Here is a 229,488-nt window from a genome sequence, read left to right as displayed (position 1 = left end):
AAGTTCCAGGCCGACTTCGACCCCAAGTTCCGCCGCGCCCAGATGCGCTATGTCGGCACCGGCGGCACCGGCGTCGCGAAGGACGTCAACACCGTGCCGGCCGAGAACTTCACCTTCTCAACGATGGTGATCCCCGCCGGCCACGAAGGCCCGCCGCACCTGCACACGGACGTGGAGGAAGTGTTCTTCCTGATCCGCGGCAAGCTCAAGGTCGTCCTCGAGAAGGACGGCGAGCGCTTCGAAACCATCATGACCGACCGCGACCTGATCTCGGTGCCGCCCGGCGTGTACCGCGAAGAAATCAACATCGGCGATGAAGACGCGCTGATGTGCGTGATGCTCGGTGCGAAGAAGCCGGTCACGCCGACGTACCCGGCCGATCACCCCCTCGCAAAAATCAAGCGCTGAGCCCTGACATGAGCGACACCGCCGTGATCGATGCCCTGTCTCCGCCGCCTTCCGAGCTGAACCGGCTCGATGCGCGCTTTCCGGCGCGTCGCGTGCCGGTGGGCGACGGCGCGGTGGTGTCCGTGCGCGAATGCGGCACAGGCCCGGCGCTGGTGTGCCTGCATGGCATCGGCTCCGGCGCGGCATCGTGGCTAGACACGGCATCGTTGCTCGCGCCACGTGCGCGGCTGATTGCGTGGGACGCGCCGGGCTATGGCGAGTCCACGCCCGTCGCGCCCGCAGTGCCGACCGCGGCCGACTACGCCGCGCGCCTGCACGGCCTGCTCGATGCACTGGAGATCGAATCCTGCGTGCTGGTCGGGCATTCGCTCGGGGCGCTCACCGCCGCTTCGGCGGCGCGTGCGGGCTCGGCGCTCGCTGCGCGCATCCGGCGGCTCGTGCTGATCAGCCCCGCGGCTGGTTATGGCACACCCGGTCGCGCCGACGCCCGTGAGCGCGTCCATGCGGAACGCATGGGCACACTGGCCCAGTTCGGCATCGTCGGCATGGCCGCGAAGCGCTCGGGGCGCCTGCTGTCCGACAACGCGAGCGAACTGGCACGCCAATGGGTGCGCTGGAACATGTCTCGCCTCAACGATGCGGGCTACCGCCAGGCCGTCGAACTGCTGTGCGGCGGCGACCTGCTGGCCGACCTTCCGCCTGCAGTGCCCGTTCGCGTGGCCTGCGGCGCGCTCGACGTGGTCACGTCCCCGGCCGGCTGTGCCGAGGTCGCGCAGAAGTGCGGCGTGCCGCTCGAACTGATCGAGGGCGCGGGCCACGCGAGCTATGTGGAGCAGCCTGCCGCCGTCGCCGCGATCCTGCGCGATGCGCTGTCTGCCTGAACACACGTCCAGAACAACTCAATCGGAGACCTATGAACACGACCGGCAATGATGCGATGGAGGAGGGGACGGACCGCTACAACGTCCCTGCACTCGAACGAGGGCTGCGCGTTCTCTGCGAATTCAGCCGCGAGAATCGCTCGCTCTCCGCGCCGGAACTCGCGCGCCGCTTCGACCTGCCGCGCTCGACGGTGTTCCGTCTTCTGACGACGCTCGAGAACATGGGCTTCCTCGAGAAGGCCGAAGGCGGCCGCGACTATCGCCTCGGCTTGGCGGTGCTGCGCCTCGGCTTCGAATACCTGGCCTCGCTGGAACTCACGCAGCTTGGCACGCCGCTGCTGCAGCGCCTGTGCGAAGAGCTGCGCACGCCCTGCAACCTGGTGGTGCGCGATGGCCGCTCGATCGTCTACGTCGCGAAGGTCGCGCCGCCGACGCCCTTTGCCAGCTCGGTCACCGTGGGCACCCGCCTGCCCGCGCATGCCACGGTCCTCGGTCGCATCCTGCTCGAAGACTTGACGCTGACGCAGCTGCGTGCGCTCTACCCCGAAGACAAGCTCGAAACCTTTTCACCGAGCACGCCCAAGACGGTCAACGAACTGTTCGACATGGTCCAGGCCGACCGCACGCGCGGCTATGTGTTGGGCGAAGGCTTCTTCGAATCGAACATCTCCACCATCGCCGCACCCGTGCGCGATCACAGCGGACACATCGTGGCCGCACTGGGCGCCACCATCACGTCCGGCCACATCGACGAAGCCCGCATGGAGGAAATGGTGCAGCGCGTGCGCGACACCGCCGATGCCATCTCGGGCCTCCTGAACTATTCGCCCTCGGCGAAGGTCGTTCCGCTGCGAAGCGGTCAACGCGCCTGAGCCCCGCGGGCATCATGAACATGACGACGCCGACCCTTTCTCCTTCCTTCTTCGCCGCCGATGCGCTGGCTGGCCGCGTGGCCGTCGTGACCGGCGGCTCTTCCGGCATCGGGCTTGCAACGGTCGAGGCGCTGCTGGACTGCGGCGCCGCCGTGGCACTGTGCGGCCGCAATGCGGAGCGGCTCGATCGCGCCGTGGCCGCTCTGCGCGTAGACCGCCCTCAGGCCAAGCTCTTCGCGCGGACCTGCGACGTGCTCGACGCGGCCTCGGTGCAAAGCTTCGCCGCCGAGAGCGAGGCCGCGCTGGGCCCGGCCTCGATGCTGATCAACAACGCCGGTCAGGGGCGTGTCTCCACTTTCGCCAACACTGAAGACGCTGCCTGGACCGAAGAGCTCAACTTGAAGTTCTTCTCGGTCATCAACCCAACGCGCGCCTTCCTGCCGCAGCTCGCGGCGCAGCGCGTCGTGCTCGGCGATGCTTCCATCGTCTGCGCCAATTCGCTTCTCGCGCGCCAGCCCGAACCGCACATGGTCGCGACCTCGGCTGCACGCGCCGGCCTGCTCAACCTGGTGCGCTCGATGGCCACCGAGTTCGCAGCGCAGGGCGTGCGCGTCAACGGCATCCTGATCGGCCTGGTCGAGTCGGGCCAGTGGCGCCGCCGCTTCGAGGCTCGCGAGCAGACCGAGCTCGACTGGGCCGCATGGAGCAGCCAGCTCGCGCAGAGCAAACACATTCCGCTGGGTCGCCTGGGACTTCCGATCGAAGCCGCTCGCGCGATTCTCTTTCTCGCTTCGCCCCTCGCTTCCTACACGACGGGTGCCCACATCGATATCTCCGGAGGCCATTCCCGCCATGCATAACCCCAACAACACCGTGACCGTCGGCGCAGTCGTCGCGGCCTTCCTCGAACAATGCGGCGTCAAGGCTGCGTTCGGCGTCATCTCGATCCACAACATGCCGATCCTCGATGCGTTCGCGCAGCGTGGCGCCATCCGCTTCATCTCGGCGCGGGGCGAGGCTGGCGCGGGCAACATGGCGGACGCCTATGCACGTTCCACCGCGAGCCTGGGCGTGTGCGTGACCAGCACCGGCCCGGCCGCGGGCAACATCGCCGGCAGCATGGTCGAGGCGCTGACCGCCGGCGCGCCGCTGCTGCACATCACGGGCCAGATCGAGACGCCCTACATCGACAAGGGCATGTCGTACATCCACGAGGCACCGGACCAACTCACGATGCTCAAGGCCATCTCCAAGGCCGCGTTCCGTGTGCGCAGCGTCGAGAACGTGCTCGGCACGCTCAAGCGCGCGGTGCAGGTGGCGATGACCGCGCCCACCGGCCCCGTGAGCGTCGAGATTCCGATCGACATCCAGTCGGCGCTCGTCACGATGCCGGCCGACCTGTCGCCACTGCCCATCGAGCGTGCCGTGCCTTCGAAGGCCGGCCTCGACGCACTGGCCGCGAGCCTGGCCAAGGCCAAGCGCCCGCTGCTGTGGGTCGGTGGCGGTGCGCGCCACGCCCGCGCAGCCATCCAGCGCCTGCAGAAGCTCGGCTTCGGCGTGGTCACCACCACGCAAGGCCGCGGCACGGTGCCCGAGGACGACGCCGGCTCGCTCGGTGCGTACAACATCCAGAAGCCCGTCGAGAACTTCTATCAAACCTGCGACGCCATGCTCGTGGTCGGCTCGCGCCTGCGCGGCAATGAGACGCTCAAGTACGAACTGAAGCTCCCGCGCCCGCTGTACCGCATCGATGCCGACGCCGCTGCCGAAGGCCGCTGCTACGCCACCGAAGCCTTCGTCTGTGGTGACTCCGCCCTGTCCCTCGAAGGGCTGGCCGATCGCCTCGAAGCCGCGAAGTACAAAGCCGATCCCAAGCTGCTGGTCGATCTGCGCGCCGCGCACGACCAGGCGGTCGCGACGCTGCGGGACGGCCTGGGCCCGTACGCCGAGCTCGTTCGCCAGATCCAGTCCGTGGCAGGCCGCAACTTCAACTGGGTGCGCGACGTGACTGTTTCCAACAGCACTTGGGGCAACCGCGAACTGCGCATCTTCGAACCCAGCGCCGGCGTGCATGCCACGGGCGGCGGCATCGGCCAGGGCATGCCCATGGCCATCGGTGCGGCCATCGGCGCCGCGGTGACGGGCTCGGGCCGCAAGACCTTCTGCCTGGCCGGCGACGGCGGCTTCATCCTCAACCTGGGTGAGCTGGCCTGCATGGTGCAGGAGAAGGCCCCCATGGTGATCGTGCTGATGAACGACAAGAGCTACGGCGTCATCAAAAACATCCAGGACGTGCAGTACGGCGGCCGTCGCTGCTACGCCGAACTGCACACGCCCGACTACGACCTGCTGTGCAAGTCGATCGCGCTGCCGCACGCCCGCGTGCAGAGCCTGGACGACCTGCCGGCGCGCCTGGACCAGGCGCTGTCCACCGACGGTCCCTTCCTGCTCGAGATCGACATGCTGTCGGTCGGCGGCTTCAAGAGCACCTTCGCCGGCCCGCCGACCAACACGATCACGCAGATCCCTGCGCTCGGCACGGCCAAGTGAGCGGAGCGCCTCGCATGTCCTCCACCACGCGCATTGCGCTCATCGGCTGCGGTGCCATCGGCACCTCGGTGCTGGAACTCCTGCAGGGCGACGTCGCCCTGGAGATCAAGGCCATCGTCGTGCCGACCGATGCGCTGGCTTCGGCGCAGGCCACGGCGCAGCGGCTCGCACCGCGCGCGCAGGTCGTGTCGTCCGTTCCGGCCGATGGCATCGACCTCGTCGTCGAAGCCGCAGGCCATGCGGCGATCGAGGCGCACGTGCTGCCGGCGCTGGAACGCGGCACGCCCTGCATCGTGGCCTCCGTGGGCGCGCTCTCGGCCGAGGGCTTCGCTGAAAGGCTCGAAGCGGCCGCCGTCACAGGCGGCACGCAGGTGCAACTGATCGCCGGCGCCATCGGCGCCATCGACGCGCTGGCGGCCGCCCGCGTCGGCGGGCTCGACACTGTGCGCTACACCGGTCGCAAGCCGCCGCACGCGTGGAAGGGAACGCCGGCGGAAGAGGGCCGCGACCTGGGCGCGCTGACGGCCGAGACCGTGATCTTCGAAGGCAGCGCGCGCGAGGCCGCCATGCTCTATCCGAAGAACGCCAACGTGGCGGCGACCGTGTCGCTGGCCGGTCTGGGTCTGGACCGCACTTTCGTGCGCCTGATCGCCGATCCGGCCGTCACCGAGAACATCCATACGGTCGAGGCCGAAGGTGCCTTTGGCGACTTCGAGCTGACCATGCGCAACAAGCCGCTGGCGGCCAATCCCAAGACGTCCGCGCTCACGGTCTATAGCGCCGTGCGTGCGCTGCGCAACCGCGTGGCAGCCCTCGCGATCTGAAACGAGACACTCCATGATTTCCTCTGAACTGCTCCCCCTCAACATCGCCGGCGAATGGCGCCTGGGCGGCGGCGACGTCTACGAAAGCCTCTATCCGGCCACCGGCGAGCCGATCGCACGCCTGCGGGCCGCGACCCTGGCCGACGTAGACGAGGCCATCACGCGCGCGCACCACGCCTTCCTGACCAGCGGCTGGGCCCAGAAGCTCCCACACGAGCGCGCGGCAGTCCTCCATCGCGTGGCGCACCTGATTCGCGAACAAAGCGAAGCGTTGGCCCAGAAGCAGCGCCTGGACAACGGCAAGCCGATCAACGAGACGCGAAGCCTGGTGGCGAGCGCCGCGGGCACTTTCCAGTTCTTCGCCGCCGCGCTGGAGACGCTGGAAGAGACCATCACGCCGTCGCGCGGCCCCTTCGTCACGATGAGCGTGCACGAGCCCATGGGCGTCGTCGCTGCCATCACGCCGTGGAATTCGCCGATCGCGAGCGAAGCGCAGAAGCTGGCACCCGCGCTCGCAGCCGGCAACGCGGTGGTCGTCAAGCCCGCTGAAGTCACGCCTCTGATGGCGCTCGAACTCGCGCGGATCTGCGAAGAAGCCGGCGTGCCCAAGGGCATCGTCAGCGTGCTGCCGGGCAAGGGCTCGGTCATCGGCGATGCGATCACCAAGCATCCGCTGGTCAAGCGCGTGTCCTTCACCGGCGGCACGACCACCGGCAAGCACATCGCCCACATCGCGGCCGACAAGATGATGCCGGTGTCGTTGGAACTCGGCGGTAAGTCGCCAACGATGGTGCTCGAAGACGCGGACCTCGACCATGCCATCAATGGCGTGCTCTACGGCATCTTCAGCTCGTCGGGCGAATCGTGCATTGCGGGTTCGCGCCTGTTCGTCGCGCGCTCGATCTACGACGAGTTCCTGACGCGACTCGCCGAAGGCGCCAACGCCCTGCGCGTGGGCGACCCGGCTTCCGAAAGCACGCAGATGGGTCCGCTGATCACGGCGCGCCACCGCGAGGGCATCGAGCGCTATGTGGAACTCGGCGTGCACGAAGGCGGCCGCATCCGCACGGGCGGCGTGCGTCCGCACGGCAATGGCATGGACAAGGGCTACTTCTACACGCCGACCATCCTCGAAGGCCTCAACAACAGCGCACGCATCAGCCAGGAAGAAATCTTCGGGCCGGTGCTGGTCGCGATGCCTTTCGACAACGAGGAAGAGTTGATCGCGCAAGCCAACGACAGCATCTACGCACTTGCCGCCGGCGTGTGGAGCCGCGACTTCAAGCGCGCCTGGCGCCTGGGCCGCGCGGTGCAAGCCGGCACGGTCTGGGTCAACACCTACAAGCAGTTCTCGGTCTCGACCCCGTTCGGCGGATGGCGCGACAGCGGCCTGGGCCGCGAAAAGGGCCGCGAAGGCATCTTCCAGTACATGGAGCAGAAGAGCATGTACTGGGGCACAAATGAACAACCCTTGCCCTGGGCAAATGCATGAACACCGCCAGGCTTGCCCACTGCGTGTGGCCGCCCACCCCCTGCAGGGGGCAATACCAGCGGCCCGGCGAAGCCGGTTCCGCGGTATTTCTTGAATGGAGATCGATATGAGCGTTTTGGGAATCGACCAGATCACCTACGGGGCGGATGACCTCCCCGCCTGCCGTGGATTCTTCCAGGACTGGGGCCTCACCCTGAAGTCCGAGGCGGCTGACGAACTCGTCTTCGAGTGCCTCAATGGCTGCAGGGTCGTCGTCGCGGCGTTGGAGAAGCCCGGCCTGCCGCCAGCGATGGAAGAGGGGCCCACGCTGCGCGAAGTGGTGTGGGGCGTCGAGAGCGACGCGGACCTCGACCGCTATGCCGCTGCCATTGCGAAGGATCCAAGCTTCGTCGACGGCATCGTCGACGGCGCGCGCCGCATCGGCTGCATCGACCCGAACGGCCTGGCGGTGCGCCTTCAGGTCAGCCGCAAGCACGCAGTCGAGATCGACTGCGGCGCGATGAATACGTGGAACGCCAAGCCCCGCGTCAACCAGCCCGCGCCGATATACGAGCGCGCGACGCCCATCGAGGTGGGCCACGTGGTCTTTTTCGTGAGCGACGTGCAGGCGACCAGCGCGTTCTACAGCGATCGCTTCGGCTTCGTGTCGTCGGACAGCTACCCCAATCGCGGCGCCTTCATGCGCTGCGCTCCGAGCGGTGGCCACCACGACTTGTTCCTGCTGCAGATCCCTTCGGGCAAGCGCGGGCTCAACCATGTGGCTTTCACGGTGCGCGACATCCACGAAGTGTTCGGGGGTGGTCTGCACTTCTCGCGCAAGGGCTGGGAAACGCAGCTCGGCCCGGGCCGGCATCCGGTGTCGTCGGCGTACTTCTGGTACTTCAAGAACCCGGCCGGCGGTCTGATCGAGTACTACGCCGACGAAGACCAGCTCACGGCCGATTGGCAGCCGCGCGAATTCGAGCCCGGTCCGACCGTCTTCGCGGAATGGGCAGTCGATGGCGGTCTGGACGGCAACACCCGTCGCCAGAAAAACGTCGAAGGCCCCCAAGGCAAGTTCCTGACGGAGAAAAAATGACCCCCAGTCTTCGCGCACTTCGTGTCGCTTCGCCTACCCCCTTGCAGGGGGCAACACCGGCGGACCGGCTGAGCCGGATCCGCGGTGTTTCCCGAGCATGCGTCGCTGCGCTCGCAGCGGTGCTTTGTTGCGCATCTGCATTTGCACAGACTGATGTGCACAAGCAGCTGTCGAGCGAGCGCTTCACCATCATCTCGCCGTTCCCGCCGGGCGGTCCGGTCGACACGCTGGCACGCATTCTGTCGGACGGCCTCGCCAAGCGCTACAGCCAAGCGGCCGTGGTGGAGAACATGGCGGGTGCCGCCGGCAACATCGGCATCGACAAGGTCAAGCGCGCCAAGGGCGACGGCCACACATTGCTGGTGGTGCCTGCCGGCAACCTCACGATCAACCCGACCCTGATGCCGAACTTCCCGTTCAACATCGAAAAGGACTTCGTGCCGGTCACGATGCTCGCGAAGGCGCCCAACGTGCTGGTCGCTTCGCCCGGCTCCGGCATCAAGACCGCGAAGGATCTGGTCGCACAGGCCAAGGCCAAGCCGAACACCTTGTCGTACGCATCGCCTGGCGTCGGCAGCGGCCTGCACCTCGCAGGCGAGTTATTCAAGCAACAGGCCGGTGTCGATCTGCTGCATGTTCCGTACAAGGGCACGGGCCCCGCGCTCAACGACGTCCTCGGCGGCGTGGTGCCGCTGATGTTCAGCAACCTGCCTGCGACGCTGCCCTTCATCAAGAGCGGCAAGCTGGTCGCGCTCGGCGTGACCGAAGCCAAGCGCAGCCCGGTCGCACCCGAGATCCCGACGCTGGCGGAGCAGGGCATCCAGGGCGTGAACGTGACCTCGTGGTATGGATTGCTCGCACCCGCCGGCACGCCGCCGGCCGTCGCCGAGCAGTTGGCCAAGGACGCCGCGGAGATTCTGGACCAGCCCGACGTGCGTGAACGCCTGCAGGCGCAGGGCATGACGGCCGCCACGATGAAGCCGGCCGAGTTCGCCACCGCGATGCGTGACGAAACGGCGGTTTGGGCCAAGATCATCAAGGCCCGGAACATCGTTGCCGAATAACTCGAAGACCCAAGGAGACACTTCATGAAGACAAATGAATCCACTATCGGCATCGTCGGCGCCGGCATCGGCGGGCTGGTCGCCGGCATCGCACTCCAGCGCGCAGGGCACGACGTGGTCGTGTTCGAACAGGCGAAGCAGTTCGCAAGAGTTGGTGCCGACATCAACCTGACGCCCAATGCGGTGCGCGCACTCGACGGCCTCGGCGTTGGCGAAGCGGCCCGCGTGACAGCCGCACGCCCCACGCACCGCATCAGCCGCACTTACGACACCGGCGAAGAAACGTCGCGCCTCGAAATGGCCGACTCGGCCGAAGAGCGCTACGGCGCGCCTCAGCTGACCATCCACCGCGCCGACCTGCTGGCGGCTCTCGCGGACATGTTCCCGGCCGAGCGCGTCGCGCTGGGCAAGCGCGCCAAGACCATCGCCGCGGACAAGGATGGCGTGAGCCTGGACTTCGAGGACGGCACCAGCGCGCGCGTCGGCGTGTTGATCGGCGCGGACGGCATCCACTCGGCAGTGCGCACCGCGATGTTCGGCGCCGAGAGCCCGCGCTTCACCGGCATCGTCGCGTATCGCGCTGTGGTGCCGGCCGAGCGTGTCGCCAGCGTGCCCAACCTCGGTGCCTTCACCAAGTGGTGGGGCCCCAACCCGCAAAGCCAGATCGTGACTTTCCCGCTCAACCGCGGCAAGGACATCTTCATCTTCGCCACCACGCCGCAGGACACCTGGCATCTCGAATCGTGGACCGCGCCCGGCAGCGTCGACGAGCTGCGCGAGCAGTACGTCGACTACCACCCCGAGGCGCGCGCCTTGCTCGACGCTTGCGACACCGTGCTCAAGACCGCACTGTACGAGCGCGATCCGATGCCGGCATGGGCCGAAGGCCGCATGGCGCTGCTGGGCGACGCGGCGCACCCGATGCTGCCCTTCATGGCACAGGGCGCCGGCATGGCGATCGAAGACGCCGTCGTGCTGGCCCGTCACCTCGAAGGTGTCTCGATGAGCGATGCCGCCGCGGGGCTGCAGCGCTACGAGAAGGCCCGCATCGAACGCGCGAGCCAGGTTCAACTGGGTTCCCGCGGCAACAACTGGCTGCGCGAAGGCGGCAATGCCGACTGGGTCTATGGCTACGACGCCTGGGCCGTTCCCGTCGCTGCCCAAGCCGCCTGAACCAACAGCAATTCCGCACAACCCACTTCTTCTCGATGGAGCGAACCATGACCGACCGTTGTCTCGATCCCCACCAGGCGCGCCAGCGCACCCCCACCACCTACGAAGACCTGCTCGGCGATGCCATCGAGCGCGCCTTCGCGGCCGGCATCCACGATCTGCCCGGCCTGGTCGAGCAACTCAACCAGAGCGGCCTCGCCAGCCCCAGCGGCAAGAGCTGGACCGAGGCCATCTATCGCGAAGAAATGGCCGCCCTCGGCGCCTGAGTCTTCGATCGCCCCATTTCTCCCATTCAAGAGGAACCGCCATGACCACCACTCACGATGACCCGGTCGATCAACTGCTCGAAATCGGCCTGAAGGATCTCTGGTATCCGATCTGCCCGACGAGCTTCATCAAGGAATCGCCCGTCTCCCTGCGCCGCCTCGGCCGCAAGTTCGCCTTCTGGCGCGACCATGCCGGCAAGCTGCATGCGCTCGAAGACCGCTGCCCACACCGCGGCGCGCCGCTGTCGCAGGGCGTGATCCTCGGCGACCGCCTGTCCTGCCCGTACCACGGCGTCGAAGTGCGCTGCGACGGCGTCGTCACCCGCGTGCCCGGCAGCCCTGGCTGCAAGCTCGAAGGCTCGCAGGCCACGCGCTTCTATCACGTGGAAGAACGCGCCGGCGCCGTCTGGCTCTACAACTCCAAGGAGTCGGTCGAGACTCCGCCGCCGCTGGTGCTCCCGGAGCAACTGACCGACGACGCGCAGTACTCCAGCTTCCTCTGCTATGCGGAATGGAAGGGCGACTACCGCTACGTGCTGGACAACGTGATGGACCCCATGCACGGCACTTTCCTGCACAAGCAGTCGCACTCGATGGCCGAGGGTGACTCCACGGCCAAGTTCGGCATCCGCGCGACGGACACCGGCTTCGTGTTCGAGAAGGAAGGCCAGCGCAACGTGAACTTCGACTGGACGGAATGGGCCGACACCGGCATCCACTGGATGCGTCTGGAGATCCCGTACCCGAAGACCGGCGGCCCCGGCGGCAACTTCGGCATCGTCGGCAGCTACACGCCGATCTCGCCGACGCTCTCGTGCGCTTTCCACTGGCGCGTGCGCCGACTGCCCGTGGGCTGGGAGCGTGACACCTGGCGCTTCCTCTACAAGAATCGTCTCGAGGCGCGCCACTGGCATGTGCTCGAACAGGACCGCGTGCTGATCGAGAACATGGAGCCCGATGCCAACCAGCACGAGCAGCTCTACCAGCACGACCTGGGCATCGTGCGCCTGCGCCGCCACCTTCGCGGCCTGGCGCAACAGCAACTGGATACCCGTTCGGTTTCCTGATCCCCTGAACTGCGTTTCCTTGCAACGACCCAGCCCCCGCCAATGCGCAGCGCTCTCCTCCAGAGATACCGCCGAACCGGCTTCGCCGGGCCGCTGGTATCCCCCCCGGTCGGGGGTGGGAGGCTACACGCAGTGAGCCGATCTGGGGGCGAGCAATTACATCCTTCGAGGTTCCTGCCATGTCATCCCCCACGCTGAACGCCCTGGTGCACACGATGCGCTACGAGGCCGACGGCATCGTCAGCGTCGAGTTCCGACCGGCCACGCCGGAAGTGGATTTCCCCGCCTTCGAAGCCGGCTCCCACATCGACCTGCACCTGCCCAACGGACTGGTGCGCAGCTATTCGCTGTGCAACCCGTCGACCGATCGCCAGCGCTACGTGGTCGGCGTGCTGAACGACCGCAAGAGCCGCGGCGGATCGCGTTATGTGCACCAGCAGCTACGCGTGGGCATGACGCTCCCGATTTCGGTGCCGCGCAACAACTTCAAGCTCGAAGAGGGCGCGGAGCGCTCCGTGCTCGTGGCCGGCGGCATCGGCGTGACGCCCATCTGGTGCATGCTGCAGCGCCTGATTTCGATCGGCAAGCCGGTGGAGCTGCTCTACTGCGCACGCGCCCGGAAGGAGGCGGCCTTCGTGGAAGCCATCACCGCGCTGGCCGCCGAGAAGTCGGTGCAGCTCACGTGGCACTTCGACGAAGAGAAGGGCGGGCCGCCCAATCTCGCGGCGCTGCTGGTCGACAAGGGCGCCGACAGCCACTACTACTGCTGCGGCCCCACGCCGATGCTCGACGGCTTCGAGAAGACGTGCGAGCAGCTCGGCTACCCGCATGCGCACATCGAACGCTTCGCAGCGGTTCATGTCGAGGCGCCGAGCGCCACGCAGAGCTACATGGTCGAGTGCGCGAAGAGCGGCAAGACCGTCGAAGTGCCGCCGGGCAAGTCGATCCTCGACAGCCTGATCGACGCCGGTCTCAACCCCGACCACAGCTGCAAGGAAGGCGTCTGCGGCGCTTGTGAAACCAAGGTGCTCGACGGCGAGATCGACCACCACGACGGCATCCTCACCAAGCTGGAACGTGCGTCGAACAAGACCATGATGATTTGCGTATCGGGGTGCAAACGCGGCCCGCTCGTGCTCGATATCTGACTCTCCCCCGAAAGAAAAAATCAATGAAGAAGACTCTTGTGGTCGCGGCCGCATGCGCGGCCGCGTCGATCGCCTGCGCCCAATCGAGCGTGACCTTGTTCGGCGTGCTGGACGCCGCGGTCGCCTATACAACCGGATCGGGGCCGATCTCGTCAAGCAAATGGCAACTGACCAATAGTTCCAACACCTTCAGCCGCCTTGGTTTCCGGGGCACCGAGGACCTCGGCGGTGGGTACGCTGCGGGCTTCTGGCTCGAAGCCGGCCTGCAGAACGACGCCGGGACCGGCTACCTCACGAACACCAACAACCAGATCAGCGGCACCACCGGCGGCGGCGGCCTGACGTGGTCACGCCGCTCGACGGTCAGCCTGTCGGGTCCCTTCGGCGAAGTGCGCCTCGGCCGCGATTACACCCCCACGTTCTGGAACACGGCGCTCTTCGATCCCTTCGGCACCGGCGGCGGCATCGGTGCGAACCACGTGTACTTCGCGAGCCAGAGCGGCCTCGCCGCACCGACGGGCACGCGCGCGTCGAACAGTGTCGGGTACTTCCTGCCTCCTTCGCTGGGCGGCGTCTATGGCCAGTTGATGGTTGCCACGGGCGAGAACGATTCGAGGGCCGTTCTGCCGGGACCGATTCCCCTTTCGACCCAGGACGACGGCAACTACGCGGGTGCACGCGTGGGCTATCTCAATGGTCCCTTCAACGTGGCGATCGCCACCGGCAAGACCACCTATGCCACCGGTGACCTCCGCATGACGAACTTCGGCATCTCCTACGTCGTCGAATCGCTGATGAACCTGAAACTCATGGCCGAGTACTACGACGAGTCGCTGGGCTCGATCGATGGCGAGGGCGCACTGGTGGGCCTGAACCTGCCGGTCGGTCCTGGCGAGATCAAGCTGTCGTACGCACGCTATGAGCGCGATGCCCTCGTCGGCCTGCAGAAGCCGACGTCGTCGAAGGTGGCGCTGGGCTATGTCCACAACCTGTCGAAGCGCAGCGCCATGTACGTCACGGTCGCGCGCATCTCGAACAGCAACGGCGCGGCGCAATCGCTGGGCGGTGTTCTCACGTCGCCGAACAGCGCGTCCACGGGAACCGAGTTCGGATTTCGCACCGCCTTCTAGCGTCGGCGCATTCTCCAGGGGATAGAAGCAATGCAAGCCAGAGCATTCCGTTGGTATGGCGTGATCACCTTGTTCGTGATCGTCGCCATCTCCTATGTCGACCGCATCAACATCGCTGTCCTGATCACCGATCCGGCGTTTCTCGAGCACATCGGAATCACCCGGGAGGATCGCGTGAGCCAGGGGCTCCTCGCGACTGCGTTCATGGTTGGCTATGGCGTGTCGGCATTCGTGCTGACGCCGTTCTGCGCTGCGCTGTTCGGGGTGCGAAAGAGCTTGATCCTCGGCCTCATCCTGTGGGGCGTCGTGACCTTCATCACACCGTGGTTCGAGGGCTACGGGATGCTGCTCGCGTCCCGTGTGCTGCTCGGCGTGTCCGAAGGACCGTTGTTCTCGCTGGCTTCTTCCTACATCAAGGCGCACTTCGAGAGCCATGAGAACGGCAAGCCCAACTCCTTCGTCAACATGGGGACGGGCCTGGGCTTGGCGCTCGGCTATCCGCTCATCGGCTACATGCTCGTCCACTTCCATTGGGAGACATCGTTCTACGTGTTGGGTCTGATCAACGTTGCGCTCGGCATTCCGCTGGTGGTGGCCTTCGTGAAGATGCCGACCTCGTACTCCGGCATGAAGAAGCCGAAGTCCATCGGCGATGCGATGACGCACGTGGGGGACATCGTCAAGGGCGCGCTGCAAACGCGCTACCTGGTGCTGATCACGGTGCTGACCTCGGCGACGCTCGCCTATCTCTGGGGCAGCAGCAACTGGTTGCCAACCTATCTCAAGGAAGCTCGCGGCTTCTCGCTCAAGGAAATGGGCTGGCTGGCGTCCTTGCCGCAGTACGCGACCGTTGTGGCCGTGCTGCTGGGCGGCGTGATCATCGACAAGATCGAGCGGCAGCGCGTGCCTTTCATCTTCATGGTGGCCAGCGCCGGCGTGGCGCTGTCGGTGCTGCTGGCGATCTGCACGGCCGACCGCTATCTGGCCGCCTACGCGCTGATCGCGGCGAACTTTTGCTGGGGCCTGCAGAGCCCTGCGATTCCGAGCACGGTCCAGTACTGCTCGCGTCCGGAGCACGTCGCCAGCGCCTTCGGCGTCGTCAACGGCACCGGGAGCCTGGTCGCCGGCTTCATGCCGGCCTTGATGGGTGGCGTGATCAGCTTGATGTCGGGCGGCCATGGCGCTTCCGGCGGTGCGGCCTCGGGCTTCTTCTCAGGATTCGCTTTGCTCATCGGCACCCAGATGGTGGTGTTTGCCTGCGGTTTCCTGCTCTGGCTCCGCGAGCGCAAGCTGCAGGTGGCAGGCATCAGCGCAACGCCGGCCTGACACCCGCCGCGCATCACTTGATCAGATCCCGCAGCCAGCCCTTGCATTGATCGGCGCCTTCAAGGGGCCAATCGATGCTGACGGTCTTGTCGAGTTGGCGCACTTCGATGCGGATGAACCGTCCCGAGGCCGAGACGGTCGCGGGACGGCCGGTCCTGGCGCCGAGCAGGCGTGACCACCAGCCCGGTTCGGTCTCCGGCTCGCTGACCTGGATGGATGGCGAGGGCGCGACGGGCGTGCCCGCTGCGGGCATGCGTTTTCCACTGTCCGAAAGAACCGGCGCGTAAGCGGTGCCTGCCTCCGGCAGCGGCCCAGCGATGGCAGGCTTGGCGGGCGCGGCCGCGGGCCGGGTTGCCATTGGCGCCGGTGCAGCAGCCAGTGCCTTGGTGGGGGAGGGTTCCACCCCGCCATCGATTCGTGCGGCGAGGTTGGTGCCGAACTCTTCCCACATCCGGTCGGCCTTGGTCTTCATCACGCTCAGGCCGAAGGTGCCCAGGCGGCCGAGCACGTCGACCTTGACCTTGATGCGCAACTCGGTGCCGCCTTCCGCGGTGGGCGTCAGGAAGATCTCGCTCTGCTGCTTCAGCGAACTGGCCACGGAGGCGTCCTCGCCCGTGCCCTCGGCCCGCAGGTAGCTCGGTTCGCGTTGCTCTACGAGCGTGGTGCGCAACTTGAACTTGGCGCTCACGAAGGCGATCTTCACGTGCATGAGCGCCACGTACTCGACGTCGCTCACGACCTCGATGGACTGCATGCCGGGCACGCAGCCGCCCATCACTTGCGGATCGAGCAGCATGGCCCACACGCGCTGCGGCGGCGCCGCGACTGTCAATGTCTTTTCAATTTCCACGCATCTTCTCCGAGGCGGTCAGGATGGATTCGACGATCTGGGTGTAGCCGGTGCAGCGGCAGAGGTTGCCGTTGAGACCGTGGCGCACTTCATCGACCGTCGGGTCGGGGTTGTTCTTGAGCATGGCGCAAGAAGTCATGAGAAAGCCGGGCGTGCAGTAGCCGCACTGAAGGCCGCCGCACTGCATGAAGCTCTCCTGCAGCGGGTGGAGTTCGTCGCCTTGGCCGAGGCCTTCGACGGTGGTGATCTCGCGGCCTTGCACCTGCACGGCCAGCATCAGGCAGGACTTGACGACCTCGCCATCGACCAGCACCGAGCAGGCGCCGCAGATGCCGGTTTCGCAGCCGCGCTTGGTGCCTGTGAGGTGCAGGTCATCACGCAGGAAATCCGAGAGCAGGCGGCGCGCCGGCACGTCCACGCTTTGTGCTTCGCCGTTGACTGAACATTCGATACGGTGCTGGGTCATTGCCGGGCCCCTTCATTGATGTCGAGGCCGAACAGTTCGGCCACAGTGCGGCGCGCGACGATGCGCACCATGTCGCGGCGGAAATCCGCCGAGCCGCGCGTATCCGAAACCGGTTCGATGTCGGCGGCGACGATGTCGGCCACTTCGGCCGCGATATCGGCAGTGACGGTCCGGCCTTCGAGGAAGGCTTCGGCACGCCGTAGCCGCGTCGGGATGGGCGTCGATGCGCCAACGGCGATCCTTGCCTCGCGGCAGAGCGCGCCCTCGCGACGCGCGATCAACGCAACGCTCGCCAATGGCCGATGCTCGGCGGCCGTGCGCAGGAAGCGCGAGTACACGCCCGACGTGCCAGCCTGAAGCGGAGGCACGCGGATCTCGATCACCATCTCGTCGGGCTCCAGCGCCGTGACGTAGTAGTCGACGAGAAACTCTTCGATGCTCAACACGCGTTCGCCGCGGCTGCTGCCCAGCACGACCTGGGCGTCGAGCGCCATCAGGCAACCGGGCGGATCGGTGGACGGATCGGCATAGCAGAGGTTGCCGCCGATCGTGCCCTGGTTGCGCACCTGCGGGTTCGCCACGCGCGAAGCCATGCTGGCGAGCACGGGGTAGTGCGCGCGCACGATGGGCGAGTTCGCCACGTCGGCATGGCGCGAAAGCGCACCGATGCGCAGGCCACGGCTCTCGTCGAAGTCGATGCCGCGCAGCGGCTGCAGATGCGCGAGGGACACGAGGTGCGTCGGCGTCAGCATGCGCTGGCGCATGCCGAGCATCAAGGCCGTGCCGCCGGCAATCGCGCGACATTCATCACCCAGGTCCGCCAGCATCCGGCTGGCCTCGTCGATGGTGGTGGGTTCGAGATAGTCGAAATCACGCATGGCGTGTCTCCCCTTCCTTGCGCTCGCGCACTGCGGCGAGGATCTTTTCGGGCGTGATCGGCAACTCGGTGATGCGCACGCCGATGGCGTCGTACACCGCGTTGGCAATCGCGGGTGCGCCGGGGAGGATGGCCGTTTCGCTCGCACCCTTGGCGCCATAGGGGCCGTTGGGGTCGTTCGATTCGACGAAGCCGCCGCGCAGCAGAGGCACGGCGTCGGCCGTCGCCATCGTGTAGTCGGCGAAGTTGCCGTTCATCAGCCGGCCGCCTTCCACCTGCATCTGTTCATAGAGCGTCCAGCCGAAAGCCTGCACCGTGGCGCCGTTGGTCTGGCCGTGGATCGCGATCGGATTCAGCGCCTTGCCGCAGTCGTCGGCCACATAGCTGTCGAGCACGGTGACCTGGCCGGTCTCGGTGTCGACTTCGACTTCGACGGCTTGCGCGGCGAAGGAATAGGCCGGCGCGATGTTGCCGTACACCTTGTCGTCGTGCATGACAGTCTGGGCGTCCCAGGTGCCGCTGACCTGGATGCCCTCGCCGCCGTGGGTCCAGATGTGCAGCTTGGCGAGTTCGGCGATGGTGGCGCGGCGTTCGGGCGCGTCGGCGACGAACACGGCGCCGCCGCCGATCTTCAGTTGCTCGGCCGGCACGTTCCATTGCTTCGATGCGAGCGCGAAGAGCTTGTCGCGTGCCATGCGTGCGGCGACGATGGCCGCATTGCCGGCGGCGATGGTCACGCGCGACGCGAGCGAGCCGATGGCGATGGGCGATGTGTCGGTGTCGGGTGGCACGACGTGCATGTGGGCCAGCGGCAGATCCAGCTCGTGCGCCACCACCTGGCTCAACATGGTCATCGCGCCCTGGCCCATGTCGCATTCGCCGCTCATGATGAACACGCGGCCGTCCTCGTTGATCTTCACGATCACCGTGGAGCCGTCCCAGTTGCCGATGGTGCGGTTGCCGCTGACGTGCATCGCTGCGGCCATGCCGACGCCGCGCCGCTTGACGCCGGGGGTCTTCGGCGAGGCGCGCTTGGCCTCCCAGCCGATGGCGTCGATGGCCTGGTCGATGCACTCCACCAGGCCGGTGCTGCCGATCTTCCATCCGTGGATCGAGACTTCGCCGACGCGGATCGCGTTGCGCTTGTGAATGAGCGCCGGGTCCAGCCCGAGCATCTCGCCCATCGTGTGGATGTGGCTGTTGAGCGCGAACTGCATCTGCGTGCCGCCGAAGCCGCGAAAGGCGCCGTGCGGCGGGTTGTTGGTGTAGACCAGCGTGGCGTGCGAACGGACGTTGGGGTTGCGGTGCATGTTGTCGCTGCGCATGGCGGTGACGTGCATCACTTCCGCCGAGAGCCCGCTGTAGGCGCCGCATTCGGCGACGATGCGAACGTCCTTGGCCACGATCAGGCCGTCGCGGTCCATGCCCAGCTTGAGCGTGATGCGCTCGGGCACGCTGGAGCAAGCCGCGAGGAAATCTTCCAACCGGTTGTTGATGAGCCGTACCGGCTTGCCCGTCTTCACCGCCAGCAGACCGGCGATGAGGTTGTTGGCATCTTCCACCAGCTTCCCGCCGAAGCCGCCGCCGGTCGTCGCCTGGATCACCCGGATGCTGGAGATCGGACGCTCCAGTGCCGCCGCCAGTCGCTGCCGCGCCTGCGTGACCGATTGGGTCGAGGTCCAGACCACGAGGCGCCCGTCGGGATCGATGCTCGCCACCGTGCCCATCGGCTCCAGGTAGCCCGGGTACTGTGCGTGCGCGTAGTAGGTGGCCTCGTGTACCACGTGGGCCGAGGCGAAGCCGCTGTCGACGTCACCGCGCTCGAAGCGGATCTCGTGCGCGACGTTGTTGCGCTCGGGATGCACGCCCGGCGCCTCCTCGTCCATCGCCTCCTCGGGCGTGAGGATCGCCGGCAGTTCCTCGTACTCGACGCGGATCAGGTCCAGCGCGTCCCGCGCGATCTCTTCGGTCGTGGCCGCCACCGCAGCCACTTCCTCGCCTGCGAAGCGCACCACGCCCTCGGCAAGAATGCGCCGCTCCTTGTGATGCACCCCCCACATCGCGCGCGGCGCCTCCGCGCCGGTCAGCACCGCCTTTACCCCCGGCAGAGACAGCGCTTCGGAGGTGTCGATCGACACGATGCGCGCATGCGGGTAGGGACTCCGCAGCACCTTGCCATGCAACATGCCCGCGACCTTGATGTCGCCCGCATACATCGCACGCCCCAGCACCTTGGCCCGTGCCGTGACCTGGGGGATATCGGCCCCCAGCGTCGACGCGCTGGAGGTCGGAGGATTCGAAGAATGTCTCATCGTTGATTACCAAGAAGCCGGCCGCTTCCGTCCGCCAATGGCAAGCGAAGCGAAGCCCGTTCATGAAACACCGCGGATCCGGCTCAGCCGGTCCGCCGGTGTTGCCCGCGGCAGGGGGTAGGCGAAGCGACACGAAGTGCGCGCAGCCTGGGGGCGAGCCCTATTCCACGGTGATCCCGAGATCCTTGATGACCTTGCCCATGACCGTGTAGTCGCTGGCGTTGATCTTGCTGAGCACATCCGGCGTGCCGCCTGCGGGCAGGGCGCCAAAGACCGCCAGCTTCTCCGTTACTTCGGGCGACTTCAGGATCTCGTTGAGGTTCTCGTTCAACAACTTGACGACAGGCGCGGGTGTTCCCTTGGGCGCGAAGAACCCGTTCCAGGCACCCACGACCACGTCCTTGTAGCCCAACTCGACCAGGGTCGGGACGTTCGGCGCCAGCTTGGAGCGCTGGGCATCGCCGATCGCCAGCGGGATGAGGCGGCCGTTCTGCAGGTACTGGCGAACGGCGCCGAAGGTGACCCAGGCCGTGTCCACGTGGCCGGCGACCACATCGGTCACCGACGGGCCCACGCCGCGATAGGGAACATGCGTGATCTTCACGCCGGCCGCGCGGTTGAGCCATTCGCCGACGATGTGCATCGGTGAGCCGGCGCCGGGGCTGGCGTAGGTCACGGACTTGCCGGACTTGGCGGCGGCGATCAACTCCGGCAGCGTCTTGACACCGAGACCCGGATTGGCGACCAGCACCAGCGGCTGGGTGGCCGTGTTGATGATCGGCTCGAAGCCGTGCAGCACGTCGTAGCTGGCACTGGGCGACAACTTCATCACCAGCGGGGCCGTGGTGAAGGGATTGGGCGTGAACAGCAGCGTGTATCCGTCGGCAGGCGCGCGGCTCACGAAGTTGTTGCCCAGGGCGCCGCCGGCCCCGGGCTTGTTGTCGACGATCACCGTCTGCTTCAGCCGCTGCGAGAGCTTGTCGGCGAAGAGGCGCGCGATGGCGTCCGTGTCGCCTCCCGGCGGATACGAGACGATCATGCTGACGGTCTTGGACGGGTAGTCCGGCTCGGCGATGGCATGTCCGGCGGACATGGCGCATGCCGCCATCGTGGCCGCAAGAAGGACTTGGCGACGGGTCGAAAACATCACTGGCTCCTGGAAGGGCCATGCGGGACGCGGGAGCGATGCATGGCGGCTGGCAACTGAATGAACTTTGGTGATTCATTAGTAAAACAACGGTTTACTAACGAATACGTCATTGTGAAGTCATTGTTGATGCATCAACTTGCTGCAAATACCAATTGACGTGTTAAAAAATAGTGATCTACATGGTTGAAATGGCCTCGCGCGTTCGCATGAAACAATGCGGGGCAATGACAGACAAACGCATCACTTCTTCCCTCACGGTCGAGGCGGCCACGCCCTGGACCGAGCTCGACGAGGCAGGCACGACGCTGACGGTCGATGCCTTCATCACGACCATGATGAGCCAGGTGGGCAACGCGCTCCGGCGCACGATCACGCTGCCGTACGCGGATCAGTTCGGCTTGTCCGTATCGGAATGGCGCGTGCTGTCGCTCGTGGCGCACTCGGAGCGCCTGGCGTTCAGCGATCTGGTGAAGCAGTCCACTTCGGACAAGGCACTGGTCAGCCGCACGCTCAAACTGCTCGAAGCCCGGGGGCTGGTCGAGTTGCAGGCTGAAGGCAACACCCCGCGCAAGAAGGTCTACTGCGCGGTGACAGCGGCAGGAAAGGCGCTGCACGCAGAGGCGATCCCGATCGCCCGCCGGCGCCAGGCCGCGGCAATCCGTGTGCTGACACCCGACGAGCGGGATGCGATGTATCGCGCGCTGCTCAAGCTGCGCGAGTACTGCAGGGCAGCAGAAGAAGCGCGCGACGAGGATTCGCCCGACGCCTCCGCCCTGGATATCTGAAGATTCAGTTCTTGTAGCTGGGGTCGACGCGGTCGAGCTTGCGAATGAGCGAAGGCCAGACGAAGACGCCGCCCAGTCCACCCGTCTGCACCTTCATCGCATGGCCCACGCCTTCGACGATGCGCGGGTCGACCTGCGTCAGCTCACCGCCGCCGGCTTGCGCGGCGATCTGGATCTGGCAGGTGTTCTCGAAGGTGTACATGCTCAGGAAGGCGTCGGCGATGGTCTTGCCCACGGTGAGCAGACCGTGGTTGCGCAGCATGAGGTAGTTGGCGTTGCCCATGTCGGCCTGCAGACGCGGCTTCTCGTCGTCGCGGAAGGCCACGCCCTCGTAGTCGTGATAGGCGAGCGACGCCAGCACGAAGGTCGATTGCTGGCTGATCGGCAGCACGCCGTTCGTTTGCGCGCTCACCGCGATGCCGGCGCGCGTGTGGGTGTGCAGCACGCACTGAATGTCTTCACGCGCGGCATGGATCGCGCTGTGGATCACGAAGCCCGCCGGGTTCACGGGGTAGGGCGAATCGATCACCTTGTTGCAGTCCTTGTCGACCTTGATCAGGCTCGACGCGGTGATTTCGTCGAACATGAGGCCGTAAGGATTGATCAGGAAATGATGCTCCGGTCCCGGCACGCGCGCGCTGATGTGCGTGAAGACGAGGTCGCTCCAGCCGTACAGCGCAACCAGTCGGTAGCAGGCCGCGAGGTCGACGCGCAACTGCCATTCTTCGGCGCTGACGAGTTTCTGGACTTCACTTTGGGAGGTGGCGTTCATCGAGGGTCTCCTGGGATGGATGAGGTGCTTGTCAGGCCGCGGCCGTTTCGGATTTCAGCGCGGACTTGTAGATGCTCTGGCGGGGTTGTGCCATCACACGCCGCAGCATCGGCTCGAATTCGCTGATCGGCAAGGTCTCGGCGTTCGCATCGAAGGCCGGGTTGTCATAGAGCTCGCAGAACTCAGCGGTGCGCTCGAAGCTCGGGTGGCTGCGGAAGTTCTCGCGCAGGTCACGGTCGAGGCCGATGTGATGGAAGAAGTAGTGCCCCTGGAAGATGCCGTGGTGCTGCACCATCCAGTGGTTCTCCTCGGCCACGAAGGGCTTGAGGATCGCGGCGGCGATGTCGGGATGGTTGAAGGTGCCGAGTGTGTCGCCGATGTCGTGCAGCAGCGCGCACACCACGTACTCCTCGTCGCGGCCGTCGCGCAGTGCGCGCGTGGCGGTCTGCAGCGAATGCGTGTAGCGGTCGATCGGAAAGCCGCCGTAGTCGCCTTCGAGGATCTGCAGGTGCTTGATCACGCGCTCGGGCAGGCCGGTCGCGAACTGCATGAACTCGCCGCCGATCAGTTGCCAGTCTTCACGGGTGCTGTCCTGCATGCGGACGAATTTCGCTCTTGCATTCATCGTGGTGTTCTCCTTGGTGTGCGGCCCACTGTAGACCTGCGGTTGACGCTCAACTGTCAAGAATTTGACAATGGAGCGCTCTCGTTAACCCCCGGAATTGCCCTCCATGCCCAGACCTCGCCTGTCCGCCGCGCACCGCGTCGTCGTGGAGACCAATCCGTGGTTCGCCTCCATGCCCCGCGCCCAGCGGGAAGGTCTTCTCGGCGCGGCCGAACTGATCCACCTGCGGCGCGGTGCGATGGTGTTCAGGCAGGGCGATCCGGTGCACGTGGCGGGCGCGGCCTTTTTCGGTCTGGCCGCGGGGACGATCAAGATTTCGACATTGCGGCAGGACGGCCGCGAAGCCATCCTCGCCGTGCTGGAGCCCGGCAACTGGTTCGGCGAGATCAGCCTGATCGACGGCTCGCCGCGCACCCACGATGCGACGGCGCTGTCCGCGCTGGACCTGCTGGCCGTTCCCTTCGAGGCCTTCGCGCACCAGATGGAGGGAGCAGCCTTTGCACGCGCGATCGCCGCCTTGCTGGCGGCGCGCGTGCGCGGCCTCTACGGACTGATGGAGGACGCCACGCTGCGCGGCTTGCGCGCCCGCGTCGCGCGTCGGCTGCTCGCGCTGGCGCGGGGCGATGCGACGCAATCGCCCGACCCGCGCCGCAGCGTGGCGCTGCCTCAGGAGGCGCTGGCGATGATGCTCGGCGTGACGCGGCAGACCTTGTCGAAGGAACTCAACGCCCTGGCGCACGAAGGCGTGATCGCGCTGGGCTATGGGCGGATCGAGTTGCTCTCCCTCGATGCGCTGCAACAGTTGGGCAGCGCCGGGTAGGGCCTCAGCGAAGCACGCGTCCGTCCTTGGTGATGCTGATGAGGTCGATGGTCCGCCCGGGATCGCGTAGGCCCGGCCGCAGGTTGATGCGGAAGCCGCCCACGTCGTAGTCCGTCATGCCTGCCATGACGCGCTGAATCGCGGCCGGCGTGAACCCGCGGCCCGCCCGGCGCACCGCTTCGCCCGCCGCCTTGGTGGCGATGAAGCCTTCGAGGCCTTCATACGACGGCGTCTGGTCGGAGTTGTCGACGGCGGCGAGGTATTCCTTGACGATCGGGATCGCCGAGGAGCGCGGCGAGGGCACCACCTGCGAGATCACGATGCCGCCGATGTCCTTGCCGAGTGCCGTGTAGAGCGGATCGATGCCCACGATCGAGAACGCCATGAAGGCTCCGGCATAGCCGCGCTTGCGCAGCTTGCGGATCACGTTGGCCGTGGTGCCCGAGAGCGATACCAGAACGATGGCCTGCGGCGATTGCTTCTGCACCTCGGCGAGCGCCGCATCCACCTTGTCGCCAGACGCGGGCACCAGCGCGGTTGCGACCAGTGGCGCGAGCTTGAGATCAGCCGCCGCCTGCTGCACTGCCGCGAGCCCGGCGCGACCCATGGCGTCGTCGTCGCCGATCAAGGCGATGCGCGTCTGTCCGACGGTGGCGCACTGGCGGACGATCTTGAAGGCCTCGTCGGCCATGCTGGGCCGGACGTGGAACACGTGAGGGTGGCCCGCTGCACGCAGGTTGTCCGCTGCCGCGAAGGGGGCGAACAGCACCGAGCCCTGCTGCGCTGCTGCGGCCGCGCCGGCTTCGCTGCTGGCGGTTCCGACAAAGCCGAAGAGCATGTCCGCCTTGTCGGTGGTGAGAAGGGTGCGGGCGTTCGTGGCCGCGCGCGCGGCGTCATATCCATCGTCGAGCTGCAGCAGCTTCAGCTGGATGCCGCCGCCGGCGCCGCTTTCGTTGAATTCGGTCGCATAAAGCCGGCAACCCGCCGCGAACGCCAGGCCGATCTCGCTGGCCGCACCGGTCAACGGGACCGATTGGCCCAGGACGACGGTGCGCGCGGCGGAGGCCGTGGCGCGCGTCGTCGTCTGGGCGTGGCTCGTCCCGCCCGCATACAGCCCTCCACCGAGGAACAGTGCGGCGCCAGTCTTGCCGAGCCAGGCCCTGCGTGACAGGTTCATCAGACACCTTTCGTTGTAATTGACAAAAAAATGTAGCAACTTCGATGCCGTAAATGAAGGCAGTAAGTCACGGCCGGTCGTTCTCTGTCGGGCTTGTGGCACCAGAGCTGGGCCGCAATGGCCTTGCATTTGTAAACTTTTGTATTTCGACTGTGGCTTATTGCACAGTGAAAAAGTGCCATCCACTGTCACCATTCCCGCTGGACCGGAATCCATCCGGCTGGATGAAATGAAGCAAAAGTCACTCGATATCGCATTGCTGGAAAACGCGCTGGCCGCCATTGAAAAGGTGCTCGCCCACGCCGACAGCGAACTCCAAGGCGCCCCGTATCTCGGGCCCACCGCCAACGTTCCCCTCGAAGCCCTGGGCGGTGATCCGCAGAGCCAAGAACAGCGCCTGCGCACCAGCGCCGCGCAGTCCGCCATCAACATCTGCCTCAGCTCCGCGGCCGCGCTGGTCGACGTCAGCCAGGCTCTGATGGGCACTCCCAAGGATCGGTCGCGACAGGATCTCGAGCGCGAGTGGCAGGCGCTGATCACCCACACCAAGATCGCGAGCCGTTCTGCCTACCGTGCCGCGCTCATCATGGCGGCGCAGAAGAACCTGGTCGCGGCGCAAGGCCTTGCAGCCGACGAAGCGGAAGACCTCTCCATCCTCACGCACTGACCGCCAGCCCACATGAAGGTGAGATGCCCGATTTGCGACACCGAGAACCGCGGTATCGCCAAGTTCTGCATCGGGTGCGTGAACCCGTTGCCGACGGCTCTTGCGGCGCTGGGATCTGCACGGACGGAATTTTCACCACCGCCTGAGTCGTCCCGGCGGCCGAAGGCAGGACCCGCGTTGGCTCCGGTTCACGAGCCGAACCGGGGCGCGTGGTTCACCATTGGGGGGCTGGTCGTTGCACTGACCGTGGGTTCCGCAGCGGGGTGGCTGCTCTCGGGCCCCGGCGCGGTGTACAAGGCCGAGCCGGTGGCGGCCTCATCGCCGCCCCTGCATGCTCCCGCGTCGCCCGCTCAGAAGGACAGGGTCGCAAAGCCTGTCGCAGCGGCCCGACCCATGCCACGTGAATTCGTCGAACCCGGCGCAGCCTGCGCGGGCCTGAACTTCTTCGCCGCAGCGCGGTGCATGGCCGCTCAATGCCTGAAGCCGGCCTTCAAGCCGCACGCACAGTGCGAGGCCGTGCGCAGACAGCAGCGGCTCGAAGCGGAAAAGCGCAATCCGATCCTGGCGAACTGAGCTCGATGCTCAGACCCGTTCGAACACCACGTCCCACACACCGTGGCCGAGTTTGAGACCGCGGTTCTCGAACTTGGTGAGCGGGCGATAAGCCGGCTTGGGCGCATAGGCCTCGGCCGTGTTGCGCAGCAGCGGCTCTTGCGAAAGCACTTCGAGCATCTGTTCGGCGTAGGGTTGCCAGTCGGTGGCGCAATGCAAGTAGCCGCCGGGCGCCAGTCGTTCCGCCAGCTTGCGAACGAAGGGTGACTGGATCAGCCGGCGCTTGTTGTGCCGCGTCTTGTGCCACGGGTCCGGAAAGAACACGTGCACGCCGGCCAGCGTCGCAGGCTGCAGCATGTGGTCCAGCACATCGACGGCGTCATGCGCGCAGATGCGGATGTTTTGCAGGTTCTGCTCGCCGATGCGCTTGAGCAGCGCGCCGACGCCGGGCTCGTGCACTTCGCAGCAGAGGAAGTTCTTTTCCGGCATCAGTGCGGCGATGTGCGCTGTGGCCTCGCCCATGCCGAAACCGATCTCCAGGATGGTGGGCGCATTGCGGCCGAAGGTCGCTTCGAAGTGGAGCGGCGCGGCGCGGTAGGGCAGCAGGAACTGCGGCCCGAATTGCTCATAGGCCCGGGCCTGGCCCTCGGTCGTGCGGCCGCCGCGCTTGACGAAGCTTTTCAGGCGGCGATGGAGCGGATGCGCCTCGCCAGTGGGTTTGTCGCCGGCGGGCATGTCGTCCGGCGGATCGCGGGGGAGGTCGGTAGTGGGGCTGGTCATCACGGCCGCGGATTGTAGAGTTCGCGCCACTGAGGCACCCAGGTCGCGAGCGCTTCGGCGGTCGATGAGGTTCCCGCGGCGGTCAAACCCAGCACCTGCGCCGCCGAGTTCAGGGCGGCCAGCGCATCCGCGGATGTGGCGGTCGTCAGGGGTGTTGCGCCGTTCTGCTTGGAGAGCTTGTCGCCATCGGCGCCCCGCACCAGGGGTGTGTGCAGGTAGCTCGGCGTGGGTACGCGAAGCGCTTGCTGAAGCAGGATCTGGCGCGCAGTGTTGTCCGCCAGGTCTTCGCCACGCACGACGTCGGTCACGCCCTGATCGGCGTCATCGACCACGACAGCGAGTTGATAGGCCCAGGGGCCGTCGGCGCGCTTGAGCACGAAGTCGCCGACCTCGTTCGTCACGTTCTGCGCCTGGCTGCCGAGGCGGCGGTCGGCCCAGTGCAGGCCGGTCGATTTCCTGTCGGCCTCGAACTTGGCGACGGCAAAGCGCCATGCACGCGCCGGCTTTCCGTGCAGTCCGTCGCGGCAGGTGCCCGGGTAGATGCGCTCGCCGTGGCGCGCATGCACGATGCCGCTGCGCGCGAGCGCCTCGTCGATGTCCTTGCGCGAACAGCCGCAGGGGTAGGCCAACTGCGCGGCCTTGAGCTTGTCGAGCGCCCGTTCGTAGGGCCCGGTGCGCCGGGTCTGCCAGACGGGCGTATCGTCAGGCGTCAATCCGCACGCGGCGAGCTGCCGGAGAATTTCCTCTCCCATGCCAGGCAGGCAGCGCTCGGTATCGGCATCCTCGATCCGCACCAGCCAACGGGCCTGCGGACCCGTCGCTCGCACATCCAGCCAACTGGCGAGCGCGGCCACCAATGACCCGGCGTGCAGCGGCCCGGTGGGCGAGGGTGCGAACCGGCCGATCCGAAGCATCACCGCGGGAGGGGCGTCAAGCTACCTTGAGCGCCAGGGTGAGACCCGACAGGAAAGCATCCTCGACCCGGTGCCCCGTGCACCAGTCGCCAGCGACGCCGATGCGTGCCTTGGCGTCCCACAGATGCGGCTTGCCGACGGGTATTTGCGTCTGTGCCTCCGCCCAGCAGCGTGCCTGTGCGTGCGAAGGTTCGGCGCGGATGCCGGTGATCTCGGCGAAGGCGCGCAGGAGCTTGGCTTCGACTCTCGGCGCATCGTCGCGCAGATGTTCCTGCGACCAGGCTGCGCTGGCCTGCAGGGTCCAGCGCTCGATGCGGTCGCGGCCGGGCTTGGACGATTCGCGGGCGAGCCATGCCACGCGGTGGTGCGTGCTGCGCGCGGCATTCCACTGCGGGCCCAGGTGCGACATGGTCGGCTGGTTGGCCTGGGGGAAGGCGATCATCAAGGTCCAGCACGGAGCGATGCGCACCGCTTCGATCTTCTGGCTGATCTCCTGCGAATGCTTGCCGTTGTCCAGCAGGGCGCGCGTCCGGGACGGCGGCACTGCCAGCAGCACCGTGTCGAAACCTGAATAGACATGCGTCGAATCGTCGACGCCCGCGGTGCGCAACTGCCAGCGCTTGGCGTCGAGTGCATCGCGTTCGATGTGGGTCACTTGCGTTTGCGTGACGAGCGAATCGCCCAGCGGCACCGACCAATTCGCGACCAGCGCATCCATGCCGGGCTGCGCGACCCAATGCGGTTCGAGCGCGGGCAGGGCGGCTTCGGCGACGCGGCCGTGCGCGTCGAGCACGCGCACGAGGTTCGCGCTCCAGGGCTTGCACACCTTGGGCGCGGTTTCGAGCGCGCGCGCAAAGCGGGGGTCGCGCACGGTGAAGTACTGGGCGCCGCTGTCGAACCGGCCGAACGGCGTCGATTCGCTCGCCATGCGGCCGCCCGCGCCGACTTCGCGCTCGAACACGGTGACGCGGTGCCCCGCCTGAAGCAGCGTGCGGGCGCATGCCACACCGGCGATGCCCGCGCCGATGACGGCGAGATGGCGCGATGCGGTGGATCGGTGACGGTCGGCGACAGGTCGAATGGTCATGGCAGTCTCATGTTGGTGTGGCAGTCGAAGCACTCTAACCGGGTTGGCGGCCTCATCGGCCGGCGCCGCCTGGTCATCTTCCGCGGTGGCGCTCCAGGAGGGCGCGACGCGTACCTTCGTGTTCGAACTGCTCCAGCCACCATTGCATTCCCCGGCCTGGCTGGCCGGCTGTGCGAACGCGCCACGCGCAATGCATGGTGGCGACGGGCGGAACGCGCTCGGTGCGTCGTTCGACCAGGTGACCCGCTTCGATGTACGGGCGCGCCATCGGCTCCGGCAGGAAACCGCCGCCCAACCCGTGAAGCTGCGCCGCCAGCTTGGCCTGCATGGTCGGCACGGTCAGCACATCCTGGCCGCCCACCAGATTGACGGTCATGCTCGGGCCCGCGCGCGATGAATCGGCGGCGGCCACGGCACGGTACTGGCGCAGCACTTCGTCGCTCAGCGGTTCCTCCATCCGTGCCAGCGGATGGTGCGGGGCGACGGCGTAGACGAAGGCCAGTTCCCCCAGCGGACGGCTGCGGATGCCCGTCGCGGTGAAGGCCAGGCTGGCTGCGTCGAGCACCGCACCGACCGCGAGGTCGGCCTCGCCGGAGGTCAGCGCCTCGATGGTGCCCAGCAGCGTTTCGTCGCGCAGCTTGAGGCGTGTCGGCGGCTCGAGCGCGTAGAAGGAGTTCACGAGATCGAGCAGCGGGTCGCGCGCGATGACGCTGTCGACCGCGATCGTGAGCATCGGCTCCCAGCCCGTGGCCACGCGCTTGACGCGGTTGGCCACCGAATCGATTTCGCCCAGCAGCCGCGAGGCCTCGCGCAACAGTTCCTGGCCGGCCTCTGTCACGCGTGCCTGCCGGCCGCTGCGGTCGAACAGCAGCACGTCCAGTGCGTCCTCGATCAGCCGCACTCGGTAGCTCAATGCGCTCGGCACCACGTTCAGCGCCCGGGCCGCGGCGGCAAAGCTGCCGGTGCTCGCCACGGTCTGCAGCATCGATAGCGCATCGGGTGTCAGGACATCGCGAGCAGTGGGCATGGTGGCCGATTGATCAAAAAAATTGAATGATGCCATCAAACGGCATTGCTTTTGCCCCAGGTCTGCCGCCCTAAAGTTCCATACATCCGCTGCGCACAGGGCGCGGCATTCGAAGAGCCCTCTAGACGAGGGCAGGAGTTCAACGATGTTGCAAGTCCGCAAATCCCAGGAACGCGGTTATGCCGATCACGGCTGGCTGCGCTCCTTCCACAGCTTCTCCTTTGCGGGGTACTACGACCCGGCCCACATGGGTTTCGGCAATCTGCGCGTGATCAACGAAGATCGCGTCGCCGCGGGCGCCGGCTTCGGCACCCACGGCCACAAGGACATGGAAATCATCAGCTACGTGCTGTCCGGGGAGCTCGCTCACAAGGACAGCATGGGCAATGTCGAATCCATTCCTCCGGGCGACGTGCAGCGCATGAGCGCGGGCCGTGGCGTGATGCACAGCGAGTTCAACCACAAGGCCGACGAGACCACGCACTTCCTGCAGATCTGGATCGAGCCGAACGTGCGCGGCATCGCTCCGGGCTATGAGCAGAAGACGTTCCCCGAAGCCGAGAAGCGCGGCAAGCTGCGGCTGGTCGCATCGCCCGACGGCGCGGACGGCTCGGTGCTCGTGCATGCCGACGCGCGCCTCTTCGCAGGGCTGCTCGATGGCGACGAGAAGGCCAGCCTGACGCTCGACCCGAAGCGCAAGAGCTACGTGCACCTAGTGCGCGGCGAGCTCGAGGCCAATGGCACGAAGCTCGCTACCGGCGATGCGGCCTTGCTCGAAGGCGAATCGCAACTGACGCTCGGCGCCGGCAAGAATGCCGAAGTGCTCGTGTTCGACCTCGCGGCCTGAAGCCGCGCAACCTATTTTTTCAACCCAGGAGTAAATCCCATGTCCACCACCACCGCAAACTACGCCGCTCCGGCAACCGCAGGCGCTGCGCAAGACACGCTGGCACTCATTGGTCGCGTACTGATCGCGTTGCTCTTCGTGCCCGCCGGCTTCGGCAAGATCAGCGGCTTCGCTGGCGTCGTCGGATACATCGGCGCAGTCGGCCTGCCGCTGCCGGCGCTCGGCGCGGTCATCGCGATCGCCGTCGAACTCGGACTCGGCCTGTTGCTTCTCGTCGGCTACAAGACGCGCATCGTGTCCATCATCCTGGCCGTGTTCACGGTTGCGACGGCTGTGTTCTTCCACAACTACTGGGCCATGCCTGCCGACAAGGCGTACGTCAACCAGCTGATGTTCTTCAAGAACATTGCGATCGCCGGTGGCCTGCTCGCGATTGCCGCTCTCGGCGCTGGTCGGTTCAGCCTGGACCGGAGATAACCCCCAGGCTTGCCCACTTCGTGTGGCCGCCCACCCCCTTTCAGGGGGCAACGCCTGCGGACCGGCCAAGCTGGTCCGTGGCGTTTCTGGCTTGAGACGCCGTAGGATGCGGCGATTCATTGACTAGGAAGTATCGATGGCTGACATCGTTGTCGTTTTTCATTCGGGCTACGGGCACACCCAGCGCGTTGCCCAGGCGGTGGCCGAAGGGGCCGGCGCGCATCTGCTGGCGATCGATGCCGACGGCAATCTGCCGGCGCACGGCTGGGAAATGCTCGCCGGCGCCGACGCGATCATCTTCGGCTCGCCCACCTACATGGGCGGAGCGAGCTGGCAGTTCAAGAAATTCGCGGACGCATCGTCCAAGGTCTGGTTCAAGCAGGGCTGGAAGGACAAGCTGTTCGCCGGCTTCAGCAACAGCGCCGCCATGAACGGTGACAAGGACGCTACGCTCACTTACCTCTGGCACCTCGCCATGCAGCACGGCGGCCTCTGGGTCAGCCTCGGGATCATGCCGAGCAACGACAAGGCGGCGAAGCGCGATTCGATCAACTACGTCGGCGGCTACAACGGCCTGCTGACCACTTCGCCTACCGATGCGAGCCCGGCCGACATGGCGCGTGGTGACCTCGACACCGCGCGCGCGTTCGGCGAGCGTGTAGCTGAGGTGGCAACATCACGCACCCCGAATCACTGAATCGTCCCACGGAGTACCACGATGACCGCACCACTGCTGCTGCAACCGCATGACAAGGACTTAGGTGGGGGCTTCAAGGTCCGGCGCCTGCTGCCGGCGGCGAAGCGGCGTTCTGTGGGGCCCTTCGTGTTCTTCGACCACTTCGGGCCGGCGACCGAGCAGCCCGGCTCGGAGCATGACGTGCGGCCTCATCCGCACATCGGCCTCGCGACCGTGACCTATCTGTTCGAGGGCGCGATGATGCATCGCGACAGCCTCGGCAGCGTGCAGGAAATCCGCCCCGGTGCAATCAACTGGATGACCGCCGGGCGCGGCATTGTGCACTCCGAGCGCAAGCCAGAGCGCTTGCTCGATGCGACCTACATCAACCACGGTCTGCAGCTCTGGGCCGCCTTGCCGCAGGCGCACGAGGAGGTCGAACCCAGCTTTGCGCACACGGCCGCGGCGGACATCCCGTCGCTCGACCTGCAAGGTGTGCAGGTCCGCGTGCTCGTGGGCGAGGCTTTTGGGGTGCGCTCGCCCGTGGCAACCTTCTCGAAGACGATCTATCTGGATCTGGCCTTGCCGGCAGGCGCTCGTTTCGAATTGCCGGCGCTGGCGCCGGAACTGGCGATCTATCCCGTCGACGGCGATGCATCGCTCGACGGCGAGCCGGTTGCGCAACACACCATGGCGATGCTGCCTGACGGCGAGGGCGGTGTGCTGACTGCGCAAGCGGCTGTCCGCGTCGTCGTGATCGGCGGCGAGCCACTCGACGGCCCGCGCTTCATCACCTGGAACTTCGTTTCGAGCCGGCGCGATCGCATCCTCGAAGCCGGCGCCGACTGGTCCGCTCAACGCATGGGCCACGTGCCCGGCGAGACCGAATTCATCCCGCTGCCCGGCCATCCCTTCCAGGTGCAGGCGCCTGCGGATTCCGGCACGACGCCGGTCTGAAATTCAACGCTTGATCGAGATGTCCGGGTCCTCGGCGGCCCGGGCGCTCACGCCACTCGCGCGCGCCCTCAGGTCCGGCGACAGCGATTCGCGGCCGTCGAAGACGAAGCACTCGCCCTGGTAGTGCGAGCCGCCCACTTCCTCGAAATACTTGAGGATGCCGCCTTCGAGCTGCAGCACATCAGCCACGCCGACTTCCCGCATCAGGATCGCGGCCTTCTCGCATCGGATGCCGCCGGTGCAGAAGCTGACCACGGTCTTGCCCGCGAGATCGTCGCGGTGTTTCTGCAGAGCTTTGGGGAATTCGGTGAACTTGTGGATGCGCCAGTCGATGGCGCCTTCGAAAGTGCCGTAGTCGACCTCGAAGGCATTTCGAGTGTCGAGCAGCGCGACCGGCTTGCCGGCATCGTCGTGCCCCTGGTCGAGCCAGCGCTTGAGCGTCGGCGCGTCCACGCCGGGCGCGCGCCCGGCGGCGGGTTGGATGGCGGGATGATCCATGCGGATGATCTCGCGCTTGAGTTTCACGAGCATGCGGCGGAAGGGCTGCGAGGCAGACCAGCTTTCCTTCGCTTCCAGATCGTCGAAGCGCGCATCCGCACGCAGCGTCGCCAGAAACGCGCGCACGGAATCCACCGTGCCCGCCAGGAATAGGTTGATGCCTTCCGGCGCAATCAGGATCGTGCCCTTGAGCGCGAGCGCATGGGTCTGCGCACGAAGCGCTTCACGCAGTTCGGCGGCGTCGTCGATCGGGACGAACTTGTAGGCCGCGATATTCAGAATCTCTTGCACGGGGCGGGATTGTAGGTGGGGCGCGCAAGCTAGGGAGAGCGAGATCACATCGTGGAGGTCGCGCTTTCTACAATGAGCAGATGTTCGTTCACCTGCGCCTGCACACCGAGTTTTCCGTCGTCGACGGCACCAACCGCATCGATGAAGTCGTCAAGGCTGCCGCGGCCGACGGCCAGCCTTCGCTGGCGATCACCGACCTCAACAATCTCTTCGGCGCCGTCAAGTTCTACAAGGAAGCGCGCGGCAAAGGCGTCAAGCCGGTGCTGGGCGCCGAGGTCTTCGTCGAGGGGCTGAGTGCCGAGCCGGGCGCGCTGACGCGCATCGTCCTGCTGGTGCAGAACAAGGAAGGCTATCTCCATCTTTCCGAACTGCTCGCGCGCGCCTGGACGCAGAACGTCGGCCGTGGGCAGGCCCAGGCCGCCTGCAAGCTGGCCTGGCTGGAAGAACTCCAGGGCGGGCTGATCGCGTTGTCGGGCGCGCAGGCCGGGCCGCTCGGCGCGCCGTTGCTGCAAGGCCAGGCCGAGCGTGCTGCCGAGATCGCGCTTCAGTTGGCGGGGCTTTTTCCGCACCGCTTCTACATCGAGCTGCAACGCGCCGGGCGCCCTGAAGACGAGCCCCACGTGGTGGCAGCGGTGCAGCTGGCCGCGCGACTCAGGCTGCCGGTGGTCGCGACGCATCCGGTGCAGTTCGCCACCGCCGACGACTATGAGGCGCACGAGGCTCGCGTCTGCATCTCCGAAGGCGAAATCCTGGGCAACCCGCGCCGCATCCGCAAGTTCACGCGCGAGCAGTACTTCAAGTCATCCGCCGAGATGACCCGGCTGTTTGCCGACGTGCCGAGCGCGATCGCCAACACGGTCGAGATCGCCAAGCGCTGCAACCTCACGCTGGTGCTCGGCAAGCCGCAGCTGCCGAACTTCCCGACGCCCAACAACATGCCGATCGCGGAGTATTTCCGGGTCGCTTCCTTCGAGGGCCTGGAAGAGCGTCTCGCGCACTTGTATCCCGACGTGGCCAGGCGCGACGCCGAACGCCCGCGCTACGTGGAGCGCCTGGAGTTCGAGATCAACACCATCCTCAAGATGGGGTTCCCGGGCTACTTCCTGATCGTGGGCGACTTCATCAACTGGGCCAAGAAAAACGGCTGCCCCGTGGGGCCGGGCCGGGGCTCGGGCGCGGGCTCGCTGGTGGCGTACGCGCTCAAGATCACCGACCTCGATCCGCTCGAATACAAGCTGCTGTTCGAACGTTTCCTGAACCCCGAGCGCGTCTCGATGCCCGACTTCGACATCGACTTCTGCCAGGGCAACCGGGACCGGGTGATCGACTACGTCAAGGACAAGTACGGCCGCGATGCCGTGAGCCAGATCGCGACCTTCGGAACGATGGCCGCGCGCGCCGCCATCCGCGACGTGGGCCGGGTGCTCGACATGAGCTACATGTTCTGCGACGGCATCAGCAAGCTGATTCCGAACAAGCCCGGCCAGCCGGTGACGATCCAGTATCCGCCGTCGCCCAAGCCCGAGAACGACAAGAACAACTACGCCATCGAGATGGAGCCGCAGCTCGCGGCCCGCATCGAGAAGGAGGAAGAAGTCCGCATGCTGGTCGAGCTCGCACAGAAGCTCGAAGGCATGACCCGCAACATCGGCATGCACGCCGGTGGCGTGCTGATCGCGCCGGGCAAGCTCACCGACTTCTGTCCGCTCTACCAGCAGCCGGGCAGCGACTCGGCCGTGAGCCAGTACGACAAGGACGACGTCGAGGCCGTCGGCCTGGTGAAGTTCGACTTCCTGGGCCTGGCGACGCTCACGATCCTCGAGATCGCGAAGGAGTTCATCGTCCAGCGCCACAAGGGGCAGGAGAACTTCGCCTACGAGAACATCCGGCTCGACGACGTGCCGACCTACAAGCTGTTTTCCGAGGGCAAGACCGAGGCCGTGTTCCAGTTCGAATCGCGCGGCATGCAGGGCATGCTGAAGGACGCGCGTCCGACGCGGCTGGAAGACCTGATCGCGCTGAACGCGCTGTACCGTCCGGGTCCGATGGACCTGATCCCCAGCTTCGTCGCGCGCAAGCACGGTCGCGAGACGGTGGAGTATCCGCACCCGCTGGTGGCCGACATGCTTTCCGAGACCTACGGAATCATGGTCTACCAGGAGCAGGTGATGCAGACCGCGCAGATCCTGGGCGGCTACTCGCTCGGCGGCGCCGACTTGCTGCGTCGCGCGATGGGCAAGAAGAAGGCCGAGGAGATGGCCGAGCACCGCGAGATCTTCCGCAAGGGTGCCGCCAAGAACGACATCGACCAGAAGAAGGCCGACGAGATCTTCGACTTGATGGAGAAGTTCGCGGGCTACGGCTTCAACAAGTCGCACGCGGCCGCTTACTCGCTGCTGGCCTATCACACGGGCTGGCTCAAGGTGCACTTCACGGCCGAGTTCTTCTGCGCGAACATGACCGTGGAAATGGACGACACCGACAAGCTCAAGGTGCTGTTCGAGGATGCGCAGAAGAACTTCGGCATGACTTTCGAGCCGCCGGACGTGAACCGCGGCAACTATCGCTTCGAGCCGGTCAACGACAACGTCATCCGCTACGGGCTGGGCGCGGTGAAGGGCACCGGGCAGCTTGCCGTCGAGGCGATCGTCCGGGCGCGCGAAGCAGGCGGTCCGTTCAAGAGTCTGTTCGACTTCTGCGTGCGCGTGGACCGGCAGCGCATCAACAAGCGCACGGTCGAAGCGTTGATCAAGGCCGGCGCCTTCGATTCGCTCCAGCAGAACCGCGCGTCGCTGATCGCCTCGGTCGATCGAGCCTACGAATTCGCCGTCGCGACCGAAGCCAATGCCGCGCAGGTCGACATCTTCGGCGACAGCGAGCACGGCTCCGCCACACAGGAACCCGAACTGGTCGACGCTACGCCCTGGGGCGTGAAGGAGCGCCTGACCTACGAGAAGACGGCGGTCGGTTTCTATCTGTCCGGACACCTCTTCGACGAAGTCGCGCACGAGGTGCGGCGCTTCTGCAAGCGCGAGATCGACGACCTGATGGACACCCGCGACCAGCAGGTCATCGCCGGCATCGTGAGCGACTTTCGCGTGATCAACGGCCAGCGCGGCCGGCTCGCCATCTTCAAGCTCGACGACAAGTCGGGCGCGATCGATGCGACGGCCGACGAGGCGCTCTTCAACGCCAACCGCAACGTGCTCAAGGACGACGAGCTGGTGATCGTGAGCGGACGCCTGCAGCCCGGCCGTGGAGGCTTCGAGGCGCGCTTCCAGGTCCAGCAGGTGTGGGATCTGGCGACGGCGCGCTGTCGCTTCGGCAAGTTCCTGCGCGTGGCAGTCAACGGCAAGGCGCCGGACATCGCCCGGATGGTGAAGGACTTTCCGCCGCGCACCGAGCAGAGCGAGCACGGCGAGTTGCAGCAGGGGCTGGGTGTGCGTCTCTCGATCGCGCGCAGCGGCGCGCAGGTCGAATTGCAACTGGGCGAACGCGCGAAGTTCTTCCCGACCGATGCGGCGCTGGCCAGCTGGATGGCCCAGGCCGATGCGGGCAAGGCCGCGATCGTCTACGACTAAGGCGTTTGGGCACCATGATTGCAGCGGACCAGAAACTGTTCCTGCTGTTGAACGCGGACAAGGACGCGTACGCCTGGGTGGTCGACGCTGGTCATTTCCTCGCGGTCCATGCTCATTGGCTTTTGCTGCTGCTTCCCGTAGGGCTGGCACTTCATCGCTGGAGGCAGCAGCTGCTCAGGCCGACGTTTGCGGCCTTGCTGGCGATCGCGCTCGGCAGCATCGCCTGCAACCTCATCGGGGAGGTCTGGGATCGTCCGAGGCCCGTCGAGCTCGGTCTCGGTCACCAGCATCTGGAATCCGGTTTCGGCCCGTCCTTCCCGAGCAGTCACGCCACCGTGTACGCAGCCCTGGCGTTTTCGTTCCTGCTGGTAGCGAATTGCAGGGCCGTTGGATGCGTTCTGCTGGTCCTGGCCGGCCTCGTGAGCCTCGCCCGAGTGGTCGTTGGGGTGCACTATCCATTGGACATCGCGGCCGGCATGGCGATCGGAGGTTTGGCTGCCGTTGCCGCGCATTCGCTGATCGCCTGGCTCTGGAAGCGTATCCATCTGCACCCCGGCCCACGGTGAATCGTCGGGCCGGCCTGCGTTCTCGGCCTCGATGCCGAGGGTCAGGCCCTTCCCAGACCCCGGAGGGTCAGCGCTTTGGACGCAGCGTGACGATCAGCCGTGGAGGCACGGTGCCATCGACATCGCGCGGGAGCTTCTCGGTCTTCTGTAGTGCGCGCAACGCGGCTTCGTCCCATGCCGGCAGACCGCTGGATTTCGAGAGTGCCGGCGTGCCGACGATGGTGCCGTCGGGCGCAAGGCGAACGTCGAACTCCGCCCCTGGATTGCCGCTGACAAGGTCCGCATCCGGGAACACGACGTTGGGTCGCACCACTGCGGCGACCTTTCCGCCGTAGCTGCCGGAGGGTCCCGAAGACTTCGCTGCCACGCCTTCGCCGCCAGTACCCGCCATGGCCTGCATGCGCTTGAGCGTCGCGGCACGGTCGGCAGCAGCGGCCTGGGCCGCCTGCTTGGCGTCAGCTTCCTTCTTCTTGGCGGCTTCGGCCTGCTTGGCCTCTGCCTCCTGGCGCTTCTTCAGTTCGGCCTGCTTCTGCTGCTCGGCTTTCCTGCGCTCGGCCTCGTCCTCGGCACGCTCACGGGCCTCGGCTTCTTTCTTTTCCTGAGCGGCCTTCTTTGCGGCCTCGAGCTTCTTCTGTTGCTGCGCCTGCTGCTCCAGTTCGCGCTCGCGCTCCTTCTGCTCCTTCAGCTTCTTCTCGCGTTCGAGCGCGATATCAGGTGCCTTGGGCGCCGGCGTGGGCTCGGGCGGTTTCACCGCCTGGGGCGGCGGCGGTGGGGGAGGCGGGGGCGGTGGTGCAGGGGTCGGCACCGGAGGCGGCGGCGTGGGCACGGGCGGCGCAACGGCGCGCGGGGCGGCCTGCTGGACGGTCGAGGACCACAGCTCGGCCTCGGCCGCGTCGTTTTCCGCCTCGCGCCGCCAGCTCACGCCCCAGGTCAGCGCGGCGATGAGCAGCGCATGGGCGATCAGCGCCAGCAGCACGGCGCGCGGCGTGCCGCGCTGCGGCGGCGGCGCGAATTCGGGACGGTCTGCGGCGAGCGACATGCCTTACTTTGCGCCTGTGGTCTGCACCGAGAGGCCGACGCGCTCGATGCCGCTGCGCTTGAGCTGATTCATCGCCTTGACCACTGTTTCGTACTTGACTGACTTGTCGGCGCTGATGACCACGGGGCGCTCCGTATCGCCACCCTGAGCGTTCTTGGCGGCGGAGCCGATCTGCGTCATCGGGATCGAGCTGCCGCCGCTCCCGGTGGACGGGTCCTTCTTGATCTGCACTTCGTCGTCGCTCTTGATCACGATCTCGATCGGCTTGTCGGGCTGCTTGTTGGCGCGATCGACGCTCGGCAGGTTGATCACGCTAGGCGTGATGAGCGGCGCCGTGACCATGAAGATGATCAGCAGCACCAGCATCACGTCGATGAACGGGACCATGTTGATCTCGTTGATCGTTCGGCGGCCGCGGCCGCGGGAAGACATGGCTGGCATGGCGAGGTGCTCCGCTTCAGCGGCCCGTGGCCGGGGTGACGGACGTCGGGTTGACGTGCGCCGTCAGGTTGCGCTGCAGGATGTTCGAGAACTCTTCGATGAAGGTCTCGAGCGCAATGGCGATCTTGTCGATTTCGCGGGCGAAGCGGTTGTAGGCGACCACGGCCGGGATGGCGGCGAAGAGGCCGATCGCGGTGGCGACCAGCGCTTCCGCGATGCCGGGTGCCACGGTCGACAGCGTGACCTGTGCCAGTGCGGCCAGGCCGGTGAAGGCATGCATGATCCCCCACACCGTGCCGAAGAGACCGACATAGGGCGAGACCGAACCGACGGTGGCGAGGAACGAGAGGTTCTGCTCGACCGCGTCCAGTTCGCGCTGGAAGCTCGCCCGCATCGCACGGCGCGCGCCGTCCAGGAGCGTGCCGGTGTCCGACACATGGCGCTCGCGCAGCTTCTGGTATTCGCGCATGCCGGAGGCAAAGATGCGTTCCATGGGGCCGGCGAATTTGGCGTTCTGCGCCGCAGAGGAAAACAGCTCGTTCAGGCTGGTGCCCGACCAGAAATCACGTTCGAAGTCCTCATTGAGCGAGCGCGTGCGCTTGAGGGAGAAGTATTTACGGAAGATCGCCGCCCAGCTCGCGACGGAAACCACGATGAGCAGCAGCACGACGAGCTGCACCGGGAGGCTGGCGTGCAGCAGCAGGGAAAGGATCGACAGGTCTTGATTCATGGCTTGAGAGGTTGAGACATGGAGCCGGCGTAGCGCTCGAGGGTTCCCGAAACTTTTCCAGGAATGCGCGCAGGCCGCAGTGTGTTGGCGTTGACCCAGCCGATGCGGATCGTGCCTTCGCACAACAGGCTGCCTTCGGCGGCAGCAACGCCTTCATCGGCGATTTGCTCTGATTTTGATAGCACGCGCTGCGCGATTATCAATGACGCGGAGCCGATCTGGCGCAGTTCGGCTGTAACGAGCAGTTCATCGTCGAGCCGGGCAGGGCGGTGGTACTTGAGCTGGGTCTCGCTGACCACGAAGATGCCGCCCGTCTCTTCGCGCAGCTTGCCTTGCGCGATGCCCAGCGAGCGCAGCCACTCGGTGCGGGCGCGCTCCATGAACTTGAGGTAGTTGGCATAGAACACGATGCCGCCGGCATCGGTGTCCTCCCAGTAGACGCGAATGGGCAGCGCAAAACTCATGCGGGAACGGTGGCTTCCGCCCAGGCACGCAAGCGCGCGACCGATTCTTCGAGGTGCGCCATCGAACTGGCCGTCGAGAAGCGGACGAAGCGTCCTGTTTCGGCCGAGCCGAAGTCGCGGCCTGGCGTGACGGCGACGTGCGCCTGCTTCATCGCTTCGAAGGCGAAATCCCAGCTGCCGGCGATGCCGAGCCTTTCCGCGAACGAGCTGCAGTCGGCCCAGGCGTAGAAAGCGCCGTCGGGCATCACAGGCACCTGGAGGCCGAGCGCGTTGAGCTGTGGAATGAACCAGTCGCGCCGTGCCTTGAACTCGGCGCGGCGGCGTTCGTACTCGGTGATGCTGTCGGCTTCGAAGCAGGCCAGCGCCGCGTACTGCGACACCGTGCTTGCGCAGATGAAGAGGTTCTGCGCCAGCCGCTCGACTGCCGGCACGAGCGCGTCGGGCACCACCAGCCAGCCCAGGCGCCAGCCGGTCATGTTGAAGTACTTGCTGAAGCTGTTGATGCTGATGACCTGGTCGTCGATCGCGAGCGCGGTCTGGCCGAAGGCGTCGTCGTAGGACAGGCCGAGGTAGATCTCATCGATCATCGTGATGCCGCCGCGCCGCGACACGACCTCGTGGATGCGCCTCAGTTCATCGGGCGCGATCGAGGTGCCGGTCGGGTTGGACGGCGAGGCCAGCAGCACGCCGCGTGTGCGGTCGGTCCACGCGGCTTCGACCTTGGCGGCGCTGAGCTGGAAGCGCTCGGCAGCCGTGGTCGGCACCAGCACGGCGCGGCCGTCGGCTGCGGTGACGAAATGGCGGTTGCATGGATAGCTCGGGTCGGGCAGCAGCATCTCGTCGCCGGCCTCGATCAGCGCCAGGCAAGCAAGCTGCAATGCGGCCGACGCGCCGGCCGTGATGACGATGCGGCGTGCCGGCACGTCGACGCCGAAGCGTTGTGCATACCAGCCGCTGATGCGTTCGCGCAGGTGATCGAGGCCGGTGGCCTGGGTGTACTGCGTGGCGCCTGCACGGACGGCGCGTGCGGCGGCTTCCTGGACCAGCGGCGGCGCGGTGAAGTCGGGTTCGCCGATGTTCAGGAAGATCATCGGCCGATCGGTGTGCGCGACCTCGCCTGCGAGCCTGGAAGCTGCCTTGGCCACTTCCATGACATAGAACGGCTCGATGCGTTCCGCGCGCTTCGAAATCCTCATGGCTTCGCCTTCCCACTGGCGCGATCGGCTTCGACCTCAGCGGCACGCAGCTGAGGCGCGAGCCCGTTGAGCACGGCGTTCACGTACTTGTGGCCGTCGGTGCCGCCGAATTCCTTGGCAAGCTCGATGCACTCGTTGAGCACCACGCGCCAGGGCACGTCGAGGCAGTTCTGGAACTCGTACACGCCGATCCACATCACTGCATGCTCGATCGGGGAGATTTCCTCGAGCTTGCGGTCGAGCAGGGGGACGATCAGTGCGTCGAGCTGGTCCGCCGCCTCGATCGAGCCGTGCAGCAGCGCGTCGTAGTGCGCCGCGTCGGCCTTGTGGAAGCCGGCGAGATCGCGCGTGAACTGGTCGATCGACTCTGCGTCGTTGCGGCCCACGATGTGCTGGTAGAGCGCCTGCACGGCGAACTCGCGCGCACGGCTGCGCGTCGACTTGGCCGATGCCTTGCGCGCGCCTGTGCTGGTGAGCCCAGTGCGGGACTGGCGCGGCTTGCCGCTGGATGCTTTGGTGTCTTCGGTCATGAAAAGGTGGCGAGCAGTTGCGCCATCTCGACTGCGACACGTGCTGCATCGCGGCCCTTGTCGGTCTGTCGCGCGATGGCCTGTTCGAGGTTTTCGGTGGTGAGGATCGCGTTGGCGATCGGGATGCGGTAGTCCAGCGCCAGGCGGCTCACGCTCGCGCCCGATTCGTTGGCCACCAGTTCGAAGTGGTAGGTTTCGCCGCGGATGATGCAGCCCAGCGCGACCAGTGCGTGATAGCGGTTGCGCTCGGCCAGCGCCTGCAGCGCGACCGGCACTTCGAGCGCACCGGGCACGCTCAGGTGGTCGATGTCGGCCTCGGCGACGCCCAGCGCCGCGAGTTCGGCGCGGCAGGCCTTGGCGAGCGCGTCGGTGATGTCTTCATTGAAGCGCGCCTGGACGATGCCGATGCGCAGGCCCTTGCCGTTGAGCTCGACGTCGCTGCCCTTGTTTGCGTGTTGCATCAGGTCTCGTCTTTCGTGATGTAGCCGGCGATCTCCAGGCCGTAGCCTGCCGCCATGCTGGGCATGCGGCGCGGCGTGCCCAGCAGATTCATCTTGTGCACGCCGCATTCGCGCAGGATCTGCGCGCCGATGCCGTAGCTGCGCAGGTCCATGCGGCCGCGTTCGGGGGCCTGGGCCGGACGCGCGGTGCCATCGAATTGCGACAGCAGCTCGGCGCCGGTTTCGCCGCAGTTCAGCAGCACGGCGACGCCTTTGCCTTCGGCCGCGAGGTGGGCGAGGCTGGCGTCGAGGCTCCAGGAGTGCAGTGCGCGGTTCAGTTCCAGCGCGTCGAGCACCGACAGCGGCTCGTGCACACGCACGTCCACCGTGTCGCCGGTATTCCATTGGCCGCGCACCAGAGCCAGGTGCACGCCGTTGCTGGGCTTGTCCTTGAAGGCATGGGCCGTGAACGGGCCCCACGCAGTCTGGATCTCGCGGCAACCAACCTTCTCGATCAGCGATTCGGTCCGGCTGCGGTGCTCTATCAGCGCGGCGATGGTGCCGATCTTGATCCCGTGCTCGGCGGCGAAGAGCTGCAGGTCGGGCAGCCGCGCCATCGTGCCGTCTTCGTTCATGACTTCGCAGATCACGGCGGAAGGCGAGCAGCCGGCCATGGCGGCCAGGTCGCAGCCGGCTTCGGTATGGCCGGCGCGCATGAGCACGCCGCCGTCGACCGCTTGCAAGGGGAAGATGTGGCCGGGCTGGACCAGGTCGGCCGCGACCGCATTGGACGCGACCGCGGCCTGAACGGTGCGCGAGCGGTCTGCGGCGGAAATGCCGGTCGTCACGCCCTCGGCCGCCTCGATCGACACCGTGAATGCAGTCGAATGCTTGGCGCCGTTGCGCGCCACCATCGGCGGCAGTTGCAGCCGCTCGCACATCTCGCGCGACAGCGTGAGGCAGATCAGCCCGCGGGCATGGCGCGCCATGAAGTTGATGGCTTCGGGCGTGACGTGGTCGGCGGCGAGGACGATGTCGCCTTCGTTCTCGCGGTCTTCCTCATCGACCAGGATCACCATGCGGCCGGCGCGAAGCTCGGCCACGATCTCTTCGACCGGGGAAATCGGCGCTGGCGCACGGCCGTTGCGCGAGGCGCCGATCGGCGTGACGGATGCATTCATGGGGAGCTGTCTTTCTGTGGCATTGGAATGGCGCCGGCCTGGAGCATGCGCTCCACGTAGCGCGCGACGGTGTCGATCTCGAGGTTGACGCGGCTGCCCGCCTTCAGGCTGCCGAGCCCCGTGTTCTCGACCGTGTGGGGGATCAGGTTGATGCTGATTTCGCTGCCCTGCGGGCCGTCGCTCACGCTGTTGACAGTGAGGCTGACGCCGTTGATCGTGATCGAGCCCTTGTAGGCCAGGAACCGCGCGAGGGCGGGTGGCGCGAGCACGCGCAGCTCCCAGCTTTCGCCGACGGGCTCGAACCGGCTGACGGTGCCGATGCCGTCGACGTGGCCGGACACGATGTGGCCGCCCAGCCGGTCGCTGGCGCGAAGGGCCTTCTCGAGATTGACGCGCGCCGCTTCTTCCGACAGGCCAGCCGTCTTGTCGAGCGATTCGGCCGAGATGTCGATGGTGAAGAGCTGTTGCGCAGGGTCGAGCGTGGTGACGGTCATGCACGCGCCGTTGAGCGCGATGCTGTCACCGAGACCCACGTCGTCGAGGTACCCGTCAGGCACTGCGATGCTGAGCCGCTTGCCGTGGGATGAAGAGCTTCCGAGGTCGTGGACGGCGGCGATGCGCCCCACGCCGGTGATGATTCCGGTGAACATCCCGGCATTTTCGCAGAGAAGCGGCCCCCGGCCACGGAGGGGGCTAGAAAGCGTCGCGGTCGGCCACTCGGGCCAGGATCCTCAGGTCGGGCCCGAAGCGATCGACGGAGCGGAAATCCAGGGGCAGGGCGGCAGAAAGGACGGTCAGCGGGCCGCCGGCGAAGGGTTGGCTGGCCATGTCGAGCCCCTCACCGAGGAACTTGGGGGCGAGGTAGAGCAGCAGTTCGTCGACCCATCCTTCGCGCAGAAGCGAGCCATTGAGCTTGTAGCCTGCCTCGACATGCAGCTCATTCACCTCGCGCACGGCCAGATCGAGCAGCATGGCGGCGAGGTCGACCTTGCCATCGGCATTGGGGAGGACGGTGATCGTGGCGCCCCGAGCTTCAAGAGCGCGGGCCCGCGCTTCGTCCCGCTGGGCGGCATAGATCCAAACCTGGCGGTCTGCGACGCCGAAGATGTTCGCATCGGGCGGCGTTTGCAGTCGACTGTCGACCACCACCAGATGCGGCTGCCGCGGCGTCTCGACCAGACGCGCGTCAAGACGCGGGTTGTCCTCGATGAGCGTGCCGACACCCGTCAGCACCGCGCTCGCCCGCGCCCGCCATGCATGGCCGTCGGTGCGGGCGGCTTCGGAAGTGATCCATTGGCTAACGCCGTTGGTCAATGCCGTCTTGCCGTCGAGCGATGCCGCAACTTTCAGGCGCACCCAGGGCGTCTTGCGCACCATGCGGCTGAAAAAACCGATGTTGAGTTCGCGTGACTCGGTGGCGCCGGGGCCCACGACCACCTCGATGCCGGCCGCGCGAAGGCGCTCGAAGCCCTGGCCGCCGACGAGAGGGTTCGGATCCGCGACCGAGGCGACGACGCGTCGGATGCCCGCGGCGATCAAGGCATCGCAGCAGGGAGCGGTGCGGCCGTGATGAGAACAGGGCTCCAGCGTGACATAGGCCGTTGCACCGGCGACTGAACGACCTCGCGCAGCAGCATCCTGCAACGCCACGATCTCCGCATGAGGCCCCCCCGCGCGTTGAGTGTGGCCCGCTCCGGCCAGCTCGCCCGCTGCATCGATCAGGACGCAGCCTACGCGAGGGTTGGGGTCAGTGAGATAGCGCGCATCGACTGCTAGTTGTTGTGCGGCAGCGATCTGCTGCGCATCGGCATTGTGAGTGGGCATGGAAGAATCATACGAGCGGTAGTCAAGCAGGGATGAGCGGCAGGTCGTCGTCGTTAGACTTCGTCATCGAACACAAGGGAATCCCTTGGGTATCGATGTTCAGGGAAGGTATAAAAAATATGGCGTTATACAAACGTCCTGCCGCAGGCTTTTCTCTTATCGAGGTGCTTGTCTCGATCATCGTCCTCAGCATTGGGCTGCTGGGGGTGGTGGGTATGTTGATGACGTCCGTGAAGAGCACGACCGAGTCCGGTTTGTTCACGACGGCGGTCAATCTGATGCGCGAGTTGTCGGAAGAAGCACGCATCAACAAGAACGCTTCGGCAAAGAAAGTCGACGGTAACCCCTATCTGCTCTCCGAGTTGACGAGCAGCGATCCCCTCCCATGGAAACAGGGCGGCCCCCAATGTGTTGGTGTTGATGCCAACTGCAACGAGGCGGACCTTGCGGCCTGGGATCTTCGCAACTGGGTCGAGCGCGTCAGGAACTCTCTGCCCGGTGCGCATGTGGTCGTCTGCTTCGACGATGACCCGGTCAGCAAGGGCGTGGATGACTTCACGTGGGGCTGTGCCGACCAAGGCAGGAACCTGGTGGTCAAGCTGGGCTGGACGCCGCACACCAGAGGCGACGAACTGACCAACTCCGAAAAGTTGCCTCGCGTTGTCATGCAACTGGCGCCAGGACAGGCCTACGATGGCTCTGAGGGCTCCTGAGATGGCGTCCCGAGCGCAGCAGCGCGGCGTTACCTTGATCGAGTTGATGGTCGCCATGGCACTGGGCCTGGTCATCGTGCTCGCCGCTTCGATGGCCTTCCTCGCCGGGAAGAAGCTGTTCAACACCGACACCGACGTGCAGGCGGTCCAGGATTCGCTTCGCTTCACACGCTATGTCGTTCAGAGTCTTATCCGCCAGTCGGGGTACAGGGACTTTGCACCCGACCACTTGACCGATGGCATGGGCGTTGTCGCTGGCAATCCCAAGTCCGGAAGTCTGATCGACCTCAATGTCGCGGGTGCGAGCAACACGACGGTGAATGGCAATGGCGAAAGTTTCGGTGAGAACGACACGGACTCGAAGTCTCGGAACGACTCTCTCATGGTGCGCTTCTTTGGTCGTAGCAGCGCCGGCGACGCGGCCAAACCTGACGGGACCATGATTCAACAGTTCTCCAGCGCGCCGTGCTTCAACCCAACTTCTACAACGATGGTGCGTATTTCCCCAGCCACGAGCTGGTCGGCAATCTCGACAAGCTGACGCCATTGGTCAAGAGTGGCGTAGTGAAGAGCGACGGTAAAGTCAGCATTGCCAGTTGCCGCGATCGCTTGTTCGTCGGATCGTCCAAGGAGGGGACTTGCGACGCACCTGGCAACAACCAGAAATTTGGACCTGGGAAGACGGCGGCTCCCTATAACGCCCGCGTCGAGGTCTGTTCGCAGACCGAGGGTCCCGTTCGCAGCGACCTCTGCCTGAAGTACCCGAACGGAAACTACAAGCCGATGGGCACGATCCAGACGTATTCCGACAAGATGCGATTTGCCGCATTCGGATATCTGATGGACAACACCAACAATCGATATGGTGGGGTGTTGCGTGCACCCATGAAGTTCACGGGCCCCACGGCCCAGAACGAACGGTTCGAGAAGATCGCGAACGAAGCCGCGGAGTGGGATGCAAGGTCCGGCGTGTTCATCGTCAATCCGCTCCCGGGCGAGGGAAACTCCAGCGGCGTGGTGAACTATCTCAATCAGTTCGGTCGCACCGGTTCGACTCCCGGTACCTACAAGACCCTGGACCCGGTCGGGGTCTATGGAAACTACGACGGCGAAACATCCCAACGTCGCGGTTGGTACTTCGACTTGCCTGATTCGGAGAGCGAGGGCGAGCGCCAAGTCTCGCAAATGGTGTTGAGCGATGGCTATCTGTTCTTCAATACGCTGATTCCCAATCCGAATACTTGCGGCGCTGGCGGTGGCGGCCACAGTTGCGCGGTGAACGCGATGACCGGGTTGTCATCGGGCAGCACCTGCATTCCGTCAACGGTCGGTTTGCTCAGTTCACCGTTGGTGATTCAGGCGGGCGATGGTGCGTACAGTTCGACGGACTCGTTCGGCCGCCGTATCGAGAGCAAGAAGGTCTCCGTCATCAATCAGGGTACGGGGACGGGTGCCGGGCCCGGCGTCTCGATCGATAGCCCCATATCGGGAGGAATCGTGTCGCAGATTGCCGGCCGCCTCAACTGGCGACAGATCACCAACTTCAAGGACGTCAAGCAATGAAGCGCGTGATTCCGTCGTCCACCCGGCAGCCACCGGCTCAGGGCTTCACGCTGATCGAACTCATGATCGTGGTGGCGGTGGTGGCCATTCTGGGCGCCATTGCCTATCCCTCCTACATGGACTCGGTCCGGCGCGGTTGGCGTGCGGAAGCGCGCACCGCGCTCTTGCAGGAGATGCAGCAGCAGGAACGCCTCTATACCCAACGAGCAAGCTACAAGACAGGCGCAACGATGACGAAAAGCGAGCCGGGCAGCAAATACGACCTCGCAGTTGCCGCTTGCGGTGGAACTACGGATGCCCGGCTATGCATCAAGCTGACTGCCAACCTCAAACCCGGATTCTCGGATGATGCGGTCGGCAATATCTGGATCGAAAGCACGGGTGAGAAGGGATGCACCGGCAAGGATGTGAGCAGGTGCTGGCAATGACCACGCACGCCATGTTTCATCATCGGGCCCGTGGTTTCACCCTGATCGAAATGATGGTGGTTGTCGCACTCGACGCCATCCTGGGAGCCATCGCCGTGCCTGGATTCCGCGATCTGTCGCTCAATCAGCGGCTGGCTTCGAGCGCCAGTGAGTTCCTGGCTGCCCTGAGTCTGGCGCGCACCGAAGCCATCAAGCGTTCGCAGAGCGTGACGCTGACTCCGCGAAACCAGGACTGGTCGAACGGGTGGGAGGTCGCGACCAGCGTCGAGGGCAATCGGGAGGTGCTGCGCACCTTCGATGCGCTTCGAGCGGGTGTTGCGGTCGACGGGCTCGGCAACGGTTTCGACAAGTCGTTGAGTTACGACGCCAACGGGTACTCGCGGGGGAAGACCGCAGGCTTTGGCGCAGGCTGCCTGACATTCAAAGCCGAAACAGGGCGACGCAGCTCGATTGTTCTTGCGCCATCCGGTAGGCCGAAGCTTTGCGACCCCGACACGAAAGGGGATTGCGGCAATGGCGTTTGTGGCAGCGGAGGGTGATCGCGCAAGGAACGCGATCAAATATCCCTCAACAACTGCCTGAACTCATCCACATCCTCAAAGCTCCGATACACCGACGCGAACCGTACGTAGGCCACCTTGTCGAGCTTCTTGAGTTCCCGCATCACAAGCTCGCCGACCTTGGTCGACTCGATTTCGCGCAAGCCGCTGGACAGCAGCTTCTGCTCGATCCGCAGCAGGGCGTTGTCGATCTGCTCGATGCTGACCGGGCGCTTGCGCAGCGCCAGCATCATCGACGCGCGCACCTTGCCGGCGTCGAAGTCGGCCCGGCTGCCATCCTTCTTGACCACGACCGGGAAGTTGACGTCCGGCCGTTCGTAGGTGGTGAAGCGTTTGTCGCAGCCGCCGCACTGCCGCCGGCGCCGCACGAAGTCGCCGTCTTCCGAAATGCGTGTCTCGACGACCTGCGTTTCGAGGTGGCCGCAGAAGGGGCACTTCATGCGGCCGCTCCGTCCGGCGCCGAGCCGTGAGGATGCGCGATGCCGGGCGTGCGTGCCATCGGCTTAGCGGTAGACGGGGAAACGGCTCGTCAGCGCATGCACCTTGGCGCGGACCGCCTCGATATTGGCTGCGTCGCGGGGGTTCTCGAGCACGTCCGCGACCAGGTTGGCCGTGGCTCGGGCTTCTTCGTCCTTGAAGCCGCGGGTCGTCATGGCCGGGGTGCCGATTCGCACGCCGCTGGTGACCATCGGCTTCTCGGGGTCGTTCGGGATCGCGTTCTTGTTGATGGTCATGTGCGCATCGCCCAGCACGGCCTCGGCTTCCTTGCCGGTGATGCCCTTGGCACGCAGGTCGACCAGCATCACGTGGCTTTCGGTACGGCCGCTGATGATGCGCAGGCCGCGCGCGGTCAGCGTTTCGGCCACGATCTGGGCGTTCTTGACCACCTGTTGCTGGTAGGTCTTGAATTCCGGCGAGAGCGCTTCCTTGAAGGCGACGGCCTTGGCGGCGATGACGTGCATCAGCGGACCGCCCTGGAGCCCGGGGAAGATGGCGCTGTTAATCGCCTTCTCGTGCTGCGACTTCATGAGGATGATGCCGCCGCGCGGGCCGCGCAGGCTCTTGTGGGTGGTGGAGGTGACCACGTCGGCGTGCGGCACCGGGTTGGGGTACACGCCCGCGGCCACGAGGCCTGCGTAGTGCGCGATATCGACCATGAAGATCGCGCCGACGTCCTTGGCGACCTTGGCGAAGCGCTCGAAGTCGATGCGCAGCGAGTAGGCCGAGGCGCCGGCGATGATCAGCTTGGGCATCGATTCGTGCGCCTTGCGTTCCATGGCGTCGTAGTCGATCTCTTCCTTGTCGTTCAGGCCGTAGCTCACGACGTTGAACCACTTGCCACTCATGTTGAGCGGCATGCCGTGGGTCAGGTGGCCGCCTTCGGCCAGGCTCATGCCCATGATGGTGTCGCCAGGCTTCAGGAAGGCCAGCATCACGGCTTCGTTGGCGGAAGCGCCGCAGTGGGGCTGCACGTTGGCGGCATCGGCGCCGAACAGTTGCTTGACGCGGTCGATGGCCAGTTGCTCGGCCACGTCGACGTGTTCGCAACCGCCGTAGTAGCGCTTGCCGGGGTAGCCTTCGGCGTACTTGTTGGTGAGTTGCGAGCCTTGGGCAGCCATGACAGCCGGCGACGCGTAGTTTTCGCTCGCGATCAGCTCGATGTGATGTTCCTGACGCGCGTTCTCGGCCTGGATGGCGGCGAAGATTTCAGGATCGGTCTGTTCGACCAGGATGTTGCGGTGGTACATGGCAGTCCTTCAAGACGATGGTCCTTGTTCTTCAACCAAACAAGGGCTGCCCAGGCGAACGGCTGAACACCTGCTCGAGTCCGCAGGCGGCACGCTTCCCAGTGGTAGTCCACGTCAGCGCAATGCACCTGAAAAGGGTTGCGCCTATCGCCAGTCGCGTGCTGGCCGAGTGTAGCCGACGGCGATTGCCACCGTCCTGAAAAGCCTAAGAGTTGGAGAGCAGCGCCAGGTGTTGCGAATCCCGCGCGGCCTCCGGGGCCGCCTGCCGTTCCTGCGGCGCGTCCTGCGCCTCCTGCAGGTCGGGCTTCGGCTGCTTGGTCGGTGCCGCGACCGGGACGGGGTTCGTGCGCGCGGCCGGCGGAGTGACGGCGGACGGCGGCGTGATGACGGAAGGTGTTCGGCCGCCGACCACCTGGCGCAGGCGTTCGTGTTCGGCGAGCACCTTGACGGCGTAGCCGCCGTCATCGCTGAGATTGGCCGCGCCGACGTAGTAGCGAAGGCCACCCTCGAGCGAGCCGGCCCGGGCGATGCATTCCTGCAGCACCTTGACGCCGACGCGCATGTTGGTCACCGGGTCGAAAGCGGTGAGCGCACCGCCGGCGGGTTCGTACTTTTCGCCATGGACGCGGGTCATGACCTGCATCAGGCCCTGGGCGCCGACCTGGCTCTGGGCGAAGGGGTTGAAGCTGGATTCGACGGCCATGATGGCGAGGATCAGCGTCGGATCGAGCTTGGTGCGCTTGCCGAGATCGAAGGCTTCGGCGACCAGCACGCTGAGCGGCTCGACCGCCACGCGGTACTTCTTGCTGAGCCAGTAAGCGACCGCGGCCTGCGGCTTCGGCAGCACGTGCGGGCTCGCGGCCGTGGTGCGTTCGATGGCCGTGGGCTGCAGGTCGCTGACCTCGGGAGGCGGCTTGCGCGACTGCAGCCAGCCCATGAGCTGCTCCTCGCCGGACTGGCGGAGGTCCGGGCGTGCGGCCAGGGCCAGTGCGGCGAACACGATCGCAAGCCCTACCAGGGCAAACCCGTTGTGGGTGATCTCAAAAAAGCCGTCCACCACGTCGGACACAAATGTCCGTAGCCCTCGGGCTGTGGCATCAAACGCCTGGTTCATCGCTCTTCCTTTCTGTGCGGCGCCTGGTCACAGCGCCACGAGGGCGGAGCTAGAAGGCAACGGCGCTTGGATTGGTACGAATCAGGTCCGCGCAAGGTAGGGAGAGGGCGCGGCAGCCTGATCAAAGCCGGTGGAACTCGGCAGCGGATCTGGGAGCCCGGCCGCGTCTGGCGGCTCGGGGAAGCTGGCATTCTAGAAGTGCCTAAATACCCGGTCAAGAATAATGACTTGGTTTGTTATTCTAATTTCGATGTAAAAAATGTTTGAATTAGTTCACGAATCGGGGCGCGCCAGTCCATTGAAAACCTCATTTGCAATCCCTTTGCCACGCGCCTAGGCTGAGGGGGCCTGAGCTTTTCAGGCGTTTCACCAAGGTCCAGTGACCGGAGGAGAAATCCGAAGGTTCAGCGGCTGAGGCCCAACGGTGGCAATCTCTTGCTGCCAGCATGACCGGAACGATTGAACTTCTGGTCGAGCGAAAAGATGGCATGGGCGTTGCGTCCGCCATCGAGCCCGGAGACCAGACTTTTCGTCAGGTCTCCGGGCTTTCTGCTTCTGGGAAGCCACGGGCGTTTGGGGCACACTCCCCGTCGATGAATGCTGCTTCGCTGATACAGAACAAATGGGTGCGGCGCGGGGTCGTGACGCTACTGGTCCTGTTGGTCGTCTGGGCCATTGCCTGGCTGGCCGTGCCGCCGATCGCCAAGGGCCAGATCCAGAAGATTGCCAGCGAGAAACTCGGCCGCGAGGTCACGGTGGGCAAGATCGACTTCAAGCCGTGGACGCTCGAATTGGCGGTGAACGATCTGCGCATCGCCACGGCCGACGGCAGCCAACCGCAAGTGGCGATCCGGCGAATCTATGCCGATGCCGAACTCCAATCGATCCTGCGCCTGGCGCCCGTGATCGACGCAATCACCATCGATTCGCCGGCGATCCGCCTGACGCATCTGGCCGACGGCAAGTACGACATCGACGACATCCTCGCCAAGCTGGCGCCCAAGCCGGATGCACCCAAGGGCGATCCGCCGCGCTTCGCCATCTACAACATCGCCATTTCGGGCGGCTCCGTCAATTTCGAGGACCAGACAGTCAAGCGAACGCATGAGCTTCGCGATTTCGTCCTCAACGTCCCTTTCCTCAGCAACCTGGCGTCCCAGCGCGAGGTCAAGACCGAGCCCAGGCTGGCTTTCGTTCTTAACGGCAGCAAGTTCGATTCCACCGCGTCCTCCACGCCTTTTGCCGACAACCGCAAGACCGACGCTCAACTGAGCTTTCAGGATCTCGATCTGGTTCCCTATCTGGGCTACATCCCGGGCGGCCTGCCGGTCGCGCTGAAGGCGGGCAAGCTCGATGCCGACCTCAAGGTCGATTTCGAGCAGGCCGCCACGACGGGGCTCAAGATCACCGGCACCATCGGCGCGCACGGCATCCAGGTGGTGGATTCCAAGGCGCGCGACCTGCTCGGCTTCGATTCACTCAAGCTCACCCTGGTCGACGTCAGGCCGCTGGAACGCGTCGTGCACCTCAGTGAGGTGGCGCTGGCCGGGCCGGAACTGGTCGTGGCACGCGATGCCGCCGGACAACTCAATCTGCTCGCGACCGACAAGGCCACGGGGGCGCAGGAAAAGGCGGCGACCCTTCCCGCACCCAGCCCCGATGGCGACGGTGCGCCCAAGCCGGCGGAAGCCCAGCCTTGGCGCATTCAGGTCGACAAGGTGGCGCTGACCGGCGGCGCGATCGGCTGGCGGGACCAGACCACGCAACCGGCCGCGGCGATCGATGTGAAGGACCTCGCCGTGGAGGTCCGGGCGGTGACTTGGCCAATGGACAAGCCGGCGCAGTTCAACGGCTCGACCTCCATCGGCGGGGCGGCGGTCAAGTTCAGCGGGGAGGGGACCGACAAGGCTGCCCAGGTGCAGACCGACGTTGCTTCGCTGCCTCTGTCGCTCGCAGCGCCGTACCTGGCGCAGAGCCTTGAACCCACCCTGGACGGCAAGCTGAGCGGTCAGATCGAGGTCGCGTGGGCGAAGCCCGATCTCAAGTTCAAGGCGCGCAGCGTCGTGGCCGAGGGCCTGGCGCTCACGCAGGCCAAGACCGCACTGGCGAGCGTTGGCCGCTTCGAGATCGTCGATGCCGAAGCCGACATGACGAAGCACACGCTCGCCATCGCCTCCTTCACCGCAGCGAGTCCGAAAGTCCGGATCGAGCGCGACAGCGAAAAACGCTGGATGTTCGAGCGCTGGCTGAAGGCGCCGCCAGGTGGCAGCCAGAGCGGCACGGCGGACGCCAAGGTCGCCGCGCCCAAGGACCCCAAGGCGGCCCAGGCGCCAGCGGGTGCAAACACCAAGCCGTGGGAGCTTTCCATCGGTACGGTGGCCATCGACAACGGTGCACTCTCTTACGAGGACAATGCCAGCGCCACGCCGGTGGCTTTCGAACTCAGTGCCCTGAACGTCAAGGCGCAGAAGATCACGCCGAACACCGACACCGTGTCTCCGCTCAAGCTCTCGGGGCGGATCGCCGCCGGCCGCGCGGAGCCGGGTCGGTTCGAGTACGACGGCAACGTGGTGCTCAAGCCTGTTTCGGCAGAAGGCAAGCTGACGGTCGCGTCCCTTCCGGCCCACGCCTTCAAGGCCTATTACGCGGATGCGCTCAACATCGACATTCGCCGGGCGTTTGCGAGCTATCGCGGCACGGTCAAGTTTGCGACTTTGCCCGCGGGAATGAGCGTGCGGCTGGCCGGCGACACCGCGGTGGACGACTTCCGCGCCAATAGCGTCGTGCTGACCCAGGCGCCTGGCCTGTCGCGGAACAATCAACTGCTGAGCTGGAAGACCCTGGGGTTGCGGGGTGTCCAGGTGAAGCTGGAGCCGGGCGCCCCCTTGGCGGTGGACGTGCGCGAGACCGCGCTGACCGACTTCTACGCCCGCGTCATCATCGATCCGACTGGCCGATTGAATCTTCTCTATCTGGTCAAGAAGCCCGGGGAGCCGGCAACTCCTGCGGCTGCCGATGCGGCGGCGCCCGAGGTCACGACAAAGCGCAGCCTCGGCGGCACGACCACGACGACCGCCAGCCGGCGTCCGCTCGCCCGGACGCGAGGTGCACCGCCGCCGCCGCCGGCGGAGCTCATGGTCGGCGGCGCGGCCGAGCCCGCGAAGGCTGCGCCGGTCGCCACGGCAGCAGCGACCGAGCCTTCCGGTCCGGCGCCGGTCATCAATTTCGGCCCGATGAGCCTGGTGAACGGAAAGATCGACTTCTCCGACCTGTTCATCAAACCCAACTATTCGGCCGACCTGACTGAACTGACCGGCAAGCTCAGCGCGTTTTCGTCGAAGCCGCAGGGCGACAAGCCCGCGCTGGCGGATCTCGAACTTCGCGGCAAGGCGCAGCAGACCGCCTCGCTGGAGATCACCGGCAAGCTCAACCCGCTGGTCAGGCCGCTCGAACTGGACATCACCGCCAAGATGCGCGAGCTGGATCTCCCGCCGCTGTCGCCTTATTCGGTGCGCTTCGCCGGGCATGGCATCGAACGCGGCAAGCTGAGCATGGACGTCAACTACAAGATCGCACCGGACGGCACGCTGACGGCCGCCAACCGCGTGATCCTCAACCAGCTCCAGTTCGGAGAACAGGTCGAGGGCGCGCCGGCCAGCCTGCCGGTGCGTCTGGCCGTGGCGCTGCTGGCCGATCGCAATGGCGTGATCGATATCGACCTGCCGCTCAGAGGGTCGATCAACGATCCGCAGTTCAGCATCGGGCCGCTGATTCTCAAGGCGATCCTCAATCTGATCGCCAAGGCCGCCACCGCGCCGTTTGCGCTGCTGACTGGCGGGTTCGGCGGTGGCGGGGAGTCGAGCGTCGTTGCCTTCGCGCCGGGCAGCTCGGAACTCTCGCCGGAAGCCAAGGAAAACCTCGACAAGGTGGCGAAGGCGCTCACCGACCGGCCCGGCCTCAAGACGACGGTGGTCGGCATGTCCAGCCTCGACAAGGAGCGCGAGGCCTACCAGCGCCAGCAACTGCGGCGGCTCGCACAAGCGGAAAAGCGACGGGCTTCGGTGCGCGCCGGGCAGGATGCCTCCGCGGTGACGCCCCTGACCGATGCCGAATACCCGGCGTTGCTGGCGGCTGTCTACAAGCGCTCAGAGGTCACGAAGCCGCGCAACATGGTCGGATTGGCCAAGGATTTGCCGACCAACGAGATGGAAGACCTGCTTCTGACCAGCATCCCCGTCGACGAGGAGTCGATGCGGCAGTTGGCTGTGGATCGCGGCGCCGCGGTGCGTGACTACCTGCTGGAGCAGAAGCTGACCAGTGAGCGGCTCTTCCTCGGCGCGGTGCGAACCAAGGCCGAAGGCGACAACTGGAAACCAGGTGCCGAACTGAAACTGGCCACCCGCTGATCCGGGCGGCCGCAAGTCGGTGAAAATGGGGCGGTGCGCCGGCAATTGCCGGCGCCTTCGCTTTTTCTCCACAGATAACGACATTCGCGCAGTGACTTCAACTTCCTCCAAGCCTCACGACATCCAGTCCCTCGACACGTTGACCGGGGGCGCCTTCACTGCTTCCACTTCCGGAGAGCGTGCGCAGCGCATCCGCGAGTGGCTCGCCAGCAACCCGGCGCCCGAGCGCGTTCAGGACGTGTTCAAGGAAATGAGCGGTCGCGACAAGGGCGCGGCGCGTCCCCTGCGCGAAAAGCTCGATGAACTCCGGCGCGCCAAGGACCAGGAGGCCATCGCCGTCGAGTGGACGCACAAGGCGGAGGCCTTGCTGGCGCAGCCCAAGCTCAACATCGCCGACGCGCTCGCCTGGCAGCGCGACGCGGCCAAGGCGGGTGCTCCCTTGTCGCGCGAGCCGCTGGCAGGGTTCAAGTTCCGGCTCGCAGAGCGCGTGAAGGGCATCGAAGATCTGCAGCATCGGGCACAAGTCCATCGCGAAGCAGCCGTGCTGCTGGCGCAGCGTTTCGAGGTGCTGTCGACCAAGGGCTGGCGCGACGCGCAGGCCGCCGAGGAAGCCCTGCGTGCCGACGTTGTGCACTGGCAGCAACAGGCCGCGGAAATCACCGCCGACGGCAATTGGAGCAGCCTCGACGCGAGGTTTGCGCCCCAGCTCGAATCCTCCAAGGCGCAACTACTGGTGGTATCCGACGCATTCCATGGTGCACTGGCCCAGGCCCAGGCCGCCGCAGCCGATGCCGCTGCGCCGCTGCCGCCTGTGCCCGTGTGGGCCGACGAACTGCGTATCGCGCGGGGTGGTGCACCCGAGGCCGCGCCGGCTGTGACACAGAAGCCTGCGGCGCCGAAGGTCGATCCTGAAAAGCGCGCCGCTGCGCAAGACGCAGTGCAGACTGCGCTGGCCAAGCTCGAACAGGAAACAGCCGAAGGCCACGGCAAGGCCAGCGCCGGAGCGGCCGCTGCGCTGCGTGCGGTGCTCAAGGAGCACGGCCGGCTGGTCGACGCTCCGCTCGAAGCCCGCGTGCATGCGGCCTTGGTCGCCGCCGGCGAACTCGAAGGCTGGCAACGTTGGAGCGCCGACAAGGTCCGCGAAGAGCTGGTCGCCAAGGCCGAGGGCCTGCTCAAGCGCCCCGAGGGCCAAGCCCTGGGCGGCCGCAAGATGCAGGAAACCTTGCGCAGCTTGCGCGAGCAGTGGAAGCAGTCGGATCAGGGTGGCGTGCCCAACCACGCGCTCTGGAAGCGCTTCGATGAGGCGTGCAACGAAGCCCACAAGGTGGTTGAAGCCTGGCTCGAAAAGGTCCGCGCCGATGCTGCCGAGCACCGCGCCCAGCGCGTCGCGCTGGTCGAGGAGGTGAAGGCATGGGCGGCAGAGCATGCGCAGGCATCCGACCTGAAGGCTCACAACCGCGCACTGCATCAGTTCGCGGACCGCTGGCGTGATGCCGGCCACGTCGGCGAGAAGGTGTTTGCCGAACTTCAGGCGCAATGGAATGAGGTCTTCGGCGCCGCACGTGCGCCGTTCGAGGCCGCACAGAAGGCGAGCGTCGAGCGTCGGCAGGCCATGATCGCCGAGGCCATCGAACTCGGCGCCACGCCGGTGCTGCGCATCGACGCCGTCAAGGCGCTGCAACAGCGCTGGCAGGCTGAAGCGCAGTCGGTGCCACTCGACCGCCGCCACGAACAGAAGATGTGGGACGCCTTCCGCGCCCCGATCGACGAGGCATTCAATCGCAAGAGCGCTGACCGCGAAAAGGCTTCGGCCGCAATGAGCGAGCACGACCGCCATGTGTTGAACGCGTCGAAGGCGCTCGAAGCTGCCAACAGCACCGGCGACGCGCAGAAGATCCGCGCCGCCGTGGCGCAACTGGAAGCGGCGATGCGCGGCGAAGCGCCGCCGCCAGCACCCAAGACTGCGGCTGCCGAGCCGGCCCAGGCCGCGCAGGCCGACGGTCCAGCCGTGGGCGCCACGGAGGTGGTGGCACCGGGTCAGGCCGCGGCCGAGTTCGGCGAAAGCGCCGGACAATCGCCCGCGCCCGAAGATGCCGAATCGGCGCCTTCTGGCGTGCCGGCCGAGGCGGCCGCGACCGAAGCCGATCTGGTCGCGCCTGCCGACGGAGCTGACCCGTCGGCACGTTCCGATGCAGAAGCAGCCGAACCTAGTTCCGCACCCGCAGCGCCTCCGAAGCCGGCGCCGAAGCCGGTGATTGCGGTTCGTGGCGATGACCGACCAGGGAACAAGAAGGCCGAACCCGCACCGACCGGCCGTGGCGGCAAGTTCGGCGATCGCCGTGACAGCCGCGGTGCACCCGCTGGCCGTCCAGGCGAGCGGACGCCGCGCGCTGGTGACCGCGGTGATCGCGGCGCACCCGCCGGTGGCGGCCGCTTCGGCGACCGCCCGCCGCGCTTCGAGGACCGTGGTCCGCGTCTGGGCGATGCGGCGTTCCGCGCGCAACGCGAAGCGCTCGAACGCGCCGATCTCGCACTGCGCAAGCTCGCGGCACAGGCCCATGGTGAAGCGCTCACGCAGGTGCTCGGCGCATGGGAGAAGCGCGATGCCGCCCAACTGCCCAGCGTCCAGGAGTTGGGCCGTGCCGTCACGCCGGCGGTGCGCAGCAGCTGGTCGCAGGCCTTGGGTTCCGCGCCATCGTCACAGGCCAACGATGCGGCTGAAGCATTGCTGCGCCTCGAAATGGCGGCAGAAGTGCCGACGCCTGCGGAGCAGCTCGAAGCGCGACGCGCCTTGCAGCTCAAGCTCCTGACACGACGCGGCGATCCCGCGCCGGCGCAGACCTGGGGTCAGGATGCCGGCAAGGTGCTGGCAGCAGCGCACGATGCCGCATCGGCACGTCGTCTGCAGAACGCGCTGAAGGCGCTTCTTCGCAAGTAGAAAAGAGTGGTCGGCCTGCCTCCGCGCAGGCCGGCGATCACGCCTTGTCCGTCGACGTGAAGAACTCGTCGAACAACGACACCAGCGCCGGGAAGTCGGCCTCCAGGCGGGCACGATTCACAAAGTAGGCCTCGCAGGCGACCGCGAAGAATTCGCCAGTCGACTGTGCGCCGTAGTCGTCCAGCCAAGGCGGCTCGCCACCAAAGCGTTCCGCCAGTATGTTTTGCTCGCGGAAGGTGTCAAAGGCCGGCTGCAACACCGCAAACCACGCAGCGCGCGCATCCCGCGAACTCGATGTGCCTCGGAAGCCGGGTGGCAGGGGCGGGCAGCCATCGAACTCGCCGCCGCCGCGCAAGTCGATCTTGTGGGCGAACTCGTGGATCACGACGTTGTAACCCTCGGCGCGGGTGACGCTGCTCGCGAGCACATCCTGCCAGCTCAACATCACCGGTCCGCGGTCCATGGCCTCGCCGGCCACGACCTCTTCGTACTCATGGACCACGCCGGTAGCGTCGGTCGTCTTGCGGAGTGCGACAGCCTCGGAAGGATGCACCACGATCCCTACGAAATCGTCATACCAGTTGAGTCCACCTTTCAGGTGCAGCACGGGCAGCACGGCCTGCGCCGCCACGGCAAGTGCAACTTCGTCGGTGATGACGAAGCCGTGCGCACCGTGAAAGCGCTTGTCTCGCAGGAACTCCGCGGCGAGCTGCCGCAGGCGCTCCACGTCGGCCACCGGTCGTTCGCCGAGAAAGCGGTAGCGTGCGAGCGTCGCCCGCCAGGCAGCATCGGGGATTCGGGGCGGCGCGCGCAGGCTGCGCAGCCAGGAGAACATCAGCGCAGGTCGACGCGTTTGGCGCCGGCGCTGGAGATGCACAGCAACTGTGCCCGCGCCGGGTGCGCGGTGACGTCCCAGTCGCTCAGCACGATGCGTTCGAGGCCGTCGCCCAGCGAGTGCGTGGCCGGTTTGTGGGTGTGGCCGTGAATCAGCGTGGTGGCCTTGGCCTGGCGCAGCCAATCGCGTGCGGCGTCCGCGTCGACGTCGGCCCAGACCATGCCGGGGCTTTGCTTGCGGTCTTCGCTCTGCGCGCGCACCGAGCGCGCCAGCGCGCGGCGCTCTTCCATCGGTCGGGCGAGCACGGCTTCCTTCCACGCCGGCGTCCGCACCTGGGCCCGGAATCGAAGGTACTCCGTGTCTTCGAGGCAGAGGGCGTCGCCATGGCTCAACAGCCAGCGCTTGTCGTGTAGTGCCAGCACGGTGGGATCGTCGAGCAGCGTCAGCCCGCACTGGGCCGCGAATGCGTCGCCGACCAGGAAGTCGCGGTTGCCGTGCATGAAGTAGATCGGACGGCGCGCGGTCGCCGTACGAAGCACCTCGGCACATTGCGCCTCGAAGCCGGGCAGGGCGGCTGCGTCGTCGCCGATCCAGACCTCGAACAGATCGCCGAGGATGAAGATCGCATCGGCCGGCGTGGTCTCGAGATAACCCTGCCAGGCGCCGAAGGTCGCCGCGTCCGAGGCCTGCAGATGGAGGTCGGAGAAGAGATCGACCGTGCGCCAGCCTGCAGGTGCGACGATCTCGGCGAACACCACGATGCGCGGACTCAGCTCTTGACGACGGCCTTCTCGATCACGACGTCTTCGAGCGGCACGTCGTCATGGAAGCCCTTGCGGCCGGTCTTCACAGCCTTGATCTTGTCGACCACTTCCTTGCCCTCGACGACCTTGCCGAACACGGCATAGCCCCAGCCCTGTGCCGAGGGGGCGGTATGGTTCAGGAAGCCATTGTCGGCCACGTTGATGAAGAACTGCGCTGTGGCCGAGTGGGGCGCGCTGGTGCGAGCCATCGCGACTGTGTAGTTGTCGTTCTTGAGGCCGTTGTTGGCTTCGTTCTGGATCTCTGCGCCGGTCGGCTTTTGCGACATGCCAGGTTCAAAGCCGCCGCCTTGCACCATGAAGCCGGGGATGACGCGGTGGAACACCGTGTTGTCGTAGTGGCCCTTGGTCACGTACTCGAGAAAGTTCGCAACGGACTTCGGCGCCTTCTCCTGATCGAGTTCGAGCGTGATCACGCCCTGGTCCTTGATATGCAGTTCGACTTGGGGATTGCTCATAGGGGCTCCTTCGGATTACTTCGCCAGGGTGGCGGATTGGATGGTGATGGTTTCGAGGGGCACGTCCGACATGCCGCCCTTGTTGCCCGTGCGCGCAGCGCGGATTTTGTCGACGACCTCGGTGCCGGAGACGACCTTGCCGAACACGGTGTAGCCGTAGCCGTCCGGATTGGGCGCGTTGAGGCGGGCGTTGTCGACGACGTTGATGAAGAACTGCGACGTGGCGGAGTTGGGGTCGGACGTGCGCGCCATCGCGACCGTGTACTTGTCGTTCTTGAGCCCGTTCCCGGCTTCCAGAGGCACGGGCGCACGCGTCGGCTTCTGCTTCATGTCGGGTGTGAAGCCGCCGCCCTGGATCATGAAGCCGTCGATGACGCGGTGGAACACCGTGCCGTCGTAGTGCTTGTCCTTGACGTACTGCAGGAAGTTGTCGACCGACTTCGGCGCTTTTTCCGGCGCGAGTTCGATCACGATGTCCCCGGCCGAGGTGGCGAGTTTCACGCGCGGCGCGTTCTGCGCCCAGCTGGCGGTTCCTGCGATGGCCAGCGTCGTGGCCAGGACCAGCGCCGTGCGGCGCGAAAGGGCTTGAAGTGTCACGGGAGGATCGCTTTCGACAAGGAGTTGCGCCGCGGCGCGGTCTGCACGTGCCTTACTGGCGCACGGGTTTGCGGGCGGCCGGCGCCGCCGCAGGCAGCGAGCTGGCCGTGGGTGTGCTGAACATCTGGCGGATCAGCGCGAGCTTCGGGGGCACGGTCGCGTTGCCCGATTCGAGTTGCTGCGCACGGCCATAGGACTGCGCTGCGAGGCGCACGTAGACGTCGCCGAGGTTCTCGTGTGCTGTGGCGTAGTCGGGGCTGAGCTTGATCGCCATTTCGAGCGCGGCGCGGGCCTTGTCGAACTGGCTTTGTGCCGCATAGAGCGCGGCGAGGTTGTTGTAGGGCTCGGGCAACTCGGGGAATTCCTGGGTGAGCTGCGTGAAGGCCGCGGTGGCCTCGCCCTGCTTGCCTTGTTCGGTCAGGATGACACCGCGCAGGAAGCGCATCTGGGGGTCGCGCGGCTTGCCGGAAATGTAGGCATCGGCCTTGGCCAGCGCCTCGTCCGCCTTGCCCTGGCGCAGGAGCGCATTGACGTCGGAATAGTCGTCTGCATGCGCCATGCCGACCGTCAGCGCCAGCAGCAGGGCCGGGAAAATTCGGAGGACGGATGAGAACGAGAAAGCGGCGTGCTTCATGAAGCCTCGAGAGAAAGAGGGATGCGGGCCTTCGTAAACACGCGGAAAATATCCGTCGGTGGCCGTTTACAATGGGCAGGATTGTAGCCGAGGGTCCACGTCCAGTTCCTCGTTGCCACACCACTTCCACCCCTGAAAAAATACTGTCCTTCGCCCGTTCTTGCACGAGCGCGAACCGACGTTTTCCGAGCCTCATGAGTCTTCGCATCTACAACACGCTCTCGCGTGAACTGGAGGAATTTTCTCCTCTGCAACCAGGCAGGGTGCGCATGTATGTGTGCGGCATGACGGTGTACGACTACTGTCATCTCGGCCACGCGCGTTCGATGATCGCTTTCGACGTGGTGCAGCGCTGGCTCAAGACATCGGGCCTTGAGGTCGACTACGTCCGCAACATCACCGACATCGACGACAAGATCATCCGCCGCGCCGTCGAGAACGGCGAAAGCATTCGTACGCTCACCGATCGCATGATCGTTGCATTGCACGAGGATGCCGACGCGCTGGGCATCGAACGGCCTACGCACGAGCCTCGTGCGACGGAGTTCATTCCGCAGATGCTGTCGATGATCGCCACGCTGGAACAGAAGGGCCTTGCCTATCGCTCGCCGAACGGCGACGTGAACTATGCGGTCCGCAAGTTTCCCGGATACGGCAAGCTCAGCGGCAAGACGCTCGATGAACTTCACGCCGGCGAGCGCGTCGCCGTGCTGGACGGTAAGGACGATCCGCTCGACCCGGTGCTCTGGAAGAGCACCAAGCCCGCCGAGCCCGAAGAGGTGAAGTGGCCCAGCGAATTCGGTCCGGGCCGTCCCGGCTGGCACATCGAATGCTCGGCCATGGCGTGCAAGCTCCTGGGCGAAACCCTCGACATCCACGGCGGCGGAGCGGATCTGCAGTTCCCGCATCACGAGAACGAGATCGCGCAAAGCGAAGGCGCCAACGGCAAGCCGCTGGCGCGCACGTGGATGCACAACGGCTTCATCAACATCGACGACGAGAAGATGTCCAAGAGCCTGGGCAACTTCTTCCTCATTCGCGATGTGCTGAAGAAGTACGACGCCGAGACCGTCCGCTTCTTCGTCGTGCGGGCCCACTACCGCAGCCCGCTCAACTACAGCGACGTGCACCTCGACGACGCGCGCAATTCGTTGAAGCGCCTGTACACCGCGCTGCATCTGGTGGCGCCGGCGCCAGTGACGATCGACTGGAGCAACGCCTACGCGGCCCGCTTCAAGGACGTGATGGACGAGGATTTCGGCACGCCCGAAGCCGTGGCGGTGCTGTTCGACCTCGCCGGCGAGGTCAATCGCACCAAGTCGGCCGAGTCGGCCGGCTTGCTGAAGGCGTTGGGCGCCTGTCTCGGCATTCTCCAGGGCGACCCGGAGGGTTTCCTGCAGGCGGGAACGACGCTGGACGAGGCGTCCATCCAGGCCCTGATCCAGCAGCGCGCAGATGCCAAGGCAGCAAAGAACTTCGCCGAAGCCGACCGTATCCGCAATGACCTGCTCGCGCAGGGCATCGTGCTCAAGGACTCGCCCACCGGCACGACCTGGACGTCGGCCCAGTGAACGCGGCGAGAACGACAGTCGTGGCCAAGGAACCGATCGTCCAGGTCTTCACGCCGGACTACTGGGAAGAAGCCTGCAAGCACCTGGCCAAGAAGGATCGCGTCATGAAGCGTTTGATCCCGCGCTTCGGCGACGCCTGCCTCGAGTCTCGCGGCGATGCCTTCACCACACTGGCGCGCAGCATCGTGGGGCAACAGGTCTCGGTGAAGGCCGCCCAGTCCGTCTGGGATCGCTTCGCCAAGCTGCCCCGCAAGATGACGCCGGCCAGCGTGTTGAAGCTCAAGGTCGACGACATGCGTGCGGCGGGCCTGTCGGTTCGCAAGGTGGAGTATCTCGTCGACCTGGCCCTCCATTTCGATTCGGGCGCCGTGCACGTCAATGCGTGGGAAAACATGTCCGACGAGATGATCATCGCGGAGCTGGTCGCGATCCGCGGCATCGGCCGCTGGACCGCCGAAATGTTCCTGATCTTCCACCTGATGCGGCCCAATGTGCTGCCTCTGGATGACCTCGGGCTGATCAACGGCATCAGCCAGAACTACTTCTCGGGCGACCCCGTCAGCCGCAGCGATGCGCGCGAGGTGGCTGTTGCCTGGGCCCCTTACTGTAGCGTTGCGACTTGGTATATTTGGAGATCGCTCGACCCGCTACCGGTCGCATACTGAATAACAGGAGAAGACGTTGGCGAAACGAACCTTCCTCGACTTCGAGCAGCCCGTCGCTGAACTCGAAAGCAAGATCGAAGAGCTGCGCTATGTACAGACCGAATCCGCGGTCGACATCTCGGAGGAAATCGATCAACTGGGCAAGAAAAGCCTTCAGCTCACCAAGGACATCTACAGCGACCTGACGCCCTGGCAGATCACCAAGATCGCCCGGCATCCCGAGCGCCCCTACACGCTCGACTATGTGAACGAGATCTTCACGGACTTCGTGGAACTCCACGGCGACCGTCATTTTGCGGACGACCTTTCGATCGTGGGCGGCCTGGCGCGCTTCAACGGTACGCCTTGCATGGTGCTCGGTCACCAGAAGGGCCGCGACACCAAGGAGCGCACGGCGCGCAACTTCGGCATGAGCAAACCGGAGGGTTATCGCAAGGCGCTCCGGCTGATGAAGACCGCCGAGAAGTTCAAGCTGCCGGTTTTCACCTTTGTCGATACGCCCGGCGCCTACCCGGGCATCGACGCCGAGGAGCGCGGCCAGTCCGAAGCCATCGGCCGCAACATCTTCGAGATGGCGCAGCTCGAGGTGCCGATCATCGTGACCATCATCGGCGAAGGCGGCTCCGGCGGCGCGCTGGCAATCTCGGTGGGCGATCAGGTGCTGATGCTGCAGTACTCGGTCTATTCCGTCATCAGCCCCGAAGGCTGTGCCTCCATTCTCTGGAAGACCAGCGACAAGGCGCAGGAAGCTGCCGATGCGCTCGGCATCACCGCGCACCGTCTCAAGGCGCTGGGCCTGGTCGACAAGATCGTCAATGAGCCGGTCGGCGGGTCGCACCGCGATCACCGGCAAATGGCCGCTTTCCTCAAGCGTGCATTGAACGATGCCTTCCGTCAGGTGAGCGATCTGTCGGTCAAGGAATTGCTCAATCGCCGCTACGAGCGTCTGCAAAGCTACGGCCGCTTCGCCGACACCAAGGCCGACAGCGGCAAGTAAGGCCGGGCGGGCCGTGCCTGCCTCGCGCCGTCTCCGATGGAAAATCCTGCCGCCCACGCACTGGCATCCTGGGCGGCACCGTTGCCGCTGGGTGTGGCCTACAGTGGCGGCGCCGACTCCACGGCACTGTTGCACGCGGCCGCACGGCTTTGGCCGGGGCAGGTGCATGCGCTGCACGTGCATCACGGCCTCCAGCGCGCTGCCGATGATTTCGAGGCGCTTTGCAGGGCCACCTGCGCGCTCCTGACTGTTCCCCTGCATGTGGGGCGTGTCGATGCCCGTCATGCACCTGGGGAGAGCCCCGAGGACGCGGCGCGCCGCGCGCGCTACCTGACGCTCGCCGGTCTCGCCCAGACGCAGGGCCTGAAGCACGTCGCGCTGGCGCAGCATGCTGATGACCAGGTCGAGACGATGCTGATTGCCCTCAGCCGCGGCGCCGGACCCGACGGTCTGGCCGGCATGCCGCGGCAGATGCTGCGACACGGCGTGCACTTCCACCGGCCGCTGCTCGACGTCCATGCCAGCGTGCTGCGTGACTGGATTTCAGGCAGCGGCACGCCCCACATGGACGATCCGAGCAATGGCGACCTGCGCTATACGCGCAACCGTATTCGCCAGCAGGTGCTGCCGGCGCTGGCCGCTGCATTGCCTCAATTCCGCGAGACATTCGCGCGCTCGGCACGCAACGCCGCGAAGGCATCGGCCTTGCTGGCCGACGTCGGCTCCAGGGACATTTCGGAGGCAGGCTCGCCCCCTCGATTGGCCGTGCTGCGCGCCTTGCCGCGAGAGCGTCTTGCCAACGCATTGCGCCATTGGCTCAAGCGCGACCACGGCTCGGTCCCGAGCGAGGCGCAGCTCGAGCAACTCCTCGACCAGATCGCCGCATGCGCCACGCGTGGCCATCGCATCAGCCTCAAGATTGCTGCCGGCAGGGTCGAACGGGAAGGCGACACACTGCGTTGGTACAATGCCCCGCCCTTGTCGTAGCCCTCGGACTTTGCGCCGAAGTCGGTTTCGACGGGCGCACGGACGTCGGCATTGCGGCGCCCGAACCCTTCTCTTTGACTTCACCCATGGCATTGATCGTTCATAAATACGGCGGCACGTCGATGGGCTCGACCGAGCGCATCAGGAATGTCGCCAAGCGCGTGGCCAAGTGGGCTCGCGCCGGCCATCAGATGATCGTGGTTCCGAGCGCCATGAGCGGCGAGACCAATCGCCTGCTTGGCTTGGCCAAGGAACTCGCTTCCGGCAAACCCGGCGACGACCACAACCGCGAACTCGACATGCTGGCCTCCACCGGCGAACAGGCGTCGTCCGCGCTGCTGGCCATCGCGCTGCAGACCGAGGGTCTCCCGTCCGTCAGCTACGCCGGCTGGCAAGTGCAGGTGAAGACCGACAGCGCCTTCACCAAGGCACGCATCGAGAGCATTGACGACGAGCGCGTCCGCGCCGATCTCGATGCCGGCAAGGTGGTGGTCATCACCGGCTTCCAGGGTGTGGACGAGGGTGGCAACATCACGACGCTGGGTCGTGGCGGCAGCGATACCTCCGCGGTCGCCATCGCGGCGGCGATGAAGGCTCATGAGTGCCTGATCTATACCGACGTCGATGGCGTCTACACCACCGACCCGCGCGTCGAGCCCGATGCGCGCCGCCTGACCACGGTGAGCTTCGAGGAAATGCTCGAGATGGCGAGCCTGGGCTCCAAGGTGCTGCAGATTCGCTCGGTCGAATTCGCCGGCAAGTACAAGGTGCCCCTGCGCGTGCTCTCGAGCTTCACGCCCTGGGACATCGACATCAACGAAGAAGCCAAGTCTGGCACGCTGATCACTTTCGAGGAAGACGAAAACATGGAACAAGCCGTCGTATCCGGCATTGCGTTCAATCGCGACGAAGCCAAAATTTCCGTGCTTGGCGTGCCTGACAAGCCGGGCATCGCGTATCACATCCTCGGCGCCATCGCCGACGCGAACATCGAAGTCGATGTGATCATCCAGAACCTGAGCAAGGACGGACGCACCGACTTCAGCTTCACCGTCCACCGCAACGACTACGCGAAGGCGGTCGACCTGCTCAAGGCCAAGGTGCTGCCGACGCTGGGCGAGGCCGACATCGTGGGCGACACCAAAATCTGCAAGGTCAGCATCGTCGGCATTGGCATGCGCAGCCACGTCGGCGTCGCGAGCAAGATGTTCCGCGTACTGAGCGAGGAGGGCATCAACATCCAGATGATCTCCACCAGCGAGATCAAGACATCGGTGGTGATCGACGAGAAGTACATGGAACTCGCCGTGCGCGCGCTACACAAAGCTTTCGATTTGGATCAACCAGCCGCCTGAAGGATGGCATAATCGACGGCTCAGGAACTGTGACCGAGTGGCCGAAGGTGCTCCCCTGCTAAGGGAGTATGGGGTGTAGAGCCTCATCGAGGGTTCGAATCCCTCCGGTTCCGCCAAGAATGCAGCAACCACGGGCCCTGGCGGCCCGTTTTGCTTTTCGACCCCACAAACGGGCCCACAAAAAAGTCTGAGGGGCTGCTCCACGACTTCGCCAGTGACTTCGAGCACAAATGTTCAAGACGCGGCCGGGTGGCCTGATTTCAGCGGCGACCTTGGGGATTGCAAGGGTTCGTCTGCCCTGTTTTCGTCGGCGGTTGGTCGGTCAGCAGGGACAGGGCGGTAGCGACGATGTGTGCCCTTGCGTTCGGGAGTGCGTAGGAGCGCCATGACTGACCAGGCCGCCCCGAGTTTGTGAGCGGGACAAGGGAGCGCCCCGAGGTTAAAACCTTTACGCAGGCGCATCAGACGCGCCATCCAGTTCCATGGGGGCAATTGGCGATTGGCGACACCGTGTGGATGAAATGGAGCGGCGGTCCCATCGTCGCAAGATCAGTCGTGAACGGATATCGGCAGATCGAGAACTGCACGCCGAATCACCTTCGTGCCGCAACCGAGGGCGCTCTCCTGGCTCGCAGCGCTGCCTACTTCGAGTCTTTAGCCCCACGATTTGATGCAGTCGTAATCCATCTGGAAAGCGAGCAGTGGCTGGACGAGCCCCTTGTTACGTCACCGCGCAGCCGTGGCGAAAGCTGGATCGTCCTCAAATCGGAGGAGTTGCGTCGCGCCTGGCTGACTGCAGATGAATCTTCTGTATCTTCGGGCTCATCGGCGCCGCCGCGAGCAAGCGAAGGGCGCGGCTCGCGGAGCATTCCCCACTCCATGCGTTTCCAGGTGCTGCGACGTGACGGCTTCGCCTGCCGCTATTGCGGCAGGGGTGCGCCAGACGTGAAGTTGCACGTCGATCACGTCGTGCCGTGGTCCAAAGGCGGGCGGAGCGCGGTTGAAAACCTCAGAACTGCATGTGAGGCGTGCAACCTTGGCAAGGGTGCGGGGCACGCCGATACATTGGCGTCGTCAGGCTAAGTCCGTCCTCGGCTCCTATCATCGTTCTGCGCGCTCGGCGTGACCGGGCGTTTGCACCAGCCCTCGCGGGCGTGCCAATGACCAGACGAACAGCACCGCACATGCGTTCTCATCTGCAGGCAGCAAACGGCACCTCCCGGTGCCGTTTGTCTTTGTTTGTCCTTCTTAGGCCTGGAACTTTGCTAGACGACGCCAGCGTCCTTCATGGCTGCGCGAAGTTCAGGGTGCATAACGCAGAACTCATTGCCTTTGTCCTCCCATAGGGCCCCGATCCACATCATCTTGTCCGCAGGGCCCGCCCATGCGGGCGTCCAAGGGTCATCGGGGTCAGGTCGTGGCGAAAGGAACCGTACATGACTTACAACGCCTCCTACATATCCTTTCAAGTTGCACCTGGGGTGCAGCTTTTCGAGTCGTTTAGCGGCTTCCCAGGGTGCCCGGGTCATTGTGGGATCGGCGGTGCACAAAAGGGGGTGCGGAACGGCGCTGCGACGCTCGGCACGGTCGAGCAGATCCTTCGTGCGTTGCGCTGTTTCGAACATGGTGAGATTTTGGCCGGTGCGTTGCTTAAGCCCGCCGCGGCCTGAGGGGTGTGTCATGGAGTCGTGCTATGCGCCGCTTGAAGATCGGAGGAACTTCGGGCCGCATGCCGATCCTCGAATGGCACGACGCGATCCGCCGCGAGCCATTGGCGAGCCGGCACAACCATCATTCTGATGAGGTGCGCCCCTTGTGCTCGCCGAGCACGTAGTGCAAAGTTTACGGACCCAATACGCTGGTGCTCGCCCGGCCGCAGGAGCAGATGGCGCCCACCCGGGGAAGCTGCCAGATGCAATTCGAGTACGACGTCTTCATCAGCTACGCACACATCGACAACCAACCGTTCACGCGCGAACAGGAAGGATGGGTCACCGTTTTCGACAACGTGCTGCAGATCATGCTAGATCAGCAACTGGGCAAGAAGACGAAGGTCTGGTTCGACAAAAGCCTGCAGGGCAATGACGACTATTCGGCCGAGATTGCCTGCAAGCTGCCCAACGCCGCGACCTTGGTTTCGGTGTTGACGCCGCGGTACCTGGCTTCAGGCTGGTGCACCAAGGAGATTCGGTTGTTCTGCCAGCTCGCCAAAGCCACGGGCGGCCTGTTCGTGAAGAACAAGGGCCGAGTCTTCAAAGTTATGAAGTCACCGATCGCCAGGGTCGAAAGCGACCGGGTGCTCCCACCCGAGGTCGGCTGCGCCACCGGCTACGAATTCTTTCTTCGGTCTGACGGCGAGGCCGCCATCGAACTCGACCTGGCCTATGGCAAGACGTACGAGCAGGTCTTCCTGCTGCGGGTCCGTCGGCTGGCCGGCGACATCGCCGACCTGCTGCGGCAGTTCGGCGATGTCGTGGCGCTTTGCAATGCGCCGGTGGCGGCGATCGGTCGGCCCATCTACTTGGCCCAGTGCTGCGCCAGCCGCAAGGCCGATCGTGAAAGTGTGCTGTCCGACCTCCGTAGCCACGGCCTGACGGTGCTGCCCGATGACGACATGCCGGACGATGAAACGGGCTTCATAGCCGAGGCGGATTGCTTGCTCGCCGAGTGCCGGCTGTCGATCCATCTCATCGGCAGCAGTTACGGCCCGGTGCCCGACGGCGATGGCCAAAAATCTACCATCGTGCTGCAAAACGAGATTGCTTCAAGGCACAGTCGGTCGCGGGGCTTGCCGCGGATTATCTCGCTGCCGGAGAACACCGCGTCGTCGAACGCGGCACAACAGGCCTTCATCGAATCTCTGTTGACCCAATCGGATATGCAATTCGGCGCCGATCTGTTGACGGGCGACGTTCAATCACTGATTGAGGCCATTCACGCTCGCTTGTCCGCGCTACCTACGCCCACCCCCAATCCGCCGGCACAGACCGCAGGCTTGCCCAAACCCGAGCGCCGGCGCGTGCACATCTTGCACGATCAAAAGGACACCCAAGATGTGCTGCCGTTGATGAAATTCATCAAATCGAACGGGATGGACGTCACCTGGCCGATCTTCGAAGGACAGGACTCGGGCCGGTTGCGCGAACTCAATGAGTCGTTGTGCCTGCGCGCCGATGCCGTGATTCTCTTCTACGGCGCCGGTGATCCGACCTGGATGTACTACAGGCGGACCGAATTGATGAAACTGCGCGGCCTGGGCGATCAACAGGCCGGGCGGCCGTCAATCGCCGAAGTGACTTTGGTCTCCGGCCCAAACAGTACCGACAAGGATATGGTCGTCGAGATGGCCGGCAGCGATGTGGTCGATGTCCGCAGCGGGCTTTCCGATGTGGCCTTTGCCCAGCTTCTGCCCCTTATTCAATATGGTGGGGAGCCGCGTTGAACGCCGACGATATCAGCCACGGCCGGAATCCGTTCCCGGGGCTACGGCCTTTTCGGGAAGACGAAGAGCATCTATTTTTCGGCCGCGAGACTCAAGTTGACGCGATGGTTAACAAGTTGGCGGCGACGCATTTTCTGGTGGTGGTCGGCACGTCCGGATCGGGCAAGTCCTCTCTCGTCAATTGCGGTCTGCGGCCGGCATTACACCGCGGCTGGATGTCAAAGGCCGGTACTGCCTGGCGGGTGGCGCAATTCCGGCCTGGTGCGCAGCCCATCCGCGCCCTGGCCGAAGCGCTAGCGAGCGAGGGTGTTCTATACAGCAACTTCAAGACGCAATCGTTTGGCCTAGCCTCAATCATCGAAAGTGAATTGCGTACCAGCAAGTTGGGCTTGGTGAAGAGTTTCGAGCAGGCACGGATGGGGCCGGACGTGAATCTTCTGGTGGTGGTCGACCAGTTCGAGGAATTGATCCGATACCACGCCTCCGACCCCGCGGCCCGCGGGCTCGGACCCGAGATCAACGAAGAGGCCAAGGCCTTTGTCAACCTGCTGCTTGAGGTGCGTGATCATCCCAGCCTCCCGATCTGCGTGGTGCTGACCATCCGGTCCGATTTTTTGGGCGACTGCGCGCAATGGATGGGCCTGCCCGAGGCAATCAACGAAAGCCAGTACCTAGTGCCCAGGATGAGCCGCGACGAGCGCCGCATGGCGATCGTCGGACCGGCCGCAGTCGGCGGTGCGTCCATCGACGCGGCTCTGGTAACCCGACTCGTCAACGACGTGGGCGAGAACCCAGATCAGCTTTCGATCCTGCAGCACGCACTCAACCGGACGTGGGCGTTCTGGAAGCGGGAGGGCTCGCCTGGCCAGCCGTTGGCGCTGAAGCACTACCGGTTGGCCGGCACTATGGACTGCGCCCTAGATCTGCACGCCGAGCGGGCCTACGCCGAACTCGGCGCCGGGCCGCCGCAGCAGATCTGCGCGCTGATCATGAAGGCCCTGACCGATTGGGGAACGGATGCGCGCGGCACGCGTCGGCCGATGACGCTGGGCGCCTTGTGTGAAGTGAGCGGAGCATCGGAGAGCGAAATTGCCGCGGTCATCAACGTGTTTCGCAAACCCAGCCGTTCGTTCCTTATGCCACCGGGCGAGGAAGCGCTCAAGCCTCAGACCCCCATCGACATCTCGCACGAAAGCCTGATGCGGGTTTGGAAACGGCTAAAGAAATGGGGCGAGGAAGAAGCCCGGTCAGGCCAGACCTACCGCCGCCTTCTCGACTGGGCGGGCCGTTGGGACAAAGGTGAAGCGGAACTTTGGCGCGGGCCCGATCTGAGCAGCGCCAGCGCCTGGCGCCGCAGTGTAGCCCCGACCGCGGCCTGGGCCGAGCGCTACGGCAGCCGCGAGGATTTCCTGCGCGCGACGAAATTCCTCGATGCCAGCGAAAAGGCGCAACGGGACTGGGCTGCGGCCGAGGAAGCTGCGCGCCTCGCGCAATTGCTGCGGATCCGGCGCTGGGCTTGGGGCTTCGGTCTGTCGACCTTCGCGCTGCTGCTGGGTCTGGGCGGTTACCTATATGCCTACCAATGGGAGAATCACAGGTATTTCGACAGTATTGGGACCATTTGGGGCGTGCCGGACGGCATTGACGTGCTCAGTGCAAACCAGGTCAGTCGCCGCTTCGAGAGCTATAGGATCACGCGCAAGGGACGCTTCGGCCCAGTGGTGCACATGGAGATCGTCGACGGCGCAGGCCGACTGAAAGCCGGCGGTGCGCTCACGGGCTTCGAAGCCAAAACGGGCGAATCCTTCAAGCGTGAAGCGCGCTGGGAGTATGTCTACGGCGCCGATGGTCGCGTCGCCTACGAAGTGGCGCTCGACCGGCACGGGCAACGCGTCAGAAGCATCGTCTATTCTCCGGTCGACGATAAGTCGCCCAATAGCCGCAATGTCTACATGATCGGGAGCCTGGGGTCGCCGATAACGCTGGCGGAGTCCTGCGCGGCCTTTCTACGAAACGAATACACGGAAGCCGGCCACGTGGCGAAGATCCACTATCTAGACCAGATCGGCAACCCGACCGCGGGGCGGGATGGCGCATCCATTCTGCAACGAAGCTTCGACGCGAAGGGCCGCCAGACGAGCATGCTGTCTCTGTGGAAAGATCGCCGCCCGATGAACGACATGTACGGCAATGCCGAACTGCGCATTTCCTACAAGAATGACGGCTCCAAGGTCAGTGAAACGTTCGATGCGGCAGGGGACCCCATAGACGTGGGAAAGAACGAAGCAGCGAATTGGCACCGTCGGGTCGCGAGCTTCGACAGCAATCGCAATACCGTGGATGTCGCCTATTGGACCGCCAAGGGAAAGCCGGGCCGTAGTCCATTCACAGGGTGTCACCGCCTCCACTTCGACTACGGTGAAAACGGGTCGCTGATCCGGACAACTTGCTTGGACTCGCAAGGCGAACCGATGCGGGTCGCTGACGCGGCCTTTGTCCGCTGGGAGGCCAGCTACGACGATTTGGGCCGGGAAACTTCGTGGCGGTATTTCGATGAATCTGGCAAGCCTGCCAAGGGCTGGGGCGGCCGCTTCATCGAAAGGGTCGCCTACGACAGCGAAGACAACGTTGTCGGGATTTCCGAACACGACGAGGACGGAAAACCCGCGCTTGGCAACGCCGGATATCACAAACGGCTCAGCACATTCAAAGGCGGCCGAGAAGTGCGCACCGAGTACTTGGGCATCGAAAACGAGCCGGTGGCAATCGGAGAGGGCCATGCCACCATCGAGCGTCAGTACGACACTCGCGGCAATGTCGAATGGCTGAACTACTTGGGCGTCGATGGCCTGCCGACACCAGGGAAGGATGGCGTCGCGTCATCGCAGTCGAGATACGACGCCTGCGGCCGGCAGATCGAGGTTCGCTATCTGGACGAGAGGAAGAAATTCGCGAAGGGGGTGCGCAAGGCCTACGACGAAGACAACAACGTGATCGAAGAGACTCACCTGAGCGAGGCGGGCTTGCCCTTGTCGACAAAGGACATGTACGCACGGGTAGTGCGCGAATTCGATCGCCATCGCAATGTCGTGCGCGAACGCTATTTCGACGCCCAAGGCCTGCCGTGGCTGGAGAAAGGCATTTATGCCGAGGTAAGGCGGCGCTATGACGATCACAATGAGCGGGTCGATCTCGCCTACTTCGACGCGGCCGGCAAACCGGCTTTAGGAGCTTTGAACGAAAACGCTGCTCGGGTCACGCATAGCGTAAGCCCGCAGGGGCAAAAGGTGTCGAACTATTTCGACGCCAACAACTCAATGATCAAGTCGATTTACCTGAATGCCGAACGACTGGATACCCGCACATCTGCCTTTTCCGAATCGCGTTATGTCGGCATCGACGGGCAGACCGTCCCGAAAAGCGAGACTATCTATTACGGGCCGACCGGCAAGCGCGCGCGAGTGGAGCGCGAATCCGCGCGCTTGATAAAAAAGTACGACGAGCAGGGCAACCTGACCGAAGAAGCCCATTTCGGCGGCGACGGCAAGCCCGCTCCGCTGTCCGAGCAGATCTACTTCGACGCGGACGAGAGGGTCGTCCGATCAATTCGGAAACCTTCGAAACGCACGAGAAAATACGACGAGCATAAGGGTGTGGTCGAGGAAGCCTTTTTCGGGGCCGACGGCGAACCCACTCTCGACGAGGAAGGCTGGGCGCGTCGTGTAACCGTCAACGACGCAAACGGCCAGGCAATCGAGCGTGCGTATTTCGGAATCCACGGAGAGCCTGTCGTCAGTTCAAGCACCCATTTCCACCATGCTACAAGGGTTCTTGATGCGCACGGGAACATCCTCGAGCTATCGACATTCGATGTCGACGGCAAACCGCTTGCGATCCCCTTCAAGTCGGACGGTCGCACACGTCTTTGCGCAAGATATACGGGGCGCTACGACGACAACAACAAGTTTGTCGATTTGACTTGTTTCGACTCGGCTGGCCGCATCGTCCGCTGACGGCGGTGTCGGCTCTACTCCATCCGTATGGCTCGCAGGCTTTGCGGGACCTTTCGCCGCGCAATTAGCTGTCGACGTCGCCCGCCTCGCGCATTCGGCAAAGGCACGCCAGCAACTGCGCCAGGACGCCGCTACTTCGGTGGCTGTTCAAAATCGACTGTTTTGGGACATGGCTCGCAGACATGTCCAAAACGTAGCTTGACGAGATTTCGTACGCAGACCATGATCCGGACGACCTTTCCGTACAGGAGCTTCACTTGTCCCGATTGTTCGCTTACTGCCGCGTCTCGACGGCTGAACAGACCACCGACAACCAGGTGGCCGAGATCGCAGCAGCCGGCTTTTCGGTCACCGGGTCTCGGGTGATTGGTGAGACCGTGTCGGGGTCCATGCCTGCCTCTGAGCGGCGGGGGTTCGGCAAGTTGCTCGACAAGCTCGAGGCTGGAGACGTGCTCGTGGTCACGAAGTTGGACCGCTTGGGCCGGAACGCCATGGACGTCCGGGCAACCGTCGAGGCTTTGACAGGTCTCGGCGTCAGGGTCCACTGCCTCGCCTTGGGCGGCGTCGATCTGACGAGCCCGGCAGGCAAGATGACGATGGGGGTCATCGCTGCGGTCGCGGAATTCGAGCGAGATCTGTTGATTGAACGGACTCAATCGGGGCTGGCGCGTGCGAAGGCCGAAGGCAAAGTCTTGGGTCGTCCATCGGCGCTGTCGGCGGCGCAGTTGGCTGAGGTCCGCCAGCGACTCTCCGCGGGCGAGGCGGTCGCGGCAATTGCGCGAGCACTGAAGACGAGCCGGCAAACCATCATGCGAGCTCGTGCTTCCTCCGAAAGCAGTGATTGAACAACCGCGACACATTCACAGCAAGAGGCGACCACCGGGGCCACTGCGCAGGCCTCGGCAGCGCCCTGTTCCCAATCGTCGATTTTGGATCGTTGCGATTGATCATTCATGCGGGTTGCAGGCGTGTCGTGTCCAGCGCATGTGAACTTGCATTGCCGTTGGTCGGGCTGCTGCCCTAAAGCGCGAAGGATAGTCCTGCATGGTGCAACCCTTGGCCACACCAGAAGAATACAAAGCACGGAGGGGTGTATTCGTGTCCTATGCGCGAAAGGACGGCGAGGCCTTCGCCATCGACCTGCGCGACCGGTTGCTAGCCCGAAACATTTCCGTGTGGCAGGACCGTGCTGGGCTCGAGGGCGGACGGGACTGGTGGGAGCAAATTAAGGATGCGCTCGGTCACGTGGAGTACATCGTGCTGGTGATGACCCCGGCGGCGATGCGGTCCGAGGTGGTGCGCAAGGAATGGCGCTATGCACGTCAGCAAGGGGTGTGCGTCTACCCGGTGATCGCGGATGCTAGCATCGACATTGCTTCATTGCCGCGGTGGATGAGCAGCATCCATTGGTACGACCTAGCCCACCAGGAAGAGAAGTTCTTCAACGACCTCAACACCCGATGCCAGATGCAGCGGGTGCCATTCATGGCCGAACCCCTGCCCGAGGACTTCGTGCCCCGCAGGTTGGAGTTCGAGCAGTTGAAGAAACTGCTCCTGTCGCCTGACAAGGAGGCACCGGTCGCGATCACAGCCGCTTTTCGGGGGGCGGGGGGCTTTGGCAAGACCACGCTCGCGCGAGCTATCTGCAGTGACGACGACATCCAGAACGCCTTCGACGACGGGATTCTGTGGGTGACCTTGGGGGAAGCTCCCTCCGCTGCCGCCCTGCTGGGCAAACTCAACGACCTGATCGAGACGTTGAGCGGCGAACGTCCGAGCTTTGAGGGGGTGGAAGCTGCGGCGACCCGGTTTCGCGAACTCCTTGCTGATCGTGACATCTTGTTGGTGGTCGACGACGTATGGCGGGCACCTGATGTGAGGCCTTTCCTCACGGGGGGGGCGCGCTGCGCGCGCCTGATCACCACGCGCCGAGGCGACGTCGTGCCATCTAGCGCCGCCAAGGTGTCGGTTGACCAGATGAGTGCGACGGAGGCCGTCGAACTGCTCTCCAAGGACCTGCCGGCAGGACATGAGACTGCATTTCGAGCGCTGGCTGCACGGTTGGGCGAGTGGCCCCTGCTCCTGAAACTCGCCAATTCCTGGCTGCACAAGCGCATTCGCGAGAGCCGCCAGCCGGTCGACCGCGCGCTCGGTGCGTTCGATGTCGCATTGACTAAACGCGGTGTCACGGCCTTCGATCCACAGAATTCCGTAGAGCGTAACGACGCCGTCTCCAAGACTCTGGAATTGAGTCTGTTCGGGCTTGCCGAGGCCGACCAGCGCCGGCTGCTGGAACTCGCCGTGTTCGAAGAGGACTTGCATATTCCCCTTTCAGTGCTGGCGCGGTTCTGGGCTCATACCGGAGGCCTTGATGAACTGGAGGTCGAGGAAACGTGCCAGCGCCTTTTCGGCGAGTCGTTCTTGGTGGACTTCAGCCTGGAGGAGCGCTTCGTGCGCCTGCACGATTCCATTCGGGCGTGGCTGATCGGCCGATTGGACGCCGCCTCGCTGCCTGAACGACATGGACAACTGCTTGCCTCTTACGAACGCGTCGGGCAGCCTTGGCACGAGGTGCCGGACGACGGGTATGTCCGAGTGCATCTGGCTCGTCACTTGGTCTCGGCAGACCGCCAAGCTGACCTTCAGCGGTTGCTGTTGGATGTGGACTGGATAGAAGCCCGACTACTCGCGAGTCGTGGCCCTGCCGGTTCGCCAGCACCTCCGGACGTCTTTGGTCTGTTGAGCGACTATGACACGCCCGCGCCCACGCCCGACTTGACACTTGTCAGATGCGCCTTGCAGGCGTCGACGCATATCATTGCCGCACATCCGGATCAGGTCGGTTTGCAATTGTATGGCCGCCTGGGAACAAGCGACTTGCCAGCTGTGCGCGAACTCTGCCAAATCGCCATCGCCCGAGAACAATCCGCGCCATTGCTACCCCTGCTTCCAGCGTTGAACCCTCCTGGACCGCTGGTCCTGACATTCGCCGGCCATGAAATTGGGGCCAGCGGCGCCATGCTGCTGGCCGAGGGCCGGAAGGCGCTGTCGTGGTCGAGCGACCGCACCCTCAAACTGTGGGACCTGGAGCGCGGCGAGTTGCTGCACGCCCTCGCCGACCATGGGCGTTGGGTCTACGGCGCCACGCTGCTGGCCGAGGGCCGGCAGGCGCTATCGTGGGCGCAGGACGGCACCCTCAAGCTGTGGGACCTGGAGCGTGGCGAGTTGCTGCACACCTACGCCGGCCATGAGGACGAGGTCAACGGCGCCGCGCTGCTGGCCGAGGGCCGGCAAGCGCTGTCGTGGTCGGGGGACGGCACCCTCAAGCTATGGGACCTGGAGCGGGGCGAGTTGCTGCACACCTACGCCGGCCACGAGGACGAAGTCAGCGGCGCCACGTTGCTGGCGGAGAGCCGGCAGGCGCTGTCGTGGTCAGGGGACGGCACCCTCAAGCTGTGGGACCTGGAGCGCGGCGAGTTGCTGCAGACCTACGCCGGCCACGAGGATGAGGTGAACGGCGCCGCGCTGCTGGCCGAGGGCCGGCAGGCGCTGTCGTGGTCGGGGGACGGCACCCTCAAGCTGTGGGACCTGAAGCGCGGGGAGTTGCTGCAAACCCTCGGCGGCCATGAGGATGGCATCACCAACGTCACGCTGCTGGCCGAGGGCCGGAAGGCGCTGTCGTGGTCGGTGGACAACGGCACCCTCAGACTGTGGGACCTGGAGCGCGGTGAACTGCTGCACGTCCTCGCGGGCCATGAGCGTGGGGTCTACGGCGCCGAGCTGCTGGCCGAGGGCCGGAAAGCGCTGTCGTGGTCGGTGGACGACCGCGCCCTCAAACTGTGGGACCTGGAGCGCGGCGAGTTGCTGCACGCCCTCGCCGGCCATGAGCGAGGGGTCTGCGGCGCCACGCTGCTGGCCGAGGGCCGGAAGGCGCTGTCGTGGTCGAGCGACGGCACCCTCAAACTGTGGGACCTGGAGCGCGGCGAACTGCTGCACACCTACGCCGGCCACGAGGACATGGTCTACGGCGTTGCCCTGCTGGCCGAGGGCCGGCAGGCGCTGTCTTGGTCGGGCGACCGCACCTTCAAACTGTGGGACCTGGAGCGTGGTGAACTGCTGCAGGCCCTTGCCGGCCACGAGCGTGGGGTCAGCGGCGCCACGCTGCTGGCCGAAGGCCGGCAGGCGCTGTCTTGGTCGGGGGACGGCACCCTCAAGCTGTGGGACCTGGAGTGCGGCGAACTGCTGCACGTCCTCGCCGGCCATGAGCGTGGGGTCTACGGCGCCACGCTGCAGGCCGAGGGCCGGAAGGCGCTGTCGTGGTCGGTGCACGACGGCATCGTCAAGCTGTGGGACCTGGAGCGCGGTGAGCTGCTGCACACCCTAACCGGCCATCAGAGCGTGGTCACCGGCGCCGCGCTGCTGGCCGAGGGTCGGCAGGCGCTGTTGTGGTCGTTTGACAGCACCCTCAAGTTGTGGGACCTGGAGCGCGGCGAGCTGCTGCACACCTTCGCCGGTCATGAGAGTGAAGTCAGCGGCGCTACGCTGCTGGCCAAGGGCTGGCAGGCGCTGTCGTGGTCGAGCGACCGCACCCTCAAGCTGTGGGATCTGGAGCGCGGCGAGCTGCTGCACACACTCGCCGGCCATGAGGATCTGATCATCGACGTCACGCTGCTGGCCGAGGGCCGGCAGGCGCTGTCTTGGTCGTGCGACGGCACCGTCCGGCTGTGGGACCTGGAGCGCGGCGAACTGCTGCACACCCTGGCCGGCCATGAGCGTGGGGTCACCGGCGCCACGCTGTTGGCCGAGGGCCGGCAGGCCCTGTCGTGGTCGTTTGACGGCACCCTGAAGCTGTGGGACCTGGAGCGCGGCGAGTTGCTGCAGACCTACGCCGGCCAAGAGGGCGAGGTCACCGGCGCCACGCTGCTGGTCGAGGGCCGGCAAGCGCTGTCATGGTCGGTGGACGGCACCCTCAAGCTGTGGGACCTGGAGCGCGGCGAGTTGCTGTACACCCTCGCAGGCCATGAGGATGGGATCACCGACGTCACGGTGCTGGCCGAGGGTCGGCAGGCGCTGTCGTGTTCGAAAGACCGCAGCGTTCGACTATGGGACCTTGGTGAAGGGCGCTGTATCGGCTTCTACGTCACGGATTTCGCGCCGTCTAAAGTTGTTGTCGGGCTCGGCGGGCGCCGAGTGTTCATCGGCGATAACGGTGGTCGCATGCATTTGCTGTGCATCGTGGGCGCAACAAGCTTCTGATTTTCTCGTCGGGTCAAAAGTCCGAAGCGGCCTCGTTTTCGTGTCTAGCATGGGTGTACTCCAGATGGACGCTTGATGCGGGGGGAGACTTATCCAAGCCCAACGATGTGGAGAAGGGGGGTTTGCCTTCTCCACAGCTTGGTCGAGAGTCCGTCAGAAAGCCCTGCGACGATGTTTCAGAACGGCCTTGGTGCTCCACACCATGACAAGACCTACGGGTGTGACGACGCGCCCTGGGCCCTAGGAAGTTCGCGCCTTGGCGGGACGGATCCCGATATAGGATCGGTGTGCGCGTCTGGCATGACAAGGCGTTTGCTAATACCTGCGGGTAAGCCAACGATCAGGAAAACAGCATCGCGGCATGCGTTTGACTGTAGGCAGCAGGCGGCGCCTTCGAGTGCCGTTTGTCTTTGTGAAGCTATCGATGCAAGAGGTGGAAGTAGGCAGGCCATGCCGTGCGCAGGTCGGCCCAGCTCAGATAGCTCTCAGCCGCCGTGCTCTCCAGCGCTGGACAGAAGCGCCGCTCCTTCTCGGAGAGGGTGAAGGTTTCGATGGCTTCGTCAAGCCAACGACCAAGCACTGCCCGCTGTGAGACCGGGGAGCTCGGGATCAACGCTGCCATCCTGGAGCGGCTGGGGATCCACAAAATCCTCACGCACCTGGGCTGGAGCCACAACCGGCGCCTAAGGCCGCGGCGCGCAAGCCCGGGGCGGTGCAGCGTGTAGGCCTGCCGAGTCGAGGTTCACCAATTCAGCATACGGGTGAAGCCCGAGTCGCAAGCTAAGGATGCGCCCTGTGAAAGGTCCGGGAGTTGGCGAAGTGAGAAGGTGCGGCTCGGTGCACCGACATCGAGGCAACTTGGCCCGGCTCGGCCCCATCATGGCCTTTGGACAGTTCGTCTAGGCCCCCAATTGCACCCAGGCCCCCGTCGAGTGTGGGCACGGCGATCTTCAAAATCGCGCTGGGCTCGCAGGTTCAGCGGCAGTACGTCCGCCCGCGTCCGTGGGAGCGCTGCCGCGGGTCGACCGGCCCGAGGCCCCGCGCGGCACGGACAGAATCCGCGCCGATGCGGCCGGCACCTGCCCCTCACTATCCGATGGCCTGAGGACCGCAACAGGGAAGTCCCCTGGCGGGTGGTTGACACTGGCAGGACGAGCGCTGATATTTGCCCCGCCGCTCATCACGATGCCATGCCACCCCCCACCGCCCAGCCCGCCTTCCCGTCAGGACCGGGTGCGTGGTCGGTGTTTCTCAGCTCGACCATCGACGACTTCGACGACTACCGCGCCCGCGTCACGACGGTGCTGCAGAAGTTCGGCACCGCCTGCGACGACTGCCGTACTTGGAGCGGAGCCTGGGAGGATGTCGAATCGATGTGCCGGCGCCACCTGATGCAGGCCAACGGGTACCTGCTGCTGCTGGGCCACTGGTACGGTTCGGCGCAGACGCCGGGCAGGCCCTCTATCACGCAGCTCGAATTCGAATGCGCGCTGGAACGCTGGAAGGGCACCGAGCCACCCTACATCGCGGTGATGGTGCCCGAGCAGAACAGTCCGGCCGATGCGGAACTGCAGCTGCGCGCGGAGGCTATCGTCGCGAAACGCCAGCTGGACGCGGCCGACCATGCCGCGCTGATGCGCAGCTTTCGCGACCGGGTGATGGACTGGCGGAAGGTCAACTTCTTCCGCGACACCGAGGACCTGTGCAATCACGCACTGGCCATCAGCACCAACTGGCGCGCCGGCGGCTTCCTGGCGGCGGCGCGGGCGCAACGGGAGGCAGCGCCCGATGCGGCGGATGATGAGCCGCCGCGGCCTGACGAACGGGCCTTGGGCATGCTGGGGCGCGGCCCGCAGATCGACGCCGTGCGCCAGGCATTAGCCGAACTGAAGGTTGGGCCCTACCCGGCGCTGGCGCTGCTGGTGCACGGCGACGACAAAGGCGGCCAGCGCACCTTCCTGGCTCACTTGGCCAGCGCGCCGCTGCGCGGCTTCAGGCCGTCGAGCTCGGGCGGGCGGCTGCCACACTCCTGCCTGGACCTAGTGGCCCTGTGCTCCTGGGTGGCGCAGACGCTGGGCCTGAAGGACGCTGCCGAACACAGCCCGACGAGCGTGGCCGAACGCGCCGCCGCGCGGCTGCGAGAGCGCCCGATGTGCCTGATGCTGGACGGCGTGGGCTCCTTCGACGGCGGAGCCGCGGGCTTCAATGCCCAGTTCTGGCAACCATTCTTCGAGCGCCTGAGCGCATTGCACGCCGAACTGCCGCTGCCGCACCGGCTGGTGGCGGTGCTCAGCAGCTACGCCGGCCTGTCGCCCGAGGTCGAGGCTATAACGCGCGCGATCGACAACGAAGCGACGGACGCCACGGCGTCGCGGCTGGTCGCGCTGCCGGCGCTCGGGCCCTTCACCAAGGCCCAGGTGACGCGCTGGCTGGGCGAGATGAACTACGCTGACGAACCGCCTGGGCACCTGGCCGAAGTGGCGCGCCGCGCCGTCACCAACGACCGCGGTGATGTCGATCTGGTCCCGATGCAGGTGCTCGACCGCCTTCGCTTCGAATTGCTGAAACCTCTGGAGGACGACTCATGAGCCTGCGTTATACCGGCACGGCCACCGACTTCTACGTTGCACCTCCGGCCACCGCCGACGTGGTTAACCTGGCCATTGACCTGGGCCGGCCGCTGTTGGTCGAGGGTGAACCGGGATGCGGCAAGACCCAGCTCGCCTACTCGATCGCCGCCGAACTGGGCCTGGGCCCGGTGGTGAAGATCTCAGTCAAGAGCAACTCGCGCGCACAGGACCTGTTGTACCGGCTGAACGCGCTCGCGCGGTTGCAGGACGCCCAGCGCCATGACGTGCAGCAGGCGCGCCACGTCTACCCCTACCTGTCGCTAGGCCCGCTGGGCGAAGTCATCCACAAGCGCGAGCGGCGCGTGGTGCTCATCGACGAAGTCGACAAGGCAGACATTGACTTCCCCAACGATCTGCTCGACGTGCTGGACACTTTCAGCTTCCAAGTCGACGACCTGCCGCCCGAGGAAGAAAGGCTCAGCCTGGCGCAGCCCGGCGGCTTCGGCCGCACGGTGCAGGGCGACCGGCACCAACCGCCGGTGGTGGTGATCACGAGCAACCGCGAAAAGCGCCTGCCCGAGCCCTTCTTGCGGCGCTGCCTGTACGTGCGCGTCAGCTTCCCGCGCACCGAGGAGGAACTGCGCGAGATCGTGCGCCGCAACACGCACGACACGCTGCCGCAGCTGGTCGACGCGGTGCTAAACGCAGCCGTGGCCTCGTTCCTGCGCGTGCGCCAGCTTGCGGTGGGAAATACCCAGAAGCCACCCACCACCAGCGAGTTGATCGACTGGGTGCGCATCGTGCATTGGCGCGGCCAGTCGCCCGAGGACCTGGCGGCCGACCCCTACAGCCCGCCCTACTGGGAGACCATGTTCAAGACCATGGGCGACTTGGATGCCTACCAAGCGCTGGTGGCCGCCAAGGCGGGCAAGGCTTAGCGCCGCATGTCGTCGACTGCCGTCAGCGTGGACGAGGCCCTGCCGCTGCAGTGCCTGTACCTTCACTTGGTGCGTGCGGGCTTCGAGCTGTCGGTGCGCGACTACGAGGACGCGCTGCGCGCGCTGCGCCTGGGCCATGGCATCGGCAGTCGCGAGGCGCTGCAGGTGCTGTGCATCAACCTGTGGGCGCGCGGCGACGAGGAAGTGGTGCGGCTGCAGGGCGTCTTCAAGCGCTTCGCGCGGCCGCGGCGCGACGAGATCGACCGGCTCGTCGGCGCCGGCGGACCCACCGGCGCCGCGGCGCAGCCCGAAGCACCAGCCGACGCGGCTGCCCAGATCGCGGCAAAGGCGCAAGGCGCTGCCGCAGGCGCCCCTCGCGCCGAGTTCGCGGTGGCCGGCGATTCCGGCATGGCACTGCCCAGCGTGCGTTTGCAGGGCAGGGTGAACGACAGCTACGTGTTCGAGGGCCGCCCGCCGGTGGCGCTGCGCACGCTGGTGATCGCCTGGCGCCGCTACCGCGTGGCGCGGCGCAGCGGTCCGCCGGTCGAATTGGACATCGAAGCCACCGTGGCCGCGCAGTGTCGTACCGGCTGGCTGCTGGAGCCGGTGCGCTTGCCGGCGCGCCGCAACGAGGCGCGCTTGCTGGTGCTCGTGGACGCCAGCGCTAGCATGGTGGCTTGGCGCGGCCTGCACGAGCCGCTGGCCGAGTCGCTGCAACAGGGCCGCTTGAAGCAGGCCCGCCTGCTGTACTTTGAAAACGACCCGCGCATGGGCTTGTTCGAAAGCGCAGCGATGCACCGGCCGCTCGACTGGAAGGACGTGCTGGGCGAGCATGGCGACGCCGCGGTGCTGGTGATGGGCGACGCCGGCGCCGCGCGTGGCTTGCGGGACCGCCAGCGCCTGGCCGGCACGCGCGAGTTCGTGGGCCGCGTGGTCAACCAGGGCAGCCGGCTGGCTTGGCTCAATCCGATGCCGCGCGAACGCTGGGGCGACGCGGCTCGGCCGTTGCGCCCATCGGCCGTGATGCACGAGCTCAACGAGGACGGCCTGACGCGCGCGGTCGACTTCCTGCGCGGGATGCGGGACGCCTGACATGAAGCCCACCATCGCGCCGACCCGGTCGTCCGCGTTCCTTGCGCTCCGCGTGCGGCAGCGCAGGCTGGGGCCCTGACATGTCCGACGCCGGCGACCAGGGGCTGACCCCGCTGCAGGCTTTCGAGGCCGTGATGGGCTTCGCGCGCCGGCGCGGCGAACCGGCGCTGCAGCTGGCGCTGCATGCGTCGGTGCCGCAGGTGCTGCACGCTGACCTGCTGCAACTGCTGCGCATCAACTTCGTGCCCGACCGCCAGCCCCCGGGCGTGCTAGAGACCGACGTCATGTGCGCGCCTTTCTGCAGCGACATCGGCAACGGCTACTTCCGATTCAACGCCCATGCCCGGCACCAACTGCTGCAGCAGCTGGACCCGAGCCAGGCCGGCCGCGCCGAACCACGTTCTATGCTCGTGGCCGACTTCCTACTGGCCTATTTTGAGCGCCAACACTCGGCCGAACGCAGCGACACCGACCCGCTGTACCGCAGCTGGCTAGAGATCGAGCGCTGGAACGCGCTCGCCTTCCGCGATCCCGACTCGGCTGCTGAACAGCTGGCCGCCGCCGTGCGGCATGCCTGCACGCCGGGTCAGATCAGCGCCCGGCTGCGCGTGGGCACGCTGGCCGGCTCGCTGTCCACGCCGCTGGTACGCTACCACCGCCTGCTGCGCTATGCCGCTGGCGTCGAAGCCGCGCATTCTGGCTCAGCAGACGCCGCTGCGCTCCTGCGCGCGCTGGGCGACGAGCCGCTGGAAGTGGGCGACGTGTCGCTCCCGCCGGTGCGGCAATGGCTGCAAGCCGTCACGGCGGCGGCGCCCAAGCCGGCTGCCGCGGCGCGAGTCGGCACGCCGGCCGAGGCTGCCGACGAGCGGCAGAGCGATAAAGCGACGGCAGCGACCCGGACGCCCGCGCCGCCCATGTCCACTTCGAAGCGGCGCACGCTGCCCGTGCTTTTCGAGTGCCAGTACACAGCCTACGTCAGCTACGCGCAAGCCGACGACACGGCTTGGTTCAACTGGGTGACGCAGTTCCGAGACGAGCTTTTGCGCAGCCTGGCCGTCCTGCCGTGGAGCGTGCCCTTGCCGCACCTGTACATGGCGGGCCATGAAGGAACGATTGGCGGCGCGATAAGCGAGGAGCTGACGCACCGGCTGGCGTCCTCGTTCGCTTTCATTGCGGTGGTGCACGACAACTACGCCAAAAGCGAATGGTGCCTGAAGGAACTGGAGGCCTTCCACTCACTTTACGGTGACGAAGGCTTCCGGAAGCGCCTTTACGTTATCGCCCTGTCGCAGACCGCGATGCAGCGCGTCGCCAACAGCCCGCGTTGGCGCACGCTGTTCTCGGCTGGCGACCAGGTCTGGCTGCCGTTCTTCGACACGTCCGATCCATCGAGGCCCCTGGAGATCTACACGCGTCCGGGCTTGGTCGCGCCTGCATTCCGCAGGCCTTTCGACCGTCTGCGCGTGGACCTGGCGTCAAAGCTAGAGCGCAGCGCGGCCGAAAAGCACCCACCGCCACTGTCATCGAACAGGGGCGTGCTGATGGGTGCCGTGCCGTCTGACCTGTCTGCCGCCATGGCCATCGCAGTGGCGCGACTGCGTGCAAGCGGCATCGAAGTCCAGCAGCTAACCCAAGGAGCGCTGGTTAGCGATTTCTCCGAATTAGACACAGCCGGACAACTGGTGCTCGCCTTCGACGATCAGGAATTGCTAGTCCCCAGCGCCGGTCCCGGCGGCCACCTGGCCCTGCAGCGCGACGCCTGGCGCAAGAAGGGCAAGTCCCTTGAATCGCTGCACTGGCTGGACTTGCGGCCCGAACCGCTCCGGCGGCCCAGTCGCGGCGCAGCGGCCTGGGTGGAGCAGCAAGGCCTGGCGACAGTGAACATCGATGGCCTAGTCCGGGTTCTCGGGGGCTCGGTCCCGAGTGCTGCGCCGGAATCTGTTATGCGAATCTACATAGAAAGCAACATGCGCGAGCCCTCGCTCTGGGAAACGTTGGGCGAATATATGAGCCAACGCTGGGACCATCTGATGGCGGAATTGGAGCCACGGTGGGGTACACCCCCTAAGCTTCGAGCACGCGGCCTACCATTGGACAGGATAGACAGCTTCGACCTGGACGAGGCTGACGGCATCGTGCTGCTGTGGGGCAGCAAAGAGGTCCGGACCATCTTCGCCCAGATCGACAACGTCGAGAGCAAGCTGCGCGCTCCAACGCCCGGCATCGTCGCCTACTTGACGCCGCCGCATCCGCCCTCGGCCGATGCGGTGCCCGCCGCCGGCTGGGATGTGTTGCGATTCGTATCAAGCCACCCCGAGGTGGTGCGCGTGGTCGACGAAGACGAAAGCCGGCTCGACCGCTTCTTGAATAAGGCCTGGAAATGGCACCAACGGCGTGAGGCAGGGCCAACTGCATGAACCGCCAGACCATTTCCCGCGACGCGCGCCAACTTTCGCGACTGCAAGTCCACAAACGGTCTCATCATCCGTTCCTGCGTCCGGCCGAAGATCGTGTGAGTCGTCAGCACGGGTATGCCGGTATCAAGCTGACTTTTTAGGAGCGCTTCATGCGGCTTCTCGCCTGACGCGACGTCGCTAGCACGCGACAAGAACACAAAAATGCTGCCGGCGCGAATTGTAATAGCTCGAATGTTCGTGGGCGGGGCGCAGCGTCTCGGATGTGGGGGAACAGACGGGGGAATCGGCATATTTTTTGGACCGGGAAAGGTAGTTGATATGCAGCCTCTAGGCTCTTATGTGACTGCCTCCGGTTCCGCCAGGATTGGCCTCCATATCGCCTCGCGGTGATCGAAAGGCCCAAAAAAGCCCCGCCAGCCGGGGCTTTTTTTGCGTCTGACTCCCTGGTCCGAGCCGCCTTCCTGCCTGGACTCTGCATCCCGGCTGCAATACGCCGTTTGGAGGGGAATGCCGCGGGAGACAGATGCCGATGGGGCGTTGCCTATGTCACGACCAGCCCCTTGAGGGCCGGATCCGAGGACGGTGTCTTGAACTTCATGTCCTTCAGCGTCTTTACGAGCAGCTGGGCAATCATCAGGTTGCGGTGGCGCTTGCTGTCCGCTGGCACGACGTACCAAGGCGCATAGGGGGTCGACGTGGCCGTGAGCGCGTTTTCGTAGGCTTGCTGATAGGCGTCCCACTTCTTGCGCACGGCGAGGTCGTCCATGGAAAACTTCCAGTGCTTGCCGGGATCGTCGACACGAGCCTGCAGGCGCGAGCGCTGCTCATCCTTGCTGATGTGCAGCATGCACTTGACGACGACGGTGCCTGTCTCGGTCAGTAGCCGCTCGAAGTCGTTGATCTGCGCATAGCGGCGCCGCGTCTCGGCCTTGTCGACCCAGCCCTCGACGACGGGCACCAGCACGTCTTCGTAGTGGCTCCGGTTCCACACCATGATGTCGCCGGAACGTGGCACCACAGCGTGGCAGCGCCACAGGAAGTCGTGCGCACGCTCCTCGTCGCTCGGTGCCTTGAAAGCCGTCACGCGGACACCAAGAGGCGATGTGCGTGAGAACACCCATCGGATCGTGCCGTCCTTGCCGCTGGTGTCCAGGCCCTGCAGCACCAGCAGCAGCTTGCGCCGCCCCTCGGCATGCAGGAGGTTCTGCAACTCGTCGAGTTCGGTCGCCAACTCATCGAGTTCTTCGCGCTGTTCGGTTTCGTCGCCCCGCAGAAAGGGCGAAGCCGCGGGATCGACTTTCGATAGCTGGAATTTGCTGCCGACAAGGAATTTCTTGAAGCTGGCCATGGGGAGGGGGCTCCTGCGCAAATCCGCAGCGTACGCGATTGCGGCGCGCCTTCGCCGCGCCTACTCGTCGTCGCGATCCAGCGAGGCGCTCCAGCGGTTGTCCCAGCCGCCTCGGCGGGCGTCATCGAGGTCGCGCCGGTCGCGCTTCGTGGGGCGCCCCTGTTCGATGCTGAGGGCCGGCTCGCTGCCGACCCGCCGCTGTTCGCGCGCCGCGGCCTGCGCGGCCAGGCTCTCCGGAGTTTCCTCGTAGAGCTGCTGCGCCACGGGCGCCGGGCCGCGCTGGCCGCTGATGCCACGCACGAGCACGGTGCGCGTGATGGCGCCAAGCCGCATCGTGACCGAGTCTCCCACCTTGACTTCGCGCGAGGCCTTGGCGGTGTCGCCATTGACTTGCACGCGGTGCTTGCCGATTTCGTCGGCGGCGAGCGAGCGCGTCTTGAAGAAGCGCGCGGCCCAGAGCCATTTGTCGATGCGAAGACGATCCATGTTCATCGATTGTCGCGCGCGAGCGGCAGGCTGACTACGGCATCCAGCCCGACAACCTGTCCGCCGGATTCCCTGTTGTCGAGAGCGATGCTTCCGCCCAGGGCAAGCACGATCTCGTGGCAGATGGCGAGGCCCAATCCGGAGCCGCTTGCGACGTCGCCGGCCGCGAAGGGGGCGAACAGCCGTTGCCGCAGTTCGTCGCAGATGCCGCGGCCCTCGTCGCTGACCGTGAGCATCGCTGCGTCACCGTCGGTTTGCACTCGTACCACCAGTGTCGCGCCGCGAGGACTGTGTTTGATGGCGTTGTGCAGGAGATTGCGAGTGAGTTCCTGAAGCATCCAGCGGTGCGCGCGTACCTGCACCGGCGTCGGGGCGGTGGAAAGCTCGAAGTCCAGCGCCTTGTCCGCGACGAGCGGCGAGAGGTCGAGCGCGATGCCGCGCACCGTCTCGCCGAGGTCCAGCGCCACGGATTCGGGCTGCTGGCGCAATTGCTCCACCTTGGCGAGCGACAGCATCTGGTTCGCCAGAGCGGTCGCGCGGTCGACCGTCTCGTTGATCTCACCGAAGGCCTGTGCGGCCGGCACGTCGCCGCGGCGCGCGGATTGCACTTGCGCCTTGAGCACGGCGAGCGGCGTGCGCAGCTGATGCGCGCTGTCTCGCACGAAGCGCTTCTGGTGGTCGAGCAGCCGGCGCAGGCGGCCCATCACCTGGGTCGTGGCATCGATCAAGGGCAGGAGTTCGCGAGGGGCTTCGGGTGACTCGATGGGTGAGAGATCGTCGGCGGCGCGCGCTGCGATCGCTTCGCCGAGCTCGCGCACCGGTCGGGTCGCGCGCTGCACCACGAGCACCGTCACGCCGGCGATCACGGCAAGCAGCACGAGCTGCCGCCACAGCGTGTCGATGAGCAGCTTGCGTGCGAGGGTCTCGCGCAACTCAAGCGTCTCCGCGACCTGCACGACGGCCATGCCGCGCCCGCGCGCGCTGGCGACCGGCTGCAGCAGAACGGCCACGCGAACCGGCCTGTTGCGAAATTCGGCATCGTAGAAATCCACCAGAGCGGCGTAGGGCGGCCGATCCGGAAGCTTTCCTCGCCAGAAGGGCAGTTCGGCAAAGCCGGAGATCATCGCGCCGTCCTGCGCAGACACGCGGTAGTACATGCGGCTCTGGTTGTCGGCCTCGAAGGCCTCGAGCGCGGAGTAGGGCACCATGGCGCGCAGCGAAGCCGCTTCGTCGTAGCCCTCCACGTCGAGCTGCTCGCCGATGGTCTTCGCCGAAGCGAGCAGCGTCCGATCGTAGGCGGTGGTCGCGGCCGCGAGACTCTGCCGATAGAGGCTCACGCTGTTGATGACGATGAACACCGCGACCGGCGCGAGGATGCCGAGCAGCAACCTCGCGCGCAGCGACGAGATGCGCCTCATGTTTCTTCGCGCAGGAGGTAGCCCAGGCCGCGCAGGGTCATCAGCGTGGCGCCGGTGCCCGCCAGCTTCTTTCGGAGCCGGTAGACGACCACTTCGACCGCTTCGTACTGGACGTCCATCTCGCTCGGAAACACGAGCTCGAACAGGCGTTCCTTCGATACGGCGTGACCGGGCTTGACCATCAGCGCCTTCAGCAGCGCCAACTCCCGCGGTGTGAGTTCGAGCACGTCGGCGCGGTGATAAATGGCTCCGCTGTCGGGTTCGTAGCGAAGGCCGCCGACCTGCTGCGGCCGCGCCGGCGAGTCGGGACCCGCGTTCTGGTGGCGCCGGTTCAGCGCCCGAATGCGGGCCTCGAGTTCATCGAGATCGAAGGGCTTGGGCAGGTAGTCATCCGCACCTGCATTGAGCCCCACGATGCGGTCACCCACTGTGCCGCGTGCAGTCAGAAGCAGCACCGGCGTGCGCAGCCCGGCGGCGCGCGCCTGGGCCAGCACCTGCAGGCCGTCGAGATGGGGGAGGCTGAGATCCAGGGCCACCACATCGGGTTCCAGCTCGCGCCATTGGTCGAGCGCCAGGGCGCCGTCGCCGCAGACGCGTACGTCGATCTGGCGGCGGCCGAGCGTGCGCTGCAGGGTGGTTTGCATCGACGGATCGTCTTCGATAAGCAGCAACTTCATCCCGCGATTTTCGGTGTTTACCCCAGTACGCTGGACAGCCAACTGACAGCGGGGCGGCGCATCATAGCGGCGTTCAGCTTCTACTCAGCTTCCATTCGAAGGAGACATGCATGCGTCGCGATACGTTTTTGAAGTCACTGGCCGCCATGGCCGCCACGGGGGCCCTGCCGCTTTCGGCCTGGGCTGCGGCCAACGTCAAGATGATGATTCCCGCCAATCCGGGCGGTGGTTGGGACACGACGGGCCGCGCGCTGGGCAAGGCGCTCACCGATGGCAAGCTGGCCGACACGGTGACTTATGACAACAAGGGTGGCGCGGCCGGCGCGCTGGGTCTGGCCCAGTTCGTCAACGGCTCCAAGGGCGACCCGAACGCCATGATGATCATGGGCGCCGTGATGCTGGGCGGCATCATCACCGGCAAGCCGCCGGTCAGTCTCTCGCAGGCCACGCCGATCGCCCGCATCACCAGCGAATACAACGTGTTCGTGTTGCCAGCCAGCTCGCCGCTCAAGTCCATGAAGGACGTGGTCGAGCAACTCAAGAAGGACCCGGGCAGCGTCAAGTGGGGCGGCGGCTCGCGCGGATCCACCGAGCACATCGCCGCGGCCATGATCGCGCAGAAGGTCGGCGTCGATCCTTCCAAGATCAACTACGTTGCGTTCCGTGGGGGCGGTGAGGCCACGGCAGCCATCCTGGGCGGCAACGTCACGGTGGGCGGCAGCGGCTTCAGCGAGTTTGCCGAATACATCAATGCCGGCAAGATGAAGGCCATCGCGGTGACCTCCGCACAGCGCCTGCCGGGTATCAACGTGCCGACGCTCAAGGAGCAGGGCATCGACGTCGAGATCGGCAACTGGCGCGGTGTGTATGGCGCGCCGGGGATCACGGCCGAGCAGCGCAAGGCGCTGACGGACATGGTGCTGGCGGCCCTCAAGACCCCGAGCTGGGCCGACGCCATGAAGAAGAACGACTGGACCCCGGCGGTGCTCTCGGGCGACGCTTTCGCGAAGTTCGTCGACGACGAGTTCGCGAGCCTGCGCGCGACGATGGTCAAGTCCGGCATGGTCTGACCCTGGTCGCCTCGCTCTCCCCCTGACAGCGGCCGTGCCGCCGGGCCCGCCAACGCTGGCCCGGCGGTGCTGTCGGAAGGGGGTCCTTCGATCTCGACTCAGGGACAAAAGAATGACAACTCCACCCTCTTCGGTCTCGCTGACTCCGGCGGTATGGCCGCAAACGCTCGTCGGTGCCGGCGTGCTGCTGACCGGGCTGGCGCTCGCGTTCGGCGCGCTCGGCATCTCGTCCGAGGCCGGCTACGGCGGCGTCGGACCCAATTTCCTTCCCTGGCTGGTCGCCATCGCGCTGACGGTGTGCGGCGCCTGGATCATCTGGGAATCGCGTACGGGCGGTTTTCGCGAGATGGACGAGCCTTCCGGCGCGGTCCATTCCTACTGGGCCGGCTTCGTGTGGGTGTCGGCCGGGCTGCTGCTTAACGCCGCGCTCATCACCACCATCGGATTCATCTTCAGCTGCACCCTGTGCTACCTGCTCGCGGTACAGGGCTTGCGCCGGGCCAGCGGACAGGCGGGCGTCAATTCTCCGCGCACCTGGCTGATCGACATCGTGACCGGCCTTCTCATCTCGGCGCCGGTTTTCTGGATGTTCACGCAATTCCTGGCCATCAACCTGCCAGGCCTGACCGGCACGGGGTGGCTCTGACATGGACATCTTCAATGCACTGATGCACGGCTTCGCGCTCGCGATCACGCCGGTCAATCTTCTGTGGTGCCTGGTGGGCTGTGCCCTGGGCACAGCGGTCGGCGTGCTGCCGGGCATCGGCCCGGCTGTCGCGGTCGCCATGCTGTTGCCGATCACCGGCAAAGTCGACGTCACGGCCTCGATGATCTTCTTCTCGGGCATCTACTACGGCGCCATGTACGGCGGCTCGACCACCTCCATCCTGCTGAACACGCCCGGGGAAACGGCCAGCATGGTGACGGCGATGGAGGGCAACAAGATGGCCAAGAGCGGCCGGGCAGGCGCGGCGCTCGCCACGGCCGCGATCGGCTCCTTCGTGGCCGGCACCATCGCCACCGTGATCGTCACGCTGTTCGCGCCCTTCGTGGCCGAGTTCGCGGTCAAGCTCGGGCCGCCTGAGTATTTCCTGCTGATGCTGTTGGCCTTCACGACCGTGAGCGCCGTGCTCGGCAAGAGCACTTTGCGCGGCATGACGGCGCTGTTCATCGGACTTGCGGCAGGATGCATCGGGCTCGACCAGATCTCCGGCCAGGGCCGCTACACCGGCGGCATTCCCGAGCTGCTCGACGGCATCGAGATCGTGCTGGTCGCGGTCGGCCTGTTCGCCGTGGCTGAAGTGCTCTATGCAGTGCTCTACGAAGGCAAGGTCGTCGAGGGGCAGAACAAGCTGAGCCGCGTTCACATGAGCGCCCGCGACTGGAAGCGCTCCATCCCGGCATGGCTGCGCGGCACCGCCATCGGCACGCCTTTCGGCTGCATCCCCGCCGGCGGAACGGAGATCCCGACCTTCCTGAGCTACGCGACCGAAAAGAAGCTGGCGAAGGACGCGGACGCCAGGGCCGAGTTCGGCACCAAGGGCGCGATCGAAGGCGTGGCAGGCCCCGAGGCGGCCAACAACGCGACCGTGACCGCGGCGCTGATTCCGCTGCTCACGCTGGGCATTCCGACGTCGAACACGACCGCGATCCTGCTCGGTGCGTTCCAGAACTACGGCATCCAGCCGGGGCCGCAGCTCTTCACGACGTCCGCCGCGCTGGTGTGGGCGCTGATCGCGTCGCTCTACATCGGCAACGTGATGCTGCTGGTGCTGAACCTGCCGATGGTCGGGCTGTGGGTCAAGCTGCTCAAGATCCCCAAGCCGCAGCTCTATGCGGGCATCCTGATCTTCGCGACGGTCGGTGCCTATGGCATGCGGCAAAGCGCATTCGACCTGGTGCTGCTCTACGCGATCGGCGTGCTGGGCGTGGTCATGCGGCGCTTCGACTTTCCGACCGCGCCGGTCGTGGTCGGGATGATCCTCGGACCGCTTGCCGAGGCGCAGCTGCGCAATGCAATGTCGATCGGAGAGGGCAGTGCGGCGGTGTTCTTCCAGCGTCCGATGTCGATCGTGCTGGTCGTCGTCATCCTGGCCGTGATGATCCTGCCGCGCGTCGCCAAGAGAATGTCGAGCAAATAGCTCGCCCCCAGGCTGCGCGCACTTCGTGTCGCTTCGCCTACCCCCTGCCGGGGGCAACACCAGCGGACCGGCGGAGCCGGATCCGCGGTGTTTCGCGAATGGACGCTTGAAACGCCTGCGGGTCTTAGTTGCCGGTGGCGTCCGATTGATACTTGGCGGTCGTCGACTTGGCGCCGAAGCCCTTGATGCGCTGGATCTCCGCCACGAATTCGGGGCCGTTGCGCATGCTCATGTAGGCGGACATCTGGCGTGCGTAGGCCGCGCTGTTCGGATCGAAGCTGTCGCGGCCGGCTACCTGCGACATGCCGGACTTGTTCCACAGGCTCAGGTCGGCGGCGACTTCAGCGCGGCTCAGCGCGCCGATGGTCGAGTCGGGCGGGCCGACGCGGTATTCCGCAGCGACGGTGTTCATCTCCGAGCGATTCGCGGCGAGATCAGCCGACACTTGAGCGCGGCTGAGTTGGCTGGTCATCCGAATGGGGGCGCCGACCCATTGCTCGGCAGGCACGGTCTGAGCGGATACGGCCCCGGCCAGCGCAAGGGCGGAGACACCGAGAATTAGCTTTGCATTCATGATGAAATCTCCTTGAGGCTTTGAGGTGTGGCCGCCGGAATTGCAGTCACCACGGGATGCAACTGTGGCGGCACGCGGCCAATCGCGCTGTGCGTTTGCGCACAGGTTTTTTCAACCGGGCTGTCTTGGATGCGAGTTCGACACGATGGCGCTCCAGCGTTCCAGTCTTGCCCTGCAGCACATCGCGTTGCTCGAGGGCTTGCCGCCGCAACGGCTGGATGGGCTCGCCCAGCGCTGCCAATGGCAGAGCGTCGCGGCCGGCACGCCGCTGCTGCTGCGGTCGGAAGACAAGAGCGATGTCTTCTTCCTGGTGTCAGGTCAGTTGCGCGTGACGACGTACTCGGCGGCAGGCCGCCAGGTCACTTTCCGCGACCTTCAGGAGGGCGAATATTTCGGCGATATTGCCGCCATCGACGGCAAGCCGCGATCCGCCGACGTCGTGACGCTCAAGCCCAGTGTCGTTGCCAGCCTCGATCGCTCGGGCTTCCTGGAGTTGCTGCGTGACGAGCCGACCGTCGCGGAGCGCGTGATGCGCAACCTCGCCGCTCTGGTGCGGCAGTTGTCGGATCGCGTCATCGACCTGAGCACGCTGGGCGTGCAGAACCGTGTGCATGCCGAGTTGCTTCGTCTCGCACGTGTGGCAGGCATCGTTGACAACCAGGCACGGCTCGATCCCGCCCCGACCCACGCAGAATTGGCGAGCCAGATCAGCACCAATCGCGAGCAGGTGACGCGCGAGCTCAACGCATTGCGGCGCGACGGCGTGCTCGCCAAGGACGGCAAGGCACTCGTCGTTGCCGACGTGCAGCGGCTGGCTTCGCTGGTGGCGGAGGAGCGGGGCTTCGCCTGAGCCCGGTCGGCGCGCGTGCTAGCGCTGGGGCTGGTTGGCCGGTTGCACCACCGTGGAGCGGCGATCGTTCGATCTGATCGTTTCGCTGCCCGCGGGTGCCGGCGTGCCTTGCGGCGTGACGACCGTGGAGCGGCGGTCACCCGACCGGTTCGTTTCGGTCCCCGAAGGTGCCGGTGCGCCTTGCGGCGTGACGACGGTGGACCGGCGATCCGTGGATCGCTTCGTGACATTGCGGGGAGGCCCGCCCCGAGCGCGGTCCAGCGCAGCGCCTGCGTTGCGCACGCAAGCCTCGCGGGCCGGCGCGGCCAGGGAGCCATCGTTGCACTTCGCGATCTGCTGGTCGTGGCGTTGCTGGGCCTTCGCGAGGTCCGCCGCGGTCTGGGCGCCTGCCGCCAGTGCCGTGGCCAGAAGGGCGCCGGAAATCGCGACACGCGCGTGGATTCGGATCATGGTGTGCCTCCGTCGTACGACGATGCGACTAGTCTAACTTGCAACAATTTGCGACGTAACCACCTCATGGCGTAGGCGCGGGCTGTTCCTCGGCGTGGGGGGACGGGGTCGGCCCGGATTCATGGTGGCCCATCTTCCCGCGAATGCGCCGAGACGTGCGGCGGATCCACTGCTCGACGTCGTCGACATAGGTGAACACGGCCGGCACCACCAGCAGGCTCAGCACCGTCGAGGTGATGAGCCCGCCGATGACCGCCATCGCCATCGGCGAACGGAAGCTGGAATCGGCCGTGCTGAGGCCGAGTGCGATGGGCGCCATGCCCGCGCCCATCGCGAGCGTGGTCATGATGATCGGCCGTGCCCGCTTGTGGCAGGCATCGCGCAACGCATCCCAGCGGCTCATGCCGTGTTCGCGCCGCGCCACGATGGCGTATTCCACCAGCAGGATCGAGTTCTTTGTCGCGATGCCCATCAGCATGATCAGCCCGATCAGCGAAGGCATCGACAGCGCCTTCTGGCCGATCAGCAGGCCGACGAAGGCGCCGCCAAGTGCGAGCGGCAGCGCGCACAGGATCGTGATCGGATGCAGGAAGTCCTTGAATAGCAGCACCAGCACGATGTAGATGCAGAGCACGCCGGTGAGCATCGCCAGGCCGAAGCTCGCGAACAGCTCGGTCATGACTTCGGCGTCGCCCACCTCAGCCACGCGCACGCCGGGCGGCAGGCTGCGGATCGAGGGCAGCTTCATCGCGGCGTCCTTGGCGTCGCCCAGGCCCACGCCGGAGAGCTCGATCTCGAAGTTGACGTTGCGCGAGCGGTCGTAGCGGTCGATCACGGCCGGGCCGCCCTCGACAGTGAGAGCGGCCACCTGGCCCAGCATCACCGGGCCGCGCGCGCCTGGCACGGAGAGGCGTTCGAGAAGGGCCAGGTTCTGGCGCGCCGAATCCTGCAGCTTGACGACGATCGGCACCTGGCGTTGAGCGAGGTTGAGCTTGGGCAGGTTCTGGTCGTAGTCACCGAGCGTCGCGACGCGCAGCGTGTCGGCGATGGCCGAACTGGTCACGCCGAGGTCGGCCGCGCGCGCGAAATCGGGCCGCACCGCGATTTCGGGGCGGATCAGGCTTGCTGTGGAGGTGATGTTGCCGAGGCCCGGGATCGTGCGCAGATCGCGTTCCACCGCGCGGGCGGCAGTCGTGAGCGCGGCGGGATCGTCGCCGCTCAGCGCCAGGATGTACTTTTCGCCGGAGCCGCCCAGGCCCACCGTGCTGCGCACGCCGGGCAGCGATTCGAGCGCGGCGCGGATTTCGTTCTCGATCACCTGCTTACGCGGGCGGTCGCCGCGCGGGTCGAGCTGGATCGTGAGCGTGGCCTTGCGCGTTTCCGGCGTACCGAAGTTCGCGAACGGGTCGCCGCCCGCGCTGCCGCCGCCCACGGTGGTGTAGACGCTGCGCACATGTTTGATCGCCATCACGCGGCGACGCGTTTCTTCCGCCGCCGCCATGGTCTGGGCCAGCGTCGCGCCGGGTGCCAATGAGAGATACACCTGCGTCTGCGAGTTGTCGTCCGGCGGGATGAACCCGGTCTTGAGGAGCGGAATCATCGCCACCGAGCCGAAGAAGAAGAGGGTGGCCAGCACCATCGTCGTGAAGCGGTGCTTCAGGCACCACTCGGCCATGTGCATGTAGATCCTGAGCCAGCGCGGCTCCTTTTCGGCGCCGACGATGGGCTTCAGGATGTAGGCTGCCATCATCGGCGTGAGCATCCGCGCCACGACCAGCGAGGCGAACACCGCGAGCGAGGCCGTCCAGCCGAACTGCTTGAAAAACTTGCCCGCCACGCCGCTCATGAAGGCGGTCGGCAGGAACACGGCGATCAAGGTGAAGGTGGTGGCGATCACCGCCAGCCCGATTTCGTCGGCCGCTTCCATCGCGGCCTGATAGGGCGTCTTGCCCATGCGCAGGTGCCGCACGATGTTCTCCACCTCCACGATCGCGTCGTCGACCAGGATCCCGACCACCAGCGACAGCGCGAGCAGCGAGACCACGTTGATCGAGAATCCCAACAGGTACATGCCGACGAAGGCAGGGATGACCGACATGGGCAGCGCCACCGCCGAGATGAAAGTCGCGCGCCAGTCGCGCAGGAAAAGCCACACCACGATCACCGCGAGGATGGCGCCTTCGTAGAGCAGGTGCAGCGAGCCTTCGTATTCCTCCTGCACCGGGTCGACGAAGTTGAAGGCCTCGGTGAGCTGGATGTCGGGCCGTTGCGCGCGCAGCTCGGCCAGCGCCTTCTGCACCGCGGCACCGACTTCGACCTCGCTCGCGCCGCGGCTGCGGGCGACTTCGAAACCGACCACCGGCTTGCCGTCGAGCAAGGCGGCGGCCCGCGGCTCGGCAATGGTGTCGCTGATGCGGGCCACCTGGTCGAGCCGGATGCGGCGGCCATCCGAGAGGTAGATCTGCATGTCGGCGAGCTCGTCGGCCGACTTCACCGTGGCGAGCGTGCGCACCGGCTGCTCGCTGCCGCCCAGGTCGGTGCGGCCACCGGCGCTCTCCGTCTGCACCTGGCGCAATTGCCGCGAGATGTCGGCCGCGGTGGCGCCGAGCGCCTGCAGTTTTTCGGGATCGAGATCGACGTGCACTTGCCGGGTGACACCGCCGACGCGGTTGACTGCGCCGACGCCACTGATCGCGAGGAGCTTCTTCGAGATGTCGTTGTCCACGAACCATGAGAGCGCCTCGCCATCCATGCGCGTGGACGAGATCGTGAAAGCCAGCACCGGCTGCGCCGCGAAGTCGAGCTTGGTGACCACCGGGTCGCGCACGTCGGCCGGCAGGTCGGCACGCACGCGCTGCACGGCCGAGCGCACATCGTCGACCGCTTCCTGCACCGGCTTTTCGAGGCGGAATTCGACGATCAGCGTGGCGGCGCCGTCCTGCACCTTGGTCGTGATGTGCTTCAGGCCCTGGATGGTCGCGATCGAGTTCTCCAGCTTGCGTGCGACGTCGGTTTCGAGCTGCGAGGGCGCCGCCCCCGGCAGCGCCGCCGACACGGTGACGGTCGGCAGGTCGATGTCGGGAAAGTTCTGCACCTTCATCGCGTTGAAGGACAGCAGCCCCCCGAAGGTGAGCAGCACGAACAGCATCACCGCCGGAATCGGGTTGCGGATGGACCAGGCCGACACATTCATGGCGGTGCTCCTTACTTCGCGGCTTCGATGGCCGGCTTCGCGGCGGCTTCCACCACGCGGACGAGGTCGCCATCGTTGAGGAAGCCGGCGCCTTGCACGACCACGCGCGCATCCGCCGGCAGCGGCGTCGTGATCTCGACCCGGTCGCCCACGCGCCGGCCGGTTTCCACCTTGAGCTGCGAGACGCGGTTGTCCGGCTGCAGAAGCAGCAGGTGGTTAAAGCCGTCCCGCGGAACGATCGACGCCTGCGGCACGGTGGTCGCGCTGGTGCGGCCCAGCTGAAAGTTGCCGCGCGCGAACATGCCGGCCTTGATGCCCGTGTTCTGGAGCACGTTCGGGATGTCGACGTAGACCAGGGCGGCGCGCGTCTGCGGGTCCACCGTCGGCGCCACGCTGCGCACCTTGCCGCTGACCTGTGCGCCGCTGGCGCTGATGACCACGGCCGGCGTGCCGACGGCGATGCGGCCAAGCTCGGACGAGGTGATTTCCGCACGCCACTCGAGCCGGCCCTGGCGGATCAGCCGGAACAGTTCGGTGCCGGCGTTGACGACGCTGCCCACCGTCGCGGTGCGCGAGGAAATCACGCCGTCATCGGGCGCCAACACCTGCGTGTTGCGGCCGCGCACCTGCTGTGCCGCCAGCACGGCCTCGGCCGCCTCGACCCTTGCCTTGGCCGTCTGTTCGGCGGTCTGGTACTGATTGATCTGCTGCTGGCTCATCGCGCCGGTGGCCTGCAGCGTGCGAGCGCGCGCCGCGGTGCCCGTGGCGTCGGCGGCTGTCGCGCGTGCTTCGGCCAGCGAGGCGCGCGCCTGGGCCACATCGGCCTGAATGGTTTCGCCCGAGAAGGTCGCGAGCACCTGTCCCTTCTCGACCACATCGCCGACGTTCACGCGCACTTCGGCAAGCTTCAGTCCGCTGGATTCGGAGCCGATGCTGGCCTCCTGCCAGGCTGCGACGTTGCCGTTGGCCGCGAGCGTCACGCTGAGTTCGTTGGTCTCCGGCTTGGCGACGGTGACGGTCAATGTCGGCCGAGCCGTCGCGGCTTCCTTCGGCTTGGCAGCGCTCTCGGGCTGCTTGCCGCGCGTGAGCCAGAAGGCGGCGGCTGCAAGGACCAGCACGACGGCCAGTCCGATGACGATGAGGGTGGAACGCTTCATTCTTTTCATGGCGACGGAGTCACAGGGGTTGTCGTTGTGGCGACGGATTCGGGCCGCGACCAGCCGCCGCCCATGGCGCGGTACAGCGACACCCAGGCTTCGGCGCGTTCACGCTGCAGGGAGACGCGGGCGGTCTCGGAGACGAACAGGGTGCGCCTCGCGTCCTCCAGATCGAACAGGCTTGCGAGCCCGGTGCCGTAACGCTGCTGGGTGGCATCGAACGAGACCTGGTAGTTCGTCACCGCGGTTTCGGCGTCGCTGGCGCGCTCGTCGGTGCTTTGCAGGTTGATCAGGGCTTCCTCGACCTCGCGCACGGCTTGCCGCACCCGCGCCCTGTAGACGGCGACGGATTCGTCGTAGCGCGCCTTCGCGGCCTCGGAATTGGCCGCGAGCGTGCCTCCGTCGAAGATCGGCACAGTGAGCGCGAGGGGGCCGATGGTCCAGGTATCGAGCGTTTCACGGAATCCTCCGGCGCGGACCTGGAGCGTGGCGATGGAGCCCTGCAAAGTCAGCCGCGGAAAGCGCTGCGCCAACGCTGCGCCCGCATCAGCGCTGGCCGCCGCCACGGCCAACTGAGCTGCAAAGATGTCGGGCCGCTGCGCCAGGGCTTCGGCGGGAACGCTGTGAACGGCCTGCACCGCGGGCAAGGTGACGTCGATGGATGCAGCGTCCAGCTTGGCGTCGAGGACGGGCGCTTCGATCGCGGTCAGCGCGGATAACGCCTGTCTTTGCACGGCGCACAGCGCGCGCTGCTGCGTCAGGCGCCCCGCTGCTTCAGCGGCGCTCGCGCGCGCCAGCGCGGCGTCGGCCGGTGCGGTGAAGCCCGCCCGTGCCGACAGGTCGGTCAGCCGCGCGGTCTCGGCGCGCGATCGGGCATCGGAGGTCGACACCACCAGTTGGCGACGGCAGGCGCGTTCCGCCAGGTACGCGTTGGCGGTCTCGGCGGCGACGGACACGCGGGCTTCGTGCCATTGCGCGCCCGCACCCTCGAAACGGGCCTGGCTGGCATCCCGGTTGGCGCGCAGGCCGCCGAACAGGTCGATCTCCCAGCTGGACTGCAGGCCCGCCTGCCCGGTCGTGAGAATCGGCAGGCTGGTGGGGATTCCGTCGGTCGTGCCGCCCGTCGCGCCCGTGGAAAAGCCGGAACTCGGGGAGTTGCCGCGGCTGGCCGACGCCGTACCGTTGAGATTGGGTATCAGCGCTGCACCTGCCGCGACGCGCGAGGCGCGCGCTTCGGTGATGCGGGCACCGGCGCTGGCCACCGTCGGGCTCGCGGCCTCCGCAGCGAAGATCAGTTCGACCAGCAGCGGGTCGTTCAGCTGGCGCCACCATTCGGCCAGGGTCGGCAGCGACCCGCCGTGCGGCAGCGCGGCGGTGGAGGCGGGCAGGGGGGTGTTCCATTGCGCGGGCAGAGGCGCCGTCACCTGCTCGGGCGGGCGCGGAACCGCGCAGGCCGCAAGCAGCAGGGAGGCGACAAGGCAAAGCGCGGGAAGCCGGGTGTTCCTCATGAGATCGGGGTCCGCAAAAAGAGGCGTGGTTCAGGCGAGCAGGTCGATCGCCATACCGCCGTGTGCGGCCGGTGAGCCGTGCAAGGCGCGCAGCATAACAAGGCGGATGGCAGCCGCTTGTCGGCGCTCGCCGCGTTTCCAAAAGCCTTCGATGCTAATCAGGAACCGAGCCGACCATTGATGCTTTTCATCTGCAGATTGATGCGCAAGGTGATGCGCAAGGCAGGCGCGCTACGATCCCGCCATGTCTCCCGCCGCTGCCGCCCCACCCGCATTGCCGCTCGATGCCGAAGGCATCCTCGCGCTCGCCGCGCGCTCGATGTTCCATTTGTTCTCCAGCATCAGCCAGGGCATGTTCCTGGTTGACCGGAGCGGACGCATCGTCTGGGTCAACGAGGGCTATCGCCGTTTCCTGCCGGCGCTCGGCTTCTCGTCGATCGACCAGTTTCTCGGGCATCGGGTCGAGGACGTGATCCCCAACACCCAGATGCGCCGTGTGCTCGAGACCGGCGAGCCGATCCTGATCGACCTGCTGACCAATAAGGCCGGCACCTTCGTCGTGAGCCGGATACCGCTGCGCGAGGAGCGCGAGGGCGATTCGGGCGCCGTGCCGGGCGAGGTGATCGGAGCGATCGGCATCGTACTGTTCGACCACCCCGAGACCACCTTGCAGCCGCTCATCAGCAAGTTCGCGCTCCTGCAGCGCGACCTCGACGATGCGCGGCGCGAACTCGCGAGCCAGCGAAACAACCCGCTGTACCAGCAGTCGGCCGATGGCCGGCGGCGCTCCAAATACACCTTTGCCAGCTTCATCGGGAGCAGCCCAGCGGCGGTGGAGGTCAAGCGGCATGCGCGGCGCGCGGCGCAATCGTCGAGCCCAGTGCTGTTGCTGGGCGAAACGGGCACGGGCAAGGAACTGCTCGCGCATGCGATCCATGCGGCGTCCGCGCGGGCCGCCGGCCTCTTTGTCAGCGTGAACATCGCCGCGGTCCCGGACACGCTGCTCGAAGCGGAATTCTTCGGTGTCGCCCCGGGTGCCTTCACGGGGGCCGACCGCAAGGCGCGCGAAGGCAAGTTCAAGCTGGCCGATGGTGGCACGCTGTTCCTCGACGAAATCGGTGACATGCCACTCGGCCTGCAGGCCAAGTTGCTGCGCGCATTGCAGGAAGGCGAGATCGAGCCGCTGGGCTCCAACAAGCTGGTGCCTTTCGATGCGCGCGTGATCGCTGCCACGTCGCGCGATCTCGCGGCATTGGTGCGGGAAGGGCGCTTTCGCGAAGACCTGTACTACCGCCTCAACGTGCTGCCCGTGCGCGTGCCGCCATTGCGCGAGCGGCGGGCCGATATTCCGGCGCTTGTCGAAGTGCTCGGCGAGGACATGGCCCTGCGCAGCGGCGAGGCCCCGCCCGAACTCACGCCCGACGCGCTGGCGCTGCTCGCAGCGCAGCATTGGCGGGGCAACATCCGCGAATTGCGGAACGTCCTGGAGCAGGTGACGATGCGCAGCGATTCGCAGCGCATCGACGCGACGCAACTCGAACGCATCCTGCGCGAGGCCGGCCAGGAAAAGATCGCGACGCCGAGCAAGGTGCCCGCCACGGCGACTTCCGATGCCGACGAAAACGCGGCCTTGGTGCGGCCGCTCGCCCAGCAGGTCGCCGAGTTGGAGCGCCGCGCGATCGCCGCCGCGATGGCAGTGACCGGCGGCAACAAGCTGGCGAGTTCGAGGCTGCTCGGCATCTCTCGCGCAACGCTCTACGAACGGCTGGAAAACCCTGACTGAAGAAAATGCAATTGTCTGAAAGTCAGGCAATTGGTGTGTCTTGAAGTCAGCCGATTCGAGACGCGGCCCAGGAACCCCGCGGAACCGGCTCCGCCGGGCCGCAGGGGGTTGCCCCCGTAAAGGGGGTGGAGAGCGACGCGAAGTGCGCGAGTCTGGGGGTGGCTTCACCTGGCATGAACTGTGCAAGATTCAGCCATCATCATCAGGAGACAAAGAATGCAACGTCGCCACCTCGTCGCCTTGGCAGGGCTCGCCATCGTCGGCGCATCGGCCCTGACCGCTCCGGCCTGGGCCCAGTCCAACGAGATCAAGATCGCCCACATCTATAGCAAGACCGGTCCGCTCGAAGCCTACGGCAAGCAGACGCAAACCGGCTTCATGATGGGGCTGGACTACGCAACCGGCGGCACCATGACCGTCAACGGCAAGAAGATCGTCGTGATCGAGAAGGACGACCAGGGCAAGCCCGACCTCGGCAAGTCGCTGCTGGCGGCGGCCTATGCCGACGACAAGGCCGCGCTCGCGGTCGGCCCGACCTCTTCGGGCGTCGCGCTGGCGATGCTGCCGGTGGCCGAGGAATACAAGAAGATCCTGCTGGTCGAGCCCGCAGTGGCCGACTCGATCACCGGCGACAAGTGGAACAAGTACATCTTCCGTACCGGCCGCAACAGCTCGCAGGACGCCATCTCCAACGCGGTGGCCGTCGACAAGGCCGGTGTCACCGTGGCCACGCTCGCGCAGGACAACGCTTTCGGCCGCGACGGCGTGAAGGCGTTCAAGGATGCGCTCAAGAAAGCCAAGCTCGCGCACGAGGAATACCTCCCGCCCGCGACCACCGACTTCACCGCGGGCGCACAACGCCTGATCGACAAGCTCAAGGACCAGCCGGGCCGCAAGATCATCTGGATCGTGTGGGCCGGCGCGGGCAATCCGTTCAAGATCGTCGACCTCGACCTGAAGCGCTACAACATCGAGATCGCGACTGGCGGCAACATCCTGCCGGCGATGGCGGCCTATAAGTCGCTGCCGGGCATGGAGGGCGCGGCCTACTACTACTTCGGCATCCCGAAGAACCCGGTGAACGAGGCCATGGTCTCGATGCACTACAAGGAATTCAAGACGCCGCCGGATTTCTTCACGGCGGGCGGCTTCTCGGCCGCGATGGCGGTGGTGACCGCGCTCAAGAAGACGGGCGGCGACACCAACACCAACAAGCTCATCTCCGCCATGGAAGGCATGAGCTTCGACACGCCCAAGGGCAAGATGACCTTCCGCAAGGAAGACCATCAGGCGATGCAGAGCATGTACCACTTCAAGATCAAGGTGGACCCGGCTTTCGCGTGGGGCGTGCCCGAGCTGGTCCATGAGATCAAGCCGGAAGAGATGGACATCCCCATCCGGAACAAGAGATAACGCCCAGGCTCGCGCACTTCGTGTCGCTCTCCACCCCCTCTCCGGGGGCAACCCTGGCGGCCCGGCGGAGCCGGTTCCGCGGGGTTCCTGGCTCTTGACGTAGCGCGCAACGGTTCTTTCCATCGATCCCCTTCGTGAGGGGGCGGTTCAGTGCATCCTAAAAAACCAACAGGAGACAAGCATGAAGCGCTACTGGATGATGAAGACGAGCATGGTCGCGGCATTCGCCGCATTGGTGGGACACGCGCCGACGGCCGCGGTGCCCCTGCCGGCCCTGGGGGCCAACGCGGCGGAAGTGAGTGTGTCGGGCCTGTCGGCCGGTGGGTTCATGGCGGTGCAACTGCACGTTGCCTATTCGGCGACCTTCAAGCGCGGAGCGGGCGTGGTGGCCGGCGGCCCCTACTACTGTGCGGAAGGATCGATCGTCAACGCGACGGGGCGCTGCATGACGCACACCACCAGCATCCCGGTGTCGTCGCTCGTAAGCACGACCAACAGTTGGGCATCGAGCGGATTGATCGACCCGGTCTCGAATCTTTCGACCTCGAAGGTGTATCTCTATTCGGGCACGTCGGACAACACGGTCAAGCAGGCCGTGATGAACGACCTGAAGACCTACTACCAGAGCTTCGTTCCCGCCGCGAACACTTACTACAAGAACAACCTCGGGTCCGGTCACGCGATGATCACCGACGACTACGGCGGCAGTTGCGGAACGACGGCAACGCCCTATATCAACAATTGCGGCTTCGATCTGGCCGGGGACATTCTGCAGTACCTGTATGGCCCTCTGAATGCCCGCAACAACGGCACGCTGTCGGGCACCTTCACCGAATTCAATCAGACCGATTTCATCAGTGGTCACGGCATGGCCGCGACGGGGTGGATCTACGTCCCGCAAAGCTGCAGCAGCACGTCGTGCCGGACGCACGTGGTGCTGCATGGCTGCAAGCAGAACTTCAACGACATCGGCGACAAGTACGTGCGCAACACCGGCTACAACCGCTGGGCCGACACCAACAACATCATCCTGATCTACCCGCAGACCAGCACGGCCGCCACCAACAGCTGCTTTGACTGGTGGGGTTACGACAACGCGAACTACGCCAAGAAATCCGGCCCACAGATGGCAGCTATCAAGGGCATGGTGGACCGGGTGATCAGCACTTCGGGTGGCGGCGGTGGCGGAACGGCGCTGCCTGCACCCACCGGCGTCGGCACTTCAGGCGCCACCGCCAGCAGCATGGTGATCGGCTGGAATGGCGTCTCGGGCGCCGCGGGCTACAACGTCTATCGCGGCAGCGGCAAGGTCAATGCATCGCCCGTCGCCGGCACCAGCTACACCGATACCGGGCTCGCCGCATCAACGACCTACAACTGGAGCGTGACGGCGGTGGATGCCGGCAACGTGGAAAGCGCGATGTCCGGCTCCGCTTCGGGCACCACCCTGGCCGGCAGCGGCGGTGGCGGGGCGACTTGCTACACCGCCAGCAACTACACCCACACCACGGCAGGCCGCGCCACGCAAAGCGGTGGCTATACCTACGCCAAGGGCTCCAACCAGAACATGGGTCTGTGGAACACCTTCATCACCACGACCCTGAAGCAGACCAGCCCCAACTACTACGTGATCGGCACATGCTGAAGCCAACTCCCACTGCCGATCGGCAGCCTTGCCTGTTTGAAGATGCTTGAAACCCGAGACCTGACCATCCGCTTCGGCGGCCATGTGGCGGTGAATGCCGTCAGCTGCGCTTTCGCGCCCGGCACGCTCACCGCGATCGTCGGCCCGAACGGCGCGGGCAAGACCACCTATTTCAATCTGATCTCGGGCCAGCTCAAGGCCACCGAGGGCACGGTGTGGCTCGACGGGCAGCCGTTGTCCGGATTGCCGGCCTCGGCCCGCACCCGCGCGGGGCTGGGCCGGGCCTTTCAGCTGACGAATCTCTTTCCCCATCTGTCGGTGCTGGAGAACGTACGCCTGGCCGTACAGGCGACGCGCGAAGGGCCGCATCGGCGCGGGCTCAACCTCTGGAGCATCTGGAGCGACCACCGATCGCTGACCGAGCGCGCCGATCAGATCCTGGCCGACGTGGCGCTCAAGGCCAAGGAGCACGCCACGGTCGCGAGCCTGCCGCACGGCGACCAGCGCAAGCTCGAAGTCGCGTTGCTGATGGCGCTCGAACCCAAGGTGTTCATGTTCGACGAACCCACGGCCGGCATGAACGCGGCGGAGGCGCCGGTGATCCTCGATCTCATCCGCGCGCTGAAGAAGGACAAGAGCAAGACCATCCTGCTGGTCGAACACAAGATGGACGTGGTGCGGGAACTCGCGGATCGCATCATCGTGCTGCACAACGGTCAACTCGTGGCCGATGGCGAACCGGCCGAAGTCATCGCCTCGCCGGTGGTTCAAGAGGCCTACCTGGGCGTGTCGAAGGAGGCCGCATGACCACGAACCTGCTGGAACTGAGCGGCGTGCACACGCACATCGGCGCGTACCACATCCTGCACGGCGTCGACCTCGTCGTGCCGCGCGGCCAGCTCACGATGCTGCTCGGCCGCAACGGCGCAGGCAAGACCACCACGCTGCGAACCATCATGGGCCTGTGGCACGCATCGCAAGGCCGCGTGCGCTTCGGTGACCACGACATCACCGCGCTCCACACACCGCAGATCGCCGAACTCGGCATTGCCTACGTGCCGGAGAGCATGGGGATCTTCTCGGACCTCACCGTGAAGGAAAACATGCTGCTCGCCGCACGCGCCGCGAAGAACGCCGACCAGATGGACGACAAGCGGCTGAAGTGGATCTTCAAGCTCTTCCCCGCGGTCGAGAAGTTCTGGAACCACCCTGCGGGCAAGCTCTCCGGCGGGCAGAAGCAGATGCTTGCCGTGTCGCGAGCGATCGTCGAGCCGCGCGAGCTGCTCATCATCGACGAGCCCAGCAAGGGCCTCGCGCCGGCCATCATCAACAACATGATCGACGCCTTCAGCGAGCTCAAGCACAGCGGCGTCACGATCCTGCTGGTCGAGCAGAACATCAACTTCGCGCAACGCCTGGGCGACACGGTGGCCGTGATGGACAACGGCCGGGTGGTGCACGGCGGAAGCATGGCGGCGTTCTCGGCCGATGAACAGCTGCAGCAATCGCTGCTGGGTTTGGCACTATGAAAATCGACTTCGACTGGAAGCCCGTTGCGTTGGTGCCGGTGCTCGCGCTGATCGCACTGCCCTTGACGGGTTCTGTCTCCACTTGGCTCACGCTCACGGTCGCAGGCCTTGCGATGGGCATGATCATCTTCATCATCGCCTCCGGTCTCACGCTGGTGTTCGGGCTGATGGACGTGCTGAACTTCGGCCATGGCGTGTTCATCGCCTTCGGCGCCTTCGTCGCGAGCAGCGTGCTCGGCGGCATGTCCGACTGGACCGGCTCGCAGGAGCTGTGGCGCAACCTCGTGGCCGTGTTCCCGGCGATGCTGGTGGCCATGGCGGCGGCCGGTGCGGTCGGCCTCGCCTTCGAGCGCTTCATCGTGCGGCCCGTGTACGGCCAGCATCTGAAGCAGATCCTCATCACCATGGGCGGGATGATCATCGGCGAGGAGCTCATCAAGGTGATCTGGGGCCCCGGGCAGATCCCGCTGCCGCTGCCCGACGCGCTGCGTGGCTCGCTGCTCATCGGCGATGCGGCGATCAGCAAGTACCGCATCCTGGCAGTCGTGATCGGCGTGTTCGTGTTCGGCCTCCTTGCATGGACGCTGGGCCGAACCAAGATCGGCCTGCTGATCCGCGCCGGGGTTCAGGACCGCGAGATGGTCGAGTCGCTCGGCTACCGCATCGGCCGGCTGTTCGTCGGCGTGTTCGTGGTCGGCAGCGCACTCGCGGGGCTGGGTGGCGTGATGTGGGGGCTGTTCCAACAGAACCTCATTCCGCAGATGGGTGCGCAGGTCAACGTGCTGATCTTCATCGTGATCATCATCGGTGGACTGGGGTCGACGGCCGGCGCGCTGATCGGCGCCTTGCTGGTCGGCCTGATGACCAACTACATCGGCTTCCTCGTGCCCACGCTGACGCAGTTCGCCAGCATCTTCCTGATGGTGGCCGTGCTGCTGTGGCGCCCCCAGGGCGTGTACCCGGTCGCGAACCGCTGAAGGACGACCATGCTCTCCCGTCTTCTTTCCAACGACATGCCGCGCAGCCGACTGCTCGCGGTTCTGCTCGCCGCGCTGGTGCTCGGCCTGGCCTTCGCGCCTTTCATCTTCCCGGGCGTCAAGGCGCTGAGCGTCGCGGCCAAGGTGCTGGTGTTCATCGTGCTGGTCGCGAGCTTCGACCTGCTGCTGGGCTACACCGGTATAGTGAGCTTTGCGCAGACCATGTTCTTCGGCATCGGCGCCTACGGCATCGCGATCTCGGCCACGCGGCTCGGCGCAGGGTGGGGCGCGGTGCTGCTCGGCCTCGGCGCTGCGCTCGTGGTCTCGCTGGTGCTCTCGCTTGCGATCGGGCTGTTCTCGCTGCGGGTGCGTGCGATCTTCTTCGCGATGATCACGCTCGCGGTGGCGTCCGCGTTCCAGACGCTGGCTTCGCAACTGTCGGACTTCACCGGCGGCGAGGATGGCCTGACTTTCAAGCTGCCCGAGCTGATCTCGCCCAGCTTCGAGTTTGCCGAGGAGCCTTTCCTGGGCGTCTCGCTCGACGGCCGCCTGCTTTGCTACTACATGCTGTTCGTGGTCGCGGTGGTGCTGGTGCTGGCGCTGCTGCGCATCGTGAACTCGCCCTTTGGCCGCGTGTTGCAGGCGATCCGCGAGAACGAGTTCCGCGCCGAGGCGATCGGCTATCGCGTGGTCGTCTATCGCACGACGGCCTCGGTGTTGTCGGCGCTGTTCGCGACGCTCGCAGGCGCGATGCTCGCCATCTGGCTGCGCTACAACGGGCCCGATACCTCGCTGAGCTTCGAGATCATGATCGACGTGCTGCTGATCGTCGTGATCGGCGGCATGGGGACGATCTACGGCGCGGTCATCGGCGCGGTGATCTTCGTGGTGGCGCAGAGCTACCTGCAGGATCTTCTGCGCTTCGGCAGCGAGGCCGCGAGCGGTGTGAGCTGGCTCGCCGCGTTGCTGTCGCCGGACCGATGGCTGCTGTGGCTGGGCGTGCTGTTCGTGCTCTCGGTCTATTACTTCCCGACCGGCATCGTCGGCCGTCTTCGTGCGAGGGCATCGCGGTGATCACTCCCATTTCGAACTACACGCAGCTCGCCGGCCGCGAGATCCACTGGATGGATTGGGGCCCGCGCGAGGGCCCGGTGGTCATCGCCTGGCACGGCCTGGCGCGGACCAGCCGCGATATGGATGAGCTTGCGGCGTATTTCTCCGAGCGCGGCTTCCGGGTGATCTGCCCGGACACGATCGGGCGTGGCCTCAGCCAGTGGAGCCCGGCGCCGGACGAGGAATACCAGTTGTCCTTCTACACGCGCATCGCGGCCGCGCTGTGCGACGAGCTGAAGCTCACGCGCGTGCACTGGGTCGGCACGTCCATGGGCGGCGCGATCGGGCTGGTCTGTGCCGGTGGCCTGGTCGAGCCGGCGATGAAAGGCCGCATCGCCAGCCTCGTGCTCAATGACACCGCGCCGCAGATCGCCGAGGCTGCCGTCGAACGCATTCGCTCCTATGCGGGGCAGCCGCCCGCTTTCGACACGGTCGTCGAACTCGAAGCCTTCTTCCGCACTGTCTACAAGCCCTATGGATGGCTCAGCGATGCGCAGTGGCGGCGGCTGACCGAGACATCGACGCGGCGCCTGCCCGACGGCCGCGTGATGCCGCACTACGACCCGGCAATGGTGCGGCAGTTCAGTGCGCACCCCGACGACTATGTGCTGTGGCCGCACTACGACGCGGTGGAAGCGCCCTTGCTGTGCCTGCGCGGTGTCGAGTCCGATCTCGTGCTGCCCGAGACGCTGGACGAGATGCGCCGCCGCGGTCCGGGCGCCAAGGGCCGTCTGCAGATCATCGAGATCCCGGGCTGCGGGCATGCGCCGGCGCTCAACGTTCCCGCTCATCTCGAGCCGATCGAGGCCTTTATCCGCGCCGCCGGCACGTGAGCGATGGCGGCCCGACAATCGGGCCGCCCATTCAACACGGAGTCAAACAACATGGCGCTCTCGCTCTACGACATCTCGGTTCCGGTGTTCATCCGCGGACTCGGCCAGCTTTCCCACGTCCTGGACAAGGGGCTTGCGCATGCGCAGTCGGCCGGCATCGATTCCGCCCAGCTCGTCGATGCGCGCCTCGCGCCGGACATGTTCACCCTCGCGGGGCAGGTGCAGAGTGCGAGCGATGCATCCAAGCTCGGTACGGCGCGCATCGCCGGCGTCACGGCGCCCAGCTTTCCGGACACCGAGACGACCTACGCGGAACTCCAGGCCCGCGTCGCCAAGACGATCGACTATCTCAACACCGTCGACCGTGCCCTGATCGACGGTGCCGAAGAGCGCGAGGTCACGATGAAGGTGCGCGGCGCCGAACTGAAGTTCACCGCGCAGCGCTACCTGCTGCAGTTCGCGCTGCCGAACTTCTTCTTCCATGTCACGACGGCGTACGACGTGCTGCGGCACAGCGGCGTGCCGCTCAGCAAGCTCGATTATCTCGGTCGGTACTGATGGCGTCGTGGCGGATTCAGGCCCGCCGGGTGGGCCAGCCGCCGAGGTGACGGTCCGCGATGTTCGACAGCGCCGTGATCCACGCGTTGCTGTCGTTGAGACAGGGGATGTAGCGAAATTCCTTGCCGCCCGCGTCGAGGAAGGCCTCGCGGCCTTCCATCGCGATCTCTTCGAGCGTCTCCAGGCAGTCGGCTGGAAAGCCAGGGCACATGACGTCGACTCTGGAAACGCCCGCCGCGCCGAGTTCGCGCAGTGTGGGTTCGGTGTAGGGCTCCAGCCATTTGGCGCGACCGAAGCGCGACTGGAAAGTGATGCGGTACTGCGCTGTGGTCAGCTGCAGCTTGTCGGCCAGCAGACGCGCGGTCGCTAGGCACTGCGCCTGGTAGGGGTCGCCGAGCCTGATGTTGCGTTCCGGAATGCCGTGGAAGCTCATCACCAACCGGTCGGGGCGTCCGCTCTGCTGCCATTGGCGCGTCACGCTGTGCGCCAAGGCGTCGATGTAAAGCGGATCGTCGTGGTAGTCGTTGACGAAGCGAAACTCGGGCACGCGGCGCACGCCGGCACTCCAGGCATTGACGGCGTCGATCACGCTCGCCGTGGTGGTGGCCGAGTACTGCGGATAGGCCTGCAGCACAAGCACGCGCGTGACGCCTTCGGCCTTCAATTCATCGAGCCGGGAGGCGATCGATGGATTGCCGTAGCGCATCGCATCGCGCACCGTTACGCGATGGCCTTTCTCGCCGAGCCAACCTGCCAGCAGCGTCGCCTGCTTCTTCGTCCACACCTTGAGCGGGGAGCCCTCGGGTGTCCAGATGCTGGCGTACTTGGCGGCCGACTTTGCGGGCCGCGTGCGCAGGATGATGCCGTGCAGGATCAGCGCCCACAGCGCGCGCGGGATCTCGACCACGCGCGGGTCGCCCAGAAAGTCGGCCAGGTACGGGCGAACGGCGCTCGCCGTCGGCTCGTCGGGCGATCCCAGGTTGCACCAGAGCACGGCGGTGCGCTCCTGGGCGTTGTCGGCGGCAGGCGGTTCAGGTCGAAAAGGCATGCGATATTCTCGGTCATGCCCTCCGTGACCCCTGATTCCATGACCCTCGACGTGAAGCGCATCGCCGCGATTTCACTCGACCTCGACGACACGCTCTGGCCGATCTGGCCGACCATCGAGCGCGCCGAACGCGTTCTTCATCAATGGCTGGTGCGCGAGGCGCCGAAGACGGCAAGCCTGCTGATCACGCCCGGCGTATTGCGCGAATTGCGCGAAGCCACGGCCAAGGAGCGCTCCGATCTTGCGCACGACCTGAGCGCGCTGCGCCGCGAGTCCATCCGCGCAGCGCTGCGGCGCGCGGGCGAAGACCCGGCTCTGGCGGACCCGGCCTTCGATGCCTTCTTCGCCGAGCGGCAGCGCGTGACGCTCTACGACGACGTGCTGCCCGCGCTGCGGTGGCTGAGCGAGCGCTATCCCCTGGTGGCAATTTCCAATGGCAATGCCGACCTGAATCTCACCGGCGTGAGTCGCTGGTTTCGCAGCGGCTTCAATGCGCGCGAATTCGGCAGCGGCAAACCGCATGCGCCGATCTTCCGGGCCGCGGCTGCGTCGGTGGGGCTGTTGCCGAAGGACGTGCTCCATGTCGGCGACGACGCTGTGCTGGACGTGGTCGGCGCGCTCGAAGCCGGCATGCAGGCCGCCTGGCTGGTTCGCGATGAGCGTCCGTGGGAACACGGCGCGCGGCCGCAACTGATCGTGCCGAACCTGCACGCGCTGTGCATGGCGCTGGAGTCCGCGTAGCCTGGGTATCCGTCAACGCGAGCTCATGATGGCACGTGCCACCGCGTCGCTCACCGACGACTGGATGTTGTAGTTCTTCAGCATTCCCGCCGCGTTGCTGGTCGCATTGATCACGGTTTGATTCACGATGTGCTGGTTGTCCAGCGTGTTCTGGATCACGGTCCCGTAGTTCGCACCGCCCTGTTGCGCCGCAACGGTGTTGCCCGGACCGTTCTGCACAAGATTCAGGCTCGACAGCTGCTTGTCGAGTTGCGCCGCCTGCGCCGGAGTCAGGTTGTTGATATGGCCGAAGTCCAGCGTGGTTTGCGTCACGAGGTTGCCGTTGATGTAGACAGCCCGCGTGATCCCGAAGCTCACCAGCAGCCCGTTGCCCGGGTCGAATCCGCCGCGCATCTGGTCGAGCGTGTGGCTGCTCACCGCCATCCATAGCTCCTCGCGGCGCGGCACGGGGTCGGATTCGCCTGAGTGCGCCTGCGAAAGGGCGCTTCCTGCCAGCGCGCAGAGGCAGAGCCCCAGCACCGAGCGCACGAACGGAAAGTGCCGTGCCTTCATCAGAAGTCTCCCGGTCCCAGCTTCGGCATGGTGATGTCGCTCATACTTGCTCGGCCGACGCCACGCGCCAGCGGCGCGCGAGGTGACACGCGCCAGTCGGCCGCCACGTTGAATTTCGCCTGCTCCATGTGGCTGTGGATGACGAAGAGCAGGCCGTTCTTCCAACTCTCGTCGAATACCTTGCGCGACATCGCGCGTGTGCCTTGTGCGGGATCGCCGACGAGTACGCGGTCGTCCTGCACGCCCTTGACCACGACAAAGTGGTGGTAGCCGTTCGTATTGATGAGGACGATGGCGGGGATGCGCGCCTGGTTGAGCTTTTCGAGCGGCTGCTCGAATCCGTCGGCCTTGAAGCCGTGTGCCTCCAGGTAGCGCTTCATGTCGAGCAGCGAGAAACCTTCCTTGTGGATCTTCGCCTGGTCGCCGTTCTCGTACATCTCCTTGAACACCGCCTCTTCGGTGACCGGGTAGTCGTAGTGGTGCGTCAGCAGCGTGGCGAGGGCCGCCGAGCCGCAACTGAAGTCGTATTTCTGGATCAGCGTACGCCCCATGCGCGCCTGTTTCAGGCTGGTGATGGGGATGGTCACGTCCATCCCGCCCAGGCCGGGCAGGTAGGCCTGCTGGGCAGGCGCTGCGATGGCCGCAGTCAGCAGTGCGAAGGAGAGCAGCATGCCGCGCATGGCGCTCTCCTCAGTTCATCTGCAGATGAAGGATCACCGCGTTCTGTATCAGTACATTCGCGCCGGAGTTCTGGATCACGACCGGCAGTCCATTCATGTTGGCGAACGAGCCCGCACTGATGGTGTTGTCGCCAGTGTTGACACGGTTGGCGGAGTTGTTGGCCGTGGTGCCGTTCAGCGTCATCTCGTTGCTGACTTGCTCGCTTCCTCCGCGATAGCTTGCCAGCGTTGCAGAGTCGACCGGCACGGCGGCAAAGGCCACGCTTCGATCACTGCCGGCCGATGCCTCGCTGGTCGCCGGAGCGCCTTGCGCCACAGCCGCGGCAGGCAACAGCAAACCCAGGGCCGCGCAAACGGACCCGATGAGGGTAACGAATTTCATGGCGTGTCCCTTCAGCCTCGTGTGAGGGCGAGCCGACAAGCGCCGTGCGGCCTGAACGGATCAGGCTGCACGGCGTTCATCGGTCTTCGCGATCGATCAGCGTCCCACGGACAGGTTGGCCTGGACGTTCACGCTCTGTTGAACCATCGAGGCAATGCCGCTGTTCTGGTTCGCGACCATGATGCCCGCGGCGGTTTGACCGACGCTCGTCATGGAGTTGGACATGTTGAATGTACCGGCGTTGACCGTGTTGGTTCCACCTGCGCCACCCGTACCGCCGTTGCCGACGCCACCGGTTCCGCCGTTGCCCGTGTTGGTTCCGCCTGCGCCGCCCGCGCCGCCGGTGCCGCTACCGCCTGCGCCGCCGGCGCCTGCAGTGTTGTTACCGTTGCTGGCGCTGCCATTGGTAGCGCTGCCGTTCGTGCTCGAGCCGCCTGCGCCGCCCGTGCCTGCGCCGCCGGTCTGCGTGCCGGTCGCGGTGCTGGTGGCTGCTCCACCGCCGCCGCCCGAGCCGCCCGCTCCACCGGCACCCGTGGCGCCGCTCGCGCCGCCTGCGCCTGCCGTGCTGGTCGATGTGCCGGCTCCGCCCGCACCGCTCGCGCCGCCTGCACCTGCCGTGCCGCTGGCACCGCCCGCGCCGCCCGCGCCGCCTGCTGCGCCTGCGCCGCCCGCGCCGCCTGCTGCGCCGGCCAGGCCACCGTCACCGCCTGCGCCGCCGCCGCCGCCATAGCCGCCCGAGCCAGCCGAGGTGCTGCCGGAGCTTCCGCCACCGCCGCCACCGCCGCTCCTGCCGCCGAGTGCCGCGGACAGGCTGCCGCTGCTTCCGCCGCGGCCGCTGTCGCCGCTCGAGCCGCCGCGTCCGCCGTCGCCGCCACTGGACGAGGCGCGTCCGCTGCCTTGCAGGCCTGCGGCGATGCCGCCGAGGCCGTTGCCGCCGTCACCCGCAGTCGATCCGCCGTTCGTGGCGCTGCCATGCGTGATGGCGCCATTGGATGCGCTGCCACCCACCGCGCCGACCGCGCCCGTGCCCGTGGCGCCGTTGCCGCCTTGGCCGGAGGCTTCGCCGCCTCGGCCTGTCCCACCGCGACCACCGTAGCCTGAGCCGCCGGCAGCTGAGCCAAGGTTGGTCGCGTAGTTGCCGATGTGGGACACCGTGTTGCCGGAGACATAGCCATCCAGCTTGCTGACGGCCGTCGCCTTGGCTGTGTTGAATGCGTTGGTGAAGGTGCCGGTGGATCCGTTGTTGATTGCAGCGGAACGCGCGGCGCTGGCCTCTGCAGCACCCGATTCCCTGTTGGTGCTCGTGCTGTTGCTCGTGCTGTTGCGCGTACTGTTGCTGGTGCTCGTGCGCGTGCTCGTGCTGGTACTCGTGCTTGTCTCGGTGTTGGTGTTGCTGCCCGTCTCCGTACGCTGACGTGCAGACTGGTCGGTGTCATTGGCAAATACCACCGAACCGCTGAACCCGAAGGCAAGCGCAATGGCCGAAGCCAGAAGTGTCTTTTTCATGAACCCTCCAAAAAGTTGAACAAGCTTGGTAGTGACGTGCGTCGCCGCAAATCACGGGCGGCTGTGCAACTTCGGTGCCACCAACTTACTGCTTGTTTCGCGCATGGCGTTCTCCATTGGGGAAGCGTTCCATATGACAGTTCATGAATGCATGCCCTAGCTGACCCAGAGGCACGTGGGGGGTGTTTTCGGGCTCGCAGTGTCACAGGTGCTTGACGGTGCACCCTGCCCGCATGCATCGCTTGCGGGGAGGCACGAGCCGCGACTTGACACCTCGGACAGTCCCGAAAGTTTCTCTTTCTGTCTCATGCGTGTGACAGCCGATTTCGCGTAAGTAAGGCGTTGCACGTATGCCGAACGGTATAGCGATGAGGCGCGGTCTTGCCTCTGGTGGCGCGGGCCTTTCGACGTGCGTCGGGACCGAAGTGCCACACCTCTGAGACACCCCACCCGTGTGGACTATCGACTTACCTTTAATTGCAACTTCTTGCTTGGCACTGTTACAGCAATGAGATTAGTCTGGCGCCCGATACCTCGCGGGAAGAACCATAAAAGAGGGGAAGAGATGGAGACCAATCGTCCGCTCAAGGCGCTCGTGTTGCTTGCCTATTCTTCGATGGCATGGACGGGCGCTGTTGCGCAGTCGCAGGGGACGACGGCAGCGCGGAACACACAGACCACAGCCAAGCGCGTCGAAGCACTCCAGAAGCAGTTGGCCGATCAGGGCCGGGAGATCGAAGCGCTGCGCAAGCAGGCCTCCGAGCAGGAAGCACGCTTTCGCGAACTGCAGGATCGCATGGTCACCCAGGAAGCGCGCGAGACGCTGCTGGCCCCCGGCAGCAAACCGCAGGTGATCACGCCCGGCACGCCCACCAGGATCCCGACCGAGACCGCACAATCCGCCGAAGACACGTCCACGACGCCCGTGCGCGTGGGCGTGGCACCTGCCGCCGAAGTCGAGGCGCCGCCCGTCGCCCAGATCTTCAGTGAGCCCAGCATCCTCACGCCGAAGGGCACGTTCGTCCTGGAGCCTTCGCTGCAGTACATCTATTCGTCCAGCAACCGGGTGGCGCTCGTGGGCTACACGGTGATTCCCGCGATCCTGATCGGCCTGGTGGACGTTCGCGAGTTCAAGAACAACACCTTCATTTCCGCGCTGACGACTCGGTGGGGTGCGACCAACCGTATGGAACTCGAGTTGAAGGTGCCATACGTCAACCGTTCGGACAACATGATCAGCCGCGAGATCTTCACGGGCAGCGCCTTCGACAATGTCTTCAATACGCACGGCAAGGGCATCGGCGATGTGGAAGCCGCGATTCGCTACCAGATTGCCGACGGCCGGGACAACAACAAGCCCTACGTGGTTGGTGCGCTGCGCTTCAAGGCGCGCAATGGCAAGGATCCCTTCGAGGTGCCGGTCGACTGCGTGACGCGGTGCGTCGGCAATGCCACCGGCACGGCCCTGCCGCTCGAGTTGCCGGTCGGATCCGGCTTCTATTCGTTGCAGCCGAGCCTGACCTTCCTGCTGCCATCGGATCCGGCAGTGTTCTTCGGTGGTCTCAGCTACACCTACAACTTCGCGCGCAACGACGTCAGCCGCACGGTGCTGAACGGGCAGACGGAGTTTCTCGGGGATGTGAAGCCCGGGGACGTCTTTGGCATGAATCTCGGCATGGGCCTGGCCATCAACGAGCGTTCGTCCTTCAGTCTGGGCATGGAGCTGTACTCCGTCGGGCGGACCAAGCAGAACGACCAGTACGTCATCGGCTCGGTACGCACCCAACTGGCCTCGCTGCTGCTGGGTTATTCGTACCGCTACAGCGACAAGACCCTTCTGAATGTCAGTGTCGGCGCCGGGTTGACCCGCGACACGCCGGATCTCCAACTGACAGTCAGGGTGCCGTTCACCTTCTGAGTGCGGCCTATGCGCGGGAATATCCTTTCCGTGACGCTGGGCGGCAACGCGGGCGAGGTCGCAGGCCCGTTGATCGCGCGCGGATGGGACGTGGCTCAGGCTTCGGACCTGGTGGGCGCGGGCCGAATCCAGGCCCACCGGAACTTCAACGTGAGCGTGCTGGTCGTCGGCAGTGCGCTGACCGCCTCCGAAGCGGCGGTGGAGGCCTGCATCGCGGCCTCGGGCGGTTCGGAGTGGGTGTGCGTCTGCGAGGCGCAAGCGCTCGAGTCCGCGGATTTTCGGGAGTTGATCCTCGGCAGCTTCTTCGACCACCAGACGCTGCCTTTCGACGTGCACGAGCTGGAGCTGATGCTCGACCGGGCCAGCCAGCGCGCCTTGCTCCGGCAGCGGCATGACGCATCGCACCGCAATGCGGTGGATGCGCTGGGCATGGTGGGGCAGGGCCCGGCCATCACGCGGTTGCGGCAACAGATTCGCAAGGTCGCGGTCACGGAAGCACCGGTGCTGATCGGCGGAGAGAGCGGCAGTGGCAAGGAGTTGGCTGCCCGGGCGATCCATCAATGCTCGCAGCGCTCGGCGGGCCCCTTCGTCGCGGTCAATTGCGGCGCGATCTCCCCGTCCCTGATCCAGTCCGAGCTGTTCGGGCATGAGCGTGGCGCGTTCACCGGAGCGTCGGCAGAGCGGCGCGGCCTGATCGAAGCGGCCAACGGCGGCACGATCTTTCTCGACGAGATCGGCGATCTGCCGGTGGAGCTGCAGACTAACCTCTTGCGCTTCCTGCAGGAAAAGACGATCAGCCGCGTGGGCGCGGTGCGCAACCTCCATGTCGATGTGCGCGTCGTGGCGGCATCGCACGTGGACCTGGCCGAGGCCGTGGCGGTCGGCCAGTTCCGGGACGACCTGTTCTATCGCCTGAACGTGCTGTCAATCGATGTCGCACCATTGCGGCGGCGCATGGAAGACGTTCCTATCCTGGCCGAATACTTCTTCCAGCGCTGCGTGGCCAAGAGCCGGACCCGCGTCAGGGGCTTCAGCCGGCAGGCCGTCGCGGCGATGCTCGCGCATGCGTGGCCGGGCAATGTCCGTGAGCTGTTCAACCGCGTGCAGCGCGCGGTCGTCATGACCGACCGGCGCCTCATCGGCCCGACCGACCTCGGACTCCCGATGGTGGACAACCCCGTCGGCATGGGACTCGATGCCGCCCGCACGCTGGCCGAGCGCGACGTCATCTGCCTCACGTTGACCCGGGTCGGGCGCAACATCACGCATGCTGCGCGCGAACTCGGCGTGTCGCGCATGACCTTGTACCGGCTGATGGACAAGCACAGCATCGCGCTGGATTCGGAATCGCGGCAGCATCAGCCCGCGCAGTGGCCGCCTGCTGACGTGCCGATCCGCCCGGCGCCTTCGAGCGTCGCGAATCCGCTGGATGCGATCCTGAAATCCTCCGGCAACGGTTTCCGCGCCGACTGGGCGGGCGTCGGCAAGCCGGCCGGACGGGCCTAGAGCGCTACGGCTGCGGCGATGGCGCTGCGCACCGCGCCTTCGAGCGTGCCGGGATAGTCGCCCTCGACGTAATCCCCGCAGGCCATGAGGTTTGACGCGATCCGCATCGGCGGTCGCACGAGGCCGGGGATGCACGCGAAAGTGGCGCGCCGCTCGACCACAGTCAGCACCGGCTGCAGTTGCTCGAGGGCGAGTTGCTGACGGGCTTGCGTCAGCACTTGCCGCTGCAGCGTTTCGCGATCGCCGGTGCTTGCGCTGATCACGAAGGCCAGAAGGCCCTTCGGTCCGCCGAGCTGGCCGCGGTCGAAGGCGAACTGCGCAGGCGATCCAGGCCCGCTGCGCAGCGCCACGAAGGGCGTCTGCAAGGCCACGGCGCCGTGGAGATAGATCGTGGCAATGGATTCGTGGGGCAGGGCATCGGCCACGGCGGACCAGGACGATGCAAGGTCGGCGGTCAGCCGCGCGGCTTCCCATGGCGAGCAGGCCAGCACCACACGATCGAACGGTTCGTCATCGACACGCCAACCGTCGCCTGTGCGCGAAAGGGCCCGCACGCGTTGGCCGGCCACCGTCCGGGCGCCTCGCTCTCTCAGCCATCGATCGGCCGCATCGGGGAACAGCGCACCGAGGTCCACGCGCGGCAAAAGCAGTTGCGATCCGCCCGGCGTGTAAAACAGGGCTTCCGCCAACACGCGCAGGAATACTTTCCCGCTGGCTTGATCAGCGGGCGTGTTGAGGGCCGACACACACAGCGGGTCGGTGAGCTCCTCGCGCACGCGCGGCGTGAGCGTGGCGCACAGGCTGGCCACCGTTTGATTGTCCGGGCACAGGAAGCCTTGCTTTTTCCACCTGGTGGAAGTCGTCAGCAACGAGAGCTTGTCTCGCCGTGTCCAGCCGCGCGCACCCAGCACGCCGGCCACAACGTCGAGTGGTGCGATGTGCCGGGTCGCGCGGTCGAGCCACCGCGGCATCTGCGGCAACGACAGGCCGCCGCCATCGGGGAAGCGCAGGATGAGCGGAACGCGTTGCAGTGCACGATTTACGTCGACGCCGACGCGCGCCATCAGTTCGAGCGTGCGGGTGTAGGCGCCGATGAGGATGTGCTGGCCGTTGTCCAGCGTCACTTCCTGCCCGTCGGGCAGGGTGGCAATCAGGGCGCGCGCCCGGCCACCCCAGTTGCGTGCGGCCTCGAAGACCGTGACCGCATGGCCAGCCTGACTTGCCTCGACCGCACAGGCCATGCCGGCCCATCCCCCGCCGATGATCGCGACGCGGCTCAAGTCACAGCTTCCCTAATGCTTGCACTCGCCATGCCAGCCAGAGCTTGCGCACCGGCGTCAGGCTCACGCGCTGATGCAGCACCTGGAAGTCATCGCGTTCGATCTCGCGCAGCAACGTGCGGTAGATGCTCGCCATCATCAGCCCCGGCTTCTGCATGCGCCGGTCGGGCGGCGGGAGCAGGGCGAGCGCTTCGTCGTAGGCCTTGTGCGCACGCGCCGACTGGAACTTCATCAGCGCGATGAAGCGATCCGAGTGCACGCGATTCAGGATCTCGTGCGCCTTGACGTCGAACTGCTGCAGCTCGTTGACGGGAAGGTAGATGCGTCCGCGCAGCGCATCCTCGCCGACGTCGCGGATGATGTTCGTCAACTGCAGCGCGAGGCCCAGCCTGTGCGCGTACTCGGTGGTCTGCGGCTCGGTCTGGCCGAAGATGCGTGCCGCGCCTTCGCCCACTACGCCGGCCACCAGGTGGCAGTAGCGCCGCAGGGCCGGGAAGTCGAGGTAGCGGGTCTGGTCGAGGTCCATCTGGCAGCCCTCGATCACTTCGTGCAACTGTCGTTCTTCGATGCCGTAGGTCGTGGCGTGCGGCATCAGCGCCTGCATCACCGGATGGTGCGGCTGCCCGGCGTAGGACTGGGCGACTTCGGTCCGCCACCAGGCGAGCTTGGTGGCCGCGACGCCAGGGTCGGTGACCTCGTCGACCACGTCGTCGATCTCGCGGCAAAACGCGTAGAAAGCGGTGATGGCGGCGCGGCGCGGTTTCGGAAGAAACAGGAATGCGTAATAAAAACTGCTGCCCGATGCAGCGGCCTTGTCCTGGACGTACTGCTCGGGGGTCATCGTGCGGGCCTCTTCATGCGGGCGATTGTCTCCGCATCCGCAGGGCCCGCCACGCGAGCAGCGGCGCGTCGGCCTTGCCGATGGTCGGACGCGTCGAGAACGTGTCGCAGGCCAGCGCCTCGATCTTGTCGAGGATGCGACTGCCGCCCTGGACCACGAAGCGCAGCTCCCATCCTGCACGGCCCGGCAGCCGGTGCACGAGCGGCGCGCCTTCGCGCATCAGCGTGCGCGCCCATGCGACCAGGCTGGCGACCAGTGCGATGGCGTTCGGCGGCGGAGCTGTGGGCCGCAGCGGCCTGAAGGTGTGGAAGTCGCTGGCGCTCAGCCCGTGTGCCCGGCTGTCCTCGTGCGGCAGATAGAAGCGCCCCCGCGGGAGGTCGACGCTGAGGTCCTGCCAGAAATTGATGAGCTGCAAGGCGCTGCATACGGCATCGCTCTGCGCGAGCGAGGATGCATCGTCGACCCCGTACAAATGCAGCAGCAACCGGCCGACAGGGTTGGCGGAGCGGCGGCAATAGTCCAGCAGTTCGGTCCGGTCGGCGTAGCCTGCGCCGTCGCGTGTCTTCTCGATGTCCTGCATGAACGCGGAGAGCAGGTCGGCAAGCAGGTTCTCCGGCAATGCGAAGCCGCGAATGGCGTGCGCGAGCGGGCCGAAGACCTCAGGCCACCGATTCGAAGGCGCAGTGCCGCTCGCCGTGGCGGCCAGATCCGCACGAAAGGCGCGCAGTTCCTCCAGCCGCTGGGCCGGGCTGGCGTCGCCTTCGTCGGCGATGTCGTCGGCAGTGCGCGCGAAGGCATAGATCGCGGCGACGGGCGGCCGCAGCCGCGGCGGGCACAGCCAGGACGCGACCGGGAAGTTCTCGTAGTGCGTCGGCGTGGCGGCGAGCACGGGTTGGGTGGTGGTGGATGGCACGCGGCGCATTGTGCGGTACGGCACATCGCCGTCGGCAAACGAAGCATTCCGCCCGTAACTACTGATTTCGTTGACAGCGATTGGCGTTTACCCTAGATTACTAACCGGCGGGTCATTAATGGCCTTTTTCGCTTTTTCAAGGGTGCTTCATGACCGCATCGTCCCTCTCCTCGTTCCCTGGCCGCGCCTGGGCGCTGCTTGCGATCCTTGTACTTGCCGGCTGTTCGCGTACGCCCGCGGCCGAAGAGCCGTTGCGCGCCGTCAAGGTGGTCACGGTGGGAGCGAGTACGTACGACACCGAGCCGGAGTTCTCAGCCGAGGTGCGGGCTCGCGTGGAGTCGCGGCTCGGGTTCCGGGTGGCCGGCAAGATCACGCGGCGCCAGGCGGAACTCGGCCAACATGTGCAGGCCGGCCAGGTGCTGGCCCAGCTCGACCCTCAAGACTACAAGCTCGCCGCCGAGGGTGCCCGCGCGCAGCACGCCGCCGCACTGACCAACCGCGACCTCGCTGCGGCCGACCTCAAGCGCTATCGCGAACTGCGCGAGCAAAACTTCATCAGTGGTGCCGATCTGGAGCGCCGGGAGACCACCTACAAGGCCGCGCAGGCTCAATTGGAGCAGGCGCAGGCGCAACTGGCGTCGCAGGGCAACCAGGCCAACTACACGACGCTCGTGGCGGACGTGCCGGGCATCATCACCGCGATCGAGGCCGAGCCGGGGCAGGTGGTCGCGGCCGGAACGCCGGTCGTGCGAATCGCCCAGGACGGCGCGCGCGACGTCGTGTTCGCGGTGCCCGAAGACCGGGCGGCGCTGGTCAAGCCGGGTTCCGCGGTCGCGGTGCGCGGCTGGGCCGGCGGCGCGGAACTCGAAGGCAAGGTGCGTGAAGTAGCGGCCAGCGCCGACGCGGTCACGCGCACGTACACGGTCAAGGTGACGATCGACGCCGTCACGGCGCCGGCGCTCGGAGCGACGGTCTATGCGCGGCCGAAGGCGCTGTCGCGCACCGGCACGGCCGTGTTGAAGTTGCCGACCAGCGCATTGCGCCAGGAAGGCCAGGGCACCGCCGTGTGGGTGCTCGACAAGGAGACGATGACCGTCCGCTCGCAGCCGGTCCAGGTCGCCACCGCCGACGGCAACGAAGCCGTGATCGGCAGCGGCGTCTCCCCGGGCATGCTGGTGGTCGCCGCAGGCGTGCACGTGCTGTCTCCGGGGCAGAAAGTCTCCATTTACCAGGAGAAAGGGAAGGGCGCAGCGCCCGGCAGCCCCGCGCAGGCGATCGCGCCGGTGCAGGCACCCGTCGTCGCTCCCGTCGCCACGCGCTGAGGACGCCGCAATGACGTCCCAGACCGACGCGTCCGGCAAGTCCGGCTTCAACCTCTCGAAATGGGCGCTGGAGCACGGGGCGCTCACGCGCTACCTCATGCTGGTGCTGATGCTGCTGGGCTTTGCGTCCTACTTCCAGCTCGGCCAGGACGAAGACCCTCCGTTCACCTTCCGCGCGATGGTGGTCCGCACCTACTGGCCGGGCGCTACGGCGCAGCAGGTGGCCGAGCAGGTGACAGACAAGCTCGAACGCACGCTGCAGGAAGCGCCCTACGCCGACAAGATCCGCAGCTATTCCAAGCCGGGTGAGTCGCAGATCATTTTCCAGATCAAGGATTCGTCGAAGGCCAGCGAGGTCGCGAACGTCTGGTACACGGTGCGCAAGAAGATCAGCGACATGCGCGGCACGCTGCCGGCGGGCATCCAGGGCCCGTTCTTCAACGACGACTTCGGCGATGTCTACGGCGTGATCTACGCGCTGGAAAGCGACGGCTTCAGCTATGCCGAACTCAAGACCTTTGCCGACGACGTGCGCCAGCGCCTGCTGCGCGTGAAGGACGTGGCCAAGGTCGAGCAGTTCGGCGTGCAGGACGAGAAGATCTTCATCGAGGTCTCGCAGAAGCGGCTTGCGCAACTCGGCCTCGACTTCAATGCGGTGCTGGCTCAACTCGGATCGCAGAACGCGATCGAAAGCGCCGGGACCATCCAGTCGCCGCAGGACGTGGTGCAGGTGCGCGTCGCCGGCCAGTTCACGAGCGTGGAGCAACTGCGCGCGATGCCGATCCGAGGCAGTTCGGGCAACCAGATGCGCCTGGGCGACATCGCCGAGATTCACCGCGCCTACGTCGATCCGCCGGCGGTCAAGGTGCATCACCAGGGCAAGGAAGTCATTGCGCTCGGTGTCTCGATGGCCAAGGGCGGCGACATCATCGAACTCGGCAAAGCGCTGCGCAGCGCAACCGCCGAGATCGACCACCGCCTGCCGCTCGGCGTCAAGCTCGCGCAGGTGCAGGACCAGCCGGTGGCCGTCTCGAAATCCGTCAATGAATTCGTCAGCGTCCTGATCGAGGCCGTGGCGATCGTGCTCGCGGTCAGCTTTATCGCGCTGGGTCTGCACAAGGGCGGGCGCTTCGGCTGGTACGTCGACATACGGCCGGGCCTGGTGGTGGCGATCACCATTCCGCTGGTGCTCGCCGTGACTTTCCTCGCGATGAACTACTTCGGGATCGGCCTGCACAAGATATCGCTCGGCTCCCTGATCATCGCGCTCGGCTTGCTGGTGGACGACGCGATCATCGCGGTCGAGATGATGGTGCGCAAGATGGAGGAGGGCTACGACAAGGTGCGCGCGGCCACCTTCGCCTACGACGTCACCGCCAAGCCGATGCTCACTGGCACGCTGATCACTGCGGCAGGGTTCCTGCCGATCGGCATCGCGAAATCGGTCACGGGGGAATACACCTTCGCCATCTTCGCGGTCACGGTGATCGCGCTGGTGCTGAGCTGGTTCGTCTCCGTGTACTTCGTGCCCTACCTCGGCACGCTGCTGCTCAAGGTGAAGCCGCACGATCCGGATGCGCCGCCGCACGAGCTGTTCGACACGCCGTTCTACAACACCTTCCGCCGCACGGTGAACTGGTGCGTCGAGCATCGCTGGCTGACCATCGGCGCCACGCTGCTTGTCTTTGCGCTGGGCATCTTCGGCATGGGGAAGGTGCAGCAGCAGTTCTTCCCGGATTCGAGCCGGCCTGAAATCCTGGTCGAGCTGTGGTTCCCCGAAGGCACGTCCTTCGCGGCGAACGAAGAAGTGGCGAAGCGGGTCGAGCAGCGGCTTCAGAAGGAAGACGGCGTCAGCACGGTCACGAGCTGGATCGGCTCGGGCGTGCCACGCTTCTACCTGCCGCTGGATCAGGTATTTCCGCAGACCAACGTGTCGCAGATGATCGTGCTGGCCAAGGACCTGAAGTACCGCGAATCGCTGCGCATCAGGCTCCCGGCGATGCTGGCGCAGGAATTCCCCGAAGCGCGCGGCCGCGTCAAGCTGCTGCCCAACGGCCCGCCGGTGCCGTACCCGGTGCAGTTTCGCGTGATCGGCACCGACCCCGCGAAGCTGCGCGCGCATGCCGACGAGGTCAAGGCCTTGATGCGCGAGAACCCGAACATGCGCGGCGTCAACGACAACTGGAACGAATCGGTCAAGGTGATCCGGCTCGAGGTCGACCAGGACAAGGCGCGCGCGCTCGGCGTCACCAGCCAGGCGATCGCGCAGGCCTCGCGGACCATGTTCAGCGGCACGACGGTGGGGCAATACCGAGAGAACGACCTGCTCATCGACATCACCCTGCGCCAGTCCCCGGACGAGCGCGAGGCAATCTCGGACATCGGCAATGCCTACCTGCCCACGAGCTCGGGCCGCTCGATCCCGCTGACGCAGATCGCCAAGCCGGTTTTCACCTGGGAACCGGGCGTCATGTGGCGCGAGAACCGCGACTATGCGATCACGGTGCAGGGTGACATCGTCGAAGGCCTGCAGGGCGCGACGGTGACCGGCCAGCTGTTGCCGAAGCTGCGCGAACTGGAGGCCAGATGGCACGCGGCCGGCGATGGCGCCTATCGCATCGAGGTGGCCGGCGCGGTGGAAGAAAGCAGCAAGGGCTCGGCGTCCATCGTGGCTGGCGTGCCGATCATGCTGTTCCTGGTGTTCACTCTGCTGATGCTCCAACTGCACAGTTTCAGCCGTTCGTTGCTGGTGTTCATCACCGGGCCGCTGGGCATCGTCGGCGTGGCCGGCGCGTTGCTGGCGCTGAACCGGCCGTTCGGCTTCGTGGCATTGCTGGGCGTGATTGCGCTGATGGGGATGATCCAGCGCAACGCGGTGATCCTGATCGACCAGATCGAGAGCGACCGCGCCGCGGGCGTTCCGGCGTGGGACGCGATTGTCGAATCGGCGGTGCGGCGGCTGCGGCCGATCGTGCTCACCGCGGCGGCGGCCGTGCTGGCAATGATTCCGTTGTCGCGCAGCGTGTTCTGGGGACCGATGGCCGTGGCGATCATGGGCGGTCTCATCGTGGCGACTGTGCTCACGCTGCTGGCGCTGCCGGCCATGTACGCGGCCTGGTTCCGCGTGAGGCGGGATGAGAGAAACCCGGTGGCGGAGTCCGAAGAGGCTCTCGTTCGCGCTTAAAATACGCGGTTGACCGATTTCAAGCGGGGGACTTCCGGGTCGTCCGCTCCTGATAGACGAAGGCGGCCTGTGGGCCGCTTTCGTTCATTCATCGCCTGAAGACAACTGGAACCGCGCGGGTGGCGAAATTGGTAGACGCACCAGGTTTAGGTCCTGACGCCAGCAATGGCGTGCCGGTTCGAGTCCGGCCCCGCGCACCAGCACAAGACCCCTCACAAGGAAGACTGATATGACCGTGAACGTTGAAACCCTCGAGAAACTCGAACGCAAGATCACGCTGACCTTGCCGGTCGGCACCATCCAGTCCGAGGTCGATTCGCGCCTCAAGAAGCTGGCCCGCACCGTCAAGATGGACGGCTTCCGTCCCGGCAAGGTGCCGATGAACGTCGTGGCCCAGCGCTATGGCTACTCGGTTCACTACGAAGTCATGAACGACAAGGTCGGCGAGGCTTTCTCGCACGCCGCCAACGAAGCCAAGCTGCGCGTGGCCGGCCAGCCGCGCATCACCGAAAAGGAAAACGCGCCCGAAGGCGAGCTCGCTTTCGACGCGGTTTTCGAAGTTTTCCCGGAAGTCAAGATCAATGACCTGTCCGGCGCCGAAGTCGAAAAGCTCAGCGCCGAGGTGGGTGACGACGCGATCGACAAGACGCTCGACATCCTGCGCAAGCAACGCCGCACCTTCGCGCAGCGCGCGCAGGATGCCGCCGTGCAGGACGGCGACCGTGTCACGGTCGACTTCGAAGGCAAGATCGACGGCGAAACCTTCCAGGGTGGCAAGGCCGAAGACTTCCAGTTCATCGTAGGCGAAGGCCAGATGCTCAAGGAATTCGAAGATGCCGTGCGTGGCTTGAAGTCCGGCGACAGCCGCACCTTCCCGCTGTCCTTCCCGGCCGACTATCACGGCAAGGACGTGGCCGGCAAGCAAGCCGACTTCATGGTCACCGTGAAGAAGATCGAAGCTTCGCATCTGCCAGAAGTCAACGAACAGCTCGCCAAGTCGCTCGGCATCGCCGACGCCACGGTCGAAGGCCTGCGCGCCGACATCAAGAAGAACCTCGAGCGCGAAGTCAAGTTCCGCCTGCTGGCCCGCAACAAGAACGCGGTGATGGACACGCTGATCGCCAGCGCCGAGCTGGACCTGCCCAAGTCGAGCGTGCAGGCCGAAGTCGACCGCATGATCGAAGGCGCCCGCGCCGAGCTCAAGCAGCGCGGCATCAAGGACGCCGAGAAGGCGCCGATCCCCGACGACGTGTTCCGCCCGCAAGCCGAGCGCCGCGTGCGCCTGGGCCTGGTGGTGGCCGAACTGGTCCGCGCGAACAACCTGCAGGCCAAGCCCGAGCAGATCAAGGCCCACATCGACGAACTCGCCGCCAGCTACGAGAAGCCGGCCGACGTGGTTCGCTGGTATTTCAGCGACAACCGCCGCCTCGCGGAAGTCGAAGCCGTCGTGATCGAGAACAATGTGACGGACTTCGTGCTCGGCAAGGCCAAGGTCAACGCCAAGTCGGTTTCCTTCGACGAACTGATGGCCCAACAGGGCTGATCGGGCGGAGCACTGCAGTCCATCCATGGGGCTTGTGCTTTGCGGCACGAGCCCCATTTCGTCTGGGTACAGTACAAACCCCTCTGGAGAGCAAACATGAGCGCACAGGAAATTACGGGCCTCGGCATGGTTCCGATGGTCATCGAGCAGTCGGGCCGTGGCGAACGGTCCTACGACATCTATTCGCGCCTTCTCAAGGAACGGGTGATCTTCCTGGTCGGTGAAGTCAACGACCAGACCGCCAATCTCGTGGTGGCGCAGCTCTTGTTCCTCGAGAGCGAGAACCCGGACAAGGACATTTCGTTCTACATCAACTCCCCGGGCGGCAGCGTGAGCGCCGGCATGGCGATTTACGACACCATGCAGTTCATCAAGCCCGACGTGTCGACGCTGTGCATCGGTTTCGCGGCCAGCATGGGCGCCTTCCTCCTGGCGGCAGGCGAGAAGGGCAAGCGTTTCTCGCTCCCGAACTCGAAGATCATGATTCACCAGGTCCTGGGCGGCGCCCGCGGCCAGGCCACGGACATCGAGATCCACGCCCGCGACATCCTCAAGACGCGCGAGCAGATGAACCGCATCCTGGCGGACCGTACCGGCCAGTCCTTCGAGAAGATCGCGCGCGATACCGAGCGGGATTACTTCCTGACGGCGGACGAGTCCAAAGAGTACGGTCTGATCGACCAAGTGATCTCGAAGCGCAGTTAAGGCACCAGGCGTTGAGGCGCCCGAGCAACAACGGCGTTTCCCCACACGGGGAACGCCGTTTTTGTTTCGCTATCATTGTTAAACCCCTGTTACGAGGCATTTGTCCATGGCCGAGAAAAAAGGCTCCTCCAGCGAAAAAACGCTCTACTGCTCGTTCTGCGGGAAAAGTCAGCACGAGGTCAAGAAGCTGATCGCCGGACCTTCGGTCTTCATTTGCGACGAATGCATCGATCTCTGCAATGAGATCATTCGCGACGAACTCCCCGCGGGCGACGAAACGCGCGAGGCGCGCAGCGACCTGCCGACGCCGCTGGAGATCAAGACCAACCTCGACAACTACGTCATCGGCCAGGAACCCGCCAAGCGGATGCTCTCCGTTGCGGTCTACAACCACTACAAGCGCCTGCGCCACAAGGAAAAGGCGAAGGGCGACGACGTCGAGCTCAGCAAGAGCAACATCCTGCTGATCGGGCCCACCGGCTCCGGCAAGACCCTGCTGGCGCAGACACTCGCGCGCATGCTCGATGTGCCTTTCGTGATGGCTGACGCCACGACGCTGACCGAAGCCGGCTACGTGGGTGAGGACGTCGAGAACATCATCCAGAAGCTGCTGCAAAGCTGCAACTACGAGGTCGAGCGCGCCCAGCGCGGCATCGTCTACATCGACGAAATCGACAAGATCTCGCGCAAGTCGGACAACCCTTCGATCACCCGCGACGTGTCGGGCGAGGGCGTTCAACAGGCGCTGCTGAAGCTGATCGAAGGCACGATGGCCAGCGTGCCCCCGCAAGGCGGCCGCAAACATCCCAATCAGGATTTCCTGCAGATCGACACGACCAACATCCTGTTCATCTGCGGCGGCGCGTTCGCGGGGCTGGAAAAGGTCATCGAAAACCGCACCGAAGCCTCGGGCATCGGCTTCGGCGCTTCGGTCAAGAGCAAGAAGCAGCGCAGCATCACCGAAGTGTTCCGCGAAGTCGAGCCCGAAGACCTGATCAAGTTCGGCCTGATTCCCGAGCTGGTCGGCCGCATGCCGGTCGTGGCCTCGCTCGCCGAGCTCAGCGAGGACGCGCTGGTCCAGATCCTGACCGAACCGAAGAACGCGGTGGTCAAGCAGTTCACCAAGCTCCTGCAGATGGAAGGCGTGGACCTCGAAATCCGCCCCGCGGCGCTGAAGGCGATCGCACGCAAGGCGCTGGCCCGCAAGACGGGTGCACGCGGTCTGCGTTCGATCCTGGAGCAGTCGCTGATCGACACGATGTTCGAGTTGCCGAACACGGCCAATGTCGACAAGGTCGTGGTCGAGGAATCCACGATCGACGAGAACAAGCCGCCCTTGCTGGTCTACCGCGAAGCAGCCAAGAAGGCCTGAATGCACAAGCAGCCGGCCGCTCCCCGCCAGGCGTCCGGCGTCTTCGACGAAGACCGTCCCCGCGCACTTGAAAAGTGCGTGCGGCCGACCATCTTTCCATGATCAAGTAAAGGATCCCCATGTCCGGTCATACCCCGCTGCCTGCCACCGAACTCGACCTGCCGCTGCTTCCGTTGCGCGACGTGGTCGTGTTCCCTCACATGGTCATCCCTCTGTTCGTGGGGCGGCCCAAGAGCATCAAGGCGCTCGAACTTGCCATGGAAGCCGAGCGCCGCATCATGCTGGTGGCCCAGAAGGCCGCCGCCAAGGATGAGCCCTCGGTCGAGGACATGTTCGAGGTCGGCTGCATCTCGACCATTCTTCAGATGCTGAAGCTGCCCGACGGCACCGTGAAAGTCCTGGTCGAAGGCCAGCAGCGCGCAAGAGTCAACCGCATCGACGACGGCGAGACGCATTTCTCCGCGAACGTGACGCCGGTCGAGGCCCCCGAAGTCGCGACGCAGAAGGGCACGGAAGTCGAGGCGCTGCGCCGCGCGGTGATGCAGCAGTTCGACCAGTACGTGAAGCTCAACAAGAAGATCCCGCCCGAGATCCTCACCTCGATTTCGAGCATCGACGATCCGGGCCGGCTGGCGGACACCATCGCCGCCCATTTGCCGCTGAAGCTCGACAACAAACAGGCCGTGCTCGACCTGGACGACATCAAGGCCCGCCTCGAGAACCTCTTCGGGCAACTTGAGCGCGAGGTCGACATCCTCAACGTCGACAAGAAGATCCGCGGCCGCGTGAAGCGCCAGATGGAAAAAAACCAGCGCGACTTTTACCTGAACGAACAGGTCAAGGCTATCCAGAAGGAGCTGGGCGAAGGCGAAGAGGGCGCGGATATCGAGGAGATCGAGAAGAAGATCAAGCTCGCCAAGATGCCCAAGGAAGCGCTCAAGAAGGCCGAGGGCGAGCTCAAGAAGCTCAAGCTGATGTCGCCGATGTCTGCCGAGGCGACAGTGGTGCGCAACTACATCGACGTGCTGATCGGCCTGCCGTGGAGCAAGAAGACCAAGATCAAGCACGACCTCGCGCATGCCGAGGAAGTGCTCAACGAGGACCACTACGGCCTGGAGAAGGTCAAGGATCGCATCCTGGAATATCTCGCGGTGCAGCAGCGCGTCGACAAGGTCAAGGCGCCGATCTTGTGCCTGGTCGGCCCACCGGGGGTCGGCAAGACCTCGCTCGGGCAGTCGATCGCCAAGGCGACCGGCCGCAAGTACACGCGCATGGCCCTGGGCGGCATGCGTGACGAGGCCGAGATTCGCGGCCATCGCCGCACCTACATCGGCGCGCTGCCGGGCAAGGTGCTGCAAAGCCTGAACAAGGTCGGCACGCGCAATCCGCTGTTCCTGCTGGACGAGATCGACAAGCTCGGTACCGACTTCCGCGGCGATCCGTCGAGCGCGCTGCTGGAAGTACTCGACCCGGAGCAGAACCACACCTTCGGCGACCACTACGTCGAGGTCGACTTCGACCTGAGCGACGTGATGTTCGTCGCGACGTCGAACTCGATGAACATCCCACCGGCCCTGCTGGACCGGATGGAAGTCATTCGCCTCTCGGGCTACACCGAAGACGAGAAGACGCACATCGCGCTGAAGTACCTGCTGCCCAAGCAGATGAAGAACAACGGCGTGAAGGAAGAGGAGCTCCTGATCACCGAGGAAGCGGTGCGCGATATCGTGCGCTACTACACCCGCGAAGCGGGCGTGCGTTCGCTCGAGCGCGAGCTGTCGAAGATCTGCCGCAAGGTGGTCAAGGGGCTGCTTCTCAAGAAGATGGAACCGCAGGTAGTCGTCAACGGCGAGAACCTCAACGACTTCCTCGGCGTTCGCAAGTACACCTTCGGTTTGGCCGAGAAGCAGAACCAGGTCGGTCAGGTGGTGGGGCTCGCGTGGACGGAAGTTGGCGGAGACCTGCTCACGATCGAGGCGGTCACGATGCCCGGCAAGGGCGTGATCAGCCGCACCGGCTCGCTCGGCGACGTGATGAAGGAATCGGTCGAGGCCGCTCGCACCGTGGTGCGCAGCCGCTCTCGTCGCCTGGGCATCAAGGATGAAGTGTTCGAGAAGCGCGACATCCACATCCACGTGCCCGATGGTGCGACGCCCAAGGACGGCCCCAGCGCAGGCGCGGCGATGACGACGGCCTTCGTGTCGGCGCTCACCGGCATCCCGGTTCGCGCCGACGTCGCGATGACCGGCGAGATCACCCTGCGTGGCGAAGTCACGGCGATCGGTGGCCTGAAGGAAAAGCTGCTGGCCGCCTTGCGCGGTGGCATCAAGACCGTGTTGATTCCCGAAGAGAACGCGAAGGACCTGCAGGACATTCCCGAGAACGTGAAGAACGGCCTCGAGATCGTGCCGGTGAAGTGGATCGACAAGGTGCTCGAGATTGCACTGGAGAAGATGCCGACGCCGCTGTCCGACGAAGAGGTTGCAGCATCCGCTGCTGCCGTGGCCGAACTGGCCAAGCAGCGCGCCGCAACGCCGGTCGAAGGCTCCGTCAAACATTGACGGCGACAGTTGCGGGACTTCGAAAAAATGGTATATAATTCGAGGCTCGAAACGCGGGAATAGCTCAGTTGGTAGAGCGCAACCTTGCCAAGGTTGAGGTCGAGAGTTCGAGACTCTTTTCCCGCTCCAGTTTTGAAAAAGGGAAGCTGAGGCTTCCCTTTTTTTCGCGGTATTCGTAGGACTTCGAAAGTCTCGAAAAAGAACGTGGCGCGATAGCAAAGCGGTTATGCAACGGATTGCAAATCCGTCTAGCCCGGTTCGACTCCGGGTCGCGCCTCCACCTGCCTTCGGTACTCAAAAAAACGCAGCCCCGCCAACCAACGTTGTCGGGGCTGTTTTTGTTTGGGGTATCGTCAACGTCCGATCGGACGCCCGGATGGTGAAATTGGTAGACACATCGGACTTAAAATCCGCCGCTTCCTGCATAAGGGGCGTACCGGTTCGACCCCGGTTCCGGGCACCACCACACTACAAGGGAGCAAGACATGCCTCGTTATAACGCTCCGTTCGAAATCCACGTGCACGGCGATGTGCCGCTGCGTTCCGATGTGAGCTTCGAGCAGATCCAGGAAGCGCTCAAGCCGCTCTGGAAATACGCCGGCGCGCGTTCGCTGGCCGATGGCGCGACGAGCGTCTATGAAGAAGAGCCCGGCATCCGCTTCGAGCAGAAAGACCACATGCTCCAGATTTGCTGGACGGTCGCTGGCGACGAGGATTTCCGCCAGGCGCTCGACGAGATGTGCATGGCGCTCAACGAACTCGCGGAACAGGGTGCTGCGCTCGAAGTCACTTTCTACGACACCGACTTCGACGAGGAAGAGGGCGACCCCGACGAGGAATCGCGCGACGACTTCCTGATGCTCTTCGTCGGACCCAACCCCGCCGCGATCATGCAAGTGCAGCGCGACCTGCTGGTCGAGGACGTTGTCAACCTGATGGAGCGTCACTTCGACGGCGCCGAACTCGGCGGCGTGGTCGCCGAGATCGACAAGCTGTTCGGCGATCGCTTCGATGCGCTGGTGAACTCGCTTGAGATCGGCAAGCGGCCGCGTGGCGGCACCGGTGGTGCGGGTAGCGGCGGCCACGGCGGTGGACGCCGGCCGCGACACCTGCACTAAGTTCGGCGCGACAGGGGCGGTCAGGCCGCTCCGCTATGCTCGGCAACGTTTTCGAGGAGACGTTGCTTGGCCCTTTTCCCCCAATCTGCCCTCCGGTCCGGCGTGCGCAAGCGCGAGGTCTTTGGTTGGGCCATGTACGACTTCGCCAATTCGGGCTACACCACCGTCGTGATCACCGCGGTGTTCGCCGCGTACTTTGTCGGCGGTATCGCGAAGGGAGCGCCCTGGGGTCCTTTTGCATGGACGATGGCCCTGAGCATCTCGTACGCGATCGTGATGCTCACCATGCCCGCCATCGGCGCCTGGGCCGACCTTCACGCCGCCAAGAAGCGGGTGCTGATGATCGTCACCGCGGGCTGCGTTGTCGGCACCGCGGCGCTGGCCCTCACGCCGCGCCTAGGCGGCACCTACGCCGTCGCGCTGGCCATGGTGCTGGTGATCATTTCCAACACCTTCTATTCGTATGGCGAGTCGCTCACCGGCGCCTTCCTGCCCGAACTCGCGACGGCCGAAGGCATGGGCAAGGTCAGTGGCTGGGGCTGGGCCTTCGGCTACATCGGCGGGATGCTCGCGCTGGGCCTGTGTCTGGCCTACGTGCTCTCGGCGCAGGCCCAGGGCTTGCCGGCCGCGCACTTCGTGCCGGTCACGATGCTCATCACGGCTGCGATCTACGGCTTGGCCGCCTGCGTTACCTTTGTGTTGTTGCCTGAACGCGCCGTGCCGCAGAAGCGCGGTGAAGAGCAAAGCGCCTGGCTGCAACTGAGCAGCACCTTTCGCGAGGCACGTGCCTACGGCGACTTCATGTGGCTGCTGGCCTGCACCGTCTGCTACCAGGGCGGGGTGGCTGTCGCGATCACGCTGGCAGCCATCTACGCCGAGCAGGTCATCGGCTTCGTCCCGAGCGAAACCATGGTGCTGATCTTCGTGCTCAACATCGCGGCGGCGCTCGGGGCGTTCGTGTTCGGCTATTGGCAGGATCGGCTCGGCCACAAGCGCTCGCTTGCGGGCACGCTCGTGGCCTGGATCGCCGTGTGCGTGATTGCGGCCTCGGTGACGACGAAAGGCGGCTTCTGGTGGGCTGCTTCGATCGCCGGACTGGCGATGGGATCGAGTCAGTCGGCGGGGCGGGCGATGACTGGCGTTCTCGCTCCACCGCGCCAACTCGCCGAATTCTTCGGGCTCTGGACCTTCGCGACACGGCTGGCCAGCATCATCGGTCCGCTGAGCTACGGCGCCATCACCTGGATGACCGGGGGCAACCAGCGCATCGCCATCCTTTCGACGGCGGCGCTGTTCGTCGCCGGGCTGCTGCTTCTGCTGCCGATCGACATGCGGCGCGGTCGCGAGGCGGCCTTGCGCGCCTGACGCTGAAATCCCACCGGCGCTAGTCGGACGCGACGGCCTTGGAGACGCGGTAGCCCGCCCCGTCGTAGCGCAGCACGCTCGACTTGAAGGTCGGTGCCCGCTCGTGCGTCGCGCATTCCTCTCCCTGGGGCGCGGAGCGGCTCTTCGATCGCGCCTCGCGGAGGATCAGGTCGGCATAGCCGCTGTGCGTGCTGCCGCGCGCTACCGACAGGGTTCCGCGGACGGTCTCGAAGTTGCCGGTGCAGTTGGTGTCCCATTCACCGCGTTCCAGTGTCACCGGGAGGGCGTCGAGCACCTTGGCGAGCTTCTGGCCCTGCGGTACGTAGAGCGTCAGCGTTTCCTCGGAATAGGGATTGGCGCGCGACGAGCCCTGGCGAAGAATTCGCACACCGAAGGCGCGCGCATCTGCGGCTAGCGTGTAGCGCGCCGTATCGACCTTGATCTCGCCGATGCGCACGGTGTCCTCGATCAACGCGGATTCCTCGAAGAGGCGGCTGACGATCTTGGCGCGCTCCGTGTTGCCGTTGTCGGCCTGCTGCACCACCAGCACGTCGAGGTCGAACTGCGCGGCGCCTGGCTCGGACGACGGCCGTGGCATGGGCAGCACAACGATGAAGCGGCCCGGCAAGCCCCGCCAGGGGTCGCACACGGCGCGTTCGTGGTCGAGCGCACGCTGAGGGTGCAGCTTGGCGTGCATGCGCTCTGCGAGGCCCGTATCGCACGCGGCGTGGCCTGCGATGCAGAAGGCGGCCAGAAGGCCGGCGGCGAGGAATCTGCGGACCATGCGTGGCGTCAGGTGGTCGCCACGACGGCGGCTTGCGCAAGGCTTGCGGGACCGGCGGCCAGCGCCAGCCAGCGCGATGCGGCCGCGTCCAGCGATTCGGGCGCTGCGCTGCTGAGCAGCAACACGGCACCGTTGCCTACCGGCGCGAGCTGTCCCGCCTGGCCGAGAAGCCGGCGCGTCTGCTGCGCCACCGGCAGGCCGGTGTCGATGAAGCGCACGGCATCGCCCGTTTGGCGCCGCAGTTCGTCGGCGATGAAGGGGTAGTGCGTGCAGCCGAGCACCAGGGTGTCGATCTGCCCGGCATCGCTCCCGTAGCGACCCGCAGCACCCGTGTACTGCTCGCACAGGGCCGCGATTCTCGGCACGTCGGACTGCTCGATCGCACCCGCCAACCCGTCGCAGGGCACGATGTGGAAGCTGGCCTCCCCGGCGAGCGAAGCCCGCAGCGTCGCGAACTTGCGGCTCTCGACTGTCACGCGCGTTGCCATGACCGCGATGTGCCCCGTCCTGCTCAGCGCCACCGCAGGCTTGAGGGCGGGTTCGACACCGATCACAGGCAGCGTCGGGTGATCCGCCCGAATCCGGTGGATCGCAGCCGCCGTCGCGGTGTTGCACGCCACGACCAACGCCTTGATGCAATGAGTCTCCAGCAGATACCGCGCGACAGCGCCGCTGCGTTCGCCGACAAAGGCGTCGCCGCGCTCCCCGTACGGCGCATGGGCGGTGTCCGCGAAGTAGACGAACCGCTCGTGCGGCAACTCCTCACGCAGCGCGTTGAGGACGCTCAGGCCCCCAACGCCGCTGTCGAACACGCCGATCGGACGATCGGCGCTCATGAGATTGCCGACCGGCGTCATGCTCAGGCCGGTTGCAGCGCGATCGTCTTGAACTCGCCGCTCGCGATGCGCTTCTGCCACTCGGCCGGGCCGGTGATGTGGGCGCTGGTGCCGCCGGCGTCGACCGCCACCGTGACGGGCATGTCGACGACGTCGAATTCATAGATCGCTTCCATGCCGAGGTCCGCGAAGCCGACCACCTTGGCGGTCTTGATCGCCTTGCTCACGAGGTATGCGGCGCCGCCGACCGCCATCAGGTAGGCGCTCTGGTGCTTCTTGATCGACTCGATGGCGACCGGGCCGCGCTCGGCCTTGCCGATCATGGCGATCAGACCGGTCTGGGCGAGCATCATTTCGGTGAAGCCGTCCATGCGCGTGGCGGTGGTCGGGCCGGCGGGGCCGACGGCCTCGTCGCCGACCGGATCGACCGGGCCGACGTAGTAGATCACCCGGTTGGTGAAGTCCACCGGCAGCTTCTCGCCCTTGGCGAGCATGTCGGCGATGCGCTTGTGCGCCGCATCGCGACCGGTGAGCATCTTGCCGTTCAGCAGCAGCGTGTCGCCCGGCTTCCAGCTCGCGACTTCGGCGGGCGTGAGCTTGTCGAGATCGACGCGCTTGCTCTTGTTGTAGTCGGGCGCCCAGTCGATCTTGGGCCAGAGGTCCAGCGAGGGCGCTTCGAGGTACACGGGGCCGGAGCCATCGAGCACGAAATGCGCGTGGCGCGTCGCCGCGCAGTTCGGGATCATGGCGACCGGCTTGCTGGCCGCGTGCGTCGGGTACATCTTGATCTTGACGTCGAGCACGGTGGAGAGACCACCCAAGCCCTGCGCGCCGATACCGAGCGCATTGACCTTCTCGTACAGCTCGATGCGCAGCGCCTCGACCTTGCTGAGTTCCGCGCCCGAGGCCTTTTTGGCCTGCAACTCGTGCATGTCGAGCTCGTCCATCAGGCTTTCCTTGGCGAGCAGGGTGGCCTTCTCGGCCGTGCCGCCGATGCCGATGCCCAGCATGCCGGGCGGGCACCACCCCGCGCCCATGGTCGGTACGGTCTTGAGCACCCAGTCCACGATGCTGTCGCCGGGGTTGAGCATCGCGAGCTTGCTCTTGTTCTCGCTGCCGCCGCCCTTGGCCGCGACGGTCACTTCAACGGTGTTGCCGGGCACGATCTCCGTGAAGATCACGGCCGGCGTGTTGTCCTTGGTGTTCTTGCGGTCGAACTGCGGATCGGCCACGACCGAGGCGCGCAGCATGTTGTCGGGATGGTTGTAGCCGCGGCGCACGCCTTCGTTGATGGCGTCGTCCAGGCTGCCGGTGAAGCCGCCCCAGCGCACGTCCATACCCACCTTGAGGAACACGTTGACGATGCCCGTGTCCTGGCAGATCGGGCGGTGCCCGGTCGCGCTCATCTTGCTGTTGGTCAGGATCTGCGCCATCGCGTCCTTGGCCGCGGGGCTCTGCTCGCGTTCGTAGGCCTTGGCCAGGTGCGCGATGTAGTCGGTCGGGTGGTAGTAGCTGATGTATTGAAGCGCGGCGGAAACCGACTCGATCAGGTCGGCTTGCTGAATGATGGTCATGGCGATTTCGTGGGGGTGGGTGGCGGACAAACCCCGCAATTATCCCCGCCGCGGCTCGTGCCTGTCCGACAGCGTCCTGGATAGCCTTGTGCTATCTTCATTCGTCAAGTAAGGATCAGGCCTTATGAGCACTACACCCAAGACCCGCGTCGAGCGCGATACCTTCGGCCCCATCGAAGTGCCTGCCGACAAGCTGTGGGGCGCGCAAACGCAGCGCTCGCTGCAGAATTTCGACATCTCCGGCGAGCGACAGCCGCGCGAGATCATCCGGGCGCTGGCGCAGGTCAAGCGTGCGTCGGCGGTGGTGAACCATGCGCTGGGCCTGCAGGATGAAAAAAAGACCCAGGCCATCGTGGCGGCGGCCGATGAGGTCATCGCCGGCAAACATGACGATGAATTTCCCCTGGTTGTCTGGCAGACCGGCTCTGGCACACAGACCAACATGAACGTCAACGAAGTGCTCGCCAACCGCGCCAGCGAACTGCTGGGCGGCGAGCGCGGAGAAGGGCGGCTGGTACACCCGAATGACGACGTCAACCGCAGCCAGTCGTCGAACGACGTGTTTCCCACGGCCATGCACGTCGCGGCGGTCGACGCGATCACGCACAAGCTGCTCCCCGCCATCGTCAAACTGCGCGCCACGCTCGACAAGAAATCGAAGGACTTCGCAGACATCGTGAAGATCGGCCGCACCCATTTGCAGGACGCGACGCCGCTTACGCTGGGCCAGGAGTTCTCCGGTTATGTGGCGCAGCTTGCGCACGGCGAGGCGCACGTGCGCGCGACGCTGCCGCACCTGTGCGAGCTCGCGCTGGGAGGCACGGCGGTCGGCACAGGCCTCAATGCGCCCAAGGGCTATGCCGAGCAGGTAGCTGCCGAACTGGCGAGGCTCACGGGCCTGCCCTTCATCACAGCGCCGAGCAAGTTCGAAGCGATGGCGAGCGTCGACGGCATGGTACATGCGCATGGCGCGCTGAAAACTCTGGCTGCGAGCATGACCAAGATTGCCAACGACGTGCGATGGCTCGCGAGCGGTCCGCGCAGCGGCATCGGCGAACTCAGCATCCCGGAGAACGAGCCTGGCTCGTCCATCATGCCGGGCAAGGTCAATCCGACGCAGAGCGAGGCCGTCACGATGCTCGCGGCCCAGGTGTTCGGGAACGACGTCGCGATCAACATCGGCGGCGCCTCGGGCAACTTCGAGCTCAATGTGTTCCGCCCGATGGTTGCGCACAACTTCCTGCAAAGCGTGCGCCTGCTGGCGGACGGCATGGTGAGCTTCAACGACCATTGCGCGGTGGGCATCGAGCCGAACCGCGAGCGCATCACCGAACTGGTCCAGCGCTCGTTGATGCTGGTGACGGCGCTCAACACCCATATCGGCTACGACAAGGCCGCCTTCATCGCGAAGAAGGCGCACAAGGAAGGCAGCAGCCTGCGCGATGCGGCCATCGCCTCGGGACACCTGACCGCCGAGCAATTCGATCAGTGGGTGATTCCCGAGAATATGACCGGGCGGTGATCGGTCACCGCCCGACCGGACTCAGTGGTCGGCGGAAGGGCCGGGCGACATCAACCGGTCTGTGACCGCGATCGCCATGGCCGACAGCAGGAAGGTGATGTGGATCGCGGTCTGCGCGATCAGCACGCGGTCGGTGTAGTTGTCCGCGTTGATGAAGGTCTTGAGCAGGTGGATCGAGCTGATGCCGATGATGGCCGTCGCGAGCTTCACCTTCAGTACCGATGCGTTCACGTGGCTCAGCCACTCCGGCTGGTCGCGATGGCCTTCGAGGTTCATGCGGCTCACGAAGGTCTCGTAGCCGCCGACGATCACCATGATGAGCAGGTTGGAGATCATCACCACATCGATCAGCGCCAGCACCACCAGCATGATGACGGTCTCATTGAGCGAGGTGACGGGCGCGGTGGTCTTGTAGCCGATGCTGGTGACCAGCGCCTCGAGCGCGTCCTTGCTCCCGAAAGCCGCTTCCACGAGGTGCAGCAGTTCCACCAGGAAATGCACGACGTACACACCCTGCGCGACGATGAGCCCCAGATACAGCGGCAGCTGCAGCCATCGGCTAGCGAAGATCAGGTTGGGCAACGGGCGTAGCGGCGAAGTCTTACCAGTGGGCGGTAGGAGGGGGTCGGTGTTGGACATCGATGCGAATCGGTGGGAAAGGCGCGATTCTAGGGGCCGCATGCCGGCGTCGGTAGCATGGCCCCTATCGTTAACATGCTCCGTCAGTGATCCGTAAGTGCGGACGCCCACATTACCGGCCGTAGTGAACGTAGGTACAGGAGACAACGAATGAGCAGCGCTTCCACGATCGAATCCGTCCTGGTCGAAAACCGCGTGTTTCCACCCGACGCGCGTGCCAGCAAGGGCGCGCGCATCGCGGACATGGCCGCGTACGACGCCCTCTGCAAGGAAGCGTCGGACGATTTCGAAGGCTTCTGGGCCCGTCAGGCGCGCGCCAACGTCGTATGGAGCAAGCCTTTCACGCGCACACTGGACGAATCCAATCCGCCTTTCTACAGGTGGTTCGACGACGGCGAACTCAACGCCTCGGCCAACTGCCTCGACAAGCACATGGGCACGCAGGTCGAGAACAAGACCGCGATCATCTTCGAGGCCGACGATGGTGCCGTCACGAAGGTCACGTACAGGGAACTCCTGGCGCGCGTCTCGCAATTCGCCAATGCGCTGAAGGCCCAGGGCATCCAGAAGGGCGACCGCGTCATCATCTACATGGCGATGACCATCGAGGGCGTCATCGCCATGCAGGCCTGCGCCCGCATCGGCGCGACCCATAGCGTGGTGTTCGGCGGCTTCTCGGCCAAGGCGCTGCAGGAGCGCATCATCGACGCCGGTGCCGTGGCGGTCATCACTGCCAACTTCCAGCTGCGCGGCGGCAAGGAACTGCCGCTCAAGGCCATCGTGGACGACGGCATCGCGCTGGGCGGCTGCGAGTCGATCAAGACCGTGCTGGTCTACCAGCGCACCGCGACTCCCTGCAACATGGTGGCTGGCCGCGACAAGACCTTCGACGAGGCGCTCAAGGGGCAGGGCACCGAGTGCGCCCCGGTCCCGGTCGGCGCGGAGCACCCGCTTTTCATCCTCTACACCTCCGGTTCGACGGGCAAGCCCAAGGGCGTGCAGCATTCGACCGGCGGGTTCCTGCTGTGGGCCAAGCTCACGATGGACTGGACCTTCGACATCCGTCCGGAAGACATTTTCTGGTGCACCGCCGACATCGGCTGGATCACCGGCCACACCTACGTCGCCTACGGCCCGCTGGCGGCCGGCGCCACGCAGGTGGTGTTCGAAGGCATCCCGACCTTCCCGCATGCGGGCCGCTTCTGGCAGATGATCGAAAAGCACAAGGTCTCGATCTTCTATACCGCGCCGACTGCGATCCGTTCGCTCATCAAGGCCGCCGACAGCGACGAAAAGGTACACCCGAAGAACTGGGACCTGTCTTCGCTGCGGATCCTCGGCACGGTGGGCGAGCCGATCAATCCCGAAGCCTGGATGTGGTACTACCGGAGCGTTGGCCACGAGAAGTGCCCGATCGTCGACACCTTCTGGCAGACCGAGACCGGCGGCCACGTCATCACGCCTTTGCCGGGCGCCACGCCACTGGTGCCGGGTTCGTGCACGCTGCCGCTGCCCGGCATCATGGCCGCGATCGTCGACGAGACCGGCAAGGACATTCCCCACGGCGCCGGGGGCATGCTGGTCATCAAGCGGCCGTGGCCGTCGATGATCCGCACGATCTGGAACGATCCCGAGCGCTTCAAGAAGAGCTACTTCCCGGAAGAGATGGGCGGCACGACCTACCTTGCGGGCGATGGCGCCGTGCGCAGCGCCGATCGGGCCTACTTCCGCATCACGGGGCGCATCGACGACGTGCTCAACGTGTCGGGCCACCGCCTTGGCACGATGGAGATCGAATCTGCGCTCGTTGCCAAGACCGATCTGGTGGCCGAGGCTGCGGTCGTCGGCCGGCCGGACGATCTCACCGGCGAAGCGGTCTGCGCCTTCGTCGTGCTCAAGCGCGGTCGTCCGAGTGGTGACGAGGCCAAGCAGATCGCCGCCGAACTCCGCAACTGGGTGGCCAAGGAAATCGGCCCCATCGCCAAGCCCAAGGACATCCGCTTCGGCGAGAACCTGCCGAAGACGCGCAGCGGCAAGATCATGCGGCGCTTGCTGCGCAGCATCGCCAAGGGCGAGGCGATCACGCAGGACACCTCCACGCTGGAGAACCCGGCCATCCTCGAACAGCTCGGCCAGGCGTACTGATTTCGCCGTCCGCGCCCCCGTCCGACAAGGCGGATGGCGGGGATGCGTTACAAACAGCCCATTTGATCGTCCAGAGGAGACAACAATGGGACTGAGAACCGGTGTGCTGCTGGTCGTCGTGCTGCTGATCGTGGCGCTGGCGGCGTTGAACTGGGGTTTGCTTGTCACGCCCACGGCCATGTCGATCGGCTTCATGCAGGTCACCGCTCCATTCGGACTGATCATGCTGGGGCTCACGGCGTTGCTGGGCATCTTCTTCGTGGCCTACATCGTGTACCTGCAAAGTTCGATCCTGATGGAGACGCGCCGTCACACCAAGGAGATGCAGGCCCAGCGCGATCTCGCCGACAAGGCGGAGGCTTCACGTTTTACGGAACTGCGCAATTTCCTGGAGGCGCAGGAGAACGCCCACATGGCGCGCAATGCCGAGCGGCACGCCGCGCTGCTCGCCCGGGTGGAGCAGCTCGAGACGGCATTCAAGATGCGCTCCGAGCAATCGGACAACACGATCGCTGCCCATATCGGCCAGTTGGAAGACCGTTTCGATCGCCGGGCCTCGGCGTCGGCGGCAGGCATGCCGCCAGCGGTCTGAGCGCGCTACGCCTATTTGGTCGACAGCACCCAGGCGGCCAGTTTCTTGGCGTCCGCTTCGCTGACCTGGTTGTTCGCCGGCATCGGTATCTGGCCCCAGACGCCAGAGCCGCCCTTCACGATCTTGGTGGCGAGCATGTCGACGGCGCCCTTGTCGTCCTTGTACTTCGCGGCCACGTCCTTGAACGACGGCCCGAGCACCTTGCGATCGACCGCATGGCAGCTCATGCAGTTCTTCGAAGTGGCGAGGGCCAGGTCGGCGAAAGCGGGCGCGGCACAGCCAAGGCTCAATGCGGCAAGCAGAAGTGCTTTTTTCATGGGGTCTTATCGAGTCGGTGCGTTAAAGTCGATCCAACGCGATTGTAGGTAGCGCGGTGCACACCGCTTTCCACGCGTCTGCGCAAATAACGGAGGAGTTCGCGATGTGGTTTCTGATGCTGGGCCTGCTCGGGGTGGCTCTCAAATTGCTCGAGGTCGGCGCGGTCGCCACATGGAGCTGGTGGATCGTCCTGATTCCGTTCGCTCTGGCGATCGCGTGGTGGGCATGGGCTGACTCGTCCGGCTACACCAAGCGCAAGGTGGTCGAGCGGGAGAACGCGCGCCGGCAGGCACGCATCGATCGCCAGCGGAGCAAGCTCGGGACGCTGCGCAGGAAATAGGCACACCCCCAGGCTGCGCGCACTTCGTGTCGCTTCGCCTACCCCCTTGCAGGGGGCTATACCGGCGGACCGGCTGAGCCGGATCCGCGGTATTCCTGGAAGGCGCGCGCCCGTTCAGAAGTTGTCGAGCACTGCGCCTGAACTCGCGCTGGAGGCGTTGAAGGCGAACTTGGCTTGCACGCCGCGGGTGTAGCGGGGGGCGGGGGCCTTCCAGCCTTCACGGCGCTTGGCGATCTCGGCGTCGGGAACGTTGAGTTCAAGCTTGAGCTGATGGGCGTCGATGGTGATGGAGTCGCCTTCGTTGACGAACGCGATCGTGCCGCCGGCCGCGGCTTCGGGCGCGACGTGGCCGACCACCATGCCCCAAGTGCCACCGGAGAAGCGGCCGTCGGTGATGAGGCCGACGCTCTCGCCAAGACCCGCACCGATCAGCGCGCCGGTGGGTGCCAGCATTTCCGGCATGCCGGGACCACCCTTCGGGCCGAGGTAACGCAGCACCATCACGTCGCCGGCCTTGATCTTGCCGTCGAGGATGGCCTGCAAGGCGGACTGCTCGTCATCGAACACGCGTGCCGGGCCGGTGATAACCGGGTTCTTGAGGCCGGTGATCTTCGCGACCGCGCCTTCGGGCGAGAGATTGCCTTTCAGGATCGCGAGGTGCCCTTCGGCGTACATCGGATTGCTGATCGGGCGGATTACATCCTGATCGGCGCGCGGCTGGTCGGGCACGTCCTTCAGCACCTCGGCGATGGTCTGGCCGGTGATGGTGATGCAGTCGCCATGCAGGAGTCCCGCGTTCAGCAGCACCTTCATGACTTGCGGAATGCCGCCCGCCTTGTGGAGGTCGACGGCGAGGTACTTGCCGCTGGGCTTCAGGTCGCACAGCACGGGCACCTTCTTGCGCATGCGCTCGAAGTCGTCGATGGACCAATCCACGCCGGCCGTGTGCGCGATGGCCAGGAAGTGCAGCACCGCGTTGGTCGATCCGCCGGTCGCCATGATCACGGACACCGCGTTCTCGATGGCCTTCTTCGTCACGATGTCGCGCGGCTTGATGTCCTTCTTGATCGCCTCGATCAACACCTTCGCCGATTCCTTGGCGGAGTTGGCCTTCTCGTCGTGCGGATTGGCCATGGTCGACGAGTAGGGCAGCGAAATGCCGAGCGCCTCGAAGGCGGAACTCATCGTGTTGGCCGTGTACATGCCGCCGCAGGAGCCCGTGCCCGGGATCGCGCGCATCTCGATTTCCCTCAGTTCCTCGTCGCTCATGTTGCCGGCGGCGTTCTGGCCAACCGCCTCGAACACGCTCACGATGTTCAGGTCCTGGCCCTTGTACCTGCCCGGCAGGATGGTGCCGCCGTAGACGTAGATGGCGGGCACGTTGGCGCGCAGCATGCCCATGAGCCCGCCGGGCATGTTCTTGTCGCAGCCGCCGATGACCAGTACGCCGTCCATCCACTGCCCGCCGACACACGTCTCGATGCAGTCGGAAATGACTTCGCGGCTCACGAGCGAGTACTTCATGCCCTCGGTGCCCATCGCCATGCCGTCGGAGATGGTGGGCGTGCCGAACACCTGGGCGTTGCCGCCGGCTTCCTCGATGCCGGCGATGGCCGCGTCCGCCAGCTTCTGCAGGCCCGAATTGCACGGCGTGATCGTGCTGTGGCCGTTCGCCACGCCGACCATCGGCTTCTTGAAGTCGCCTTCCTCGTAGCCCATCGCGTAGAACATCGAGCGGTTGGGAGCGCGGCTCTTGCCTTCGACGATGTTGGCGCTGCGGCGGTTGATCTGGATCGTTTTGGTGTCCATCGTGTGTCTCGTGGGTCGGGAATCGGGGACGCCAAGTATCGGACGATTGATTGATTGGTTCCAATCCGTTTTTTGTGTCTGATTGATATGCTTGGCATATGAAAGAAGCATGGATCGACTTGCGCGCCTGGCGCCAGTTCGTCGCCGTCGCCGAAGAACTGCATTTCGGCCGCGCTGCCCAGCGCCTGCACATGACGCAGCCGCCGGTCACGCAGGCCATCGCGCAGCTCGAGAAGACGCTAGGTGTCGTGCTGTTCGACCGCACGCGACGCCGGGTGGCGCTCACGCCGGCCGGCGAGGCGCTGTTGCCCGACGTCCGCGAACTGCTGGCCCGTGCGCAAGCCCTCCCGGCGCGCGCCAAGGCGGCGGCGGCGGGCGAGGTCGGACGCGTGCGGCTTGCCTTCGTATCCACCATCGGCTTCGAGCGCCTGCCGGCTTGGGTGCGCGAGTTCCGCATCCAGTGTCCGGAGGTCGCGCTGGAACTGGTCGAGGCCACCGGCGACGTGCAACTCGAGGCCTTTTCGCGCGGTGAGATCGATGCGGGCCTGATGCTGCATTCGCCCGGCTTCGCGCCGCCGGGGTTGGAGCGGCTGTCGGTGTCCGAAGAGCCACTGGTCCTGGCGTTGCCGGCAAAGCATCCTCTCGCAAAGGTGAGCAAGGTGTGCCTCGCCGACGCCTTGGTCGAGCCACTCGTGATCTTTCCGCGCCGCATCGTGCCGTCGATGCACGACACGATCTTCGGCCTCTACCACGCAGCAGGGCGAACCCCCGAAGTCGCGCAAGAAGCCATCCAGATGCAGACCATCGTGAACCTGGTCTGGGGCGGCCTCGGCGTGGCCTGGGTGCCCGAAAGCGTCATGCAGTTCAGGCGGTCGGGGGTCGTCTATCGCGCCGCCAGCGAGTTCGAGCCCGCAGCCCGCCGTCGAACCGCTGCACCCTTACCGAACTGCGAAACGAGCCTGGTCTGGCCGTCGCACATCGACAACCCCGCCCTGACGCGCTTCATCAATTTCATCAGGACCTGAGAGTCCAGGAATACCGCGGATCCGGCAACGTCGGTCCGCCGGTATCGCCCCCTGCAAGGGGTGGAGAGCGACACGAAGTGCGCGAGCCCGGGGGTGTTTTAATCTGTTCATGCTCATGTACCCGCAGATCAACCCCGTGGCCCTGCAGCTCGGGCCCGTCGCCATTCATTGGTATGGCCTGACCTATCTGGCCGCCTTCGCACTGTTCTTTTTTCTCGGCACGCGTCGGCTGAAGCACGAGCCATTCCGCTCCATCACCCGACCGGGCGCATGGACCCGCAAGGACCTCGAAGACATCCTTTTCCTGGGCGTGATGGGGGTGATCGTCGGTGGCCGGCTGGGCTACTGCTTGTTTTACAAGCCGGGTTTCTATCTCACGCACCCGCTCGAAATCTTTTTTGTCTGGCAGGGCGGCATGAGCTTCCATGGCGGGCTGCTGGGGGTGATCGCCTCGATGGTGTGGTTCGCACGCTCGCGCTCGCGGCCGTTCTGGCAGGTGATGGACTTCGTAGCGCCCTGCGTGCCCACCGGGCTGGCCGCCGGCCGCGTCGGCAATTTCATCAACGGCGAACTCTGGGGCCGTTTCAGCAGCCCCGATCTGCCGTGGGGCATGGTGTTCCCGCAAAGCGGGTCGATACTGCCGCGCCATCCGTCGCAGGTCTATCAGTTCCTGCTCGAGGGATTGCTGCTCTTCGTCCTGCTATGGCTCTATGCCCGCAAGGAACGCCGGGAGCGCCGCGTGTCGGCCGTCTTCCTGATCGGCTACGGGCTGATGCGCTTCATCGCGGAATACTTCCGTGAGCCCGACGACTTCCTCGGCCTGCTCGCGCTCAACATGAGCATGGGGCAATGGCTCTGCGTGCCGATGATCGTGTTCGGCGTCTGGCTCTATGTCAGTGCGCCTGCCCAGAGAAGTGCGGCGACCGCGCGAGTTTGAGCGCCGGCCCGCGGCAGGGTATCTCCGAACGAAAAATGCGTTGCTCGCGGTCGCGGGCTTCTGATAATTACGCATAATTTCCAGAAATCACAGCCGGCCCAAATCGCCTGATCGCCCGCCATGCGACTCGTCCACAACTCCCTGCACGACGAAGTAGCCGCCACCCTCCGCGAGGAGATCTTCGCCGGGGCGATGGCGCCGGGCAGTTTTGTCGATGAGGCGGCTCTGTGCGAGCGGCTGGAGATTTCGCGCACGCCCCTGCGCGAAGCGTTGAAGGTGCTCACGGCCGAGGGGCTGCTGCGCCATGAACCGCGGCGCGGCTGCTTCGTGGCCGAGGTCACTCAGCGCGACCTGGACGACATCTTTCCGGTGATTGCGCTGCTGGAAGGGCGTTGCGCCTGGGAGGCCGCGCGCAATGCGAGCGATGCCGACCTCGAAGCGCTCGAAACGCTGCACGTCAGGCTCGCGAAGAACGCGAGTGCGAAACGCATCAACGAGTACTACGCCACCAACTTTGCGATCCACGAAGCCATCATCATGCTGGCCGACAACCGCTGGCTCGCGCAGGTGATCGGCGATCTGCGCAAGATCCTCAAGCTCGCGCGACTGCAGCAGCTGCATGCGCCTGGGCGGCTCGAGCAGAGCCTCTCGGAGCATCTCGCCGTGTTCGCGGCGCTGAAGGCGCGCGACAGCGACGGCGCGGAGGCCGCGATGCGCACCCATCTCAACCGTCAGCGCGAAGCCCTGCGGACCGTCGCGCTCCAACAGAAGGCGAAGCTCATTTCATGAATGCCAGCGACTGGATCACGCGCGGCGTTTCGCGCCTGCGCCCGGGAAGCGCCCCGGAAGCAAGGAAGACTGCGTCCACCTCGGGCCCTCGACCGTTGTCCGAACGACTCGAAGCGACGCTGCGTCGCAATGGCGAGGCGCTTGCGCCACGCGCGTTGCGCCGTGCGCTGGTCGAACTTCAGGCAGTCGTCGACCCGCGTGTGAGCGAGGTCGAGGCCGGTCGCCGCGCCCACGCGGTCGTGCAGTGGTACGCCGGCCGCGACCTGGACGAGCGGCGCGACATCTGGCTCCTCATGAGCGAACGCTTCGCGCCCGACGTGCAGAAGCTCAGCGATGCCCGCGACCAGCACGGGGCTGCGGTCGGCACACCCGACGAGGGCCAGGCCGAAGTGCACTTGCGGCGCGCGCTCGTCTCGCCGCGAGCGCGCCTGCTGCAGCGCTTTGCCATCGACCCCGACGGCATGCGCTTTCTGGTCGACCTGCGTGCCGAACTGCTGCCGCACCTCAAGGGTGACCGAAGGCTCTTGCCGCTGGACGCCGAGCTCGAGCACCTGTTCTCGACATGGTTCGACGTGGCCTTTCTCGATCTGCGCCGTATCAGCTGGGACTCGCCAGCCTCGCTGATCGAGAAGCTGATCCAGTACGAGGCCGTGCACGACATCAAGAGCTGGGCCGACGTCAAGAACCGCCTCGACAGCGATCGTCGCTGCTACGGTTTTTTCCACCCGCGCCTGCCGAACACACCGCTGATCTTCGTGGAGGTGGCGCTGGTCGATCGCGTCAGCGAAGGCATCGTCCCACTGCTCGACGAAGCGGCGGCGCTGGTCAAGCCGGACAAGGCCACGACCGCCATCTTCTATTCGATCAGCAACACCCAGACCGGCCTGCGCGGAGTGAGCTTCGGCGACTCGCTGATCAAGCGTGTGGTCGAGACGCTGCAGGAAGAACTGCCGCGCCTGAAGACTTTCTCCACGCTGTCGCCGATCCCGGGGTTTCGCGGATGGCTCGCCAAGCACGCGGCCGGCATGGTGGAGCGGCTCGACGAAAAACGCGCGACCGAGCTGGGCCGCGTGGTCGGCTCCCTGCCGCCCACGGCCGAGCGCTTTCTGGCCGCAGCCGAGGAGACGAGCGCGCTCGACGCCAAGTCGCCCGTGCGTCAGCTGCTGCTGAATTCGGCTGCCGAATACCTCGGCCGTGCGACCGCTGACGGCAAGCCGGTCGATCCGGTCGCGCGCTTCCATCTCGGCAACGGCGCGCGTGTGGAGCGCCTCAACTGGGCCGGCGATCCCTCGCCGAAGGGACTGAAGCAGTCCTACGGCCTGATGGTCAACTATCTCTACGATCTGAAGCGGCTCGACAAGCATCGGGCGCTGCTCGAGCAGGGCAAGGTCGCGGTGTCCGGCGACATCGACGATCTCTTCCTGAAGAGTTGATTTTCGGAGGGCCGATTCCAGCGCGCCGAAGGCCCCGGCGCACGAGAGTTCACAACGACAGGAGACAAGCAATGACCCCCAATTTCCAGCGGCGCGACGTATTGCGCCTTGCCGCAGCCACCGCCGCAGCGCTGTCCGGCGGCGCATGGGCCCAGGCTGCCTGGCCCACCAAGCCGGTGACGATGATCGTTCCATTCCCGGCGGGCGGTGGTACCGACGCCTTCGCACGGCCGCTGTCCGCACAGTTCAGCCGCATCACGGGCCAGACGCTGGTGATCGACAACCGGGGCGGCGCCGGCGGCACCTTGGGTGCCAGCATCGCGGCCAAGGCGCAGCCCGACGGCTACACGCTCTTCATGGGCGCCGTGCACCATGCCATTGCGCCGTCGGTCTATCCCAAGCTCGACTACGACATCGAGAAGGATTTCGTGCCGCTGCTCCTGTTGGCCAATGTGCCGCAGGTGGTGGTGGTCAATCCCAAGCGCGTGACCGCGACGACGCTCAAGGCCTTCGTCGCTGCCGCCAAGCAGAACCCTGGCAAGCTCAACTACGCCTCGGCCGGTGCGGGAACCTCGCACCACCTGGCGGGCGAGTTGTTCAAGCTGCAGACCGGAACCTTCATCACCCACATTCCCTACCGGGGCGCCGGCCCTGCGCTGCAGGACCTGATCGCCGGAAATGTCGACGTGATGTTCGACGGACTCGGTTCCTCGGCTCAGCACATCAAGGCGGGGCGGATCAAGGCGCTGATGGTCGCCGGCAGCAAGCGCAACCCGGCGTTCCCCGACGTGCCTTGCGCCGCTGAAGTGGGTCTGCCGGACTACACCGTGACCACCTGGTATGGCCTCTGGGCGCCCAAGGGCACCCCGGCCGACGTGCAGACGAAGATCATCGACGACATGAAGAAGGCGCTCGCGACGGATGACTTGAAGGCGATCTGGGCCAGCAACGGATCGGAAATCCCCAGCCTGGCCGGACCCGCCTACGGTGCGTTCGTGAACTCGGAGATCAAGCGCTGGGCTGCAGTGGTCAAGGAATCGGGAGCCAAGCTGGAATGACAGCATCGATCAGGCTGCGCAGCGAGGGCCCGATCGCATTCGTGACGATCGCGAATGCGAGCAGGCTCAACGCGATGACGCGCGCCATGTGGCGCGAACTCCGCGCCGTCTTCGAGGGACTGGCGCAGGACGCATCGCTGCGCTGCGTCGTCGTTGGCGGGGAGGGTGACGCCTTCTGTGCCGGCGGCGACATTTCCGAGTACCCGTCTTTCCGTTTCGACGAGACGCGCCTGCGCGAGTTTCACGAGAACGAAGTGTGGGCCGCGCTCGCTGCGATGCTGGCTTGCGAGCTGCCGCTGGTGGCGCGAATCGAAGGCGCCTGCATGGGTGCCGGACTTGAAATTGCGAGCTGCTGCGACATTCGCCTGGCGGGCACTTCGTCCAAGTTCGGCGCGCCGATCGCGAAGCTGGGCTTTCCGATGGCCCCGCGCGAGGCGGCGCTCGTGCACGGCGCGATCGGCGATGCGCTGGCGCGCGACATGCTGCTGGCCGCCAGTGTGCAAGGCGCCGATCGGCTCTACGACGCTGGCTTCCTGTTGCGGGTGATGCCCGATGCGGAAGTGGCCGCCGAAGCGCTGGCCCACGCGCAGCGCATTGCCGAGTTGGCACCCGAGGCCTCAAGACTCAACAAGCGTACTTTTGCCGCGCTTCGCCGATCCGCGGCGCACGAATCGATCGCACCGCTGCTCGCGGCCGCCTATGACTATGCCGACTCCGCGGAGCATCGCGAAGGCATCGCGGCCTTCCTCTCCAAGCGCGCACCCGTTTTCTGAAATCACCATGACCGAATCGACCAACGCCAATCTCTTCGCCGCACTGCGCGCGGCTTTCCCGTCCGACCTCGACCAGATCGCGATCGAGACCGATGACGGACTCCTGTATTCGTGGCGTGACCTGGACCGCGCCAGCGCGATGATTGCCAACCTGCTCGACGCCCTGAAGCTTCAGGAGGGCGCGCGCATTGCCGTGCAGGTCGAGAAGTCGGTCGAAGCCCTGTTGCTCTACATCGCCACCCTGCGCGCAGGCTACGTCTTCTTGCCGCTCAACACGGCCTATCGCGAAGCCGAGATCGAATACTTTATCGGCAACGCCGAACCGGAGGTGGTGGTCTGCAGTAGCGCGAATGCCGCGTGGGTGGCGCCTGTTGCCACTGCGGCCGGCACGCGACATGTGTTCACGCTCGACGACAACCGTAAGGGCACCCTGCTCGAAGTCGCCGCGCAATGCAGCGACCGGCACACTGTCGCAAGGAAGACTGACGACGACCTCGCCGCCATCCTCTACACCAGCGGCACCACGGGCCGCAGCAAGGGCGCCATGCTCACGCATCGCAACCTGCGGTCGAATGCCGAAGTGCTGAAGGACTACTGGGGCTGGCGAACGGCTGAGGAGGGCGGCGACGTCCTGATCCATGCGCTTCCGATCTTTCATGTGCACGGGCTCTTCGTCGCGATCCACGGTGCGCTCATCAGCGGCAGCAAGATGATCTGGCTCAACCGCTTCGAGCCGAAGCGCGTGGTGGCCCGCTTGCCAGAGGCCACGGTTTTCATGGGCGTGCCGACCCTCTACGTCCGCATGCTTGCAGAGCGCGGCCTCACGCGCAAGGCATGCGGCAACATGCGCCTCTTCATTTCCGGCTCGGCGCCGCTCTTGATCGAGACCTTCAACGAATGGCGCGAGCGCACGGGGCACACCATCCTCGAGCGCTACGGCATGAGCGAGACGGTGATGCTCACCTCCAACCCCTACAACCCCGTCTCGGGAGAGCGCCGCGGCGGCACCGTGGGCTTTCCCCTGCCGGGTGTGCAGCTTCGCGTGCGGGACGACGAAGGCGAGGCGTGCCCGACCGACGAGATCGGCCATATCGAAGTGGACGGCTCTAACGTCTTCATGGGCTATTGGCGCATGCCGGAGAAGACGAAGGAGGAGTTCACCCCCGACGGATACTTCAAGACGGGCGATGTGGGCAAGGTCGACGGGCTCGGTTACGTGACGATCGTCGGGCGCAGCAAGGACCTGATCATCAGCGGCGGCTACAACGTCTACCCTGCTGAGATCGAGGGCTACATCAACGAGATGGCCGGCGTCGCCGAAAGCGCCCTGGTGGGCGTGCCGCACGCGGACTTCGGCGAGGTCGGGGTCGCCGTCGTGATCCCCCGGGCGGGTGCGTCGCTCGATGGCGAGGCGATCATCGCGGAGCTCAAGTCGAAGCTCGCGAACTTCAAGATTCCCAAGCGTTGCTTCGTGGTGCAAGAGCTTCCGCGCAACGCGATGGGCAAGGTGCAGAAAGCGTTGCTTCGGGAGCAGCACAAGCGCCTTTTCGAGGGCGGTTAAGGCAGGGGCCGAGGCCCCTTTGCGCGCCTTTTCTCACTATTGCACCAGTAGCACGGAGATATCGGTTTCCGCCACCACCTTGGTGGCAACCGAGCCCATCAGCGCGCGGCCGAAAATGCCGTGGCCGTGAGTGCCCATCACGATCAACTCGACCTTGGCTGCCTCGGCCGCCTTGAGGATCTCTTCCGCGGCGTGGCCGTGCCGCTGTTCGATGGTGTAGTTGGTGATGTTGTGATTCGCGAGCAGCGCCTTGACCGGATCGATCACCTTGCCGGTTTCCTCGGTGTAGTACTCCGAGATCACGCCCTTGCTGAGATGGCGCGCCACATGGCCGGGCACGCCGATGCACACGTGCACCAGCACCAGTTCATTGCCATCGACGAACATGTTCCGATGCCTGGCCAGAAATTCGATGGCCTTTTGTGTGTGAGAGCTGCCGTCAACGGCGATCAGGATCTTCATGCACTACCTCTCGTTGTTGCGCAATCCGCGGCGAAAAGCGCCGCGTGCCCTCGTTATAAACCGGGATCAGCGCAGCACCAATACCGGCAGTTCGGAGTGTGTGAGCACGTGCTGGGTTTCGCTGCCGAGCAGCAGGCGCTTGATGCCCTTGCGGCCATGCGACGCCATCACGATCATGTCGCTCTTGTGCTTCTTCGCGGCGTTGACGATCGCTTCGGCCACGAGGTCGGAACTGACCGTCACGGTCTTGATCTTCACGCCGCTGGCCTTGGCGCGCTTGGCGACGGCGTCGAGTGTTTCCTGCGCGGCTTCCGCCCATTGCTTCTCGATGCGCGCGATGTCCTCGGGCGCGAAGACGGCGGCGCCGTCGAAGTAGTTCTTGGGATAGCGGGGCACGACCGTCAGCGCGACCAGTTCGGCGCCGTTTTGCGTGGCAAGCTCGATGGCGCTCGCCACGGCCTTCTTCGAAAGCGGGGAGCCGTCGGTGGCAACCAGGATGCGCTGGAACATGGGGTTCTCCTGAGTACGGGTTGCCGAGACTTTAAGCGAGTCACGGCGCAATGTGTTTGCGTCGCGTCAAGCTTTTGCAGCCGCGCCCGATGTCCGCGCCGCTCGCTCAGCCGTGCAGGCCCTTCCAGAGCATGTAGGCGGCGAGCACGTAGAGGATGCTCGCGAAGATCCGCTTGAGCTTGCTCACCGGCAGGCTGTGTGCCGCCTTGGCACCCAGCGGCGCGATGAGAAAGCTGCAGACCGCAATCACGCAAAGGGCGGGCAGCCAGATGAAGCCGAAGGAGCCTTCAGGAAGTCCCTGAACCGTCTGGCCGCTCCACACATAGCCGACCACATTGGCGACCGCGATCGGAAAGCCCAGCGCCGCGCTGGTCGCCACCGCGTTGTGGATCGCGACATTGCACCAGGTCATGAAGGGCACGCTGATGAAGCCGCCGCCTGCACCCACCAGACCGGAGATGAAGCCGATGGCGCCGCCTGCGCCCAGTTGGCCGGCCGTGCCCGGCATCTGGCGCGTGGGCTTCGGCCTCTTGTCGAGGAACATCTGCGTCGCCGAGAAACCGACGAACAGCGCAAAGAAGATCGCGAGTGCGGTGCCCTTGAGCAGGGCGAAGACGCCGAGGCTGCCGATCAGGCTGCCGATCACGATGCCGGGTGCGAGACGCCGCACGATGTCCCACCGCACGGCACCGCGCTTGTGGTGCGCGCGCACGCTCGAGATCGAAGTGAAGATGATCGTCGCCATCGAGGTAGCGATCGCCATCTTCACCGCCAGGTCGGCCGTCACGCCGCGGTTGCCCAGGATGATCGTGAGGAAGGGCACCATCAGCATGCCGCCTCCGATGCCGAGCAGGCCTGCGAGAAAGCCGGTGCCGACGCCGAGCAGGGCGAGTTCGGCGATCAGGATGGGTTCGATCGTCATGAAAGCGGGCGAGTCCAGAAAAAAGCCACGGCCCCGTGGGAGGGGCCGTGGCCGTCATGAATAGGTGTCTGCGAGTGTGGGCCGGACTCGCATCCTGAACCGGGGTTCAGGTGGGCGAGGGCAGCAAGGCTTCGGGTTCATCTGACGCGAGATGATCACACCCGCCGAGCGATATACCAAGCCCTGCTCCGTAGAGCATTGGAACAAGGACATATAGAGCCCGACGCGCACCGCAGACACGATGGATTTTACGCCCACCGCAACCATCTGTGGCGACCGAGATCGGTAACACCGCGGAACCGGCTTTGCCGGCCGCACGTGGCAAGTTACAACAAATGTCCGTCGCCGGCGAGAGCCTGGTCGAGACGCTGTATCAATTGCGACGCACGAGGGTCATCGGGGCCAGCATCGGCATCGGCCGCTGCCGCGGGCGCCGGGGCAGGCGCGGCTTCGCGCTGCACGAGGTCGAACGCCAGGTTGAGCGATGCGAGGACCGCGATCCGATCCCGCGCCTTGACCTTGCCGGCGTCACGGATCTTGCACATCGCGGCATCGACTCTTTCGACCGCTTCGCGCAATTGGGCTTCGCCGCCATCTGGGCAGCCGAGCAGGTAACTCTGGCCCATGATCTGGACTTCGATTTGTTTCATCAGGAAGAGGATGCGTCTTGGGAGGGATCGGCCGGCAGCTGCTCGAGCAAGGCATCGAGCCGGGTGCGCGCCGCGGCGAGCCGGGACTTGAGCGCATCGCGTTCGCGCGTCAGCGCGTCCACCTGGTCCTGCAGCAACGCATTGGTGCGCTGTACTTCTTCATGGCGCACAAGCAGGCGTTCGACACGCTCGGCGATCTGTTCAATACGGCTGGATGCAGGCATGGAGGGCGATTGTAGATTCCGGCGGTGGCGGGTTTCCACCTAAAATCCCGCGCGTTGGTGCTCGCGCCGCGGTTCACGCGTCGCAGTTCAACGGGAAGCAGGAGTCGAGACCCCCCAGGGCCGAGCCAGCCTGCGCTGCCCCCGCAACGGTCAAGCAGACGGCGCCCATCGGGTGCCACCCTCGTCAACCAGCCACTGGATGCCCTGAAACAGGCATCTGGGAAGGCGACGAGGGCCGCGCTGCCAGCCCGGATACCGGCCAACGAGGCGGCTGCCGCATGTCTGAAAGCATGCGCGCGGCCATGACGTCCAAGCACCGGCGGGGAAGCCGGTGAAGGACATTGATCTTTTGTCGTTCCCATGAAAATTTGCGTCCCCTCCACCTGCGCCGCCCGGTGCGCTTCGCCGTGGCCGTTCGCGCGCGCCCATGCCGTTTCCTTGTCGGTCGCCCCGATCCTGGCGGCGCTCGTGCTCCCGGCTTTCGCGCAAGGCACGACGCCCGCGCTCCCCGAAACCGTCGTGACCGCGACCCGTACGCCGACGCGCGTCGACGAACTGGTGTCCGACACCGTCGTCATCGAGCGCGCGCAGATCGAGCAGTTGGGCAACCGCACGCTGCCGGATATCCTGGCGCGCTTGGCGGGCGTCCAGGTGTCGGCCACCGGCGGCCGCGGCAAGACGAGCAACGTTTTCATCCGCGGCGCCGAGGCACGCCATACCATCCTGTTGATCGACGGTGTGCGCTACGGATCGGCCACCGCCGGGACGCCGTCGTGGGACAACATCCCCGTCGAGATGATCGATCGCATCGAGGTGGTGAAGGGGCCCGTATCGGCGCTGTACGGCAGCGATGCCGTGGGCGGCGTGGTGCAGATATTCACCCGCAAGGGCAACGCGGGCGACCCGGTATTCAGCCCGCGCGCGTCCGCCACCATCGGCACCGACAGCTACAAGCAGATCACGGGTGGCTTCAGCGGGGCATCGGGGGCCGCGACCTACTCCCTGGACATCCAGCGCACAATCGACAAGAGTTTCTCAGCGACCAACAGCAAGGTGCAGTTCGGCAACTTCAACCCTGACCGAGACCCGTTTTCGCAAAGCGCGGTCAATGCCTCGCTGGGCTACCAGATCAATCCGGACTGGAAGGTCGATGCCGGCCTGCTGTATGCCGACGGCCTGAACCACTATGACGACGGGCCGAACCGGGATACCCGAGGCACCTTGCGAACGCACACGACCTACGTCGGCGCAAGCGGCAAGGTCATGTCGAACTGGACCACCCAGCTTCGCTATTCCCGCAGCGATGACTACAACCGGGCCATCGTGGCGAACCCGTTCGATTTGCCGGGCCTGTTCGAGACCACAGAGAATCAGTACCTCTGGCAGAACGACATCGCCACGCCGGTCGGCACGGTGATAGCTGGGCTCGAGAGCCGCGAGCAGAAGGTGAACAGTGACACGGCGTACACGGTGACCGATCGCACCATCAATTCCGCGTTCGTCGGCCTCAACGGCTATGCCGGCCCGCACACCTGGCAGCTCAATGCGCGGCACGACAGCAACTCGCAGTTCGGCGACAACAACAACTGGTTCGCTGGCTATGGTTACCGGATCACGCCGAACTGGCGAGTCAGCATCTCGCAAGGCACCAGCTTCGTCGCCCCGTCGTTCAATCTGCTTTACTTCCCGAATTTCGGCAACCCGGCGCTGCAGCCGGAAGAGGGCAAGAACACCGACGTCGGCATCACCTGGACCCAGGGCGCGCACACCGTGAAACTGGTGGGCTACGACAACAAGATCGACGGCTTCATCACCAACGAGACGCTGCCGCAGAACGTTCCGCGGGCGCGAATCCAGGGTGCGACGCTGAGCTACGACGGCCAGTTCGGCGATGTCGGTCTGCATGCGAGCTACGACTCGCTCGATCCGCACAACGAGATCACCGGCAAGCTGCTGCCACGGCGTTCGAAGGACCAGGCGACGCTTGGCCTCGACTACACGGCGGGCGACTGGAAGCTTGGCGGATCGGCGCTCTATGTGGGCAGTCGATTCGACGACGCCGCCAACCTGCGCTTCCTCAACAGCTACACCACGGTCGACCTCTATGCGGAATACCGCTTCGCGAGGGAGTGGTCGCTGCAGGGCCGCGTCGCGAACGTAGGCGACGTGGAATACGAAACGGCCTACGGCTACAACCAGCCCGGCCGCGCTTTCTACCTGACCTTGCGGTGGCAACCCAAGTGAGCATCGCCTGCCGAGAGCTGATCCTTGGCGGTCAGAAGAGCGGCAAATCGCGCCGGGGCGAACAGCTTGCCGCGGCGTGGCTCTCGCAATCACCTGCGCATCGAGCGGTGCTGATCGCGACGGCTCACGCGCACGATGACGAGATGCGCGCGCGGATCGAGCGGCACCGCAGTGACCGTGCGGCGCGCGTGCCTGCGATGGCTACGGTGGAAGAACCCGTCGCGCTCGCGCAAGCTATCCGCCAGCACGGCAGCGCGCAGACGCTGGTGCTGGTCGATTGCCTGACGCTCTGGCTCACGAACCTGCTCATGCCGGTGAATGGGCCAACGGATGCGACGCCTTCGGTCGATTCGGCAGTTTCCGACTTGCTCGACGCGATCAAGGAATCGGCCGGCCCGCTGGTGCTGGTGGGCAATGAGATCGGCCTGGGCGTGATCCCGCTCGGCCGCGAGGTGCGCGCCTTCGTCGATGCACTGGGTCGCCTCAACCAGGAGGTGGCCGGTGCTTGCGACCGTGTCACGATGCTGGTGGCGGGGCTGCCCTTGACCCTGAAAGGTCCTGAATGAATTTTCTTGCAAGGCTTGTCCTCGCCGGAGCCTCGGCCACGCTGGCCTTGGCAGCGCAGGCGGTCGTCGTGACCGACGAGCGCGGTGTCGACGTGGACCTGCCCAAACCTCCGCAGCGCATCGTCACCCTGCTGCCTTCGCTGACCGAATCCGTCTGCACGCTGGGCGCCTGCGAGCGGCTGGTCGGCGTTGATCGCTATTCCAACTGGCCCGATTCCGTCCGTGCACTGCCGCAGGTTGGCGGCGGTATCGACCCGAATGTCGAGGCCGTCGTGGCGCTCAAGCCCGACGTGGTGTTGCTCGCCAAGTCGTCGCGGGTCACCGAGCGGCTCGAAGCGCTGGGACTCAAGGTGCTGGTGCTCGAACCGAAGAGCCATGCCGATGTGCGACGCGTGCTCGACGTACTCGGCAAGGTGCTGGGCACCAACGACGCACAACGCGTGTGGGGTGCCATCGACGCCAGCGTGTCGGCGGCGGCGCAGTCTCTGCCTGCCGGCGTGAGGGACACGCGTGTGTACTTCGAGGTCAACAGCACTCCGTATGCGGCGGGCGAGGTCTCCTTCATCGGCGAGACGCTCGCGCGGCTCGGCGTGCGGAACATCGTGCCGGCCTCGCTCGGCCCCTTTCCCAAGCTCAACCCCGAGTTCGTGGTCCGCGCCAATCCCGACCTGATCATGGTCGGCGAGCGCAGCGCGCAGGGGATGGAACAGCGGCCGGGGTGGGCCGGTATCAGGGCGGTGCGCGAAGGTCGCATCTGCCGTTTCACGGCTGCTGAATCGGACGTGCTCGTGCGGCCGGGCCCGCGCATGGGCGAAGCGGCGCGGCTGATGGCGCGATGCCTTCAGGAGAAGTCGACGTGACCGGCGCCGCCGTACGAGGTCAGCGCAGGTGAAGAGCCAGCATCGACGCGCTCTGGTGTTGGGCATCGTGCTGCTGGCGCTGGGCGCCGCGTTGCTGGTACTGGGTGCTGGCATCGGCAGCACGGGCTTCGAGAGCGTGCTCGCCGCGCGGCACGATCCAGTCGCGCTGCAGATCGTCTGGGACATCCGTCTGCCGCGCACCTTGGGTGCATGGCTCGCGGGCGCGCTGCTCGGGCTGGCGGGCGCGGTGGCGCAGGGACTGTTTCGCAACCCGCTGGCCGATCCGTATCTGCTGGGCAGTTCCTCGGGTGCATCGCTTGGCATGGCGATCGCATTGATGATGTTCGGCGTGTCGCCCCTCAGCACGCAGTGGGTCGTGCGGCTCGGGCTGACGGGTGCGGCTTTCATTGGCGCGGTGCTGGCGGTGTTGCTCACACTGGCGCTGGCGCGCGGCGTGCAGCAGACGCTGCGGCTGCTGCTCGCCGGCGTGATCGTCGGCGTGGTGCTCGGTGCCGCGAAGGATCTCATCACCATCGCCTCGGCCGACATTCTTCAGGCCATCCAGGGCTTCATGCTCGGCAGCACCGGTCTGGTCGGATGGGGCGCCTGTGCCGTGATGGGCGGACTCGGTTCGATCTGCCTGTTGCTAGGCTGGGCCTTGGCGCCCGTCCTCGATGGACTGTCGCTCGGCGAAGCGACTGCCAGCAGCCTGGGCCTGCCCCTGGGCGCCATGCGCATCGCGCTGGTCGCGGTGCTGGCGCTGGCCACGGGGGCGGCCGTGGCGCAGACCGGGCTGATCGCCTTCGTCGGGCTCGCGGCGCCGCATCTGGTGCGCTCGGCCGTGAAAACCACGCACGCGCGGCTGATCGTCCTGTCGAGCGCGATGGGCGGCCTGTTGCTGATGGCAGCCGACCTGCTCGCGCGCTGGCTGATCGCGCCGCAGGAACTGCCGGTCGGCGTGTTGACCGCTGTGCTCGGCGGGGGCTATCTGCTGTGGCTCATGCATCGGCGCAGCGCGCGGGGGGGCACGTGAGCGCGCCGGCCATCACGCGGGGGCCCGCGCTCGAAGCACGAAGCGTCAGCGCTACGCTGGGCGTCACGGAGGTGCTGCACGGGATCGATCTCGCCCTCACAGCCGGCCGCTGGACCAGCATCGTCGGCCCCAACGGCGCGGGCAAGTCGACCTTGCTCAAGGTGCTGGCAGGATTGCTGTCGCATGGCGGTGAAGTCCGGCTGCTCGGGCAGCCGCTCGGTGCGCTGTCCGGGCGCGCACGTGCGCAGCGCCTGTCGTGGCTCGGCCAGGGCGGGGCGGGCGAGGGCAGCGCGGACGACCTCATGGTTTACGACGTCGCCATGCTGGGGCGGCTGCCGCACCAGCGCTGGCTGGCCGCCCCGAGCGAAGCCGATCGCGCCGCGGTCGAGCGCGCACTGCGCAGCACGCAAGCCTGGGACTGGCGCGACCGGCCTCTCGGCCAACTCTCGGGCGGCGAACGTCAGCGCGTGCTGCTCGCGCGTGCCCTGGCCGTCGAAGCCGAAGTGCTGCTGATGGACGAACCGCTCGCCAACCTCGATCCACCGCACCAGGCCGACTGGATGCAGACCACGCGTGAACTCGTCGCCGGAGGTCGCACGGTGGTCAGCGTGCTTCACGAACTCAACGCCGCGCTCGCCGCCGACGCCATGGTCGTCATGGCGCACGGCCGAGTATTGCGCCACGGTGCTTGCGACGACCCGGCCACGCACCGCGCGCTCGAAGCGGTATTCGACCAGCGCGTGCTCCTCCACCGCGTTGCGGACCACTGGATGGCTGTTCCCAGATAGCGAATTCATCGAATCCACTCATGCAAATCGAAAACCCACCCAGCGAAAAACCCTACGAGAAACCTGATGGCGAGCGTCGCGGCGTCGTGATCGTCAACACGGGCGACGGCAAGGGCAAGAGCACGGCGGCTTTTGGCCTGGCGCTGCGCGCGCACGGCCGAGGCAAGGCTGTGAAGATCTACCAGTTCATGAAGGTGCCGACGGCGCGCTTCGGCGAACACCGGATGTTCGAGCAGATCGGCATCCCCATCGAAGGGCTGGGCGACGGCTTCAGCTGGAAGAGCCAGGACCTGGAGCATTCTGCCCAGTTGGCCCGCGATGGCTGGGAAAAGGCGAAGGCGTCGATTCTGTCTGGCGAGTATTTCCTGGTCGTACTGGACGAGATCACGTATCCGCTGATCTACGGATGGCTGCCGCTCGAAGGCGTGCTGGAAACGCTGCGTGCGCGGCCGAAGGAAGTGCACGTGGTGCTCACCGGCCGCCGCTGCCCGCCCGAGATCATCGAACTGGCAGACACGGTCACCGAGATGCAGATGATCAAGCACGCCTTCAAGGCAGGCGTCCCTGCCCAACGCGGCATCGAAGACTAGACGCCGCCCACCCTCGTGACCAACGCGCTCGGCGCTGCATGGCTCCCTGCCTTTCTGGCGGAAGGCTGGGGTGCGGGCGCGCCAGCCTTGGCGTCGATCGCAGCCCTCTGGCTAGCCCTCGCCATCGACCATTGGCTGGGCGAGCCGCCCGCGCGCTGGCATCCCGTGGTCTGGATCGGTTGCTACCTGGGCTGGGCAGGCCGGCGCATCGCGCCGCCCGCAGTCGCCGATGCAACCCGTGATCTCTCCCGTTTTGCCGCTGGCAGTGTTGCCTGGTGTGCGGGCGCTGTCCTGGTGATGGTCGTGGCCTGGTGTCTGACCGCTGCTTTCGCACGAAATCTGCCGGCGTGGGCGGGGGCGCTGCTGACGGGCCTCGCGCTCAAACCACTGCTGTCATGGCGCATGCTTCGAGACGAAGTGGCCGCGGTCGAAGGCGAGCTCAGCCATTCGCTCGATACTGGCCGCATGCAACTCGCAAGGCTCGTCAGCCGCGATGTCAGCGCATTGAGCGCCAGCGAGGTTCGCGAAAGCGCAATCGAATCGCTGTCCGAGAACCTCAACGACTCACTGGTCGCTCCGGTCTTCTGGTTCGTGCTCTTCGGACTGCCCGGTGCGGCGGTTTATCGCTTCGCCAACACGGCCGACGCGATGTGGGGCTATCGCGGCGAGCGTGAGGGGCGACGGTGGGAGTGGGCCGGCAAATGGGCCGCTCGGGCCGACGATGTGCTTTCCTGGTTGCCGGCCCGTCTCACGGCGCTACTGCTTCTATGCTGCTCTCTCTTCTCCGGCGTGAGGCCGGGAATGTGTGAGGTCGGGTCGGAAGCGCAAAAGACCCCATCCCCCAACAGCGGTTGGCCGATGGCCGCAATGGCTTTGTTGCTCGGCGTGCGACTCGCGAAGCCCGGCGTCTACGTATTGAATCTGGCGGGACGCCCGCCGGTCGCATCCGACACGCTGCGCGCGGTGGCATTGGGGAATCGAGTGGTCGCACTGTCGGCGCTTTGCGCCACACTGGCTTTGGGTTCCATGGCGACATGGGGATCACGATGAACTCATCCAATATCTTCGAGTCTCTGCACGGCGGCACGGATGCCGAAGGCGTGGCGCCGCACGATTTCTCCACGAATGCCAACGCCTGCGGTCCTTGCCCCGCAACGCGGCTGGCGCTCCAGCGCGTGGATGCCGGCCGCTATCCGGACCCGACTTACACGACGCTGCGCGAGCGGCTCGCACACTTTCATCAGGTCGAGATCCGGCGAATCGTGATCGCTGCGAGCGCCAGCGAATTCATCGGCCGGATCACCGGCGCCGTCGCGCAGGGCGACAGCCGGCGCGTCTGGGTGCCGCGGCATTGCTATGGCGACTATCTCCGCGCCGCGAGCGCGTGGCGCTTCGAGCCTGAGCCCGAGGCAAGCGCAGCGGATCTGGTCTGGTGCTGCGATCCATCCAGCCCGCTCGGCCAGTCGGGTGGACTCGCGGATATCGTGACGCAATTGCACGCGGAAGCGACATGCGTGCTCGACTTGGCCTACGAGCCGCTGCGACTGCAGGGTTCATTGGCCTTGGGCCGGGACCAGCTCGATCGCATCTGGCAACTCTGGACTCCGAACAAGGCCCTCGGCCTCACGGGCATCCGCGCTGCCTATGCCATTGCGCCCCTGGGCGCCGTGGACATGGCCGCTCGTCTCGAGCGCCTGGCGCCTTCCTGGCCCTTGGGCGCGTATGGCGTCGCACTGCTCGAATCGTGGATCAATGAGGGCACTCAGAAATGGCTCGGCAAGAGCCGGCTCAAGCTCAGGACCTGGGAGGCCGAACAACGCGCGCTGTGCCAATCGCTGGGCTGGGTGTGCGAGCCCAGCGTCGCCAACTACTTCTGTGCGAAGCCGGACCTGCCGTATTCAGGGGCGCGCGTATCCGAACTGAGGGCGGAGGGCATCAAGCTGCGCGATACCGCCTCTTTCGGTATTCCGGGGTACGTTCGACTCCGAGTGGAGTCGCCGGCCAGCCAGGCGGCGCTGCAACGGGCGTGGATCGCGTCGCGATCCTGATCCGGTTACCAGCCGGATTGCTGTTGCCGACCGCCCTTGATGTTCCCGGCGATACCGCCGGCGATACCACCGATCGCGGCACCCGTCCACGCGTCGCCTCCGGCGATCGCTGCGATGCCCGCACCACCCAACGCACCCATGCCGGCGCCGCTCATCGTTCCTTGCTGCCGCGGCGTCATGTCCGTGCAGGCGGTCAAAAGCGTCATGGCGGCAACGGTCGACATCCATACGAGTCGTTTCATCATCGGCTCCGTCACTTCTTCAGGCCGGGAACGGCCATTTCAAACCAGATGATGTCGAGCACCGGCCGCTTGAGCTTGGTGGGGTTCGCCGCGTACCAGCGGTCGAGGTTTTCGCGCACGCCGTCCAGCGTCTGGCCCTGCATTCCCTTGGCGAGGCGCGGAATGAAGCTCTGTGCATCGGTGGGTGGATTGGCGCCGTGATAGGCGGTCTGGACCTGAACTATGTTGGCGACGCCGACGAGATACGCCTTCTTGACGGCCTCGCTCGATTGGGTCCACTGCTCACCGGTGACCATCTGGACCTCGGCCGCGCGGACCGGCGCAGCCGCCATCGCCAGCGCCATGCATGTCACGGCCACGGCCGTGCGCAACTGAAGTTTCATGTTCATCGAACTCTCCAAGCGAACTACATGCGCTGCATATTGCGCTTGGGCGCGGACGAATGTCAAACGTGTCGAAGAACCCTGGCCCGGCTCCAGGTGCCCTTAGACCCGCTGCAATTGCGGGTGCTTCGCGAACAGGTCTGCGGCCCAATCGACGAAGGCGCGGACTTTGGCGCTCAGATGGCGGTTGGGCGGATAGACGACGTGCACGGGCAGTGGCGGCCGCTTCCAGTCCGGCAGGATCTCGATGAGCTCGCCGCTGGCGATGTAGGGCTCCGCCATATAAGTAATGACCTGCGAAAGGCCGAAGCCACCCAGCACCGCGGTCATATGCGCGTTGCTGTCGTTGACCGACACTCGGTAAGGTCCTGCGATCTCGAAGTGCTCGTCGCCACGTTGGAACTCATGCGGGTATACACGGCGTGTGCTGCCGGAGAAGAAGCTCACCACCAGATGGCGCTTCTCGATGTCGGTCGGATGCTGCGGTGCGCCGTAGCGTTTGAGGTAGGCCGGTGAGGCCACGGTCATCCAGGGCAGGTTGCCGATGCGGCGCGCCACCAGAGACTGGTCGGCCAGTTCGCCGCCGCGGATCACGCAATCGACGTTGTCGGTGATCAGGTCGACCGTACGGTCGCTCACGCCCACGTCAACCTGGATGTCGGGATATCGGTCGCAGAAGGTCGACAGGGAAGGGAGGATGACCAGCCTCGCCATCGACGACCCCACATCGATGCGCAGCCGGCCCGTGGGGTTGGCCTGTGCATTGGTCATGCTGGCCTCGATGTCGTCGAAGTCGTTCAGCAGGCGCGCGGTGCGCTCGAAGTACGCCGCGCCGTCAGGCGTGACGGTGACCCGGCGCGTGGTGCGGTTGAGGAGCTTCACGTGCAGGCGCGACTCCAGCGCCTGGATCTGCTTGGTGACCGTGCCCTTGGGCAGGCCGAGCGAATCGGCGGCGCGCGTGAACGTACCTGCTTCGACGACGCGGACAAAAATCCGCATGGCCTGGATCTGATCCATCTATGCTGCTCCTGGGGTGGCTCGGGGGCCGGGGGGAGCGGAATTCTCACACGGCCTTTTGAGGCGATTGTTAGTCGATTGGAAACAGAGTGAGGTCCGTGATCTTGTTGAAGCATATCAACGACGTCTTATATTCAACCCATCGTTCAGCCACCGAGGTCGTCCATGTCCACCCTTCCAACCCTGCCAACTGCTGAAGCCTCCGCGGCTCCCGCGCGGGGGGCCGAAACGGACATCCGCATCGAACTGCCGGAGCGCGAACCCGTGCTGGCGCGCCTGTACGGCGAGCGAGTGCGGGGCACCACGTCACCGCTGGTCCTGCATTTTCATGGCGGCACCTTCGTGTGCGGCGACCTGGACAACGGCCGCAACGTGGCCCGGTTGCTGGCGGGTGCGGGCGCTGTGGTCGTTTCGCTGGACTATCCATTGGCGCCCAAGGCTCCGTTTCCAGAACCTATCGAAGTCGGTTTTGCTGCGCTCGAATGGGTTTACAAGCAGCGCATGAAGCTGGCGGGCAGGGGAGCGCAACTGTTCCTGGCCGGCGAAGAAGCCGGCGGCAACCTCGCGGCTGCGGTCGCACTGATGGCGCGCGACAGGGCCCATCCGCCACTGGCGGGGCAGATCCTGCTGTCGCCGATGCTCGATCCGTGCGCAGGCACGCCTTCGCTGCGACAGGCCAAAGGTGACGCCGTCCAGTGCAAGTGGGCTTCGGGCTGGCAGGAGTACCTCAGCCGGCCGATGAATGCCACGCACCCGTACGCGGTGCCCGGCGGGTCGCTCCGTCTGGCCGAGCTGGCAAGAACACTCGTGCTCGTCGGCAAGGACGACCCGATGCGCGACGAGGCGCTGAACTTCGCCAAGCGGCTGAGCGACGCCGGGATTGCGGTGACCAGCAGCGTGCTGCCCGGCGCATCGAACTGGCCCGAAGCGCTCTATCAGCCGGACGATTCAGGTTGTGCGGCCTGCGAGGCGGTCGTACAGAAGCACTTCCGCGAGTTTTTCAGCGCGGCACCGCCGCCCCACTGAACGGCGAAGCACGGCGCCCCGTGCACTGAAGGATCCCGTCGCGCGGGATCACCCCGAAGGTGAGGTGAATGCACCTCGATCTGCATGGCGACACAACCGCTGTGCGGGGGATGCCTTTGCCAGCGCGACCGCCCGTCCGCAGTGCCCCCGGCGATGCGCTCCCATCCGATTTTCGTTTTCCCCGCTGTCCTGCGCTATCCGCGCGGGAGGGCGCCTTGCATCCCGAGAGTCACCAAAAGGACCTTTCAATCATGACGAACCCCAAGCTTTCCTCGACGGCCCGCCGCGGCCTCTGGCCCGCAGTGACCGGCGTCACCGCACTGGTGGCGATCGCCTCCGCCGCGCTCGGCTTCCATGGTTTCAATGCGGAGGCCAACGACGCCGCGGCCGTTTCGGCCCCTCGCGCTACGCAGGTCTCGGTGGCCACGGTGGCCGCGACCGAAGTCAATACTTGGGACGAGTTCTCCGGTCGCCTCGAAGCCGTCGAACGGGTCGACGTCCGGTCCCGCGTGGCGGGTGCCGTGCAGGCCGTGCACTTCCGCGAGGGCACCTTGGTGAAGCAGGGTGAATTGCTGATCACCATCGACCCCGCGCCCTACGCGGCTGAAGTGGAACGCGCCGAGGCGCAGGTGGCCTCCGCCCAGGCCAGGGTGTCGTTCACCCGCAGCGAGCAGGAACGCGCACGCCGCCTCTGGGATGAGAAGGCCATTGCACAGCGCGAACTGGACGAACGCACCAACGCCGGTCGCGAAGCCGAAGCCAACCTGCGCGCGGCGCAGGCCTCGCTGCAGAGCGCACGCCTGAACCTGGGCTACACGCAAGTGCGCGCCCCGGTCGCGGGCCGCATTGGCAAGCTCGAAGTGACGGTCGGCAACCTCGTTGCGGCCGGCCCCGGCGCGCCGGTGCTGACAACGCTGGTGTCGGTGAGCCCGATCTACGCGAGCTTCGATGCCGACGAGCAGATCGTCGTCCGCGCGCTGAAGGATCTGCCCGGCGGCGCGAGCGCGCGCACGCGCATCGAAGGCATCCCCGTGCAGATGGGCACCGCCGGCATCGACGGCACGCCCTATGAAGGCCGTCTGCAGCTCATCGACAACCAGGTCGATGCCAGGAGTGGCACGGTGCGTGTGCGCGCAGCCTTCGACAACAAGGATGGCGCGCTGATCCCCGGCCAGTTCGCCCGCATCCGCATGGGCCAGGCACGCAGCGAACCGGCGCTGCTGGTCAACGAACGCGCAGTGGGCACCGACCAGAACAAGAAGTTCGTGATGGTCGTCGGCGAGGGCAACATGGCCGAGTACCGCGAGGTGACGCTGGGCGTGCCGGTCAATGGCCTGCGTGTCGTGACCAAGGGCCTGAAGGCCGGAGAGCGCGTGGTCGTCAACGGCCTGCAGCACATCCGCCCGGGCGCGCTCGTGGCGCCGCAGACCGTGACCATGGACGCCAAGGCCGAAGTGCAACCACCGGCCCAGCACGTGGCTGACGCGAAGTCCTGATCGCAGGGCTCTCGGAGAATCATCATGAATCTGTCCAAATTCTTTATCGACCGGCCGATCTTTGCCGGCGTGCTCTCGCTGCTGATGCTGATCGCGGGGCTGATCGCGTTGCGCGGGCTGCCGATCTCCGAGTACCCCGAGGTGGTGCCGCCTTCGGTCGTGGTGCGCGCCAACTACCCCGGCGCCAACCCGAAGGTGATCGCTGAAACGGTGGCGACGCCGCTGGAGGAATCGATCAACGGCGTCGAAGGCATGCTCTACATGAGCAGCCAGGCGACGACCGACGGCCTGCTCACGCTGACCGTGACCTTCAAGCTCGGCACCGATCCCGACAAGGCGCAGCAACTCGTGCAGAACCGCGTCTCGCAAGCCGAGCCCCGGCTGCCCGAGGAAGTCCGCCGCCTCGGCATCACGACCATCAAGAGCTCACCCGATCTCACGATGGTGGTGCACTTGCTCTCGCCCAATGGTCGCTACGACATGACCTACCTGCGCAACTACGCGGTGCTCAATGTCAAGGACCGGCTGGCGCGCGTGCAGGGCGTGGGTGACGTGCAGTTGTTCGGCTCGGGCGACTATTCGATGCGCGTCTGGCTCGATCCGCAGAAGGTGGCACAGCGCGGCCTCTCTGCCAGCGACGTGGTGCGCGCCATCCGCGAACAGAACGTGCAGGCCGCAGCCGGCGTGGTGGGCGCTTCGCCCGGCTTGCAGGGCGTGGACATGCAGATCTCGATCAATGCACAAGGCCGCCTGCAGACCGAGGAGGAGTTCGGCGACATCATCGTCAAGACCGGTGGCGACGGCGCCGTGACGCGGCTGCGCGACGTGGCGCGGCTGGAACTCGGCGCGTCGAGCTATGCGCTGCGCTCGCTGCTCGACAACAAGGACGCGGTGGCGGTGCCGATCTTCGCGGCGCCGGGCTCCAACGCGATCCAGATCTCGAACGATGTCCGCGCCACCATGGCCGAACTGAAGAAGAACATGCCCGATGGCGTCGACTACAGCATCGTCTACGACCCGACGCAGTTCGTGCGTGCCTCGATCGAATCCGTCGTGCACACGCTGCTCGAAGCGATCGCGCTCGTCGTGCTGGTCGTGATCCTGTTCCTGCAGACGTGGCGCGCTTCGATCATCCCGCTGCTTGCTGTGCCGATCTCGGTGATCGGCACCTTCGCGGTGATGCATCTCTTCGGCTTCTCGATCAACGCGCTGAGTCTCTTCGGACTGGTTCTCGCGATCGGTATCGTGGTGGACGACGCAATCGTGGTGGTCGAGAACGTCGAGCGCAACATCGAGGCCGGGCTGAGTCCGCGCCAGGCGACCTACCGCGCGATGCGCGAAGTGTCGGGACCCATCATCGCGATCGCGCTGGTGCTGGTGGCGGTGTTCGTGCCGCTGGCTTTCATCAGCGGCCTCACCGGGCAGTTCTACAAGCAGTTCGCATTGACTATTGCGATCTCGACCGTGATCTCGGCCGTCAACTCGCTGACTTTGTCGCCCGCGCTCGCCGCGCTGCTGCTGCGCAGCCACGACGCGCCCAAGGACGCGTTGACGCGCGGCATGGATCGCGTGTTCGGTGGCTTCTTCCGCGGCTTCAACCGCATCTTTCATCGCGGCGCCGAGGGTTACAGCACTGGCGTGAAGGGTGCCATTTCGCGCAAGGCGCTGATGATGGTGATCTACCTCGCGCTGGTGGCCGTGACCTTCGGGCTCTTCAAGGCGGTGCCCGGCGGCTTCGTCCCGGCGCAGGACAAGCAGTACCTGATCGGCTTTGCGCAGCTGCCCGACGGTGCCACGCTCGACCGTACGGAAGAAGTGACGCGTCGCATGAACGACATCGTCATGAAGCAGCCGGGCGTCGAGCACGCCATCACCTTCCCGGGCCTGTCGATCAATGGCTTCACCAACAGCTCGAACTCCGGCATCGTCTTCGTGAGCCTGAAGGACTTCGACGAACGCAAGGCGGCAAACCTGAGCGCCGGTGCGATCGCAGGTCAGCTCAACGGGCAGTTCAGCCAGATCCAGGACGCGTTCATCGCGATCTTCCCACCGCCGCCAGTGCAAGGTCTCGGCACCACGGGTGGCTTCAAGCTGCAATTGGAAGATCGCGGCTCGCTCGGCTACGCGGCGATGGACGGTGCGGTCAAGGCGTTCATGGCCAAGGCCCACCAGACACCGGAACTTGCGGGCATGTTCACGAGCTGGCAGGTCAACGTGCCGCAGCTCTATGCCGACATCGACCGCACCAAGGCACGCCAGCTCGGCGTGTCGGTGACGGACGTATTCGACACCATGCAGATCTATCTCGGCAGTCTTTACGCGAACGACTTCAACCGCTTCGGCCGGACCTACAGCGTGCGCGTGCAGGCCGATGCGCCTTACCGCGCCCGCGCCGAGGACGTCGGCCTGCTCAAGGTGCGTTCGGCGAGCGGCGAGATGGTGCCCCTGTCGGCGCTGATGAACATCCAGCCCAGCTATGGGCCGGAGCGTGCGATGCGCTACAACGGCTTCCTCTCGGCCGACATCAACGGCGGTCCGGCCCCGGGCTTCTCGTCGGGCCAGGCGCAAGACGCGATCGAACGCATCGCTGCCGAGACGCTGCCCAAGGGCATCAGCTTCGAATGGACGGAGTTGACCTATCAGGAGATCCTGGCCGGCAACTCGGCGCTGTGGGTGTTCCCGCTTGCCATCCTTCTGGTGTTCCTGGTGCTAGCTGCGCAGTACGAAAGCCTGACCTTGCCGGTCGCGATCATCCTGATCGTGCCGATGGGGCTGCTCGCTGCGATGACAGGCGTGTGGCTGTCCCACGGCGACAACAACGTCTTCACGCAGATCGGGCTGATGGTGCTGGTGGGGCTGTCGGCGAAGAACGCGATCCTGATCGTGGAGTTCGCGCGCGAGCTGGAGTTTGCCGGGCGAACGCCGATCCAGGCGGCCATCGAGGCAAGCCGGCTTCGGCTGCGTCCGATCCTGATGACCTCCATGGCCTTCGTGATGGGTGTGCTGCCGTTGGTGTTGTCCAGCGGCGCGGGCGCCGAGATGCGTAAGGCGATGGGCATCGCGGTGTTCTCCGGAATGATCGGCGTGACGGCCTTCGGTTTGTTCCTCACGCCGGTCTTCTATGTGCTGTTGCGTCGCATGACCGGCAATCGTCCGCTCAAGCTGCACGGTGAAGTGCCGCATGGGGATGCGTTCGTGTCGGCGGATCAACCCGTGGCAGCCGAGCATGTCGGTGCGGCCGGCGGCGGCTCGCTTCGGCCGTCGCCGGCGGCGCCTTTGAAGGCCATCGAGTGAGTCCCTCGGGGCTTCACTCCAGAACGTCAAGAAAGCTCATCATGAAACAGACTTCCTCATCCCAAGGTCCGCGGTGGCGTGCTGCGTTGCGGCCGCTGTTGGCAGCACTGGTGCTCGCTGGATGCGCCAGCACGCCGACGGAGCTGCCGACCTTCACCCCGCCGGCGCAGTTCAAGGAGCAGGCCGCGGTCGTTCCTGAAGGCGCATGGACCCGTGCACAGCCCGCAGAGGCGCAGCCGCGCGGCGAATGGTGGCGTGCGTTCAACGATCCGGTGCTGGACAAGCTGATCGCGAGCGCCGATGCCCGCAACACCAGCATCCAGGTCGCGGCGGCGCACCTGGCCGAGGCTCGTGCACTGGCGCGCAATGCCGATGCGGATCGCGCACCGCAGGTGAACGCGGTCGCAGGTGGCGTGCGCAGTGCCGGCCTCGACCGCAACCTGACGCCCAGGCCGTCTTCGTTGTTCACGGCAGGGCTGGAACTCTCCTACGAACTGGATCTCTTCGGCAAGCTGTCGCGCGCGAGCGATGCGGCACGGCTCGATGCCGATTCCCGCGACGGCCTTCTGCAGAGCACTCGCCTACTGGTCGAAGCCGAGGTGGCGCAAACCTATCTCGCCTTGCGGGCGCTCGATGCCGAGCGCGCGCTAGTGAGGGACACGGTCGAGGCCTATCGCGACACCCTGAAGCTCACGCAGAGCCGCCAGCGGGCAGGTGACGTGGCCGAGCTCGACGTGGCGCGCGTGGAGACCGAGGTCGCGTCCACCGAATCCGATGCGATGACGCTGGACCGGCGGCGTGCCGAACTCGAGCACGCTCTGGCGGTGCTCGCCGGCGATGTGGCGTCGGACTTCGGCGTCGACACGACCGATTGGTCGACCGCCCTGCCCACGATCCCACCGGGTGTGCCGGCGACGGTGCTCACGCGCCGGCCTGACATCTCCGCCGCGCAGAAGGCGGTGCTCGCGGCGCAGGCACGCGTCGGCGTCGCGCAGGCGGCCTGGTTTCCGGACATTGCATTGACCGCGGGCGGCGGCTATGCGACCTCGGACTTCAGCGACCTCGTGAAGTGGTCGGCGCGGTCATGGGGCATCGGCGCATTGCTCGCGTTGCCGATCTTCGATGGTGGACGCCGTGAAGCGGGTGTGCAGAACGCCTCGGCGCAGCTCGACGGTGCGCTGGCGAACTACCGGTCGCAGGTGCTCGTCGCCTTCAAGGAGGTGGAGGATCAGCTCTCTTCGCTGCGGATCCTCGAACAGCAGTCGGGCGTGCAGGCCAAGGCGGTAGCGTCGGCGACCCGTGCGACCACCTTGTCGGATTCGCGCTACCGCAACGGGTTGGTCAGCCAACTGGACCTTCTCGATGCCCGCAGACAAGAACTGCAGAACCGCCGGCAGGCGCTGCAGGTCAAGTCGGCTCAATACCAGGCGACGGTCGGCTTGATCCGTGCCATCGGCGGAAGCTGGGACGCCGGGCCGGTGGCTGAAGGTGTGGCAGGCAAGGCGCAGGTCGCAGCCACCCGTTTGCGCGATTTGGAATAAGAGGTATGCACGCAACCCGTCCGAATCTGGCTTCGGGCGGGCTGGTAGACTCCCGGCGCTTTTGCGCTGATCGTCGGGTTTGATGTCGGTGTCTCGAGCATCAAACAGAAAATTGCGTATGCAAACGACAACAGCGGCTCCCGAGACACTTGCTTCCCTTGACAAAGAATCGGCCGCGCCGACTTTGCGCCGGGCCTTGGGTGCACGTCACCTGACGATGATCGCGATCGGCGGATCGATCGGAACCGGCCTGTTCGTCGCATCGGGCGCCAGCGTGTCGCAGGCCGGGCCGGGCGGGGCGCTGATGGCGTACCTGCTGATCGGCGCGATGGTGTTCTTCCTCATGACCAGCCTGGGCGAACTCGCGGCCTACATGCCGGTGTCGGGGTCGTTCGCCACCTACGGTGCGCTCTATGTGGACGAGGGCTTCGGCTTCGCGCTGGGGTGGAACTATTGGTACAACTGGGCCGTCACGATCGCCGTCGAACTGGCCGCCGCGCAACTGGTCATGCAGTACTGGTTTCCGGGCACGTCGGGCGTGATGTGGAGTGCGCTGTTCCTCTCGGTGATGTTCCTGCTCAACGCGATTTCCGTGCGCGGCTTCGGCGAGGCGGAATTCTGGTTTGCACTGATCAAGGTGGTGGCAGTCGTGGCCTTCATCGGGATCGGCACGCTGATGATCTTCGGCATCATGAACGGCGAGCATTCTCCGGGGCTCTCGAATTTCACGGTGGGCGACGCGCCCTTCGTGGGCGGGCTGCCGGCCATGATCGGCGTCGCGATGATCGCCGGCTTCTCGTTCCAGGGCACCGAACTGATCGGTGTGGCCGCTGGAGAATCCAAGGATCCGGGCCGGACCATTCCGCGCGCCATGCGGCAAGTGTTCTGGCGCATCCTGCTGTTCTATGTGCTGGCCATTCTGGTCATCGGCATCCTGATTCCGTACACCGACCCGAACCTGATCAAGACGGACATCGGCGCGGTCAGCGTGAGTCCCTTCACGCTCGTGTTCCAACGTGCGGGCATGGCCTTTGCCGCGAGCGTGATGAATGCAGTGATTCTTTCAGCCGTGTTGTCGGCTGGCAATTCGGGCATGTATGCGTCGACGCGGATGCTCTTCAATCTTGCCGTCGACGGGCGGGCGCCGCGCTGCTTTGCCCGACTGACCCGCAACGGCGTGCCGCTCTATGCGCTGCTGGCGACCGCATTGGTTGGCGCGCTGTGCTTCCTCACGTCGATGTTCGAAAGCCAGAGCGTCTATCTGTGGCTGCTCAATCTGTCGGGAATGACGGGCTTCATCGCGTGGCTGGGTATTGCCATCAGCCACTACCGGTTCCGCAAAGGCTTCATGGCGCAGGGCCTCGACCTGGCCATGCTGCCGTACCGCTCGCCGTTCTTTCCGTACGGCCCCCTGTTCGCATTCGGTCTGTGCCTGATCGTGACGCTGGGTCAGAACTACGCGGCCTTCATGGGCGGGCGCATCGACTGGATTGCCGTGCTGGCGACCTACATCGGGATTCCGATCTTTCTGGCGATGTGGCTGGGCTACCGGATGGTGCGCAAGACCCGCATCGTGGCCTACGCCGACATGTACTTCCCGCGACCGGCGACGCCCGGTTCGCAGATCCCATAACCAAGGAGAACTCCAATGAAAAAACACCTCTTGCAACCCCTGGCGGCGCTGGCTGCCGCGGCAGCCCTCGCGGCCGGTTCGGCCCAGGCCGCACCGACGTTGGTTGACCACGTGCAGGGCTACACCTTCAGCCAGGACAAGCTGACGTCCTTCACCGGCCTGGTCTTCGACCAGGGTAAGGTGCTCGGCGTCGGCGATGCGGCTGCGCTCGCCAAGCAGTATCCCGACGCCCGCCGCATCGACGGCCAGGGCAAGACCCTGCTGCCGGGCCTGATCGACGCCCACGGCCACGTGTTTCGCATCGGCTTCCGCACGAGCGAAGTCGCGGTCACGGGCACCCAGTCCCTGCAGGAAGCGCAGGCCCGCATCAAGGCCTACGCCGAAGCCAACCCGGTGCGCCAGTGGATCATGGGTCAGGGCTGGAACCAGGTGATCTGGAAACTCGGCCGCTTCCCAACCGCGGCCGAACTCGACGTCGCCATCGCCGACCGCCCCGCGACGCTGCGCCGCGTGGACGGCCACGCGACCTGGGCCAACACCAAGGCGTTGCAACTCGCGGGCATCACGCGCGATACGCCCGATCCCGCGGGCGGCCGCATCGAACGCGACGCCAACGGCAATCCGAGCGGCGTGCTCGTCGACAAGGCACAGGCGCTGCTCGTCAAGGTCATGCCACCGTACTCCGACGATGAGCGTCGCATCGCGCTCAACTCCGCCTTGCGCCACTTCGGCTCGCTGGGCCTCACTGGCGTGGGTGATGCCGGCGTGACGGCCAACGAGGTGAAGATCTACCGCGAGTTCGCCGACCAGAAGAAGCTCACGACTCGCGTCTACGCCATGATTGGCGATGTGGCCGACGACTTCAAGGTGCTGTCCGCCAACGGCCCACTGAAGGGCTACGCGGACGATCGCTTCAACCTGCGTTCGGTCAAGCTCTATGCCGACGGCGCGCTGGGCAGCCGCGGTGCAGCGCTGCTCGAACCCTATTCGGACGATCACAGCAACAAGGGCCTGCTGTTCATGGACGATGCCACGGTCCAGGCCAAGATGAAGACCGCGCTCAAGGCTGGCTACCAGGTCAACGTGCACGCCATCGGCGATGCGGCCAACCGCCAGATCCTGAATGCCTTCGAGGCCGCCTACAAGGACGGCGGCGGCATCGAGCAGCGCAACCGCATCGAGCACGCTCAAGTAGTGGCGCTGTCGGACATCCCACGCTTCAAGTCGCTGGGCCTGATCGCCTCGATGCAGCCCACGCACGCCACGAGCGACATGAACATGGCGGAAGACCGCGTCGGCAAGGAGCGCATCAAGGGCGCCTACGCCTGGCGCACGATCCTGAAGCAAGGCACCGTGATCGCCGGCGGGTCGGACTTTCCGGTGGAGTCGGCCAACCCGTTCTTCGGCTTGCACGCCGCCGTGACGCGCACCGATCACGAAGGCAAGCCCATCGAGGGCTGGCATCCTGAAGAAGCGATGACGCTGCCCCAGGCATTCCGCGCCTTCACGCTCGATGCCGCGTACGCGCAGCACCAGGAGAAGGCCATCGGATCGCTCGAGCCGGGCAAGTGGGCCGACTTCATCGTGGTCGACCAGGATCCGTTCAAGATCGCGCCAGCCAACCTGTGGAAGACGAAGGTGCTCGAAACCTGGCTGGCGGGCGAGAAGGTCTATTCGCAAAAAGCCAGCGACTGAGGCTGAACTGAGAAAAAGCCGCCCGGCGAGCCACTCGCCGGGCGGCTTTTCTTTTGCCGCTAGAAGCCGGTATCGAGCCGCGTCGAGTTCGAGTCGACCAGCTTGCGCAGCGCATTCGCGCCCATCACCAGCGCGCTGGAATAGCTGGTCTGCGCCACGGAGGCGATGTGAATTCGCTGGTAGTGGATCGTCTCGACGGCGTCGCTGTTGAACGCCTCCAGGAGGACCCAGAAGTATTGATTCGGTCCACGCTCCTCCACCGTGAGCGCGATGTCTCGCAAAGCTGGCATTCGCCGGGGCTCCCTTTTCTGAACAAGCCTTGAAGCTACGGCCGAATCGAATGAATAGTTTCGACCTCATTCAAGACCGCATCCCTAAGCGTGACGAACTTCACGTAAAGGACAATCGCACCCATGATTCCCAACGTGGTAAATGGTCGCGCCCGCTGCGTCATGGTCCTTGGCACCACCAGCGGCGCCGGCAAGAGCTGGCTCGCCACCGCGCTATGCCGCTGGTATGCCCGGCAGGGTCTGCGCGTCGCGCCGTTCAAGGCGCAGAACATGAGCAACAACGCGAGAGTCGTCGCGGGCGGCGAGATTGGCAGCGCGCAGTATTTCCAGGCCCTGGCCGCGCGGGCCGAGCCTGACGTTCGCATGAACCCACTGCTCCTCAAGCCCGAACGCGACACCCACAGCCAGGTGATCCTGATGGGGCAGGTGAGCAACGAGCTCTCGGAATTGCCCTGGCGCGGGCGCAGCGAGCGTGTGTGGCCGCAGATCGCCCAGGCGCTGGACGCGCTTCGTGCGGAAAACGATGCGGTGGTGATCGAGGGCGCGGGCTCGCCGGCTGAGATCAACCTGATGGCGAGCGACATCGTCAATCTCCGCGTCGCGCGGCACAGCGAGGCGCGCTGCCTGCTGGTGACCGACATCGACCGGGGCGGCGCCTTCGCTCATCTCTACGGAACCTGGGCACTGATGCCGCCGGCCGACCGCGACATGCTCGCCGGCTTCGTGCTGAACAAGTTCCGCGGCGACGCGGCGCTGCTGGCGCCGGCCCCGCAGCAGTTGCAGCAACTGACGGGCGTGCCGACCGTTGCGACGCTCCCCATGTGGTGGCAGCACGGTTTGCCGGAGGAGGACGGCGTCTTCGACGACCGCAGCGTGTCGAGCGGCGAGGTCACGCGAACCATCGCGGCCATCGCCTATCCGCGCATCAGCAACCTCGATGAATTCCAGCCGCTCAAGAACATTGCCGGCGTGCGCCTGCGCTGGGCGCGTAGCCCGGCCGACGTCGCCGGCGCGGACTGGATCATCCTGCCGGGCTCCAAGCACACCAGCAGCGACCTGGGGTGGATGCGCGCTCAAGGGTTGGACCGCGCCGTGGCCGCGCACGCGTCGCGCGGGGGCATCGTGCTCGGCGTCTGCGGCGGACTGCAGATGCTGGGCGAGGCGCTGATCGATCCGCATGGCGTCGACGGCAATGGGCCGGGGCTGGGGCTACTTCCGCTGGTCACTGTGTTCGCGGCGGACAAGACCGTGCGTCACCGGGAAGCCGCCTTCTCGTCGCTCATGGGACCTTGGGCGGCGCTGTCCGGCATCACCGTGCGCGGCTACGAAATCCACCACGGCCAGACGGCGGAGCATGCCGCGATGGCGGCGGCCGGCGACAGGGCTTGCGCGGTCATGCCGGATGAACTGGCCTGGCAGAACAACGCCGGCAACGTCCTCGGTCTCTACCTTCACGGTCTCTTCGAAGACCCGGCGGTGCTGCAAGCGCTCTTCGGCGTCGCTGCGCGCACGCTGGACGCAGTGTTCGACGGACTGGCCGACCACATCGACTCCCACTTTGAAACGGGCGTGCTGCGCTCGCTGATCGAATGACATTTGAAATCCCCGCAGTCCCCGACCTCGACGACGCGGCGCTGTCCGCGCGCCTGCAACATCTGATCGACGGCAAGACCAAGCCGCTCGGCGCCCTGGGTCGCCTCGAAGCGCTGGCGGTGCGGCTGGGCAGCATCCTCGGCACCGATGCGCCATCGCTGACAGCGCCGCAGATGGTCGTCTGCGCCGGCGACCACGGCCTGGCCGCGCGCGGCGTGTCCGCCTATCCAAGCGACGTGACCTGGCAGATGGTCGAGAACTTCCTGGCTGGCGGCGCGGCCGTGAGTGTGCTCGCGCGCCAGCATGGCCTGGCGCTGACGGTGGTCGATTGCGGCGTGCGCCACGACTTCGCACCGCGTGACGGCCTTCTGATTCGCAAGGTGGCGGCCGGAACGGCGGATGCTTCCGTCGAACCGGCCATGACTGCAGAACAGTGTCGGACAGCCATCGCCAACGGCATGGCCCTCTTGCGCGACCTGCCCGGCAATGCCGTCCTGCTGGGCGAGATGGGCATCGGCAATTCATCCGCCGCGGCGATGCTGCTGGCACGCATCGCGGACCAGGACATCGACGCCTGCACGGGCGCCGGAACCGGACTGGACGCGACAGGCCGTGCGCACAAGCGCATGGTGCTGCGTCAAGCGCTCGAACGGCACGACGGTGCCACGGCGCCGCTCGATGCACTGGCGGCCCTTGGCGGCTTCGAGATCGCCACGCTGGTCGGCGTGGTGCTGCAGGCAGCCCACGAACGCCGGGTGATCGTGCTCGATGGCTTCATCGCCAGCGCCGCGGTGCTCGTCGCACAAGCTCTGCGGCCGCAGGTCGTGCACCGCTGCGTCGCGGCGCACGAATCGGTCGAGCCCGGCCATCGGCTGTTGCTGAACGTGCTTGGGCTCGAACCTTTGCTGCAGCTTGACCTGCGGCTCGGCGAAGGCTCCGGCGCCGCGCTGGCCTGGCCGCTGCTTGAATCGGCCTGCCGCATCCTGAGTGAGATGGCGAGCTTCGAATCGGCGGGCGTGTCGAAGCAGGACAAGTCATGAACGGTGTGCGCCACTTCCTGCTGGCGCTTCAATTCTTCACGCGCGTCCCGGTCACGGGGCCTCTGGCTGGCTGGGTTGGCTTCAGTCCGGCGATGCTTCGCGCCAGCGCTGCGCATTTCCCCGGCGTGGGCTGGCTCGTCGGTGCGGCGGGCGCGGGGGTGTTGTGGCTCGCGCAGGCGGGTCTCCCGGGTCTCGCGGGCGCTCTGGTAGCGGCAGCGCTGTCGACCATCGCGACCGTGCTGATGACGGGCGCGTTCCATGAGGATGGACTGGCCGACGTGGCGGATGGCCTCGGCGGATCGGCCGATCGCTCTCGGGCGCTCGAGATCATGAAGGACTCGCGCATCGGCGCTTTCGGTGCGATTGCACTGGCATTGGCGCTGGGCCTGAAGGTCGCGTTGTTGGCGACCTTGGTCGGGCAGGGCGCGTCGACCGCGGCCATGGCGCTCGTGAGTGCCCATGTTCTTTCGCGGCTTGCGCCCTTGTTCCTGATCCGCTGGTTGCCCTACGTCGGCGACGAGAACGCGGCAAGCAAGTCCAAGCCCTTGGCCGATGCGATCGGCAATGGTGCATTGATGGTCGGCGTCGCGTGGTCGATTCCGGCCGCTGCGCTGCTCGTGTGGTCGCACGGCGCGCTGCACGGACTGGCGGCGTTCCTCCTTTGCGCCCTGGCCGCGACATGCATGGCGCGGCTTCTCATGCGCCGCCTCCAGGGCTTCACCGGCGACGGGTTGGGTGCGACGCAACAAGTCTGCGAACTTGCGATCTATCTCGCGCTCGCGTGGCAGGCATGAGGCTCGTGCTCGTCCGCCACGCGCAGACCACTGCGGCAGAGGGCCAGTGCTACGGCCGCACCGATGTTCTAGTGCTGCCCGAGGTGACCCTTGCCGTGGCCGAGCAAGTGGCGTCGGTGCTGCCCACCGACGTTGAGATGACCTGTTCTCCACTGACGCGGTGTGCCGATCTGGCGCGAGCCATCTCGGCGATGAGGCCCGACCTCCGTCCCCGCCCGGACCCCCGCATCGCGGAGATGGATCTCGGCGTGTGGGAAGAGCGCCCCTGGTCCGCGATCGACCGTGCCGAGTTCGAAGCCTGGACCCGCGATTTTGCCGACACGCGCGCCGGCGGGACGGGCGAGAGCACGCGCCAGTTCATGCAGCGGGTCGGCGACGCGTTCGACGATTGGCGCGCCAGCGGACGCGACGCGATCTGGGTCACGCATGCCGGCGTGATCCGCGCGGTCTGGTTGCTGCGCGATGGCATGCGCTGCGTGGAGCGCGGCGACCAGTGGCCGGCGCGGCCGATCGCGTTCGGCGAATGCGTGACGATCGAGGTCTAGTCGATCAGGGCGCCGGCGTCTTGGGTTTGTAGTCGCAATAGGGCGCGACCGCACACTGGTAGCACAGAGGTTTGCGCGCCACGCAGACATAGCGCCCGTGCAGGATCAGCCAGTGGTGCGCGTGCAGCCGGTATGCCGGTGGCACTCGTTTTTCGAGCTTCAGTTCGACCTCCAGCGGCGTCTTGCCCGGTGCCAGGCCGGTGCGATTGCCGACGCGAAATATGTGCGTGTCGACCGCCATCGTCGGCTCCCCGAAGGCCACGTTGAGTACCACGTTGGCGGTCTTGCGGCCTACCCCGGGCAGGGCTTCGAGTTCGGCACGCGTCTTCGGCACCTCGCCGCCGTGCTGCTCCACCAGCATGCGGCAGGCCTCGATCAGATGCTTGGCCTTGCTGCGGTAGAGACCGATGGTCTTGATGTGGCTCTCCAGCCCTTCGACACCGAGATCGAGAATCGCCTGCGGCGTGTTCGCGACCGGGTATAGCTTGCGCGTGGCCTTGTTCACGCCCACATCGGTCGCTTGCGCGGACAGCAGGACCGCCGCGAGGAGTTCGAAGGGCGTGCTGTATTCGAGTTCGGTTTCCGGTGTCGGATTCGCGGCCTGGAGCGTGGCGAAGAAGGATTCGATCTCGGTTTTTTTCATCGTGGCCGCGAGTTTAGGCCGGCGCTGTCCCAGGCGATCGGGACGATGACAGTGCTCGCACGGCCTCCTCGACCGACATGAACACGCGCTCCGGGCCAATCGCCTCGATCAGGCCGGTGCGAAGGGCCTGATCGCGCGCACGGCCAGCGGACAGCCGGGCCATGGCCACCACGATGCCGGCGTCTTGCCACTTCGCGATGGCGCGTCGCAGGACCTGCGAGCCCGTGTAGTCGATGTCGATCATGCCGTTGGCTTCGATGACCAGCAGCTTCACGGGCTCGCGCTGCCGGGCGATGGCGGCACGTATCTCGGCGCAAATGCGCTCGCAGTTGGTGAAGTTGAGCGGCGCGCCAGGGGCGAAGACGAGCACCCCGGTCTCGTGTTCGAACGGCGCGTCCGGTAGCGGGGGCCACCAGACGGTGCTGCCGGGTACGCGCGCCAGCTCGACGCAGTAGGGCCGCGCGACGATGTACAGGCTGTGCACGAAAGACATGACGATGGCCAGCAGCATGCCGGTCTCGATCGGCAGCGCAATGACGAGCGCGGCGCTCGCCGCCACCAGCAGAATTTCGAGTCCGCCCCGGCGATGGATCTGGCGCATCTCGCTGATGCGGAAGATGCGCCAGGCGACGTAGAGGAGGATGCCGGACAGCGCGGCATGGGGCACATAGGCCGTCAATCCCGACGCCGCGATCACCAACGCGACCACCAGCGCCACCGCCGCGAGAGCCGCCAACTGGCTTTGCCCTCCGGACTCGCGCACGATCGCCGTGCGAGGCGGGCTGGCGTTGACGGGAAAGGCGCCGATCAGCGCGGCTGCGACGCTTCCAGCCCCGACCGCGCCGAAATCACGACTGACATCCTCGACCTTGCCCTCGTCGGACGGAAAGGTACTGGCCACCGCCGCCGTCTGCATGACGCAAACCATGGCGACCACCAACGCCAGTTGCACCATTCGGCCGATCTCCTCCATCCCCGGCAGACCCGGCAAGGAGACGTGTGGCAGCGTCACGGCCAGTGGGCCCAGCAGGCTGACGCCGCGCGTCTCGAGATGGAATAGCGCCGTCGCCAGGCCGGCTCCGACCAGGCCCAGAAGCGCCCCTGGGATCCGGGGACTGATGCGGGACGCGACCAGGGTGACGCAGAGGACGCCGGCGCCCAAGGCCAATGAAACGGGATTGGCGTGTGGCACCTGGCCGATGACGTGGGCGAGCCGAACGAGAAGGTGTCCCTTCTCGTCGGAGACCCCCAATAGCGTGGGCAGTTCGCCGACGACGATATGGATCGAAATGCCTGCAAGAAAACCCGTGGTGACCGGAACGGACAACAGCGTCGCGAGCCATCCGGCGCGCAGCAGCCCGATCACGATGAGCACAGTGCCGACCAGCAGTGCGAAGAGCGGGGCGAGTTGCACATGGTCATGACCGTGGGCAACGGCGATCGATGCCAGCCCGCCGGCGAAGATCGGGGCAATGGTCGAGTCCGCCCCGACCGACATGAAGCGGTTGGCGCCGAAGATCGCGAATGCGATCGAGCCGGCAGCAAACGCATAGATGCCCGTCTCGGGCGGCATTCCCGCAAGCCGCGCCGTGGCGAGTTGCCCGGGAATGGCGATCGCCGCCAGCATCAGACCGGCGACGAGGTCGCGCGACAACCATTCGATCCGATAGCCGCGAAGCGACGCAAGGATTCGGCCCCGCATGGCGATCACGGGCGCGTCCGGCTCTGGCGCTCCCGGGCCGCCGTGAGCAGCATCGTCAGGGCTGGGACACGAATTCGCAAGGCCATGGCAGAAACCTCCTGGCAGGCCAGTGCCGGTATGGCACCGCGAGTCAGGACCATACACCGCGGGCGCGGCTTCGTGCCGACGAGTGTTCAACGGGGCGGGAAAATGCGACATTCAGGTCCCGCCTGGTCGTTGCCGGACTGAATCTGCACGGAGGAGAAACACATGATCGAACACACCTTCGACACCACGCATTCCATCCTGTATGTGCGCGTCAAAGGCGCCCTGCAACTGGGCGACTTTGCCGAGTTGGCGAAAACGGTCGACCCTTACATAGAGCAGACAGGCGATATCGCCGGCATCGTCATTGAAGCGCCTGCGTTTCCAGGCTGGGAAAGTCTGGGCGCAATGGTCGCGCACTTCCGCTTCGTGCGAGATCATCACAAGCACATCAGGAAGATCGGCGTCGTCACTGATTCCGCAATGGGGAAGGCCGCCGAGCACCTGGCTTCGCATTTCGTTTCGGCCGAGATCAAGCGTTTTCCTGCGTCGGATCTCGAAGCCGCGAAGCAATGGATCATGGTTCGCGCTTGAAGCGACACAGGGGCCATGGGCGCCGCTGCGACAATGAATGGCTGCAACTCTCCGACAGAAGGTTCCCATGCAATTCGCCTCCCGCCTCGACAACGTCGAAACCTCCGCCATCCGCGAACTCTTCAAGCTGCTCGGCACGCCCGGCATCATCAGCTTTGCAGGTGGCTTTCCGGACAGCGCGATGTTCGACGTCGAAGGGCTGAAGGATGCGAGCGCCAAGGCCCTTTCGGAAGAAGCCGGCGGCGCCCTGCAGTACGGCGCGACCGAAGGCTACGAGCCGCTGCGCGCGCAACTCAGCGCCTTCATGAAGACCAAGGGCGTCGACGTCGATCCCACTGGCCTTATCGTCACCACCGGCAGCCAGCAGGCACTCGACCTGCTCGGCAAGACGCTCATTTCTCCCGGCGACAAGGTGATCGTCGAAGGACCGACATTTCTTGCGACCATCCAGTGCTTTCGCCTCTATGGCGCGCAACTGATCAGCGCACCGATCGACGCCAACGGCGTGCGCACCGACGAGCTCGAAAAGCTCATTGCCGAGCACAAGCCGAAGTTCGTCTACCTCATCCCCACCTTCGGCAACCCCAGCGGCGCGATGCTGAGTCTGGAGCGCCGCAAGAAGGTGCTCGAAATGGCCGTGAAGCACCAGACGCTGATCGTCGAGGACGACCCCTACGGCGACCTCTACTTCGACAAGGCCCCGCCGCCTTCGATCATGTCGCTCACCAAGGACGTGCCCGGAAGCCGCGAACTCGTCGCGCACTGCGGCAGCCTGAGCAAGGTGCTGAGCCCGGGCCTGCGCATCGGCTGGTTGATCGGCCCCGCCGAGCTGCTCGCGAAGGCGACCATGTGCAAGCAGTTCAGCGACGCACACACCAGTACTTTCGCGCAGGCGACCGCAGCGCAATACCTCAAGAGCGGCCGCATGCCGGCCACGCTGGCCAACGTGCGCAAGGTCTACGCCGAACGTGCGCAGGCCATGCGTGCGGCGCTGCAGAAGGAGCTGGGCGACGCCATCACCTTCACGCAGCCAGGCGGCGGCCTGTTCTTCTGGGCGCGCCTCACGGGCGCGAACGGCAAGGTGGCCGACGCCAACGTGTTTGCCAAGCGCGCCATCGAGAAGCTCGTGGCCTTCGTGCCCGGCGCGCCGTTCTTCGCCGAGAAGCCGGATCTCGCGACGCTGCGCCTGAGCTTCGCCACGGCCAACGTCGAGAAGATCCAGGAAGGCATCGCGCGCCTCGGCGCGGCGCTCTGAGCGGACAGCGTCGTCAGACGATGCGGCTGGCGTGCCCCACCCAGAACGCATCGCGCAGCGTGCGCTTGTAGAGCTTGCCGGTGGGCAGTCTGGGTAGCTGGCCGGTAAAGTCCACCGTCTTCGGGCACTTCATGTGCGCGAGGTGCGAGCGGCAGAACTCGATCAGCTCGGCCGCCAACTCGGGCGTGTGAGCCACGCCCGGCGGCGTCTGCACCACCGCCTTCACTTCTTCCCCCAGGTCCTTGTTGGGCACGCCGAACACCGCCGCATCGGCCACCTTGGGATGCGTGATCAGCAGGTTTTCGCATTCCTGCGGATAGATGTTGACGCCGCCCGAGATGATCATGAAGGTCGAGCGGTCGGTGAGGTGGAGAAAGCCGTCATCGTCGAGGTAGCCCATGTCGCCCACCGTGCTCATCGTTCCGTCGGGCGAGCGGGTGAGCGCCGTGCGCTCCGGGTCGTTGAAATAGACGAAGGGCGATGCGGTCTTGAACCAGATCTCGCCCGACTGGCCCTTGGGCACCGGCTGCATCTGCTCGTCGAAGATGTGAATGTCGCCCAGCAGCACCTTGCCGACCGTGCCGCGGTGGGCGAGCCATTCGTGGCTGTCGCATGCGGTGAACCCGAGGCCCTCGGTGGCGCCGTAGTACTCGTGAATGATGGGCCCCCACCATTCGATCATCTGTTCCTTCACCTGCGCCGGACAGGGCGCGGCGGCGTGGATGGCGATCTTCAGCGTCAACAGGTCGGCCTTTGCGCGTTCTTCCGGCGGCAGCTTGAGCATGCGCGAGAACATGGTTGGCACAAGCTGCGTGTGCGTGACGCGGTACTTCGCGATCAGCGCCAGATACTGTTGCGGATCGAAGTGCTCCATGATGATCACGGTGCCGCCGTTGCGGATCGCGAGTGACACATTGGCCAGCGGCGCCGAGTGGTACAGGGGCGCCGGCGACAGATAGATCATCCCTTCCTCGCACTGCCACAGCTTGTTCAGGAAGTGGAAGAGTGCCAGCGGCTCGCTGGGCGGGTTCTCGGGAAGCGGCCGCAGCACGCCCTTGGGGCGGCCGGTGGTGCCCGACGAATAGAGCATCGCGGTGCCCAGACACTCGTCGTCGATGGGCGTGTCGGGCAGGCCTGTCACGGCTTCGTCGAAGTCGACCAGGCGTGCAGCACCGGCCTGCCCCGTGAGACCAGCGCCGCCGCCGGCCACCAGGCACAGCTTGACCTTCGGACAGTCGGCCAGCGCCTGCCGGGCGACCGGGAGTTTCTCGGCCGACGTGATCAGGACGGTCGACTCGCTGTTGTTGACGACGTAGGCCATCTCCTCGGGTGTGAGGTAGGCGTTGATGCAGGTGTAGTAGAGCCCCGAGCGCTCGCCCGCCACGCACGATTCGAAGAAGTAGCGGTTGTTCTCCATGAAGACGGCGTAGTGGTCCAGCCGCTTCAGGCCCTGTGCGCGCAGCAGGTGCGCCAGGCGATTGCTGCGCGCCTCCAACTCCGCGTAGGTCATGGACTCGCCGCTGCCCGCCATGATGAAAGCAGAGCGGCTGGCGAACTGCTGCGCATACTTGCCTGGGTACATGGGACCTCCGGGGACTCGACGGTGTGCCGCATTGTCCCGGCGCAGACGTTTCGCGCGATAAGGGTTGCCCCCGCCTTGACCTGCGCTAACTCAGTGCCCGGGCGAAGTCCTCGATCAGCTCGTCAGCCGATTCCAGCCCCACGGAGACGCGAACCAGTCCGTCGGCGATGCCCATCTGCGCGCGCACCGCCGGACCCGCTTCCCAGTAGATCGTCGGCGCCACCGGGATGATCAGCGTGCGGTTGTCCCCGAGTCCGGTGGCCTTGATCGGCAGTTGCAGCCGGTTGAGCACGGCGAGGACATTGGCGCTGTCGCGCAGCTCGAAGGCCAGCAGCCACGAACCCGCCTTGAAGAACCGCACGGCCAGTGCGTGCTGCGGGTGGCTTTCGAGCATCGGGTAGTGAACCGCCGCCACCGCCGCGTGGCCCTGCAGAAAGCGCGCCAGCGACAAGGCCGTGGCACTGGTCTGTGCCACTCGCAGCCCGAGCGTCTCGGCGCCCAGGCTGATGCGGTGGGCCTGCTCGGGCGACAGGGTCGCGCCCATGTCGCGCAGGCCCTTCTTGCGCAATTGCTGCAAGCCTTGCTGGCGGGCATCGATGCCGCGATAGCTGGGTGAGATGTTGGGATAGACGGCCCAGTCGAAAAGGCCCGTGTCGGTCACTGCGCCGCCCAGTGCAGCGCCATGCCCGGCAATGGTCTTGGTCAGCGAGTTGATGACCAGCCCCGCACCGACCGTCTTCGGACGGAAGAGGGCGGGCGAGGTGATGGTGTTGTCCACGACATAGAGCAGCCCGCGTTCGCGGCACAGCGCGCCGATGGCTTCGAGGTCCGGAACCTGCGTGCCGGGGTTGGCGATCGTTTCCACGAAGACCATGCGCGTGTTCGGACGCAGTTCGGCGCGCACCCGCTCCACGGCACCGGCATCGACTTTCGAGACCTCGATGCCCAAGTCATTGAGCGTGCCGAACAGGCTGTTGGTGTTGCCAAAGACGAACTGACTCGACACGACGTGGTCGCCTTCGCGCAGCAGCGTGAGGAAGATGGCGCCGAGCGCTGCCATGCCGCTTGCGAAACAGATGCTTCCGACGCCCTGTTCCAGTTGAGTGATCTTGGCCTCGAGCGCCGCGGTCGTCGGCGTGCCCTGGCGCGCATAGCTGAAGCTGTTCTTGAGCGTGCCCTGGAACACGCCGATCAGGTCTTCGACCCGCTCGTAGCCGTACTGCACCGAGGTGTGGATCGGCTTGTGGATGGCGCCGTGCTCGACGCCCAGGCGCCGGTCGCCATGCACCGTGTCCGATGTAGAGGGCGCGGCCTTGTCCTTGGCGTCGCTCATGATGTTCACCTCACGACTTCGAGCAGGCGATCGAGCCCGCCTTCGTTGATGGCGACCATGGCCTGTTCACGCACCTTGGGCTTGGCGTGATAGGCCACGGACAGACCTGCCTCGCCCATCATCGGCAGGTCGTTCGCGCCGTCGCCGACGGCGATGGTTTCGCCCGGCGAGATGCCGAGAAGCGAAGCCACTTCCAGCAGCGTGCGGCGCTTTTCCGCGCCGTCGCAGATGTCGCCCCAGGACTGCTGCACGACGCTCCCCGTGAGCTGTCCATCGGCTTCGTCCAGCAGGTTGGAGCGGGCGAAGTCGATGCCGAGCCTGTCCTTGACCCGGTTCGCGAAGAAGGTGAACCCGCCGGAGACCAGCAGCACCTTCAGTCCGGCAGCCCTGCACGCGGCGACCAGATGTTCGGCACCCGGGTTGAGCCGCAGGCGCTCGTCGTAGACCTGTTGCAACGCGGCGACGGGCACGCCCTTCAGCAGCGCCACCCGGCGTCGCAGGCTTTCCTTGAAATCCTTGATCTCGCCGCGCATCGTGGCTTCGGTGATGGCGGCCACTTGGGCCTTCTTGCCCACCGCGTCGGCGATCTCGTCGATGCATTCGATGTTGATCAGCGTCGAGTCCATGTCGAAGGCGATCAGCTTGAAATCGGCGAGCGCGAGCGGCGGCGTGAACCGCTGGACGATCAGGCCGGGAGAGATTTCCTTGGCGGTCATACCGGTGTGGCTTCCTGTACTTTGGGTTGACCCAGGCTGCGAAGAATGTCGCGCACCATCTGCGCGCGATCCTTGGGCTCTTTCAGCTCGCGCTCGATGCGCAGCTTTTCGTTGCCCGCGAGCTTGATGTGCTTGTTCTTCTGGATCAGGTGAATGATGTTCATCGAATCGACCGGCGGGTCCTTCTTGAACGTGATGTGGATGACGCCCGGCGCCGCGTCGACCTTGATCACGCCGTAGGGCCGCGCCAGCACGCGCAGCCGGTGCACGTCGATCAGCGTCTGCGCCTGCGGGGGCAGCTTGCCGAAGCGGTCGACGATTTCTTCGAGCAGCGTGTCGATCTGGTCGGGCGTCTTCGCCGTCGCGAGCTTCTTGTAGAACGAGAGGCGCAGGTGCACGTCGCCGCAGTAGTCGTCGGGCAGCAGGGCAGGGGCGTGCAGATTGATCTCGGTCGTCACGCTCAGCGGCGCGAGCAGGTCGGGCTCCTGACCGGCCTTGAGCGAGCGCACGGCCTCGGCCAGCATCTCGTTGTAGAGCTGGAAGCCGATCTCCATCATGTTGCCGCTCTGGTTCTCGCCCAGCACCTCGCCGGCGCCGCGGATTTCCAGGTCGTGCATCGCGAGGTAGAAGCCTGAGCCGAGTTCTTCCATCTGCTGGATGGCGTCGAGGCGCTGCGCGGCCTGCTTGGTCAGGCCCTCGATGTCGGGCACCATGAGGTAGGCATACGCTTGGTGGTGGCTGCGGCCGACGCGGCCGCGCAGTTGATGCAACTGCGCGAGGCCGAACTTGTCCGCGCGGCTCATCACGATGGTGTTGGCGGTCGGCACGTCGATGCCGGTCTCGATGATGGTCGAGCACAGGAGCATGTTGTAGCGCTGGGCCACGAAATCGCGCATCACGCGCTCCAGCTCGCGCTCGGGCATCTGGCCGTGTGCCACCGCAATGCGTGCTTCGGGGATGATCTCCTCGAGCTTCTGTCGCCGGTTCTCGATGGTCTCGACCTCGTTGTGCAGGAAGTAGACCTGGCCGCCACGCTTCAGTTCGCGCAGCACCGCCTCGCGGATCACGCCGGTGCCCTCGTTGCGCACGAAGGTCTTGATGGCGAGCCGTCGCTGCGGCGCGGTGGCGATCACGCTCAGGTCGCGCAGGCCTTCGAGCGCCATGCCCAGCGTGCGCGGAATCGGCGTCGCGGTGAGCGTGAGCACATCCACCTCGGCGCGCAGGGCCTTCATCGCTTCCTTGTGGCGCACGCCGAAGCGGTGTTCCTCGTCGATGATGAGCAGGCCCAGGTTCTTGAACTTGACCGACTGCGAGAGCAGCTTGTGGGTGCCCACCACGATGTCCACGGTGCCGTCGGCCAGCCCCTTGGCGGCGGTGGTGATTTCCTTGGTGGACCGGAAGCGGCTCATCTCGGCCACCTTGACCGGCCACTTCGCGAAGCGGTCCACCAGCGTCTGGAAGTGCTGCTCGGCCAGCAGGGTGGTCGGTGCGAGGAAGGCAACCTGCTTGCCGCCCGTGACCGCGATGAAGGCAGCGCGCAGGGCAACCTCGGTCTTGCCGAAGCCGACGTCGCCGCAGACCAGCCGGTCCATCGGCTGCGGCGAGATCATGTCCTGGATGACCGCGTGGATCGCGGCTTTCTGGTCGGCCGTCTCGTCGAAGCCGAAGTCGTTGGCGAACACTTCGTAGTCGGCCGCCGAGAAGCGGAAGGCGTGGCCTTCGCGCGCCGCGCGGCGGGCGTAGATATTGAGCAGTTCGGCGGCGGAGTCGCGCACCTGCTCGGCGGCTTTGCGCTTGGCCTTTTCCCACTGGCCGGAGCCCAGCTTGTGCAGCGGCGCCTCGTCGGCGCTCACGCCGGTGTAGCGGCTGATCATGTGCAACTGCGAGACCGGCACGTACAGCGTGGCCTTGTCGGCGTATTCGAGATGCAGCATTTCCTGCATCAGCGGTTTGCCGTCCGCGTCCACGCCTTGGCCGAGATCCATGTTGACCAGCCCGCGATAGCGGCCGATGCCGTGTGCGGAATGCACGACCGGATCGCCGATGGCGAGTTCGCTCAGGTCCTTGATCAGCGCTTCGACGTCGCTGACCTGTTCCTGCTTCTTGTTGCGGCGGCGGGTGGCCGGCGCCGTGGCGAAGAGTTCGGTCTCCGTGACGAAGTCGATGCCTTGCTCGCGCCACGCGAAGCCGGCGACCAGCGCCGCAGTTGCAATGCCGATCTTCTCGTCCGGCGAGGCTTCGAATTCGGCGAGCGAGTCGAAGGCCGGCGGACCCACGCCGCTGGCGCGCAGGAAGTCGAGCAGGCTCTCGCGCCGGCCGTCGCTCTCGGCGATCACCAGCACGCGATGCGGCGTGGTTCGGATGTGCTCCTTGAGCTTGACCAGTGGATCCTCGGCGCCACGGACGACGGCGAAGGCGGGCAGGGCGTCGAATTCCGCGTAAGGCGCATCGGCGGCCGCGTCTCCGCGGATCGCCAGTTGCGCGTGCAGCTTGGCGCGCTGATAGAACTGTTCGGCATTCAAGAACAGCGCCTCGGGCGGCAGCGCGGGCCGTTCGGGGTCGCCGCGCACCAGCCGGTAGCGTTCGGCCGTGTCCTGCCAGAAATGCTGGAAGGCGGGTTCGAGTTCACCGTGCAACACGACGGTGGTGTCGGCGCCCAGGTAGTCGAACACCGTCGCGGTTTCCTCGAAGAACAGCGGCAGGTAGTACTCGATGCCGGCCGTGGCGACGCCGTTGCCCATGTCCTTGTAGATGCGGCTGCGCGTCGGGTCGCCTTCGAGCAGTTCACGCCAGCGGCTGCGAAAGCGCGCGCGGGCGTCGTCGTCCATCGGGAATTCGCGGCCCGGCAACAGGCGCACTTCGGGCACCGGGTAGAGGCTGCGCTGTGTATCGGGGTCGAAGGTGCGGATCGAATCGATCTCGTCGTCGAACAGGTCGACACGGAAGGGCACGGGCGAGCCCATCGGAAACAGGTCGATCAGGCTGCCACGCACCGCGTATTCGCCCGGGCTGACGACCTGCGTCACATGGCTGTAGCCCGCCAGCGTGAGCTGGGCCTTGAGCTTCGACTCCTGCAGCTTCTGCCCGCTCTTGAAATGGAAGGTATAGCCGGCCAGGAAGCCGGGAGGAGCCAGCCGGTAGAGCGCGGTGGTTGCCGGCACCAGAACGACGTCGGCCTCGTTCTGGCTGATGCGCCAGAGGGTCGCAAGGCGCTCGCTGATCAGGTCCTGGTGAGGCGAGAAGCTGTCGTAGGGCAATGTCTCCCAGTCCGGGAACAGCGCGCACCGAAGTTCGGGGGCGAAGAAGGCGATCTCGTCGATCAGCCGCTGGGCGTCGTTCGCGTCGGCGGTAAATACGGCCGTCGCGCGGCCGGCCGCTTTCTCGCGTTCGGCCAGTTGCGCCAGCAGCAGCGCATCGGCTGACAAGGGGGGACGCGGCAGCGTGAAGCGCTTGCCCGCCGTGAGATGGGGGAGGTCCATGGAGTGCCTGGGAAATGCAGAACACCCCGCGCCGGGCCGGCGAGGGGTGTGAAGGGCGATTCTAGAATGGCTGCCCCTTTGTCGCTGGCCGCCGTTGCATCCATGACCGCTTCCCGTCTTTTCGTGTTGATCCCCTGTGCAGGTTCGGGCAGTCGTGCCGCAAGCGTCGGGCCCAAGCAGTACCAGCGGATTGCCGGTCGGCCCATGGTCGAGCACACGCTGGAAGCCTTCCGCGCGCTCGTCGGCCGGTTCGAGGGGATTGCGCTCGTGGTCTCGCGGGACGACGCGGATGTGGGGATCGTGCTGCCGCGCTTTCCGGGCGCAGGCGAACACCTGCTGCGCGTGGGGGGGGCGACGCGCGCCGCGACCGTGCGAAACGGCCTGCATGCCTTGCGCGACGCCGGCGCCGGCCCGCACGACTGGGTGCTGGTGCACGATGCGGCACGTTGCCTCGTCACGCCGACGCAGATCGAGGTGCTGATCGCCGCCTGCGAGCACGACCCCGTCGGCGGGCTGTTGGCGCATCGGTTGGCGGACACCCTCAAGGTCGCATCCCCCGAGGGCCGCGTCGTCCGCACGCCGACCCGCGCCGACAAGTGGCTGGCCCAGACGCCGCAGATGTTCCGCATCGGCATGCTGCTCGACGCCCTGGAACGCGCCGGCGACGCAGTGACCGACGAAGCCAGCGCCATCGAGGCGATTGGCCTAGCGCCGCTGCTGGTGCCGGGCAGCGCGCAGAATTTCAAGCTCACTTACTCAGAGGATTTCGCGTTGGCGGAGGCGCTCTTGCGCAGCCGGCGCACTGCACCATGACTGCTTTCAATCTGCGAGTCGGCGAGGGCTGGGACGTCCACCAACTGGTGGCGGGTCGGAAATTGATCCTCGGCGGCGTCGAAGTACCGCACAGCATGGGCCTGCTGGGCCATTCGGATGCCGACGTCCTCTTGCATGCGATCACCGATGCCCTGCTCGGCGCGGCCGCCCTTGGCGACATCGGCCGACATTTCCCGGATACCGATGCGCAGTTCCGCGGTGCGGACTCATCTGTGCTGCTGGCCGAGGCCGCCCGCCGGGTGCGGGCAGCGGGCTGGGAGATCGGCAATGTCGACAGTACGGTGATCGCGCAGGCGCCGAAGCTCGCTTCGCACATTCCGGCCATGTGCGAGCGCATCGCTGCGACGCTCGGCCTGGAGGTCAATCAGGTCAATGTGAAGGCGAAGACGGCTGAGAAGCTCGGCCCGGTGGGCGAGGGGCGGGCGATGGAAGCTCGGGCCATCGCAATGATCTTTAGATAACCCCCAGGCTTCGCGCACTTCGTGTCGCTTCGCCAACCCCCTTGCAGGGAGCAACCCCGGCGGCCCGGCGGAGCCGGATCCACGGGGTTTCTGGGATTGGCTGCGCCCGCCTTGCGGAGTGCCTGAGCTATTTTTCCTTTTCCTTATCCTTGGGCTGCGCTGTTTCGGGCTTGGCTGAAGCGGCGCGGGGCATGCGGATGTGCGCTGCCAGCCCGCGGCCGGGCGTGCTCGTGAGGGCGAAGGTGCCGCCCATGCGCTCGATGTTCTTGGTGACGATCGACAGCCCGAGGCCGGCGCCGGCTGCCGACGTCCGTGCGACGTCGCCGCGGAAGAAGGGCTTGCTCAACTGGGACAGCAGCGCCGGCGCGACGCCGGCGCCGTGGTCGCGCACCTTGATCAGCACCGCGTCGTTGTGCGCCTGCGCCTGGATGGTGATGTCGGCGACGCCGGTGGCGGGCGTCTTGCCGTAGCGGCGTGCGTTCTCGACCAGGTTGGAGATCACGCGCTGGAGTTCCACGTCGTCGGCCATGACCCGCAGGTCGTTCGGTACTTCGACCTTGATCTTGATGTCCTCATGGTCCTGCACCGCGTAGGTGCAGGCATCGATCACGTCGCGCAGCAGCACCGGCTTGAAGTCGACATGGTCGGGCCGCGCGTAGTCGAGGAACTTGTCGATGATCGCGTCGAGTTGGGCAATATCGGCTGCCATGTGGTCGCGTGCATCCTCGTCGGCCACGCTCATCTCGGTTTCGAGCCGCAGCCGCGCCAGTGGCGTGCGCAGGTCGTGCGAGATACCGGCCAGCATCACGGCGCGGTCCTGTTCGATCTTGGCGAGCTGGTCGGCCATGCGGTTGAAGCCGACGTTCACCGCCCGGATTTCGTTGGTGCGGGCGCGCTCGTCGAGCCGGTGCGCCTCGTATTCGCCCTCGCGCACCTGCAACGTGGCTTGCGAAAGCTGCTTGAGCGGCCGGTTGATGAGACGCGTGATCAGCGCCGCGCCGGCCAGGGAGAGCGCCATGGTCGTCGCCAGCCAGATCATCCAGGTGCGCCGGTCGAGGCGGCTGAAGCGCGTGGGGTCGACCAGCAGCCAGTAGGTGTCGCTCTCGATGGTGAAGCCGATCCACAGGCCAGGTTCGTCGTTGACCCGACTGGCCACGGTCGTACCCTCACCGAGACGGGCGATCAACTCTTCCGTCACCCGCTGGTCCAGCGCGCCGCTGGTGTAGGGCAAGAAGCGGTCGCCCGGCTCGCGCGGCAGGATGCGCACGCCTTCCTGGTCGGCGAGCGTCTTGATCAGCGAGACGCGGGTGATGGCGTCGGAATACACCAGCGCCGCGCGTGTCAGGTTCACCAAGGAGGCGATCTGGTGCGCAGTCTGGATCGCGCGCGGCTCGTACTCGAGCGCACGGAAGGTCTGCAACCAGGCGACTGTACAGCCGACTAGGAGGAGAACCAGCAGGAAGAAAGTCCGCCAAAAGAGACTCAGGCCCAGTTGGATCCTGGACCGGCGCCGCCGGGAACCGATGCCCTCCAGCGGGCTGGGCAAGGTCGCCTGGGTGCTGTCCTCGGCGAGAGGGCTCGGCTGAGTCGTCTTGGGGCCGATCGATGCGGCCACGGTCAGCGCTTCAGGTTGTGCCGTCCGGCACGAACACGTAGCCGACGCCCCAGACCGTCTGGATATAGCGCGGTGCCGCGGCGTCGGACTCGACCAGCTTGCGCAGGCGCGAGATCTGCACGTCCAGGCTGCGGTCGAAGGGTTCGAACTCACGGCCGCGCGCCAACTGGGCCAGTTTTTCACGCGACAGAGGCTGTCTGGGATGGCGTACCAGTGCCTTGAGCATCGCAAACTCGCCAGTGGTCAGTGAGAGTTCTTCACCGTCCTTCTTGAGTGTGCGGGAGCCGAGGTCGAAGCTGAACGGACCGAAGTTCACCGTTTCGTTGTCGGTCGACGGAGCACCCGGCGCCTCCAGCGGCGGACGGCGGCGAAGCACCGCATGCACGCGGGCGAGCAACTCGCGCGGGTTGAACGGTTTGCCGAGGTAGTCGTCGGCACCGACTTCGAGGCCGACGATGCGGTCCACGTCTTCGCCCTTGGCGGTGAGCATGATGATGGGAGTGCGGTCGTTGGCGGCGCGCAAGCGGCGGCAGACGGACAAGCCGTCCTCGCCGGGCATCATCAGGTCGAGCACGATCAGGTCGACCGTGTCGCGGAGGAGGATGCGGTTCAGGGCCTTGCCGTCTTCCGCCACGATGACCTCGAATCCTTCCTGGGTCAGGTAGCGGCGCAGCAGGTCGCGGATGCGGGCGTCGTCGTCGACGATCACGATCTTGTCTGTGCGAGCGGGAGTTTGATTCATTTCTACAACGCTGAATTTGTAACAGCGCCAATTCTGAGGGTGTTGAGGCCCCATTGAGGTGCTTTACACGACGGATTGACACAAAGTTACAAAACTTGCGGACGCTAGCCGTCCGGACGCTTGTGCCTTGTCAAGCGATGGCACAGTCATCTTGCTGTCGCACGATCCCATGAAATTCAAAGCTCTGACACTCTCCTTGCTGCTCGCCAGCTGCTGCCTGCCAGTCCTGGCCGGGTCTCCCGATTTCTGGTTGGTGAGCGACCAGCGGCGCTCCGAATTGCGCGGTGCGGTGGAAGCCCACCGGGCCGCCACACGGGACGAAGTCCGCCGTGAAGAGGCGGCCGCCGGCCGTCGCTTGACGCCCGCCGAACTGGCTGAATTGCGGCAGCAGGTGCGTCAGCAATGGTTGCCACGGCATGATGCGCTGCAGTCATCGGCCGCAACGCGGCATGAGGCGGTCCCGTCGGGAGAGCCGCAGCCGGCCGAGCGCATGATGCCTTCGCCCGCGGTGAAGGACGCGGCGCTCGCCGCGCCTCGCAGCCAGCGCCCCTGAGCAGCGCCCCCGCGGGGCGCTCATTTTCATTTTCTTGTCCACCTGAGGATTTGCTGTCTTGAACAATGCCAAATGGATTGCGGCCTGTGCCGTATTGATGACCGCGGGCGCCGTATCGGCCCAGACCCTGGCCCTGCCGCAGCCACAGAACGTGCTCCAGCTGTCGGCCAATTCGACCGGGGAGGTGCAGCAGGATCAATTGAGCATGACGCTGTCCACTTCGCGCGATGCCGCCGACGCGGCCACGGTGCAGACGCAACTCAAGACAGCGCTCGACGCGGCCTTGGCAGAGGCACGAAAGAACGCTCTGCCCGGCCAGATGGACGTGCGCACGGGCAACTTCCACCTGGCGCCGCGCCGCAACCGCGACGGCACGCTGACCGGATGGCAGGGCACGGCCGAACTCGTGCTCGAAGGCCGGGATTTCCCGCGCATCGCGCAGACGGCCGGCCGCATCTCCACCCTGACGATCAGGAACATCGGCTTTAGCTTGAGCCGAGAGCAGCAGGCCAAGGCGGAGGCCGAGGCGCAGGGCCTGGCGATCGACAACTTCAAGCAGCGGGCAGACGAACTCGCCAAGCGATTCGGCTTCAGCGGCTATTCGCTGCGCGAAGTGTCGGTCAACGCCAACGTGGGCGCGCCCTTCCAGCCTCGGATCATGGCGATGGAGGCAAAGGCGGCCGCTTCCGACACCTCGGTGCCGATCGAAGCCGGCAAGGCGACCGTGATGGTCAACGTGTCCGGCTCGGTGCAGCTCAAGTAAGCGAGCGCTACTGTGCTGTCCAGCCGCCGTCCACCTGCCATGCGACGCCGCGGACCTGTTCCGCGGCAGGCGAGCACAGGAACACGGCGAGGCCACCCAGCTGTTCCACCGTCGTGAACTGAAGCGAGGGCTGTTTCTCGCCCAGCAAATCCTTCTGGGCCTGCGCGAGGGAAATGCCTTCGCGTTCGGAGCGGTCGTTGATCTGCTTCTGCACCAGCGGTGTGAGCACCCAGCCGGGGCAGATCGCATTGCTCGTGATGCCGGTGGTCGCGGTTTCGAGCGCGACCGACTTGGTGAACCCGACGATGCCGTGCTTCGCCGCGACGTACGCGGACTTCTGCGCCGACGCCACCAGGCCGTGCGCCGATGCGATGTTGATGATGCGGCCCCAGTTGGCTTCGCGCATCGCGGGAATGGCGAGCCGGGTCGTGTGGAAGGCGCTGCTGAGATTGATGGCGATCACCGCATCCCAACGCTCGATCGGGAAGTCCTCGACGTTCGAGACGTGCTGGATGCCTGCGTTGTTCACGAGCACATCGACATGTCCGAAGCGAGTGGCCGCAAACTTCATCAGGTCCTCGATTTGCGCAGGCTTGCTCATGTCGGCGCCGTGGTAGTCGACCTGGACGTCGAGCGCGGAAATTTCAGCCTTCGCTCCCTCCACGTCGCCGAAGCCGTTGAGAACGATGTTCGCGCCTTGTTGTGCGAGCGCCTTTGCGATACCCAGCCCGATACCGCTGGTGGACCCCGTGACAAGCGCGGTTTTGCCTTTGAGCATGATGACAGTCTCCGAATGAATTAGGATGCAACGAGAGAATTATCTTCATCGCGACCCCGCCTTTTCCATGACCGAGCTTGCTTTTTCACACGCCCCTCGCGAGGCTCGCAAGCAGACAGGGCGGCGGTCATTCTTCTTCCGGCATTCGACACAGTGAAGCGCGAACAGACCAACCTGCACGTGCCGTCCTCGTCGGAATCGCTCGTGGTCGACTATCCGTTGTCGGCAGCCACGGCCGAGCGCACGCCGGTCATGGAGAACATGCTGGCGCGCGCACGCGCTTTCGCCGAACCGCTGATTGCCGATGAAACGCTGGACACCGGCGAGAACACGCTCGCCCATGCCGATGCGGTTGCCGCCATCGTCGCATCCATGGGCGGGTCGGAGGCCATGCAGGCCGCCAGCTATCTGGTCTATTCGTGCCAGCACTTGAATCGCCCGCAGGAAGTGATCGCCAAGGTGTTTGGCGACAACTTCGCTGCGCTCGCGGTCGAGACCACCAAGCTGGTGCACGTGCAGAAGCAGGCACGCTCGGCCACCGCGCATGCGCATCTGGCGGACGGCGCCGGCACGCAGACCGAGAACGTGCGCAAGATGCTGTTGGCGTTCTCGCGCGACCTGCGCGTCGTGATGCTTCGGCTCGCTTCGCGTCTTCAGACGCTGCGCCATGCGGCAGCCAGCAAACGGCCCCCGCCCGAGAATGTGGCGCGCGAATCGCTTCAGGTGTTTGCGCCCCTGGCGAACCGACTCGGCATCTGGCAAGTCAAGTGGGAGATCGAGGATCTCTCGTTCCGCTTTCTCGAGCCGGAGACCTACAAGCTCATCGCGCGCCTTCTCGACGAGAAGCGCATCGAGCGCGAAGGTTACGTCGAACAGTTGCGTACGCGTCTCGAGCGCGAACTGGCGGCCGAGGGCATCAAGGCCACGGTGCAGGGGCGGCCGAAGAACATCTACAGCATCGTCAAGAAGATGCGCGGCAAGTCGCTCGACTTCGCACAGGTGTTCGACATCATGGCGCTGCGGGTGGTGGTCGCCGACGTCAAGGACTGCTATGCGGCACTCGCGTGGGTGCATTCGCATTTCCAGCCGATCGACGAAGAGTTCGACGACTACATCGCCAGACCGAAGCCCAACGGCTACCAATCGCTGCACACCGTGGTGCGTGAAGTGGTCGACGGGCATGCCGGCAAGCCGATCGAGATCCAGATCCGCACCGAGGAAATGCATGACCACGCCGAGCATGGCGTGGCCGCGCACTGGGCCTACAAGGAAGCGGGCCACAAGGGCTATGCTGGTGTGTGGGCGACCGGCGAGTACGACGCCAAGATCGCGGTGCTCCGGCAACTGCTAGCTTGGGAGCGCGACCTCTCCGGCGGGCAGCAGGGGCAGGGCCTTTTCGACGACCGCATCTATGTTCTGACGCCCGACGCCGCGATCGTCGAGTTGCCGCAAGGCGCGACGGCGGTGGACTTCGCCTACACGGTACACACGAGCCTCGGCCACCGCTGCCGGGGGGCCCGCGTCGATGGCGTGATGGTGCCGCTCAATACGCCACTGCAAAACGGCCAGACTGTGGAGATCATCGCTGCCAAGGAAGGAGGCCCTTCGCGCGACTGGCTCAACGCGGAACTGGGTTACCTCGCAAGCCATCGAGCGCGTGCGAAGGTACGAGCCTGGTTCAACGCGCAGATCACGCATGAGACCGTGGCGCGCGGGCGAGAAGCTGTCGAGAAGCTCCTTCAGCGAGAAGGCAAGACTGCGCTGAAACTCGAAGATCTTGCTTCGCAGTTGGGCTTCAAGTCGGCCGACAACCTCTTCGAAGTGGTGGGCAAGGACGAGTTCTCGCTGCGCAACATCGAGATGCTGTTGCGTCCGCCCGAACCTGCACCGGGGCCGGACGACGGCGTCATCATCAAGAAGGCGCGCGGCAGCGAGCAGTCGGGCCGTGGTGGTGTGCTTGTAGTCGGCGTTTCATCGCTCATGACGCAACTCGCCAAGTGCTGCAAGCCTGCGCCGCCAGATGCCATCCGCGGCTTCGTGACCAAGGGCCACGGCGTGAGTATCCATCGCTCGGACTGCAGCAACTTCCGCATGATGGCGAGCCGCGATGCCGGGCGCGTCATCGACGTGGAGTGGGGCGCGCAGAAGGCGGAAGCGGGCTCTGTCTATGCGGTCGATGTCGCTGTCGAAGCGGCCGACAGGCAAGGGCTGCTGCGCGATATCTCCGACGTGTTCGCACGCGAGAAGATGAATGTGATCGGCGTGCAGACGCAGTCGGTGAAGGGCACCGCGTGGATGACGTTCACCATCGAGATCGCAGATGCGACGCGTCTGAAGCAGGTGCTCGCAGTGGTCGCTGCAGTGACCGGTGTGCGTTCTGCGCGACGCCGCTGAAAAGTGGTCTCCGCATCCTGCTACAATTGCGGCTTCTCGGACACATCCTTAGGCGCGTAGCTCAGCTGGTTAGAGCACCACCTTGACATGGTGGGGGTCGTTGGTTCGAGTCCAATCGCGCCTACCAATTTTCTTGATCCAGCGTCCGCTTAACCACCGGACGCGCACCGGATCGAAAACCTCCTCAAGCCTCAGTTCTTCGGCATAGATCCATCCTCGGAACTATGGCCTTCGGCAACTGGCGGGTCGCCCTTCAGTTGTGGTAACTTGACATTTTGTCACGCTCAAGCATCCGACTCAGGGAACTGATGAATACTCCGGCAGCCGAGATCGATCCTTCGCTGGAAGAGCTTCGCATTGCAGCGCTGGTGCGACAGGCGCCCCTTGAATTTGCGCGCGTGGTCTACGGGCTGAACGATCGCGCGAATGGCCGGGCGGGCACCATGGCGGCGGAAGACGTCGCGCGCACGGAGCGTCAGGGCGCTCCCGTCACCCGCGAGCGTGCCGAGCAGCGGGCCCGGGCCTACCTGCCGCTGGCGGGACAGGAGCACTGCCCCCGTTGCTGGGTTTTCAATGGCATCAAGAGTCCGTTGCAGTACCGCGAAGCGACCAGCGAGCGTCCCGAATCGGGCTCGTGCAAGGTCTGTGGCGCCGAGTACGCGACGTCTCTGGACTGAAGCTCTCCGTCGGTCAGGGTAAACCTTGGCGCGGTGTAACAAAACCGCTCCCTAGAATTGCTCGCGCGTCATGGTGCGAAATCTCAAGGAGTCCCTAGTGCAGAGCAAGAAGTCCGGTGTCAAGCCGGTCCAGCGGGTGATCAAGAAGTATCCCAATCGAAGGCTCTACGACACGGAAACCTCCAGCTACATCACCCTTGCCGAGGTGAAGCAGCTTGTCATGAACCAGGCGTCGTTCGTGGTCCGCGATGCCAAGACCGGGGACGACCTGACCCGCAGCATCCTGCTTCAGGTCATCCTCGAGGAAGAGGCTGGTGGCGCGCCGATGTTCACAGAACAGGTGCTGGCCAGCATCATCCGGTTCTACGGCCAGGCGATGCAAAGCTACATGGGGCCCTATCTGGAGAAGAACATCCAGGCGATGGCCGAGGTTCAGGCGCAACTGGCCGAAAAGGCCGAGGGCATCACGCCGGAAATGTGGTCGAAGTTCATGACCATGCAGTCCCCGATGCTGCAAGGGTTGATGGGCAACTACGTCGAGCAGTCCAAGAACGTCTTCCTGCAGATGCAGGAGCAGATGCAGAAGAACACCGAGCAGGTTCTGGGTGCGTTTGGCATCAAGCGACCCTGAAATAGGGCACGGTGGCCGATAGCTGGGACAATAGGGGGATATGAGCGAAGTTGCCTCCCCCGAACGAATTGCCGCGCCGGCAGCCCCCAAAGTCGGCTTTGTGAGCCTGGGCTGTCCCAAGGCATTGACCGATTCCGAACTGATCCTGACCCAACTGAGTGCCGAGGGCTACGAAACCTCCAAGACTTTCGAGGGTGCCGACCTCGTGATCGTGAACACTTGCGGCTTCATTGACGACGCCGTCAAGGAAAGCCTCGACACGATCGGCGAAGCCCTCGCAGGCAACGGGCGCGTGATCGTGACCGGCTGTCTCGGCGCCAAGACGGGTGAGGAGGGCGGCAACTTGGTGCGCCAGATGCATCCGAGCGTGTTGGCGGTCACAGGGCCGCATGCGACGCAGGAAGTGATGGACGCGGTCCACGCGAATCTGCCGAAGCCGCACGATCCCTTCATCGACCTGGTGCCGCAGGCCTTCGGTATTGCCGGCCTGAAGCTCACGCCGCGTCACTACGCCTATCTGAAGATCAGCGAGGGCTGCAATCACCGGTGTACCTTCTGCATCATCCCTTCGATGCGCGGCGACCTCGTGTCGCGCCCGGTGGGCGATGTGCTGTCGGAAGCCAAGGCGTTGTTCGAAGGTGGTGTGAAGGAACTGCTGGTGATCAGCCAGGACACCTCCGCCTACGGTGTGGACATGAAGTACCGCACTGGTTTCTGGGATGGCAAGCCGGTCAAGACGCGCATGCTCGAGCTCGTGCGCACGCTGGGCGAGATCGCCGAGCCCTACGGCGCTTGGGTGCGACTGCACTATGTGTACCCCTATCCGAGCGTCGACGAGGTCATTCCGCTGATGGCGAGTGGCCAAGTGCTCCCTTACCTCGATGTGCCGCTGCAACACAGCCACCCTGACGTGCTCCGGCGCATGAAGCGGCCTGCAAGCGGCGAGAAGAATCTGGAGCGCATCGCGCGCTGGCGCGAAGTGTGTCCGGAGCTTGTGATCCGCAGCACCTTCATCGCTGGCTTCCCCGGCGAAACCGAGGAGGAGTTCGAACACCTGCTGGCATTCATTCGCGAAGCAGAAATCGATCGTGCAGGCTGCTTCGCCTACAGCCCGGTCCAGGGCGCCGCCGCGAACGACATTCCCGGCATGCTGCCCGAGGCCGAGCGAGAAGCCCGGCGCGCGCGTTTCATGGAGGTCGCGGAAGCCGTGTCGATCGCCAAGCTGCGCAAGCGCATCGGCGCGACGATGCAGGTGCTGGTGGATTCGGCGCCTGGCATGGGGCGCAAGGGGGGCGTGGGCCGCACGTATGCCGATGCACCGGAGATCGACGGAATCGTCCGTCTGCTGCCGCCCGAAAAGATCAGCAAAACGCTGAAGGTCGGCGAGTTCACGCGCGCTCGCATCGTCGGTGCAGAGGGACACGATCTGATTGCCCTGCCCATCTGATGCCGGTCACAAATCAGACGGCCAAGAAAAAAGCCACCGGAGACCGGTGGCTTGAATCGAGAGACCCTGGAAGGGTCTATATAAACTTGGTGCCCAGAAGAGGACTCGAACCTCCACGATGTTACTCGCTAGTACCTGAAACTAGTGCGTCTACCAATTCCGCCATCTGGGCCCACATAACTGCTGAAGCAGTTATGTTTTGAATTTCAGGAAAGAAAGAGATCATATCATCAAAAACATAGGCCATACCAGCGGCTTGCTGGATGAAGTTGAAGGCACGGTCCAAGGACATCGCGACGGACACGGTTTCGTGCAGCGGGACGACGGTGAAGCCGACATCTATTTGCCCCCCAACGAGATGCGTGCGGTGCTGCACAAGGACCGCGTCAAGGCGCGTGTGGTGCGCCAGGACCGACGTGGTCGCCCAGAGGGCCGCGTGGTCGAGATCGTCGAACGCCCCGAGCAGCCCATCATCGGCCGGCTGCTCCACGAAGGTGGCGTCTGGCTCGTGGCGCCCGAGGACAAACGCTACGGTCAGGATGTCCTGATCCCCAAGGGTGCGACTGGCACCGCGAAGGTCGGCCAAGTCGTGGTCGTGCAGTTGACCGAGCCGCCCGCGCTGTTCGGCCAGCCGGTCGGACGCGTGACGGAAGTGCTCGGCGAGATCGACGATCCGGGCATGGAGATCGAGATCGCGGTGCGCAAATACGGCGTGCCGCACGAGTTCTCCGAGGCATGCCTCGCCGAAGCGAAAGCATTGCCCGACAAGGTGCGCCCGGCCGACAAGAGGGGCCGCATCGATCTGACCGACATCCCGCTGGTGACCATCGACGGCGAGGACGCGCGCGACTTCGACGACGCCGTGTATTGCGAGCCCGCGAAGGTCGGCCGCGGCAAGGGCTGGCGCCTGCTGGTCGCGATCGCCGACGTCAGCGCCTATGTGCAGACCGGCTCGGCGATCGACATCGACGCCTACGATCGCGCGACCAGTGTGTACTTCCCGCGCCGCGTGATCCCGATGCTGCCGGAGAAGCTGTCGAATGGCTTGTGCTCGCTCAATCCCGAGGTCGAGCGCCTGTGCATGGTGTGCGACATGCTGGTGGCTGCCGATGGCGAGATCTACGCCTACCAGTTCTACCCCGCGGTGATGTGGAGCCACGCGCGCTTCACGTACACCGAAGTGGCGGCCATCCTCGGCAACACGCGCGGACCGGAAGCGCTGAAGCGCAAGGAACGCGTCAAGGACTTGCTGAACCTGGCCGACGTTTATCGCGCACTGCTCAAGCAGCGCTCGAAGCGCGGCGCGGTCGACTTCGAGACCACCGAGACGCAGATCATTTGCGACGACGCAGGGCGCATCGAGAAGATCGTGCCGCGCACGCGCAATGAAGCGCACCGCCTGATCGAGGAAGCGATGCTGGCAGCCAACGTCTGCAGCGCCGATTTCATCGCCGAGGGCAAGCATCCCGGTCTGTATCGCGTGCACGAAGGCCCGACACCCGAGAAGAAGGAAATCCTTCGCGGATACCTCAAGGCCATGGGCGTGGGTCTCTCGATCACGGACGACCCCAAGCCCGGCGAGTTCCAGGCCATTGCCGACGCGACGAAGGAGCGTCCGGACGCCCAGCAGATCCACACCATGCTGCTGCGCTCGATGCAGCAGGCGATCTACACGCCCATCAACAGCGGTCACTTCGGGCTCGCCTACGAGGCCTACACCCACTTCACGAGCCCCATCCGGCGCTATCCCGACCTGCTCGTGCATCGCGTGATCAAGGCCATCCTGGGCAAGACCAAGTACCAGCTGCCGATGCTGCCGACGCCCGGCGAGGCGCACGCCAAGCTGGCGAAGCGGCTCGCTTCGCGCGTGAAGTCGCCCACGTCCAAGCCGCAGAAAGCCACCGTGGCGCCGAGCAAGGAAGTCCTGGCGTGGGAAGCCGCCGGCCTGCATTGCAGCGCCAATGAGCGACGCGCCGACGAGGCAAGTCGCGACGTCGAGGCGTGGCTCAAGTGCAAGTACATGCGCGAGCATCTCGGCGAGGAATATGGCGGGGTGGTCACGGCGGCCACCACCTTCGGCATCTTCGTCACGCTCGACGCGATGTACGTCGAAGGCCTGGTTCACATCACCGAGCTCGGGGGCGAGTACTTCAAGTTCGACGAGCAGCGCCAGGAACTGCGCGGCGAGCGCACAGGCATTCGCTACGCCATCGGCACGCGCGTGCGAGTGCAAGTGAGCCGCGTCGACCTGGACGGCCGCAAGATCGATTTCCGTCTGGTGCGTGAAGGCGAGGAATTGAGCACGAGGGCGATGAAAGACAAGGGCGCTTCGTCGACGGGCGTGCCCGCCAAGGCATCGGCCAAGCGCAGCGCGCGAAACAAGCCTGAGGCCGAGCGGTCCGACCGCGCGGCTGCGGGCGCGCCACAATCGGCGATGCAGGCCTTCAGGACTGCCGTCAAGAAGGCTGCGAACAAGATGAAGGGGCGCAAGCCGCGCCGTTGACAAAAGGAGATACGAATGAGCGTCGAGAAGAAGAGCCGCATCGCGATCGTCACAGGCGCGGGCACTGGCATTGGCCGTTCCGCCGCGCTGGCGTTGCTTGGCGATGGCTGGAGCGTCGTGCTGGCGGGCCGTCGCCTGGAGCCGCTGGAGCAGGTGGCCGAAGAATCGGGCGCTGGCGCGAGAGCTTTTGCAGTGCCGACCGACGTCGCCAACCCGGAGTCGGTGCAGGCGCTGTTCGCGGCGGCGGTCGAGCGCTTCGGTCGCGTGGACCTGCTCTTCAACAACGCCGGCGTGGGCAACCCGCCCGGGCCGTTCGAGGATTGGACACCCGAGCAATGGCGCGGTGTGGTCGACATCAATCTGAGCGGCATGTTCTATTGCATTCAGCAGGCGTTCCGCACGATGAAGGCCCAGACGCCGCAGGGCGGTCGCATCATCAACAACGGATCGATTTCCGCCACCGCGCCACGACCCAATTCGATCGCCTACACGGCGACCAAGCATGCCGTCGAGGGACTTACCAAGACTGCGTCTTTGGACGGGCGCAAGTACGACATTGCAGTGGGCCAGATCGATGTCGGCAATGCGCTGACGGAACTCGCCGCGCGCATGGCAAAGGGTGTGCCGCAAGCCAATGGCGAGATCGCGATCGAGCCGGTGATGGATGTGTCCATCGTCGGCCAGTCGGTGCTCTACATGGCCAACTTGCCGCTGGAGGCCAACGTGCTCTTCCATACGGTGATGGCCACCAAGATGCCCTTCGTCGGGCGCGGGTAGAGGGCGCCCGCCAGGGTCAGGGCGTGGCGGGGAGGCCGCGCGCCAGTGCGCTCGCTGTGAGCGGAACGTGCGCCGGCCAGCGGTCGGCCAAATCTCCATGTCGCCAGACGGCTTCGCACGCGGCCGCTCTGGCTGGGCGACCTGCGGCCAGCGCGGCGCCCACCATGCCGGCGAGGACGTCGCCGGTGCCGGCGGTTGCGAGGCGCGCATTGCCGCTGGTATTGATCACCGGTGTTGCGCCGACATTGGCGATGACCGTGCCCGAGCCCTTGAGCACGACCACGGCGCGATAGCGTTCGGCAAGGCGGTTCGCTGCGCCAAGCCGATCGCTCTGCACGTCCCGTGTCGCCGAACCCAACAGACGGGCCGCTTCCAATGGATGCGGCGTCAGCACGGTGGACCGCCCGGTCTCGGATCGGGCATTCAGCAGGCGCTGCAGGACGCTGTCTCCGGCAATGGCGTTGAGTGCGTCCGCGTCGAGGACCAGCGCATGCGCAGCTTCCAGCACGTGGGGAAGCACTTTGTGCACCGCCGAACCGCCGCCGCAGCCGCAAACGACCGCCATCGCGCCGAGGTCCAGGGTCTCCCGGCGACGAAACATCAGTTCGGGTTGCACGAGGTCAAGCGGCGCAATGTTCGTGTCGAGAAGTGCAACGAAAACGCGACCGGCGCCTGCGCAGAGGGCGGCCGAAGCGGCGAGCAAGGCGGCGCCCGCCATTCCAGGCGCGCCGCCAATCGCGGCGACGTCGCCATAACTCCCCTTGTGCGATGACTGCCACCGGGAGGGAGCGGGCGAGGTGCCCAGCAGGCGCGCCACGGGCGCTTCGTTACCCGCGGCAACGCCAAGGTCGTCGAACCACACGTCGCCCGCTGCATCGCGACCCTGCGCGGTAAAGAGGCCGGGCTTGAGGGTCAGCAGGCTCAGGCACAAGCGTCGAGGACCATCGGTGCGTGATGGAGGGCCAGCAAGGAAGTCCGTCGAGAGAGTGCCGGTTTCTGCGTTCAGCCCGGACGGCGTATCCACACTGAGCACGGGCGAGCGAGCGGTATGCATTTGCTGCAGCCAGTCGATCATCGCTCCGCCGGGTGGTCGGGTGGCGCCGATTCCCAGCAGCGCATCGATGGCGAGATCGGGGTGTTCCGGCGGTACCTCCGAGAACTGCACGCCCGCGGCTCGGGCGCTCTGCAGCGACGCGCGTGCATCTGCGGGCAGGCGACTCTCATCGCCGATTCGGGTGATGACCGTCGCGAAGCCCCGTCGTTGGAGTTGTGCCGCCGCTTCGAACCCGTCACCGCCGTTGTTGCCGGGCCCGCAGGCCACCCAGATCGTGCGCGCATGGGGGGCCGTCGCCATCGCCAGCCGTGCCACCGCGAGGCCCGCGCGCTGCATGAGGGTGTGCGGCGCCAGCGCGGCCGTTGCCGCTTGCTCCATCCGGCGCGCGGCCGCAATGTCGAACAAGGGGGCGGCGGTGGCGGATGTGATGCGTTGCATGGCACTTGACGCTTGGTGTCAGTGTTGCAGCATTCGCTCGATCCCGAGCCCCTCGAGATCGATGCCTGCATCCCGCCCGGCCATGAGGTCCGCCAGAACGCGTGCACTCCCGCAGGACAGCGCCCAGCCGCTGGAGCCGTGCCCGAGATTCAGCCAGACGCCCGGAATGCCGCTTGGACCGATGATCGGCGGACCGTCGGGCATCATCGGACGCGCACCCTTCCATTGCTGGACGCCGGCCTGCAAGGTGACCGCCCCTGGGAACCAGTCCTGCAGCACCTTGTACAGCGTCTTCAGCGAAGCGGGATTCAAGGTTCCGGGCGAGCCGCCCAGTTCGGCGCTGCCTGCCACCCGCACGCGCAGGCCCAACCTGGAGATAGCGACCTTGTACCGCTCGTCCATCACTGCGCTGCGCGGTGCATTGAGCGGTTCGCGGATGCTCGCGCTGATCGAATGGCCGTAGACCGGCGCCAGGGGAACTTGCAGGCCCAGCGGTCGAAGCAATCGCGCTGACGCGACGCCCGCGCACACCACGACCGCGTCGAAGCGATGGCCCTCGGAGCCGCTCGCCAGCGACAGTTCGGTCGGCGCGGCACGGCTCAGCGGCGCCAAGTCGCAATTGAAATGAAACTGTGCGCCCAGGGCTTCGGCCTCCCACTTGAGCAGCAGCGCAAACTGCCTGCAATTTCCGACTTCGTCGTCCGGCAGGTGAATGGCGCCGACGAGATTCGTGTCCGTGCTGAGCGCAGGCTCGATCTTTCGCGCTTCGTCTGCATCGATCTCTCGGAAGGTGCTTCCGGCCGCGCGCAGGACGTCGAGCCCGGCCTGCACCAGCTTCTTCTCACGCTTGGAGCGCAGCAGCACGAGGTAGCCGTCGCTGCGTTCGTAGTCCAGGTCGCAAGCCTCGGTGATCTCGTGCAGCCGGGTGCGGCTGTAGAAGGCCAGGCGCTGCATGCGCGCGCGATTGGCCAGATAGGTTTCGAGCTTGCAGGCGCGTTGCCAGCGCGCCATCCACCGGACATCACGGGTGGACAGCGGCCAGCGCAGCTTGATGGCGCCGTGCGTGGACAGCAGAGAGCGCAGCACCTTGCCGCGCATGCCCGGGCCGGCCCAGGGCGTCACGTAGCCAGGCGCAACCACGCCGGCGTTGGCAAAACTCGATTCTTCGGCGGCTGCGCCCCTGCGCTCGAAAACGACTACATCATGACCGTCGGAGGCCAACTCCCATGCAGTGGTGACGCCGATGATCCCGGCTCCCACGATCGCGATTTTCATTCGTTTCTTTGCGGTGAAATTTGTTCGTCGGCACCTGCGCGGCACACGGCAAGCGTCATCGTTCCTGCAGTGCGCGTTCGGCTTGCAGCGCGACGGCCAGCACTGCGTCGTCGTGCAGGGCAGCATGCCAGAGCATGAGGCCAACGGGCAGCTCATCGGCGACGTGGCAGGGGATCGAGATGGCGCAGCCGTCGAGCATGTTGACGACGGAGGGATTGCGCAGAAGCAGCGCATTGACGCGGAAGAATTCAGGGTCGCGCTCCTCGCCGGGCGCGACGCTCGCGATGGTCGGCGCGGTGATCGGCACCGTCGGCGACAGCACCGCGTCGAAGGGGGCGAGCGAGCGTTCGATGCGCGCGATCCAGCTGCGGCGGGCATTGCCGAGCTCGATGTACTCGTGGGCCTTCATGGTCGCGCCCTTGAGGATGCGTTGTGCGACGCGCGGGTCGTACCCGGCGCCGCTGCGCTCCATGAGCAGGCGGTGCCAGGCGTAGGCTTCGGCCGCCGAAAAGCCCCCGGTCGAGTTGATCGAAGGCAGGTCGGCAAGCTCCGTGAGGCCAATTTCCTCGATGCGGGCGCCGGCGATGCGCAAGGTCTTGACGGTTCGTTCGAAGGCCTTCGCAACCACGGGGTCGAGGTCGTCCAGGAACAGGTCCTTGACCACCGCGAGCCGGTAGGCCGCCAGTGGCGCTGTGCCGGCCGTCACTCGGCGGGCGGCAAGAATTTCATGCGCCGTGATCGCATCGCGTACCGAGCGCGTCATGGCGCAGACGGTGTCGAGGGTGGTGGACAGCGGCACCGCGCCCTCTGTAGGAACCAGCCGCGCCGTGTTCTTGAAGCCCACGATGCCGTTCAGGGCCGCCGGGATGCGGATGGAGCCACCGGTGTCCGATCCGAGCCCGATGAACGCGGCGCCGCTGGCGACCGACACCGCGGCACCCGAGGACGACCCGCCGGGGATACGTTGGGTCGTCCGGTCGTTCGGGTTTGCCGGCGTTCCGTGATGTGGGTTGACGCCCACGCCCGAAAAGGCGAACTCGGTCATGTTGGTGCGGCCGAGCAGGGCGCCGCCGGCGGCGCGCAGGCGGGCGACCGCCGGTGCGTCGGCCTGGGCTGCCGGTGCATGGGCCAGTACGATCGAACCCGCGGGTGTGGGCTGTCCGGCGACATCAAACAGGTCCTTGACCGAAAAGGCCAGGCCCGCCAGCCGCTGCCGGGGAGGCGCGGCGGCAGCGGCACGGCGGCCTTCGTCGAACAACTGGCGTGTGAAGACATGCTGGCAGGCGGCCGACTCCGCGGTGGCGATGGCTTGCTCCATTTTGGTGCGCGCGTCGGAAGTGCCCGCCAGCAGGGCGAGGCGGGTGGCGTGCAGGTCTGGGCGCATGGTGTGGGTGGCTGGGAAAGGTGGGGAGGGAGGGTGGTGCGTGCTATACTCCTTGGGTTTCGCCCTGGGTACTTTCCCGCTGCGAGACGCATCCGCAAACCAGCCCATTCAAGGTGTTGTGAGCTCCATTCCATCGAAGGAATGGCACACAAAACGGGCTGGATTTTAGACCCAACCTTTGGAGTTATTCCTATGTCGACCACCATGCGCGAAATGCTGGAAGCCGGTGTCCATTTCGGTCACCAAACCCGCTTCTGGAACCCCAAGATGGCCCCGTTCATCTTTGGCCATCGCAACAAGATTCACATCATCAACCTGGAGAAGTCGCTTCCGATGTTCCAGGATGCGATGAAGTACGCCAAGCAACTCACCGCCAACCGCGGCACGATCCTGATGGTCGGCACCAAGCGCCAGGCCCGCGAAATCGTCGCGGCCGAAGCCCGTCGTGCCGGCGTTCCCTTCGTCGATACCCGTTGGCTCGGCGGCATGCTGACCAACTTCAAGACCGTCAAGACCTCGATCAAGCGCCTGAAGGACATGAAGGCCCAGCTCGAAGCCGGCCTCGACAGCCTGAGCAAGAAAGAACAGCTCACCTTCACCCGTGAAATCGAGAAGCTCGAGAAGGACATCGGCGGCATCCAGGACATGACCGCGTTGCCCGACGCCATCTTCGTGATCGACGTGGGCTTCCACAAGATCGCCGTTGCCGAAGCCAAGAAGCTGGGCATTCCGCTGATCGGCGTGGTTGACTCCAACCACTCGCCCGAAGGCATCGACTACGTGATCCCCGGCAATGACGACTCGTCCAAGGCTGTCACGCTGTACGCCCGCGGTATCGCCGACGCGATCATCGAAGGTCGCTCCAGCGCCGTCAGCGACGTCGTGAAGGCCGTGTCCGAAGGCAATTCCGATGAGTTCGTCGAGGTCGAAGAGGGCGCTTCCGCCTGATTCGCGCTCGCACGAGCCTGAAGAAGGGGCTTTGTTGCCCCTTTTTTTTAATCTGATTTTCGTGGCGCCCGGTGCGGGTCGCCACAACTGACAAACCGAACGGAGAACACACATGGCAACAATCACCGCAAGCATGGTCGGCGAACTGCGCGCAAAGACCGACGCCCCGATGATGGAATGCAAGAAGGCCCTGACCGAGGCCGACGGCAACATGGACAAGGCCGAGGAACTCCTGCGCATCAAGTTGGGCAACAAGGCTGGCAAGGCTTCGGGTCGCATCACGGCTGAAGGCGTGGTCGCGGCGTTCGTCGAAGGCGATGCCGGCGCGATGATCGAAATCAACTGCGAAACCGACTTCGTTACCAAGAACGATAGCTTCCTCGCGATGGCAAACGCTGCCGCCATGTTGGTTGCCAAGCACAACCCCGCCGACCTCGCCGCGCTGGGTGCGCTGGCGTACGAGCAGGACGGCTTCGGCCCCACGCTCGAAGACGTGCGCAAGGGTCTGATTGGCAAGATCGGCGAGAACATGAGCTTCCGCCGCTTCAAGCGCTTCGCCGGCAACGGCAAGGTCGCCTCGTACCTGCACGGCACGCGCATCGGCGTGATGGTGGAATTCGAAGGCGACGACACGTCCGCCAAGGATGTCGCCATGCACATCGCCGCCATGAAGCCGGTCGCGATCTCGAGTGCAGACGTCCCCGCCGACCTCATCGAGAAGGAGCGTGCGGTTGCGGCAGGCAAGGCCGAGGAAGACCGCAAGACGGCCGAAGCCGAAGGCAAGAAGCCGCAGCCGGCCGACATCGTCGCCAAGCGCATCGAAGGCGGCGTGCAGAAATACCTCAAGGAAGTGTCCCTGCACAACCAGGCTTTCGTGAAGAACGACAAGCAGACCGTGGAGCAGATGCTCAAGGCCGCCAACACGTCCATCAAGGGCTTCACGCTCTACGTGGTGGGCGAAGGCATCGAAAAGAAGGTCGACGACTTCGCGGCCGAAGTGGCGGCGCAAGTCGCTGCCGCCAAGGCTGCGGCGTAAGTCACGCCGCCGGGATCGGCGGCGCATGGTGCGCTGCCGCTTCCTTACTGTCACGTTTTACACTCGCCCCGCCAACCTCCAAAGGAACGATCCATGCACGAACCCCGCCCAGCCCACAAGCGAATCTTGTTGAAGCTGTCGGGTGAGGCATTGATGGGTGACGACGCCTTCGGCATCAACCGCGCAACCATCGTCCGCATGGTCGGCGAGGTGGCGGAGGTGGTGAACATGGGTGTCGAGGTGGCCGTCGTGATCGGCGGCGGCAACATCTTCCGCGGGGTCGCGGGAGGCTCCGTGGGCATGGACCGCGCCACGGCCGACTACATGGGAATGCTCGCGACCGTCATGAACGCGCTCGCCCTGGCCGATGCGATGAACAAGCAGGGCTTGATCGCCCGCGTGATGTCCGCCATCGCCATCGAGCAGGTGGTCGAGCCCTACGTACGGCCCAAGGCCCTCCAGTACCTGGAAGAAGGCAAGGTCGTGATATTTGCCGCCGGCACTGGCAACCCGTTCTTCACGACGGATACGGCCGCCGCGCTGCGTGGCGCCGAGATCGGTGCCGAGCTCGTGCTCAAGGCGACGAAGGTCGATGGCGTCTACACGGCGGATCCCAAGAAGGATCTGAGCGCGACCCGCTATGCCAGGCTGAGCTTCGACGAAGCCATCGCCAAGAATCTCGGCATCATGGACGCCACCGCCTTCGCGCTGTGCCGCGACCAGAACCTGCCCATCAAGGTGTTTTCGATCTTCAAGAACGGCGCACTCAAGCGCGTCGTGATGGGTGAGGACGAAGGCACGCTGGTGCATGCCTGACAAGAATCATCGTCCGGGATCCAAGGAATCGTAGAGATGACCACAATTGCAGATATCCGCAACGCAACCGACGCGAAGATGAACCAGTCGCTCGCCGCGTTCCAGAACAACCTCAACAAGATCCGCACGGGTCGTGCCAATCCGGCACTGCTGGATTCGATCCACGTCGACTACTACGGCTCGTCGGTGCCGCTGTCGCAGGTCGCCAATGTTGCGCTGCTCGATTCGCGCACCATCAGCGTCCAGCCCTGGGAAAAGGGCATGGGCGCCAAGATCGAGAAGGCGATTCGCGAAAGCGACCTGGGCCTGAATCCCGCTTCGATGGGCGACCTGATCCGCGTTCCGCTGCCGCCGATGAGCGAAGAGCGCCGCAAGGAAATGACCAAGCTCGTCCGCAACGAGGGCGAAAGCGCCAAGATCGCGACCCGCAACCTGCGCCGCGATGCCAATGACGCGATCAAGAAGCTGGTCAAGGACAAGCTTGCCTCGGAAGACGATCAAAAGCGTGCCGAAGGCGAGATCCAGAAGGTGACCGATCGCCACATTGCCGAGATCGATCGACTCGTGACGGCCAAGGAAGCCGAGATCATGGCGGTCTGACGTGAAGCCCGCGCGCACCATTCCCCACCACATTGCCATCGTCATGGATGGCAATGGGCGCTGGGCCACGCGTCGCTTCCTTCCTCGCGTCGCGGGGCACAAGCAGGGCGTCGAGTCCCTGAGGCGTTGCGTCAAGGCCTGCGTGGCACGTGGCGTCGGCGTCCTGACGGTGTTCGCTTTCTCGTCCGAGAATTGGAATCGGCCCATCGAGGAAGTATCGGGATTGATGGACCTGATGGTCGGGGCGCTCGGACGGGAAGTGCCGAAGTTGAGCCAGGACGGTGTGCGGCTGCACTTCGTCGGCGAGCGCGGCGGATTGTCCGAAAAGATCATCGCAGGCCTGCTCCAGGCCGAAGCCGCGACGGCGCACAACAGCCGGCTCGTCCTGAACGTGTGCTTCAACTATGGCGGCCGGTGGGATATCGCGAGGGCAGCAGCCCAGATCGTTGCGCGCGGCGAGCCGCTGACCGAGGCCAATCTCGATGCGGCAATGGCGTTGTCGCACGTGCCCGATCCCGATCTGTTCATTCGCACCGGCGGCGAGCAGCGGCTTTCGAATTTCCTTCTCTGGCAGAGCGCCTACGCCGAGTTGTTCTTCAGCGACCGCCTGTGGCCTGAATTCGACGAGGCCGCGCTGGACGATGCGATTGCCGCCTTCCAGCGCCGCGAGCGTCGGTTCGGCCAGACATCCGCGCAAATCGGGGCCAGCGCGCAGCCCGATCAGCAAGTCGCCTGAGCGCATGCTCAAACAACGCATCATCACTGCGGTCGTCTTGCTGGCGATCCTGCTGCCCGCGCTCTTCTATCCTTCGTACGTGCCTTTCGCCTGGGTCATGTTGGCGCTGATCGGCGCTGCGGCTTGGGAATGGGGGCGTCTGAATGACTACGGTCCGCGCCTGTCACTCTTTCTCGGCGTTGAAATGGTCCTGCTCTGCGCGCTCTCGTGGTGGGTGGGGCTGCTCGAAGCGCCCTTGCTGGCGGTCTGGATCGTTGCCAGCGCTGCGTGGGTCCTGGGTGGCGCCGCGCTGCTGCGTGTCGCCGTGCCCGGCTGGCCGCGCGTGCCCAAGGGCCTGCGTCTGGTCGGTGGCTTGCTGGCGCTGTGGGTGGCGTGGCTGGCGGCTGTGCAGGCACGCATGGTGGGGATCAACTTCCTGCTGTCGATCCTGGTACTCGTGTGGGTGGCCGACGTGTTCGCGTATTTCACTGGACGGGCCTTCGGTCTCAAGTTCACCCGCAACAAGCTCGCGCCCACGATCAGCCCTGGCAAGAGCTGGGAAGGCGTCTGGGGCGGCATGGCCGGCGTGGTTGTCCTCGCGCTCGCGTGGGTCTGGGCCGATTCGGCGGCGCAGGCTTCCGACCCGAGCCTCTATACGCGGCTGACCGAGCGCGGCTGGTGGCTGCTGTTGATCAGCGTGGTGTTTCTCGCAGCCATGAGTGTGGTCGGTGACCTGGTCGAATCCCTGATCAAGCGCAGCGCGGGCGCCAAGGACAGCAGCGGCCTGTTGCCTGGCCATGGCGGTGTGCTCGACAGGATCGACGCGCTCCTTCCTACGCTACCTATTGCAATGATGCTGGCCTTCTTGTGAACGCTTCCAAACAACGCATCACGGTGCTCGGCTCGACAGGATCCGTCGGCGTGAGCACGCTGGACGTGATCGCGCGACATCCCGATCGCTTCGAGGTCTTCGCCTTGTCGGCCGCGACGAAAGTCGACGACATGCTCGCCCAGTGCGCGCGCTTCTCGCCCAAGTTCGCGGTCATGGCCAGCGCCCCGCACGCCGCGTTGCTGGCTGAAAAGCTGAAACAAAATGGCCTGTCCACGCGAGTGCTGGGCGGCGAAGGTGCTATCGAGACCATCGCTTCGCACGAAGAGACCCACGCGGTCATGGCCGCCATCGTCGGCGCCGCCGGACTGGCCCCGTGCCTCGCGGCCGCCCGCGCCGGCAAGCGCCTCCTGCTTGCCAACAAGGAAGCGTTGGTCGTCGGAGGCGAGTTGTTCATGCGCACCGTGCGCGAGGGCGGAGCGACTCTGCTGCCGATCGACAGCGAGCACTCGGCCATCTTCCAGTCGTTGCCCGAAGATCCCGCGACCTGGTCGCGCCGCATCGACAAGATCATCCTGACCGCTTCCGGCGGCCCGTTTCGCACCCGCGCTCCGGAAACATTGGCGACCGTCACGCCCGAGCAAGCCTGCGCCCACCCCAACTGGGTCATGGGCCGCAAGATCTCGGTGGATTCCGCCACCATGATGAACAAGGCCCTCGAAGTGATCGAGGCTCGCCACCTGTTCGGCGTCCGGCCCGAGCAGATCGAGGTCGTGATCCACCCCCAAAGCGTGGTTCATTCGATGGTTCAGTTCACCGATGCCTCCGTGATCGCGCAACTGGGCACACCCGACATGAGGGTGCCCATCGCCGTCGGGCTGGCATGGCCCGAGCGAATCGACAGTGGTGCCGGCCGGCTCGACTTCAGCCAGATGGCCTCATTGACTTTCGACGCGCCGAACGCCGCGCTTTTCCCCGGGCTCGGACTCGCGTGGCACGCGTTGCGCGCCGCGTCGGGAACCACCGCGGTATTGAACGCCGCCAATGAAGTGGCCGTCGAGGCCTTTCTGGATCGTCGCCTGCGCTTCGATCGCATTCATGCGGTCAACATGGAAACTTTGGAGCTTGTGCATCCCTCCAATCCGGCATCGCTTGCGGACCTGCTGGCCTTGGACGCCAGCGCCCGTGCGGCCGCCAACGCGGCGGCGCTTCGCTTCGCGGCCTGACGCCTCAACTTCCGGAACATCCGATGCTCACAGTCGTTGCCTTCATCGTTGCGCTCGGATTGCTGATCGCCGTGCATGAGTACGGCCACTATCGGGTTGCCGTGGCGTGCGGCGTGAAGGTTCTGCGCTTCTCGGTCGGCTTCGGCAAGACCCTCTATCGTTGGCAGCCGAAGCGCCAGCACCCGGGACAGAGCACCGAGTTCGTCATCGGCGCCTTCCCGCTCGGCGGCTACGTGAAGATGCTCGACGAGCGCGAGGGTCCGGTCGCGCCGGAAGAGCGCCATCGCGCCTTCAATACCCAGCCCCTGCGTTCCCGTGCGGCCATCGTCGCAGCCGGCCCGATTGCGAACCTGTTGCTGGCGGTATTGCTCTACACCGTCGTCAATTGGATCGGAGTCCAGGAGCCTGTCGCCAAGCTCGCGCGACCGGTGGCGGCCTCCCTGGCTGAACGCGCAGGCCTCAGCGGTGGTGAGCACATCACGCGTGCGGGCTTTGGTGGCGAATTGGAGCCGGTGGAGTCTTTCGAGGACCTGCGCTGGCGCATGACGCGCGGCGCCCTCGATGGACGCGACCTCACATTGGAGATTGCGGGCGAGGGTGGTTGGCCCACTCGAGAAGTCGTCTTGCCGTTGAGCCGCATCGAAGCCAAGGACGCTGATGCGCAGATGTTCCGGAAGATCGGGCTCATCACGCCGCTGACGCGTCCCGAGATCGGCGAGGTGATGCCTGAGGGCGCGGCGGAGCGTTCCGGCCTGCGCGCCGGCGACCTCGTGCGTTCGGTTGGCAACACGGCCATCGTCGATGGCCAGCAATTGCGCGAAGTGATCCGTGCATCGGTCGATGGCGGGCAGCCGCTCACGCAGTCATGGCAAGTTGAGCGAGGCGGCCAGACGGTCGGCATCGAACTCACGCCGGATGTGCGCGATGAAGGCGCGAACAAGGTCGGGCGCATCGGCGCCTACGTCGGGGCACCGCCCGAGATGGTGCTGGTTCGGCAAGGGTTCGTCGAAGGCGCGTGGCGCGGCGTGGTCAGGACCTGGGAAGTGTCGGCGCTCACCGTACGCATGATGGGCAAGATGCTGATCGGCGAGGCTTCGCTCAAGAACCTGAGCGGACCACTGACGATTGCCGACTATGCGGGCAAGTCCGCGAGCATGGGCATCACCCAATACCTGGTGTTCCTGGCACTCATCAGTGTGAGCCTGGGCGTGCTGAACCTCATGCCGCTGCCGGTCCTCGATGGAGGACACCTGATGTATTATCTTTGGGAGGGCCTGACCGGCAAGAGCGTCTCCGACGCTTGGATGGAAAGGCTTCAGCGCGGCGGTGTCGCGCTGCTGCTGGTCATGATGTCGATCGCACTCTTCAACGACGTCACGCGGCTCTTTGGTTAACTTTCTGCCGGCCCCTTCCGCGCCGGTGCAATTTCACAGATGAACACAACATTCAGTCGCTTTCGACTGCGCAGCGTCGCCGCGGTGGTGGTTAGCGCACTTGCAGCCACGGCAGCCTGGGCCGTCGAGCCTTTCACGGTGCGCGACATCCGCGTCGAAGGCCTTCAGCGCGTGGAGCCGGGAACGATCTTCGCCTCGCTGCCTTTCCGTGTGGGTGACACCTACAGCGACGAGCGCGGATCGGCAGCGATCCGGGCACTGTTCGATCTGGGACTTTTCAAGGATGTGCGCATCGACGTCAACGGCAATGTGCTGGTGGTGATCGTCGAGGAGCGGCCGACCGTCGCCGACGTGGACTTCGTCGGCACCAAGGAATTCGACAAGGCGGTGCTGCAGAAGGCATTGCGTGAAGTCGGCCTCGCCGACGGCCGGCCTTACGACAAGGCCCTGGCCGACCGCGCCGAGCAGGAACTCAAGCGCCAGTACGTGAGCCGCAGCCTGTACAACGCACAGGTCGTGACCACCGTGACCCCTATCGAGCGCAACCGGGTCAACCTGACTTTCACCGTGACGGAAGGCGAGGCTGCGCGCATTCGTGAGGTCCACATCGCCGGCAACAAGGACTTCAGCGAGTCCACGCTGCTCAGCCTCTTCGACCAGGACAGCGGCGGCTGGCTCAGCTGGTACACCAAGTCCAACCAGTATTCGCGCGCCAAGCTCAATGCCGACCTGGAGACGCTGCGCTCGTACTACCTCACGCGCGGCTATCTCGAGTTCCACATCGACTCGACGCAAGTCGCCATCTCGCCGGACCGGCAAGACCTCTCCGTGACCGTGAACATCACCGAAGGCGAGAAGTTCGTGGTCTCGGGCGTCAAGCTCAACGGCAATTTCCTGGGGCGCGAAGACGAGTTCAAGTCGCTCGTGACGATCCAGCCGGGCGAGCCCTACAACGGCGAGCAGGTTACGGAGACGATTCGCGCCTTCACCGACTATTTCGGCTCCTTCGGCTTTGCCTTTGCGCGCGTGGCGGTCGATACGGAAGTCGATCGCGTCAACAATCGCGTTGCGCTGACCATCAGCGGGGACCCCGGCCGTCGCGTGTACGTGCGGCGCATCGCGGTCGGCGGAAACAACCGCACGCGCGACGAAGTGATCCGGCGCGAGTTCCGCCAGTACGAGGCCGCCTGGTACGACGGAGACAAGATCAAGCTCTCCCGCGATCGCGTCGACCGGCTCGGCTTCTTCACGGAAGTGAATGTCGATACGCAGGAAGTGCCTGGCACGCCGGACCAGGTCGACCTCTCCGTCAATGTGACGGAAAAGCCGACCGGATCGCTTCAACTGGGCGCCGGTTTCTCCAGTGCCGACAAGGTGAGCCTGACGTTCGGCATTTCGCAGGAGAACGTGTTCGGCTCGGGCAACTACCTCGGGGTGCAGGTCAACACCAGCAAATACAACCGCACGCTCTCGCTGACCACCACGGATCCCTATTTCACGAAAGAGGGCATCTCGCGTAGCTTCAGCATCTACAGCACGACCACGCGGCCGTATTACACCGTCGACGGCGACTACAAGCTCGTCAACGAAGGCGGCACCATTCGTTTCGGCGTTCCGTTCAGCGAAGTGGACACGGTCTTCTTTGGTGCCGGTCTCGAGCGCTACAGCTTCAGTCCCGGCAGCAATATCTCCGGACTGACGCCGGAGTCCTACCGCAGGTATTTCAATTGCAACACCAACGAACTGGGGTTGGTCGCCTGCCAGGACGATTCGGTGTGGGGCGTTCCGCTGTCCGTCGGATGGTCGCGCGACGATCGCGACAGTGCGCTGATCCCGACCCGTGGTCGTCTGCAACGTGCCAACCTCGAAGTCGGGGTGGGCGGGGACATGAAGTACTACAAGGGTAGTTACCAGTACCAGCAGTTCTTCCCCATCAATAAGCAGTACACCTTCGCGATCAATAGCGAAGTGGGCTATGCCAAGGCCTACGGCGACAAGCCGTACCCGATCTTCAAGAACTTCTATGCCGGTGGTCTGGGTTCGGTGCGTGGCTTCGAGCAGAACTCGCTCGGTCCGCGTGACATTCCGCTGCTGGGGCAGACCGAGGGCGCCGCCATCGGTGGCACGAAGAAGGCCGTCTTCAACGCCGAGGTGAGCACGCCGTTCCCCGGTGCCGGCAATGACCGGACGCTTCGCCTCTACGGCTTCTTCGACGTCGGCAACGTGTGGGCGGACCGCGATACCTTCTCGACCGACAAGCAGTGGGATGCGATCAAGAAGCTGCGGGCCTCCGTCGGCATCGGCATCAGCTGGATTTCGCCGCTGGGGCCGCTGCGCCTGGCCTATGCTTTCCCGGTCGTCTACCAGAAGGAAGACTTCAGCGATCCGCTGAGTCCGATCACGAAGGATAGAATCCAACGCCTGCAATTCCAGATCGGAACCACTTTCTAATGACCCCATTGCTCCGCGTCGCCGGTGCGTTGCTGATTCCCGCGTTCATGGCTGCGGGTGCGTCCGTCCATGCGCAGGAAACCTTCCGCATCGGCTTCGTCAATCCGGATCGCGTATTGCGTGAAGCCCAGCCCGCGAAGGCTGCTCAGGCCAAGCTGGAGGCCGAGTTCCTCAAGCGCGAGAAGGATCTGACGGCGCTGGGCGAGGCATTGAAGGCTGCTTCCGAGCGGTTCGAGCGCGAGGCGCCCACCCTTTCCGAAACCCAGCGCGTCGCACGCCAGCGCGCCCTGGTCGACCAGGATCGTGAATTCCAGCGCCGTCGCCGGGAGTTCCAGGAAGACCTGAACGCACGCAAGAACGAAGAGCTCCAGCAGGTCTACGAGCGTGCGAACCGTGTGGTCAAGCAAGTGGCTGAGGCTGAAAAGTACGACGCGATCCTGCAGGAAGCGATCTACATCAACCCCAAGCATGACATCACCGAGAAGGTGATCAAGGCGCTGAACGCGTCGACTTCTGCCGGCGGCAAGTAGCGCCGCAAATCGGCGTGGCACTGCGGCTAGGCGCAATCATCGAGGCCCTCGGGGGCGAGCTTCAGGGCGACGCGGCTTTGTCGATCGAGCGGCTGGCGCCGCTTTCGACGGCGCAGCCTGATTCGATCAGCTTCCTGAGCAATCCGAAATACCGCAAGGAACTCGCGGAGTCGCGGGCGGGTTGCGTCATCGTGTCGTTGGCAATGCGGGAAGCTGCGGCCGAACGCGGCGCGTTCATCGTTGCGCCCGATCCCTATCTGTACTTCGCCCGGCTGACACAGCTCTGGAAGAAGGCCCATGCCAAGCCTGAAGCGGCCCGGATCCACCCCAGCGCCGTGATCGATCCGGACGCTTCGATCGATCCGACTGCCCGCATAGGAGCCCTGTGCGTCATCGAGCGCGGAGTGCGCATCGGCGCCGACACAGTCCTGAAATCGGGCGTGACGGTTAGTGAAGACTGCGTCATCGGCGCACGCTGCCTGCTGCATCCCGGCGTCGTCATTGGCGCCGATGGTTTCGGGCTCGCGCCGCATGAAGGCGCTTGGGTCAAGATCGAGCAACTCGGCGGCGTGCGCATCGGCGACGACGTCGAGATCGGGGCCAACACCTGCATCGATCGCGGCGCTCTGGACGACACCGTGATCGAAGACGGCGTCAAGCTCGACAATCTCATCCAGATCGGCCACAACGTGCGCATCGGCAAGCACACCGCAATGGCGGGTTGCGTAGCCGTTGCGGGCAGCGCAACGATTGGCGCGTATTGCACATTCGGCGGCCGCGCAGGGGTCTTGGGCCATTTAACGATTGCCGACCACGTGCACATTTCATCCACCTCCCTGGTCACCCGTTCCATTCACAAACCTGGCCACTACACTGGCGTGTTTCCCATCGACGACAATGCCGCCTGGGAAAAGAATGCAGCCACGCTCAAGCAACTGCACGGTCTTCGCGAGCGCCTGAAGGCGCTGGAGAAAATGACAATGCAGGACAAGAAATCATGACGACCACGCTCGATATCCATCAAATCCTGAAGCTGCTGCCTCATCGTTATCCGTTCCTTCTGGTGGACCGAGTGCTGGATATGGAAAAAGGCAAGCGCATTACCGCGATCAAGAACGTGACGATGAATGAGCCGTTCTTCAATGGCCATTTCCCGCATCGCCCGGTCATGCCGGGCGTCCTGATGCTCGAAGCGATGGCGCAGGCGGCCGCGCTCCTGTCCTTCCGTTCGCTGGACATCGTTCCGGACGACAACACCATCTACTACTTTGCAGCCATCGACGGGGCGCGCTTCAAGCGGCCGGTCGAACCCGGCGACCAGCTGACGCTCGAAGTCGAGATCGAGCGCATGAAGGCTGGCATTTCCAAGTTCAAGGGGCGCGCGCTGGTGGGCGCCGAACTGGCCTGCGAAGCCACGTTGATGTGCGCCATGCGCCAGATCAACTGAACCTGCTGGCATGACCCTGATTCATTCGACGGCCATCGTCGACCCCCAGGCCGAACTCGACCCGACGGTGAGTGTCGGTCCCTATGCCGTGATCGGCCCGCACGTTCGGGTCGGCGCCGGCACCACGATTGGCGCGCACTGCGTGATCGAGGGCAGGACCACCATCGGGCGCGACAACCGGATCTTCCAATTCGCATCGCTGGGTGCGGTGCCGCAGGACAAAAAGTACGCCGGCGAGCCCACCAAGCTGGTGATCGGCGATCGCAACACGATCCGCGAGTTCTGCACCTTCAATATCGGCGTGCCCGGCGCGGGCGGTGTCACGCGGGTGGGCAACGACAACTGGATCATGGCCTACACGCACATCGCGCACGACTGCCGCGTCGATGACCACACCACGCTGGCCAACAACACGACGCTGGCCGGCCATGTGCACCTGGCCGACTGGGTGACAGTGGGCGGGCTGACCGGCATCCACCAATTCGTGTCGGTCGGCGCCCATGCCATGCTCGGTTTTGCCAGCGCGGTCTCGCAGGACGTACCGCCCTTCATGTTGGTGGACGGCAATCCTCTCGCCGTGCGCGGATTCAACCTGGTCGGCTTGCGGCGACGCGAGTTCTCGCCGGCACGGATTGCGGCTGTGAAGCAGATGCACCGGCTCTTGTACCGCCAGGGCAAGACGCTGGACGAGGCTCGTACTGCGATCAAGGCACTCGCTGCCGAAGTGCCCGGATCGGCGGCTGACGTCGCGATGATGAGTGAATTTCTCGCCAGTGCCACGCGCGGCATTGCGCGCTGAGTTGCCCCATGTCTGAAACGCAGCGGCAGTTTTCGCTGGTCGCCGGCGAGGCTTCGGGCGACCTGCTCGCGGGCTTGATGCTCGACGGGCTGCAGGCGCGTTGGCCCACCATGAAGGCCGCAGGCATCGGCGGACCCCAGATGCTTTCTCGCGGCTTCGAAAGCTGGTGGCCGCAAGAGAAGCTCGCGGTGCGTGGCTACGTCGAGGTGCTGCGGCACTACGCGGAGATTGCGGGCATCCGGCGGCAGTTGAAGGCGCGGCTTCTTCGCGAGTCGCCGGACATCTTCATCGGCGTCGATGCGCCCGATTTCAACCTGGATCTCGAGGCCGGCCTGCGAAGCCGCGGCATCAGGACGGCTCATTTCGTCTGTCCTTCCATCTGGGCTTGGCGTCCGGAGCGCGTCGAAAAGCTGCGCGCAGCGGCCGATCACGTGCTGTGCATCTTCCCCTTCGAGCCCGAATTGCTGGCAAAGCACGGCGTCGCGGCCAGCTATGTCGGCCACCCGCTGGCCAACGTGATCCCGATGGTGCCGGACCAGGCTGCCGCCCGCGTGGCGCTGGGCATCGACGGCGACGCCACGGTCGTGGCGCTGCTCCCCGGCAGCCGGCGCTCCGAGGTGCGGCATATCGCTTCAAGGTTCTTTGCGGCGGCGGCACTGATGATGAAGGCGCAGCCGTCGCTCCAGTTCATCGCGCCGGTGCTGCCGAATCTCCGCGCTGACGTGGAACAGGCGCTGGAGGCCGCAGGGATGACCGGGCGTGTGACCTTGCTCGATGGCCGGTCGCACGCCGCGCTGGCCGCCTGCGATGTCACCTTGATCGCGAGTGGCACCGCCACACTGGAGGCGGCGCTCTTCAAGCGGCCGATGGTCATCTCGTACCACATGAATTCGCTGACCTGGAATCTGGTGATGCGCCACAAGCAACTCCAGCCCTGGGTCGGCTTGCCGAACATCCTCTCCGGCGAGTTCGTCGTTCCTGAGGTGCTCCAGGACGCCGCGACGCCACAAGCACTCGCCGACGCCACGCTGGAGTGGCTCGCCGCTCCCGACAAGGTTCACGCCTTGCAACAACGTTTTTGCGCGCTGCATGCCGAATTGCTGCGCGATACGCCCACACTGTGCGCCGATGCGATCCAGAAAGTTCTTGAAGGCTGAACAGGCAACGCTCGTGTGGGACGCGCCTGGTTTGGTGGCCGGAGTCGACGAAGCCGGTCGCGGGCCGCTGGCGGGGCCGGTCGTCGCTGCGGCCGTGATCCTGGACGACCAGCGACCCATCCGCGGGCTTGCCGATTCGAAGACGCTGACTGCGCTGCAGCGCGAACGCCTCAATGACCAAATTCTGGCCAAGGCCCTGTGCTGCTCGGTCGCGCAGGCGAGCGTCGAGGAGATCGACACCCACAACATCCTCCAGGCCACGATGCTGGCCATGCGGCGCGCGGTCGAAGGCCTGCGCCTGAAGCCGGCCAAAGTGCTGGTCGACGGCAACCGGCTGCCGACGCTCGACGTGCTGGCGGAGGCCATCGTCAAGGGCGATGCCCGCATCAAGGCGATTTCTGCCGCTTCGATCCTGGCGAAAGTGCATCGGGACAGGCTGTGTGAGCAGTTGCACGTCGAATTTCCGCATTACGGCTTTGCCGGGCACAAGGGCTATGGCACACCCGAGCATCTCGAAGCGCTGCTGCGCCATGGCGCCTGCGTGCACCATCGCAAATCCTTCAGTCCCGTGGCGGCGGCTCTTTCCAGGATGGCGGGCCAGGCTGAACCCGCCATGGTGGCGGAATCCATGGTGGTCCAAGTGACCACCATCGAAACGCGGATCTCACCATGACCTCCGGCGATGTCAGCCACGTCACATCTCGCGACAACCCGCTTCTCAAGGAATTGCGCAAGCTGGCCCACGAGCCGGGTGCCTACCGCAAGGCGGGCCGCATCTGGCTCGAAGGCGACCACCTGTGCCGCGCCGCCCGCGAACGCGGCGTGCGGCCGGCTGTCGCCGTCTTTGCCGAATCGCTGTGGCCTACGGCGCGCCACGAATGGGGCGGTGCGATAACCAAGACGGTAGTGCTGCCGGATGCCTTGCTGGCCGGCGTGAGTGGCCTGGAATCACCCGCGCCCATGGGTTTCGTGCTGGACCTGCCCGAACGCCCCGGAATCGAACCGGCCGCACCGACCGTCGTCCTCGATCGCCTGCAGGACGCCGGCAATGTTGGCTCGATCCTGCGCAGCGCCGCAGCGTTCGGATTCACTCAGATCATCGCCCTCAAGGGCACGGCGGCACTTTGGGCGCCCAAGGTGCTGCGCGCCGGCATGGGCGCCCATTTCGGGCTGCGCTTGATCGAAGGCGTGGAACTGGACGCGCTGGATGCCTTGGCCGTCCCCTGGATCGCCACCAGTTCGCACCGCGGCGACTGGCTGCACCGCACCACCTTGCCCCACCCCTGCGCCTGGCTGATGGGGCACGAAGGTCAGGGCGTTTCCGCCGCCCTGGAGGCGCGCGCGACCCGGCACGTTCGCATTGCACAGCCAGGCGGCGAGGAGTCGCTCAACGTCGCGGCGGCAGCGGCGATTTGCTTGCATGCAAGCGCGGCTGGGGCCAGCTTGTGAGCGACTGCCGGCTATAATCAAGGGCTTTCCCGCTCACACCCCGCCCTCAGCGCACGCAAGCCAACTCCTCGACGAGAGTCGCAGCCCAAAGTCATATCTTGGGTTCGCTTTGGGCGTCATCCATCCGGAGATCCCAGTGCTTTTGTCTCTCAAGGGAAAATTCCCGCCCGCCATCCTGGCGCTCGCAGACGGCACGGTCTTTCTCGGCAACTCGATCGGCGCCAACGGCGTCACGACTGGCGAAGTGGTGTTCAACACCGCCATGACCGGTTACCAGGAAATCCTGACCGACCCGAGCTATTGCCAGCAGATCGTGACGCTCACGTACCCGCATATCGGCAATTACGGCGTCAACGAGGAAGACATCGAGGCCGACAAGATCCATGCCGCGGGCCTGATCATCAAGGACCTGCCCCTCGTCGCGTCCAATTTCCGAAAGACCGCCACGCTGAACGAATACCTCGTGCGGGGCAACACGGTCGCCATCGCCAACATCGACACGCGCAAGCTCACCCGCCATCTGCGCACGCAGGGCGCACAGAACGGCTGCATCCTCGGCTTGGCCGAAGGCGAAACGGCGACTCAGGCGTTGATCGACAAGGCCATCGCCGCCGCCAAGGCCGCGCCCAGCATGGCGGGCCTCGACCTCGCCAAGGTCGTGTCAGTCAAGGAAACCTACGAATGGACGCAGACCGAGTGGAAGCTCGGTTCCGGCTACGGCGTGCAGATCACGCCGAAGTTCCACGTCGTGGCCTTCGACTACGGCGTCAAGAAGAACATCCTGCGCATGATCGCCCAACGCGGTGCGCGCATCACCGTCGTGCCGGCACAGACGCCCGCGGCCGACGTGCTCAAGCTGCGACCCGACGGCATCTTCCTCGCCAACGGCCCGGGTGACCCGGAGCCCTGCGACTATGCGATCGAGTCCACGCGCCAGTTGATCGAGACCGGCATCCCGGTCTTCGGCATCTGCCTGGGCCATCAGATCATGGCGCTCGCCTCGGGCGCGAAGACCTTCAAGATGAAGTTCGGCCACCACGGCGCGAACCATCCCGTGAAGGACCTCGACAACGGCCGCGTGAGCATCACCAGCCAGAACCACGGCTTTGCCGTCGACGAAAAGACCTTGCCCGCCAACCTGCGGCCCACGCACATCAGCCTGTTCGACAACACGCTGCAAGGCCTGGCACGCACCGACAAGCCGGCCTTCTGCTTCCAGGGCCACCCCGAGGCATCGCCGGGTCCGCACGACATCGGCTACCTGTTCGACCGCTTCACGGCACTCATGCAAAGTCACAAAGAAGGACAGAAGAATGCCTAAGCGCACAGACCTCAAGAGCATCCTCATCATCGGCGCCGGCCCGATCATCATCGGCCAAGCCTGCGAGTTCGACTACTCCGGCGTGCAAGCCTGCAAGGCGCTGCGCGAGGAGGGCTACAAGGTCATCCTGATCAACAGCAATCCCGCGACGATCATGACCGACCCGGCCACGGCCGACGTCATCTACATCGAGCCGATCACCTGGCCGACGGTCGAGAAGATCATCGCCAAGGAGCGTC

At 65.5% G+C, this 229,488-nt stretch carries 204 protein-coding genes, 7 tRNA genes, 1 pseudogene and 2 riboswitches (2 of these 214 running past the window's edge); of the genes and pseudogenes, 136 read left to right on the top strand and 76 right to left on the bottom strand.

The window, feature by feature from the left end:
* From QTI04_RS06690 to QTI04_RS06620, 15 genes are all read left to right on the top strand, one after another.
* Positions 1–408, top strand: the 3' portion of a protein-coding gene (locus QTI04_RS06690; protein WP_286603440.1) for a cupin domain-containing protein. 138 nt of this gene lie to the left of the window's left edge; the window shows 408 of its 546 coding nt (coding positions 139–546); its start codon lies beyond the left edge, outside the window; its stop codon occupies positions 406–408.
* A gap of 8 nt (positions 409–416) precedes the next feature.
* On the top strand, positions 417–1,289 hold the full coding sequence (locus QTI04_RS06685; protein WP_286614614.1) for an alpha/beta fold hydrolase: 873 nt from the start codon (positions 417–419) through the stop codon (positions 1,287–1,289).
* Positions 1,290–1,321: 32 nt separating this feature from the next.
* Entirely contained in the window at positions 1,322–2,161 is an 840-nt protein-coding gene (locus QTI04_RS06680; protein WP_286603438.1) for an IclR family transcriptional regulator, read from the top strand.
* A 20-nt stretch (positions 2,162–2,181) separates the two neighbouring features.
* Positions 2,182–3,021 carry an SDR family oxidoreductase gene (locus QTI04_RS06675; RefSeq protein WP_286614864.1) on the top strand — a complete coding sequence of 280 codons (840 nt, stop codon included), beginning with the start codon at positions 2,182–2,184 and terminating at the stop codon, positions 3,019–3,021.
* A complete protein-coding gene (locus QTI04_RS06670) occupies positions 3,014–4,711 on the top strand; it encodes a thiamine pyrophosphate-binding protein (RefSeq protein WP_286614613.1) in 1,698 nt (565 codons plus the stop codon). The genes QTI04_RS06675 and QTI04_RS06670 overlap by 8 nt, the downstream gene beginning before the upstream one ends.
* Positions 4,712–4,725: 14 nt before the next feature.
* The gene (locus QTI04_RS06665) at positions 4,726–5,535 is read left to right on the top strand and encodes an aspartate dehydrogenase (protein ID WP_286614612.1); all 810 of its coding nucleotides are present in this window, start codon (positions 4,726–4,728) and stop codon (positions 5,533–5,535) included.
* A 13-nt stretch (positions 5,536–5,548) separates the two neighbouring features.
* Positions 5,549–7,027, top strand: coding sequence for an aldehyde dehydrogenase (locus QTI04_RS06660; protein WP_286614611.1), 1,479 nt, complete (start codon positions 5,549–5,551; stop codon positions 7,025–7,027).
* 106 nt (positions 7,028–7,133) lie between these two features.
* Positions 7,134–8,105 (top strand): VOC family protein, encoded by a 972-nt coding sequence (locus QTI04_RS06655; protein ID WP_286603429.1) that lies wholly within the window; start codon positions 7,134–7,136, stop codon positions 8,103–8,105.
* Positions 8,106–8,224: 119 nt separating this feature from the next.
* Positions 8,225–9,169 carry a tripartite tricarboxylate transporter substrate binding protein gene (locus QTI04_RS06650; protein ID WP_286614862.1) on the top strand — a complete coding sequence of 315 codons (945 nt, stop codon included), beginning with the start codon at positions 8,225–8,227 and terminating at the stop codon, positions 9,167–9,169.
* A gap of 24 nt (positions 9,170–9,193) precedes the next feature.
* The gene (locus tag QTI04_RS06645; protein WP_286614609.1) at positions 9,194–10,342 is read left to right on the top strand and encodes an FAD-dependent monooxygenase; all 1,149 of its coding nucleotides are present in this window, start codon (positions 9,194–9,196) and stop codon (positions 10,340–10,342) included.
* Positions 10,343–10,389: 47 nt separating this feature from the next.
* Positions 10,390–10,608 carry a recombinase-like helix-turn-helix domain-containing protein gene (locus QTI04_RS06640; protein ID WP_286614608.1) on the top strand — a complete coding sequence of 73 codons (219 nt, stop codon included), beginning with the start codon at positions 10,390–10,392 and terminating at the stop codon, positions 10,606–10,608.
* 41 nt (positions 10,609–10,649) lie between these two features.
* Positions 10,650–11,675, top strand: coding sequence for an aromatic ring-hydroxylating dioxygenase subunit alpha (locus tag QTI04_RS06635; protein ID WP_286603423.1), 1,026 nt, complete (start codon positions 10,650–10,652; stop codon positions 11,673–11,675).
* Between the two features lie 179 nt (positions 11,676–11,854).
* Entirely contained in the window at positions 11,855–12,823 is a 969-nt protein-coding gene (locus tag QTI04_RS06630; protein WP_286614606.1) for a PDR/VanB family oxidoreductase, read from the top strand.
* Positions 12,824–12,846: 23 nt separating this feature from the next.
* The gene (locus QTI04_RS06625) at positions 12,847–13,953 is read left to right on the top strand and encodes a porin (protein WP_286614604.1); all 1,107 of its coding nucleotides are present in this window, start codon (positions 12,847–12,849) and stop codon (positions 13,951–13,953) included.
* Between the two features lie 30 nt (positions 13,954–13,983).
* Complete coding sequence (locus QTI04_RS06620; protein ID WP_286614603.1) at positions 13,984–15,279, top strand: MFS transporter; 1,296 nt, start codon at positions 13,984–13,986, stop codon at positions 15,277–15,279.
* Between the two features lie 13 nt (positions 15,280–15,292).
* On the opposite strand, the gene QTI04_RS06615 is transcribed toward QTI04_RS06620, so the two are convergent.
* From QTI04_RS06615 to QTI04_RS06595, 5 genes are all read right to left on the bottom strand, one after another.
* Complete coding sequence (locus QTI04_RS06615; protein WP_286614601.1) at positions 15,293–16,129, bottom strand: CoxG family protein; 837 nt, start codon at positions 16,127–16,129, stop codon at positions 15,293–15,295.
* Positions 16,119–16,595, bottom strand: a complete 477-nt coding sequence (locus tag QTI04_RS06610; protein ID WP_286603414.1) for a (2Fe-2S)-binding protein — start codon at positions 16,593–16,595, stop codon at positions 16,119–16,121. Before QTI04_RS06610 ends, QTI04_RS06615 begins: the two co-directional genes overlap by 11 nt.
* Positions 16,592–17,473, bottom strand: coding sequence for a xanthine dehydrogenase family protein subunit M (locus tag QTI04_RS06605; protein ID WP_286614599.1), 882 nt, complete (start codon positions 17,471–17,473; stop codon positions 16,592–16,594). Before QTI04_RS06605 ends, QTI04_RS06610 begins: the two co-directional genes overlap by 4 nt.
* Complete coding sequence (locus QTI04_RS06600; RefSeq protein WP_286614597.1) at positions 17,466–19,784, bottom strand: xanthine dehydrogenase family protein molybdopterin-binding subunit; 2,319 nt, start codon at positions 19,782–19,784, stop codon at positions 17,466–17,468. Before QTI04_RS06600 ends, QTI04_RS06605 begins: the two co-directional genes overlap by 8 nt.
* Positions 19,785–19,944: 160 nt before the next feature.
* Positions 19,945–20,892, bottom strand: a complete 948-nt coding sequence (locus QTI04_RS06595) for a tripartite tricarboxylate transporter substrate binding protein (protein ID WP_286614861.1) — start codon at positions 20,890–20,892, stop codon at positions 19,945–19,947.
* Positions 20,893–21,158: 266 nt separating this feature from the next.
* Between QTI04_RS06595 and QTI04_RS06590 the strand changes: the two genes are divergently transcribed.
* Entirely contained in the window at positions 21,159–21,719 is a 561-nt protein-coding gene (locus QTI04_RS06590; protein ID WP_286614596.1) for a MarR family winged helix-turn-helix transcriptional regulator, read from the top strand.
* Between the two features lie 4 nt (positions 21,720–21,723).
* Here the strand turns inward: QTI04_RS06590 and QTI04_RS06585 are convergent, their stop codons facing one another.
* Together QTI04_RS06585 and QTI04_RS06580 are read right to left on the bottom strand one after the other, a co-directional pair.
* Positions 21,724–22,491 carry a class II aldolase/adducin family protein gene (locus QTI04_RS06585; protein WP_286603406.1) on the bottom strand — a complete coding sequence of 256 codons (768 nt, stop codon included), beginning with the start codon at positions 22,489–22,491 and terminating at the stop codon, positions 21,724–21,726.
* 31 nt (positions 22,492–22,522) lie between these two features.
* Entirely contained in the window at positions 22,523–23,116 is a 594-nt protein-coding gene (locus QTI04_RS06580; RefSeq protein ID WP_286603404.1) for an HD domain-containing protein, read from the bottom strand.
* A 97-nt stretch (positions 23,117–23,213) separates the two neighbouring features.
* On the opposite strand from QTI04_RS06580, the gene QTI04_RS06575 reads away from it, so the two are divergent.
* A complete protein-coding gene (locus QTI04_RS06575; protein ID WP_286614594.1) occupies positions 23,214–23,936 on the top strand; it encodes a Crp/Fnr family transcriptional regulator in 723 nt (240 codons plus the stop codon).
* Positions 23,937–23,940: 4 nt separating this feature from the next.
* Here QTI04_RS06575 and QTI04_RS06570 read toward each other — a convergent pair whose 3' ends face one another.
* Positions 23,941–25,113, bottom strand: coding sequence for an ABC transporter substrate-binding protein (locus QTI04_RS06570; RefSeq protein ID WP_286614593.1), 1,173 nt, complete (start codon positions 25,111–25,113; stop codon positions 23,941–23,943).
* 229 nt (positions 25,114–25,342) lie between these two features.
* Between QTI04_RS06570 and QTI04_RS06565 the strand changes: the two genes are divergently transcribed.
* Both QTI04_RS06565 and QTI04_RS06560 read left to right on the top strand, forming a co-directional pair.
* Positions 25,343–25,780, top strand: coding sequence for a hypothetical protein (locus QTI04_RS06565; protein ID WP_286603400.1), 438 nt, complete (start codon positions 25,343–25,345; stop codon positions 25,778–25,780).
* Positions 25,781–25,957: 177 nt separating this feature from the next.
* Entirely contained in the window at positions 25,958–26,353 is a 396-nt protein-coding gene (locus tag QTI04_RS06560) for a hypothetical protein (RefSeq protein ID WP_286614591.1), read from the top strand.
* Between the two features lie 9 nt (positions 26,354–26,362).
* Here QTI04_RS06560 and trmB read toward each other — a convergent pair whose 3' ends face one another.
* From trmB to QTI04_RS06540, 4 genes are all read right to left on the bottom strand, one after another.
* Positions 26,363–27,112: a tRNA (guanosine(46)-N7)-methyltransferase TrmB gene (gene trmB / locus QTI04_RS06555; protein WP_286603397.1), complete on the bottom strand. Its 750-nt coding sequence runs from the start codon at positions 27,110–27,112 to the stop codon at positions 26,363–26,365.
* The gene (gene gluQRS / locus QTI04_RS06550; protein ID WP_286603493.1) at positions 27,112–28,026 is read right to left on the bottom strand and encodes a tRNA glutamyl-Q(34) synthetase GluQRS; all 915 of its coding nucleotides are present in this window, start codon (positions 28,024–28,026) and stop codon (positions 27,112–27,114) included. Before gluQRS ends, trmB begins: the two co-directional genes overlap by 1 nt.
* Positions 28,027–28,042: 16 nt before the next feature.
* Positions 28,043–29,113, bottom strand: a complete 1,071-nt coding sequence (locus QTI04_RS06545) for an NAD(P)/FAD-dependent oxidoreductase (RefSeq protein ID WP_286614590.1) — start codon at positions 29,111–29,113, stop codon at positions 28,043–28,045.
* Between the two features lie 73 nt (positions 29,114–29,186).
* Complete coding sequence (locus QTI04_RS06540) at positions 29,187–30,140, bottom strand: LysR family transcriptional regulator (protein WP_286603394.1); 954 nt, start codon at positions 30,138–30,140, stop codon at positions 29,187–29,189.
* Between the two features lie 145 nt (positions 30,141–30,285).
* Between QTI04_RS06540 and QTI04_RS06535 the strand changes: the two genes are divergently transcribed.
* The 4 genes from QTI04_RS06535 to QTI04_RS06520 all read left to right on the top strand — a co-directional run bounded on the left by QTI04_RS06535 (position 30,286) and on the right by QTI04_RS06520 (position 33,097).
* Complete coding sequence (locus tag QTI04_RS06535) at positions 30,286–30,987, top strand: pirin family protein (RefSeq protein WP_286603392.1); 702 nt, start codon at positions 30,286–30,288, stop codon at positions 30,985–30,987.
* Positions 30,988–31,026: 39 nt separating this feature from the next.
* A complete protein-coding gene (locus tag QTI04_RS06530; protein WP_286603390.1) occupies positions 31,027–31,464 on the top strand; it encodes a DoxX family protein in 438 nt (145 codons plus the stop codon).
* Between the two features lie 136 nt (positions 31,465–31,600).
* Complete coding sequence (locus QTI04_RS06525; protein WP_286614589.1) at positions 31,601–32,161, top strand: flavodoxin family protein; 561 nt, start codon at positions 31,601–31,603, stop codon at positions 32,159–32,161.
* Positions 32,162–32,182: 21 nt separating this feature from the next.
* A complete protein-coding gene (locus QTI04_RS06520; RefSeq protein ID WP_286614587.1) occupies positions 32,183–33,097 on the top strand; it encodes a pirin family protein in 915 nt (304 codons plus the stop codon).
* A gap of 3 nt (positions 33,098–33,100) precedes the next feature.
* Here the strand turns inward: QTI04_RS06520 and QTI04_RS06515 are convergent, their stop codons facing one another.
* Entirely contained in the window at positions 33,101–33,886 is a 786-nt protein-coding gene (locus QTI04_RS06515) for a sulfurtransferase (RefSeq protein WP_286603387.1), read from the bottom strand.
* A gap of 80 nt (positions 33,887–33,966) precedes the next feature.
* Here QTI04_RS06515 and dnaE point away from each other — a divergent pair, with 80 nt between their 5' ends.
* Both dnaE and QTI04_RS06505 read left to right on the top strand, forming a co-directional pair.
* Entirely contained in the window at positions 33,967–37,467 is a 3,501-nt protein-coding gene (gene dnaE / locus QTI04_RS06510; protein WP_286614586.1) for a DNA polymerase III subunit alpha, read from the top strand.
* A 47-nt stretch (positions 37,468–37,514) separates the two neighbouring features.
* Complete coding sequence (locus QTI04_RS06505; protein ID WP_286614584.1) at positions 37,515–38,033, top strand: phosphatase PAP2 family protein; 519 nt, start codon at positions 37,515–37,517, stop codon at positions 38,031–38,033.
* 67 nt (positions 38,034–38,100) lie between these two features.
* Here QTI04_RS06505 and tolA read toward each other — a convergent pair whose 3' ends face one another.
* Genes tolA through ribD form a run of 10 tightly spaced genes read right to left on the bottom strand, consistent with a single transcriptional unit; the run spans position 38,101 to position 45,878 of the window.
* On the bottom strand, positions 38,101–39,072 hold the full coding sequence (gene tolA / locus QTI04_RS06500) for a cell envelope integrity protein TolA (protein ID WP_286614582.1): 972 nt from the start codon (positions 39,070–39,072) through the stop codon (positions 38,101–38,103).
* Positions 39,073–39,075: 3 nt separating this feature from the next.
* A complete protein-coding gene (locus tag QTI04_RS06495) occupies positions 39,076–39,513 on the bottom strand; it encodes a biopolymer transporter ExbD (RefSeq protein WP_286614581.1) in 438 nt (145 codons plus the stop codon).
* Positions 39,514–39,529: 16 nt separating this feature from the next.
* Complete coding sequence (gene tolQ, locus QTI04_RS06490; RefSeq protein WP_286603383.1) at positions 39,530–40,243, bottom strand: protein TolQ; 714 nt, start codon at positions 40,241–40,243, stop codon at positions 39,530–39,532.
* Complete coding sequence (gene ybgC / locus QTI04_RS06485) at positions 40,240–40,707, bottom strand: tol-pal system-associated acyl-CoA thioesterase (protein WP_286603381.1); 468 nt, start codon at positions 40,705–40,707, stop codon at positions 40,240–40,242. Before ybgC ends, tolQ begins: the two co-directional genes overlap by 4 nt.
* The gene (locus QTI04_RS06480; protein ID WP_286614579.1) at positions 40,704–41,903 is read right to left on the bottom strand and encodes a pyridoxal phosphate-dependent aminotransferase; all 1,200 of its coding nucleotides are present in this window, start codon (positions 41,901–41,903) and stop codon (positions 40,704–40,706) included. The genes ybgC and QTI04_RS06480 overlap by 4 nt, the downstream gene beginning before the upstream one ends.
* Positions 41,900–42,433, bottom strand: a complete 534-nt coding sequence (nusB, locus tag QTI04_RS06475; RefSeq protein ID WP_286603379.1) for a transcription antitermination factor NusB — start codon at positions 42,431–42,433, stop codon at positions 41,900–41,902. The genes QTI04_RS06480 and nusB overlap by 4 nt, the downstream gene beginning before the upstream one ends.
* Entirely contained in the window at positions 42,430–42,894 is a 465-nt protein-coding gene (gene ribH, locus QTI04_RS06470; RefSeq protein WP_286614578.1) for a 6,7-dimethyl-8-ribityllumazine synthase, read from the bottom strand. The genes nusB and ribH overlap by 4 nt, the downstream gene beginning before the upstream one ends.
* Entirely contained in the window at positions 42,894–44,054 is a 1,161-nt protein-coding gene (gene ribBA / locus QTI04_RS06465; protein WP_286603376.1) for a bifunctional 3,4-dihydroxy-2-butanone-4-phosphate synthase/GTP cyclohydrolase II, read from the bottom strand. Before ribBA ends, ribH begins: the two co-directional genes overlap by 1 nt.
* Positions 44,051–44,704, bottom strand: coding sequence for a riboflavin synthase (locus tag QTI04_RS06460; protein ID WP_286614577.1), 654 nt, complete (start codon positions 44,702–44,704; stop codon positions 44,051–44,053). The genes ribBA and QTI04_RS06460 overlap by 4 nt, the downstream gene beginning before the upstream one ends.
* 43 nt (positions 44,705–44,747) lie before the next feature.
* The gene (gene ribD / locus QTI04_RS06455; RefSeq protein ID WP_286614576.1) at positions 44,748–45,878 is read right to left on the bottom strand and encodes a bifunctional diaminohydroxyphosphoribosylaminopyrimidine deaminase/5-amino-6-(5-phosphoribosylamino)uracil reductase RibD; all 1,131 of its coding nucleotides are present in this window, start codon (positions 45,876–45,878) and stop codon (positions 44,748–44,750) included.
* Between the two features lie 119 nt (positions 45,879–45,997).
* Between ribD and pilV the strand changes: the two genes are divergently transcribed.
* Genes pilV through QTI04_RS06430 form a run of 5 tightly spaced genes read left to right on the top strand, consistent with a single transcriptional unit; the run spans position 45,998 to position 49,121 of the window.
* Positions 45,998–46,591: a type IV pilus modification protein PilV gene (pilV, locus tag QTI04_RS06450; RefSeq protein ID WP_286614575.1), complete on the top strand. Its 594-nt coding sequence runs from the start codon at positions 45,998–46,000 to the stop codon at positions 46,589–46,591.
* Positions 46,572–47,132, top strand: coding sequence for a PilW family protein (locus tag QTI04_RS06445; protein WP_369292793.1), 561 nt, complete (start codon positions 46,572–46,574; stop codon positions 47,130–47,132). The genes pilV and QTI04_RS06445 overlap by 20 nt, the downstream gene beginning before the upstream one ends.
* Positions 47,057–48,154: a hypothetical protein gene (locus tag QTI04_RS06440; RefSeq protein WP_286614573.1), complete on the top strand. Its 1,098-nt coding sequence runs from the start codon at positions 47,057–47,059 to the stop codon at positions 48,152–48,154. The genes QTI04_RS06445 and QTI04_RS06440 overlap by 76 nt, the downstream gene beginning before the upstream one ends.
* Positions 48,151–48,582: a type IV pilin protein gene (locus QTI04_RS06435; RefSeq protein WP_286614572.1), complete on the top strand. Its 432-nt coding sequence runs from the start codon at positions 48,151–48,153 to the stop codon at positions 48,580–48,582. Before QTI04_RS06440 ends, QTI04_RS06435 begins: the two co-directional genes overlap by 4 nt.
* The gene (locus tag QTI04_RS06430) at positions 48,579–49,121 is read left to right on the top strand and encodes a GspH/FimT family pseudopilin (protein ID WP_286614571.1); all 543 of its coding nucleotides are present in this window, start codon (positions 48,579–48,581) and stop codon (positions 49,119–49,121) included. Before QTI04_RS06435 ends, QTI04_RS06430 begins: the two co-directional genes overlap by 4 nt.
* A gap of 17 nt (positions 49,122–49,138) precedes the next feature.
* Here QTI04_RS06430 and nrdR read toward each other — a convergent pair whose 3' ends face one another.
* The 3 genes from nrdR to QTI04_RS06415 all read right to left on the bottom strand — a co-directional run bounded on the left by nrdR (position 49,139) and on the right by QTI04_RS06415 (position 52,004).
* A complete protein-coding gene (nrdR, locus tag QTI04_RS06425; RefSeq protein ID WP_286603363.1) occupies positions 49,139–49,582 on the bottom strand; it encodes a transcriptional regulator NrdR in 444 nt (147 codons plus the stop codon).
* Positions 49,583–49,645: 63 nt separating this feature from the next.
* The gene (gene glyA, locus QTI04_RS06420) at positions 49,646–50,890 is read right to left on the bottom strand and encodes a serine hydroxymethyltransferase (protein ID WP_286614570.1); all 1,245 of its coding nucleotides are present in this window, start codon (positions 50,888–50,890) and stop codon (positions 49,646–49,648) included.
* A 41-nt stretch (positions 50,891–50,931) separates the two neighbouring features.
* Positions 50,932–51,058: riboswitch (ZMP/ZTP riboswitch) on the bottom strand.
* A gap of 37 nt (positions 51,059–51,095) precedes the next feature.
* Positions 51,096–52,004, bottom strand: coding sequence for a transglycosylase SLT domain-containing protein (locus tag QTI04_RS06415; protein ID WP_286603360.1), 909 nt, complete (start codon positions 52,002–52,004; stop codon positions 51,096–51,098).
* 593 nt (positions 52,005–52,597) lie between these two features.
* Here QTI04_RS06415 and QTI04_RS06410 point away from each other — a divergent pair.
* Positions 52,598–56,410, top strand: a complete 3,813-nt coding sequence (locus QTI04_RS06410) for a DUF748 domain-containing protein (protein WP_286614569.1) — start codon at positions 52,598–52,600, stop codon at positions 56,408–56,410.
* A gap of 91 nt (positions 56,411–56,501) precedes the next feature.
* Complete coding sequence (locus QTI04_RS06405; RefSeq protein ID WP_286614568.1) at positions 56,502–59,348, top strand: DUF349 domain-containing protein; 2,847 nt, start codon at positions 56,502–56,504, stop codon at positions 59,346–59,348.
* A gap of 37 nt (positions 59,349–59,385) precedes the next feature.
* Here the strand turns inward: QTI04_RS06405 and QTI04_RS06400 are convergent, their stop codons facing one another.
* The 5 genes from QTI04_RS06400 to QTI04_RS06380 are packed head-to-tail and all read right to left on the bottom strand — an operon-like array spanning position 59,386 to position 62,693.
* Entirely contained in the window at positions 59,386–60,183 is a 798-nt protein-coding gene (locus QTI04_RS06400) for a zinc-dependent peptidase (RefSeq protein ID WP_286614567.1), read from the bottom strand.
* Positions 60,183–60,941, bottom strand: a complete 759-nt coding sequence (locus QTI04_RS06395) for a UDP-2,3-diacylglucosamine diphosphatase (protein WP_286614566.1) — start codon at positions 60,939–60,941, stop codon at positions 60,183–60,185. The genes QTI04_RS06400 and QTI04_RS06395 overlap by 1 nt, the downstream gene beginning before the upstream one ends.
* An 11-nt stretch (positions 60,942–60,952) precedes the next feature.
* A complete protein-coding gene (locus QTI04_RS06390; RefSeq protein WP_286603354.1) occupies positions 60,953–61,462 on the bottom strand; it encodes a peptidylprolyl isomerase in 510 nt (169 codons plus the stop codon).
* A 15-nt stretch (positions 61,463–61,477) separates the two neighbouring features.
* On the bottom strand, positions 61,478–62,059 hold the full coding sequence (locus QTI04_RS06385; RefSeq protein WP_286603352.1) for a peptidylprolyl isomerase: 582 nt from the start codon (positions 62,057–62,059) through the stop codon (positions 61,478–61,480).
* A 52-nt stretch (positions 62,060–62,111) separates the two neighbouring features.
* Positions 62,112–62,693, bottom strand: a complete 582-nt coding sequence (locus tag QTI04_RS06380) for a tetratricopeptide repeat protein (protein WP_286614565.1) — start codon at positions 62,691–62,693, stop codon at positions 62,112–62,114.
* A 194-nt stretch (positions 62,694–62,887) separates the two neighbouring features.
* Here QTI04_RS06380 and cysS point away from each other — a divergent pair, with 194 nt between their 5' ends.
* From cysS to QTI04_RS06305, 16 genes are all read left to right on the top strand, one after another.
* The gene (gene cysS / locus QTI04_RS06375) at positions 62,888–64,264 is read left to right on the top strand and encodes a cysteine--tRNA ligase (protein WP_286614564.1); all 1,377 of its coding nucleotides are present in this window, start codon (positions 62,888–62,890) and stop codon (positions 64,262–64,264) included.
* Between the two features lie 20 nt (positions 64,265–64,284).
* On the top strand, positions 64,285–64,929 hold the full coding sequence (locus tag QTI04_RS06370) for a DNA-3-methyladenine glycosylase (RefSeq protein WP_286603347.1): 645 nt from the start codon (positions 64,285–64,287) through the stop codon (positions 64,927–64,929).
* A 16-nt stretch (positions 64,930–64,945) separates the two neighbouring features.
* The gene (locus QTI04_RS06365) at positions 64,946–65,926 is read left to right on the top strand and encodes an acetyl-CoA carboxylase carboxyltransferase subunit alpha (RefSeq protein ID WP_286566588.1); all 981 of its coding nucleotides are present in this window, start codon (positions 64,946–64,948) and stop codon (positions 65,924–65,926) included.
* 36 nt (positions 65,927–65,962) lie between these two features.
* Positions 65,963–66,913 carry a tRNA lysidine(34) synthetase TilS gene (gene tilS / locus QTI04_RS06360; protein ID WP_286614563.1) on the top strand — a complete coding sequence of 317 codons (951 nt, stop codon included), beginning with the start codon at positions 65,963–65,965 and terminating at the stop codon, positions 66,911–66,913.
* 86 nt (positions 66,914–66,999) lie between these two features.
* A complete protein-coding gene (locus tag QTI04_RS06355; protein ID WP_286603343.1) occupies positions 67,000–68,268 on the top strand; it encodes an aspartate kinase in 1,269 nt (422 codons plus the stop codon).
* A gap of 23 nt (positions 68,269–68,291) precedes the next feature.
* Positions 68,292–68,384, top strand: a tRNA-Ser gene (locus tag QTI04_RS06350).
* 400 nt (positions 68,385–68,784) lie between these two features.
* Positions 68,785–69,351 carry an HNH endonuclease gene (locus tag QTI04_RS34270; RefSeq protein WP_369292794.1) on the top strand — a complete coding sequence of 189 codons (567 nt, stop codon included), beginning with the start codon at positions 68,785–68,787 and terminating at the stop codon, positions 69,349–69,351.
* Between the two features lie 353 nt (positions 69,352–69,704).
* Positions 69,705–69,938 (top strand): hypothetical protein, encoded by a 234-nt coding sequence (locus QTI04_RS06345; RefSeq protein ID WP_286614562.1) that lies wholly within the window; start codon positions 69,705–69,707, stop codon positions 69,936–69,938.
* A gap of 242 nt (positions 69,939–70,180) precedes the next feature.
* Positions 70,181–71,710 (top strand): toll/interleukin-1 receptor domain-containing protein, encoded by a 1,530-nt coding sequence (locus QTI04_RS06340; protein WP_286614561.1) that lies wholly within the window; start codon positions 70,181–70,183, stop codon positions 71,708–71,710.
* Entirely contained in the window at positions 71,707–75,723 is a 4,017-nt protein-coding gene (locus QTI04_RS06335; protein ID WP_286614560.1) for an ATP-binding protein, read from the top strand. The genes QTI04_RS06340 and QTI04_RS06335 overlap by 4 nt, the downstream gene beginning before the upstream one ends.
* A 257-nt stretch (positions 75,724–75,980) precedes the next feature.
* Positions 75,981–76,568, top strand: a complete 588-nt coding sequence (locus QTI04_RS06330; protein ID WP_286614559.1) for a recombinase family protein — start codon at positions 75,981–75,983, stop codon at positions 76,566–76,568.
* 199 nt (positions 76,569–76,767) lie between these two features.
* On the top strand, positions 76,768–80,979 hold the full coding sequence (locus tag QTI04_RS06325; RefSeq protein WP_286614558.1) for a TIR domain-containing protein: 4,212 nt from the start codon (positions 76,768–76,770) through the stop codon (positions 80,977–80,979).
* Positions 80,980–82,169: 1,190 nt separating this feature from the next.
* A complete protein-coding gene (locus QTI04_RS06320; RefSeq protein WP_286614557.1) occupies positions 82,170–83,567 on the top strand; it encodes a DUF4062 domain-containing protein in 1,398 nt (465 codons plus the stop codon).
* A complete protein-coding gene (locus QTI04_RS06315; RefSeq protein ID WP_286614556.1) occupies positions 83,564–84,487 on the top strand; it encodes a MoxR family ATPase in 924 nt (307 codons plus the stop codon). Before QTI04_RS06320 ends, QTI04_RS06315 begins: the two co-directional genes overlap by 4 nt.
* 6 nt (positions 84,488–84,493) lie before the next feature.
* Positions 84,494–85,579: a VWA domain-containing protein gene (locus QTI04_RS06310; RefSeq protein ID WP_286614555.1), complete on the top strand. Its 1,086-nt coding sequence runs from the start codon at positions 84,494–84,496 to the stop codon at positions 85,577–85,579.
* A gap of 80 nt (positions 85,580–85,659) precedes the next feature.
* Positions 85,660–87,996 carry a toll/interleukin-1 receptor domain-containing protein gene (locus QTI04_RS06305; protein WP_286614554.1) on the top strand — a complete coding sequence of 779 codons (2,337 nt, stop codon included), beginning with the start codon at positions 85,660–85,662 and terminating at the stop codon, positions 87,994–87,996.
* A 541-nt stretch (positions 87,997–88,537) separates the two neighbouring features.
* Here QTI04_RS06305 and QTI04_RS06300 read toward each other — a convergent pair.
* The 4 genes from QTI04_RS06300 to QTI04_RS06285 are packed head-to-tail and all read right to left on the bottom strand — an operon-like array spanning position 88,538 to position 91,925.
* Positions 88,538–89,344, bottom strand: coding sequence for a polyphosphate kinase 2 family protein (locus QTI04_RS06300; RefSeq protein WP_286614553.1), 807 nt, complete (start codon positions 89,342–89,344; stop codon positions 88,538–88,540).
* Positions 89,345–89,404: 60 nt separating this feature from the next.
* On the bottom strand, positions 89,405–89,830 hold the full coding sequence (locus tag QTI04_RS06295; RefSeq protein ID WP_286599187.1) for an RNA-binding S4 domain-containing protein: 426 nt from the start codon (positions 89,828–89,830) through the stop codon (positions 89,405–89,407).
* A 2-nt stretch (positions 89,831–89,832) separates the two neighbouring features.
* Positions 89,833–91,248: a sensor histidine kinase gene (locus QTI04_RS06290; protein WP_286614552.1), complete on the bottom strand. Its 1,416-nt coding sequence runs from the start codon at positions 91,246–91,248 to the stop codon at positions 89,833–89,835.
* Positions 91,245–91,925, bottom strand: a complete 681-nt coding sequence (locus QTI04_RS06285; RefSeq protein WP_286599185.1) for a response regulator transcription factor — start codon at positions 91,923–91,925, stop codon at positions 91,245–91,247. The genes QTI04_RS06290 and QTI04_RS06285 overlap by 4 nt, the downstream gene beginning before the upstream one ends.
* 110 nt (positions 91,926–92,035) lie before the next feature.
* Here QTI04_RS06285 and QTI04_RS06280 point away from each other — a divergent pair, with 110 nt between their 5' ends.
* The 3 genes from QTI04_RS06280 to QTI04_RS06270 all read left to right on the top strand — a co-directional run bounded on the left by QTI04_RS06280 (position 92,036) and on the right by QTI04_RS06270 (position 95,136).
* Positions 92,036–92,995, top strand: a complete 960-nt coding sequence (locus tag QTI04_RS06280; protein ID WP_286599184.1) for a tripartite tricarboxylate transporter substrate binding protein — start codon at positions 92,036–92,038, stop codon at positions 92,993–92,995.
* Between the two features lie 112 nt (positions 92,996–93,107).
* The gene (locus QTI04_RS06275) at positions 93,108–93,641 is read left to right on the top strand and encodes a tripartite tricarboxylate transporter TctB family protein (protein ID WP_286599183.1); all 534 of its coding nucleotides are present in this window, start codon (positions 93,108–93,110) and stop codon (positions 93,639–93,641) included.
* 1 nt (position 93,642) lies between these two features.
* A complete protein-coding gene (locus QTI04_RS06270; protein WP_286614551.1) occupies positions 93,643–95,136 on the top strand; it encodes a tripartite tricarboxylate transporter permease in 1,494 nt (497 codons plus the stop codon).
* Between the two features lie 124 nt (positions 95,137–95,260).
* On the opposite strand, the gene QTI04_RS06265 is transcribed toward QTI04_RS06270, so the two are convergent.
* Positions 95,261–95,710, bottom strand: a complete 450-nt coding sequence (locus QTI04_RS06265) for a hypothetical protein (protein WP_286599180.1) — start codon at positions 95,708–95,710, stop codon at positions 95,261–95,263.
* 145 nt (positions 95,711–95,855) lie between these two features.
* Here QTI04_RS06265 and QTI04_RS06260 point away from each other — a divergent pair, with 145 nt between their 5' ends.
* Entirely contained in the window at positions 95,856–96,560 is a 705-nt protein-coding gene (locus QTI04_RS06260; protein ID WP_286614550.1) for a Crp/Fnr family transcriptional regulator, read from the top strand.
* 18 nt (positions 96,561–96,578) lie between these two features.
* On the opposite strand, the gene QTI04_RS06255 is transcribed toward QTI04_RS06260, so the two are convergent.
* From QTI04_RS06255 to QTI04_RS06240, 4 genes are all read right to left on the bottom strand, one after another.
* Entirely contained in the window at positions 96,579–97,010 is a 432-nt protein-coding gene (locus tag QTI04_RS06255; RefSeq protein WP_286599177.1) for a hypothetical protein, read from the bottom strand.
* A gap of 64 nt (positions 97,011–97,074) precedes the next feature.
* Complete coding sequence (locus QTI04_RS06250) at positions 97,075–100,203, bottom strand: efflux RND transporter permease subunit (protein WP_286614549.1); 3,129 nt, start codon at positions 100,201–100,203, stop codon at positions 97,075–97,077.
* Positions 100,204–100,214: 11 nt separating this feature from the next.
* Positions 100,215–101,369: an efflux RND transporter periplasmic adaptor subunit gene (locus QTI04_RS06245; RefSeq protein WP_286614548.1), complete on the bottom strand. Its 1,155-nt coding sequence runs from the start codon at positions 101,367–101,369 to the stop codon at positions 100,215–100,217.
* Positions 101,366–102,868, bottom strand: coding sequence for an efflux transporter outer membrane subunit (locus QTI04_RS06240; RefSeq protein ID WP_286599174.1), 1,503 nt, complete (start codon positions 102,866–102,868; stop codon positions 101,366–101,368). Before QTI04_RS06240 ends, QTI04_RS06245 begins: the two co-directional genes overlap by 4 nt.
* A 244-nt stretch (positions 102,869–103,112) precedes the next feature.
* Here QTI04_RS06240 and QTI04_RS06235 point away from each other — a divergent pair, with 244 nt between their 5' ends.
* The 9 genes from QTI04_RS06235 to QTI04_RS06195 all read left to right on the top strand — a co-directional run bounded on the left by QTI04_RS06235 (position 103,113) and on the right by QTI04_RS06195 (position 112,719).
* A complete protein-coding gene (locus QTI04_RS06235) occupies positions 103,113–104,651 on the top strand; it encodes a sigma-54-dependent Fis family transcriptional regulator (protein ID WP_286614547.1) in 1,539 nt (512 codons plus the stop codon).
* 216 nt (positions 104,652–104,867) lie between these two features.
* Entirely contained in the window at positions 104,868–106,064 is a 1,197-nt protein-coding gene (locus QTI04_RS06230; RefSeq protein WP_286614546.1) for a substrate-binding domain-containing protein, read from the top strand.
* A 196-nt stretch (positions 106,065–106,260) separates the two neighbouring features.
* Complete coding sequence (locus QTI04_RS06225; protein ID WP_286614859.1) at positions 106,261–107,709, top strand: PHB depolymerase family esterase; 1,449 nt, start codon at positions 106,261–106,263, stop codon at positions 107,707–107,709.
* Between the two features lie 42 nt (positions 107,710–107,751).
* The gene (locus tag QTI04_RS06220; RefSeq protein WP_286599170.1) at positions 107,752–108,516 is read left to right on the top strand and encodes an ABC transporter ATP-binding protein; all 765 of its coding nucleotides are present in this window, start codon (positions 107,752–107,754) and stop codon (positions 108,514–108,516) included.
* Positions 108,513–109,238, top strand: a complete 726-nt coding sequence (locus QTI04_RS06215; protein ID WP_286599167.1) for an ABC transporter ATP-binding protein — start codon at positions 108,513–108,515, stop codon at positions 109,236–109,238. Before QTI04_RS06220 ends, QTI04_RS06215 begins: the two co-directional genes overlap by 4 nt.
* The gene (locus QTI04_RS06210) at positions 109,235–110,215 is read left to right on the top strand and encodes a branched-chain amino acid ABC transporter permease (protein WP_286614545.1); all 981 of its coding nucleotides are present in this window, start codon (positions 109,235–109,237) and stop codon (positions 110,213–110,215) included. Before QTI04_RS06215 ends, QTI04_RS06210 begins: the two co-directional genes overlap by 4 nt.
* A gap of 9 nt (positions 110,216–110,224) precedes the next feature.
* Positions 110,225–111,289 carry a branched-chain amino acid ABC transporter permease gene (locus QTI04_RS06205; RefSeq protein ID WP_286599163.1) on the top strand — a complete coding sequence of 355 codons (1,065 nt, stop codon included), beginning with the start codon at positions 110,225–110,227 and terminating at the stop codon, positions 111,287–111,289.
* A 50-nt stretch (positions 111,290–111,339) separates the two neighbouring features.
* Complete coding sequence (locus QTI04_RS06200) at positions 111,340–112,161, top strand: alpha/beta fold hydrolase (RefSeq protein WP_286614858.1); 822 nt, start codon at positions 111,340–111,342, stop codon at positions 112,159–112,161.
* Between the two features lie 51 nt (positions 112,162–112,212).
* A complete protein-coding gene (locus tag QTI04_RS06195; RefSeq protein WP_286614544.1) occupies positions 112,213–112,719 on the top strand; it encodes a DUF1993 family protein in 507 nt (168 codons plus the stop codon).
* Positions 112,720–112,735: 16 nt separating this feature from the next.
* On the opposite strand, the gene hemH is transcribed toward QTI04_RS06195, so the two are convergent.
* Entirely contained in the window at positions 112,736–113,767 is a 1,032-nt protein-coding gene (hemH, locus tag QTI04_RS06190) for a ferrochelatase (RefSeq protein WP_286614543.1), read from the bottom strand.
* A gap of 39 nt (positions 113,768–113,806) precedes the next feature.
* Between hemH and QTI04_RS06185 the strand changes: the two genes are divergently transcribed.
* A complete protein-coding gene (locus QTI04_RS06185; RefSeq protein WP_286614855.1) occupies positions 113,807–114,508 on the top strand; it encodes an HAD family hydrolase in 702 nt (233 codons plus the stop codon).
* Between the two features lie 12 nt (positions 114,509–114,520).
* Here the strand turns inward: QTI04_RS06185 and QTI04_RS06180 are convergent, their stop codons facing one another.
* The 4 genes from QTI04_RS06180 to QTI04_RS06165 all read right to left on the bottom strand — a co-directional run bounded on the left by QTI04_RS06180 (position 114,521) and on the right by QTI04_RS06165 (position 117,628).
* The gene (locus QTI04_RS06180) at positions 114,521–115,060 is read right to left on the bottom strand and encodes a hypothetical protein (protein WP_286599155.1); all 540 of its coding nucleotides are present in this window, start codon (positions 115,058–115,060) and stop codon (positions 114,521–114,523) included.
* Positions 115,060–115,731: a C39 family peptidase gene (locus QTI04_RS06175; protein ID WP_286614854.1), complete on the bottom strand. Its 672-nt coding sequence runs from the start codon at positions 115,729–115,731 to the stop codon at positions 115,060–115,062. Before QTI04_RS06175 ends, QTI04_RS06180 begins: the two co-directional genes overlap by 1 nt.
* Positions 115,732–115,750: 19 nt before the next feature.
* Positions 115,751–116,122, bottom strand: a complete 372-nt coding sequence (locus QTI04_RS06170; RefSeq protein ID WP_286614542.1) for a hypothetical protein — start codon at positions 116,120–116,122, stop codon at positions 115,751–115,753.
* A gap of 96 nt (positions 116,123–116,218) precedes the next feature.
* Complete coding sequence (locus tag QTI04_RS06165) at positions 116,219–117,628, bottom strand: hypothetical protein (protein WP_286599151.1); 1,410 nt, start codon at positions 117,626–117,628, stop codon at positions 116,219–116,221.
* Between the two features lie 565 nt (positions 117,629–118,193).
* Here QTI04_RS06165 and QTI04_RS06160 point away from each other — a divergent pair.
* Both QTI04_RS06160 and QTI04_RS06155 read left to right on the top strand, forming a co-directional pair.
* Entirely contained in the window at positions 118,194–119,546 is a 1,353-nt protein-coding gene (locus QTI04_RS06160; protein ID WP_286614541.1) for an acetate kinase, read from the top strand.
* Between the two features lie 9 nt (positions 119,547–119,555).
* Positions 119,556–121,052 carry a sigma-54-dependent Fis family transcriptional regulator gene (locus QTI04_RS06155; RefSeq protein ID WP_286614540.1) on the top strand — a complete coding sequence of 499 codons (1,497 nt, stop codon included), beginning with the start codon at positions 119,556–119,558 and terminating at the stop codon, positions 121,050–121,052.
* Here QTI04_RS06155 and hpnE read toward each other — a convergent pair.
* The 3 genes from hpnE to hpnC are packed head-to-tail and all read right to left on the bottom strand — an operon-like array spanning position 121,049 to position 124,095.
* On the bottom strand, positions 121,049–122,332 hold the full coding sequence (hpnE, locus tag QTI04_RS06150) for a hydroxysqualene dehydroxylase HpnE (protein ID WP_286614539.1): 1,284 nt from the start codon (positions 122,330–122,332) through the stop codon (positions 121,049–121,051). The genes QTI04_RS06155 and hpnE overlap by 4 nt on opposite strands.
* A gap of 1 nt (position 122,333) precedes the next feature.
* Positions 122,334–123,173 carry a presqualene diphosphate synthase HpnD gene (gene hpnD / locus QTI04_RS06145; protein WP_286599145.1) on the bottom strand — a complete coding sequence of 280 codons (840 nt, stop codon included), beginning with the start codon at positions 123,171–123,173 and terminating at the stop codon, positions 122,334–122,336.
* Between the two features lie 13 nt (positions 123,174–123,186).
* On the bottom strand, positions 123,187–124,095 hold the full coding sequence (gene hpnC / locus QTI04_RS06140) for a squalene synthase HpnC (protein WP_286614853.1): 909 nt from the start codon (positions 124,093–124,095) through the stop codon (positions 123,187–123,189).
* Positions 124,096–124,235: 140 nt separating this feature from the next.
* Between hpnC and QTI04_RS06135 the strand changes: the two genes are divergently transcribed.
* From QTI04_RS06135 to QTI04_RS06080, 12 genes are all read left to right on the top strand, one after another.
* Positions 124,236–125,408, top strand: coding sequence for an efflux RND transporter periplasmic adaptor subunit (locus QTI04_RS06135; RefSeq protein ID WP_286614538.1), 1,173 nt, complete (start codon positions 124,236–124,238; stop codon positions 125,406–125,408).
* 10 nt (positions 125,409–125,418) lie between these two features.
* Positions 125,419–128,592 carry an efflux RND transporter permease subunit gene (locus QTI04_RS06130; RefSeq protein WP_286614537.1) on the top strand — a complete coding sequence of 1,058 codons (3,174 nt, stop codon included), beginning with the start codon at positions 125,419–125,421 and terminating at the stop codon, positions 128,590–128,592.
* Between the two features lie 113 nt (positions 128,593–128,705).
* Positions 128,706–128,792, top strand: a tRNA-Leu gene (locus QTI04_RS06125).
* A gap of 29 nt (positions 128,793–128,821) precedes the next feature.
* On the top strand, positions 128,822–130,135 hold the full coding sequence (tig, locus tag QTI04_RS06120) for a trigger factor (RefSeq protein ID WP_286599142.1): 1,314 nt from the start codon (positions 128,822–128,824) through the stop codon (positions 130,133–130,135).
* Positions 130,136–130,231: 96 nt separating this feature from the next.
* The gene (gene clpP / locus QTI04_RS06115; protein WP_286599140.1) at positions 130,232–130,840 is read left to right on the top strand and encodes an ATP-dependent Clp endopeptidase proteolytic subunit ClpP; all 609 of its coding nucleotides are present in this window, start codon (positions 130,232–130,234) and stop codon (positions 130,838–130,840) included.
* A gap of 106 nt (positions 130,841–130,946) precedes the next feature.
* A complete protein-coding gene (gene clpX, locus QTI04_RS06110) occupies positions 130,947–132,212 on the top strand; it encodes an ATP-dependent Clp protease ATP-binding subunit ClpX (protein ID WP_286599139.1) in 1,266 nt (421 codons plus the stop codon).
* A 119-nt stretch (positions 132,213–132,331) separates the two neighbouring features.
* Positions 132,332–134,773 carry an endopeptidase La gene (gene lon / locus QTI04_RS06105; RefSeq protein WP_286599138.1) on the top strand — a complete coding sequence of 814 codons (2,442 nt, stop codon included), beginning with the start codon at positions 132,332–132,334 and terminating at the stop codon, positions 134,771–134,773.
* 53 nt (positions 134,774–134,826) lie between these two features.
* A tRNA-Gly gene (locus QTI04_RS06100) sits at positions 134,827–134,902 on the top strand.
* A gap of 77 nt (positions 134,903–134,979) precedes the next feature.
* Positions 134,980–135,053: transfer RNA gene (locus tag QTI04_RS06095), tRNA-Cys, on the top strand.
* A 90-nt stretch (positions 135,054–135,143) separates the two neighbouring features.
* Positions 135,144–135,236: transfer RNA gene (locus QTI04_RS06090), tRNA-Leu, on the top strand.
* A 22-nt stretch (positions 135,237–135,258) separates the two neighbouring features.
* The gene (locus tag QTI04_RS06085; protein WP_286599117.1) at positions 135,259–135,891 is read left to right on the top strand and encodes a DUF6806 family protein; all 633 of its coding nucleotides are present in this window, start codon (positions 135,259–135,261) and stop codon (positions 135,889–135,891) included.
* 66 nt (positions 135,892–135,957) lie between these two features.
* Complete coding sequence (locus tag QTI04_RS06080; protein ID WP_286599115.1) at positions 135,958–137,256, top strand: MFS transporter; 1,299 nt, start codon at positions 135,958–135,960, stop codon at positions 137,254–137,256.
* A 19-nt stretch (positions 137,257–137,275) separates the two neighbouring features.
* Here QTI04_RS06080 and QTI04_RS06075 read toward each other — a convergent pair whose 3' ends face one another.
* The 3 genes from QTI04_RS06075 to QTI04_RS06065 are packed head-to-tail and all read right to left on the bottom strand — an operon-like array spanning position 137,276 to position 140,450.
* Positions 137,276–138,040 carry a hypothetical protein gene (locus QTI04_RS06075; protein ID WP_286614536.1) on the bottom strand — a complete coding sequence of 255 codons (765 nt, stop codon included), beginning with the start codon at positions 138,038–138,040 and terminating at the stop codon, positions 137,276–137,278.
* Positions 138,041–138,048: 8 nt separating this feature from the next.
* Positions 138,049–138,876 (bottom strand): glutamate racemase, encoded by an 828-nt coding sequence (murI, locus tag QTI04_RS06070; protein WP_286599113.1) that lies wholly within the window; start codon positions 138,874–138,876, stop codon positions 138,049–138,051.
* A 23-nt stretch (positions 138,877–138,899) separates the two neighbouring features.
* Positions 138,900–140,450, bottom strand: coding sequence for a fumarate hydratase (locus tag QTI04_RS06065; protein ID WP_286614535.1), 1,551 nt, complete (start codon positions 140,448–140,450; stop codon positions 138,900–138,902).
* A 124-nt stretch (positions 140,451–140,574) separates the two neighbouring features.
* Between QTI04_RS06065 and fumC the strand changes: the two genes are divergently transcribed.
* Positions 140,575–141,972 (top strand): class II fumarate hydratase, encoded by a 1,398-nt coding sequence (fumC, locus tag QTI04_RS06060; protein WP_286599109.1) that lies wholly within the window; start codon positions 140,575–140,577, stop codon positions 141,970–141,972.
* A 21-nt stretch (positions 141,973–141,993) separates the two neighbouring features.
* Here fumC and QTI04_RS06055 read toward each other — a convergent pair whose 3' ends face one another.
* Complete coding sequence (locus tag QTI04_RS06055; protein WP_286599107.1) at positions 141,994–142,611, bottom strand: YqhA family protein; 618 nt, start codon at positions 142,609–142,611, stop codon at positions 141,994–141,996.
* 150 nt (positions 142,612–142,761) lie between these two features.
* On the opposite strand from QTI04_RS06055, the gene acs reads away from it, so the two are divergent.
* Positions 142,762–144,756 carry an acetate--CoA ligase gene (acs, locus tag QTI04_RS06050; protein ID WP_286614534.1) on the top strand — a complete coding sequence of 665 codons (1,995 nt, stop codon included), beginning with the start codon at positions 142,762–142,764 and terminating at the stop codon, positions 144,754–144,756.
* A gap of 85 nt (positions 144,757–144,841) precedes the next feature.
* Positions 144,842–145,348 (top strand): LapA family protein, encoded by a 507-nt coding sequence (locus QTI04_RS06045; RefSeq protein ID WP_286599104.1) that lies wholly within the window; start codon positions 144,842–144,844, stop codon positions 145,346–145,348.
* Between the two features lie 11 nt (positions 145,349–145,359).
* Here the strand turns inward: QTI04_RS06045 and QTI04_RS06040 are convergent, their stop codons facing one another.
* On the bottom strand, positions 145,360–145,665 hold the full coding sequence (locus QTI04_RS06040) for a c-type cytochrome (protein WP_286599102.1): 306 nt from the start codon (positions 145,663–145,665) through the stop codon (positions 145,360–145,362).
* Between the two features lie 104 nt (positions 145,666–145,769).
* On the opposite strand from QTI04_RS06040, the gene QTI04_RS06035 reads away from it, so the two are divergent.
* Positions 145,770–146,006 (top strand): TIGR04438 family Trp-rich protein, encoded by a 237-nt coding sequence (locus tag QTI04_RS06035; protein WP_286599101.1) that lies wholly within the window; start codon positions 145,770–145,772, stop codon positions 146,004–146,006.
* Positions 146,007–146,120: 114 nt separating this feature from the next.
* On the opposite strand, the gene ilvD is transcribed toward QTI04_RS06035, so the two are convergent.
* A complete protein-coding gene (gene ilvD, locus QTI04_RS06030; protein ID WP_286599100.1) occupies positions 146,121–147,815 on the bottom strand; it encodes a dihydroxy-acid dehydratase in 1,695 nt (564 codons plus the stop codon).
* 98 nt (positions 147,816–147,913) lie between these two features.
* Between ilvD and QTI04_RS06025 the strand changes: the two genes are divergently transcribed.
* The 7 genes from QTI04_RS06025 to QTI04_RS05995 all read left to right on the top strand — a co-directional run bounded on the left by QTI04_RS06025 (position 147,914) and on the right by QTI04_RS05995 (position 155,391).
* Positions 147,914–148,840 carry a LysR family transcriptional regulator gene (locus QTI04_RS06025; protein ID WP_286599099.1) on the top strand — a complete coding sequence of 309 codons (927 nt, stop codon included), beginning with the start codon at positions 147,914–147,916 and terminating at the stop codon, positions 148,838–148,840.
* Between the two features lie 109 nt (positions 148,841–148,949).
* Positions 148,950–149,777, top strand: a complete 828-nt coding sequence (gene lgt / locus QTI04_RS06020; RefSeq protein WP_286614533.1) for a prolipoprotein diacylglyceryl transferase — start codon at positions 148,950–148,952, stop codon at positions 149,775–149,777.
* Positions 149,778–149,897: 120 nt separating this feature from the next.
* Positions 149,898–150,566, top strand: coding sequence for a GntR family transcriptional regulator (locus QTI04_RS06015; RefSeq protein ID WP_286614532.1), 669 nt, complete (start codon positions 149,898–149,900; stop codon positions 150,564–150,566).
* Positions 150,563–151,999 (top strand): malonyl-CoA decarboxylase, encoded by a 1,437-nt coding sequence (locus QTI04_RS06010; protein WP_286614531.1) that lies wholly within the window; start codon positions 150,563–150,565, stop codon positions 151,997–151,999. The genes QTI04_RS06015 and QTI04_RS06010 overlap by 4 nt, the downstream gene beginning before the upstream one ends.
* Before the next feature lie 71 nt (positions 152,000–152,070).
* Positions 152,071–153,057, top strand: a complete 987-nt coding sequence (locus tag QTI04_RS06005) for a tripartite tricarboxylate transporter substrate binding protein (protein WP_286614530.1) — start codon at positions 152,071–152,073, stop codon at positions 153,055–153,057.
* Positions 153,054–153,830, top strand: a complete 777-nt coding sequence (locus tag QTI04_RS06000) for an enoyl-CoA hydratase/isomerase family protein (protein ID WP_286614529.1) — start codon at positions 153,054–153,056, stop codon at positions 153,828–153,830. Before QTI04_RS06005 ends, QTI04_RS06000 begins: the two co-directional genes overlap by 4 nt.
* A gap of 7 nt (positions 153,831–153,837) precedes the next feature.
* A complete protein-coding gene (locus tag QTI04_RS05995) occupies positions 153,838–155,391 on the top strand; it encodes a malonyl-CoA synthase (RefSeq protein ID WP_286614528.1) in 1,554 nt (517 codons plus the stop codon).
* 36 nt (positions 155,392–155,427) lie between these two features.
* Here QTI04_RS05995 and QTI04_RS05990 read toward each other — a convergent pair whose 3' ends face one another.
* From QTI04_RS05990 to QTI04_RS05970, 5 genes are all read right to left on the bottom strand, one after another.
* The gene (locus QTI04_RS05990; protein ID WP_286599091.1) at positions 155,428–155,853 is read right to left on the bottom strand and encodes a universal stress protein; all 426 of its coding nucleotides are present in this window, start codon (positions 155,851–155,853) and stop codon (positions 155,428–155,430) included.
* 66 nt (positions 155,854–155,919) lie between these two features.
* Complete coding sequence (locus tag QTI04_RS05985) at positions 155,920–156,363, bottom strand: universal stress protein (RefSeq protein ID WP_286599090.1); 444 nt, start codon at positions 156,361–156,363, stop codon at positions 155,920–155,922.
* A 106-nt stretch (positions 156,364–156,469) separates the two neighbouring features.
* Positions 156,470–157,285, bottom strand: a complete 816-nt coding sequence (locus tag QTI04_RS05980; RefSeq protein WP_286599089.1) for a sulfite exporter TauE/SafE family protein — start codon at positions 157,283–157,285, stop codon at positions 156,470–156,472.
* Positions 157,286–157,611: 326 nt separating this feature from the next.
* The gene (locus QTI04_RS05975) at positions 157,612–157,935 is read right to left on the bottom strand and encodes a cell division protein ZapA (RefSeq protein WP_286599088.1); all 324 of its coding nucleotides are present in this window, start codon (positions 157,933–157,935) and stop codon (positions 157,612–157,614) included.
* Positions 157,935–158,159: a DUF904 domain-containing protein gene (locus QTI04_RS05970; RefSeq protein ID WP_286566504.1), complete on the bottom strand. Its 225-nt coding sequence runs from the start codon at positions 158,157–158,159 to the stop codon at positions 157,935–157,937. The genes QTI04_RS05975 and QTI04_RS05970 overlap by 1 nt, the downstream gene beginning before the upstream one ends.
* Before the next feature lie 38 nt (positions 158,160–158,197).
* Positions 158,198–158,438, top strand: a riboswitch (cobalamin riboswitch).
* Between the two features lie 159 nt (positions 158,439–158,597).
* Between QTI04_RS05970 and QTI04_RS05965 the strand changes: the two genes are divergently transcribed.
* Genes QTI04_RS05965 through QTI04_RS05930 form a run of 8 tightly spaced genes read left to right on the top strand, consistent with a single transcriptional unit; the run spans position 158,598 to position 166,288 of the window.
* Complete coding sequence (locus QTI04_RS05965) at positions 158,598–160,403, top strand: TonB-dependent receptor (RefSeq protein ID WP_286614527.1); 1,806 nt, start codon at positions 158,598–158,600, stop codon at positions 160,401–160,403.
* A complete protein-coding gene (cobU, locus tag QTI04_RS05960) occupies positions 160,400–160,969 on the top strand; it encodes a bifunctional adenosylcobinamide kinase/adenosylcobinamide-phosphate guanylyltransferase (protein ID WP_286614526.1) in 570 nt (189 codons plus the stop codon). Before QTI04_RS05965 ends, cobU begins: the two co-directional genes overlap by 4 nt.
* Positions 160,966–161,829 (top strand): ABC transporter substrate-binding protein, encoded by an 864-nt coding sequence (locus QTI04_RS05955; RefSeq protein ID WP_286614525.1) that lies wholly within the window; start codon positions 160,966–160,968, stop codon positions 161,827–161,829. Before cobU ends, QTI04_RS05955 begins: the two co-directional genes overlap by 4 nt.
* Before the next feature lie 28 nt (positions 161,830–161,857).
* Complete coding sequence (locus tag QTI04_RS05950; RefSeq protein WP_286599082.1) at positions 161,858–162,862, top strand: iron ABC transporter permease; 1,005 nt, start codon at positions 161,858–161,860, stop codon at positions 162,860–162,862.
* Positions 162,859–163,650: an ABC transporter ATP-binding protein gene (locus tag QTI04_RS05945; RefSeq protein WP_286614524.1), complete on the top strand. Its 792-nt coding sequence runs from the start codon at positions 162,859–162,861 to the stop codon at positions 163,648–163,650. Before QTI04_RS05950 ends, QTI04_RS05945 begins: the two co-directional genes overlap by 4 nt.
* Before the next feature lie 20 nt (positions 163,651–163,670).
* Positions 163,671–164,240, top strand: coding sequence for a cob(I)yrinic acid a,c-diamide adenosyltransferase (cobO, locus tag QTI04_RS05940; protein WP_286614523.1), 570 nt, complete (start codon positions 163,671–163,673; stop codon positions 164,238–164,240).
* A gap of 54 nt (positions 164,241–164,294) precedes the next feature.
* On the top strand, positions 164,295–165,290 hold the full coding sequence (cbiB, locus tag QTI04_RS05935) for an adenosylcobinamide-phosphate synthase CbiB (protein ID WP_286614851.1): 996 nt from the start codon (positions 164,295–164,297) through the stop codon (positions 165,288–165,290).
* Complete coding sequence (locus tag QTI04_RS05930; RefSeq protein ID WP_286614522.1) at positions 165,287–166,288, top strand: aminotransferase class I/II-fold pyridoxal phosphate-dependent enzyme; 1,002 nt, start codon at positions 165,287–165,289, stop codon at positions 166,286–166,288. The genes cbiB and QTI04_RS05930 overlap by 4 nt, the downstream gene beginning before the upstream one ends.
* A 5-nt stretch (positions 166,289–166,293) precedes the next feature.
* Here the strand turns inward: QTI04_RS05930 and QTI04_RS05925 are convergent, their stop codons facing one another.
* The 3 genes from QTI04_RS05925 to QTI04_RS05915 all read right to left on the bottom strand — a co-directional run bounded on the left by QTI04_RS05925 (position 166,294) and on the right by QTI04_RS05915 (position 167,930).
* On the bottom strand, positions 166,294–166,530 hold the full coding sequence (locus tag QTI04_RS05925) for a hypothetical protein (protein WP_286614521.1): 237 nt from the start codon (positions 166,528–166,530) through the stop codon (positions 166,294–166,296).
* Positions 166,531–166,541: 11 nt separating this feature from the next.
* On the bottom strand, positions 166,542–166,919 hold the full coding sequence (locus QTI04_RS05920) for a hypothetical protein (RefSeq protein WP_286614520.1): 378 nt from the start codon (positions 166,917–166,919) through the stop codon (positions 166,542–166,544).
* Positions 166,920–167,015: 96 nt separating this feature from the next.
* The gene (locus QTI04_RS05915) at positions 167,016–167,930 is read right to left on the bottom strand and encodes a LysR family transcriptional regulator (protein ID WP_286599074.1); all 915 of its coding nucleotides are present in this window, start codon (positions 167,928–167,930) and stop codon (positions 167,016–167,018) included.
* Positions 167,931–168,095: 165 nt separating this feature from the next.
* Between QTI04_RS05915 and QTI04_RS05910 the strand changes: the two genes are divergently transcribed.
* The 6 genes from QTI04_RS05910 (at position 168,096) to QTI04_RS05885 (ending at position 178,615) form a co-directional block, all read left to right on the top strand.
* Positions 168,096–168,956, top strand: coding sequence for an alpha/beta hydrolase (locus QTI04_RS05910; RefSeq protein ID WP_286599073.1), 861 nt, complete (start codon positions 168,096–168,098; stop codon positions 168,954–168,956).
* 251 nt (positions 168,957–169,207) lie between these two features.
* On the top strand, positions 169,208–170,452 hold the full coding sequence (locus tag QTI04_RS05905) for an efflux RND transporter periplasmic adaptor subunit (RefSeq protein ID WP_286614519.1): 1,245 nt from the start codon (positions 169,208–169,210) through the stop codon (positions 170,450–170,452).
* 24 nt (positions 170,453–170,476) lie between these two features.
* On the top strand, positions 170,477–173,746 hold the full coding sequence (locus tag QTI04_RS05900; protein WP_286614518.1) for an efflux RND transporter permease subunit: 3,270 nt from the start codon (positions 170,477–170,479) through the stop codon (positions 173,744–173,746).
* Between the two features lie 41 nt (positions 173,747–173,787).
* Positions 173,788–175,287 carry an efflux transporter outer membrane subunit gene (locus QTI04_RS05895; protein WP_286614517.1) on the top strand — a complete coding sequence of 500 codons (1,500 nt, stop codon included), beginning with the start codon at positions 173,788–173,790 and terminating at the stop codon, positions 175,285–175,287.
* Between the two features lie 118 nt (positions 175,288–175,405).
* Positions 175,406–176,920 (top strand): amino acid permease, encoded by a 1,515-nt coding sequence (locus QTI04_RS05890; protein WP_286614516.1) that lies wholly within the window; start codon positions 175,406–175,408, stop codon positions 176,918–176,920.
* 15 nt (positions 176,921–176,935) lie between these two features.
* Complete coding sequence (locus QTI04_RS05885; protein WP_286599068.1) at positions 176,936–178,615, top strand: amidohydrolase; 1,680 nt, start codon at positions 176,936–176,938, stop codon at positions 178,613–178,615.
* Between the two features lie 59 nt (positions 178,616–178,674).
* Here QTI04_RS05885 and QTI04_RS05880 read toward each other — a convergent pair whose 3' ends face one another.
* Entirely contained in the window at positions 178,675–178,905 is a 231-nt protein-coding gene (locus QTI04_RS05880) for a hypothetical protein (protein WP_286599067.1), read from the bottom strand.
* A 123-nt stretch (positions 178,906–179,028) separates the two neighbouring features.
* Here QTI04_RS05880 and QTI04_RS05875 point away from each other — a divergent pair, with 123 nt between their 5' ends.
* The 4 genes from QTI04_RS05875 to QTI04_RS05860 are packed head-to-tail and all read left to right on the top strand — an operon-like array spanning position 179,029 to position 182,877.
* Positions 179,029–180,498, top strand: a complete 1,470-nt coding sequence (locus QTI04_RS05875) for a cobyric acid synthase (protein ID WP_286614515.1) — start codon at positions 179,029–179,031, stop codon at positions 180,496–180,498.
* Positions 180,495–181,538: a nicotinate-nucleotide--dimethylbenzimidazole phosphoribosyltransferase gene (cobT, locus tag QTI04_RS05870; RefSeq protein WP_286614514.1), complete on the top strand. Its 1,044-nt coding sequence runs from the start codon at positions 180,495–180,497 to the stop codon at positions 181,536–181,538. Before QTI04_RS05875 ends, cobT begins: the two co-directional genes overlap by 4 nt.
* Positions 181,535–182,332 (top strand): adenosylcobinamide-GDP ribazoletransferase, encoded by a 798-nt coding sequence (locus QTI04_RS05865; RefSeq protein ID WP_286614513.1) that lies wholly within the window; start codon positions 181,535–181,537, stop codon positions 182,330–182,332. The genes cobT and QTI04_RS05865 overlap by 4 nt, the downstream gene beginning before the upstream one ends.
* Positions 182,329–182,877 carry a histidine phosphatase family protein gene (locus QTI04_RS05860; RefSeq protein ID WP_286614512.1) on the top strand — a complete coding sequence of 183 codons (549 nt, stop codon included), beginning with the start codon at positions 182,329–182,331 and terminating at the stop codon, positions 182,875–182,877. The genes QTI04_RS05865 and QTI04_RS05860 overlap by 4 nt, the downstream gene beginning before the upstream one ends.
* A gap of 4 nt (positions 182,878–182,881) precedes the next feature.
* Here the strand turns inward: QTI04_RS05860 and nth are convergent, their stop codons facing one another.
* Together nth and QTI04_RS05850 are read right to left on the bottom strand one after the other, a co-directional pair.
* Positions 182,882–183,520, bottom strand: a complete 639-nt coding sequence (gene nth, locus QTI04_RS05855) for an endonuclease III (protein ID WP_286614511.1) — start codon at positions 183,518–183,520, stop codon at positions 182,882–182,884.
* A 13-nt stretch (positions 183,521–183,533) separates the two neighbouring features.
* Positions 183,534–185,222, bottom strand: coding sequence for a SulP family inorganic anion transporter (locus QTI04_RS05850; RefSeq protein ID WP_286614850.1), 1,689 nt, complete (start codon positions 185,220–185,222; stop codon positions 183,534–183,536).
* A 249-nt stretch (positions 185,223–185,471) separates the two neighbouring features.
* Between QTI04_RS05850 and QTI04_RS05845 the strand changes: the two genes are divergently transcribed.
* Together QTI04_RS05845 and QTI04_RS05840 are read left to right on the top strand one after the other, a co-directional pair.
* Positions 185,472–185,840, top strand: a complete 369-nt coding sequence (locus tag QTI04_RS05845) for an STAS/SEC14 domain-containing protein (protein ID WP_286599059.1) — start codon at positions 185,472–185,474, stop codon at positions 185,838–185,840.
* A 67-nt stretch (positions 185,841–185,907) separates the two neighbouring features.
* Complete coding sequence (locus tag QTI04_RS05840; protein WP_286614510.1) at positions 185,908–187,095, top strand: PLP-dependent aminotransferase family protein; 1,188 nt, start codon at positions 185,908–185,910, stop codon at positions 187,093–187,095.
* A 13-nt stretch (positions 187,096–187,108) separates the two neighbouring features.
* Here the strand turns inward: QTI04_RS05840 and QTI04_RS05835 are convergent, their stop codons facing one another.
* From QTI04_RS05835 to mfd, 4 genes are all read right to left on the bottom strand, one after another.
* Positions 187,109–188,677, bottom strand: coding sequence for an AMP-binding protein (locus QTI04_RS05835; protein ID WP_286614509.1), 1,569 nt, complete (start codon positions 188,675–188,677; stop codon positions 187,109–187,111).
* An 85-nt stretch (positions 188,678–188,762) separates the two neighbouring features.
* Positions 188,763–190,010, bottom strand: coding sequence for a cystathionine gamma-synthase family protein (locus tag QTI04_RS05830; RefSeq protein WP_286614508.1), 1,248 nt, complete (start codon positions 190,008–190,010; stop codon positions 188,763–188,765).
* Positions 190,011–190,015: 5 nt separating this feature from the next.
* On the bottom strand, positions 190,016–190,726 hold the full coding sequence (serB, locus tag QTI04_RS05825; protein WP_286614507.1) for a phosphoserine phosphatase SerB: 711 nt from the start codon (positions 190,724–190,726) through the stop codon (positions 190,016–190,018).
* Positions 190,723–194,205 carry a transcription-repair coupling factor gene (gene mfd / locus QTI04_RS05820; RefSeq protein WP_286614506.1) on the bottom strand — a complete coding sequence of 1,161 codons (3,483 nt, stop codon included), beginning with the start codon at positions 194,203–194,205 and terminating at the stop codon, positions 190,723–190,725. The genes serB and mfd overlap by 4 nt, the downstream gene beginning before the upstream one ends.
* Before the next feature lie 66 nt (positions 194,206–194,271).
* Between mfd and ispD the strand changes: the two genes are divergently transcribed.
* Both ispD and ispF read left to right on the top strand, forming a co-directional pair.
* Positions 194,272–195,018: a 2-C-methyl-D-erythritol 4-phosphate cytidylyltransferase gene (gene ispD / locus QTI04_RS05815; RefSeq protein WP_286614505.1), complete on the top strand. Its 747-nt coding sequence runs from the start codon at positions 194,272–194,274 to the stop codon at positions 195,016–195,018.
* Positions 195,015–195,500: a 2-C-methyl-D-erythritol 2,4-cyclodiphosphate synthase gene (gene ispF, locus QTI04_RS05810; RefSeq protein WP_286614504.1), complete on the top strand. Its 486-nt coding sequence runs from the start codon at positions 195,015–195,017 to the stop codon at positions 195,498–195,500. The genes ispD and ispF overlap by 4 nt, the downstream gene beginning before the upstream one ends.
* 127 nt (positions 195,501–195,627) lie before the next feature.
* Here ispF and QTI04_RS05805 read toward each other — a convergent pair whose 3' ends face one another.
* Together QTI04_RS05805 and ompR are read right to left on the bottom strand one after the other, a co-directional pair.
* Positions 195,628–197,046 carry a sensor histidine kinase gene (locus QTI04_RS05805; RefSeq protein ID WP_286614848.1) on the bottom strand — a complete coding sequence of 473 codons (1,419 nt, stop codon included), beginning with the start codon at positions 197,044–197,046 and terminating at the stop codon, positions 195,628–195,630.
* A gap of 79 nt (positions 197,047–197,125) precedes the next feature.
* Positions 197,126–197,857 carry a two-component system response regulator OmpR gene (gene ompR, locus QTI04_RS05800; protein WP_088956805.1) on the bottom strand — a complete coding sequence of 244 codons (732 nt, stop codon included), beginning with the start codon at positions 197,855–197,857 and terminating at the stop codon, positions 197,126–197,128.
* Positions 197,858–198,008: 151 nt separating this feature from the next.
* Between ompR and QTI04_RS05795 the strand changes: the two genes are divergently transcribed.
* Together QTI04_RS05795 and QTI04_RS05790 are read left to right on the top strand one after the other, a co-directional pair.
* Entirely contained in the window at positions 198,009–198,410 is a 402-nt protein-coding gene (locus QTI04_RS05795; protein WP_286614503.1) for a hypothetical protein, read from the top strand.
* A 97-nt stretch (positions 198,411–198,507) separates the two neighbouring features.
* A complete protein-coding gene (locus QTI04_RS05790) occupies positions 198,508–199,173 on the top strand; it encodes an SIMPL domain-containing protein (protein WP_286614847.1) in 666 nt (221 codons plus the stop codon).
* 7 nt (positions 199,174–199,180) lie between these two features.
* On the opposite strand, the gene QTI04_RS05785 is transcribed toward QTI04_RS05790, so the two are convergent.
* Positions 199,181–199,951, bottom strand: a complete 771-nt coding sequence (locus tag QTI04_RS05785) for a 3-hydroxybutyrate dehydrogenase (protein ID WP_286614502.1) — start codon at positions 199,949–199,951, stop codon at positions 199,181–199,183.
* A 252-nt stretch (positions 199,952–200,203) separates the two neighbouring features.
* Between QTI04_RS05785 and QTI04_RS05780 the strand changes: the two genes are divergently transcribed.
* From QTI04_RS05780 to rimO, 5 genes are all read left to right on the top strand, one after another.
* Entirely contained in the window at positions 200,204–202,345 is a 2,142-nt protein-coding gene (locus tag QTI04_RS05780) for a bifunctional (p)ppGpp synthetase/guanosine-3',5'-bis(diphosphate) 3'-pyrophosphohydrolase (RefSeq protein WP_286599289.1), read from the top strand.
* A gap of 50 nt (positions 202,346–202,395) precedes the next feature.
* Positions 202,396–202,472, top strand: a tRNA-Val gene (locus QTI04_RS05775).
* A 181-nt stretch (positions 202,473–202,653) separates the two neighbouring features.
* Positions 202,654–203,022, top strand: coding sequence for a hypothetical protein (locus QTI04_RS05770; RefSeq protein ID WP_286599046.1), 369 nt, complete (start codon positions 202,654–202,656; stop codon positions 203,020–203,022).
* A gap of 70 nt (positions 203,023–203,092) precedes the next feature.
* On the top strand, positions 203,093–203,653 hold the full coding sequence (gene phaR / locus QTI04_RS05765; RefSeq protein WP_286599044.1) for a polyhydroxyalkanoate synthesis repressor PhaR: 561 nt from the start codon (positions 203,093–203,095) through the stop codon (positions 203,651–203,653).
* 40 nt (positions 203,654–203,693) lie between these two features.
* Positions 203,694–205,100, top strand: coding sequence for a 30S ribosomal protein S12 methylthiotransferase RimO (rimO, locus tag QTI04_RS05760; RefSeq protein WP_286614501.1), 1,407 nt, complete (start codon positions 203,694–203,696; stop codon positions 205,098–205,100).
* 87 nt (positions 205,101–205,187) lie between these two features.
* Here the strand turns inward: rimO and QTI04_RS05755 are convergent.
* Positions 205,188–205,272: transfer RNA gene (locus tag QTI04_RS05755), tRNA-Leu, on the bottom strand.
* Positions 205,273–205,356: 84 nt separating this feature from the next.
* Here QTI04_RS05755 and rnr point away from each other — a divergent pair.
* Both rnr and QTI04_RS05745 read left to right on the top strand, forming a co-directional pair.
* On the top strand, positions 205,357–207,603 hold the full coding sequence (gene rnr, locus QTI04_RS05750) for a ribonuclease R (protein ID WP_286614500.1): 2,247 nt from the start codon (positions 205,357–205,359) through the stop codon (positions 207,601–207,603).
* A 15-nt stretch (positions 207,604–207,618) separates the two neighbouring features.
* Positions 207,619–208,380, top strand: coding sequence for an SDR family oxidoreductase (locus QTI04_RS05745; RefSeq protein ID WP_286599040.1), 762 nt, complete (start codon positions 207,619–207,621; stop codon positions 208,378–208,380).
* A gap of 16 nt (positions 208,381–208,396) precedes the next feature.
* Here QTI04_RS05745 and QTI04_RS05740 read toward each other — a convergent pair whose 3' ends face one another.
* Genes QTI04_RS05740 through QTI04_RS05730 form a run of 3 tightly spaced genes read right to left on the bottom strand, consistent with a single transcriptional unit; the run spans position 208,397 to position 212,531 of the window.
* On the bottom strand, positions 208,397–209,872 hold the full coding sequence (locus tag QTI04_RS05740; protein ID WP_286614499.1) for an NAD(P)H-hydrate dehydratase: 1,476 nt from the start codon (positions 209,870–209,872) through the stop codon (positions 208,397–208,399).
* Between the two features lie 18 nt (positions 209,873–209,890).
* Positions 209,891–211,147: a D-amino acid dehydrogenase gene (locus tag QTI04_RS05735; protein WP_286599038.1), complete on the bottom strand. Its 1,257-nt coding sequence runs from the start codon at positions 211,145–211,147 to the stop codon at positions 209,891–209,893.
* Positions 211,148–211,202: 55 nt separating this feature from the next.
* Positions 211,203–212,531: an amidase gene (locus tag QTI04_RS05730; RefSeq protein WP_286614498.1), complete on the bottom strand. Its 1,329-nt coding sequence runs from the start codon at positions 212,529–212,531 to the stop codon at positions 211,203–211,205.
* 192 nt (positions 212,532–212,723) lie between these two features.
* Between QTI04_RS05730 and rpsB the strand changes: the two genes are divergently transcribed.
* The 18 genes and pseudogenes from rpsB to carB all read left to right on the top strand — a co-directional run.
* The gene (gene rpsB, locus QTI04_RS05725) at positions 212,724–213,479 is read left to right on the top strand and encodes a 30S ribosomal protein S2 (protein WP_286599035.1); all 756 of its coding nucleotides are present in this window, start codon (positions 212,724–212,726) and stop codon (positions 213,477–213,479) included.
* 112 nt (positions 213,480–213,591) lie between these two features.
* Positions 213,592–214,515: a translation elongation factor Ts gene (tsf, locus tag QTI04_RS05720; protein ID WP_286599034.1), complete on the top strand. Its 924-nt coding sequence runs from the start codon at positions 213,592–213,594 to the stop codon at positions 214,513–214,515.
* A gap of 93 nt (positions 214,516–214,608) precedes the next feature.
* Positions 214,609–215,331 (top strand): UMP kinase, encoded by a 723-nt coding sequence (gene pyrH, locus QTI04_RS05715; protein WP_286599033.1) that lies wholly within the window; start codon positions 214,609–214,611, stop codon positions 215,329–215,331.
* A 36-nt stretch (positions 215,332–215,367) separates the two neighbouring features.
* Positions 215,368–215,931, top strand: a complete 564-nt coding sequence (frr, locus tag QTI04_RS05710) for a ribosome recycling factor (protein ID WP_286599032.1) — start codon at positions 215,368–215,370, stop codon at positions 215,929–215,931.
* Position 215,932: 1 nt separating this feature from the next.
* Positions 215,933–216,667, top strand: coding sequence for a polyprenyl diphosphate synthase (uppS, locus tag QTI04_RS05705; protein WP_286599031.1), 735 nt, complete (start codon positions 215,933–215,935; stop codon positions 216,665–216,667).
* A gap of 4 nt (positions 216,668–216,671) precedes the next feature.
* On the top strand, positions 216,672–217,517 hold the full coding sequence (locus QTI04_RS05700; RefSeq protein WP_286614497.1) for a phosphatidate cytidylyltransferase: 846 nt from the start codon (positions 216,672–216,674) through the stop codon (positions 217,515–217,517).
* Entirely contained in the window at positions 217,514–218,701 is a 1,188-nt protein-coding gene (gene ispC, locus QTI04_RS05695) for a 1-deoxy-D-xylulose-5-phosphate reductoisomerase (RefSeq protein WP_286614496.1), read from the top strand. The genes QTI04_RS05700 and ispC overlap by 4 nt, the downstream gene beginning before the upstream one ends.
* Before the next feature lie 23 nt (positions 218,702–218,724).
* A complete protein-coding gene (gene rseP / locus QTI04_RS05690; RefSeq protein WP_286614495.1) occupies positions 218,725–220,095 on the top strand; it encodes an RIP metalloprotease RseP in 1,371 nt (456 codons plus the stop codon).
* A gap of 39 nt (positions 220,096–220,134) precedes the next feature.
* On the top strand, positions 220,135–222,546 hold the full coding sequence (gene bamA / locus QTI04_RS05685; RefSeq protein WP_286599027.1) for an outer membrane protein assembly factor BamA: 2,412 nt from the start codon (positions 220,135–220,137) through the stop codon (positions 222,544–222,546).
* Complete coding sequence (locus tag QTI04_RS05680) at positions 222,546–223,076, top strand: OmpH family outer membrane protein (RefSeq protein WP_286614494.1); 531 nt, start codon at positions 222,546–222,548, stop codon at positions 223,074–223,076. Before bamA ends, QTI04_RS05680 begins: the two co-directional genes overlap by 1 nt.
* 14 nt (positions 223,077–223,090) lie before the next feature.
* Positions 223,091–224,077, top strand: coding sequence for a UDP-3-O-(3-hydroxymyristoyl)glucosamine N-acyltransferase (gene lpxD / locus QTI04_RS05675; protein WP_286599024.1), 987 nt, complete (start codon positions 223,091–223,093; stop codon positions 224,075–224,077).
* A complete protein-coding gene (gene fabZ, locus QTI04_RS05670) occupies positions 224,074–224,523 on the top strand; it encodes a 3-hydroxyacyl-ACP dehydratase FabZ (protein ID WP_286599021.1) in 450 nt (149 codons plus the stop codon). Before lpxD ends, fabZ begins: the two co-directional genes overlap by 4 nt.
* A 10-nt stretch (positions 224,524–224,533) precedes the next feature.
* A complete protein-coding gene (gene lpxA / locus QTI04_RS05665; RefSeq protein WP_286614493.1) occupies positions 224,534–225,322 on the top strand; it encodes an acyl-ACP--UDP-N-acetylglucosamine O-acyltransferase in 789 nt (262 codons plus the stop codon).
* A gap of 8 nt (positions 225,323–225,330) precedes the next feature.
* Entirely contained in the window at positions 225,331–226,479 is a 1,149-nt protein-coding gene (gene lpxB, locus QTI04_RS05660; RefSeq protein ID WP_286614492.1) for a lipid-A-disaccharide synthase, read from the top strand.
* Positions 226,451–227,068, top strand: a pseudogene (gene rnhB, locus QTI04_RS05655) (ribonuclease HII); the annotation flags it as partial. The gene lpxB and the pseudogene rnhB, both read left to right, overlap by 29 nt.
* An 80-nt stretch (positions 227,069–227,148) precedes the next feature.
* Positions 227,149–227,928, top strand: coding sequence for an RNA methyltransferase (locus QTI04_RS05650; RefSeq protein ID WP_286614491.1), 780 nt, complete (start codon positions 227,149–227,151; stop codon positions 227,926–227,928).
* Positions 227,929–228,064: 136 nt separating this feature from the next.
* Entirely contained in the window at positions 228,065–229,249 is a 1,185-nt protein-coding gene (gene carA, locus QTI04_RS05645; RefSeq protein WP_286599017.1) for a glutamine-hydrolyzing carbamoyl-phosphate synthase small subunit, read from the top strand.
* Positions 229,242–229,488, top strand: partial view of a carbamoyl-phosphate synthase large subunit gene (carB, locus tag QTI04_RS05640; protein WP_286599016.1) — the start only. It continues 2,981 nt past the right edge of the window; 247 of the gene's 3,228 nt are visible here — the first part of the coding sequence; it begins with the start codon at positions 229,242–229,244; its stop codon lies beyond the right edge, outside the window. Before carA ends, carB begins: the two co-directional genes overlap by 8 nt.

This window comes from Variovorax sp. J22R115 (genome assembly GCF_030317005.1).
In the GTDB taxonomy this organism is placed as follows: Bacteria; Pseudomonadota; Gammaproteobacteria; order Burkholderiales; family Burkholderiaceae_C; genus Variovorax.
This window is presented reverse-complemented; position numbering and strand designations above follow the sequence as displayed.

Coding starts and splice junctions, on each gene's coding strand:
- QTI04_RS06685 (WP_286614614.1), top strand. CDS start 417: ATGAGCGACACCGCCGTGATCGATGCCCTGTCTCCGCCGCCTTCCGAG.
- QTI04_RS06680 (WP_286603438.1), top strand. CDS start 1,322: ATGAACACGACCGGCAATGATGCGATGGAGGAGGGGACGGACCGCTAC.
- QTI04_RS06675 (WP_286614864.1), top strand. CDS start 2,182: ATGACGACGCCGACCCTTTCTCCTTCCTTCTTCGCCGCCGATGCGCTG.
- QTI04_RS06670 (WP_286614613.1), top strand. CDS start 3,014: ATGCATAACCCCAACAACACCGTGACCGTCGGCGCAGTCGTCGCGGCC.
- QTI04_RS06665 (WP_286614612.1), top strand. CDS start 4,726: ATGTCCTCCACCACGCGCATTGCGCTCATCGGCTGCGGTGCCATCGGC.
- QTI04_RS06660 (WP_286614611.1), top strand. CDS start 5,549: ATGATTTCCTCTGAACTGCTCCCCCTCAACATCGCCGGCGAATGGCGC.
- QTI04_RS06655 (WP_286603429.1), top strand. CDS start 7,134: ATGAGCGTTTTGGGAATCGACCAGATCACCTACGGGGCGGATGACCTC.
- QTI04_RS06645 (WP_286614609.1), top strand. CDS start 9,194: ATGAAGACAAATGAATCCACTATCGGCATCGTCGGCGCCGGCATCGGC.
- QTI04_RS06640 (WP_286614608.1), top strand. CDS start 10,390: ATGACCGACCGTTGTCTCGATCCCCACCAGGCGCGCCAGCGCACCCCC.
- QTI04_RS06635 (WP_286603423.1), top strand. CDS start 10,650: ATGACCACCACTCACGATGACCCGGTCGATCAACTGCTCGAAATCGGC.
- QTI04_RS06630 (WP_286614606.1), top strand. CDS start 11,855: ATGTCATCCCCCACGCTGAACGCCCTGGTGCACACGATGCGCTACGAG.
- QTI04_RS06625 (WP_286614604.1), top strand. CDS start 12,847: ATGAAGAAGACTCTTGTGGTCGCGGCCGCATGCGCGGCCGCGTCGATC.
- QTI04_RS06620 (WP_286614603.1), top strand. CDS start 13,984: ATGCAAGCCAGAGCATTCCGTTGGTATGGCGTGATCACCTTGTTCGTG.
- QTI04_RS06610 (WP_286603414.1), bottom strand. CDS start 16,595: ATGACCCAGCACCGTATCGAATGTTCAGTCAACGGCGAAGCACAAAGC.
- QTI04_RS06605 (WP_286614599.1), bottom strand. CDS start 17,473: ATGCGTGATTTCGACTATCTCGAACCCACCACCATCGACGAGGCCAGC.
- QTI04_RS06600 (WP_286614597.1), bottom strand. CDS start 19,784: ATGAGACATTCTTCGAATCCTCCGACCTCCAGCGCGTCGACGCTGGGG.
- QTI04_RS06595 (WP_286614861.1), bottom strand. CDS start 20,892: ATGGCGGCATGCGCCATGTCCGCCGGACATGCCATCGCCGAGCCGGAC.
- QTI04_RS06590 (WP_286614596.1), top strand. CDS start 21,159: ATGACAGACAAACGCATCACTTCTTCCCTCACGGTCGAGGCGGCCACG.
- QTI04_RS06585 (WP_286603406.1), bottom strand. CDS start 22,491: ATGAACGCCACCTCCCAAAGTGAAGTCCAGAAACTCGTCAGCGCCGAA.
- QTI04_RS06580 (WP_286603404.1), bottom strand. CDS start 23,116: ATGAATGCAAGAGCGAAATTCGTCCGCATGCAGGACAGCACCCGTGAA.
- QTI04_RS06570 (WP_286614593.1), bottom strand. CDS start 25,113: ATGAACCTGTCACGCAGGGCCTGGCTCGGCAAGACTGGCGCCGCACTG.
- QTI04_RS06565 (WP_286603400.1), top strand. CDS start 25,343: ATGAAGCAAAAGTCACTCGATATCGCATTGCTGGAAAACGCGCTGGCC.
- trmB (WP_286603397.1), bottom strand. CDS start 27,112: ATGACCAGCCCCACTACCGACCTCCCCCGCGATCCGCCGGACGACATG.
- gluQRS (WP_286603493.1), bottom strand. CDS start 28,026: ATGCTTCGGATCGGCCGGTTCGCACCCTCGCCCACCGGGCCGCTGCAC.
- QTI04_RS06545 (WP_286614590.1), bottom strand. CDS start 29,113: ATGACCATTCGACCTGTCGCCGACCGTCACCGATCCACCGCATCGCGC.
- QTI04_RS06540 (WP_286603394.1), bottom strand. CDS start 30,140: ATGCCCACTGCTCGCGATGTCCTGACACCCGATGCGCTATCGATGCTG.
- QTI04_RS06535 (WP_286603392.1), top strand. CDS start 30,286: ATGTTGCAAGTCCGCAAATCCCAGGAACGCGGTTATGCCGATCACGGC.
- QTI04_RS06530 (WP_286603390.1), top strand. CDS start 31,027: ATGTCCACCACCACCGCAAACTACGCCGCTCCGGCAACCGCAGGCGCT.
- QTI04_RS06525 (WP_286614589.1), top strand. CDS start 31,601: ATGGCTGACATCGTTGTCGTTTTTCATTCGGGCTACGGGCACACCCAG.
- QTI04_RS06520 (WP_286614587.1), top strand. CDS start 32,183: ATGACCGCACCACTGCTGCTGCAACCGCATGACAAGGACTTAGGTGGG.
- dnaE (WP_286614586.1), top strand. CDS start 33,967: ATGTTCGTTCACCTGCGCCTGCACACCGAGTTTTCCGTCGTCGACGGC.
- tolA (WP_286614582.1), bottom strand. CDS start 39,072: ATGTCGCTCGCCGCAGACCGTCCCGAATTCGCGCCGCCGCCGCAGCGC.
- QTI04_RS06495 (WP_286614581.1), bottom strand. CDS start 39,513: ATGCCAGCCATGTCTTCCCGCGGCCGCGGCCGCCGAACGATCAACGAG.
- tolQ (WP_286603383.1), bottom strand. CDS start 40,243: ATGAATCAAGACCTGTCGATCCTTTCCCTGCTGCTGCACGCCAGCCTC.
- ybgC (WP_286603381.1), bottom strand. CDS start 40,707: ATGAGTTTTGCGCTGCCCATTCGCGTCTACTGGGAGGACACCGATGCC.
- QTI04_RS06480 (WP_286614579.1), bottom strand. CDS start 41,903: ATGAGGATTTCGAAGCGCGCGGAACGCATCGAGCCGTTCTATGTCATG.
- nusB (WP_286603379.1), bottom strand. CDS start 42,433: ATGACCGAAGACACCAAAGCATCCAGCGGCAAGCCGCGCCAGTCCCGC.
- ribH (WP_286614578.1), bottom strand. CDS start 42,894: ATGCAACACGCAAACAAGGGCAGCGACGTCGAGCTCAACGGCAAGGGC.
- ribBA (WP_286603376.1), bottom strand. CDS start 44,054: ATGAATGCATCCGTCACGCCGATCGGCGCCTCGCGCAACGGCCGTGCG.
- QTI04_RS06460 (WP_286614577.1), bottom strand. CDS start 44,704: ATGTTCACCGGAATCATCACCGGCGTGGGGCGCATCGCCGCCGTCCAC.
- ribD (WP_286614576.1), bottom strand. CDS start 45,878: ATGCCCACTCACAATGCCGATGCGCAGCAGATCGCTGCCGCACAACAA.
- pilV (WP_286614575.1), top strand. CDS start 45,998: ATGGCGTTATACAAACGTCCTGCCGCAGGCTTTTCTCTTATCGAGGTG.
- QTI04_RS06445 (WP_369292793.1), top strand. CDS start 46,572: ATGGCTCTGAGGGCTCCTGAGATGGCGTCCCGAGCGCAGCAGCGCGGC.
- QTI04_RS06435 (WP_286614572.1), top strand. CDS start 48,151: ATGAAGCGCGTGATTCCGTCGTCCACCCGGCAGCCACCGGCTCAGGGC.
- QTI04_RS06430 (WP_286614571.1), top strand. CDS start 48,579: ATGACCACGCACGCCATGTTTCATCATCGGGCCCGTGGTTTCACCCTG.
- nrdR (WP_286603363.1), bottom strand. CDS start 49,582: ATGAAGTGCCCCTTCTGCGGCCACCTCGAAACGCAGGTCGTCGAGACA.
- glyA (WP_286614570.1), bottom strand. CDS start 50,890: ATGTACCACCGCAACATCCTGGTCGAACAGACCGATCCTGAAATCTTC.
- QTI04_RS06415 (WP_286603360.1), bottom strand. CDS start 52,004: ATGAACCAGGCGTTTGATGCCACAGCCCGAGGGCTACGGACATTTGTG.
- QTI04_RS06410 (WP_286614569.1), top strand. CDS start 52,598: ATGAATGCTGCTTCGCTGATACAGAACAAATGGGTGCGGCGCGGGGTC.
- QTI04_RS06400 (WP_286614567.1), bottom strand. CDS start 60,183: ATGTTCTCCTGGCTGCGCAGCCTGCGCGCGCCGCCCCGAATCCCCGAT.
- QTI04_RS06390 (WP_286603354.1), bottom strand. CDS start 61,462: ATGAGCAATCCCCAAGTCGAACTGCATATCAAGGACCAGGGCGTGATC.
- QTI04_RS06380 (WP_286614565.1), bottom strand. CDS start 62,693: ATGAAGCACGCCGCTTTCTCGTTCTCATCCGTCCTCCGAATTTTCCCG.
- cysS (WP_286614564.1), top strand. CDS start 62,888: ATGAGTCTTCGCATCTACAACACGCTCTCGCGTGAACTGGAGGAATTT.
- tilS (WP_286614563.1), top strand. CDS start 65,963: ATGGAAAATCCTGCCGCCCACGCACTGGCATCCTGGGCGGCACCGTTG.
- QTI04_RS06355 (WP_286603343.1), top strand. CDS start 67,000: ATGGCATTGATCGTTCATAAATACGGCGGCACGTCGATGGGCTCGACC.
- QTI04_RS34270 (WP_369292794.1), top strand. CDS start 68,785: ATGAAATGGAGCGGCGGTCCCATCGTCGCAAGATCAGTCGTGAACGGA.
- QTI04_RS06345 (WP_286614562.1), top strand. CDS start 69,705: ATGACTTACAACGCCTCCTACATATCCTTTCAAGTTGCACCTGGGGTG.
- QTI04_RS06340 (WP_286614561.1), top strand. CDS start 70,181: ATGCAATTCGAGTACGACGTCTTCATCAGCTACGCACACATCGACAAC.
- QTI04_RS06325 (WP_286614558.1), top strand. CDS start 76,768: ATGGTGCAACCCTTGGCCACACCAGAAGAATACAAAGCACGGAGGGGT.
- QTI04_RS06320 (WP_286614557.1), top strand. CDS start 82,170: ATGCCACCCCCCACCGCCCAGCCCGCCTTCCCGTCAGGACCGGGTGCG.
- QTI04_RS06315 (WP_286614556.1), top strand. CDS start 83,564: ATGAGCCTGCGTTATACCGGCACGGCCACCGACTTCTACGTTGCACCT.
- QTI04_RS06310 (WP_286614555.1), top strand. CDS start 84,494: ATGTCGTCGACTGCCGTCAGCGTGGACGAGGCCCTGCCGCTGCAGTGC.
- QTI04_RS06305 (WP_286614554.1), top strand. CDS start 85,660: ATGTCCGACGCCGGCGACCAGGGGCTGACCCCGCTGCAGGCTTTCGAG.
- QTI04_RS06300 (WP_286614553.1), bottom strand. CDS start 89,344: ATGGCCAGCTTCAAGAAATTCCTTGTCGGCAGCAAATTCCAGCTATCG.
- QTI04_RS06295 (WP_286599187.1), bottom strand. CDS start 89,830: ATGGATCGTCTTCGCATCGACAAATGGCTCTGGGCCGCGCGCTTCTTC.
- QTI04_RS06290 (WP_286614552.1), bottom strand. CDS start 91,248: ATGAGGCGCATCTCGTCGCTGCGCGCGAGGTTGCTGCTCGGCATCCTC.
- QTI04_RS06285 (WP_286599185.1), bottom strand. CDS start 91,925: ATGAAGTTGCTGCTTATCGAAGACGATCCGTCGATGCAAACCACCCTG.
- QTI04_RS06280 (WP_286599184.1), top strand. CDS start 92,036: ATGCGTCGCGATACGTTTTTGAAGTCACTGGCCGCCATGGCCGCCACG.
- QTI04_RS06275 (WP_286599183.1), top strand. CDS start 93,108: ATGACAACTCCACCCTCTTCGGTCTCGCTGACTCCGGCGGTATGGCCG.
- QTI04_RS06270 (WP_286614551.1), top strand. CDS start 93,643: ATGGACATCTTCAATGCACTGATGCACGGCTTCGCGCTCGCGATCACG.
- QTI04_RS06265 (WP_286599180.1), bottom strand. CDS start 95,710: ATGAATGCAAAGCTAATTCTCGGTGTCTCCGCCCTTGCGCTGGCCGGG.
- QTI04_RS06260 (WP_286614550.1), top strand. CDS start 95,856: ATGGCGCTCCAGCGTTCCAGTCTTGCCCTGCAGCACATCGCGTTGCTC.
- QTI04_RS06255 (WP_286599177.1), bottom strand. CDS start 97,010: ATGATCCGAATCCACGCGCGTGTCGCGATTTCCGGCGCCCTTCTGGCC.
- QTI04_RS06250 (WP_286614549.1), bottom strand. CDS start 100,203: ATGAATGTGTCGGCCTGGTCCATCCGCAACCCGATTCCGGCGGTGATG.
- QTI04_RS06245 (WP_286614548.1), bottom strand. CDS start 101,369: ATGAAAAGAATGAAGCGTTCCACCCTCATCGTCATCGGACTGGCCGTC.
- QTI04_RS06240 (WP_286599174.1), bottom strand. CDS start 102,868: ATGAGGAACACCCGGCTTCCCGCGCTTTGCCTTGTCGCCTCCCTGCTG.
- QTI04_RS06235 (WP_286614547.1), top strand. CDS start 103,113: ATGTCTCCCGCCGCTGCCGCCCCACCCGCATTGCCGCTCGATGCCGAA.
- QTI04_RS06230 (WP_286614546.1), top strand. CDS start 104,868: ATGCAACGTCGCCACCTCGTCGCCTTGGCAGGGCTCGCCATCGTCGGC.
- QTI04_RS06225 (WP_286614859.1), top strand. CDS start 106,261: ATGATGAAGACGAGCATGGTCGCGGCATTCGCCGCATTGGTGGGACAC.
- QTI04_RS06220 (WP_286599170.1), top strand. CDS start 107,752: ATGCTTGAAACCCGAGACCTGACCATCCGCTTCGGCGGCCATGTGGCG.
- QTI04_RS06215 (WP_286599167.1), top strand. CDS start 108,513: ATGACCACGAACCTGCTGGAACTGAGCGGCGTGCACACGCACATCGGC.
- QTI04_RS06210 (WP_286614545.1), top strand. CDS start 109,235: ATGAAAATCGACTTCGACTGGAAGCCCGTTGCGTTGGTGCCGGTGCTC.
- QTI04_RS06205 (WP_286599163.1), top strand. CDS start 110,225: ATGCTCTCCCGTCTTCTTTCCAACGACATGCCGCGCAGCCGACTGCTC.
- QTI04_RS06200 (WP_286614858.1), top strand. CDS start 111,340: ATGGATTGGGGCCCGCGCGAGGGCCCGGTGGTCATCGCCTGGCACGGC.
- QTI04_RS06195 (WP_286614544.1), top strand. CDS start 112,213: ATGGCGCTCTCGCTCTACGACATCTCGGTTCCGGTGTTCATCCGCGGA.
- hemH (WP_286614543.1), bottom strand. CDS start 113,767: ATGCCTTTTCGACCTGAACCGCCTGCCGCCGACAACGCCCAGGAGCGC.
- QTI04_RS06185 (WP_286614855.1), top strand. CDS start 113,807: ATGACCCTCGACGTGAAGCGCATCGCCGCGATTTCACTCGACCTCGAC.
- QTI04_RS06180 (WP_286599155.1), bottom strand. CDS start 115,060: ATGAAGGCACGGCACTTTCCGTTCGTGCGCTCGGTGCTGGGGCTCTGC.
- QTI04_RS06175 (WP_286614854.1), bottom strand. CDS start 115,731: ATGCTGCTCTCCTTCGCACTGCTGACTGCGGCCATCGCAGCGCCTGCC.
- QTI04_RS06170 (WP_286614542.1), bottom strand. CDS start 116,122: ATGAAATTCGTTACCCTCATCGGGTCCGTTTGCGCGGCCCTGGGTTTG.
- QTI04_RS06165 (WP_286599151.1), bottom strand. CDS start 117,628: ATGAAAAAGACACTTCTGGCTTCGGCCATTGCGCTTGCCTTCGGGTTC.
- QTI04_RS06160 (WP_286614541.1), top strand. CDS start 118,194: ATGGAGACCAATCGTCCGCTCAAGGCGCTCGTGTTGCTTGCCTATTCT.
- QTI04_RS06155 (WP_286614540.1), top strand. CDS start 119,556: ATGCGCGGGAATATCCTTTCCGTGACGCTGGGCGGCAACGCGGGCGAG.
- hpnD (WP_286599145.1), bottom strand. CDS start 123,173: ATGACCCCCGAGCAGTACGTCCAGGACAAGGCCGCTGCATCGGGCAGC.
- hpnC (WP_286614853.1), bottom strand. CDS start 124,095: ATGCGCCGCGTGCCATCCACCACCACCCAACCCGTGCTCGCCGCCACG.
- QTI04_RS06135 (WP_286614538.1), top strand. CDS start 124,236: ATGACCGCATCGTCCCTCTCCTCGTTCCCTGGCCGCGCCTGGGCGCTG.
- QTI04_RS06130 (WP_286614537.1), top strand. CDS start 125,419: ATGACGTCCCAGACCGACGCGTCCGGCAAGTCCGGCTTCAACCTCTCG.
- tig (WP_286599142.1), top strand. CDS start 128,822: ATGACCGTGAACGTTGAAACCCTCGAGAAACTCGAACGCAAGATCACG.
- clpP (WP_286599140.1), top strand. CDS start 130,232: ATGAGCGCACAGGAAATTACGGGCCTCGGCATGGTTCCGATGGTCATC.
- clpX (WP_286599139.1), top strand. CDS start 130,947: ATGGCCGAGAAAAAAGGCTCCTCCAGCGAAAAAACGCTCTACTGCTCG.
- lon (WP_286599138.1), top strand. CDS start 132,332: ATGTCCGGTCATACCCCGCTGCCTGCCACCGAACTCGACCTGCCGCTG.
- QTI04_RS06085 (WP_286599117.1), top strand. CDS start 135,259: ATGCCTCGTTATAACGCTCCGTTCGAAATCCACGTGCACGGCGATGTG.
- QTI04_RS06075 (WP_286614536.1), bottom strand. CDS start 138,040: ATGGTCCGCAGATTCCTCGCCGCCGGCCTTCTGGCCGCCTTCTGCATC.
- murI (WP_286599113.1), bottom strand. CDS start 138,876: ATGAGCGCCGATCGTCCGATCGGCGTGTTCGACAGCGGCGTTGGGGGC.
- QTI04_RS06065 (WP_286614535.1), bottom strand. CDS start 140,450: ATGACCATCATTCAGCAAGCCGACCTGATCGAGTCGGTTTCCGCCGCG.
- fumC (WP_286599109.1), top strand. CDS start 140,575: ATGAGCACTACACCCAAGACCCGCGTCGAGCGCGATACCTTCGGCCCC.
- QTI04_RS06055 (WP_286599107.1), bottom strand. CDS start 142,611: ATGTCCAACACCGACCCCCTCCTACCGCCCACTGGTAAGACTTCGCCG.
- acs (WP_286614534.1), top strand. CDS start 142,762: ATGAGCAGCGCTTCCACGATCGAATCCGTCCTGGTCGAAAACCGCGTG.
- QTI04_RS06045 (WP_286599104.1), top strand. CDS start 144,842: ATGGGACTGAGAACCGGTGTGCTGCTGGTCGTCGTGCTGCTGATCGTG.
- QTI04_RS06040 (WP_286599102.1), bottom strand. CDS start 145,665: ATGAAAAAAGCACTTCTGCTTGCCGCATTGAGCCTTGGCTGTGCCGCG.
- QTI04_RS06035 (WP_286599101.1), top strand. CDS start 145,770: ATGTGGTTTCTGATGCTGGGCCTGCTCGGGGTGGCTCTCAAATTGCTC.
- ilvD (WP_286599100.1), bottom strand. CDS start 147,815: ATGGACACCAAAACGATCCAGATCAACCGCCGCAGCGCCAACATCGTC.
- QTI04_RS06025 (WP_286599099.1), top strand. CDS start 147,914: ATGAAAGAAGCATGGATCGACTTGCGCGCCTGGCGCCAGTTCGTCGCC.
- lgt (WP_286614533.1), top strand. CDS start 148,950: ATGCTCATGTACCCGCAGATCAACCCCGTGGCCCTGCAGCTCGGGCCC.
- QTI04_RS06015 (WP_286614532.1), top strand. CDS start 149,898: ATGCGACTCGTCCACAACTCCCTGCACGACGAAGTAGCCGCCACCCTC.
- QTI04_RS06010 (WP_286614531.1), top strand. CDS start 150,563: ATGAATGCCAGCGACTGGATCACGCGCGGCGTTTCGCGCCTGCGCCCG.
- QTI04_RS06005 (WP_286614530.1), top strand. CDS start 152,071: ATGACCCCCAATTTCCAGCGGCGCGACGTATTGCGCCTTGCCGCAGCC.
- QTI04_RS06000 (WP_286614529.1), top strand. CDS start 153,054: ATGACAGCATCGATCAGGCTGCGCAGCGAGGGCCCGATCGCATTCGTG.
- QTI04_RS05995 (WP_286614528.1), top strand. CDS start 153,838: ATGACCGAATCGACCAACGCCAATCTCTTCGCCGCACTGCGCGCGGCT.
- QTI04_RS05990 (WP_286599091.1), bottom strand. CDS start 155,853: ATGAAGATCCTGATCGCCGTTGACGGCAGCTCTCACACACAAAAGGCC.
- QTI04_RS05985 (WP_286599090.1), bottom strand. CDS start 156,363: ATGTTCCAGCGCATCCTGGTTGCCACCGACGGCTCCCCGCTTTCGAAG.
- QTI04_RS05980 (WP_286599089.1), bottom strand. CDS start 157,285: ATGACGATCGAACCCATCCTGATCGCCGAACTCGCCCTGCTCGGCGTC.
- QTI04_RS05975 (WP_286599088.1), bottom strand. CDS start 157,935: ATGAAACAAATCGAAGTCCAGATCATGGGCCAGAGTTACCTGCTCGGC.
- QTI04_RS05970 (WP_286566504.1), bottom strand. CDS start 158,159: ATGCCTGCATCCAGCCGTATTGAACAGATCGCCGAGCGTGTCGAACGC.
- QTI04_RS05955 (WP_286614525.1), top strand. CDS start 160,966: ATGAATTTTCTTGCAAGGCTTGTCCTCGCCGGAGCCTCGGCCACGCTG.
- cobO (WP_286614523.1), top strand. CDS start 163,671: ATGCAAATCGAAAACCCACCCAGCGAAAAACCCTACGAGAAACCTGAT.
- QTI04_RS05930 (WP_286614522.1), top strand. CDS start 165,287: ATGAACTCATCCAATATCTTCGAGTCTCTGCACGGCGGCACGGATGCC.
- QTI04_RS05925 (WP_286614521.1), bottom strand. CDS start 166,530: ATGAAACGACTCGTATGGATGTCGACCGTTGCCGCCATGACGCTTTTG.
- QTI04_RS05920 (WP_286614520.1), bottom strand. CDS start 166,919: ATGAACATGAAACTTCAGTTGCGCACGGCCGTGGCCGTGACATGCATG.
- QTI04_RS05915 (WP_286599074.1), bottom strand. CDS start 167,930: ATGGATCAGATCCAGGCCATGCGGATTTTTGTCCGCGTCGTCGAAGCA.
- QTI04_RS05910 (WP_286599073.1), top strand. CDS start 168,096: ATGTCCACCCTTCCAACCCTGCCAACTGCTGAAGCCTCCGCGGCTCCC.
- QTI04_RS05905 (WP_286614519.1), top strand. CDS start 169,208: ATGACGAACCCCAAGCTTTCCTCGACGGCCCGCCGCGGCCTCTGGCCC.
- QTI04_RS05900 (WP_286614518.1), top strand. CDS start 170,477: ATGAATCTGTCCAAATTCTTTATCGACCGGCCGATCTTTGCCGGCGTG.
- QTI04_RS05895 (WP_286614517.1), top strand. CDS start 173,788: ATGAAACAGACTTCCTCATCCCAAGGTCCGCGGTGGCGTGCTGCGTTG.
- QTI04_RS05890 (WP_286614516.1), top strand. CDS start 175,406: ATGCAAACGACAACAGCGGCTCCCGAGACACTTGCTTCCCTTGACAAA.
- QTI04_RS05885 (WP_286599068.1), top strand. CDS start 176,936: ATGAAAAAACACCTCTTGCAACCCCTGGCGGCGCTGGCTGCCGCGGCA.
- QTI04_RS05880 (WP_286599067.1), bottom strand. CDS start 178,905: ATGCCAGCTTTGCGAGACATCGCGCTCACGGTGGAGGAGCGTGGACCG.
- QTI04_RS05875 (WP_286614515.1), top strand. CDS start 179,029: ATGATTCCCAACGTGGTAAATGGTCGCGCCCGCTGCGTCATGGTCCTT.
- cobT (WP_286614514.1), top strand. CDS start 180,495: ATGACATTTGAAATCCCCGCAGTCCCCGACCTCGACGACGCGGCGCTG.
- QTI04_RS05865 (WP_286614513.1), top strand. CDS start 181,535: ATGAACGGTGTGCGCCACTTCCTGCTGGCGCTTCAATTCTTCACGCGC.
- QTI04_RS05860 (WP_286614512.1), top strand. CDS start 182,329: ATGAGGCTCGTGCTCGTCCGCCACGCGCAGACCACTGCGGCAGAGGGC.
- nth (WP_286614511.1), bottom strand. CDS start 183,520: ATGAAAAAAACCGAGATCGAATCCTTCTTCGCCACGCTCCAGGCCGCG.
- QTI04_RS05850 (WP_286614850.1), bottom strand. CDS start 185,222: ATGCGGGGCCGAATCCTTGCGTCGCTTCGCGGCTATCGGATCGAATGG.
- QTI04_RS05845 (WP_286599059.1), top strand. CDS start 185,472: ATGATCGAACACACCTTCGACACCACGCATTCCATCCTGTATGTGCGC.
- QTI04_RS05840 (WP_286614510.1), top strand. CDS start 185,908: ATGCAATTCGCCTCCCGCCTCGACAACGTCGAAACCTCCGCCATCCGC.
- QTI04_RS05835 (WP_286614509.1), bottom strand. CDS start 188,677: ATGTACCCAGGCAAGTATGCGCAGCAGTTCGCCAGCCGCTCTGCTTTC.
- QTI04_RS05830 (WP_286614508.1), bottom strand. CDS start 190,010: ATGAGCGACGCCAAGGACAAGGCCGCGCCCTCTACATCGGACACGGTG.
- serB (WP_286614507.1), bottom strand. CDS start 190,726: ATGACCGCCAAGGAAATCTCTCCCGGCCTGATCGTCCAGCGGTTCACG.
- mfd (WP_286614506.1), bottom strand. CDS start 194,205: ATGGACCTCCCCCATCTCACGGCGGGCAAGCGCTTCACGCTGCCGCGT.
- ispD (WP_286614505.1), top strand. CDS start 194,272: ATGGCTGCCCCTTTGTCGCTGGCCGCCGTTGCATCCATGACCGCTTCC.
- ispF (WP_286614504.1), top strand. CDS start 195,015: ATGACTGCTTTCAATCTGCGAGTCGGCGAGGGCTGGGACGTCCACCAA.
- ompR (WP_088956805.1), bottom strand. CDS start 197,857: ATGAATCAAACTCCCGCTCGCACAGACAAGATCGTGATCGTCGACGAC.
- QTI04_RS05790 (WP_286614847.1), top strand. CDS start 198,508: ATGACCGCGGGCGCCGTATCGGCCCAGACCCTGGCCCTGCCGCAGCCA.
- QTI04_RS05785 (WP_286614502.1), bottom strand. CDS start 199,951: ATGCTCAAAGGCAAAACCGCGCTTGTCACGGGGTCCACCAGCGGTATC.
- QTI04_RS05780 (WP_286599289.1), top strand. CDS start 200,204: ATGGAGAACATGCTGGCGCGCGCACGCGCTTTCGCCGAACCGCTGATT.
- QTI04_RS05770 (WP_286599046.1), top strand. CDS start 202,654: ATGAATACTCCGGCAGCCGAGATCGATCCTTCGCTGGAAGAGCTTCGC.
- phaR (WP_286599044.1), top strand. CDS start 203,093: ATGGTGCGAAATCTCAAGGAGTCCCTAGTGCAGAGCAAGAAGTCCGGT.
- rimO (WP_286614501.1), top strand. CDS start 203,694: ATGAGCGAAGTTGCCTCCCCCGAACGAATTGCCGCGCCGGCAGCCCCC.
- QTI04_RS05745 (WP_286599040.1), top strand. CDS start 207,619: ATGAGCGTCGAGAAGAAGAGCCGCATCGCGATCGTCACAGGCGCGGGC.
- QTI04_RS05740 (WP_286614499.1), bottom strand. CDS start 209,872: ATGCAACGCATCACATCCGCCACCGCCGCCCCCTTGTTCGACATTGCG.
- QTI04_RS05735 (WP_286599038.1), bottom strand. CDS start 211,147: ATGAAAATCGCGATCGTGGGAGCCGGGATCATCGGCGTCACCACTGCA.
- QTI04_RS05730 (WP_286614498.1), bottom strand. CDS start 212,531: ATGCGCCCAGACCTGCACGCCACCCGCCTCGCCCTGCTGGCGGGCACT.
- rpsB (WP_286599035.1), top strand. CDS start 212,724: ATGTCGACCACCATGCGCGAAATGCTGGAAGCCGGTGTCCATTTCGGT.
- tsf (WP_286599034.1), top strand. CDS start 213,592: ATGGCAACAATCACCGCAAGCATGGTCGGCGAACTGCGCGCAAAGACC.
- pyrH (WP_286599033.1), top strand. CDS start 214,609: ATGCACGAACCCCGCCCAGCCCACAAGCGAATCTTGTTGAAGCTGTCG.
- frr (WP_286599032.1), top strand. CDS start 215,368: ATGACCACAATTGCAGATATCCGCAACGCAACCGACGCGAAGATGAAC.
- QTI04_RS05700 (WP_286614497.1), top strand. CDS start 216,672: ATGCTCAAACAACGCATCATCACTGCGGTCGTCTTGCTGGCGATCCTG.
- rseP (WP_286614495.1), top strand. CDS start 218,725: ATGCTCACAGTCGTTGCCTTCATCGTTGCGCTCGGATTGCTGATCGCC.
- bamA (WP_286599027.1), top strand. CDS start 220,135: ATGAACACAACATTCAGTCGCTTTCGACTGCGCAGCGTCGCCGCGGTG.
- QTI04_RS05680 (WP_286614494.1), top strand. CDS start 222,546: ATGACCCCATTGCTCCGCGTCGCCGGTGCGTTGCTGATTCCCGCGTTC.
- fabZ (WP_286599021.1), top strand. CDS start 224,074: ATGACGACCACGCTCGATATCCATCAAATCCTGAAGCTGCTGCCTCAT.
- lpxA (WP_286614493.1), top strand. CDS start 224,534: ATGACCCTGATTCATTCGACGGCCATCGTCGACCCCCAGGCCGAACTC.
- lpxB (WP_286614492.1), top strand. CDS start 225,331: ATGTCTGAAACGCAGCGGCAGTTTTCGCTGGTCGCCGGCGAGGCTTCG.
- QTI04_RS05650 (WP_286614491.1), top strand. CDS start 227,149: ATGACCTCCGGCGATGTCAGCCACGTCACATCTCGCGACAACCCGCTT.